This is a genomic window from Georgenia wutianyii (assembly GCF_006349365.1).
GTDB classification, from domain to species: Bacteria; Actinomycetota; Actinomycetes; order Actinomycetales; family Actinomycetaceae; genus Oceanitalea; species Oceanitalea wutianyii.
The window spans coordinates 687,121-916,389 of sequence record NZ_CP040899.1 but is presented as its reverse complement, the minus strand read 5'-3'; the positions used below and the strand labels follow the sequence as shown (position 1 = coordinate 916,389).

General features: G+C 74.0%; 203 protein-coding genes, 4 tRNA genes and 1 other RNA gene (2 of these 208 cut by a window edge). 89 read left to right on the top strand and 119 right to left on the bottom strand.

The window, feature by feature from the left end:
• Positions 1-408, bottom strand: partial view of a UPF0182 family membrane protein gene (locus FE251_RS04065; RefSeq protein WP_407925282.1) — the start only. Its footprint begins 2,637 nt before the window's first position; 408 of the gene's 3,045 nt are visible here — the first part of the coding sequence; the start codon lies at positions 406-408; its stop codon lies beyond the left edge, outside the window.
• 191 nt (positions 409-599) lie between these two features.
• Here FE251_RS04065 and FE251_RS04060 point away from each other — a divergent pair, with 191 nt between their 5' ends.
• Complete coding sequence (locus FE251_RS04060; protein ID WP_139948019.1) at positions 600-1,151, top strand: PPA1309 family protein; 552 nt, start codon at positions 600-602, stop codon at positions 1,149-1,151.
• A gap of 13 nt (positions 1,152-1,164) precedes the next feature.
• Here FE251_RS04060 and FE251_RS04055 read toward each other — a convergent pair whose 3' ends face one another.
• A complete protein-coding gene (locus FE251_RS04055; RefSeq protein WP_230976540.1) occupies positions 1,165-2,298 on the bottom strand; it encodes a YlbL family protein in 1,134 nt (377 codons plus the stop codon).
• A 131-nt stretch (positions 2,299-2,429) separates the two neighbouring features.
• Here FE251_RS04055 and FE251_RS04050 point away from each other — a divergent pair, with 131 nt between their 5' ends.
• The gene (locus tag FE251_RS04050) at positions 2,430-3,911 is read left to right on the top strand and encodes a zinc-dependent metalloprotease (RefSeq protein ID WP_139072850.1); all 1,482 of its coding nucleotides are present in this window, start codon (positions 2,430-2,432) and stop codon (positions 3,909-3,911) included.
• Here FE251_RS04050 and FE251_RS04045 read toward each other — a convergent pair.
• Complete coding sequence (locus FE251_RS04045) at positions 3,908-4,441, bottom strand: M48 metallopeptidase family protein (protein WP_139948017.1); 534 nt, start codon at positions 4,439-4,441, stop codon at positions 3,908-3,910. The genes FE251_RS04050 and FE251_RS04045 overlap by 4 nt on opposite strands.
• Before the next feature lie 121 nt (positions 4,442-4,562).
• Between FE251_RS04045 and FE251_RS04040 the strand changes: the two genes are divergently transcribed.
• Positions 4,563-5,594: a thiamine biosynthesis protein ThiF gene (locus tag FE251_RS04040; RefSeq protein WP_139948015.1), complete on the top strand. Its 1,032-nt coding sequence runs from the start codon at positions 4,563-4,565 to the stop codon at positions 5,592-5,594.
• A 2-nt stretch (positions 5,595-5,596) separates the two neighbouring features.
• Here the strand turns inward: FE251_RS04040 and FE251_RS04035 are convergent, their stop codons facing one another.
• Together FE251_RS04035 and FE251_RS04030 are read right to left on the bottom strand one after the other, a co-directional pair.
• Complete coding sequence (locus tag FE251_RS04035) at positions 5,597-5,935, bottom strand: WhiB family transcriptional regulator (RefSeq protein WP_407925281.1); 339 nt, start codon at positions 5,933-5,935, stop codon at positions 5,597-5,599.
• Positions 5,936-6,372: 437 nt separating this feature from the next.
• Positions 6,373-8,421, bottom strand: a complete 2,049-nt coding sequence (locus FE251_RS04030; RefSeq protein ID WP_139072853.1) for an ATP-dependent helicase — start codon at positions 8,419-8,421, stop codon at positions 6,373-6,375.
• 161 nt (positions 8,422-8,582) lie between these two features.
• Here FE251_RS04030 and FE251_RS04025 point away from each other — a divergent pair, with 161 nt between their 5' ends.
• The gene (locus FE251_RS04025; RefSeq protein WP_139949246.1) at positions 8,583-8,804 is read left to right on the top strand and encodes a mycoredoxin; all 222 of its coding nucleotides are present in this window, start codon (positions 8,583-8,585) and stop codon (positions 8,802-8,804) included.
• Positions 8,805-8,825: 21 nt separating this feature from the next.
• Here FE251_RS04025 and nudC read toward each other — a convergent pair whose 3' ends face one another.
• Positions 8,826-9,797, bottom strand: a complete 972-nt coding sequence (gene nudC, locus FE251_RS04020; RefSeq protein WP_139948013.1) for an NAD(+) diphosphatase — start codon at positions 9,795-9,797, stop codon at positions 8,826-8,828.
• Between the two features lie 80 nt (positions 9,798-9,877).
• Between nudC and FE251_RS04015 the strand changes: the two genes are divergently transcribed.
• The 6 genes from FE251_RS04015 to FE251_RS03990 all read left to right on the top strand — a co-directional run bounded on the left by FE251_RS04015 (position 9,878) and on the right by FE251_RS03990 (position 16,060).
• Complete coding sequence (locus FE251_RS04015) at positions 9,878-11,062, top strand: macrolide 2'-phosphotransferase (protein ID WP_139948011.1); 1,185 nt, start codon at positions 9,878-9,880, stop codon at positions 11,060-11,062.
• Positions 11,063-11,183: 121 nt separating this feature from the next.
• The gene (locus tag FE251_RS04010) at positions 11,184-12,449 is read left to right on the top strand and encodes an extracellular solute-binding protein (RefSeq protein WP_407925292.1); all 1,266 of its coding nucleotides are present in this window, start codon (positions 11,184-11,186) and stop codon (positions 12,447-12,449) included.
• Positions 12,446-13,438, top strand: a complete 993-nt coding sequence (locus tag FE251_RS04005; RefSeq protein ID WP_139948007.1) for a carbohydrate ABC transporter permease — start codon at positions 12,446-12,448, stop codon at positions 13,436-13,438. Before FE251_RS04010 ends, FE251_RS04005 begins: the two co-directional genes overlap by 4 nt.
• The gene (locus FE251_RS04000) at positions 13,438-14,286 is read left to right on the top strand and encodes a carbohydrate ABC transporter permease (protein ID WP_139072858.1); all 849 of its coding nucleotides are present in this window, start codon (positions 13,438-13,440) and stop codon (positions 14,284-14,286) included. The genes FE251_RS04005 and FE251_RS04000 overlap by 1 nt, the downstream gene beginning before the upstream one ends.
• A 20-nt stretch (positions 14,287-14,306) precedes the next feature.
• Positions 14,307-15,578: an ABC transporter ATP-binding protein gene (locus FE251_RS03995; protein ID WP_139948005.1), complete on the top strand. Its 1,272-nt coding sequence runs from the start codon at positions 14,307-14,309 to the stop codon at positions 15,576-15,578.
• An 89-nt stretch (positions 15,579-15,667) separates the two neighbouring features.
• Positions 15,668-16,060: an ectoine synthase gene (locus tag FE251_RS03990; RefSeq protein ID WP_139948003.1), complete on the top strand. Its 393-nt coding sequence runs from the start codon at positions 15,668-15,670 to the stop codon at positions 16,058-16,060.
• Between the two features lie 155 nt (positions 16,061-16,215).
• Here the strand turns inward: FE251_RS03990 and FE251_RS03985 are convergent, their stop codons facing one another.
• The 5 genes from FE251_RS03985 to FE251_RS03965 form a co-directional block, all read right to left on the bottom strand.
• Complete coding sequence (locus tag FE251_RS03985) at positions 16,216-17,778, bottom strand: leucyl aminopeptidase family protein (RefSeq protein WP_139948001.1); 1,563 nt, start codon at positions 17,776-17,778, stop codon at positions 16,216-16,218.
• Between the two features lie 7 nt (positions 17,779-17,785).
• Positions 17,786-17,953 (bottom strand): DUF3117 domain-containing protein, encoded by a 168-nt coding sequence (locus FE251_RS03980; RefSeq protein WP_139071077.1) that lies wholly within the window; start codon positions 17,951-17,953, stop codon positions 17,786-17,788.
• Between the two features lie 117 nt (positions 17,954-18,070).
• Positions 18,071-18,913: an LOG family protein gene (locus FE251_RS03975; RefSeq protein WP_139071078.1), complete on the bottom strand. Its 843-nt coding sequence runs from the start codon at positions 18,911-18,913 to the stop codon at positions 18,071-18,073.
• Positions 18,910-20,016 carry a succinyl-diaminopimelate desuccinylase gene (gene dapE / locus FE251_RS03970; protein ID WP_230976538.1) on the bottom strand — a complete coding sequence of 369 codons (1,107 nt, stop codon included), beginning with the start codon at positions 20,014-20,016 and terminating at the stop codon, positions 18,910-18,912. Before dapE ends, FE251_RS03975 begins: the two co-directional genes overlap by 4 nt.
• Positions 20,017-20,018: 2 nt before the next feature.
• Positions 20,019-21,521, bottom strand: a complete 1,503-nt coding sequence (locus FE251_RS03965) for an NAD(P)H-quinone dehydrogenase (RefSeq protein ID WP_139947999.1) — start codon at positions 21,519-21,521, stop codon at positions 20,019-20,021.
• Positions 21,522-21,590: 69 nt separating this feature from the next.
• On the opposite strand from FE251_RS03965, the gene FE251_RS03960 reads away from it, so the two are divergent.
• Complete coding sequence (locus tag FE251_RS03960) at positions 21,591-22,415, top strand: purine-nucleoside phosphorylase (RefSeq protein WP_139947997.1); 825 nt, start codon at positions 21,591-21,593, stop codon at positions 22,413-22,415.
• A 16-nt stretch (positions 22,416-22,431) separates the two neighbouring features.
• Complete coding sequence (locus tag FE251_RS03955; protein ID WP_139947995.1) at positions 22,432-24,129, top strand: phospho-sugar mutase; 1,698 nt, start codon at positions 22,432-22,434, stop codon at positions 24,127-24,129.
• Between the two features lie 276 nt (positions 24,130-24,405).
• On the opposite strand, the gene xylA is transcribed toward FE251_RS03955, so the two are convergent.
• A complete protein-coding gene (xylA, locus tag FE251_RS03950; protein WP_139071081.1) occupies positions 24,406-25,587 on the bottom strand; it encodes a xylose isomerase in 1,182 nt (393 codons plus the stop codon).
• A 59-nt stretch (positions 25,588-25,646) separates the two neighbouring features.
• Positions 25,647-26,891: an ROK family transcriptional regulator gene (locus FE251_RS03945; protein WP_139071082.1), complete on the bottom strand. Its 1,245-nt coding sequence runs from the start codon at positions 26,889-26,891 to the stop codon at positions 25,647-25,649.
• 74 nt (positions 26,892-26,965) lie between these two features.
• On the opposite strand from FE251_RS03945, the gene xylB reads away from it, so the two are divergent.
• On the top strand, positions 26,966-28,411 hold the full coding sequence (xylB, locus tag FE251_RS03940) for a xylulokinase (RefSeq protein WP_139947993.1): 1,446 nt from the start codon (positions 26,966-26,968) through the stop codon (positions 28,409-28,411).
• Positions 28,412-28,571: 160 nt separating this feature from the next.
• On the opposite strand, the gene FE251_RS03935 is transcribed toward xylB, so the two are convergent.
• The gene (locus FE251_RS03935) at positions 28,572-29,195 is read right to left on the bottom strand and encodes a DsbA family oxidoreductase (RefSeq protein WP_139071084.1); all 624 of its coding nucleotides are present in this window, start codon (positions 29,193-29,195) and stop codon (positions 28,572-28,574) included.
• 136 nt (positions 29,196-29,331) lie between these two features.
• On the opposite strand from FE251_RS03935, the gene pepN reads away from it, so the two are divergent.
• Positions 29,332-31,920 (top strand): aminopeptidase N, encoded by a 2,589-nt coding sequence (pepN, locus tag FE251_RS03930; protein ID WP_139947991.1) that lies wholly within the window; start codon positions 29,332-29,334, stop codon positions 31,918-31,920.
• Positions 31,921-32,435: 515 nt separating this feature from the next.
• On the opposite strand, the gene FE251_RS03925 is transcribed toward pepN, so the two are convergent.
• The 5 genes from FE251_RS03925 to FE251_RS03905 form a co-directional block, all read right to left on the bottom strand.
• Positions 32,436-33,122 carry an HAD family hydrolase gene (locus tag FE251_RS03925; protein ID WP_139947989.1) on the bottom strand — a complete coding sequence of 229 codons (687 nt, stop codon included), beginning with the start codon at positions 33,120-33,122 and terminating at the stop codon, positions 32,436-32,438.
• A complete protein-coding gene (locus FE251_RS03920; RefSeq protein WP_139072717.1) occupies positions 33,119-33,577 on the bottom strand; it encodes a PTS sugar transporter subunit IIA in 459 nt (152 codons plus the stop codon). The genes FE251_RS03925 and FE251_RS03920 overlap by 4 nt, the downstream gene beginning before the upstream one ends.
• Positions 33,574-33,804, bottom strand: coding sequence for a glucose PTS transporter subunit EIIB (locus FE251_RS03915; protein ID WP_139072716.1), 231 nt, complete (start codon positions 33,802-33,804; stop codon positions 33,574-33,576). The genes FE251_RS03920 and FE251_RS03915 overlap by 4 nt, the downstream gene beginning before the upstream one ends.
• 106 nt (positions 33,805-33,910) lie before the next feature.
• Positions 33,911-34,162: a PTS transporter subunit EIIB gene (locus tag FE251_RS03910; protein WP_230976537.1), complete on the bottom strand. Its 252-nt coding sequence runs from the start codon at positions 34,160-34,162 to the stop codon at positions 33,911-33,913.
• Positions 34,159-34,932, bottom strand: a complete 774-nt coding sequence (locus FE251_RS03905) for a GntR family transcriptional regulator (protein WP_139947987.1) — start codon at positions 34,930-34,932, stop codon at positions 34,159-34,161. The genes FE251_RS03910 and FE251_RS03905 overlap by 4 nt, the downstream gene beginning before the upstream one ends.
• Before the next feature lie 205 nt (positions 34,933-35,137).
• Between FE251_RS03905 and FE251_RS03900 the strand changes: the two genes are divergently transcribed.
• Positions 35,138-36,529 carry a PTS transporter subunit EIIC gene (locus tag FE251_RS03900; RefSeq protein ID WP_230976536.1) on the top strand — a complete coding sequence of 464 codons (1,392 nt, stop codon included), beginning with the start codon at positions 35,138-35,140 and terminating at the stop codon, positions 36,527-36,529.
• Positions 36,530-36,819: 290 nt separating this feature from the next.
• Here the strand turns inward: FE251_RS03900 and malQ are convergent, their stop codons facing one another.
• Positions 36,820-38,964: a 4-alpha-glucanotransferase gene (gene malQ / locus FE251_RS03895; protein ID WP_230976535.1), complete on the bottom strand. Its 2,145-nt coding sequence runs from the start codon at positions 38,962-38,964 to the stop codon at positions 36,820-36,822.
• Positions 38,965-39,218: 254 nt separating this feature from the next.
• Here malQ and ptsP point away from each other — a divergent pair, with 254 nt between their 5' ends.
• Genes ptsP through FE251_RS03870 form a run of 5 tightly spaced genes read left to right on the top strand, consistent with a single transcriptional unit; the run spans position 39,219 to position 45,340 of the window.
• Positions 39,219-40,916 carry a phosphoenolpyruvate--protein phosphotransferase gene (ptsP, locus tag FE251_RS03890; protein WP_139947984.1) on the top strand — a complete coding sequence of 566 codons (1,698 nt, stop codon included), beginning with the start codon at positions 39,219-39,221 and terminating at the stop codon, positions 40,914-40,916.
• Positions 40,917-40,948: 32 nt separating this feature from the next.
• Positions 40,949-41,308 carry a globin gene (locus FE251_RS03885; RefSeq protein ID WP_139072723.1) on the top strand — a complete coding sequence of 120 codons (360 nt, stop codon included), beginning with the start codon at positions 40,949-40,951 and terminating at the stop codon, positions 41,306-41,308.
• Positions 41,305-42,213 (top strand): acyl-CoA thioesterase, encoded by a 909-nt coding sequence (locus tag FE251_RS03880; protein ID WP_139072711.1) that lies wholly within the window; start codon positions 41,305-41,307, stop codon positions 42,211-42,213. The genes FE251_RS03885 and FE251_RS03880 overlap by 4 nt, the downstream gene beginning before the upstream one ends.
• Positions 42,214-42,270: 57 nt before the next feature.
• Positions 42,271-43,272, top strand: coding sequence for a DNA topoisomerase IB (locus tag FE251_RS03875; RefSeq protein WP_139072710.1), 1,002 nt, complete (start codon positions 42,271-42,273; stop codon positions 43,270-43,272).
• A 40-nt stretch (positions 43,273-43,312) separates the two neighbouring features.
• Positions 43,313-45,340 carry a glycoside hydrolase family 15 protein gene (locus tag FE251_RS03870; protein ID WP_139947983.1) on the top strand — a complete coding sequence of 676 codons (2,028 nt, stop codon included), beginning with the start codon at positions 43,313-43,315 and terminating at the stop codon, positions 45,338-45,340.
• A 237-nt stretch (positions 45,341-45,577) separates the two neighbouring features.
• Here the strand turns inward: FE251_RS03870 and FE251_RS03865 are convergent, their stop codons facing one another.
• From FE251_RS03865 to FE251_RS03845, 5 genes are all read right to left on the bottom strand, one after another.
• A complete protein-coding gene (locus tag FE251_RS03865; protein ID WP_139072708.1) occupies positions 45,578-46,042 on the bottom strand; it encodes an acyl-CoA thioesterase in 465 nt (154 codons plus the stop codon).
• Positions 46,042-47,724 carry an energy-dependent translational throttle protein EttA gene (gene ettA, locus FE251_RS03860; protein WP_139072707.1) on the bottom strand — a complete coding sequence of 561 codons (1,683 nt, stop codon included), beginning with the start codon at positions 47,722-47,724 and terminating at the stop codon, positions 46,042-46,044. The genes FE251_RS03865 and ettA overlap by 1 nt, the downstream gene beginning before the upstream one ends.
• 127 nt (positions 47,725-47,851) lie before the next feature.
• Positions 47,852-48,367, bottom strand: a complete 516-nt coding sequence (locus tag FE251_RS03855) for a single-stranded DNA-binding protein (protein WP_139947982.1) — start codon at positions 48,365-48,367, stop codon at positions 47,852-47,854.
• Between the two features lie 110 nt (positions 48,368-48,477).
• Positions 48,478-49,995 carry a GTPase gene (locus tag FE251_RS03850; RefSeq protein ID WP_139947980.1) on the bottom strand — a complete coding sequence of 506 codons (1,518 nt, stop codon included), beginning with the start codon at positions 49,993-49,995 and terminating at the stop codon, positions 48,478-48,480.
• The gene (locus FE251_RS03845) at positions 49,992-51,599 is read right to left on the bottom strand and encodes a GTPase family protein (RefSeq protein ID WP_139947978.1); all 1,608 of its coding nucleotides are present in this window, start codon (positions 51,597-51,599) and stop codon (positions 49,992-49,994) included. Before FE251_RS03845 ends, FE251_RS03850 begins: the two co-directional genes overlap by 4 nt.
• A 113-nt stretch (positions 51,600-51,712) precedes the next feature.
• Between FE251_RS03845 and FE251_RS03840 the strand changes: the two genes are divergently transcribed.
• A tRNA-Arg gene (locus FE251_RS03840) sits at positions 51,713-51,785 on the top strand.
• Between the two features lie 131 nt (positions 51,786-51,916).
• A complete protein-coding gene (locus FE251_RS03835) occupies positions 51,917-53,431 on the top strand; it encodes a SulP family inorganic anion transporter (protein ID WP_223147563.1) in 1,515 nt (504 codons plus the stop codon).
• Here FE251_RS03835 and FE251_RS03830 read toward each other — a convergent pair whose 3' ends face one another.
• Positions 53,432-54,958, bottom strand: coding sequence for an MFS transporter (locus FE251_RS03830; protein ID WP_139947976.1), 1,527 nt, complete (start codon positions 54,956-54,958; stop codon positions 53,432-53,434).
• Between the two features lies 1 nt (position 54,959).
• On the opposite strand from FE251_RS03830, the gene FE251_RS03825 reads away from it, so the two are divergent.
• Entirely contained in the window at positions 54,960-56,333 is a 1,374-nt protein-coding gene (locus tag FE251_RS03825; RefSeq protein ID WP_168202647.1) for an MFS transporter, read from the top strand.
• A gap of 28 nt (positions 56,334-56,361) precedes the next feature.
• On the opposite strand, the gene FE251_RS03820 is transcribed toward FE251_RS03825, so the two are convergent.
• The 3 genes from FE251_RS03820 to FE251_RS03810 are packed head-to-tail and all read right to left on the bottom strand — an operon-like array spanning position 56,362 to position 59,603.
• Entirely contained in the window at positions 56,362-57,999 is a 1,638-nt protein-coding gene (locus tag FE251_RS03820) for an ABC transporter permease (protein WP_230976532.1), read from the bottom strand.
• Between the two features lie 8 nt (positions 58,000-58,007).
• Entirely contained in the window at positions 58,008-58,931 is a 924-nt protein-coding gene (locus tag FE251_RS03815) for an ABC transporter ATP-binding protein (RefSeq protein ID WP_139947970.1), read from the bottom strand.
• A 15-nt stretch (positions 58,932-58,946) separates the two neighbouring features.
• Positions 58,947-59,603, bottom strand: coding sequence for a TetR/AcrR family transcriptional regulator (locus FE251_RS03810; protein ID WP_139947968.1), 657 nt, complete (start codon positions 59,601-59,603; stop codon positions 58,947-58,949).
• Positions 59,604-60,307: 704 nt separating this feature from the next.
• On the opposite strand from FE251_RS03810, the gene FE251_RS03805 reads away from it, so the two are divergent.
• Positions 60,308-62,059, top strand: coding sequence for a family 43 glycosylhydrolase (locus FE251_RS03805; RefSeq protein WP_168202646.1), 1,752 nt, complete (start codon positions 60,308-60,310; stop codon positions 62,057-62,059).
• Positions 62,060-62,291: 232 nt separating this feature from the next.
• On the opposite strand, the gene FE251_RS15460 is transcribed toward FE251_RS03805, so the two are convergent.
• Both FE251_RS15460 and FE251_RS03795 read right to left on the bottom strand, forming a co-directional pair.
• Positions 62,292-63,053: a hypothetical protein gene (locus tag FE251_RS15460; RefSeq protein ID WP_168202645.1), complete on the bottom strand. Its 762-nt coding sequence runs from the start codon at positions 63,051-63,053 to the stop codon at positions 62,292-62,294.
• The gene (locus tag FE251_RS03795) at positions 63,053-63,274 is read right to left on the bottom strand and encodes a hypothetical protein (protein ID WP_139947962.1); all 222 of its coding nucleotides are present in this window, start codon (positions 63,272-63,274) and stop codon (positions 63,053-63,055) included. Before FE251_RS03795 ends, FE251_RS15460 begins: the two co-directional genes overlap by 1 nt.
• 934 nt (positions 63,275-64,208) lie before the next feature.
• Here FE251_RS03795 and FE251_RS03790 point away from each other — a divergent pair.
• The 3 genes from FE251_RS03790 to FE251_RS03780 are packed head-to-tail and all read left to right on the top strand — an operon-like array spanning position 64,209 to position 68,177.
• The gene (locus tag FE251_RS03790; protein ID WP_139947960.1) at positions 64,209-65,483 is read left to right on the top strand and encodes an SIR2 family protein; all 1,275 of its coding nucleotides are present in this window, start codon (positions 64,209-64,211) and stop codon (positions 65,481-65,483) included.
• The gene (locus FE251_RS03785; protein WP_139947958.1) at positions 65,480-66,046 is read left to right on the top strand and encodes a hypothetical protein; all 567 of its coding nucleotides are present in this window, start codon (positions 65,480-65,482) and stop codon (positions 66,044-66,046) included. The genes FE251_RS03790 and FE251_RS03785 overlap by 4 nt, the downstream gene beginning before the upstream one ends.
• Complete coding sequence (locus FE251_RS03780; RefSeq protein WP_139947956.1) at positions 66,033-68,177, top strand: AAA family ATPase; 2,145 nt, start codon at positions 66,033-66,035, stop codon at positions 68,175-68,177. Before FE251_RS03785 ends, FE251_RS03780 begins: the two co-directional genes overlap by 14 nt.
• Positions 68,178-68,637: 460 nt before the next feature.
• On the opposite strand, the gene FE251_RS03775 is transcribed toward FE251_RS03780, so the two are convergent.
• Entirely contained in the window at positions 68,638-69,369 is a 732-nt protein-coding gene (locus FE251_RS03775) for a class I SAM-dependent methyltransferase (protein ID WP_139947954.1), read from the bottom strand.
• A gap of 72 nt (positions 69,370-69,441) precedes the next feature.
• Positions 69,442-69,741, bottom strand: a complete 300-nt coding sequence (locus FE251_RS03770) for a hypothetical protein (protein WP_139072693.1) — start codon at positions 69,739-69,741, stop codon at positions 69,442-69,444.
• 314 nt (positions 69,742-70,055) lie between these two features.
• Between FE251_RS03770 and FE251_RS03765 the strand changes: the two genes are divergently transcribed.
• Both FE251_RS03765 and FE251_RS03760 read left to right on the top strand, forming a co-directional pair.
• Positions 70,056-70,619, top strand: coding sequence for a DUF6817 domain-containing protein (locus FE251_RS03765; RefSeq protein ID WP_179954775.1), 564 nt, complete (start codon positions 70,056-70,058; stop codon positions 70,617-70,619).
• A gap of 270 nt (positions 70,620-70,889) precedes the next feature.
• Positions 70,890-71,114 (top strand): hypothetical protein, encoded by a 225-nt coding sequence (locus FE251_RS03760; RefSeq protein WP_139947940.1) that lies wholly within the window; start codon positions 70,890-70,892, stop codon positions 71,112-71,114.
• 64 nt (positions 71,115-71,178) lie between these two features.
• Here FE251_RS03760 and FE251_RS03755 read toward each other — a convergent pair whose 3' ends face one another.
• The 4 genes from FE251_RS03755 to FE251_RS03740 are packed head-to-tail and all read right to left on the bottom strand — an operon-like array spanning position 71,179 to position 75,735.
• Complete coding sequence (locus tag FE251_RS03755; protein ID WP_330998308.1) at positions 71,179-72,402, bottom strand: ABC transporter permease; 1,224 nt, start codon at positions 72,400-72,402, stop codon at positions 71,179-71,181.
• Positions 72,399-73,118, bottom strand: coding sequence for an ABC transporter ATP-binding protein (locus FE251_RS03750; protein ID WP_139947938.1), 720 nt, complete (start codon positions 73,116-73,118; stop codon positions 72,399-72,401). Before FE251_RS03750 ends, FE251_RS03755 begins: the two co-directional genes overlap by 4 nt.
• Positions 73,115-74,668 carry an efflux RND transporter periplasmic adaptor subunit gene (locus FE251_RS03745; RefSeq protein ID WP_139947936.1) on the bottom strand — a complete coding sequence of 518 codons (1,554 nt, stop codon included), beginning with the start codon at positions 74,666-74,668 and terminating at the stop codon, positions 73,115-73,117. The genes FE251_RS03750 and FE251_RS03745 overlap by 4 nt, the downstream gene beginning before the upstream one ends.
• A gap of 20 nt (positions 74,669-74,688) precedes the next feature.
• The gene (locus tag FE251_RS03740; RefSeq protein ID WP_139947934.1) at positions 74,689-75,735 is read right to left on the bottom strand and encodes a hypothetical protein; all 1,047 of its coding nucleotides are present in this window, start codon (positions 75,733-75,735) and stop codon (positions 74,689-74,691) included.
• Positions 75,736-75,897: 162 nt separating this feature from the next.
• On the opposite strand from FE251_RS03740, the gene orn reads away from it, so the two are divergent.
• The 4 genes from orn (at position 75,898) to ribA (ending at position 78,928) form a co-directional block, all read left to right on the top strand.
• A complete protein-coding gene (gene orn / locus FE251_RS03735; protein ID WP_139072690.1) occupies positions 75,898-76,575 on the top strand; it encodes an oligoribonuclease in 678 nt (225 codons plus the stop codon).
• Between the two features lie 74 nt (positions 76,576-76,649).
• Positions 76,650-76,725: transfer RNA gene (locus FE251_RS03730), tRNA-His, on the top strand.
• 78 nt (positions 76,726-76,803) lie between these two features.
• Positions 76,804-77,481: an HAD family hydrolase gene (locus tag FE251_RS03725; RefSeq protein ID WP_168202644.1), complete on the top strand. Its 678-nt coding sequence runs from the start codon at positions 76,804-76,806 to the stop codon at positions 77,479-77,481.
• Between the two features lie 46 nt (positions 77,482-77,527).
• On the top strand, positions 77,528-78,928 hold the full coding sequence (gene ribA / locus FE251_RS03720) for a GTP cyclohydrolase II (RefSeq protein ID WP_139072688.1): 1,401 nt from the start codon (positions 77,528-77,530) through the stop codon (positions 78,926-78,928).
• On the opposite strand, the gene FE251_RS03715 is transcribed toward ribA, so the two are convergent.
• Genes FE251_RS03715 through FE251_RS03705 form a run of 3 tightly spaced genes read right to left on the bottom strand, consistent with a single transcriptional unit; the run spans position 78,905 to position 81,325 of the window.
• Complete coding sequence (locus FE251_RS03715) at positions 78,905-79,960, bottom strand: glycosyltransferase family 4 protein (RefSeq protein ID WP_139947930.1); 1,056 nt, start codon at positions 79,958-79,960, stop codon at positions 78,905-78,907. The two genes, ribA and FE251_RS03715, sit on opposite strands and share 24 nt — an antisense overlap.
• Entirely contained in the window at positions 79,961-80,347 is a 387-nt protein-coding gene (locus tag FE251_RS03710) for a 6-pyruvoyl trahydropterin synthase family protein (RefSeq protein ID WP_139947928.1), read from the bottom strand.
• Positions 80,348-81,325, bottom strand: a complete 978-nt coding sequence (locus FE251_RS03705; RefSeq protein ID WP_139947926.1) for a zinc-dependent alcohol dehydrogenase — start codon at positions 81,323-81,325, stop codon at positions 80,348-80,350.
• A 451-nt stretch (positions 81,326-81,776) separates the two neighbouring features.
• Here FE251_RS03705 and FE251_RS03700 point away from each other — a divergent pair, with 451 nt between their 5' ends.
• Positions 81,777-82,727: a DUF808 domain-containing protein gene (locus tag FE251_RS03700; RefSeq protein WP_139947925.1), complete on the top strand. Its 951-nt coding sequence runs from the start codon at positions 81,777-81,779 to the stop codon at positions 82,725-82,727.
• 196 nt (positions 82,728-82,923) lie between these two features.
• Here the strand turns inward: FE251_RS03700 and nadE are convergent, their stop codons facing one another.
• Positions 82,924-83,766, bottom strand: coding sequence for an ammonia-dependent NAD(+) synthetase (gene nadE / locus FE251_RS03695; RefSeq protein WP_139072683.1), 843 nt, complete (start codon positions 83,764-83,766; stop codon positions 82,924-82,926).
• A 149-nt stretch (positions 83,767-83,915) separates the two neighbouring features.
• On the opposite strand from nadE, the gene FE251_RS03690 reads away from it, so the two are divergent.
• Positions 83,916-85,448 carry an SDR family oxidoreductase gene (locus tag FE251_RS03690; protein WP_139072682.1) on the top strand — a complete coding sequence of 511 codons (1,533 nt, stop codon included), beginning with the start codon at positions 83,916-83,918 and terminating at the stop codon, positions 85,446-85,448.
• Positions 85,449-85,464: 16 nt separating this feature from the next.
• Here the strand turns inward: FE251_RS03690 and FE251_RS03685 are convergent, their stop codons facing one another.
• Complete coding sequence (locus FE251_RS03685) at positions 85,465-85,935, bottom strand: SRPBCC domain-containing protein (protein ID WP_139072681.1); 471 nt, start codon at positions 85,933-85,935, stop codon at positions 85,465-85,467.
• A gap of 16 nt (positions 85,936-85,951) precedes the next feature.
• Between FE251_RS03685 and FE251_RS03680 the strand changes: the two genes are divergently transcribed.
• A complete protein-coding gene (locus tag FE251_RS03680) occupies positions 85,952-86,296 on the top strand; it encodes an ArsR/SmtB family transcription factor (protein WP_139072680.1) in 345 nt (114 codons plus the stop codon).
• A gap of 62 nt (positions 86,297-86,358) precedes the next feature.
• On the top strand, positions 86,359-86,892 hold the full coding sequence (locus tag FE251_RS03675; protein WP_139072679.1) for a DUF488 domain-containing protein: 534 nt from the start codon (positions 86,359-86,361) through the stop codon (positions 86,890-86,892).
• Between the two features lie 10 nt (positions 86,893-86,902).
• Here the strand turns inward: FE251_RS03675 and FE251_RS03670 are convergent, their stop codons facing one another.
• Positions 86,903-87,817 carry an ATP-grasp domain-containing protein gene (locus tag FE251_RS03670; protein ID WP_139072678.1) on the bottom strand — a complete coding sequence of 305 codons (915 nt, stop codon included), beginning with the start codon at positions 87,815-87,817 and terminating at the stop codon, positions 86,903-86,905.
• 138 nt (positions 87,818-87,955) lie between these two features.
• Here FE251_RS03670 and FE251_RS03665 point away from each other — a divergent pair.
• A tRNA-Lys gene (locus FE251_RS03665) sits at positions 87,956-88,028 on the top strand.
• 44 nt (positions 88,029-88,072) lie between these two features.
• Here the strand turns inward: FE251_RS03665 and FE251_RS03660 are convergent.
• The gene (locus tag FE251_RS03660; protein ID WP_139072720.1) at positions 88,073-88,903 is read right to left on the bottom strand and encodes a M23 family metallopeptidase; all 831 of its coding nucleotides are present in this window, start codon (positions 88,901-88,903) and stop codon (positions 88,073-88,075) included.
• Positions 88,900-89,403, bottom strand: coding sequence for a helix-turn-helix domain-containing protein (locus tag FE251_RS03655; protein ID WP_139072677.1), 504 nt, complete (start codon positions 89,401-89,403; stop codon positions 88,900-88,902). The genes FE251_RS03660 and FE251_RS03655 overlap by 4 nt, the downstream gene beginning before the upstream one ends.
• A 101-nt stretch (positions 89,404-89,504) precedes the next feature.
• On the opposite strand from FE251_RS03655, the gene bcp reads away from it, so the two are divergent.
• From bcp to FE251_RS03635, 4 genes are all read left to right on the top strand, one after another.
• Complete coding sequence (bcp, locus tag FE251_RS03650; protein ID WP_139072676.1) at positions 89,505-89,981, top strand: thioredoxin-dependent thiol peroxidase; 477 nt, start codon at positions 89,505-89,507, stop codon at positions 89,979-89,981.
• A gap of 26 nt (positions 89,982-90,007) precedes the next feature.
• Positions 90,008-90,089, top strand: a tRNA-Leu gene (locus tag FE251_RS03645).
• 50 nt (positions 90,090-90,139) lie between these two features.
• Positions 90,140-90,673: an NUDIX hydrolase family protein gene (locus FE251_RS03640; protein WP_139072675.1), complete on the top strand. Its 534-nt coding sequence runs from the start codon at positions 90,140-90,142 to the stop codon at positions 90,671-90,673.
• 2 nt (positions 90,674-90,675) lie between these two features.
• Positions 90,676-91,107, top strand: coding sequence for a DUF3054 domain-containing protein (locus FE251_RS03635; RefSeq protein WP_230976597.1), 432 nt, complete (start codon positions 90,676-90,678; stop codon positions 91,105-91,107).
• A gap of 6 nt (positions 91,108-91,113) precedes the next feature.
• On the opposite strand, the gene FE251_RS03630 is transcribed toward FE251_RS03635, so the two are convergent.
• The 3 genes from FE251_RS03630 to rph are packed head-to-tail and all read right to left on the bottom strand — an operon-like array spanning position 91,114 to position 92,984.
• A complete protein-coding gene (locus FE251_RS03630) occupies positions 91,114-91,542 on the bottom strand; it encodes a VOC family protein (protein WP_139947923.1) in 429 nt (142 codons plus the stop codon).
• A 54-nt stretch (positions 91,543-91,596) separates the two neighbouring features.
• Complete coding sequence (rdgB, locus tag FE251_RS03625) at positions 91,597-92,223, bottom strand: RdgB/HAM1 family non-canonical purine NTP pyrophosphatase (protein ID WP_139072672.1); 627 nt, start codon at positions 92,221-92,223, stop codon at positions 91,597-91,599.
• Complete coding sequence (gene rph / locus FE251_RS03620; RefSeq protein WP_139072671.1) at positions 92,220-92,984, bottom strand: ribonuclease PH; 765 nt, start codon at positions 92,982-92,984, stop codon at positions 92,220-92,222. The genes rdgB and rph overlap by 4 nt, the downstream gene beginning before the upstream one ends.
• Positions 92,985-93,131: 147 nt before the next feature.
• Here rph and FE251_RS03615 point away from each other — a divergent pair, with 147 nt between their 5' ends.
• On the top strand, positions 93,132-94,343 hold the full coding sequence (locus FE251_RS03615; protein ID WP_139947921.1) for an MFS transporter: 1,212 nt from the start codon (positions 93,132-93,134) through the stop codon (positions 94,341-94,343).
• Positions 94,344-94,349: 6 nt separating this feature from the next.
• Here FE251_RS03615 and FE251_RS03610 read toward each other — a convergent pair whose 3' ends face one another.
• Complete coding sequence (locus FE251_RS03610) at positions 94,350-95,072, bottom strand: GAP family protein (protein WP_139947919.1); 723 nt, start codon at positions 95,070-95,072, stop codon at positions 94,350-94,352.
• A 140-nt stretch (positions 95,073-95,212) separates the two neighbouring features.
• Between FE251_RS03610 and FE251_RS03605 the strand changes: the two genes are divergently transcribed.
• Positions 95,213-96,391, top strand: coding sequence for a sensor histidine kinase (locus tag FE251_RS03605; protein WP_230976596.1), 1,179 nt, complete (start codon positions 95,213-95,215; stop codon positions 96,389-96,391).
• Positions 96,388-97,035, top strand: a complete 648-nt coding sequence (locus tag FE251_RS03600) for a response regulator (RefSeq protein ID WP_139947915.1) — start codon at positions 96,388-96,390, stop codon at positions 97,033-97,035. The genes FE251_RS03605 and FE251_RS03600 overlap by 4 nt, the downstream gene beginning before the upstream one ends.
• A gap of 51 nt (positions 97,036-97,086) precedes the next feature.
• On the opposite strand, the gene FE251_RS03595 is transcribed toward FE251_RS03600, so the two are convergent.
• The 5 genes from FE251_RS03595 to FE251_RS03575 all read right to left on the bottom strand — a co-directional run bounded on the left by FE251_RS03595 (position 97,087) and on the right by FE251_RS03575 (position 103,344).
• Complete coding sequence (locus FE251_RS03595; protein WP_230976531.1) at positions 97,087-98,526, bottom strand: GH1 family beta-glucosidase; 1,440 nt, start codon at positions 98,524-98,526, stop codon at positions 97,087-97,089.
• A gap of 51 nt (positions 98,527-98,577) precedes the next feature.
• Positions 98,578-99,465, bottom strand: coding sequence for a carbohydrate ABC transporter permease (locus tag FE251_RS03590; RefSeq protein ID WP_139947913.1), 888 nt, complete (start codon positions 99,463-99,465; stop codon positions 98,578-98,580).
• The gene (locus tag FE251_RS03585) at positions 99,465-100,466 is read right to left on the bottom strand and encodes a carbohydrate ABC transporter permease (protein ID WP_139947911.1); all 1,002 of its coding nucleotides are present in this window, start codon (positions 100,464-100,466) and stop codon (positions 99,465-99,467) included. The genes FE251_RS03590 and FE251_RS03585 overlap by 1 nt, the downstream gene beginning before the upstream one ends.
• Before the next feature lie 77 nt (positions 100,467-100,543).
• A complete protein-coding gene (locus FE251_RS03580) occupies positions 100,544-101,857 on the bottom strand; it encodes an extracellular solute-binding protein (RefSeq protein ID WP_139947909.1) in 1,314 nt (437 codons plus the stop codon).
• 464 nt (positions 101,858-102,321) lie between these two features.
• Positions 102,322-103,344 (bottom strand): LacI family DNA-binding transcriptional regulator, encoded by a 1,023-nt coding sequence (locus FE251_RS03575; RefSeq protein ID WP_139073528.1) that lies wholly within the window; start codon positions 103,342-103,344, stop codon positions 102,322-102,324.
• 182 nt (positions 103,345-103,526) lie between these two features.
• Between FE251_RS03575 and FE251_RS03570 the strand changes: the two genes are divergently transcribed.
• Positions 103,527-104,981 (top strand): lipase maturation factor family protein, encoded by a 1,455-nt coding sequence (locus FE251_RS03570; RefSeq protein ID WP_139073527.1) that lies wholly within the window; start codon positions 103,527-103,529, stop codon positions 104,979-104,981.
• Between the two features lie 70 nt (positions 104,982-105,051).
• Here FE251_RS03570 and FE251_RS03565 read toward each other — a convergent pair whose 3' ends face one another.
• The gene (locus tag FE251_RS03565; protein ID WP_139947907.1) at positions 105,052-105,582 is read right to left on the bottom strand and encodes a TetR/AcrR family transcriptional regulator; all 531 of its coding nucleotides are present in this window, start codon (positions 105,580-105,582) and stop codon (positions 105,052-105,054) included.
• 128 nt (positions 105,583-105,710) lie between these two features.
• Between FE251_RS03565 and FE251_RS03560 the strand changes: the two genes are divergently transcribed.
• From FE251_RS03560 to FE251_RS03545, 4 genes are read left to right on the top strand one after another with little or no spacing between them, the layout of a single operon-like run.
• Positions 105,711-107,372, top strand: coding sequence for an ABC transporter substrate-binding protein (locus FE251_RS03560; protein WP_139073525.1), 1,662 nt, complete (start codon positions 105,711-105,713; stop codon positions 107,370-107,372).
• 10 nt (positions 107,373-107,382) lie between these two features.
• The gene (locus tag FE251_RS03555) at positions 107,383-108,372 is read left to right on the top strand and encodes an ABC transporter permease (protein ID WP_139947904.1); all 990 of its coding nucleotides are present in this window, start codon (positions 107,383-107,385) and stop codon (positions 108,370-108,372) included.
• Positions 108,369-109,232 carry an ABC transporter permease gene (locus tag FE251_RS03550; RefSeq protein ID WP_230976530.1) on the top strand — a complete coding sequence of 288 codons (864 nt, stop codon included), beginning with the start codon at positions 108,369-108,371 and terminating at the stop codon, positions 109,230-109,232. Before FE251_RS03555 ends, FE251_RS03550 begins: the two co-directional genes overlap by 4 nt.
• Positions 109,229-110,785: an ATP-binding cassette domain-containing protein gene (locus tag FE251_RS03545; protein ID WP_139947902.1), complete on the top strand. Its 1,557-nt coding sequence runs from the start codon at positions 109,229-109,231 to the stop codon at positions 110,783-110,785. The genes FE251_RS03550 and FE251_RS03545 overlap by 4 nt, the downstream gene beginning before the upstream one ends.
• Before the next feature lie 187 nt (positions 110,786-110,972).
• Here FE251_RS03545 and FE251_RS03540 read toward each other — a convergent pair whose 3' ends face one another.
• From FE251_RS03540 to FE251_RS03510, 8 genes are all read right to left on the bottom strand, one after another.
• Positions 110,973-113,642: a phosphoenolpyruvate carboxylase gene (locus FE251_RS03540; protein ID WP_230976529.1), complete on the bottom strand. Its 2,670-nt coding sequence runs from the start codon at positions 113,640-113,642 to the stop codon at positions 110,973-110,975.
• A 136-nt stretch (positions 113,643-113,778) separates the two neighbouring features.
• The gene (locus FE251_RS03535) at positions 113,779-114,747 is read right to left on the bottom strand and encodes a Rossmann-fold NAD(P)-binding domain-containing protein (RefSeq protein ID WP_139947900.1); all 969 of its coding nucleotides are present in this window, start codon (positions 114,745-114,747) and stop codon (positions 113,779-113,781) included.
• 154 nt (positions 114,748-114,901) lie between these two features.
• Positions 114,902-115,696, bottom strand: coding sequence for an MBL fold metallo-hydrolase (locus tag FE251_RS03530; RefSeq protein ID WP_139947898.1), 795 nt, complete (start codon positions 115,694-115,696; stop codon positions 114,902-114,904).
• On the bottom strand, positions 115,693-116,517 hold the full coding sequence (murI, locus tag FE251_RS03525) for a glutamate racemase (RefSeq protein WP_139947896.1): 825 nt from the start codon (positions 116,515-116,517) through the stop codon (positions 115,693-115,695). The genes FE251_RS03530 and murI overlap by 4 nt, the downstream gene beginning before the upstream one ends.
• A 16-nt stretch (positions 116,518-116,533) precedes the next feature.
• Positions 116,534-117,133: a DUF2017 domain-containing protein gene (locus FE251_RS03520; protein WP_139073519.1), complete on the bottom strand. Its 600-nt coding sequence runs from the start codon at positions 117,131-117,133 to the stop codon at positions 116,534-116,536.
• A 1-nt stretch (position 117,134) separates the two neighbouring features.
• Positions 117,135-117,449, bottom strand: coding sequence for an ATP-dependent Clp protease adapter ClpS (gene clpS / locus FE251_RS03515; RefSeq protein WP_139073518.1), 315 nt, complete (start codon positions 117,447-117,449; stop codon positions 117,135-117,137).
• A 119-nt stretch (positions 117,450-117,568) separates the two neighbouring features.
• Complete coding sequence (locus tag FE251_RS15455) at positions 117,569-117,727, bottom strand: hypothetical protein (RefSeq protein ID WP_168202643.1); 159 nt, start codon at positions 117,725-117,727, stop codon at positions 117,569-117,571.
• A gap of 123 nt (positions 117,728-117,850) precedes the next feature.
• On the bottom strand, positions 117,851-119,185 hold the full coding sequence (locus FE251_RS03510) for a nicotinate phosphoribosyltransferase (protein WP_139073517.1): 1,335 nt from the start codon (positions 119,183-119,185) through the stop codon (positions 117,851-117,853).
• Positions 119,186-119,256: 71 nt separating this feature from the next.
• Between FE251_RS03510 and FE251_RS03505 the strand changes: the two genes are divergently transcribed.
• Entirely contained in the window at positions 119,257-120,081 is an 825-nt protein-coding gene (locus tag FE251_RS03505; RefSeq protein WP_139073516.1) for an aminoglycoside 3'-phosphotransferase, read from the top strand.
• 27 nt (positions 120,082-120,108) lie between these two features.
• Here FE251_RS03505 and FE251_RS03500 read toward each other — a convergent pair whose 3' ends face one another.
• The 5 genes from FE251_RS03500 to FE251_RS03480 all read right to left on the bottom strand — a co-directional run bounded on the left by FE251_RS03500 (position 120,109) and on the right by FE251_RS03480 (position 124,456).
• Positions 120,109-121,887 (bottom strand): DEAD/DEAH box helicase, encoded by a 1,779-nt coding sequence (locus FE251_RS03500; RefSeq protein ID WP_139073515.1) that lies wholly within the window; start codon positions 121,885-121,887, stop codon positions 120,109-120,111.
• Between the two features lie 56 nt (positions 121,888-121,943).
• Entirely contained in the window at positions 121,944-122,288 is a 345-nt protein-coding gene (locus FE251_RS03495) for a DUF3039 domain-containing protein (protein WP_139073514.1), read from the bottom strand.
• 84 nt (positions 122,289-122,372) lie between these two features.
• Positions 122,373-123,158 carry a glucosamine-6-phosphate deaminase gene (gene nagB, locus FE251_RS03490; RefSeq protein WP_139073513.1) on the bottom strand — a complete coding sequence of 262 codons (786 nt, stop codon included), beginning with the start codon at positions 123,156-123,158 and terminating at the stop codon, positions 122,373-122,375.
• Between the two features lie 139 nt (positions 123,159-123,297).
• Positions 123,298-123,582, bottom strand: a complete 285-nt coding sequence (locus tag FE251_RS03485; RefSeq protein WP_139073512.1) for an HU family DNA-binding protein — start codon at positions 123,580-123,582, stop codon at positions 123,298-123,300.
• Between the two features lie 169 nt (positions 123,583-123,751).
• A complete protein-coding gene (locus FE251_RS03480; protein WP_139947894.1) occupies positions 123,752-124,456 on the bottom strand; it encodes an NADPH-dependent FMN reductase in 705 nt (234 codons plus the stop codon).
• A 110-nt stretch (positions 124,457-124,566) separates the two neighbouring features.
• On the opposite strand from FE251_RS03480, the gene FE251_RS03475 reads away from it, so the two are divergent.
• Entirely contained in the window at positions 124,567-125,364 is a 798-nt protein-coding gene (locus FE251_RS03475; RefSeq protein ID WP_139947892.1) for a DUF1206 domain-containing protein, read from the top strand.
• On the opposite strand, the gene FE251_RS03470 is transcribed toward FE251_RS03475, so the two are convergent.
• Entirely contained in the window at positions 125,361-126,038 is a 678-nt protein-coding gene (locus FE251_RS03470) for an N-acetylmannosamine-6-phosphate 2-epimerase (RefSeq protein ID WP_139947890.1), read from the bottom strand. The two genes, FE251_RS03475 and FE251_RS03470, sit on opposite strands and share 4 nt — an antisense overlap.
• 23 nt (positions 126,039-126,061) lie before the next feature.
• Positions 126,062-127,036, bottom strand: a complete 975-nt coding sequence (locus tag FE251_RS03465; RefSeq protein ID WP_230976528.1) for an ROK family protein — start codon at positions 127,034-127,036, stop codon at positions 126,062-126,064.
• Between the two features lie 447 nt (positions 127,037-127,483).
• Here FE251_RS03465 and FE251_RS03460 point away from each other — a divergent pair, with 447 nt between their 5' ends.
• Together FE251_RS03460 and FE251_RS03455 are read left to right on the top strand one after the other, a co-directional pair.
• Entirely contained in the window at positions 127,484-128,518 is a 1,035-nt protein-coding gene (locus tag FE251_RS03460; protein WP_139947886.1) for a Gfo/Idh/MocA family protein, read from the top strand.
• Positions 128,518-129,552 carry a Gfo/Idh/MocA family protein gene (locus FE251_RS03455; protein WP_139947884.1) on the top strand — a complete coding sequence of 345 codons (1,035 nt, stop codon included), beginning with the start codon at positions 128,518-128,520 and terminating at the stop codon, positions 129,550-129,552. The genes FE251_RS03460 and FE251_RS03455 overlap by 1 nt, the downstream gene beginning before the upstream one ends.
• 81 nt (positions 129,553-129,633) lie before the next feature.
• Here FE251_RS03455 and FE251_RS03450 read toward each other — a convergent pair whose 3' ends face one another.
• The 3 genes from FE251_RS03450 to FE251_RS03440 form a co-directional block, all read right to left on the bottom strand.
• Positions 129,634-130,518, bottom strand: a complete 885-nt coding sequence (locus tag FE251_RS03450; protein ID WP_139947883.1) for a CAP domain-containing protein — start codon at positions 130,516-130,518, stop codon at positions 129,634-129,636.
• 264 nt (positions 130,519-130,782) lie between these two features.
• Complete coding sequence (locus tag FE251_RS03445; protein WP_139947881.1) at positions 130,783-131,445, bottom strand: response regulator; 663 nt, start codon at positions 131,443-131,445, stop codon at positions 130,783-130,785.
• Positions 131,446-131,466: 21 nt separating this feature from the next.
• On the bottom strand, positions 131,467-132,705 hold the full coding sequence (locus tag FE251_RS03440; protein ID WP_139947879.1) for a sensor histidine kinase: 1,239 nt from the start codon (positions 132,703-132,705) through the stop codon (positions 131,467-131,469).
• Positions 132,706-132,875: 170 nt separating this feature from the next.
• Between FE251_RS03440 and FE251_RS03435 the strand changes: the two genes are divergently transcribed.
• Complete coding sequence (locus tag FE251_RS03435) at positions 132,876-133,577, top strand: DUF4352 domain-containing protein (protein WP_230976527.1); 702 nt, start codon at positions 132,876-132,878, stop codon at positions 133,575-133,577.
• A 35-nt stretch (positions 133,578-133,612) separates the two neighbouring features.
• On the opposite strand, the gene FE251_RS03430 is transcribed toward FE251_RS03435, so the two are convergent.
• Positions 133,613-134,026 (bottom strand): pilus assembly protein CpaE, encoded by a 414-nt coding sequence (locus FE251_RS03430; RefSeq protein ID WP_139947877.1) that lies wholly within the window; start codon positions 134,024-134,026, stop codon positions 133,613-133,615.
• Entirely contained in the window at positions 134,023-134,898 is an 876-nt protein-coding gene (locus tag FE251_RS03425; protein WP_139947875.1) for a DUF72 domain-containing protein, read from the bottom strand. Before FE251_RS03425 ends, FE251_RS03430 begins: the two co-directional genes overlap by 4 nt.
• A gap of 135 nt (positions 134,899-135,033) precedes the next feature.
• Between FE251_RS03425 and FE251_RS03420 the strand changes: the two genes are divergently transcribed.
• On the top strand, positions 135,034-135,894 hold the full coding sequence (locus FE251_RS03420; protein ID WP_139949238.1) for an alpha/beta fold hydrolase: 861 nt from the start codon (positions 135,034-135,036) through the stop codon (positions 135,892-135,894).
• A gap of 49 nt (positions 135,895-135,943) precedes the next feature.
• Positions 135,944-136,723, top strand: coding sequence for a putative protein N(5)-glutamine methyltransferase (locus tag FE251_RS03415; RefSeq protein ID WP_139947873.1), 780 nt, complete (start codon positions 135,944-135,946; stop codon positions 136,721-136,723).
• 53 nt (positions 136,724-136,776) lie between these two features.
• On the opposite strand, the gene ssrA is transcribed toward FE251_RS03415, so the two are convergent.
• The 3 genes from ssrA to smpB form a co-directional block, all read right to left on the bottom strand.
• Positions 136,777-137,143: a transfer-messenger RNA gene (ssrA, locus tag FE251_RS03410) on the bottom strand.
• 108 nt (positions 137,144-137,251) lie between these two features.
• Positions 137,252-137,677: a hypothetical protein gene (locus FE251_RS03405; protein ID WP_139947871.1), complete on the bottom strand. Its 426-nt coding sequence runs from the start codon at positions 137,675-137,677 to the stop codon at positions 137,252-137,254.
• Positions 137,678-137,749: 72 nt separating this feature from the next.
• The gene (gene smpB / locus FE251_RS15785) at positions 137,750-138,265 is read right to left on the bottom strand and encodes an SsrA-binding protein SmpB (protein WP_255303749.1); all 516 of its coding nucleotides are present in this window, start codon (positions 138,263-138,265) and stop codon (positions 137,750-137,752) included.
• Between the two features lie 189 nt (positions 138,266-138,454).
• Between smpB and FE251_RS03395 the strand changes: the two genes are divergently transcribed.
• On the top strand, positions 138,455-139,024 hold the full coding sequence (locus FE251_RS03395; RefSeq protein WP_139073497.1) for a hypothetical protein: 570 nt from the start codon (positions 138,455-138,457) through the stop codon (positions 139,022-139,024).
• Positions 139,025-139,038: 14 nt separating this feature from the next.
• Here FE251_RS03395 and FE251_RS03390 read toward each other — a convergent pair whose 3' ends face one another.
• Entirely contained in the window at positions 139,039-140,016 is a 978-nt protein-coding gene (locus FE251_RS03390; protein ID WP_139947869.1) for a zinc-binding dehydrogenase, read from the bottom strand.
• 117 nt (positions 140,017-140,133) lie between these two features.
• Between FE251_RS03390 and FE251_RS16065 the strand changes: the two genes are divergently transcribed.
• Positions 140,134-140,208, top strand: coding sequence for a 50S ribosomal protein bL37 (locus FE251_RS16065; RefSeq protein WP_371327667.1), 75 nt, complete (start codon positions 140,134-140,136; stop codon positions 140,206-140,208).
• Positions 140,209-140,390: 182 nt separating this feature from the next.
• Here FE251_RS16065 and rsrA read toward each other — a convergent pair whose 3' ends face one another.
• Positions 140,391-140,669: a mycothiol system anti-sigma-R factor gene (rsrA, locus tag FE251_RS03385; RefSeq protein ID WP_139073495.1), complete on the bottom strand. Its 279-nt coding sequence runs from the start codon at positions 140,667-140,669 to the stop codon at positions 140,391-140,393.
• On the bottom strand, positions 140,666-141,280 hold the full coding sequence (locus FE251_RS03380; protein ID WP_139073494.1) for a sigma-70 family RNA polymerase sigma factor: 615 nt from the start codon (positions 141,278-141,280) through the stop codon (positions 140,666-140,668). Before FE251_RS03380 ends, rsrA begins: the two co-directional genes overlap by 4 nt.
• A gap of 173 nt (positions 141,281-141,453) precedes the next feature.
• Here FE251_RS03380 and FE251_RS03375 point away from each other — a divergent pair, with 173 nt between their 5' ends.
• The 7 genes from FE251_RS03375 to FE251_RS03345 all read left to right on the top strand — a co-directional run bounded on the left by FE251_RS03375 (position 141,454) and on the right by FE251_RS03345 (position 150,394).
• A complete protein-coding gene (locus FE251_RS03375) occupies positions 141,454-141,969 on the top strand; it encodes a DoxX family protein (protein ID WP_139947868.1) in 516 nt (171 codons plus the stop codon).
• A gap of 35 nt (positions 141,970-142,004) precedes the next feature.
• Positions 142,005-143,342 carry a 3-phosphoshikimate 1-carboxyvinyltransferase gene (gene aroA, locus FE251_RS03370; protein ID WP_139073492.1) on the top strand — a complete coding sequence of 446 codons (1,338 nt, stop codon included), beginning with the start codon at positions 142,005-142,007 and terminating at the stop codon, positions 143,340-143,342.
• Between the two features lie 10 nt (positions 143,343-143,352).
• The gene (gene rsgA, locus FE251_RS03365) at positions 143,353-144,396 is read left to right on the top strand and encodes a ribosome small subunit-dependent GTPase A (protein ID WP_139073491.1); all 1,044 of its coding nucleotides are present in this window, start codon (positions 143,353-143,355) and stop codon (positions 144,394-144,396) included.
• Positions 144,397-144,455: 59 nt separating this feature from the next.
• Positions 144,456-145,259, top strand: coding sequence for a histidinol-phosphatase (hisN, locus tag FE251_RS03360; RefSeq protein WP_139947866.1), 804 nt, complete (start codon positions 144,456-144,458; stop codon positions 145,257-145,259).
• Between the two features lie 81 nt (positions 145,260-145,340).
• Positions 145,341-146,075, top strand: coding sequence for an alpha/beta fold hydrolase (locus tag FE251_RS03355; RefSeq protein WP_139947864.1), 735 nt, complete (start codon positions 145,341-145,343; stop codon positions 146,073-146,075).
• Positions 146,076-146,168: 93 nt separating this feature from the next.
• Positions 146,169-147,395 (top strand): exonuclease SbcCD subunit D, encoded by a 1,227-nt coding sequence (locus FE251_RS03350; protein WP_139947862.1) that lies wholly within the window; start codon positions 146,169-146,171, stop codon positions 147,393-147,395.
• Complete coding sequence (locus FE251_RS03345) at positions 147,395-150,394, top strand: AAA family ATPase (RefSeq protein ID WP_139947860.1); 3,000 nt, start codon at positions 147,395-147,397, stop codon at positions 150,392-150,394. Before FE251_RS03350 ends, FE251_RS03345 begins: the two co-directional genes overlap by 1 nt.
• A 7-nt stretch (positions 150,395-150,401) precedes the next feature.
• On the opposite strand, the gene FE251_RS03340 is transcribed toward FE251_RS03345, so the two are convergent.
• From FE251_RS03340 to FE251_RS03330, 3 genes are read right to left on the bottom strand one after another with little or no spacing between them, the layout of a single operon-like run.
• Complete coding sequence (locus FE251_RS03340) at positions 150,402-150,884, bottom strand: DUF6912 family protein (protein WP_139073486.1); 483 nt, start codon at positions 150,882-150,884, stop codon at positions 150,402-150,404.
• A 59-nt stretch (positions 150,885-150,943) separates the two neighbouring features.
• Positions 150,944-152,185, bottom strand: a complete 1,242-nt coding sequence (locus tag FE251_RS03335; RefSeq protein WP_139947858.1) for a nucleotide-binding protein — start codon at positions 152,183-152,185, stop codon at positions 150,944-150,946.
• Positions 152,182-152,823, bottom strand: coding sequence for an SAF domain-containing protein (locus FE251_RS03330; protein ID WP_139073484.1), 642 nt, complete (start codon positions 152,821-152,823; stop codon positions 152,182-152,184). Before FE251_RS03330 ends, FE251_RS03335 begins: the two co-directional genes overlap by 4 nt.
• 135 nt (positions 152,824-152,958) lie before the next feature.
• On the opposite strand from FE251_RS03330, the gene FE251_RS03325 reads away from it, so the two are divergent.
• Complete coding sequence (locus FE251_RS03325) at positions 152,959-153,174, top strand: helix-turn-helix domain-containing protein (RefSeq protein ID WP_176554785.1); 216 nt, start codon at positions 152,959-152,961, stop codon at positions 153,172-153,174.
• On the opposite strand, the gene FE251_RS03320 is transcribed toward FE251_RS03325, so the two are convergent.
• Entirely contained in the window at positions 153,164-153,673 is a 510-nt protein-coding gene (locus tag FE251_RS03320) for a hypothetical protein (RefSeq protein ID WP_139073482.1), read from the bottom strand. The two genes, FE251_RS03325 and FE251_RS03320, sit on opposite strands and share 11 nt — an antisense overlap.
• A gap of 142 nt (positions 153,674-153,815) precedes the next feature.
• Here FE251_RS03320 and FE251_RS03315 point away from each other — a divergent pair, with 142 nt between their 5' ends.
• Together FE251_RS03315 and FE251_RS03310 are read left to right on the top strand one after the other, a co-directional pair.
• Positions 153,816-154,643, top strand: coding sequence for a LysM peptidoglycan-binding domain-containing protein (locus FE251_RS03315; protein WP_139947856.1), 828 nt, complete (start codon positions 153,816-153,818; stop codon positions 154,641-154,643).
• Positions 154,640-155,113, top strand: a complete 474-nt coding sequence (locus FE251_RS03310; RefSeq protein WP_139947854.1) for an Rv3235 family protein — start codon at positions 154,640-154,642, stop codon at positions 155,111-155,113. The genes FE251_RS03315 and FE251_RS03310 overlap by 4 nt, the downstream gene beginning before the upstream one ends.
• Before the next feature lie 124 nt (positions 155,114-155,237).
• Here the strand turns inward: FE251_RS03310 and FE251_RS03305 are convergent, their stop codons facing one another.
• The 9 genes from FE251_RS03305 to mtrA form a co-directional block, all read right to left on the bottom strand.
• Positions 155,238-155,858 carry a CE1759 family FMN reductase gene (locus FE251_RS03305; RefSeq protein WP_139947852.1) on the bottom strand — a complete coding sequence of 207 codons (621 nt, stop codon included), beginning with the start codon at positions 155,856-155,858 and terminating at the stop codon, positions 155,238-155,240.
• A gap of 11 nt (positions 155,859-155,869) precedes the next feature.
• Complete coding sequence (locus FE251_RS03300) at positions 155,870-157,057, bottom strand: LLM class flavin-dependent oxidoreductase (RefSeq protein ID WP_139071037.1); 1,188 nt, start codon at positions 157,055-157,057, stop codon at positions 155,870-155,872.
• A gap of 172 nt (positions 157,058-157,229) precedes the next feature.
• Positions 157,230-160,214 (bottom strand): preprotein translocase subunit SecA, encoded by a 2,985-nt coding sequence (gene secA, locus FE251_RS03295; RefSeq protein ID WP_139947850.1) that lies wholly within the window; start codon positions 160,212-160,214, stop codon positions 157,230-157,232.
• Between the two features lie 105 nt (positions 160,215-160,319).
• Positions 160,320-161,561 (bottom strand): winged helix-turn-helix domain-containing protein, encoded by a 1,242-nt coding sequence (locus tag FE251_RS03290; RefSeq protein ID WP_230976525.1) that lies wholly within the window; start codon positions 161,559-161,561, stop codon positions 160,320-160,322.
• 53 nt (positions 161,562-161,614) lie between these two features.
• Positions 161,615-162,259: a ribosome hibernation-promoting factor, HPF/YfiA family gene (hpf, locus tag FE251_RS03285; RefSeq protein ID WP_139071170.1), complete on the bottom strand. Its 645-nt coding sequence runs from the start codon at positions 162,257-162,259 to the stop codon at positions 161,615-161,617.
• A gap of 249 nt (positions 162,260-162,508) precedes the next feature.
• Positions 162,509-163,270 carry a ComF family protein gene (locus FE251_RS03280; RefSeq protein ID WP_139071171.1) on the bottom strand — a complete coding sequence of 254 codons (762 nt, stop codon included), beginning with the start codon at positions 163,268-163,270 and terminating at the stop codon, positions 162,509-162,511.
• 321 nt (positions 163,271-163,591) lie between these two features.
• Positions 163,592-165,286: an LpqB family beta-propeller domain-containing protein gene (locus FE251_RS03275; RefSeq protein WP_139947848.1), complete on the bottom strand. Its 1,695-nt coding sequence runs from the start codon at positions 165,284-165,286 to the stop codon at positions 163,592-163,594.
• Entirely contained in the window at positions 165,286-166,938 is a 1,653-nt protein-coding gene (mtrB, locus tag FE251_RS03270; protein WP_139071173.1) for an MtrAB system histidine kinase MtrB, read from the bottom strand. Before mtrB ends, FE251_RS03275 begins: the two co-directional genes overlap by 1 nt.
• Positions 166,939-166,942: 4 nt before the next feature.
• Entirely contained in the window at positions 166,943-167,626 is a 684-nt protein-coding gene (gene mtrA, locus FE251_RS03265; RefSeq protein WP_139071174.1) for an MtrAB system response regulator MtrA, read from the bottom strand.
• A gap of 110 nt (positions 167,627-167,736) precedes the next feature.
• Between mtrA and FE251_RS03260 the strand changes: the two genes are divergently transcribed.
• The 5 genes from FE251_RS03260 to FE251_RS03240 are packed head-to-tail and all read left to right on the top strand — an operon-like array spanning position 167,737 to position 173,068.
• On the top strand, positions 167,737-168,897 hold the full coding sequence (locus FE251_RS03260) for a glycerophosphoryl diester phosphodiesterase membrane domain-containing protein (RefSeq protein ID WP_139947846.1): 1,161 nt from the start codon (positions 167,737-167,739) through the stop codon (positions 168,895-168,897).
• Positions 168,894-169,559 carry a DUF4129 domain-containing protein gene (locus tag FE251_RS03255; RefSeq protein ID WP_139947844.1) on the top strand — a complete coding sequence of 222 codons (666 nt, stop codon included), beginning with the start codon at positions 168,894-168,896 and terminating at the stop codon, positions 169,557-169,559. Before FE251_RS03260 ends, FE251_RS03255 begins: the two co-directional genes overlap by 4 nt.
• Positions 169,556-170,713, top strand: coding sequence for a DUF4350 domain-containing protein (locus FE251_RS03250; RefSeq protein ID WP_139947842.1), 1,158 nt, complete (start codon positions 169,556-169,558; stop codon positions 170,711-170,713). The genes FE251_RS03255 and FE251_RS03250 overlap by 4 nt, the downstream gene beginning before the upstream one ends.
• Positions 170,710-171,738 carry an AAA family ATPase gene (locus FE251_RS03245; protein WP_139947840.1) on the top strand — a complete coding sequence of 343 codons (1,029 nt, stop codon included), beginning with the start codon at positions 170,710-170,712 and terminating at the stop codon, positions 171,736-171,738. Before FE251_RS03250 ends, FE251_RS03245 begins: the two co-directional genes overlap by 4 nt.
• Positions 171,739-171,775: 37 nt before the next feature.
• The gene (locus FE251_RS03240) at positions 171,776-173,068 is read left to right on the top strand and encodes a DUF58 domain-containing protein (RefSeq protein WP_139947839.1); all 1,293 of its coding nucleotides are present in this window, start codon (positions 171,776-171,778) and stop codon (positions 173,066-173,068) included.
• A gap of 15 nt (positions 173,069-173,083) precedes the next feature.
• Here FE251_RS03240 and FE251_RS03235 read toward each other — a convergent pair whose 3' ends face one another.
• Positions 173,084-173,920, bottom strand: a complete 837-nt coding sequence (locus FE251_RS03235) for a ChbG/HpnK family deacetylase (protein ID WP_139947837.1) — start codon at positions 173,918-173,920, stop codon at positions 173,084-173,086.
• Between the two features lie 102 nt (positions 173,921-174,022).
• Entirely contained in the window at positions 174,023-175,018 is a 996-nt protein-coding gene (locus FE251_RS03230; RefSeq protein ID WP_139947835.1) for a stage II sporulation protein M, read from the bottom strand.
• Positions 175,019-175,036: 18 nt separating this feature from the next.
• On the opposite strand from FE251_RS03230, the gene FE251_RS03225 reads away from it, so the two are divergent.
• From FE251_RS03225 to FE251_RS03210, 4 genes are all read left to right on the top strand, one after another.
• Complete coding sequence (locus tag FE251_RS03225; protein WP_139947834.1) at positions 175,037-175,891, top strand: RDD family protein; 855 nt, start codon at positions 175,037-175,039, stop codon at positions 175,889-175,891.
• A gap of 169 nt (positions 175,892-176,060) precedes the next feature.
• Positions 176,061-178,574 (top strand): glycoside hydrolase family 3 protein, encoded by a 2,514-nt coding sequence (locus tag FE251_RS03220; protein WP_223147561.1) that lies wholly within the window; start codon positions 176,061-176,063, stop codon positions 178,572-178,574.
• Positions 178,575-178,803: 229 nt separating this feature from the next.
• Complete coding sequence (locus FE251_RS03215; protein WP_139947832.1) at positions 178,804-180,930, top strand: glycoside hydrolase family 3 protein; 2,127 nt, start codon at positions 178,804-178,806, stop codon at positions 180,928-180,930.
• A gap of 190 nt (positions 180,931-181,120) precedes the next feature.
• Positions 181,121-183,196, top strand: a complete 2,076-nt coding sequence (locus FE251_RS03210) for an acyltransferase family protein (RefSeq protein WP_139947830.1) — start codon at positions 181,121-181,123, stop codon at positions 183,194-183,196.
• On the opposite strand, the gene FE251_RS03205 is transcribed toward FE251_RS03210, so the two are convergent.
• On the bottom strand, positions 183,182-183,391 hold the full coding sequence (locus FE251_RS03205; RefSeq protein ID WP_139947828.1) for a Trm112 family protein: 210 nt from the start codon (positions 183,389-183,391) through the stop codon (positions 183,182-183,184). The genes FE251_RS03210 and FE251_RS03205 overlap by 15 nt on opposite strands.
• 12 nt (positions 183,392-183,403) lie before the next feature.
• The gene (locus tag FE251_RS03200) at positions 183,404-183,811 is read right to left on the bottom strand and encodes a DUF3499 domain-containing protein (RefSeq protein WP_139947826.1); all 408 of its coding nucleotides are present in this window, start codon (positions 183,809-183,811) and stop codon (positions 183,404-183,406) included.
• 110 nt (positions 183,812-183,921) lie between these two features.
• Between FE251_RS03200 and FE251_RS03195 the strand changes: the two genes are divergently transcribed.
• On the top strand, positions 183,922-184,356 hold the full coding sequence (locus FE251_RS03195; protein WP_230976524.1) for a metallopeptidase family protein: 435 nt from the start codon (positions 183,922-183,924) through the stop codon (positions 184,354-184,356).
• Positions 184,357-184,359: 3 nt separating this feature from the next.
• Here FE251_RS03195 and FE251_RS03190 read toward each other — a convergent pair whose 3' ends face one another.
• The 5 genes from FE251_RS03190 to FE251_RS03170 all read right to left on the bottom strand — a co-directional run bounded on the left by FE251_RS03190 (position 184,360) and on the right by FE251_RS03170 (position 192,547).
• On the bottom strand, positions 184,360-185,925 hold the full coding sequence (locus FE251_RS03190) for a DUF5719 family protein (RefSeq protein ID WP_139947824.1): 1,566 nt from the start codon (positions 185,923-185,925) through the stop codon (positions 184,360-184,362).
• A complete protein-coding gene (locus FE251_RS03185; RefSeq protein ID WP_168202642.1) occupies positions 185,922-189,239 on the bottom strand; it encodes a glycosyltransferase in 3,318 nt (1,105 codons plus the stop codon). Before FE251_RS03185 ends, FE251_RS03190 begins: the two co-directional genes overlap by 4 nt.
• A gap of 51 nt (positions 189,240-189,290) precedes the next feature.
• Positions 189,291-189,608 (bottom strand): WhiB family transcriptional regulator, encoded by a 318-nt coding sequence (locus tag FE251_RS03180; RefSeq protein WP_139071192.1) that lies wholly within the window; start codon positions 189,606-189,608, stop codon positions 189,291-189,293.
• 162 nt (positions 189,609-189,770) lie between these two features.
• Positions 189,771-190,877, bottom strand: a complete 1,107-nt coding sequence (locus FE251_RS03175) for a hypothetical protein (protein ID WP_139947820.1) — start codon at positions 190,875-190,877, stop codon at positions 189,771-189,773.
• 77 nt (positions 190,878-190,954) lie between these two features.
• Positions 190,955-192,547: a ThuA domain-containing protein gene (locus FE251_RS03170; RefSeq protein WP_168202641.1), complete on the bottom strand. Its 1,593-nt coding sequence runs from the start codon at positions 192,545-192,547 to the stop codon at positions 190,955-190,957.
• Between the two features lie 181 nt (positions 192,548-192,728).
• Here FE251_RS03170 and FE251_RS15970 point away from each other — a divergent pair, with 181 nt between their 5' ends.
• Positions 192,729-193,139, top strand: coding sequence for a TIGR03089 family protein (locus FE251_RS15970; protein WP_330998305.1), 411 nt, complete (start codon positions 192,729-192,731; stop codon positions 193,137-193,139).
• 493 nt (positions 193,140-193,632) lie between these two features.
• A complete protein-coding gene (rfbA, locus tag FE251_RS03160; protein WP_139073163.1) occupies positions 193,633-194,502 on the top strand; it encodes a glucose-1-phosphate thymidylyltransferase RfbA in 870 nt (289 codons plus the stop codon).
• Positions 194,503-194,532: 30 nt separating this feature from the next.
• Here rfbA and FE251_RS15695 read toward each other — a convergent pair whose 3' ends face one another.
• Positions 194,533-197,214: a BNR-4 repeat-containing protein gene (locus tag FE251_RS15695; protein WP_223147560.1), complete on the bottom strand. Its 2,682-nt coding sequence runs from the start codon at positions 197,212-197,214 to the stop codon at positions 194,533-194,535.
• A 120-nt stretch (positions 197,215-197,334) separates the two neighbouring features.
• Here FE251_RS15695 and FE251_RS03150 point away from each other — a divergent pair, with 120 nt between their 5' ends.
• The 3 genes from FE251_RS03150 (at position 197,335) to FE251_RS03140 (ending at position 200,853) form a co-directional block, all read left to right on the top strand.
• The gene (locus FE251_RS03150) at positions 197,335-199,272 is read left to right on the top strand and encodes a SpoIID/LytB domain-containing protein (RefSeq protein WP_168202640.1); all 1,938 of its coding nucleotides are present in this window, start codon (positions 197,335-197,337) and stop codon (positions 199,270-199,272) included.
• A gap of 61 nt (positions 199,273-199,333) precedes the next feature.
• Positions 199,334-199,945 (top strand): dTDP-4-dehydrorhamnose 3,5-epimerase family protein, encoded by a 612-nt coding sequence (locus FE251_RS03145; RefSeq protein ID WP_139073165.1) that lies wholly within the window; start codon positions 199,334-199,336, stop codon positions 199,943-199,945.
• Positions 199,942-200,853 carry a glycosyltransferase family 2 protein gene (locus FE251_RS03140; RefSeq protein ID WP_139947812.1) on the top strand — a complete coding sequence of 304 codons (912 nt, stop codon included), beginning with the start codon at positions 199,942-199,944 and terminating at the stop codon, positions 200,851-200,853. Before FE251_RS03145 ends, FE251_RS03140 begins: the two co-directional genes overlap by 4 nt.
• A gap of 3 nt (positions 200,854-200,856) precedes the next feature.
• Here FE251_RS03140 and FE251_RS03135 read toward each other — a convergent pair whose 3' ends face one another.
• Both FE251_RS03135 and FE251_RS03130 read right to left on the bottom strand, forming a co-directional pair.
• Entirely contained in the window at positions 200,857-202,128 is a 1,272-nt protein-coding gene (locus FE251_RS03135; RefSeq protein WP_168202639.1) for a M15 family metallopeptidase, read from the bottom strand.
• Between the two features lie 101 nt (positions 202,129-202,229).
• Positions 202,230-203,390 (bottom strand): glycosyltransferase family 4 protein, encoded by a 1,161-nt coding sequence (locus FE251_RS03130; protein WP_139947809.1) that lies wholly within the window; start codon positions 203,388-203,390, stop codon positions 202,230-202,232.
• Between the two features lie 27 nt (positions 203,391-203,417).
• Here FE251_RS03130 and FE251_RS03125 point away from each other — a divergent pair, with 27 nt between their 5' ends.
• Positions 203,418-204,296, top strand: coding sequence for an NAD-dependent epimerase/dehydratase family protein (locus FE251_RS03125; protein ID WP_139073760.1), 879 nt, complete (start codon positions 203,418-203,420; stop codon positions 204,294-204,296).
• On the opposite strand, the gene FE251_RS03120 is transcribed toward FE251_RS03125, so the two are convergent.
• Genes FE251_RS03120 through FE251_RS03110 form a run of 3 tightly spaced genes read right to left on the bottom strand, consistent with a single transcriptional unit; the run spans position 204,293 to position 207,392 of the window.
• Positions 204,293-205,231, bottom strand: coding sequence for a lysylphosphatidylglycerol synthase domain-containing protein (locus tag FE251_RS03120; protein ID WP_139073761.1), 939 nt, complete (start codon positions 205,229-205,231; stop codon positions 204,293-204,295). The two genes, FE251_RS03125 and FE251_RS03120, sit on opposite strands and share 4 nt — an antisense overlap.
• Positions 205,228-206,322, bottom strand: a complete 1,095-nt coding sequence (locus tag FE251_RS03115) for a glycosyltransferase (protein WP_230976523.1) — start codon at positions 206,320-206,322, stop codon at positions 205,228-205,230. The genes FE251_RS03120 and FE251_RS03115 overlap by 4 nt, the downstream gene beginning before the upstream one ends.
• Positions 206,319-207,392, bottom strand: coding sequence for a glycosyltransferase family 2 protein (locus FE251_RS03110; RefSeq protein ID WP_139073806.1), 1,074 nt, complete (start codon positions 207,390-207,392; stop codon positions 206,319-206,321). Before FE251_RS03110 ends, FE251_RS03115 begins: the two co-directional genes overlap by 4 nt.
• Positions 207,393-207,622: 230 nt before the next feature.
• Here FE251_RS03110 and FE251_RS03105 point away from each other — a divergent pair, with 230 nt between their 5' ends.
• Positions 207,623-209,029, top strand: a complete 1,407-nt coding sequence (locus FE251_RS03105) for a phospholipid carrier-dependent glycosyltransferase (RefSeq protein WP_139073807.1) — start codon at positions 207,623-207,625, stop codon at positions 209,027-209,029.
• 67 nt (positions 209,030-209,096) lie between these two features.
• On the opposite strand, the gene FE251_RS03100 is transcribed toward FE251_RS03105, so the two are convergent.
• Both FE251_RS03100 and FE251_RS03095 read right to left on the bottom strand, forming a co-directional pair.
• On the bottom strand, positions 209,097-211,898 hold the full coding sequence (locus FE251_RS03100) for a YfhO family protein (protein WP_139073808.1): 2,802 nt from the start codon (positions 211,896-211,898) through the stop codon (positions 209,097-209,099).
• On the bottom strand, positions 211,895-214,447 hold the full coding sequence (locus FE251_RS03095; protein ID WP_139073809.1) for a glycosyltransferase: 2,553 nt from the start codon (positions 214,445-214,447) through the stop codon (positions 211,895-211,897). Before FE251_RS03095 ends, FE251_RS03100 begins: the two co-directional genes overlap by 4 nt.
• A 94-nt stretch (positions 214,448-214,541) precedes the next feature.
• On the opposite strand from FE251_RS03095, the gene FE251_RS03090 reads away from it, so the two are divergent.
• Entirely contained in the window at positions 214,542-214,907 is a 366-nt protein-coding gene (locus tag FE251_RS03090) for a hypothetical protein (RefSeq protein ID WP_139073810.1), read from the top strand.
• A complete protein-coding gene (locus tag FE251_RS03085; RefSeq protein ID WP_139073811.1) occupies positions 214,904-216,355 on the top strand; it encodes a glycosyltransferase in 1,452 nt (483 codons plus the stop codon). Before FE251_RS03090 ends, FE251_RS03085 begins: the two co-directional genes overlap by 4 nt.
• A 38-nt stretch (positions 216,356-216,393) precedes the next feature.
• On the opposite strand, the gene FE251_RS03080 is transcribed toward FE251_RS03085, so the two are convergent.
• The 8 genes from FE251_RS03080 to FE251_RS03045 all read right to left on the bottom strand — a co-directional run bounded on the left by FE251_RS03080 (position 216,394) and on the right by FE251_RS03045 (position 226,558).
• Positions 216,394-217,752: a glycosyltransferase family 4 protein gene (locus FE251_RS03080; protein ID WP_139073812.1), complete on the bottom strand. Its 1,359-nt coding sequence runs from the start codon at positions 217,750-217,752 to the stop codon at positions 216,394-216,396.
• A complete protein-coding gene (locus FE251_RS03075; RefSeq protein WP_139073813.1) occupies positions 217,752-218,942 on the bottom strand; it encodes an ABC transporter ATP-binding protein in 1,191 nt (396 codons plus the stop codon). The genes FE251_RS03080 and FE251_RS03075 overlap by 1 nt, the downstream gene beginning before the upstream one ends.
• Positions 218,939-219,733, bottom strand: a complete 795-nt coding sequence (locus FE251_RS03070) for an ABC transporter permease (RefSeq protein WP_230976522.1) — start codon at positions 219,731-219,733, stop codon at positions 218,939-218,941. The genes FE251_RS03075 and FE251_RS03070 overlap by 4 nt, the downstream gene beginning before the upstream one ends.
• A 149-nt stretch (positions 219,734-219,882) precedes the next feature.
• Positions 219,883-221,817, bottom strand: a complete 1,935-nt coding sequence (locus tag FE251_RS03065; protein ID WP_139073815.1) for a DUF6541 family protein — start codon at positions 221,815-221,817, stop codon at positions 219,883-219,885.
• 42 nt (positions 221,818-221,859) lie between these two features.
• On the bottom strand, positions 221,860-222,708 hold the full coding sequence (locus FE251_RS03060) for a glycosyltransferase family 2 protein (RefSeq protein WP_139073816.1): 849 nt from the start codon (positions 222,706-222,708) through the stop codon (positions 221,860-221,862).
• 47 nt (positions 222,709-222,755) lie between these two features.
• Positions 222,756-224,774 (bottom strand): DUF6541 family protein, encoded by a 2,019-nt coding sequence (locus FE251_RS03055; RefSeq protein WP_139073817.1) that lies wholly within the window; start codon positions 224,772-224,774, stop codon positions 222,756-222,758.
• A 10-nt stretch (positions 224,775-224,784) separates the two neighbouring features.
• On the bottom strand, positions 224,785-226,080 hold the full coding sequence (locus FE251_RS03050; RefSeq protein WP_139073818.1) for a nucleotide sugar dehydrogenase: 1,296 nt from the start codon (positions 226,078-226,080) through the stop codon (positions 224,785-224,787).
• 64 nt (positions 226,081-226,144) lie between these two features.
• Positions 226,145-226,558: a VOC family protein gene (locus tag FE251_RS03045; RefSeq protein WP_139073819.1), complete on the bottom strand. Its 414-nt coding sequence runs from the start codon at positions 226,556-226,558 to the stop codon at positions 226,145-226,147.
• 76 nt (positions 226,559-226,634) lie between these two features.
• Between FE251_RS03045 and FE251_RS15775 the strand changes: the two genes are divergently transcribed.
• Positions 226,635-229,269: the 5' portion of a DUF2804 family protein gene (locus FE251_RS15775; RefSeq protein ID WP_139947807.1), read on the top strand. It continues 188 nt past the right edge of the window; the window shows 2,635 of its 2,823 coding nt (coding positions 1-2,635); it begins with the start codon at positions 226,635-226,637; its stop codon lies beyond the right edge, outside the window.

Sequence of the window (229,269 nt, the reverse complement as noted above, 5' to 3'; positions counted from 1 at the left end):
GTTGGCGGTCGCCGAGATGCCGGCGAACAGGCCGAGGACGAGCGGGGCGCCGATCATGACGAGGCGGCGCAGCGGCTCCACGCTCTCGCGGTAGCGGTCGAGGTTCTGCTGCTCGGGGGTGACCGGGGCGTAGATCGGCCGCGACCGGTAGGCGAGGCGCAGCCCGAGCCACACGGGCACGGCCATGAGGACGAACCCGAGGACGAAGAGCACCGCACGGGTGCCCCACTCACGCCACAGGACGTCCTCGAAGGACAGGTGGGAGAACCACAGCACCTCGGTCCACAGCTGGGCGGTGATCATGAGGAGCACCGCGAGCGCCGCGAGGACGATGAGCGTGGGCACGAGGGCACCGCGTCGTCGGCCTCCGGCCGGTCGCGGTGGACGTGGGGCGGGGGCAGCTGTCACGAGGTGGCACCTTCGGTCGTCGTACTGGCGGTGGGCGGCAAAGACCCGCCCTCATGGGGCGAACGCGCGGCCCTGCACCTAGGTTCCCACACCCGCCGTTCCGCCGTCCGGCAGGCGACGCTGCGCCTCCGGCGCCGCGCCCCGTCGGGGGCGAGTGGTTCGGGTGGGGAGCGGTGGGGGATCATGGCCGCATGACGGCTCCCGACCTCAGCCCCCGCCAGCGCGCCCTCCAGGGGGCGGTCCTCGACATCGAACGGCACGTGAGCTCGCTGGGGTGGGACTCCCCGGTGCTCGTCTTCTCCCTCGTCCGCACGGCGGACGCCCTGGCCGTCAACCCCGCCATCGCGAGCGAGCTGCCCGAGGGCGCCGTGGACTCGGCCACCGCCGACCCCGAGCACCTCCTGTCGATCGAGCAGGACGGCCTGCCGCAGGCGGCGACGCTCGAGGAGCTGCTCGCCCAGCTCGCGTGGCCGGCGGAGGTCGACGGCGCCGCGATCGTCGTCGAGCGCATCGTCGTGCCGCCGGAGGCCGAGACCGACATGCCCCGCGACCCCGACGCCGCCGTCGCCTACCTCGAGGCCCACCCCGACCGGCAGGATGTGCGGATCGCCGTCGGCGTGCTGCGCACCGGCGAGTCCTGGTGCGCGCTGCGCTCCCGGCTCCACGACTCCGACGACGCCGTCGGCGGCTCGCCCGACGCGGTGCCCGGCCTCGTCGAGGCGCTGCGCGCGACCTTCGACTAGAAGGCCGGCCCGCCTAGGAGGCGGGGCAGCGCGGCAGGTCCCCGGTGTCCCCCGCGCCGACCGCCTCGAGGGCCGTGACGGCGTCCGAGACCGTGTCGACGGCGATGACCTCGAGCCCGTCGGGGACGTGGCCGGTCACCTCGTCGCAGTTCTCGACCGGGGCGAGGAACAGCGTGGCGCCGTCGCGGACCGCACCCGCCATCTTCTGCCGGATGCCGCCGATCGGGCCGACGTCGCCGGCGAGGTCGACGGTGCCGGTCCCGGCGACCACCTCGCCGTTCGTCAGCTGCTCGGGCGTGAGCTTGTCGATGATCGCGAGGGTGAGCATGAGGCCGGCGCTCGGGCCGCCGATGTTCTCGATGGCGAAGTCGACCTCGAACGGGAGCTCGACGTCCGGGGAGATCATGACGCCGAGCAGGCTGCCGCCCTTGCCGTCGTCGCCCGTGACGACGTCGACCGTCGTCTCCTCCCCACCGCGCTCCACCCCGAGGGTGACCGTGGACCCGGGCGGGGTCCGGCCCAGGACGTCGTCGAGCACGGCGAAGGAGGTGAGCTCGGTCTGCCCGCCGTCTGGCGTGGAGATCGACAGGAGACGGTCCCCGGACTCCAGCAGCCCGGCCGACGCGCCGTGCGGGGAGGTCCCGGCGACCGTCAGCTGGGTGGGCACGTCGGTGCCGAGCTCGGTGAGCGCGGCGACGGTCGCGTTGGTCTGCGAGGAGCTCATCTGGAGGCTGGACTCCTCCTGGACCTCCTCCCGGGTCTGGTCCGGGTCGAAGGCCGACTCCCGCGGGACGACGGTCGTGCTGCCCGACAGCCACCCGGCGACGACCTGCGCCGCGGTCGCCGGGTACCCCGGCCCGCCGCGCGTGGAGACGGTGGTGAGCAGCAGCTCCCCGTCCGTCGGGTAGGTCTCGGCGCCCTCGACGGTGATGAGCGGGACGTCCTCGTCCACGTCACCGAGCGTGTCGACGGTGGGGCCGGGGCTCTGGATCGCGTACGGAGGGGTGACGAAGAGCATCGTGAGCGCGAGGACGAACGTCACCGCGCCCGCGACCGCCGCCGTCACCGTGCGGGGGCTGAGCAGCGGCCGGTCGTCGTCGGGCCACTGCGGCTGGGTCGCGGGCGGCTGGTCGGGTCGAAGGCGCACCGCCTCATCATCACCCGGCGGCGACCACGCCGCCGACCGTGTCTCGCCCTGGGCGAAACGGCCCGGCGGGGAGCCTGACCGCGACGGTGGCGGGGTTACCGTGGAACTCCCCGAGGACTGGAGCAGCGGAGATGAGCGAGGACCCGAGTCGCCCCGGTGAGGACAGCTGGGAGGAGCTCCTGCGGTCCATGCTCGGACCGCAGGCAGCCGAGGAGGCGATGAGCGCCATGCGCGCCGCCGGCCTCGACCCCGAGACGATGGCCACCGCGGCCGGCCTGCCGCAGGACCGCAACCAGCTCGCCATGATGCTCCAGCAGATGCAGCAGGTGCTCGCTGCCGGCGGGAACGACCCGGTGAACTGGGCGCTGGCCGGGGACCTCGCGGGCCAGGCCGTGCGCCAGGCCGGGGACCCGACCCTCACCGCCGCCCAGGCCGCGCAGGTGACCCAGGCGCTGCAGGTCGCCGACCTCTGGCTCGACGCCGCCACCGAGCTCGGACCGACGACGGGCACCAAGCAGGCGTGGTCCCGCAGCGACTGGGCGCAGCGGACCATGCCGACGTGGAAGCGTCTCGCCGAGCCGATCGCCACCTCGGTGGCGCGGGCGATGGAGAGCGTGCTCGACGAGCAGGCCGGCGAGCTCGGGGAGCACCCGCTCGCCGCGGGGCTCGCCGGCGGTGCGGGCGGGATGATCCGCCGGCTCGGTGGCGCCGTGTTCGGCATGCAGGTGGGCCAGGCCGTCGGCACGCTCGCCGGCGAGGCCTTCGGCACGTCCGACACCGGCCTGCCGCTCGTCGAGGCCCCGGACACCGCGCTCGTCCCCGCCAACGTCGCCGCCTTCGCCGAGGGGCTCGACGCCCCGGAGGAGGAGGTGCGCCTGTTCCTCGCCGTGCGCGAGGTCGCGCACGCCCGCCTCTTCGCCCACGTGCCGTGGCTGCGCGCCCACCTCCTGGGCGCCGTCGAGGCCTACGCGCGGGAGATCTCCATCGACACCGGGGCCATCGAGGAGGCCATGCGCTCCCTCGACCCGAACGACCCCGAGGCGCTGCGTGAGGCGTTCTCCGGCGGCGTGTTCGTCCTCGAGCGCAGCGAGGCCCAGGAGGCTGCGCTGCTGCGGCTGGAGACGGCGCTGGCCCTCGTCGAGGGGTGGGTCGAGGTCGTCGCGGGCCAGGCGGTGGCCCCGCACCTCCCCCACGCGGTCCCGCTGCGCGAGATGATCCGCCGCCGCCGGGCGGCCGGCGGGCCGGCCGAGCAGACCTTCGCCTCGCTCGTCGGGCTCGAGCTGCGGCCCCGGCGGGTGCGTGAGGCCGCCGAGCTGTGGAGCAACCTCGGCCGCGAGCGCGGCCAGGAGGCCCGTGACTCCCTGTGGGAGCACTTCGACCTCATGCCGACCGCGGAGGAGCTCGACGACCCCGCCGGCTTCGTCGCCGCCCGGGACGCCGCCGCGGCCGGCCAGGACGACGTCGATGCCGCTCTCGCGAGCATCTTCGCCGGCACCGAGCAGCCGGGAGTCGAGGCACCGACGGCGGACGAGGGCACCGACGAGGCCGCTGGCCCCGGCGAGGGAGAGCCCGGCGAGGGCGAGCCCGACGATGGCGGGCGGCCCGCCGGCTAGGCCGGCTCCTCGTCCGGTCCGGGCGCCGCGTGCCCGGCCTCGCGCCGGGCGAAGGACACGCCCTCGAGGAACCCGCGCGCCCGGGTGGTGTGCGGGTAGCGCTCGACCCACGCCCAGAAGTCCGGGCCGTGCCCGGCTGCGAGCAGGTGGGCGAGCTCGTGGACGAGGACGTAGTCCAGCACCCACGAGGGCATGCCCTTGAGCTGGTCGGAGATGCGGATGGTGCCGGTGGACGGGGTGCACGAGCCCCACCGGGTGGCCTGGTTGCTCACCCAGGCCACGGTCTGCGGACGGGCGCGGCCCTCGAGGTAGCGCTCGGAGAGCCGCCCGGCGCGCTCGGCGAGCTCGGCGTCCGACGGGCGACGGCGCTGCCCGCTGCGCTCGAGACGCGCGACCATCCGCGCCACCCACTCCTCCTCCTCCGCGCGGGTGAAGCGGTCGGGGATCGCCACGACCGTGCGGCCGTTCTCGCGGAACGCCTGCACGGTCTTGGTCCGGCGACGGCTCCGCCTCACCTCGATCTGCGTCATGTCTCCAGGCTACGGCGACCCACCGACGCGCCGGGGCGCTCCCCCGGCGTTGTCCACAGGAGGCGGGCCGGGACCCTCGACGTACCGCTCGCGGTGCCATCCTGGGCGCGGGAGGGCGAGGATGCGACTACGACCAGGCAGCCACGTGCTGTGGCGCCGCGAGGGCACGAGCCAGGTCCACGCGGACCCGGAGCTCGCCGTCGTCCTCGACGGGCTGAGCGTCGAGGAGCAGCGGCTCCTCGAGGGCCTGGGCCGGGAGACGAGCGAGAGCGCCGTCCTCGCCCGGGGCCGGGAGCTCGGGATCCGGGCGCCGCGGGTGCGCGAGCTGCTCACGCGGCTCGAGGCGTGCGGCGCCCTCGAGCGCGACCGAGACCCCGCCGTCGGCCACCACGGCCTGGGCGCCGAGCTCGACCACTGGTCGCGCGTCGCCCAGCGCGACGCGCGCGACGTCCTCACGCGCCGCCAGGAGGCGGTGGTCGCGGTGCTCGGGCTCGACCGCCTCGGGCTGCTCCTGGCGAGCGGGCTCGCGGCGGCGGGCGTCGGCACCCTGCTCACCGAGGACCGCGCCCGGGTGCGGCGCGAGGACGTCGGCCTCGGGGGCTACACCCTGCGCGACGTCGGGGAGCAGCGCGGCGACCGGGCACGGGGGATCCTGCGGCTCACCTACCCGCACGTGCGCACCTCCGCGCCGCCGCGCACCCGGCCCGACCTCGTCGTGCTCGTCGACCACGGCGTCAGCGACCCGGTCCGGCTGCGGCCGCTCGTGCGCGAGGACGTCACCCACCTGCTCGTCGTCGTCCGCGAGGTCGACGTCCTCGTCGGGCCGCTCGTCACGCCCGGGGGCGGACCGTGCGGGCGGTGCGTCGAGCTGCACCGCACCGACGCCGACGACCGCTGGCCGGCGCTGGCGACCCAGCTCCTCGGTGCCCCGGACCGCGGGGTCGAGGCGACGTCGGCGCTGCTCGCCGCCGGGACCGCGGTGGGCGAGGTCCTCGCCCACCTCGACGGGCGTCCCGTCGCGACGTCGGGCACGAGCCTGGCCGTCGACGCGCGCCGGCCGGTGCCCCGGACACGGCAGTGGCCGGTGCACCCGGAGTGCGGGTGCACCGGCCTCGCGGTGGTGCCGGGCGGTGCCCAGCCGGCCCCCGCGTGACGTCAGGCCGCCGGCTGGTGCTTGCGGGGACGACCGCGACCACGCTTCGTGGCCACGACCTCACCGCCGATGAACACCTCGCCGCCCCACACGCCCCACGGCTCCGCGCGCTCGAGGGCACCGGCGAGGCAGGCCTCGCGCACGGGGCAGGTGCGGCACAGCGTCTTGGCGAACTCGACATCCGCCTGACGCTCGGCGAACCACAGGTCCGGGTCGTGTGCCTCCTGGCACGGGGCGAGCGCGGTGGACTCCTCCAGGACGAGGGCCATCGCCTCCTCGGGGAGCGGCCACGACTGTGACGACCCCTGGCTGAGGCGGTCGAGAAGGGTGGTGAGTTGCACGAGTGTCTCCGTGGGTGCGAAGCCGGGTCTGGGATCGACTGCGGCATTCCCCGGGAGGGGTGGACCGCAGTGAGGAGCGGCGCGGTCCGGCGGAGAACGGGTGCTGTTCTACGACGTCCGGAACGTGCCGCCCCCGATGGGGGCGAGGTACGGGCGAGGGCGGGCCGGCATACCGGCGACGCCGGCAGCGGGACTGGTGAACCGGAGCATCCCGGCCCACTCGGCTCGTGCTCGGCCGGCGGCTACGTTCTTGGTCACTGCGGTTCACCTCCCTCTCGCACATGGGGCCCCCGTGTGCTGGCTAGGCACGGGCCCTGTTCGGTCACGGACGTGGAGGACATTACGCCCGCCTCCGGACGGGGGGCAAGGTATTTACGGCGACTGTTCTGCGCACTTCGCCCGGGGGCCCGGAGCCGGCTGTGCTGCGGGCGAGAGCGTCAGGCTCCGGGTGGGTCGACGAGGACTTCCTCGCCGCGCACGATCGCGAGCACGGCCGGGCCGTACGCCTCGAGCTTCGCCGCCCCGACGCCGCGAAGGAAGCCGAGCTGGCGCAGGTCCTTGGGGCGGGCCTCGGCGATCGCCGCGAGCGTGGTGTCGTGCAGGACGCTGTGGCGCGGCTTGCCGGTGGCCGTGGCGACCTGGTCGCGCCAGGCACGCAGCCGCCCGACGAGCTCGGCGCCCTCGGGGTCGCTCGCGGCGACCTCGGCGAGCCGGTCCCGTCCCGAGGTCCGGGCCGCGGGACGGCGCCGGCCCCGCTCGCCGTCGGGCCACAGCCCGTCGAGGAAGCGGGACGGCTTGCGCGAGGCGCGCCCGCCGACCGTGCGCGCCCGGGCGTAGGAGAGCATGAGGTGCTCGCGCGCCCGGGTGATCCCGACGTACAGCAGCCGGCGCTCCTCGGCGACGGCGTCCTCCGTCTCGGCGAGGGAGATGGGCAGCAGCCCCTCGCTCACGCCGATGAGGAACACCGCGTCCCACTCCAGCCCCTTGGCCGCGTGGAGGGAGGCGAGGGTGACGCCCGAGACGGTCGGGGCGTGCTGGACGGCGGCCCGCTCCTCGAGCTCGGCGACGAGCCCGGGAAGGTCCGCGTCCCGGGTCGCGGCGAGGTCGTCGGCGAGCGCGACGAGCGCCTGCAGCGACTCCCACCGCTCCCGGACGGCGCCGCGGGCCGACGGCGGGTCGGCGGACCAGCCGACGGTGCCGAGGACGTCCCGCACGGCCTCGGGCATCGGCTGGCCCGCCGCCGAGCGGGCCGCCCCACGCAGCAGCACGACGGCCTCGCGCACCTCCCGCCGGGAGAAGAAGCGCTCGCCACCGCGCACGAGGTAGGAGATGCCGGCCTGCGCGAGCGCCTGCTCCACCGCCTCGGCCTGCCCGTTGGTCCGGTAGAGGACGGCGATCTCGTGGCGCGGCACCCCGCCCTTCTCCAGCCGGGCGATCTGCGCGGCGACCCCGGCCGCCTCGGCGACGTCGTCGTCGAAGGCCTCGAACCGGACGGCGGGGCCGGAGGGGCGCTGCGCCTGAAGGTGGACCGCCGCGCTCGAGCGGTGGCGCCCGGCCCGTTCGAGCACCTGGTTGGCGAGCGAGACGACCTGCGGGGTGGAGCGGTAGTCGCGCACGAGCCGCACGACGGCGGCGCCGGGGAAGCGGCGGGAGAAGTCGGTGAGGAAGCGCGGGCTCGCCCCGGTGAAGGAGTAGATCGTCTGGGACACGTCCCCGACGACGCACAGCTCGCTGCGCTCCCCCAGCCACAGGTCCAGCAGGCGCTGCTGGAGCGGGGAGACGTCCTGGTACTCGTCGACGACGAAGTGTCGGTACTGCCGGCGCACCTCGGCCGCGACGTCGGCGCGCTCCTCGAGGATCCCGACGGTGAGGAGGAGGACGTCCTCGAAGTCGATGACGCCGCGCTCGGTCTTGACGTCCTCGTAGAGCTCGAGCAGCCGCGCGACGGTGGCGCGGTCCTGCCCGGCCGGGGCACCCTCGCGTCCGGCGGCCGCGGCGCGCGCGACGTAGTCCTCGGCGGTGACGAGACTGACCTTGGCCCACTCGATCTCGGCGGCGAGGTCGCGGATGCTCACGCGGTCGACCGCCAGCCCGAGCCGGGAGGACGCCTCGGCGACGAGCGGCGCCTTGTGCTCCTGCACCTTGGGCACCCCGCCGCCGATGGCCGCGGGCCAGAAGTAGGACAGCTGGCGCAGGGCGGCGGCGTGGAAGGTCCGGGCCTGCACCCCGCCGACGCCGAGGTCGCGCAGCCGCGAGCGCATCTCCCCCGCCGCCCGGGCGGTGAACGTCACGGCGAGCACCGCGGTGGGGTTGTAGGCCCCGGAGCGCACGCCGTGGGCGATGCGGTAGGTGATCGCGCGGGTCTTGCCCGTGCCGGCGCCCGCCAGGACGCACAGCGGCCCGGTGAGGTGCTGGGCGACGGCGCGCTGGTCGTCGTCCAGGGCGGCGAGGAGCTCCTCGCTGCTGGGGATGGTCGTGCTCGTCATCCCCGCCAGTGTCTCAGCCTGCGCCGACACGCGGGTGCGCCGTCCCCAGCCGCGACGCGGGAGGAAATGCGCGGGGGCGCGGGCGCGTTACGGTCTGCAGAGCATTCCGACCACGAGGAGCCACGTTGACCACGACCGCGCCCGAGCCCGGCACCATCACGATGTACACGACCAGCTGGTGCGGCTACTGCCGCCGGCTGAAGAAGCAGCTCGAGGGCGAGGGCATCGGCTACCGCGAGGTGAACATCGAGGAGCACCCGGAGGCGGCGGGCTTCGTCGAGGAGGTCAACGGCGGCAACCAGACGGTGCCGACCGTGCTCTTCCCGGACGGCTCCGCGGCGACCAACCCCTCCCTCGCCGAGGTCCGCACCCGGCTGGGCTGAGCCCCGTCAGGCGGGGCCCCGTCAGGCGGGCGGCTGCGGGAGCGGGCCCCCGAACCAGTCCTCGATGAGGGCGCGGGCGATGGACGTGCGCGTCGGCAGGTGCACCTCGCCGGCGGCCACGGCCGCCCCGAGCTCCTCCCGACTGAAGAAGCGGGCGGCGGTGAGCTCGACGCCGTCCACGACGACGTCGGTGCCTGCGCCCTCGGCGACCTGCGCCCGGAACGCCGTCATGAGCGAGCACGGGAAGGGCCAGGGCTGGCTGCCGACGTACCGCACGTCGCCCACGACGACGCCGGTCTCCTCCGCGACCTCCCGGCGCACGGCGGCCTCGAGCGACTCCCCGGGCTCGACGTAGCCGGCGAGCGTGGAGTACCGCCGCTGCGGCCAGTGCGCCGCGTGCCCGAGGAGGAGCCGGTCCGCGGCGTCGACCACGGCCATGATCACCGCGGCGTCGGTGCGCGGGTAGTGCAGCGAGTGGTCGACGAGGCACCGGCGGACCCAGCCGGCCTCGACGACCTCCGTCGCCTCCCCGCACCGTGGGCAGCGCGGGTTGCGCTCGTGCCAGGCCGCGAGCGCCACCGCCGTCGTCGCCAGCCCGGTGTCCCGGTCGCAGAGCCGGTCCCCGACGTCACGCAGGTGGGCGAAGCGGGCGCCGGCGGCGAGGCTCACGAGCGGCGCGTCGGTGTCGACGGGTGCGCCGTCGAGGTCCCGCTCCTGGCCGAGGTGCTCGGGCAGGACGAGCGCGACGTACCGCGCGGTTCCCTGCCGGCCGAGGTAGAGGACGTGCTCGGCGGTCCACGCCGCGTCCGGCACGTCCGCGACCGGGAGCAGCGAGAGCCCGTCGTCCTCCGCCACGCCGAGGAGCCCTCGGTGGACGAGGACGACACGGGTGGCGTCGTCCCGACGCAGCTCGGTGAGCAGGTCGGGACGGGCGCGGGCCGCGCCGTCGGCGTCGACGGTCGTGCGGGCGAGGGGCAGCTGGGCGAGGACCACGTCGGCACCGTACCGGCCGAAGTTGAGGCGCGCCGTGCCGCGTCGGGCGCTGAGGGGCCTGGTCGGCCTAGGGTTGGCCCGTGGCACGCAGATCCCCCCTCGCTCTGGCGGCGCTCGCCACGGCGGCGGTGCCCGGGCTCGACGTCGTGGCGACCCGGTCGCCCCAGAGCACCACGGCCGACTTCCAGGTCACCGGGGTGCTCGACTCGGGCGGCCGGCAGTGGGTCGTGCGCTGCCCCCTGCACCCCTCCGCGGGTGCCGCCCTGGAGGCGGAGGTCGTGCTGCTCGCCGCCCTCGCCCCGTACGTGACCAGTGGCGCGCTGCCCTTCGCCGTGCCGGAGCCCGCGGGCTTCGCGGCCCTGCCCGAGGGCGGCCGAGCGATGGTCTACCGCCAGCTGCGCGGCCGGCCGCTCGACCTCGAGCGGCTCGGGCCGGGCCCCGGCCTCGCCGCGGACCTCGGCCGCTGCCTCGCCGCTCTCCACGAGCTGCCGGCGAGCGTCGTCGAGGACGCCGGCCTGCCGAGCTACACCGCCGAGGAGTACCGCAAGCGCTGCCTCGCCGAGGTCGACATCGCCGCCCGCACCGGGCACGTGCCCACCCTCGTGCTCGAGCGGTGGGAGCGGGCACTGGAGGACGTCGCGCTGTGGCGTTTCCGCACCACCCCCGTCCACGGTGACCTCGCCGAGGAGCACGTCCTCGTCCTGGACGGCGAGGTGAGCGCGGTCATCAGCTTCTCCGAGGCGCACGTCGGCGACCCGGCGGTCGACCTCGCGTGGCTGCTCGCCAGCGCCCCGGAGGACTGCCTCGACGCGATCGAGGAGGCCTACGCCCTCGCCCGGCCCGAGAACGCCGACACCTACCTGCTCGACCGTGCCCAGCTCGTCGGCGAGCTGGCCCTGGCCCGCTGGCTCGTGCACGGCGTCAACACCGGGAACGACGCCGTCGTCGCCGACGCCACCGCGATGCTCGCCGACCTCGCCGAGCAGGTGCGCGACGCCGAGCCGATCGGCCACCGCGAGCCCGTCGTCGTGCCCGGGCGGCCCGAGGACTGGGCCGAGGCCACCGAGGACGCCGAGGAGACGGACGCCGACGAGGCGGGCTTCGACCCGAACGCGACCGCCGAGCTCCCCTCGCTCCGGGCGGACGTCGCGGCCCCGGCCGACGCCCCCGCCGGCGACACGCAGACCGCCGCGGAGCCGGAGGAGGACGAGGAGCCGGAGGCGGCCCGCGAGCCGGCCGACGAGGAGCCCCGCGCCCGCGACTGAACGGGCCCCGCCGACGTCGTCCTCCACCCCGACGCGCCTCCGGATGCGCACTTCGCCCACCACGTGTTTCCTGTGTGACGAAGCCGGTCGCGGCAGACCGGTCTCGACGCCGAGGAGGGGCATCGTGCGACGACCGCGGACGACAGCCACGGCCCTGGCGCTCGCCCTGGCCCTGGGCCTCGGTGCCTGCGCCGGTGAGTCCGGGCCACCCGTGCTGACCTGGTACATCAACCCGGACGACGGTGGTCAGGAGGAGCTCGCGCAGATCTGCAGCGAGGAGGCGGACGGCAAGTACGTCATCGAGACCTCGCTGCTCCCCCGCGACGCCGCCTCCCAGCGCGAGCAGCTCGCCCGGCGCCTCGCGGCGTCGGACTCCTCGATCGACATCATGAGCCTCGACCCGCCGTTCATCCCCGAGCTCGCCGAGGCCGGGTTCCTCGCGCCGGTGCCGGAGGAGCTGCAGGAGACCGAGGACGTCGTCCAGGGCGCCGTCGACTCCGCCACCTGGGCCGACGAGCTCGTCACCGTGCCCTTCTGGGCCAACACCCAGCTGCTCTGGTACCGCAAGTCGGTGGCGGAGGAGGCCGGGCTCGACCTCGAGCAGCCGGTCACCTGGGAGCAGCTCATCGACACCGCGAGCGACCTCGACGTCCGCCTGGGGGTGCAGGGCGCCAAGGCCGAGTCGCTCACCGTCTGGATCAACGCCCTCATCGCCTCGGCCGGCGGTGAGGTCATCACCAACCCCGAGGCCACGGCCGAGGAGGTGGAGTTCGCGCTCGACTCCGACGCCGGGCGCGCCGCGGCCGACGTGCTCCGCAGGATCGGCCAGGAGGGCCTGGCGGGCTCCGGCTTCCCGACCGCCGACGAGAACGCCTCGATGAACGTCTTCCGGGGGGACCAGGGCTCCTTCATGGTCAACTGGCCCTTCATCTGGCCGGCCCTCAACGCCTCGAACCCGGAGATCGTCGAGGACATCGGGTGGGCGCTGTACCCGCGGGTGGACGAGGACACCGACACCGCTCCCCCCGTGGGCGGGATCAACCTCGGTGTCAGCGCGTTCAGCGAGCACATCGACGACGCCTACGAGGCCGTCGGGTGCATCGTCCGGCCAGAGCACCAGGCCACGTACTTCGTGACGAACGGCAACCCGCCCTCATCCGTCTCGGCGTACGAGGACGAGCGGGTGACCGAGGAGTTCCCGATGGCGGAGACCATCCGGGAGTCCCTCGAGCTGGCCGTCCCCCGTCCGCAGACGCCGTACTACAACGAGGTCTCCATCGGCCTGCAGGAGACGTGGTACCCGCCGGCCTCGGTCGACCCCGAGACCACACCGGGCGAGTCGGCCGACTTCATCAGCGCGGTCCTGCGAGACGAGAGGCTGCTATGAGCTCCAACATCCCCGCTGCCGGTCCGGCAGCCGGGCAGCGTCCCGACGGAACGACGCCGCGCGCGAACGGCCGTCGCCGCTCCCGGCGGACCTCGGACCGCTCGCGGTCGGAGGCCCGGCTCGGCTGGTACCTCGCCGGCCCGGCGTTCGTCATCATGCTGCTCGTCACGCTCTACCCGATCCTCCAGGCGCTGTACGACTCGCTGTTCAGCCTGCGGCTCACCGCCCCCGACGAGACCGAGCTCATCTGGTTCCGCAACTACCAGGTGGTGCTCGGCGAGCCGGTGTTCTGGCGCTCGCTCGGGGTCACCGCGCTCATCACCGTCATCACGGTGCTCATCGAGCTCATCCTCGGGTTCCTGCTCGCCCTCGTCATGCACCGCGCGATCCAGCGCCTGCGCGGGCTCATCCGCACGGCGATCCTCGTGCCGTACGGCATCATCACCGTCGTCTCCGCCTTCGCCTGGCTGTACGCCTTCGACATCGACACCGGTTACGTCAACCACTGGTTCAGCTGGGTCCCGGGAATCACCGAGAACCTCAACTGGTTCGCCCAGGCGGGCACCTCGCTGTTCGTCATCATCGCCTCGGAGGTCTGGAAGACCACCCCGTTCATCTCGCTGCTCCTCCTCTCCGGCCTGGCACAGGTGCCGGGAGAGCTCGAGGAGGCGGCCAAGGTCGACGGCGCGACCGGCTGGCAGGTGCTGCGCCGGGTGATCCTGCCGAACATGAAGGCGGCGATCATGGTCGCCGTGCTCTTCCGGGCGCTGGAGGCCTTCCGGATCTTCGACAACGTCTACATCATGACGCGCGGCGCGAACGACACCGAGGTGCTGTCCCTGCTCGCCTACAACACCTCGATCGGTCGCCTGGAGATCGGGCTCGGCTCGGCGATCTCCGTCCTGCTGTTCCTCTGCGTGCTCATCATCGCGGGGGTGGCCGTCAAGGGCTTCAAGGTGGATCTCGCCGGCACGACGGGAGGCAAGTGATGAGAGGGCTGTCCGCGAAGCAGAAGGTCGGGTGGATCGCCATCACGCTCGTCGTGCTCGTGTGGTCGCTCTTCCCGGTCGCCTCGATCCTCATGACGTCCTTCAAGACGCAGGCGGGGCTCTTCTCCGGCACGTTCCTCCCCGAGGAGTGGACCTGGGAGAACTACGAGACGATCCTCGCGCCGGGCGGCAGCGCCCAGGACCTGTTCCTCCCGTCGCTGCGCAACTCCATCGGCATCTCGCTCATCGCGACGTTCATCGCCGTCGTCCTCGCGACGTTCTGCGCCTACGCCATCGCCCGGCTCGACTTCCCCGGCAAGCGGGTCATCCTCACGACGGCACTGGCGGTCTCGGTCTTCCCGGTCGTCTCGATCGTCACGCCGCTGTTCAACCTCTGGCGCTCCATCGGCCTGTACGACACGTGGCCCGGCCTCATCATCCCCTACCTGTCCCTCACCCTGCCGATCTCGATCTGGACCCTCGCCGCGTTCTTCCGGCAGATCCCGTGGGAGCTCGAGCAGGCGGCGCAGGTGGACGGCGCCACCGCGTTCCAGGCCTTCCGCAAGGCGGTCGTCCCGCTCGCGGCGCCCGGCGTGTTCACCACGGCGATCATCGCGTTCTTCATCGCGTGGAACGACTTCGTCTACGGCATCTCGCTCACCTCGACCAGCGCCGCCCGTCCGGTCCCGGCGGCGCTGTCCTTCTTCACCGGCGCCTCGCAGTTCGAGGAGCCCACCGGCGCGATCTCGGCGGCGGCCATCGTCGTCACCGTGCCCGTCGTCATCGTCGTGCTGCTCTTCCAGCGGCGCATCGTGTCCGGCCTCACCCAAGGCGCAGTCAAGGGCTGAGCCCGCAAAGGAGTCCTCCCATGGCATCGATCACCCTCGACAACGTCGTCAAGACCTACCCGGACGGTTTCACCGCCGTCAAGGGGGTGGACCTCGACATCGCCGACGGCGAGTTCGTCATCCTCGTCGGGCCCTCCGGCTGCGGGAAGTCCACCCTGCTGCGGATGATCGTCGGGCTGGAGGACATCACCGACGGCGAGCTGCGCATCGGGGACGAGGTCGTCAACGACAAGGCGCCCCGCGACCGGGACCTCGCGATGGTCTTCCAGAACTACGCCCTGTACCCCCACCTCACGGTCTACGAGAACATCGCCTTCCCGCTGCGGCTGGCCAAGGGCCAGTACACCGAGGAGCAGATCGACGAGCGCGTGCGGAACGCCTCCAAGCTCCTCGAGCTGGACGAGCACCTGCAGCGCAAGCCCGCCAACCTCTCCGGCGGGCAGCGCCAGCGCGTGGCGATGGGCCGTGCGATCGTGCGGCGTGCCAAGGCGTTCCTCTTCGACGAGCCGCTGTCCAACCTCGACGCCAAGCTCCGCGGGCAGATGCGCACGGAGATCGCCCGGCTGCAGCGCAACCTCGCCACGACGACCGTGTACGTCACCCACGACCAGACCGAGGCGATGACCCTCGGGGACCGGGTGGCCGTGCTGCGCCGCGGCGAGCTGCAGCAGGTGGCCAGTCCTCGCGGGCTGTACGACCAGCCGGTCAACCTCTTCGTCGCCGGGTTCATCGGCTCCCCGCCGATGAACTTCCTGCCGGGCATCGTCGAGGGCGACGTCCTGCGCCTGCCCATCGCGGAGGTGCCCCTCGACGACCGGCTCCGCGCCGCCGTCGGGGACCGCGACATCGTCATCGTCGGCATCCGCCCCGACTCCTTCGAGGACGCCGACACCCTGGAGCCGGACCGCGCGGGCGCCGGTGTGCACTTCGAGGCGGACGTCGACGTCACCGAGTGGCTCGGGGAGGTCCTCTACGCCTACATCCCGTTCGAGACGCACGACGCCGTCCGCCAGCAGCTCGAGGACCTCGACCGGGACCTCGACGGCGAGGGGATGCGCTCCCAGCTCATCATCTCCCTGGACTCGGTGAGCACCGTGCGCGCGGGCGACACCGCCGAGCTGTGGTTCGACCCCACCGAGATGCACGTCTTCGACGCCCAGTCCGGGGACAACCTCACCCGCGACGAGGAGCGGGCCGCCACGCTCGAGAAGGACGCGCGCGAGCAGCGCACCCGGGCCCTCGAGCGGGCGCGCAAGCGCGCCGAGCGGGAGTCCGCCGCGGCCGCGTCCTGACGCCGGGCCCCCTCGACCGTCGAGAGCTCGAGGGCGGGATGCGCACTCCAGCAGGCCGTCGTCACCGTCCTCGAGAAGGAGACCCCCTCATGATCGTCCGCAGCTTCCACGACCTCGACGACACCGAGTTCGACGTCCGGACGCCGAGCTGGCGCTCCAAGCGCATCATCCTCGCGCGGGACAAGGCCGGGTTCTCGGTCCACGAGACCACCTTGTACGCCGGCACCGAGAACGAGTTCTGGTACGCCAACCACATCGAGGCCGTGATGGTCATCGAGGGCGAGGGGACGATCACCGACCTCGGCACGAGTGAGACGCACGAGCTGCGCCCGGGCACGACGTACCTGCTCGATGAGCACGACAAGCACGTCGTGCGCCCGCGGACCGAGATCCGCACGATCTGCGTCTTCAACCCCCCGGTCACCGGCCGCGAGGTCCACGACGAGAACGGCGTCTACCCCCTCCTCACCGAGGACGACTGACGCAGCCCCGGCGCCGGACAACCTCGCACAGGTGTCCCCGGGGCACGCCCCTCAACCGCCGAGAGCTGGATCATGCACTGTGCATGATCCAGCTCTCGGCGCGTGTGGTGTGAGGCGCGTGTGGCGCGGCGCGGTGGCCGCGTCGGGCGTGCTCGTCAGGCCAGGTCGGTGAGCCAGCGCAGGAGGAGGCGGGCTCCGTAGCCTGTGGGGCCCTCCGGGATCTCGTGGCGAGCCTTGGTCGCGCGGCCGGCGCCGGCGATGTCGAGGTGCGCCCACGGGGTGTCCCCGGCGAACCGCTGGAGGAACAGCGCCGCGGTGATCGACCCGCCCATGATGTGCGGGTCACGCGACTGGTGGGAGATGTCGGCGACGGAGGAGTCCAGGCTCGCGCGGTAGGACTCGACGAGCGGCAGGCGCCACACGCGCTCCCCGCTCACCTCACCGGCGCTCGTCAGCGCGGCCGCCAGCGTGTCGTCGGTCGCGTACAGGCCGGCGTGGGTGCGGCCCAGGCCGAGGGTGACGGCGCCGGTGAGCGTCGCGACGTCGACGAGGACGTCGGGACGGGCGGTCTGCCGCACCCAGGCCATCGCGTCGGCGAGGACCATGCGGCCCTCGGCGTCGGTGTTCGAGACCTCGATGCTCGTGCCGTCGTAGGCGCGCACGACGTCGCCGGGCCGGTAGGAGCCCGCGCCGACGGCGTTCTCGGCGAGCGCGAGCACGCCGACCACCCGGTGGGGCAGGCCGAGCTCGGCTGCCGCGAGGACGGCGGCGAGCACTGCGGCGGCGCCGGCCATGTCGGTCTTCATCCCGACCATCGACTCGCGCGGCTTGATCGAGATGCCGCCGGTGTCGAACGTGATGCCCTTGCCGACGAGCGCGACGGTGCGCGCACCGCGGGTGCCGGGGTCGTAGGTGACGGTGACGAGCCGCGGCGGGGTCGCCGACCCGGAGCCGACGGCGAGCAGGGCACCCATCCCCTGGGCGCGGATCCACGCCTCGTCGTGCACCACGGCGGTGACGCGGGGCGTGGTGGAGGCGAGCTCCACCGCGCGCTCGGCGAGCCACTGCGGGTTCTTGACGTTCGACGGCGTCGCGGCCAGGAAGCGGGCGCGGACCGTCGCGGTGGCGGCCACGCGTGCGGCCGCCACGACCCCGGCGTCCTCGGTGTTGCCGAGGAGGACGAGGCGTTCCGCGGCCGGCTTGCCGGGCCGCGGGGACGCCGCGCGGCGCGGGCCGCGGTAGGCGGTCAGCCAGAAGCCCTCGAGCAGCGCCGCGAGCGCGGCGGAGCCGGCCAGCGCGCCGACGGCCGTGACGACGGTGCCGAGGCCCGCCGTCGTGCGGCACAGGACCGAGCCGACCGTGCGCATCGCGTCGGGGCCGGCGTCACCGACGCCGACGACGACGAGCCGGGAGGGCAGGCCCTCCCACCCGAAGCTGCGACCGGGCAGTGGCCTGGGCAGGTCGAGCACGGCCGACTCACCGGCCGCGCCGGTGAGGTCGTGCCGGGCGACGAGGTCGGCGAGGTCGATGCCGTACCGGGCCGCGGCGTCCGCGGTGCCGGGACGGGGGTCGACGCCCTCCTCCCCGGACACCGGCGGGGCGACCGCGACGACGAGGGCGTCAGCGGTCGTGAGCCACCGGTCGGCGGCCTCCGGCGAGTCGTCGGCGGCCAGGACCTCGGGCAGCTCGGTGAGGCCGAGCTCGCTCAGAGCGGTCATCTGATGGTCAGGAGGCGACGGCGCTGAGGGCCTCGCTGAGCTCGCCGGCCTCGGCGGGCGTCAGCTCGACGACGAGACGGCCGCCACCCTCGAGGGGAACGCGCATGACGATGCCGCGTCCCTCCTTCGTGACCTCCATCGGCCCGTCCCCGGTCCTCGGCTTCATCGCGGCCATCTGGCTCCCCATTCTGTCTCGTGTCGTGCCGCAGGTTGTACAGCACACCAGGATCCAGTCTAGTCCACCCCTCCCCCGCGCGGGGTGAGAGAGGTGGCTGCGGAAGAATGCCCGCGCTCAGCCGCGCCGCGTCTCCTCCGCCGCCCGGGCGACCGCCTGCGCCTCGTCGTCGAGCAGCTCGAGGCGGTGCTGGATGCGGTCGACCGCCTCCTCCGCGGTGTCGACGAGCTGGATGAGCTCGACGTCCTCGGCGGAGATCGTGCCGGCCTCGACCATCGTCGTGCGGGTCCACTCGAGCAGCCCGCCCCAGTAGTCGGACCCGACGAGGACGATGGGGAAGGAGCGCACCTTGCCGGTCTGGACGAGGGTGAGGGCCTCCCACAGCTCGTCCATCGTCCCGAAGCCGCCGGGCAGCGCGATGAACCCGAGGGAGTACTTGACGAACATCGTCTTGCGGGCGAAGAAGTAGCGGAAGTTGACGCCGAGGTCGACCCACTCGTTCATGCCCTGCTCGAAGGGCAGCTCGATGCCCAGCCCCACGGACACCCCGCCGGCCTCGCACGCACCCTTGTTCGCCGCCTCCATGACGCCGGGCCCGCCGCCGGTGATGACGGCGTAGCCCGACTCGACGAGCCGGCGGCCGATCTCCTCGGCGAGCACGTACTGCGGGGCACCGTCCGGGATGCGCGCCGAGCCGAACACGCTGATCGCCGGGCCGAGCTCGGCGAGCGCGCCGAAGCCCTCGACGAACTCGCTCTGGATCCGCATCACCCGCCACGGGTCGGAGTGCACCCAGTCCGAGTCACCGTCCGCGGCGAGCAGGCGCTCGTCGGAGGTCTCCTCGGGGATCTGCTGGCCGCGCAGGGTGACCGGGCCCTTGCGGTAGACCTCGGAGTCGCGGCCGTCGGCCGGCCGGGTCCGCAGCGAGGCGGGACGGTCGTTCTTGCTGTAGGACCTCATGACGCTCCTTCGGTCAGCCACGCCTCCAGCGCGGTGGCGCAGTCGCGGATCTGGACGGTCGGGCAGTGCTCGTCGTCGGCGTGGGCGAGGGAGGGGTCGCCCGGGCCGAAGTTCACGGCGGGCACCCCGAGGGCGGCGAAACGGGCGACGTCGGTCCACCCGTACTTCGGCGCGGGGCCACCCCCGGTGACCCGGGCGACGGCGTCGACGAACTCCGCCACTCCCGGGGCGTCGAGCCCGGGACGCGCGCCCGCCGCCGCGTCGACGACGGTGACGTCGTAACCCGCGAACACCTCCCGGACGTGCGCCTCGGCCTCCGCGAGGGACCGGGAGGGGGCGAAGCGGTAGTTGACGAGGAGCTCGCAGGCGTCGGGCACGACGTTGCCCGCGATGCCCCCGGAGATCCCCACGGCCGACAGGCCCTCGCGGTAGACGAGGCCGTCGACCTCGACCGAGCGCGGCTCGTAGGCGGACAGCCGGGTGAGGGCCGGGGCCATGAGGTGGATGGCGTTGACCCCGCGCCAGGCCCGGGCCGAGTGGGCGGCCCGCCCGGTGGTGCGCACCGCGACGCGCAGCGTCCCGTTGCACCCGCCCTCGATGCCGCCGTTGCTCGGCTCACCGAGGACGGCGAAGTCGGCGGCGAGCCAGTCGGGGTGGTTGCGGGCGAGGCGACCCAGCCCGTTGCGCTCCGCCTCGACCTCCTCGTTGTCGTAGAACACCCACGTGACGTCCCACGCCGGGGCGGTGAGCCGGGCGGCGAGGTGGAGGGCGACGGCGACCCCGCCGAGCATGTCGACGCTGCCCCGGCCCCACAGCACCTCCTGGCCCTCGACCTCGCGCAGCTCGCTCGGCAGGTTCCCGGCGACGGGCACCGTGTCGATGTGGCCGGCGACGACCGCCCGCCGCGGCCGCCCGAGAACCGTCCGGGCGAGGACGGCGTCCCCGTCGCGGAGCACCTCGAGGTGCGGCAGTGGCGCGAGCGCCGCCTCGATCGCGTCGGCGAGCGGCCCCTCCTCCCCGGAGACGGAGGGGATGTCGCACAGCGCGCGGGTGAGCTCGACGACGTCGGCGGTGCGCAGGTCGGGCAGCAAGGGGTGGGGCACGGTCAGTTCCCGGTCTGGTGGAGGGTGCGGGCGGCCTCGGCGATCGAGCCGGTGAGCGAGGGGTAGATCGTGAAGACGTTGGCGAGCTGGTCGACGGTGATCCGCTGGGTCACCGCGATCGCGAGCGGGAAGATGAGCTCGCTCGCCCGCGGGGCGACGACCACCCCGCCGATGACGGCGCCGGAGTGCCGGTCGGCCATGACCTTGACGAAGCCCTCCCGGATGCCGAGCATCTTCGCGCGCGGGTTGCGCGCGAGCGGCAGCTGGGTGACGACGGCGTCGACCTTCCCCTCCTGCACGTCCTTCTCGGTGACGCCGATGGTGGCGATCTCCGGGGCGGTGAAGATGTTGGCGGTGACGGCGTCGAGGTCGAGCGGGGCGACCGCGTCACCCAGGGCGTGCCACATGGCGATGCGGCCCTGCATGGCGGCGACGGACGCGAGCGGCAGGACGCCGGTGCAGTCCCCGGCGGCGTAGACGCGCACCGCCGTCGTGCGCGAGACACGGTCCACGCGCACGTGGCCCTGCTCGGTGAGCGCGACGCCGACGTCCTCCAGGCCCAGCCCCTCGGTGTTCGGGACGCCGCCGACGGCGAGCAGGCAGTGCGAGGCGGCGATGACGCGGCCGTCGGTGAGCTCGACCTCGACGCCGCCACCCACCCGGCGCACGGCCGCGGCCCGCGAGCGGGACAGGACGTTCATGCCGCGACGGCGGAACACCGTCTCGATGAGCTCGGCGGCGTCCTCGTCCTCCCCCGGCAGCACGCGGTCACGGCTGGAGACGAGGGTGACCGGCACACCCAGCCCGTTGTAGGCGCCGGCGAACTCGGCACCGGTGACGCCCGAGCCGACGACGACGAGGTGCTCGGGCAGCTCGGTGAGGTTGTACATCTGTGCCCAGGTGAGGATCCGCTCGCCGTCGGGCAGGGCGTCGGGCAGCACCCGCGGGTGGGCGCCGGTGGCGACGAGGACGATCTCGGCGACGAGGTCCTCCTCGCCGTCCTCGGTCCTCGCGCGGACGATGCGGGTGCCGTCGGCGCGCAGGTCCCCGACGAGACGGCCGACGCCGTCGACGACGCGGACGCCCTCCCGCTCGAGCCGCGCGCGGATGTCCTGGGACTGGCGGGCGGCGAGCGTGAGGACGCGACGGTTGACCGCCGCCATGTCCACCGAGGCGCCCTCGGCGCCGCCGCGGATGCCGAGCTCGGCGGACTGGTCGGTCGCCGTCATCCACTCCGCGGTGGCGATGAGGGTCTTGGAAGGGACGACGTCGGTGAGGACCGCGGCCCCGCCCATCCCCTGCCGCTCGACGACGCTGACCCGGGCGCCGAGCTGCGCCGCGACGAGGGCGGCCTCGTAGCCGCCCGGCCCGCCGCCGATGATCACCACCCGACTGCCGGCACGCACCGGCGAGCTGCCGGCGGTCTCCTGGGTGCGCCTCCCCTCGGCGGGTGCGGGGGGCTCCGGGCGGTCCCCGGCGGGCTGGTGCTCGTCGGCTGAGGTCATCACCCTGGCATTGTGCCGCCTTTGTCCCCCGCGATGCCCCTCCACCCGGGCGGGCGGTACCGTCGGGGCATGGACACCCCTGTTGACTCCTCGGATCCGCGCGCTCCGTTCGAGCTCGCCCACAAGGCGGCCGAACGGCTCGCGGAGCTCACCGGCATCGCACAGCACGACGTCGCGCTCGTCCTCGGCTCGGGATGGGGAGGCGCCGCCGACCTCCTCGGTGAGACCGTCGCCGACATCCCCGCCGAGCAGGTCCCCGGCTTCCGGGCACCGGCCGTCGCCGGGCACGGCGGCTCCATCCGCTCGATCCGCATCGAGGACGGCCGGCACGCGCTGGTCCTCGGCTCCCGCACCCACTACTACGAGTCGCGCGACGTGCGCGCCGTCGCCCACGGTGTGCGCACCGCGGCGGCCGCGGGCGTGCGCCAGCTCGTCCTGACGAACGGCTGCGGCGGGCTCGACCCGGCCCTGCTGCCCGGCACCCCGGTCCTCATCGCCGACCACCTCAACCTCACGGCGGCCTCGCCGATCGAGGGCGCGACGTTCGTCGACCTCACCGACCTGTACTCCTCCCGGCTGCGCGACATCGCCCGCGAGGTCGACCCGACGCTGACCGAGGGCGTGTACGTCCAGTTCCCCGGCCCGCACTACGAGACCCCCGCCGAGGTGCGCATGGCCGCCATGCTCGGCGGCACGCTCGTCGGCATGTCGACCGCGCTCGAGGCGATCGCCGCCCGCCACGTCGGCCTGGAGATCCTCGGTCTGTCGCTCGTGACGAACCTGGCGGCCGGCATCAGCGCCGACCCGCTGTCGCACGAGGAGGTCCTCGAGGCCGGCCGCGCGGCCGGGCCACGGATCTCCCGGCTGCTGGCGCAGATCGTCCGTCGTATCTGAGAAAGGGAGCACACACATGGATGTCGAGGTCATCCGGCGTTGGATCGCCGAGGACCCGGACCCGTTCACCGCGAACGAGGTCGGCACGCTGCTCGAGGAGGCCACCGGTGACGGGCCCGAGGCGCAGGAGGCCCGGGCCGAGCTCGAGGACCGCTTCTCCGGGCCGCTCGTCTTCGGCACGGCAGGACTGCGCGGCGCGGTCGCCGGCGGCCCGAACCGGATGAACCGGGCCGTCATCATCCGCACCACCGCCGGGCTCACCGCCTGGCTCACCGAGCAGCTCGACGGCGCGGCCCCGCGCGTCGTCATCGGCTACGACGCCCGGCACGGCTCCGAGCGCTTCGCGCAGGACGCCGCCGCCGTCGTCACCGGCGCGGGCGGCGAGGCGATGCTCATGCCCGGTCCCGGCCCCACCCCGGTGCTCGCCTACGCCGTGCGCGCGCTCGGTGCCGACGCCGGAGTCATGGTCACCGCCTCCCACAACCCGAAGGAGGACAACGGCTACAAGGTCTACCTCGGTGGGCGGGTCGTCACCGACTCCGGGCAGGGCGCCCAGCTCGTCACCCCCGCGGACGCGCAGATCGCCGCCCGCATCGACGCCGTCGGCGCGGTGCCGGACGTGCCGCTGCCGCCCGACGGGTGGCAGGTGCTCGACCCCTCGATCGTCGAGGACTACATCGCCCGCGCCTCCTCGCTCGTGCCCACCGGGTACGCGCGCAGCCTGCGCATCGTCTACACCCCGATGCACGGGGTGGGGGCGGCGGTGGCGTCCGAGACGCTCCGGCGGGCCGGGTTCACCGACCTCCACGTCGTCGCCGAGCAGGCCGAGCCCGACCCGGACTTCCCGACGGTCGCGTTCCCCAACCCCGAGGAGCCCGGCGCGCTCGACCTCGCCTTCCGCCTCGCGCAGAAGGTCGACGCCGACCTCATCATCGCCAACGACCCCGACGCCGACCGCTGCTCGGTCGCGGTGCCGGACCAGTCCGCGCTCGGCGGCTGGCGCCAGCTCACCGGCGACGAGGTCGGGGCGCTGCTCGGCAAGCAGTCCGCGATCAGCGCGGCGGTCGAGGGGCGCGGCGTGCTCGCCAGCTCCCTGGTCTCCTCGCGGCTGCTCGCGCGGATCGCCGAGTCCCACGGGCTGGAGCACCGCACGACCCTCACCGGGTTCAAGTGGATCAGCCGGGTGCCGGGCCTCGTGTTCGGCTACGAGGAGGCGCTGGGCTACTGCGTGGACCCCGAGGCCGTGCGCGACAAGGACGGCATCAGCGCCGCCGTGCGGGTGGCGTTCCTCGCCAGCCAGCTCGTCGACAAGGGCCGGACCCTCACCGACGCGCTGGACGACCTCGCCCTGCAGTACGGGCTGCACGCCACCGCCCCGCTCACGCTGCGGGTGGCCGACCTCAGCCTCATCCCGCAGGCCATGGAGCGGCTGCGGAGCCAGGGCCCGGCGACGCTCGCGGGCTCGCCCGTCGTGCGCACCACCGACCTCAGCGCCGGCGCGGACGGCCTGCCCCCGACCGAGGGCCTGGTCTACCTCACCGAGCGCGGGGACCGGGCGATCGTCCGGCCGAGCGGCACCGAGCCCAAGCTCAAGTGCTACCTCGAGGTCATCGTGCCGGTGCACGAGCGCGACGAGCTGCCCGACACCCGTCGGGCCGCCGCGGAACGCCTGGAGACGATGAAGGCCGAGCTCGGCACCCTCATCGGCCTCTGACACCCAGCCCCTCCCACCGAGAGCTGGATCGTGCACCGCGCACGATCCAGCTCTCGGCGCATGTGGTGGTGCATGTGGGGCGCATGTGGTGGTGCATGGGGGGTAGGCAGCACGGGCGGGACCGCACGCTCAGCCGCGCACACGCCGGCCCACGCATCCCGCCGAGAGCTGGATCGTGCACGCCGCGCGGTCCTTCCCCCGAGACGCACGCACCCAGACGCACGAGAGCCGGATCATGCATGGTGCATGATCCGGCTCTCGGCGTCTGGCGGCCGGTCAGCCGATGAGGTGCTCCATCGCGAGCTGGTTGAGGCGCACGAAGCGGTACTCGCGACGCGCGGCGGCCTCGACGTCGAAGTCCTCGAAGGTGCTGCGGTCGGCGAGCAGGTCGGTGAGGGTCTCGCCCTCACCGAGGGTGGGCTGGGACAGCTCGAGCACGCCGGACTCGGCGAACGCCTCCTGCACGCGCGGGTCGGCGCGGTAGGCCGCGGCCTTCTCGGCGAGCATGAGGTACATCGCCATGTTCGCCTCGGCGGAGTCCCACACGCCCTGCATGTACTCGGTGCGCGAGGGCTTGTAGTCGAAGTGGCGCGGGCCCTCGTAGCGGGGGCCGCCGCCCGGGAAGCCGTTCTCGATCAGGTCGACGGTGAAGAACGCCGACAGCAGGTCGCCGTGACCGAAGACGAGGTCCTGGTCGTACTTGATGGACCGCTGGCCGTTGAGGTCGATGTGGAAGAGCTTGCCGGACCACAGCGCCTGCGCGAGGGCGTGGGTGTAGTTCAGGCCCGCCATCTGCTCGTGGCCGGTCTCCGGGTTGAGGCCGACGATGTCGCCGTTCTCGAGCTCGGCGATGAAGCCGAGCGCGTGGCCGACGGTCGGCAGGAGGATGTCGCCGCGGGGCTCGTTCGGCTTGGGCTCGAGCGCGATGCGCAGGTCGTAGCCCTTCTCCTTGATGTAGCCGGCGACGGTGTCGATGCCCTCGCGGTAGCGGTCGAGCGCGGCCTTGACGTCCTTGACGCCGTCGTACTCGCTGCCCTCACGCCCGCCCCACATGACGAAGGTCGAGGCGCCCAGCTCGGCGGCGAGGTCGACGTTGCGCAGCACCTTGCGCAGGCCGTAACGACGCACGGAGCGGTCGTTGGCGGTGAACGCGCCGTCCTTGAAGACGGGGTGGCTGAAGGTGTTGGTCGTCACCATCTCGATGACGAGGCCGGCGTCGTCGGTGGCCTGCTTGAAGCGGGTGAGGATCCGCTCGCGCTCGGCGTCGTCGGAGCCGAAGGGCACGACGTCGTCGTCGTGGAAGGTCACGCCCCACGCGCCGAGCTCGGCGAGCTTCGTCGCGTACTCCCACGGGTCGAGCGCCGGCCGGCTCGCCGATCCGAACGCGTCGTGGGCAGTCCAGCCGACGGTCCAGATACCGAAGGAGAAGCGGTCGTCAGGGGTGGGCTTTCGCACCATGGTTGACTCCTCGTCGAGATTTGTTGTGTAGTGAAATTAACTAGGTTCGGAGGGCCGTGTCAAGCCACCTGCAGCCAGGCGCTCGGACCGGCGACGACGTCCCCGAGCACCGCGTAGGCGGCCCCGGTCAGTGACGGCATCCCGCCCTCGCCCGCTCGCAGCGTCACGTCCAGCCACGGCGCGGCGAGCACCCGGCTGCGCAGCTCCTCCTCCATGGCCGGCCGCAGGGCCGGCAGGAGCGGGACGAACTGGCCCCCGAGGACGACGTCGGCGACGTCGAGCAAGTTGACGACGTTGGAGATCGCCACTCCGAGCGCACGGCCCGCCTGCGCGACGGCCTCCCGCGCACGTCCCGGCTCGGAAGCCGCGGCCGCGAGCGCCTCGACCTCCACGTCCGGGGCCAGTCCCGCCGCGGCGAGCAGCGCGTCACGCCCGGCGTACTGCTCGAGGCAGCCACGCGCACCGCACGTGCACACGGGCCCGGCGGGGTCGATGAGCGTGTGCCCGATCTCCCCCGCCCACCCGTGCCGCCCACGCGCGGGCGCGCCGTCGACCACGCACGCGCCACCGATGCCGATGTCGGCGGAGACGTAGAAGAAGCTCGCGCTGCCCGCCGGGCGGCCCGGGACCTCCAGGGCGTGGGCGAGCGCGGCGAAGTCGGCCTCGTTGCCCACCCCCACCGCCGGCGGCGGCCCAGGACGCCCGCCGGCCGCGGCGAGGACGGCGGCGTCGAGGTGGTCGCCTGGCGAGACCTCGCGCCAGCCGAGGTTCGGTGCCCGCAGGACGAGGCCCGCGGAATCGACCAGGCCCGGCACGGCGAGGCGCACCCCAGCAAGGGTGGACCAGCCCTCCGAGCTGTCGGCGAGCACCTGCGAGGCGAGCCGGGAGAGGCGGGCGAGGACCTCATGCGCGTCGCTCCGCTCCAGGTGGGCGGGGAGGACCTGCTCGGCGAGGACGTCTCCGTTGAGGTCGACGAGCCGGGCGCCGAGGTAGCTGGGCGAGACCTCCAGGCCCAGCCCGACGAGAGTGCCGCGCGCCGGGGCGAGAGGCGTGGCCGGCCGGCCCCGACCGGCCACCTGCCGCGGGAGCTCACGCAGCACCCCGCCGGCGAGGAGCTCGTCGACGAGCCGCGAGACGGTGGACCGGGTGAGACCGCTCGCCGCGGCGATCGCCGCCCGGGAGACCGGCTCCGGTGCGGCGAAGGCCAGGGTGGCGACGACGGCGAGGTTCTGGTCGCGCAGCGCGGCCTGCCCCACGCCCACCGTCGTCGGCGGGTCGCTGCGCAGGTCGTCGAGTGCCGTCATGCCTTGACCTTACCGGCGCCGACTGCTTTAGTTCTATGCTCTAACAAACCCTTCGCTCCCAAAGAGGTGGCGCCATGTCCCCGCTCACCGGTCGGCTCGTCGCCGGGATCGACAGCTCGACCCAGTCCTGCAAGGTCGTCGTCCGCGACGCGCGGACAGGTCGGCTCGTCCGCAGCGGGCAGGCCCGCCACCCCGACGGCACCGAGGTCGACCCCGAGGCGTGGTGGGTCGCCCTGCAGGAGGCGCTGGCCCAGGCGGGCGGCCTGGACGACGTCGCCGCCGTCGCCGTCGGCGGTCAGCAGCACGGGCTCGTCGCCCTCGACGCCGAGGGCCGCGTGGTGCGGCCAGCGCTCCTGTGGAACGACACCCGCTCGGCCCAGGCCGCCGCGGACCTCGTCGCCGAGCTCGGCGACGGCGACGTCGCGGCCGGGCGCCGCGCATGGGTCGAGGCCATCGGCTCGGTCCCCGTCGCCTCGCTCACCGTGACGAAGCTGCGCTGGCTCGCCGAGCACGAGCCGGACAACGCCGCGCGGGTGGCGGCCGTCGCCCTCCCCCACGACTGGCTCACCTGGCGCCTGGCCGGCACCGGCGTCCTGACGGACCTCGTGACCGACCGCTCGGACGCCTCCGGCACGGGCTACTTCGACCCCGCGACCGGCACCTACCGGCGTGACCTGCTCGCCCTGGCCCTCGGGCGCGAGGACGTCGTCCTCCCCCGCGTGCTCGGCCCCTCCGACGTCGCCGGACGGGTCGGCGGGACCGGCGCGCTGCTCGGCCCCGGCGCCGGGGACAACGCGGCCGCCGCTCTCGGCGTCGGCATGGGAACCGGGCACGTGACGATCTCCCTCGGCACCTCCGGGGTGGTCTCCGCCGTCGCCGCCGACCCGGTGCGCGACCCCAGCGGGCTGGTCACCGGCTTCGCCGACGCGACGGGCAACTTCCTGCCCATGGCGACGACGCTCAACGCCTCACGGGTGCTCGACGCGACCGCCCGGCTGCTCGGCGTGGACCACGCCGGGCTCAGCGAGCTCGCCCTCGCCGCCGAGCCCGGGGCCGGCGGGCTCGTCCACGTGCCCTACCTCGACGGCGAGCGCACCCCCAACCTGCCGCAGGCGACGGGCTCGCTGCGCGGCATGACCCGCGAGTCGATGACGCGGGAGAACCTCGCGCGCGCCGCCGTCGAGGGCATGCTGTGCCACCTCGCCGAGGGGATGGCCGCGGTGCAGGCGCAGGGTGTGGACGTCCGGCGGATCAGCCTCATCGGCGGGGCCGCCCGCTCGGCCGCGGTGCAGGCCGTCGCCCCGGCGGTGCTGGGACAGGACGTCGAGCTGCCCGAGCCGGGCGAGTACGTCGCCGACGGCGCCGCACGCCAGGCGGCGTGGGTGCTCTCCGGCGCCGAGGAGCCCCCGACGTGGGAGCGGGAGGGCACGCGCGTGCTCAGCGCCCAGCCCACCCCCGAGGTCCGCGAGCGCTACCGCGCCGAGGCCGCCCTCGTCCTGGAGCAGTACACCGCCGGCTGACGACCCGCGGTCCCCCGCCCCCGCCGAGCGCTGGATCTGCACGCGTCAGGCCGGCGCGAGAACACCCCTCCCCGCGAGAGCTGGGTCCTGCACGCCTCAGCGTGTGCAGGACCCGGCTCTCGGCGTCGGGGACGGAGGGAGGGAGAGCCGGGCCTTCGGGTCAGTCGAACCGGGGGCCCTGGGTGCGGGTGCGCTTGAGCTCGAAGAACCCGGGCGTGCCGGCGACGAGGACGCAGCCGTCCCACAGCCGTCCGGCGTCCTCCCCCTTCGGCGCGGGCGTGACGACCGGCCCGAAGAACGCGACGCCGTCGAAGGCGACGACCGGCGTGCCGACGTCCTCGCCCACCCGGGTGATGCCCTCGCGGTGGGACGCGCGCAGCGACTCGTCGAGCTCGTCGGAGGTCGCGTAGCGGGCCAGCTCGGCCGGCAGGCCGGCCTCCTCGAGCGCCTCGACGAGCACCTCCGGGTCACCGGTGTCCCGGCCGCCTGGGTGGAAGCGGGTGCCGAGCGCGTCGTAGAGCGGCTTGACGACGTCCTCGCCGTGCAGCTCGCGCGCGGCGTTGACCACGCGCGCCGGGCCCCACGCCTTGGCCATGACCTCGCGGTACTCCTCGGGCAGCTCGCGCCCCTCGTTGAGCACGGCGAGGGACATGATGTGCCAGCGGACCCCCACCGGTCGCACCTTCTCGACCTCTCCGATCCAGCGCGACGTCATCCAGGCCCAGGGACAGACCGGGTCGAACCAGAAGTCTGCGACCTCCCGGGTGGTCACGGCCTCGCTCATGTGCGTCCTCCTTGAGGGGCGGATAGGGGCGGCGCACCGCCGCGCCCACCATATGCGGATGTGTCCCGGTCGCCCGCCGTGGCAGGATCGAGGGGGCCGCGACAAGCGCGCACACACCGCAGAAGGAGCAGGGACCGTGCCCGGAGAGAACCTCACCCGTCAGGAGGCCGCGGACCGCGCCGCGACCGTCGCCGTCGAGAGCTACGACGTCGACCTCGACCTCACCCGGGGGGACCGGATCTTCGCCTCGCGCACGCGGATCACCTTCACCGCGACGCCGGGGGCGAGCACCTTCGTCGACCTCATCGCCGACGCCGTCCACGAGATCGAGCTCAACGGCCGCCAGGTCGACCCCCGCGCCTGGGACGGCGCGCGCGTCGCTGTCGAGGGCCTTGCCGAGCGCAACGAGCTCGTCGTCGTCGCCGACTGCCGCTACATGCACACCGGCGAGGGCCTGCACCGCTTCGTCGACCCGGTCGACGACGAGGTCTACCTCTACAGCCAGTTCGAGGTCGCCGACTCCCGGCGCGTGTTCGCCGTCTTCGAGCAGCCCGACCTCAAGGCCGAGTTCCGCTTCAGCGTGCGCGCCCCCAAGCACTGGACCGTCGTGTCCAACTCCCCGACCCCCGAGCCGCAGGCCGCGGACGGCGACGAGAGCGCCGCCGTCTGGCACTTCGCCCCGACGCCGCGGATCTCCAGCTACATCACGGCGATCGTCGCCGGCCCCTACCACCGGGTCACCGGCGAGCTCACGAGCTCCGACGGCCGGACCATCCCCCTCGGCGTGTTCTGCCGCGCGTCGCTCGCCGAGCACCTCGACGCCGAGAACGTCATGGACATCACCCGGGCCGGCTTCGCGTTCTTCGAGAAGACGTTCGACCGCCCCTACCCGTTCGAGAAGTACGACCAGCTCTTCGTCCCCGAGTTCAACGCCGGCGCGATGGAGAACGCGGGCGCCGTCACCTTCCTGGAGAACTACGTCTTCCGCTCCAAGGTCCCCGAGGCCACCGTCGAGCGGCGCGTCGTCACCATCCTCCACGAGCTCGCCCACATGTGGTTCGGCGACCTCGTGACCATGCGGTGGTGGAACGACCTGTGGCTCAACGAGTCCTTCGCCGAGTACATGTCCACCCTCGCCACCGCCGAGGCCACCGAGTGGACCGAGGCGTGGACCACCTTCTCCTCCCTGGAGAAGGGCTGGGCCTACCGGCAGGACCAGCTCCCCTCCACGCACCCGATCGTCGCGGAGATCAACGACCTCGAGGACGTCGAGGTGAACTTCGACGGCATCACCTACGCCAAGGGCGCCTCGGTGCTCAAGCAGCTCGTCGCCTGGGTGGGACGCGAGGAGTTCCTCGCCGGCGTGCGCCGGTACTTCGCCAAGCACGAGTGGGGCAACACCGAGCTGCGCGACCTGCTCACCGAGCTCGAGGCGACCAGCGGCCGCGACCTCACCGCCTGGTCCCAGGTGTGGCTCGAGCGCGCGGGCGTCACCCTGCTGCGGCCCGAGCTGACGACCGACGACGACGGCGTCATCACCTCCTTCGTCGTCACCCAGGAGGTGCCCGAGGAGTACCCCGTCCAGCGCCCGCACCGCCTCGTCATCGGCGGGTACGACGTCGTCGAGCGCGACGGCGCCACCCGCCTGGAGCGCGTGCTGCGCGTCGAGACCGACGTCGACGGCGCGCGGACCGAGATCCCCGAGCTCGTCGGGCGTCCGCGCCCGGCGCTCATCCTCCTCAACGACGAGGACCTCGCCTACGCGAAGGTCCGCCTGGACGAGGACTCGCTGCGCACCGCCGTCGAGCACCTCGCCCACTTCGAGGACTCCCTCGCCCGCTCCCTCATCTGGGCGGCGGCCTGGGACATGACCCGTGACGGCGAGCTGCCGGCCCGCGAGTACATCGAGCTCGTGCTGCGCAACGTCGGAGCCCAGACCGACTCCACCGTCCTGCTCGTCCTGCTGCGCCAGCTCGGTCTCGCGCTGCGCGGCTACAGCGCGCCGGAGAGTCGCGCCGAGCTCACCCCGCGGGTCGCCGACCGGCTGTGGGAGATCGCGCAGGCCGCCGAGGCTGGATCGGACAGCCAGCTCCAGCTCGTCCGGGCGTTCGCCCACGAGGCGGTGACCGAGTCCCAGCTCGACACCGTCGCCGGCCTGCTCGACGGCACGACGACGCTGCCCGGCCTGGCCGTGGACACCGACCTGCGCTGGGCGCTGCTCACCTCCCTCGCGGCCGGCGGGCGCGCGGGTGAGGAGGAGATCGCCGCGGAGTCCCGTCGCGACAACACCGCCGCCGGGCGTCAGGCCGCCGCGCGGGCCGGGGCCATCATCCCGACGCGCGAGGCCAAGGAGCAGGTGTGGGAGTCGGTCGTCGACTCCGAGCGACTGCCGAACGCCCTCCAGAACGCCGTCGTCGACGGGTTCACCGACGTCCACGACCCGGCGCTGCTCGTGCCGTTCGTCGACCGCTACTTCGACTCCCTCGAGCGGGTGTGGGCCGAGCGGACCAACGAGATGGCCCAGACCGTCGTCACGGGCATGTACCCGTTCCCGCTCGCGGGGCTGGCCGACGTCCACGGCGTCGACCTCCTCGCCCGGACCGACGAGTGGCTCGCCGCCCACCCCGACGCCGCGCCCGCGCTGCGCCGGCTGGTGAGCGAGGACCGCGACGCCGTCCGCCGTGCCCTCGCCGCCCAGGCCGCCGACCGCACCACCCAGCCCTGACCCTCCCCCAATCCCACCCCTCTCTCCGCGACAGCCGACTTCCGCACGAGAGCGGGATTCTGCGCGAGAGCGGAGTTGTGTGTGACAGCCGCCAGGGGATGACGGACTACGGCCGACCGCCCCGTGCCTGACCAGGCATGGGGCGGTCGGCCGTTCGGGTCACGGCGCGCACGCGGCGCGTCCCCTGTGACGGATCGGCGCCGGGAGTGTGGGCGGCAGTGATCTTCGGGCTCCGCCGGCGGGCAGCGTCGCCGGCGCGACAAGACCCTGGTCATGCGGACGTCGAGCAGCCGCTCCCACGCGAGGCTCCGCCGTCGTGCACAACTCCGCTGCCGCGCGGAAGTCGGCTCTCGCGTGCAACTCCGCTGTCGCGCGGAAGTCGGCTCTCGCGTGCAACTCCGCTGTCGCACACAACTCCGCTGTCGTGCGGAAGTCGGCTCTCGCACACAACTCCGCTGTCGCGCGCTAATCCGCTGTCGTGCGGAAGTCGGCTCTCGCGGGAGGGGTGGGGTGGGTCAGGGGGTGGGTGCGAGGAGGGTGAGGTCGGGGACGACGGCGTCGGCTCCGGCCTGGGCGAGGACGTCGTGGCCCAGGCTCGTCGTCACGCCGACGACGAACCCGACGCCGGCGCCACGGGCGGAGGCGATCCCGGCGACCGAGTCCTCGGCGGCCAGGCAGTCGGCCGGGTCGACCCCGAGCCGTTCGGCGCCCAGGAGGAACGGCGCGGGCTGCGGCTTGCCGACGGGCGTGTCCTCCGCCGTGACGAGCCGGACCCCGAGGTCGGCGACGCCGAGCAGCTCGAGCGCCTCCTCGGCCCACGAGCGGAACGCCGAGGTCACGAGCGAGACCGGGAGGCCGGCTGCCCGCCACCCGCGAATGGCCTCCGCGGCGCCCGGGACGGCGACCGGCGGGTTGGCCTCGTGGTCGAGGTGGGAGAGCACGGCAGCGGTGAGCTCCCGCGGGTCCTCCCCGCGCCACGGCCCGTCGATGGCGGCGAAGGACTCGTGCCCGCGCCGCCCCATGAACTGGCCCACGACCTCATGGCCGACGTCCCAGCCCCGGGAGGCGAAGTAGGCGTGGAAGGCAGCGCGCTGCATCGGCTCGGAGTCGACGAGCGTGCCGTCGAGGTCGAGCAGCACGGCGGCACCGGGCCGGCGCAGGAAGGTGCCGACCCGGAGCCGCAGGTCCTCGACGGTCCTCACTCCCAGGTGAACAGGTCGTCTCCGGCCGCGACGTGCGCGCCGGGCTCGACCGCGAGCGTGAGGGAGTCCGCCGCGCCCTCGAGCGCGACGACGGGGCTCACCGGGGACCGACCGCCGGCCTTGACCTCCGCGGGGCTCCAGCTGACGAGCAGCTGTCCCTCGCTGACGGTGTCCTTCTCCTGGGCGTGCAGGATGAACCCTTCGCCCTCGAGCTGGACGGTGTCCAGGCCGAGGTGGACCAGGACGCCCTTGCCCTCCGCGGTGAGGATGACGAAGGCGTGCGGGTGAAGCTTGACGATGGTGCCGGCGACGGGGGCCAGGACGTCGACCTGACCGTCCCCCTCGGGCTCGACCGCGATGCCGGGGCCGACGATCGAGCCCGCGAAGACGGGGTCGGGCACGTCGGACATGGCGACGACGGTGCCCGCGACCGGCGCGAGGACGCGCACCGTCACCGAAGGTCCTCGATGTCCTCGACGATGTTGTCGGCCTCGGGGCCCACGACGACCTGGATGGCGTTGCCCTGCTGGACGACGCCGAAGGCCCCGGCGGCGCGCAGCGCGGCCTCGTCGACCTTGCTCGAGTCCTCGACCTCGACACGGATCCGGGTGATGCACGCCTCGAGGTCGACGATGTTCTCGTCGCCACCGAGGGCCGCGAGGATGGACTCTGCCTTGCTCATTGTGTGCTCCTCATCCACGGCCGCGGCCGTGTGTCGATGACTGACGCGCCATGCGTCGTCGCGTAGGGAAACCTTAACTGGTCCAGACGTGTGCGGCGTCGTGACCTCAGGCGTCGTCGGAGCGGCGCCACGCCTCCTCGCTCAGGTCCCCGAGGAGGGCGTCGAGCTCGGGGCCGACGACGACCTGGACGATGCGCCCCCGCTGGAGCGAGCCGTGCGCCCCGGCCGCACGCAGCGCGTCGGGGTCGACCTGCTGGGGGTCCTCGACCTCGACGCGAAGGCGGGTGATGCAGGACTCGAGCTCGCGAATGTTGTCGATGCCGCCCAGGCCGGCGAGGATCGCGTGGATGTCCTTCACGCCAGTCCCTCCTTCGGGTTCGGTTCGTTCCGGGTACCGACCACCGCGGCGAGACGACGCCGGGAGGGCACCAGGGTGGGACCGGGCGCGCTGACCGGGACCCACAGCGAGTATCGGTCACCGCGGTACACCGACACGCCGTAGTCCACGGCCAGATCCCCAGAGAAGGTGCGGCGGCGGATCTGCAGCCCGGCGGCGCCGGGGCTGATCCCGAGGTGCCCGGCAACCTCCTCGTCCAGCTGGACCGCCTCGATGACGTCCTCTCCCCACGTCGGGGCGAGCTCGCGCTCGGCGAGCGCGTCGTAGACGCTCGACGCGGGCTCCGGCTCGAGGAGGTCGGGCACGAGCGCGGCGGGCACCCAGTTCTGCTCCACCGCCATCGGCAGCCCGTCGGCCAGCCGCAGGCGGCGCAGGTAGTAGACGTCGGCCCCGACGGGCAGCTCGAGCGCCGCGGCCAGCTGGGGGGTAGCGGCGGTGAGCTCGGCGGCGAGCACGCGCAGGTCCGGCTCCATGCCCCGGCGCCGCATCTCCTCGGGGAAGGAGGCGAGCCGGAGCTGGAGGTCGACCTTGGGCTGGGCGACGAAGGTCCCACGCCCCTGGACGCGTTCGAGGAGACCCTCGACGACGAGGGCGTCCACAGCCTGGCGGACGGTCATTCGGGAGACCCCGAACTGCCCGCACAGCTCACGCTCGGAGGGGATGGCGTCACCGACGCCGAGCTCCTCGGCGATGAGCGAGCGCAGGTGTTCCCGCACCGTCAGGTACTTCATGGCCGTCCTTCCGACAGCGGATCGGACGTGCCTTCTGCGGCGCGCCCTACCGACGCTTGACACGCACGATCTTAGGGCGCTCTAGTATGCACAACTGGTCCAGACATCCTTCACGAGATGTCTACGACCCCGCCCGGGTAACCCTCCCGGAACGTAAGAAATCCCGACGGTTCCCCCACCGTCGCCCCTCGATGAGGAGCCTGACGTGACAGCAGCAACCGCCGGCGCCGCCGCGGCCCCGGCCAAGAAGGTAAAGAAGCCGATCCCCGGCTTCGCCCAGCTCCAGCGTGTGGGTCGCTCCCTCATGCTGCCCATCGCTGCCCTCCCGGCAGCCGGCCTCCTGCTCCGGCTTGGCCAGCCGGACCTGCTCGGTGTCGACGGCGTCGCCGGCTGGGCAGGCATGGGCTGGATGGAGCCGGTCGCAGCCGTCTTCGCCGCGGCCGGTAACGCCCTCTTCTCCAACCTCCCCCTCCTCTTCGCCGTCGGTGTCGCCGTCGGCTTCGCCCGCAAGTCCGACGGCTCGACGGCGCTGGCCGCCGTCGTCGGCTACCTCGTCCTCACCAACGTGCTCGGCGCGCTCGCGCCGATGGAGGCCCCGTGGGGCGGCACGTTCGGCGGTGGCGAGGCCGGCGCCGAGACCATCAACTACGGCGTCCTCGGCGGCATCATCATCGGCATCATCGCCGCGGTGCTCTACCAGAAGTACTACCGGATCAAGCTGCCGACCTACCTCGCGTTCTTCGGTGGGCGTCGCTTCGTCCCGATCGTCACGGCCGTCGCGGCGATCGTCGCGGCCGTCGTCCTGGCCTTCATCTACCCGGTGTTCGACACCGTCATCACGGGCTTCGGCGACTGGGTCACCGACCCGGGCAACTCGGTTCTCGGCGGCTTCGTCTTCGGTACCGTCAACCGTCTGCTCATCCCGTTCGGCCTGCACCACCTGCTGAACAACCTGCCGTGGTTCCAGTTCGGCTCCTTCGAGAACGCGGCCGGCGAGGTCGTCCACGGCGACATCGCCCGCTTCTTCGCGGGCGACCCGACCGCTGGTGTCTTCATGACCGGCTTCTTCCCGATCATGATGTTCGCCCTGCCGGCCGCCGCCCTGGCGATCTGGCACACCGCCAAGCCGTCGCGCCGCAAGATCACCGGCGGCATCATGCTCTCGGTTGCTCTCACCGCCTTCCTCACCGGTATCACCGAGCCCCTCGAGTTCGCGTTCGCCTACGTCGCCTTCCCGCTGTACGTCGTGCACGCGCTGCTCACCGGTAGCTCGCTGGCGCTGATGAACGCGCTGGAGTACCGCAGCGGGTTCTCCTTCTCGGCCGGCTTCTTCGACTACGCGCTCAACTTCAACATCGCGACCGGGCCGCTGATGATCCTCGTCTTCGGCCTCATCTACGGCGCGATCTACTACGTCCTGTTCCGCTTCGCCATCACCAAGTTCAACCTCCGCACCCCGGGGCGTGAGGACGACGGCGAGGACGGCGCCGCGACGCCGTCGGTCTTCGACGAGGCCCAGGAGGCCGCCGCCGTCTCGACCGGCAAGCGCGACGCCGAGCCTGGGGCCGCCGGCGCCGAGCCGAGCAGCAACAGCTAGCCACGCGCACCACGAAGGGCCCGGCACCGCGAGGTGCCGGGCCCTTTCGCGTGCCCGGGACAACGCCGACGCCGCCGGACCGGGTCAGGCACCCACGAGAAGCCCCGGCACCTGCACGGGCGGCGCCCACGACGGCGCCGGAACTCGCGCCGGGCACGACGGCACCACCCACGCCGACGACGCCCGCACGCACCCCAGGCCACGGCGGCACCCACGCCCGCTCCGGCACCGGCGGCCACGCACGCGAAGGGCCCGGCACCGAGTGGTGCCGGGCCCTTAGAGCGCGAGCGTCAGTCGCGCGCGATCTCCTCGCGGACGACGTCGAGCAGGGAGCGCAGACGGGCGTTCTCGGCGAGGTCCTCGACGAGGACGACGTGCTCCGATCCGTCGGCCAGCGGCAGCTTCCAGTTCGGGTACTCCTCGTCGGTCCCGGGCTGGTTCTGGGCGCGCCGCTCCCCCACCGCGTCGACGAGCGCGACGCCGACCATGCGCGAGGGGGTACGGGTGACGTAGGCGTGCAGCGCCTCGACGAGCTGGCGCTCGGTCGGCTTCTCGGGCAGCAGCCCGTACTCACGCAGCCGGGCGACCATCCGGTCGCGCTCACGCCGCGCCTCGGCGCGGACGACCGGCACCGGCTCGGTGAGCAGACCCAGGCGCTCGCGCAGGTCGACGTGCTCCTCGGCGAGGTAGCCCGCCGTCGGCGGCAGGTCGTGGGTGTTGACGGTGGCGAGCACGAGCTCGCGGTAGTGCTCGGGCCGCAGCGGCCCGCCGTCGTCGGTCTTCTCGAACCACAGGACCGAGGTGCCGAGCACGCCGCGCTCGGCGAGGTAGTCGCGCACCCACGGCTCGACGGTGCCGAGGTCCTCACCGATGACGACGGCGCCGACGCGCTGCGCCTCCAGGAGCAGGACGCCGACCATCGCCTCGTGGTCGTAGCGGACGTAGGTGCCCTCGGCGGCGCCGTGGCCGTCCGGGATCCACCACAGCCGGAACAGGCCGAGGATGTGGTCGACGCGGATCGCCCCGGCGTGCCGCAGGACCGTGCGCAGCATGTCGCGGAACGCGGCGTAGCCCGTGCGGGCGAGCGCGTCGGGACGCATCGGCGGCTGGGACCAGTTCTGCCCCTGCTGGTTGTACATGTCCGGCGGCGCACCGACGCCGATGCCGCGCGCGAGGACGTCCTTCATCGTCCACGCGTCGGCCCCGCCCGGGTGCACGCCGACGGCGAGGTCGTGCATGACGCCGAACGCCATCCCCGCCTCGGTGGCCGTGCGCTGGGCGTCGGCGAGCTGGGTGTCGGCCACCCACTGGAGCCACACGTAGTAGTCGATCCGGTCGGCGAGCTCGACGCGTGCCTTGTAGAGGGCGGGCGAGGAGAGGTCGTCCAGGCCCTCGGGCCACTCCTTGCCCTCGTAGCGCTCGGTGAGGGCGCACCAGAGGGCGAAGTCCTCCAGACCCTGCCCCTGCGCGGCGCGGAAGGCGTCCAGACGGCGCTGGCGGGCCGGTGAGCGGCCGGCGGCGTAGATGACCTCCAGCGCCTGGCGCTTGGCGGCCCACGCGGCGTCGCGGTCGATGGGGCTGGGGTCGCTGACGGAGCCGCGGACCTCCTCGGCCGCCCACTCGACGAGCGCGCGCTGCGGGCCCGGCAGGTAGGCGCACTCGCGGATGTCCTCGGGGCGGATGTACAGCGGGTTGACGAACCGCCGGGTCACCGGGAGGTAGGGCGAGGGGGTCATCGGGCCGACCGGCTCGGCGGCGTGGAGGGGGTTGATGAGCAGGAAGTCTGCGCCCTGGTCCCCGAAGAAGCTGCCGAGCTCGGCGAGGTCGGCGAGGTCGCCGACGCCCCACGACGCGCGCGAGCGCACCGAGTACAGCTGGGCCATGACGCCCCACGTGCGCTCGGGCAGCCCGGCCGGCGGGGTGAGCGCGTCCGGGGACACGGCGAGCGTGCAGCGGGCCAGCTCCTCCTCGCCGACGACGGCGACGACCTCGTGCCAGCCGAGCGGCAGCCCGGCGGGGATGCGGAAGGTGGCACGCCCGGTGCGCACGCCGTCGACGTCGCGCGGCTCGACCCACACCGGGAGCTGCTCGAGGTCCCGGCGCTGCCCGTCCTCGAGCGCCACGTGCACGGTCACGGGGGTCCCGTCCGGGACGTGGACGGCCAGCTCGTGGTCCCGGCTCTGCCGCAGCACGAGGCTGGGGGGCAGGACGGAGCGCCACGGCGCGAGCTCGACGTCGGACAGCGCGGTGGCGACGTCGTCCTCGCTGTCGACGACGACGCCGAGCGCCGCCAGCACTGCGCGGATGGTCGTCGCGGAGACGGTGCGGTGGTGACCGGTGAAGTCCCAGAAGTCGGTCGCGACGCCGTAGGCGGCCGCCAGCCGCTGGAGGTCGCCGCTCGGCAGGTCAGGTGCCGTCGGGGTTGCGGTGTTCACGTGCTCAGCTGCTCCTTGCCATGGTCCTCGGCACGCTGTCGATCTTGCCAGACTGGCACCCCGGTAGTCCCCCGGGACGGCACGCATCACACTTTCGGGCGATAAGGTCGACCGTACGGCGGGCCGGGCGGCGAGCCCGTCGAGACGCTCCGTCAGGGAGAATGTGACCCGGCACCGGCCCGTACCGGCACCTGCGACCACACCCCGCCAGGGGCGCACAATAAGCACAGCATGCACCACGCGACGGGAGCACGATCTTGAGCACTGAGCACGCCCGCACACAGGTCCGGGGTATCGGCGTGAGCCCGGGGCGTGCCGCCGGCCCGGTGGCTCAGCTCGCCGGGGCGATCCCCGCCCCGGACGCGGCGGACCGGCTGCCCGCGGAGGCGGACGTCGAGGCCGCGGCGGCGCAGGTCGCCGAGCACGCCACGAAGGTCGCCGACACCCTCAACGCCTCGGCCGCCGCCGCCCACGGCGAGGCCGCCGAGATCCTCGCGACGACGGCGCAGATGGCCGCCGACCCGACCCTCGTCACCGCCGCGCAGGCCAAGGTGCGCGACGAGCGCAAGACCCCGGCCCTGGCGGTGTGGGAGGCGGCCAACGGCGTCGCCGACCAGCTCAGCGCCCTCGGCGGGTACATGGCCGAGCGCGCGCGGGACGTCCGCGACGTCCGCGACCGCATCGTCGCCGGGCTCCAGGGCCTGCCGATGCCGGGCATCCCTCAGCTCGAGGAGCCGTTCGTGCTCGTGGCGCTCGACCTCGCACCGGCCGACACCGCGCTGCTCGACCCGGCCAGGGTCCGCGCGATCGTCACCGCCGAGGGCGGCCCGACGTCCCACACGGCGATCCTCGCCCGCTCGCTCGGCATCCCCGCCGTCGTCGGCGCGGCCGGCGCGGTCGAGACGCTCGAGGACGGCCGCCTCGTTCTCGTCGACGGCGCCGCCGGCACCGCCGTCCTCGACCCGAGCCCCGAGGAGGTCGCTGCCGCCGAGGCACTCGCCGCGCAGGTGCGGACCTTCGACGGCCACGGGCGCACGAGCGACGGCCACCACGTCCAGCTGCTCGCGAACGTCGGCGAGCCTGCCGGCGCCGCCAAGGCCGCCGAGGCCGGGGCGGAGGGCGTGGGCCTGTTCCGCACCGAGTTCTGCTTCCTCGACCGCGCCGAGGAGCCGAGCATCGCCGAGCAGGTCAAGGAGTACCGCAAGGTGCTCTCGGCGTTCCCCGGCAAGAAGGTCGTCGTGCGCACCCTCGACGCCGGTGCCGACAAGCCGATGCCGTTCCTCACCGACACCGCCGAGCCCAACCCGGCGCTCGGCGTACGCGGCCTGCGCACCTCGTGGCGCAACCCGCGCATCCTGGACCACCAGCTCATCGCGATCGCCGAGGCCGCGTCCGCGGAGAGCGCCGAGGTCTGGGTCATGGCCCCGATGGTCGCCACCGTCGAGGACGCGGAGGACTTCGTCGCCGCCTGCGCCAAGCACGGCCTGGAGACCGCCGGCGTCATGGTCGAGGTGCCGAGCGCCGCGCTCATGTCCGGGCCGATCCTCGCCCGCGCCGCCTTCGCCTCCATCGGCACCAACGACCTCACCCAGTACACGATGGCCGCCGACCGGCTGCTCGGCTCCCTCGCCTCGCTGTCGGACTCCTTCCAGCCCGCCGTCCTGCGGATGATCGACGCCACCTGCCGCGGCGGCGACCAGCAGGGCCGGCCGGTCGGGGTGTGCGGCGAGGCCGCGGCGGACCCCGCGATGGCGGTCGTCCTCGTCGGCCTCGGTGTCTCCTCGCTGTCGATGTCGCCGCGCTCGCTGCCCGACGTCGCCGCCGTCCTCGCCGCGACGAGCCTGGAGCGCTGCCGTGAGCTCGCCCAGCTCGCCCTCGGCGCGGACTCCGCCGAGCACGCGCGGGCCCTGGTCCGCGGCCAGCTGCCGGTGCTCGACGAGCTGGGGCTGTGAGCGCCGCCGACCAGGTGACGGTCTACCAGGCCATGGGCGGGCGCCCGACCTTCGAGCGCCTCGTCCGCCGCTTCTACGAGGGCGTGCGCACCGACGACGTCCTGGCCCCGATGTACCCCGAGGACGACCTCGAGGGCGCCGTCGAGCGTCTGACGATGTTCCTCGAGCAGTACTGGGGCGGGCCGAGCACCTACTCCGACACCCGTGGCCACCCGCGGCTGCGGATGCGGCACGCGCCCTACGCCGTCACGCCGCTGGCGCGGGACCGCTGGCTGCAGCACATGCGCGACGGGGTCGACGAGCTCGGTCTGCCGGCCGACCTCGAGGCGCTCCTGTGGGACTACCTCCAGCGCGCCGCCTTCTCCCTCGTCAACACCATGGAGGCACCGTGAGCCCCGCCGAGGCCGACGTCCCGGACGCCGGTGAGCCCACCGAGGCGCTGGAGGCCGTCCTCGGTCTCCTGCGCCTGGAGCGCACCGGCCACGACCAGTGCACGGGCGGGTCGCTGGACCACCTGAGCGGCCGGGTCTACGGCGGTCAGGTGCTCGCCCAGGCAATCGTCGCCGCCGGCCAGACGGTCGCCGACGCCGGGCTGCCGGCCGAGCGGCTGCCGCACTCGGTGCACGGCTACTTCCTGCGCCCCGGCAAGCTCGACCGGCCGATCACCTTCGAGGTCGAGCGGCTGCGCGACGGCGGGTCGTTCAGCGCGCGGCGCACCCACGCGATCCAGGACGGCCTGCCGATCCTCTCCATGATCACCTCCTTCCAGGAGCGCCAGCCCGGCCTGGAGCACGCCGAGGAGCCGCCCGAGGTCCCCGGCCCGGAGGGGCTGGAGAGCTCGGCGGACCTGTTCGCGCGCTACGACCACCCGGCGGCGCGCTTCTTCGCCCGGCACGGCGCCTTCGACATCCGCCACGTCGAGGGCTCGATCTACGTGCCGCGGGGACGCTCGCCGCTCAGCCGCCAGGCGCTGTGGATGCGCTCGCGCGGCCGCGTCGACGGTGACCAGCTCCTCCACCGGGCGCTGCTCGCCTACGCGTGCGACCAGGTGATGCTCGAGCCGGTGCTGCGCCGCCACGAGCTCGTGTGGACCTCCCCCGGGCTGTCCGTCGCGAGCCTCGACCACGCGATGTGGTGGCACCGCGACGTGCGGGCCGACGAGTGGCTGCTCTACGTCCAGGACGCCCCGAGCGCCCAGGGCGGGCGGGGCCTGGGGCTGGCCAAGGTCTACAACCGGTCCGGCGCGCTCGTCGCCTCCCTCGCCCAGGAGGGCATGGTCCGCGTCCACGCGGCGTGAGTCGGCCCGGCGAGCGCGTCCTCGCCGGGACTCGCACAATGGCGCCGTGATGAACGCATGAGACTGCGTAAGGTCAGCGTCGACTCCCCCGGCCTCGGCCGCCGTCGGGCGGGCCGGGGCTTCGTCTACCTCGACCACGAGGGCCGCCGCGTCGAGGACCCCGAGATCCTCGACCGCTGCAAGAGGCTCGTCATCCCGCCGGCCTGGCGGGAGGTGTGGATCTGCCCCGACCCCGCCGGTCACATCCAGGCGGTGGGCCTCGACGACGCCGGGCGCCGCCAGTACCTCTACCACGAGGTGTGGCGGGCGCGGCGGGAGCGGGCCAAGCACCGGCACGTGCTCGAGGTCGCGGGGCGGCTGGCCGACGCGCGGGCGCAGGTCGCCGAGCACCTCGCCCTGCCCCGGCTCTCCCGGGACCAGGCGCTGGCCATCGCCTTCCGGCTGCTGGACCGCGGCGCCTTCCGCATCGGCGGGGAGACCTACGCCGCCCGGCACGAGACCTACGGGCTGGCGACGCTGCGCAAGGACCACCTGCGGATCCGCTCCGACGGCACGCTGACCTTCGAGTACACCGCCAAGTCCGGGATGCCCCGCTCCCTGTCGCTGCAGGACGAGGACCTCACCGCCCCGCTCACCACCCTGCGCCGGCGCCGCGGCGGTGGGGAGGAGCTGCTCGCCTACCGCAACGGGCGCGGCTGGGCCGATCTCACCTCCTCCGACGTCAACGCCTACATCAAGGACCTCCTCGGCCCGGACGCGAGCGCCAAGGACTTCCGCACGTGGCGCGGGACGGTCCTCGCCGCCGTCACCCTCGCGCGGGCCCAGGACGTCGCCACCGCGCGCAAGCGGCAGGCAGCCGTCACCACGGCGGTCAAACGGGTGGCCGAGGACCTCGGCAACACCCCGGCAGTGAGCCGGGCGTCCTACATCGACCCGCAGGTCATCGACGCCTTCGAGCGCGGCCACACGATCCCGCCGGACGCCCTGACCCCGGGTGAGGCCGCGGTGCGGACAGGACTCGCCCCGGCGGAGCAGGCGGTCCTCGAGCTGCTGTCCTGAGGCGCTTGGACGGCGTCGGCGCCACCCGTAGGGTTGGCCGGTGACGACGCGTCGACGACTGCTCCTCGCCGCACTCGCCGGCGCCGTCGCCGTCGTGTCGTGGGGCGTGCCGGCGGCTGCCGTCCCGGCCCACGAGTCCCAGCCGGAGCACACCGACGCGCTCTTCTCCCTGCGCGGTGAGGACCACGCCGCCGCGCAGACGTTCATCCCCTCCGGCGCCTCGCTGGGGGCGGTGGGCGCGTGGGTGGTCAGCCGCTCGAGCGGCGGGCAGCTCACCGCGTCGGTCCGCACCGACGTCGCCGACCAGACGACGGAGGTGGCCGCCGCGTCGGTGGACCTCGGGCCGGGCGAGGGCTGGCTCGAGCTCGACCTCGGCGGAGCGCCCGTCGTCCCCGGCGAGGAGTACGCCGTTGTCCTCCAGGCGCACGGGACCGACGACGCCGTCGAGTGGTGGGGCACCCGCACCGGCGACCCGGGCGAGCCGGCGAGCTGGAACTACGACCGTGCGCACTGGGGCGGCTGGGCGCGGTACGGCGCCGGGGCCGCGGCGGACTTCGGCGGCTGGCGCCTGGCGTTCTACGTCGGGGAGCCCGGGCGCTGCGCGGCGGACAACTCGTGCTGGCGCCACCTGCCCGCGCAGACGCTCGGTGTCCAGCCCGCCGGACTCGTCGGCACCGAGGGCCGACCGTACGCCCTCACCGCCTTCGAGGTCGCCGGGGCCCGGTACCTGCCCGGCTCGAGCGTCCTGGAGCTCGCCGACGGGAGCTGGCTCCACCTGCCCGGTGCGGCCGCAGACCCGGCCGTCGTGCCCGCCGGGAGCCCGGAGGCGCTGGCGCAGGTCGAGGAGAGCCGGGCGTGGCTGGCTGCCGGGACGGTCCCGGGACGGACCTCGGCGGAACGGGAGATGGCCGAGCGGGCGCTGCTCGACATGCGCCTGCTGCTCCAGGACAACGGCGCGGTCGCCGCCGCCTGGCACACGATCTGGAAGTACTCGTGGCCGCGCGACTCGGCCTTCACCGCCGTCGCCTTCGCCCGCGCGGGCTTCACCGAGGAGGCCTACCGGATCCTGCGGTACAACGCCGAGACCCAGCGGGCCGACGGCACGTGGGAGGCACGCACGCTGCTCGACGGGTCCGGCCCGCCCGACGCCCGCCCGTGGCAGCTGGACGCCAACGGCTGGCTGCCGTGGGCGACCTGGCAGTACCTCCAGGTGGCCTCGCCGGCCGAGCGCGAGGAGGCGCTGGCCGAGCTCTACCCGATGGTCCGGGCCGCCGCGGACCACGCCGCCGCGAGCCTCGACGAGAACGGCATCCCACCCGCCCGGCCCGACTACTGGGAGAGTGCCTACCCGGCGCCCAACCTCGGCACCGCGGCGCCGCTGCTCGCCGGCCTGCGCGCCGCGGGGGCGATCGCCGAGCAGGCCGGGCAGGGCCTCGACGCGGCCCGCTGGTTCCGGGCGGCGGACCGCCTCGCGATCGGCATCGAGCTGTCCTTCGGATCCATCGGCTACCAGCGCACGATCCTCGACGGCAGCGGCAAGGACTCCGCGGTCGCCTGGCTCGCACCGCCGTTCAACGCGATGACTGAGGAGGTGCGCGCCGAGCTCGACACGACGTGGGACGTCATCGTCCAGGACACCGGCGGGGTGCAACCCGGGGAGCGGTGGGGCGACGACATGACGTGGACCCCGGAGACGATGTTCTTCGCCCTCGCCTGGGCCACCGACGGGCAGCGGGCCAAGGCCGACGCGCTCGTCGAGTGGATGGACGACCACCGCACCGCCGTCGGCGCATTCCCGGAGAAGGTCGACCCGCAGGGCCGGCCCGCGGCCGTGTCGACGCTGGGGTGGACGGCCTCGCTCACCGTGCTCACCCTCGCCGCGCTCGACGAACCGCTGCCGGTCCCGCCGACCGCGCCGTCGACCGACACCCTGGGTGCCGCGACCGAGGGCGCCGCACCGCCCCTCACCGTCGAGGCGCCCGGCTCGGCGATGGCGTGGCTGGCTCTCGCCGCCTTCCTCGCCCTCGCCGCCCTCACCCTGCGCCACCACAAGACCCGCCGCCGGTAACCCGCGACAGCCGAGTTCCGCACGCAACGACGCCGCCGCCGCTCGCGCAACTCCGCTCTCGCGCAAAAGTCCGCTCTCACGCAAAAGTCGACTCTCGCCCAAAAGTCGGCTGTCACGCAAAACTCCGCTCTCGCGGGAAGGTAGTACCCCCTCCCGCGAGAGCGGAGTTGTGCGCGAGAGCGGAGTTCGTCGCGAGAGCGGAGTTGGTCGCGAGAGCGGAGTTCTGGTCGCCGCCGGTCAGCGGGAGAGGGAGCGGCGGAAGCGGACGGGCTCCTCGACGAGGTGGGCCCAGGCGGCCCGCTCCTCCGCGGTGATGCGGCGCGGGCGGCCGGTGGCCGGGTCGACGAGGACGAGCGTCGTCATCGCGCGCACGGCGACGCCCTGCGCGCCCGGCACCTCGTAGCAGACGTCGAGGCTCGCCCCGCCCATGCGGGCGAGCCAGAGCTCCACCTGGAGCGGCGTGGTCGAGTACTCCAGCGGCGCGGCGTACTCGATCTCCTGGTGGGCGATGAACGTCGCGGTGTCCGCGCCGGGGCCGGAGGCGAGGATCCTGCCTCCGGCACCGGCGTCGTCGTCCGCGCCCGCCCAGAACACCGCGATGCGCGCCTCCTCGAGGAGGGTGAGCACCGCGGCGTTGTTGACGTGCCCGTACCCGTCGATGTCCGACCAGCGGAGCCTGACGGGGACGGTCAGCCGCGTCATCAGCCGCGGGTGAGCTTGCGGTAGGTCATCCGGTGCGGGCGCGCCGCGTCGGGACCGAGCCGCTCGACCTTGTTCTCCTCGTAGGAGGCGAAGTTGCCCTCGAACCAGTACCAGCTCGCCGGGTTCTCGTCGGTGCCCTCCCACGCGAGGATGTGGGTGGCCACGCGGTCGAGGAACCAGCGGTCGTGCGAGACGACGACGGCGCAGCCCGGGAAGTCGAGCAGCGCGTTCTCCAGCGAGCCGAGGGTCTCGACGTCGAGGTCGTTGGTCGGCTCGTCGAGCAGGAGCAGGTTGCCGCCCTGCTTGAGGGTGAGCGCGAGGTTGAGGCGGTTGCGCTCACCGCCGGAGAGCACCCCGGCCGGCTTCTGCTGGTCGGCGCCCTTGAAGCCGAACTGGGAGACGTAGGCGCGCGAGGGGATCTCGACGTTGCCGACCTGGATGAAGTCCAGGCCGTCGGAGACGACCTCCCACAGCGTCTTCTTGGGGTCCAGGCCGCCGCGGCTCTGGTCGACGTAGGAGATCTTGACCGTCTCGCCGATCTTGAGGTCACCGGCGTCGAGCGGCTCGAGGCCGACGATCGTCTTGAACAGCGTCGTCTTGCCGACGCCGTTGGGGCCGATGACGCCGACGATGCCGTTGGGCGGCAGGGAGAAGGACAGGCCGTCGATGAGCTTGCGGTCCCCGAAGCCCTTCTCCAGGTCCTTCGCCTCGATGACGACCGACCCCAGGCGCGGGCCCGGCGGGATCTGGATCTCCTCGAAGTCGAGCTTGCGGGTGCGCTCTGCCTCGGCGGCCATCTCCTCGTAGCGGGCGAGGCGGGCCTTGGACTTGGCCTGGCGGCCCTTGGCCGAGGACCGCACCCACTCCAGCTCCTCCTTGAGGCGCTTCTGGAGCTTGGCGTCCTTCTTGCCCTGGACCTGCAGACGGGCGGCCTTCTTCTCCAGGTAGGTGGAGTAGTTGCCCTCGTAGGGGTAGAGGCGGCCGCGGTCGACCTCGGCGATCCACTCGGCGACGTGGTCGAGGAAGTACCGGTCGTGGGTGATGGCGATGACGGCGCCGGGGTACTTGGACAGGTGCTGCTCGAGCCACTGGACGGACTCGGCGTCGAGGTGGTTGGTGGGCTCGTCGAGGAGCAGGAGGTCCGGCGCCTCGAGGAGGAGCTTGCACAGCGCGACGCGGCGGCGCTCACCACCGGAGAGGACCGAGACGTCGGCGTCGCCCGGGGGCAGGCGCAGGGCGTCCATCGCCTGCTCGAGCTGGGAGTCGAGGTCCCACGCGTTCGCGGCGTCGATCTCCGTCTGGAGCTTGCCCATCTCCTCCATGAGTGCGTCGAAGTCGGCGTCGGGGCTCGCCATCTCCTCGCCGATCTGGTTGAACCGGTCGAGCTTGCCCTTGATCTCCGCGACGCCGTCCTGGACGTTCTCCAGGACCGTCTTGGACTCGTCGAGCGGGGGCTCCTGGAGGAGGATGCCGACGGTGTAGCCGGGGCTCAGCCGCGCCTCACCGTTGGAGGGCTGCTCGAGCCCGGCCATGATCTTGAGGATGGTCGACTTACCGGCACCGTTGGGACCGACCATGCCGATCTTCGCGCCGGGAAGGAAGGACATGGAGACGTCGTCGAGGATGACCTTGTCGCCGTGTGCCTTGCGCGCCCTGACCATCGAGTAGATGTACTCGGCCACTTCACTCCCAGTGCTTCGAGGATTGCCGGCCGGGAGAGCCCCGGCCGCCTGCAATCCTCCAGGGTAGGCCACGGCGGGCGCGCGGGCGCACGACGACGACGCACGCTTCGCTCCCGGCGATCGGCCGCTACACCTCGGCCCTGGCCCACTCGTCCCGCTCGACGGCGAGCTCCGCGGCCTCCTCCGGCGACGCCCCCTCCTCCTCGGGGTCCGCGAGCCCGGGCGGCTCCTCGGCCGGCGGGCCGTCGACGACGGCGGGGACGGCCTCCGGGGGCCCGATGCGGGTGACCTTGTTGAAGGTGACGAGCCCGTACCTCACCTCGACGGCGACGGTGGTGGCCGTGATGACGTTGGTGTGCTGGTTGCGGTCGTCCCCGGAGATCCACTCCTCCGTGCTGAGCACGCCCTGGACGACGACCGGCATGCCGCGGTGGAGGGACTGGCTCACCGCGTCGCTCGCTCCGCCCCACACCTTGACGGTGAACCACTCCGTGGGGTGGTCGCGCCACTCCCCCGCGGTGTCGCGGTAGCCGCGGGTGGAACCGAGCCGGAACTTGGTCACCTGCCTGCCGCTGGGGGTGATGGTGATGTCGGGCTCGGTGCCGACCCTGCCGCGCACGGTGATCTGGTTGGTGTCGCTCATCGGGTGCTCCCCTGCTCGGGGCCGGCCCGGTGGCCGGCGCTGGCACGACGATGCCCTCGCGCCCGCACCGCCCGTCACCAGCAGGGTCCGGGTTGGGAGGGCGTGGTCGCTCAGCCGCGCTGTGGGGCAGTCCCCGCGACGGCCTCGCGCAACGTGCGGTGCCGCGCGAGCACGGAGCTCGTCGGCTTGGCGAGCGCGGTGCGCACGACGTCCCGCACCCGCGCGGTCACGTCCTCGCGGTACCCGGCCGCCACCCGCTCACCGTGGGAGCCACGCCAGAGCCGGGAGCCGACGACGGCGCCCACGCCGAGCGCGACCAGCCCACCGCCCACGCCGAGCAGCAGCCCGCCGGGCAGGTCCGTGCCGAGCACCCCCGTGAGGCCGAGCACGAGCCCGACGACGCCGAGGACGGCGAGCACCAGGCCGGCGAGGTGCAGCGCGATCGCCCCGGGCTGCCGCGCCTCGGGCAGCGGCACGCTCTCGACCGCCTTCCCCACCGCCGCGCGCAGGTCCTTGCTCGGGGAGACATCGCTCTCCACCGCCTGACGCCAGCGGGCCGGCAGTCCGTCGGTCACGGACGCGAGCCAGCGGCCGCGCACGGCCTCGACCGTGCCCGCAGCGGGCAGCTCGGGCCGGGCCGGGGCGCTGGGCCGTACCCGGGTGGCGGCCGAGCGCAGCGACTCGGCGACGGCGTCGGTCCCGGCGGCCCGGGTGAGCTCGTCGGTCACGGCCGCCACCTGCGCCTCACCGGCCGGCGGCTCACCCGGGCCGACGGCGACGGCGAGGCGGCGCGCGACCGCCTCGACCTCCGCCTCGGCCGTGCGCGCGGCGGCGGAGTGGCCAGCCACGGTCCGGGCCAGCACCTCGCGGACGTCGTCGACGCCCTCCCCGGTGCTCGCCGAGGTGGTGAGGACCTCGACGTCGTCCAGGCCGTCGGCGCGCAGGAGGCTGCGCACGGAGTCGACGACGCGTGGCACGGCCGCCCGCGGGATCGTGTCGACCTGGTTGACGAGGACGAGCATCGCGGCCTGCCGGTCGGCGAGCCCGCGCAGGTAGCGGGCGTGCAGCGCGTTGTCGGCGTACTTCTGCGGGTCGACGACCCAGACGAGGAGGTCGACGAGCGGGAGCAGCCGGTCGACCTGGCCGGCGTGCGCCTCGGCGACGGAGTCGTGGTCGGGCATGTCGAGGAGGACGAGCCCGTGCAGCGCGCGCTCGTGGTCGGCGTCGAGCATGCTCTCGCGCTCGATGCGCCGGTGGGGCCCGACGGAGAGGAAGTCGAGGAGCTCGGTGGCCTGCCCGCCCCACACGCACGCGGCGGCGCGGTCGGTGGTCGGGCGGATGGCCCCGACGTCGGCGAAGCTCAGCCCGGAGATCGCGTTGAACAGGGAGGACTTGCCCGAGCCGGTGCCCCCGACGAGCGCCGCGACGGTCCAGCCCACCCCGAGCCGCAGCCGCTCCTCCACCCGGGCGATGTCCGCGAGGGACGCCTCGACGAGAGCAGGGTCGACCTGGTCCCCGGCGATCTCCAGCGCCTCGGCGATCACCTGGACGCGCGCGGTGAGGCGGGCGTCGTCGTCGGTGACGGGCGCGACGTGCGCGCCGTGCCGGCGGGTGGCGGTCTGGCTCATCGGTGCCCCTTCAGCTCACTGGCCCGCAGGCGCAGGCCGGCCCCGGCGTCGCTGCGCAGCCCGAGCGCGGCGAGCCGGTCGAGCGCGGGGCCCGCCTCCTCGCCGACGACGGCGCGCGCGGTCTCGTGCAGGTCGGCGGTCACGCGCGCGACGGCGTCCTGCCCAGGCGCGACGGCGCGCGTGGCTCGGGCGGCACCGTCCAGGCCCGCGGCGGCGGCCTGGAGCAGCCCGCTGAGGCCGGCGGCGGTGAGGACACGGGGGTCGGCGCCGATGAGCTCGGCGGCGAGCGCGTCGCTGCGCGCGGCCCACGCGGCCACGGCCTCCTCGGCGCGCGTGTCGCGGCCGGCGGCCCACGCGGGGTCGTGCTCGAGGAGCGCGGCGCCACCACGCTCGGACCAGGCGCGGTCCAGCTCGGCCGCGGCGCTCGTGGCGGCGGCGGCGGTGAGCGTGACGAGCGAGCGGCGCACCTCGGCGCCGAGGGCCTCGGCGGCCTCGGTGCGGGCCCGCAGCCCGCCCCCGCGCCAGCCGCGGCGCACGCGGGAGACGTCCCCGGTGAGCGGGGCGAGGACCCCGCCGGTGCTCGCCGCCGCGAGCCAGCGGGTGGTCGGGGCGCCCTGGGCGGCCGCGCCGGCGCGCAGCCGGGCGACGAGCGCGTCACCCGCGCCGGCCACCGCCTGCTCGGCGCACGAGCGCAGCGCGCCGGCGGCCATCGCCTGGGCGGTGATGCCGTCGGCGAGGCGCAGCAGCTCCTCGCGCAGCGTCCCCCACACGCCCTGGGTGGTGCGACGGACGACGCCGCGCGCGGTGTTTCGCCCGCCGAGGAGGGTGAGCCACGTGCGCACGGGCTCGACGACCTCCTCGGGCAGCAGGCCCTCGTGGGGGCCGACGTCGGGGACGACGAACAGCGGCGCCTCCCCCATCCCGAGGTCGGTCATCCGGCGCATGAGGTCGCCGCGCACCTCGGCGAGCACGCGGCGCGGGACCCGGTTGAGGACGACGGCGACGGTGATCCCCCGCTCCTGCGCCTGGCGCAGCACCCGCCACGGCACGGCGTCGCCGTAGCGCGCGGCGGTGGTGACGAAGAGCCAGAGGTCGGCGGTCTCGAGCAGGAGGTTGGCCAGCGCGCGGTTGCCCTCGAGGACGGAGTCGAGGTCGGGGGCGTCGAGCAGCGCGAGGCCGGCGGGCACGCGGTCGTCGGCGACGACGTCGGCGAGGCGGGCGATCGGGTGCTCGGCGACGAGCCAGGTGTCCTCCTCGCTCACGACGAGGAGGGGCTCGGTGGTCGTCGGGCGGATGACGCCGGCCTGGGTGACCTCCCGGCCGACGACGGAGTTGACGAGCGTCGACTTGCCCGCGCCGGTCGAGCCGCCGAGGACGACGACGGCGGGCCCGGCCTCGCGCTTGAGGCGCGGCAGCAGGTGGGCACCGATCTGCGTCTCGATCCGGTCCCGCAGCTCGGTGAGCTCCGGGGCGCCGGGCAGGTCGAGGGGGAAGCGGGCGGCGGCGACGTCCTCGTGCAGGTCGACGACGACGTCGAGGATCGGCGACCTGCCCCGGACGTGACGGCTCGGCCCGCCGTCGCGTCGTCGGAGGTCGGTGGTCACGGGCCCATCCTCCCTGGTCAGAGGGGACCCTCCAAGCATGTCGGCCCCGTGTCGGCATCTGGTTCTCCGGGGAGGCACTACCGTTGTTCCCAGGGCCTCCGTCCGGTGGCGCTGCCCCCGTAGCTCAATGGATAGAGCAACGGCCTTCTAATCCGTAGGTTGCAGGTTCGAGTCCTGCCGGGGGCGCTCCGGAAGGCGGCGCCCGGCGGACTAAGGTGTGGGGTGGAGCGCCCGGGTGCCACCCGGCTCTCCCCGGCTCGACGACGCGCCCCTCCGGACCTCTCGGCGCGTGCCGCCGTCGACCCACGGGAGACCTCGTGCCCTCACCTCTCGCCGACCGCCGGCGCCGCGCCGAGCGCGCCCACGACGTCACCTCGGTGCGGGCGGCGCTGCGCGACCCGCGCCGGCTGCGCACCGAGGTGCTCGCCGGGCTCGTCGTCGCGCTCGCGCTCATCCCCGAGGCGATCTCGTTCTCGATCATCGCCGGCGTGGACCCGCGGGTGGGCCTGTTTGCCTCCTTCACGATGGCCGTGTCCATCGCCTTCCTCGGCGGCCGCCCGGCGATGATCTCCGCGGCGACGGGCGCGGTCGCGCTCGTCATCGCCCCGGTGATGCGCGAGCACGGCATGGACTACCTCATCGCCACCGTCATCCTCGCCGGGCTCGTCCAGGTGCTGATGGCGGTGCTCGGCGTGGCCCGGCTCGTGCGGTTCGTCCCGCGCAGCGTCATGGTCGGCTTCGTCAACGCGCTGGCGATCCTCGTGCTGCTCGCCCAGCTGCCCTACCTCACCGACGTCACGTGGCACGTGTACGCCATGGTCGCGGTCGGCGTCGCGCTCATCGCGCTGCTCCCCCGGCTCACCACGGCCGTGCCGGCCCCGCTCGTCGCGATCGTCGTCCTCACGACGGCGAGCGTCGTCCTCGGGCTCGACGTGCCCGATGTCGCCGACCAGGGCGAGCTCCCCGACTCGCTGCCCTCGCTGTTCCTGCCCGACGTCCCGCTCACGCTCGAGACGCTGCGGATCATCGGCCCGTTCGCCGTCGGGATGGCGCTCGTGGGGCTCATGGAGTCCCTCATGACGGCCAAGCTCGTCGACGACGTCACCGACACCCACTCCGACAAGACCCGTGAGGCGTGGGGCCAGGGCGCCGCCAACGTCGTCACCGGGTTCCTCGGCGGGATGGGCGGCTGCGCGATGATCGGCCAGACGATGATCAACACGAAGGTCTCCGGCGCACGCACCCGGATCTCCACCTTCCTCGCCGGGGTCTTCCTCCTCGTCCTCGTCGTCGGCTTCGGGGAGCCGATCGGCCGCATCCCGATGGCCGCGCTCGTCGCCGTCATGGTCATGGTCTGCGTCGCGACCTTCGACTGGCACTCGGTACGGCCCGCGACGCTGCGCCGCATGCCGCTCAGCGAGACGGCGGTCATGCTCGCGACCGTCGTCGTCACCGTCGCCACGGAGAACCTCGCCTACGGCGTCGTCACCGGCGTGCTCGTCGCGGCCCTCATGTTCGTGCGCCGCGTCGCGCACGTCACCGAGGTCGTCGAGGTCGCCCACCCCGACGAGGACACCCGGGTCTACGCCGTCGTCGGGGAGCTGCTGTGGGCCTCGTCCAACGACCTCGTGTACCAGTTCGACTACAGCGGGGACCCGCAGAACGTCGTCATCGACCTGTCCCGCTCGCACATCTGGGACGCCTCGACGGTCGCGGCGCTCGACGCGATCACGACGAAGTACGCCGCCCGCGGCAAGAACGTGACGATCATCGGTCTCGACGAGGCGAGCGCCGCGCGTCACGCCCGCCTCGCGGGGCACCTCGGCGGGTAGTCAGCGCCCGCGGCGCGCGCCGCGCAGGTCGAGGACGGCGACGGCGAGGGTGACCGCCAGCGCCCCGGTGACCGCGAGGAACCCGGCGGTCACCGCCACCGCCCAGGTCGACTCCTCGAGCACGGCGAAGGCCACGGCGGTGATGACCGCCAGCCCCATCGCCGTGCCGATGCGCTGGGCGGTCTGCAGGACGCCGCCCGCCGCACCGGAGTACTCCAGCGGCACCTGCCCGAGCGTGATCGTCTGGTTCGGGGTGATGACCATGCCCTGCGCGGCCCCGACGAAGGCGAGGGTGAGGAGCATCCACCACACGCTCGCGCGGTCCGCGGCGACGAGCTGGACGACGAGCACGCTGAGCAGCAGCCCGACCATCGCGCTCACCAGCCCGGCGACGACGATGCGCCGCCCGCGAGCGCCGACGTGCCGGCCCGCCCAGTTCGAGGTGACGGCCGAGACGAGCGCGGCGGGCAGCCCGACGAGCCCGGCCTCCAGCGCGCTGCGGCCCAGGCCGTTCTGCACGTAGAGCGCGACGATCACCCACACGCTCGTGACGCCGAGGAAGTAGAGCCCGGCGATGACGGTGCCGACGGAGAAGCTGCGCAGCCGGAAGAGCGAGAGGTCCACCATGGGGGCGCGCCCGCGCCGCCGGTAGTGCAGCTCCCAGGCCACCCACAGCGCGAGGAGGGCGGCCCCGCCGGGCAGCAGCAGCCACCCCCACGGGCCGAGGCCACGCTCGACGAACGGCAGGAGCAGGGCGAGGACCGCGAGGGCGAGGAGCACCGTGCCGACGGGGTCGAGGTCGTGGGAGCCGGTCCGCGCGGCACGCGGCACACGCATCGGACGCGGGAACCAGCGCAGCGCGAGGACGACGGCGAGGACGCCCACGGGCACGTTGACGAGGAACGTCCAGCGCCACCCGTCCGCCTCGCCGGCGAGCTGGATGATGAGCCCGCCGAGCACCGGCCCGACGGCCACCGAGACGCCGATGACGCTGCCCAGCGCACCGTAGGCGCGGCCGCGCTCGGGGCCCCGGAAGTACTGCTGGATCATCCCCACGGCCTGCGGGTTGAGCAGGCCCGAGCCCAGCCCCTGGACCACCCGGGAGAGGTTGAGGCTCAGCGGGTCGGGTGCGAGGCCGCCCCACACCGAGGAGAGGGTGAACAGGACGACGCCGGCGATGAACAGCGGCCCGCGCCCGAGGAGGTCACCAGCCCGGCCCGCCCCGACGAGGACGACGCCGAAGGTGAGGGCGTAGCCGGTGAGGACCCACTGGAGGTCGGAGTCCGAGGCGCCCAGGCCGCGCTGCACCGAGGGGAGGACGACGTTGATGATGCTCACGCTGACGAGCGACATGAAGATGGCGACGAGCAGGACCGCGAGGATGCGCCAGCGGCGCGGGTCCGGGACGTCGTCCACGTCGGGGGAGCTCAGGGTGACCGCCTCTCGTCGATGCTGCCCGATGCTAACGACACCCGGCGCGCGGCGCCCCGCACCGTCCGCCGCGGTGGTGGTGGGAGCATGGGCCATCGTGACCTTCTCTTCGCGCCGCATCGGCCACCGGGCGGCCCGCTCGGCGTGGCTCGTGTGGCTGGTCGGGGCCGGCGCCTACTTCCTCGCCTACCTGCACCGCGCCTCGCTCGGCGTCGCCGGGCCCACCGCCGTCGAGCGGCTCGACATCTCGGCGACCGAGCTCGGCTCCTTCGTCATGGTCCAGCTCGGGCTGTACGCGCTCATGCAGGTGCCGGCGGGGGTGGCGATCGACCGGTGGGGCGCGCGCAAGGTGCTCCTCGCCTCGACGCTCGTCATGGGCACCGCCCAGCTCCTCTTCGCCTTCGCGACGAGCTTCCCGGTGGCGCTCGCCGCTCGCGCGCTGCTCGGGGTGGGCGACGCGGCGGTGTTCATCGCCGTCCTGCGGCTCGCGGCGATGTGGTTCCCCCACCGCCGTTACGCCGTGCTCACCTCGCTCACCGGGCTCGTCGGCATGCTCGGCAACCTCGTCGCGACCGTCCCGCTCGTCCTCGCCCTCGACGCGCTCGGCTGGACGCGGACCTTCGCCCTCACCGCCGTCGCCTCCCTCGGCTACGCCCTCCTGCTGCTGCGTCCGACCGTCGCCGCCCCCTTCCGTCAGCTCGCCCCGGTGGAGCCGGACGGCTCCCCCGCCCGCCGGCCCGCCCTGCGCGGCATCGGGGCGACGTGGGGACGCCGGGAGACGCGGCTGGGGTTCTGGACCCACCAGGCGACGATGGCGCCGGGCGTCGTCGTCGCGCTCGTGTGGGGCTACCCCTACCTCACCGAGGCGCTCGGCTACCCGGACGCGCGCGCCGCCTCCCTGCTGTCCCTCTACGTGCTCGCGACGGTCGCGTTCAGCTTCCTCGTCGGCCCGCTCGCGGGGCGTCGTCCGACGTGGCGGGCGCCGATGGCGGTGGGCATCTCGCTCGCCGGGGTGCTCGCCGTCGCCCTGCTCGTCCTGTGGCCGGGCGGTCGTCCGCCGTCGGCGGTGGTGACGGCCGTGTTCGTCGTCTTCGCCATCGGCGGGCCGGGCTCGCAGATCGGCTTCCACATCGCCCGCGACTACAACCCGGCCGCCCGGATCTCGACGGCGACCGGCCTGGTCAACGCGGGCGGGTTCGCCGGGGCGATGGTCGCCGCCGTCGCCGTCGGCATGGTGCTCGACGCGCGCTCCGGCTCGGCCGCGCCGAGCCTGCTCGACTACCGCTGGGCGGTCTCCGTCATCGGCGTCATCGCCGTCGTCTCGACGCTCGCGATGGTCCTCACCCTCCTCGGGGTGCGCGCCGACGTCCGCGACCGGATGGACCGGGAGGAGCCGGTCGTCGTCCCGGTGACCGAACGCTGGTGGGACCGGGCCTACCGGCGCCTGGCCAGGCGGCCGCGGCTCGCCTGACCCCCGCGCACCGGTGCCGCCGGCCCGGTCAGGCGGTGCCGACGTCGCGGCGGTGCAGGCCCAGGAGGCCGGCCGCCGCGAGCCCCAGGGCGAGGACCGTCATGACGGCGAGCGGGCCCGCCGTGAGCGCGGCTCCCGGGACCAGCGGGGTGTGGGTGAGCGGGGAGAGGTCCCGCGCCCAGGACGGCAGGCCGAGCAGCTCCCCGAGGAAGACGACGAGCGCTGCCCACACGACGGGCACCCACGCGAGGGAGGCGAGCCGGGGCGCCAGCCCGACCAGCGCGACCGCCACGCCGCCGAGGAGCAGGACGGCCGGCAGGTAGGCGAGCGACGCCGCCGTGAGCTCCCCGACCCACGCGACCTCCCCCGTCCCGGCGCTCACCCCCAGGCCCGCGCCGATGCCGAGCAGCACCTGGACGAGCGCGGACTCGACGGCGACGACGAGCGCCCACCGCCCGAGCACCCCGGTCCGCGAGCTGCCGGACGCGAGCACCCCCTCCAGTCGGCCCTCGCGCTCCTCGGCCCGCAGCCGCAGGACGCCGGACACGGCGAGCGCGGCCGGGCAGAGGGCGAGGAAGGAGAGGATGACGGCCGCGAAGGACCGGGTGAGGTCGTCGAGGTCGAGCTCGATCCACTCCCCCATCGCGGGGATGTCGGCGATGACGTCGTCCAGGGAGCTGGCCAGGGCACCGAAGGCGAGGGCGAAGAGGAACATCGCGACCGCCCAGGCGACGAACGTGCCCGAGACGAGCCGGCGGGCGAGTCCGGCCGGGGCCAGCAGCGCGCGTGAGGCCTGCGCCGGGCCGGGGCGTGCCGCGCGCAGCCCCGCGCCGAGGTCCCGGCGGCGGGCGAGCGAGGCGGCGAGGAGGAGGAGCACGAGCGTCGTGCCGGCGGACAGGGCGAGCGGCCACCACCGCAGGTCGACGAACACGCGCGTCTGCTGCGCCCAGGCGAGCGGGGACAACCAGGAGAGCCACGAGCCCGTCCGCTCGATGACGTCCCCGACCCCGCGGACGAGGAACGCCGCCGCGAGCGCCCCGAGCGCCAGGCCCGAGGCGGTGCGGGCGTGCTCGGTGACCTGGGCGGTGACGGCGGCGACCGCGCCGAACACGAGTCCGGTGAGCGCCGTCGCGAGCCCCAGGGCCAGGGAGTCCGCCGCGGGCATGCCGGTGATGACGAGCCCGGCGGTGGTCGCGGCCCCGACGGCGACGTCGGCCAGTGCCACGGTGAGCATCGCCGCGACGGCGGGCGCGTACCGCCCGACCGGCAGGGACCGCAGCAGCTCCAGGCGCCCGGACTCCTCCTCGGCACGGGTGTGGCGCACGGCGAGCAGGACGCTCATGATCGCGGCCGGCAGCAGCAGCCACAGGGAGAGCTCGTTGGCGATCATCGCCCCGAACGTGTAGTCCTCCAGTGCGAACGCCGGGCCGGTCATCATCACGGCCGCGGGGCTCTCGAGGAGCACCGCCCGGGCCTGCAGCGCCGCGGCGTCGGGGTAGGTCTCCTCGAGCGCGACGACCGAGAGGGCGACGAGGGCGAGGAAGGCGAGCGCCCAGATGGCGATCTGCCGGCGGGACAGCCGGAGGAACAGTCGCAGGAGGTTCCCGGTGCCGGTGAGCTCACCGCCGGTGGCGGCGGGGGCCGGGGCCGTGGTCGGGGGGCGCACCGTCGCGGTCATCGCGGGCCCCCGGCGTTCTCGGGCACGAGGTCCTCGCCGTAGTGGCGCAGGAACAGCTCCTCGAGCGAGGGCGGGGTGACGGTGAGGTGGCGCGCCCCGAGGTCGGCGAGCACGGGCAGGACGCGTGGGAGCGCGGCGTCGTCAACGCCGAAGGTGAGCCGCCCGTCGCCGGTGACGGCGAGGTCGTGGACGCCGGGGACGCGCGCGAGCGGCGCCGGGTCCGCCGTCGTCGTCGCGGAGACCGTCGAGCGGGTGAGGTGGCGCAGGTCGGCGAGGGTCCCGCTCTCGACATCGCGGCCGGCGCGGATGATCGTCACGACGTCGCAGAGCTTCTCGACCTCGGCGAGGATGTGGCTGGACAGCAGCACGGTGCGCCCGGCCTCGCGCAGGCGCCGCACCTCCTCGGTGAAGACGAGCTCCATGAGCGGGTCCAGGCCCGAGGTCGGCTCGTCGAGCAGGTAGAGGTCGACGTCGCGGGACAGCGCCGCGACGAGGGCGACCTTCTGCCGGTTGCCCTTGGAGTAGGTGCGGGTCCTGCGCGTGGGGTCGAGCTCGAAGCGCTCGAGGAGCTCGGCCCGGCGACGGCGGTGCGCGGCGCCGGTCTCGTGCCGGGTGAGGACGTCGATCGCCTCCCCGCCGGTGAGGCCGGGCCACAGGCTCGTGTCACCGGGCACGTAGGCGAGACGGCGGTGGACGGCGACGGCGTCGTGCCACGGGTCGCGGCCGAGGACCTCGACGGTGCCGGAGTCGGCGCGCAGCATGCCGAGCAGGACGCGGATCGTCGTCGACTTGCCCGAGCCGTTGGGCCCGAGGAAGCCGGTGACCTGGCCCGCGGGGACGGTGAGGGAGAAGCCGTCGAGCGCGCGGGTGGGTCCGAAGGTCTTGGTGAGGTCGCGGGCGGCGACGGCAGGCTGCGACATCAGGACTCCCTGGTTTCAGGACTGGGACGGTGGGGACTCGCGGGCGGCGAGGTAGGCGTCGAGCAGCGTGCGGTCGGCGAGCACGCCCTCGGTGTAGACCTCGAGCAGCGGCCCGACGATGCGCTCGGGGTAGGACCGGAGCCAGCCGGGCAGCTCGTCGAGGTCGAGGTGGTCCTGCTGGGCGGGCAGCTGGAGCAGGAGCGCGCCGAGCGCCTGCTCGGTGAGGACGCGCGCGCGGGCCGCGGGGTCCCGGCTCGGGCGCACGACGCCGGCCGCCTCCCCCTGCGCGAGGTACTCGACGGCGTCGGTGACGAACCCGTCGACGAGGGTGGCGGCGAGCTCGCCGCCGGCCTGGAGCCGGCGCAGGACGTACCCGACGACCGGGGCGTAGCCCTCGATCTCGGCGAGCTGGGCGAGCATGGCCCCGGCGCCGACCGAGCGGGTGAACACGCGCTGCTTGTTGGTCCGGACGACGTCGAGGACGTGCTCGTCGCACGCGGCGCGCAGCCCGTCGGCGGAGCCGAAGTGATGGATGATCAGGCCGGCGCTGACGCCCGCGTCGGCCGCGATCGTCCGCAGCGGGGCGGACATGCCGTCGGCCGCGAACCGCCGCACCGCGGCGCGGACGATCCGCGCCCGGGCGGTGAGCTCCTCAGCCATGGCTGAACTCATGTTCAGAAGCCTAAACCCGCGTTCAGCCTGTGTCGAGACCCTCCCCCTCGCGAGCGATGACCTACGCCCCGAGAGGTCACACCAAGACCTTCGCAGGACACGCGCTCGCGATCGCTCAAGGGAATTCCTACTAAAGAACCACCCGCACGAGTGGCGGTTTCGGATTGAAAGCAGAAATACCCGGCGAGCACACTTCCGCAATTCGGACCGATGGGTTGACAGGTGTTATGACCTGACTCAGACTCGACATCGGGCCCAATGATGTGAGCGTTAACGCTGTCCAACTCGCCGGTTCAGAGATCCAGGAGATCGGGACCGTGCGGGATTCTGCAAAGTCGCAGGACGGAGATCCAGTGATGACCGAAGAGACAGCCCGAAAAGACCGACGCAGCCGGCGAGGCATGGCGCAAACCTCAGCAGCCCTCGCTGCCGCAGGGGCTTTGATCGCCGCGAGCCTCGTCGCGGCCGGGGGTGCAGCCGGGGCGCCGGCTCGAGCTCCCATGGCGGTCGGTACCGCCGTAGGGGCCGAGGAGCCGACGCCGTGGGGAAGCCCTGCCGCCAGGGTGCCCCTGCCCGGCGTCGACATGGACCTGACCTACACGAACCCGATCGACCTGCCTGACATGGAAGTCGACAGTAATCCGATTGCGATGGCGCCGACGGATGAGGGCATCGCGAATGTGTCTCCCAGGATGTTGGAGATCTTGGCGAAGCCGGAGTGGACATCGGCGGACGGGCGGAACCTCTCAGGCCTGTCGAAGGCGGGCTTCACCGCCCCGGGCGAGAACTTCTCGACCGTGGGCGAGAACGCCTTCCGCACGGCCGCGGACTTCAGCGCCCTGAACGTCGACGGAACCATGTACCTGTACGCGTCCGGTGGCCTGGGGAACGACGTCAACAGCCGCGTCGCCTGGTCCACGACCGACTACCTCACCTGGACCCCCCACGAGATGAACCTGGGTCTCACGGCGCCGTCCGTCGTCCAGGTCGGCGACAAGTTCTACATGGGGGGCAACTGGACGCCGTTCTACGTCGCGGACTCCCCCACCGGTCCGTGGACCGAGCTCGGGTGGCCCAGGCACCTGAACGGCCGGACCCTCTCGGCCGGTGACGTCCAGTTCTTCCTCGACACGGACGGCCGTCTCTACCTGGTCTACAACCTCGGCGCGCCGATCATGGGCGTCGAGCTCGATCCGACGGATCCGACCAAGGTGCTGACCGAGCCCGTCGTGCTCTTCGACTACGACCCGGCCCAGGAGTGGCAGCACATCGGTGAGAACAAGCAGGGCTTCACCCACGGGTACATGGAGGGAGGGCAGATGTTCAAGGTGGGCGACACGTACTACGTGCAGGTCGTCTCCGGCGGGTCGGAGCACACGGGCTACAACGCCGGAGTCATGTCGTCCCAGACCCCGCTCGGGGAGTACACCCTGCCGGAGGGGCAGGTGAACCCGATCGGCTACGGCCCGCAGAGCAACTACCCGAGCGCGCTGTACCCGAACGCGGGGCACGGTTCCTTCGTGGTCGACGACGCGGGCAACATCATCTTCTTCTACACCTACGTCATCGCCTACGAGACGGGCTTCGAGCGGCGGCTGGGGATGGACACGTGCGAGGTCGGGCCCACGGGTGCGCTGAGCTGCGACCTGTCCAACACGCCCCAGCTGGCCCCGGGACACGAGATCGACGGCCAGCGGGACGTCGGGCTGTACAACGTCAGCACGCTCACATCGGCGTACTGGACGAGCAGCTACGCCCCCGGACGCACGCCGTACTACGCGGCGGACCGGTCGCTCGGGACCTGGTGGCAGCCGGCCGAGGACGACGAGGACCCGACGTACATCAGCGGCTTCGGAAACCCGTTCTACATCTCCGCGGCGCAGATCAACTGGAAGGAGATCGGGCACGGGCACACGAAGGACAACGCGGTGCAGTACACCCTGGAGTACCGCGACATCGAGTCGAACTCGTGGCAGCCGCTGGTCGACAGGAGCGAGAACACCACTCCGCACACCGCTGAGTACGTCACGTTCGACCGGGTGCTCACCCACGCCGTGCGCCTGAAGATCACCGGCACGACGGAGGACGTCACGGTGGGGATCGCCGAGCTCAACGTCTTCGGGGAGAACCACACCCTCGTCGTCGAGAAGGGCATGCTCCCGTCGGACGACGTGGACGAGGTCTCGGTGGACGTGCAGGCCCAGGCGCGCTGCCTCGCGGGGCGTGCCTATGTCGCGGTGCGCGCGCTCAACACCGACGAGGCGCCGGCAACCATCGAACTCACGACGGCATACGGCGCCCGCCAGTTCGAGGAGGTCGCCGCCGGGAACAACGCCTTCCACACCTTCAGCACGCGGCAGGACGCGCTGGAGGCCGGCACGGTCAGCGTCAGCGCGCGGATCGGTGAACGCTCCTCGACCACCGAGGCGACGTTCGAGGCACTGAGCTGCGGCTAGGCGGACGCTCCACTGCTGGTCGATAGTGCCGGGTCGGGGCCGTCACCACACGGCGCCGACCCGGCACTGCAGGGACTTCAGCACTCCCGGCACGGTCGTCTTCATCGGCGTACCGCGCGCCCGGCGCGTAGTCGGGCGCCGAAACGTGCGCCGCCCCCGGCACGCGGCTCGGAAGCGCCTCGCGAGGCGAGCCGCTCGGTTCGCCACGGACACCCAACCGAGTGTGGCCTCCTTACAGCTCGTGGAGGCGAGTTGAATGCCCAACCGGCTCGTCACCGGGTCCCCGCCACGTGACGTCGTATCCAATCTCGCGCAACGTCTTTGCTGCCTCAGCCGGCGCGTCGCGGACGACGGCCCTGGACTGGATCGTGCGCCACCGCGCCCGCGCCTCGCGTAAGTGGTCGCGCGCGCCGGGAGGGCAGCGCACGCCGAACTCGTCCATGAGCACCTCGAGTAAGTCTTCGAGGCATGGCCGAAAACGCCTACCGCCAATGGGAAAATGAATATCAGACGCCTGCGGGGCTCGCCCCTTTTGGAGGTCCGCCCGACGCTGCTTGCCCCTGCGTGTTGCGAGTCCCGTGTGCTGCAGTGCTTCGGCTAGGGCCGGATGGTCCGCATGAAACTGGACGTGAGCGGCCGGCACGGAGCCGAGAGGATCTTCAACGAAGTCGTATCGGACAATCGGGAGCGCCCTTGCTGGAGGAGCCGGGAATACCTTGAAAAACGACTCCCAGACCTTGAAGTAACCGTCCTTGCGGCCGATGCGGCATTTGAAGGCAGCTCGGAGGATCAGGAGATCTTGGCCTGCCTCAGTCTTGAGCGGGATGCCATCGACCGGCTGCTGGCGAACGTAGGCCGCACGATCCTCAGGGAGGGCTGTCACGGCGAACGGTGCACAACCAACACCGACCGCAGCGCGGATCGTTTGATTGAGCGTGTCGGCGAACTCGCTCGCCTTGAGAGCGAGCAACTCTTCGTCCGAGGAAAGCGGCATCAACGGGAGGCGGCCGCGAGCAGGTAGTTCAGCCCATCGATCTCGTCCACGAGCGCTGACTGGTGAAGGGTCAGCTCATAGTTGGCCGCACGATCGCGCATGTCCGCCTCGCTCAGCCCGAGCTGCTCACGCAGCTGATCACGCCGCTCGAGCGCTTGCTCTCGCGTGAGCATCTCCACGCCGTGCACCACCATGACGCCTCCCTTCTTACTGGACGACATCATGCCTCCTTGCTCTGACATCCGCTATCACCACGGCCACGCGCGCCCCCGACACGCACTACCCGTTGGCTCTACTCATAGGTGTGCTCGCGCCCGATGAGCGTGCTCACGTCATGCCGCCGTTCGACACCCCCGGGCGGCCGAAGTGGTGACTGAAGCAGCGCGATCAGCTCTGCGCCTGTCGCCAGGCGAGGATCGTCAACGGTACCCACTCCTGCCGGTGGTCCATCAATAGGGTCTTGTGAGCATGGAGCTATCCGCGAGCGAGGAGGCAACCTCTCGCCAGCAACGAGCCTCTCAGCGGCGGATCGGCGAGGTGAGGCGACGGCTCAACGCCTGGGCCTCGGCTGGGAGCAATGCCCAAGCCGAGCAGCCGGACGACGAGTGGGACTGCCTACTCGGGCCCGTCGTCACCCTCCTCGCACACCACAGGCCGGCGGACGAGATCGCGGCGCGCATCAGCGCCGACTTGCGTGATCACTATGGGCTGGAGCGTGGCGGCGACGACGTCGGATACGCGTCCGAGCTTCGCGTTTGGTGGGACGCGGGTGGCCTGCCTCGGCGCTGACAGTACGCATATACCCGCCAGCGACGTAGTGCGCGTCCGTGCCGACTGCCGAACCAGGTGCGCGACTCGCACGCGCCATTGAAGGGTCGGCAGACGATACCGCCTGCCAGCACAGCGTGGGAGCCAGTCCGCGGCTGTGTATTCCCGCGGCGGGGGCTGTCACCGACATCGGCAGGAGACCAGTCGAGCGGCGAGAACCACAGAAAGTACCCCACGTAACGGTGTCGCAAAGGAAGGACGTGAAACCCAGCCTCGGGCACGAGCCGACGTCAGCATTTCCCCACGGGAGGCACTCGGTGCCCGTAGCATCGGAGAGTGCATCAACCGTCGCCGATCCCGACTAGCGTCCCGCCGTACGCCGTCGCCTTGGCCGCACGAGCTGTTATCGGCAAGCTCGTCATCTATGCGGGCGCCGGCATCAGCGTCTCTCCTCCCACGGCGCTCCCGAGCGGCGCTGGCCTGGCGCAGGCACTCCATAGTCAGCTCAAGGGCAGCTTCTCAGTTCTCGCTTCTGTGGATGAGTGGGATCTTCTTGGCGTAGCAGACGCTGTCGCACAGTTGTCCGGCGGAGAAGATGCCCTCCGTCAGACGGCCGCGAAGTCGGCGAACTTCAAGTCTGCTACACCCGGATATGCGCACCGGGTGCTGGCGTATCTGATGCTCGAACGTGCCGTCGATGTCTTGACGACGAACTGGGACAACTGTATAGAGCGAGGCTCCGGCGAGGAACACCTCCCCACCGTCACGAACGAGCACGATCTTGCAGATGTCACGCCGCCCTGGGTGTTGAAAGTCCACGGCTGCGCGTCTAGACCAGGATCGCTTCTCGTCACGACCGCTCACCTCGCCAACCCGCCGAAGTGGGTGCAGGAACAAACACATGCTCGACTTGGCAGTTCGGTGGTCGTCTTCATCGGTATCGGCGATGTCGCTACATACGTGAAGCAGCGCATCGCCGAGGCGATTACCGAGGTCGGGTCCGTCGATAAAGTTCGCGTTGTCTCTCCGGACATCATAACGAATTGGGACACTTCGCAGTGGAAAGCCCTTGCTCCTGCACTCCCGGACGAGCACAAGGTTCCGGTCACGGCTGACGCGTTCATGGAGGAGCTCGCTGCGGCATACATCATCGCCCGGCTCAACGAGCACGGCCTGTCCGCAGGTGCTGAATTGGCCCAGAAGCTCGATCATGCCAAGACCGGACTGTTCAAGTCTGACTCGCTCACAGTACTTCAGTGGTCTCGCAAGGTCGACATCAACCCCCGGGCGGGCGAGTCTGTCCTAAAGAGTCCGGAGTTCGGAAAAGCGTTGATCGCGTTGGGGCACCTGGTCGGCGACTCAGTCGATCTCAAGCACAACCAAATTCTCGAAACCAACCTTGGACCGATCGAGATTCTCATCGCAACGCAGACGGTTCCAGCGCGGCAACTTGTCGAAGCGGCCGAAAGTCGACTTCAGGCCCACGACTATCGCGGCGAACCGCACCCAGTATTCCTTGTCGCTGGCGGAGTCGGGCCGATCGCTAAGCCAGACGCCCTACCTCATCGAATCATCGGCGATGTGGACGAGTTCGACATTGTCGACGGCCCCCTCGCTTTAGTGCCCAAGGTCCGGCACGCCGACGAGGTGATTGCGTCGTGAGCATTATGTCGCCAGATGCTCGCTCCGACGAGGAACTCCTCCATCTCACGAAATCGGTTCTTTTAGATCAAGACTTTCACGTCGAGACAGTGAGAGGGCGTGTCGATCTGATCTTGGCCGAGAACAGGTATTTTGTTGTGGCCGTAGCGGCCGTTAGTACCATTCAGGACCTGGTCCTTGCTGAGCCCGTTGCGTTCGAAACCCTCGCGCAGCGCATCGAGTCCGCTATCCTTGGCCCGAAAAAGTGGGATACGTACCTGGTGCTGCTCACTCAGGAAAAATCTGCCGAGGATGACGACGTAACGCGGGCTCTGTACGCCATCAACTATGACACGACGCGACTGCGACGCATCGCGCACACAGGCGTAGACCCGACCCGGGAAGCGATCAGTCACGCACTTGCCCCTTTCGTCGAGCCAGCGACATCCACAACATCGGACACGCAGACCAACGCTCTCTCCTCGCTAATGCGATCTCTCGCTCTTCACGGAGCAAACGAAGAACTTGCTCAACGCGCGATTGCCGCTTTCGAACAGGGGGCTACGCTTGATGACGTACTCTGAGCCTGTCATCAACCGACTTCGAGTCGAGGCGTTTCGCGGATTTCGCGATGCCCGCGAGTTCGACTTGTCAGCTGCGGCAGTAGTTATTACAGGACCGAACGGCACGGGTAAGACTAGCTTCTTCGATGCGCTGCAGTGGGGACTCCTCGGCAGAATCGAACGTCTTGAGAGTCTTCGTTCGCGCCGGAATGTCGAGCATGTCGTCAACCAGTACCGGCTCGGACGCAAGGCTACCGTCGAGATCGACCTCGGTCTGCCATCGGGATCTGTGACCGTCAGACGCACCGGCGATCAGGGAGGCAGCACTCTCGAACTTCGCCGAACGTCGGAGCCCCCACTGTTTGGGGATGAAGCCGAAGCCAGACTGCGCAGCATCCTACTTCCTCATACCGAGCTGGCCCTTGAGGCGGCATTGACCACATCGGGTCTCATGCAGCAGGACGTCATGCGACGTGTTCTTGAAGCCAGGCCCGCGGACCGGTATCAGCAGTTGAGCACCGTGCTTGGACTTGGAGTGCTGGAAGACTTCGAGGACGCCGTGAAGTCTGTAGCGAAACATGCATCCGAGCGTGAAAAGATCGCTCGAGCTGAGTACGCCAGGCTCGTCGACGCTCTCAGGCAGGCTCGGGACCACTACGACAGCGCGCGCGCACGGTTGGCTGCTCGCCCCCAAGTGGCGGCAGTACGCGAAGAAGCTCTAGCCGCCTTGATGGCCACTCCCCCAGGCATTTTCTTCAGCGAGAGCGATCTGACGCTTGAAACGACCGACGATGTTCGCGACGCGGCGACAGCCTTCGGCGAGGCAATTGACTACGTCGAGTCCGCGCGAACCCTGGTCCGTCATGCTTCACAGATGCGAGAGGACTTGGGCGAGGTCCCTTCCGAGGAGCAGGTAGCGTTCCTCCGAGAAGAATTCGCGCGAGCCGAGGCCGCGAAGACTGCAGCAGAAACTTCGCGCGGGATCGCGCAAGGGAGATTGCATGCGGCGCGCATGGCGGCGGCCGACGTTGCACAGCTTGCCGCCTTGGCTGTGCCGATGCTGTCAGACGCGTGCCCGGTTTGCGGCCAAAGTATCGAGCCCGCTCGCGTGGAACGTGAGTTGCGCGAGCGAGCGGAAGCAACTGACACGATTCTTGAATTGCAGCAGACTTTTGTCGAGTTGGCAGACGCGTTCAGTCGGGCCGCATCCGCCGAAACCGCGGCTCGGGAACTGATGAACTCGGCAGAGGAGCAGGTCGAGCGCTGGCAGCAGGCTCGGAGCGCTGAGGTCGCGGCCAGTTCAGCCGTTGAAGCTCTTAGACAGCGTATCGGCGTTGTGCAGTTCGATCGGGACTACGTGGAGTCGTTCGGCGCCACCGCAGGTCCTACGGTAGATTACTTCCGTAGAGCCCGAAGGGCGCTACATAATCTTCTGGAAACGTTCGACCGCCAGTCGGATCAAGGCGCTGTAGAGCGCGCAGCGGCGGAGATCCATAGCCTGCAAGCCATGCTCTCTCCGGCTGAGAAACATATGACCGCGGAGTCGACGAGGGCCCGCAGTCTCCAGACCCTATCCGAGCAGACCCTCCAGGCTCGAGTCGAGGTCACGGAGGCGAGGTTGCGTTCGCTGCAGCCGCTGGTGGCGAACATTTTCCAGCGTCTCGACCCGCATCCCGCTTTCAAGACCGTCGAGTTCGAGTTGGACACCTACTACCGGAAGGGGACAACGAGCCCTTTGGTTATCGACGAGGTCGAGAATATTTCGGCTGATCCACTCCTGGTCTTCTCCACGTCGCAGGCCAACATCGTCGCACTGTCCTACTTCATTGCCATGAGTCTGTCGTCAGGCGAGCGAGGAGGTCTGCCGTTTCTGCTCCTCGACGACCCCGTTCAATCCATGGACGATGTGAATGTCCTCGGATTTGCTGACTTGTGCCGACACCTGCGGACTCAGCGGCAACTCATTGTGTCGACACACGAACGTCGATTTGCTGGTTTGCTCGAACGTAAGCTTGCGCCGCGAGCAGCAGGCACCCGTACCAAGATTATTACATTTACTGGATGGGACCGCAGTGGCCCTACCGTTCAAGAGCGCTTCGTGGATCCACAACTCCTTGAAGACCCGATTCGATTGGTTGGCCTGGCGGGCTGATCCGCGGTAGACTGCCCGAAAAGTGGGCCCTTCTGCTATCGCAGCATTCCGTCGTAGGACGTGCTCGGACCCGCGGCGAACACACGACCGCGGTCCTAGTATAGGAAAGGGAACCAGATCCGTGCCCGCGTGGAACGATTCGCAATCTCCGCCCAGATAGCCGACAATCCGAAGGCAACTCTGGTCCCGTCGTACTGGCGGAACGCGAAGGGAGCGATATTTGTTCGCTCTTACCGTCCCGTAAGCCGAACCGCGACTGGTACGGAGTCCCCGCACCGCCATGCCTCAAGATCACGGTCGCGGGCCCCGTCACCGTATTGCCCGTCCGGTGGCGTTCCCGGTGAGGGCACCCTTTCCACAAACCCGAGCCAGCAGGACTTGGTGCGCCCGCGGCTGCCCGGTGCGCGCCGGGCACGCGGTAGCGCGTTGCCCGGGTGACGTTCACAGAAGGACCCGCTCCCTATGCGGCGGGGAGCGGTTCACGTGCCTCGGGCTTCTCTGCCACGAGAAAGAGAAAGCACAGGAAGGCGCTGCGCTCGCCGCTGGCGATCCGCGGCGGCATCAGCTCGGGCGGGGTCTCGGCGGAGGGCGGGGGTTCGTCGAGCACGCGCAGGCGAAGGTCGGCGTCGAGGACGGCGCGGACCACCTCGCACAGAGGGCGGTGCCAGAAGGTCAGGGTGGTGGTGCGGCCGTTGAGGTCGACCTCCTCCCCGTACTCGCGGGTGGCGAAGTAGTCCTCGTGCATGGCGTTGATCTGCCGGGCGAACGGGTGGTTGACGCTCGCCACCAGTCGTCCGCCCGGCTTGAGGACGCGCCTGATCTCGGCGAGGGGTGGGTCCCAGTCCTGGAGGTAGTGCAGAACGAGGGACGCGACGACGTCGTCGAAGGTCTCGTCCTCGTACGGCAGGGGTTGGCTGAGGTCGTGGATCGTCAGTGGCACCGTCTGGCCGAGGCGGCGGCGCGCGAGCTCGATCATGGCGGGGCTGCCGTCGAAGCCCGTGACGTCCGCGCCCCGGCCGACGAGCTCGGCTGCCAGCGGCCCGGAGCCACAGCCCGCGTCGAGGATCCGCCGACCATCCACGTCTCCGAGCAGGCGTAGCACCGCCGGCCGCTCGTAGTGCGCGTTCAGCAGGCTGTTGGCGTTCTCCGCGTCGTACTCGACCGCGAAGTCGTCGTAGTCGTCGGCGCTCATCCCATCTCCTTCGGCTGGTGAGGTCCGCCGGGACGACGACGGCTCCTGGCGCGTGTGCCCCGGTGTGCCGGGCTACGGGGCCGGCTGTCTGGCCGTCAGGAGCGTGGAGACCGACTGGATGACGACGGCAGCGCCGACGAACGCCGCACCCAGGGGCATCAGGGCGAGCCGGAGGATGTTGAGCACGAGCGAGACGGCGTGCAGGCCGGGTTCAGCACTCGCGCCTGCCAGGTTGGTCAGCCACAGGTAGGCATCCGTTCCGTAGGCCACGACGATCGCTCCTGCGAGCAGGATGACGATGCCGGCTGTCAGCGACCTCTTCGCCGGGGGAATCAACTGGGTGCACCTCTCCAGGTCCGTCTCGATGCCCATGACGCCCCCGAAACCCGGTGGTACGCCGCAGCGACGTCGTTGCGTCGTCCACGACGCTATCGAACCTCGCCCTCAGACATCGACGATTCCTCGGTGAGGATCGCGGCGCGGAAGGCGGCTTGCTGGGTTCTACTCCGAGGACGCACCGTCGCAACCCTGCTATCGGGGAATGGAGGAGGCTGGAGATTCCTCGAACAGACTCCGACGCCATCTGGGACGATGGCGCTCTCTAGCTCGATCTGCATTCTTCGAAGCCAGGAACCTGGAAGCATCGTTCAGCGTCGAGCGTCGCCGCGCCCGAAGGAGGGGTACTCATGACTTTCCACTCGAGGGTCGCAGCCGCTGAGGATCTGCTGCGCGCACGCGGAGCCGCTGAGGTCCCCCATCCCGGTGGCACGCTGCTGGACCATCTTCGGCGCGTCCGGGTCGAGCTCGCGGCATGGGACGCACCACCGGAGGTCCAGCTCGCCGGCCTGTGCCATGCCAGCTACGGAACTGACGGTTTCGACACGGCACTGCTCGACCTGGCCGAGCGGCCGGTGCTCACCGAAGCCATCGGCGCCGAGGCCGAGAGCCTCGTGTACCTGTACGGCAGCTGCGTCCGCGCGCACGTCTATCCGCAGCTCGGTCAGGAGGAGGTCGAGTTCGTCGACCGATTCACTGACGTGCTCCGCACTCCTGACCGCGCGTCGCTGTCGGCGTTCATGGAGATCACCGCGGCGAATGAGCTCGACGTCGTCCGACACAACCCGGCGATAGCCGCCGAGCACGGACCTGCCCTGCATGAGCTGGTTATCCGGGCCTCTCGCCACCTGAGCGACAAGGCGCGACGGGCATGGACCGACCAGGCAGCACGGACCGGCGTGGCAGCGGAATAGCACCACGAGGGATCGGGACGCCGGGCATAGAGAACCCCCGCCGTCTAGGAGTGCGGGCCAACGAGGGAGTCGGGGATGCGAGGTCGGCTGAGAAGGATCGGTGCCCGCCGGACGTCAGCGCTGGTGCTTTCAGTGGCGTGCGTGGCGGCCTGCGGTGGCCCCACCGTCGGCGCCGTGGACGGGCCGGTTCTGACCTCCCCTCCTGCGTCCGGTGACAGCGGCTTTGACGCCGTCGTGGGCGGGACCGTGGAGATGCGGGGGGACTGCCTGGTGCTCGCGAACACCGTCGACTACCCGGGCGCGCCTGCCCACCCGGTCATCTGGCCGGCGGGGACGAGCTGGCAGGCGGACCCGGCCGCCGTCGTGCTCGCGGACGGGCAGGTCGTGGAGCTCGGCACGGAGGTCCGCGGCGGTGGCGGTTACCTCCCGTATGACGGCGTCAAGGACGAGTGTGGCACCCGCAGTGGCCGACGCGTTGGACAGCTGCCGGGGTGAGAGCAGCGAGATCGCCGTCTTCAACGCGGGCAGCGACGTCGAGGTCCCCTGATCGGCGGGCTCGTCACAGTCCGCCGCGCAGGGCCGTGACGGGCTCGAGCGAGGCGGCCTTGAGGGCCGGGTAGGCGCCGGCGACGAGACCGATGACCCCGCCGAGCAGCGCCGAGCCGCCGACGAGCCGCAGGTCGAGGATCGGGGTCCACTCCTGGACGACGCTGATGGCGACGACGGCGAACGAGCCGACCGCGGCCCCGAGCAGGCCGCCGAGCAGCCCGATCGTCACCGACTCGACGACGAACTGGGCCGCGATCTGCCGCCGGGTCGCGCCGAGCGCGCGCCGCAGCCCGATCTCGCCCACCCGCTCGATGACCCCGAGCAGGGTGACGTTGGCGATGCCCAGCCCACCGACGAGCAGCGCCACCGCGCCCAGCGCGAGGAACACGGCGTTGATGTCGCCCTGGACGCTCTCGCGCAGCCGGTTCCCGAGCGCGGGCGCCTGGACGGTGATGTTCTCCGGGGTGTTCGGGGACAGCGCGAGCGGCGCCTGCTCGACGAGCAGCGGCCCCGCCCCGACGGCGATCTTCACCTGCGCCTCGGTGGCAGACGTGAGGCCGAGGTCCGCACGGGCGGTGCCGAGCGGGAGGACGACGGCGTCGAGCACGTCGCGCCGGCGGGCGACGTCCCCGACGATCCCGATGACCGTGTAGGCCTCCTCGCCGATGAAGATCGAGGGCTGGGAGTCCACCCGGTTGACCCCGAGCCGCTGGGCCGCGCCGGCGCCCAGCACCACCACCCGGTCGGCGCGGGCGTCGTGGCCCGAGTCGAACATCCGCCCGGTGGTGAGCGTGCCGCGCAGCGCCTCGAGCAGCTCCGGGGAGCTCGCGACGAGGGCCGGCTGCACCTGCGCGGCGGCGGCCGGGTCGATGAGTGGGACGGAGGTGATGCGCCGGTCGCCGGGGTCGAGGTCGGCGAGCAGGGCGGCGGCCTCCACCCCGTTGAGACGTCCGAGGCGTTCGGGGGTGTCCCACGGCAGGGCCGCGCGCGAGCGGCTGGAGCCGTCGGCCCCCTCGGTGGTCCCGGGCTGGATGACGGCCTGGGTGGCGGCGACGGCGTCGAACTGGCGGGCGATCTGCCCTCCGCCGGTCTGCGCCATGCCGATGGTGACGACGAGCGCCGCGATCCCGAGGACGGTGCCGAGGATGGTGAGGGCGAGCTTGCCGGGCCGGGCGCCGATGCCGTGCCCGGCCTCGCGCACGAGGTCGCGCATCCCGAACTGGTTGCGGCTCACGCGATCTCCCGCAGCACGCCGTCGGTGATCCGCACCCGGCGCCCGGCGCGAGCGGCGACGGCGTCGTCGTGGGTGATGACGAGCAGGGTGAGGCCGTCGGCGTGGAGCTCGTCGAACAGGTCGAGCACCTCACCGGACGTCGTCGTGTCGAGGTTGCCGGTCGGCTCGTCCGCGAGGAGCAGCCGCGGGCCGGTGACGACGGCGCGGGCCACCGCCACCCGCTGACGCTCCCCGCCGGACAGGGTGGTGGGCCGGAACCCGATGCGGTGCTCGAGCCCGACGCGGCGCAGCGCCTCGTAGGACCGCCGCAGCCGCTCCTCACGGGGCAGCCCGGAGTACATCGTCGCGAGGAGCACGTTGTCCAGGACGGTGCGGTGGGGCAGCAGGTGGAAGGCCTGGAAGACGAACCCGATGAGCCCGCCGCGCAGGGCCGTGCGCTGCCGCTCCCCCACCGCGTGGGTGGCGGTGCCGTCGAGCCAGTACTCCCCCGTGGTCGGCCGGTCGAGCAGGCCGAGCACGTTGAGCAGCGTCGACTTGCCCGAGCCGGACGGCCCGACGATCGACAGGTACTCCCCGCGCGCCACCCGCAGCGTCACCGGGTGCAGGGCGGTCACCGGCGGCGGACCGGGGAAGGAGCGCGTGACGCCCCGGAGGTCGACGACGGCCGGCTGGTCCCCGGCGCCCACGCCGCGCGCGGCCACGACGGGCGAGCTCATCGGCCCACGACGACGAGGTCCCCGGCGGCCAGACCCTCGGCGCTCACCTCGACGTAGCCGCCGGCGGTGAGGCCGGTCTCGACGACGACCACCTCGGTCGTGCCGCCGCGGTCGATCTCGACCCGGCTCTCCCCGCCGGGGCCGGCGGTGAGCGCGGCGACGGGCACGGCGAGCACCTCCTCGCCGGTCGACTCGAGCGGGATGCTCACCCGCACGTTGGTCCCGACGACGGCGGCGCGCTGCTCCTCGGTGATCTCCAGCGGCACGAGGACGACCTCGCGGCGGTCACCGCCGCTGCCGGAGTCCCCACCGTCCTCGCCGTCACCCGACCGGCGGGCGGGTGCGCGGACCTCCTCGACCCGCGCCTCGACCTCCTCCTCCCCGACCATGAGGTAGGCGGTGGCGCCCTCGCTCACGAGGGCAGCGTCGGCGGCCGAGACGCTCGCGAGGACCTCGAGGGTGGCACCGGAGATCGTCAGGGCCACACCCCCTACGGTCGCGCCCCGGGTCACCATCACCGAGTCGATCCGGCGGGGCAGGGTGTCGACGTAGACGACCTCGGCGGCGGGCAGCGGGGTGCGCGCGGCGCGCCACGCCTCGTCCAGCGCCCTGCGCGCGTCGGCGACACCACGGTCGGCGGCGTCGCGCAGGGAGCGCTCGGGGGTGAGGTCCCGCGGGGCGAGCGCCTCCTCCCGCTCGGCGCGGACGACGGCGACCTCCTCGCGGGCCTGGGTGACGACCTCGGCCGGCTCACCGGCGTCGATCGCCGCCTGCACCGCCCGCTCCGCGCGGGCCACGGCGGTGTCCAGGCGCAGCCGCTCGGAGCGCGGCGGCCCCTCGGCGGCGCGGGCGAGCTCGCCCTGGGCCTGTGCGAGCGCCTCCTCGGCCGCGCGCAGCGCCTCCTGCGCGGCGGCGACCGACTCCTCGGCGCCCTCCTCGGCGACCGGGGAGGGGTAGCCGACCCGCGCGTAGAGCGCGTCGACGCCGGCGGAGGTCGCGGCGTCGTACACGTCCGACCCGGCGTCGCCGGCCTCGATGCCGAGTGACTCCAGCGACTCCTTGAGCTGGAGGACGTCGGGGCCGGTAGAGCCCATCCGCAGCGTGCGGTAGACGGGCAGCTCACCGGGCAGCACGATGACCGGCCGGCCGGCGACCTCGAGGACCACCTGCCCGGCCTCGACCAGCCCGCCGACCTCGGGCACGCGCCCGGTGACGACGGCACCCCCGCCGCCCTCGGGCGCCTCGAGGCTCACCGGCACGGGGTCGTCGTAGAGCGCGTCGCCGCGCAGGGTGAGGTCGGTGGACAGCTCGCGCCGCTCGACGGGCACGGTGATGAGCCCGGGCTCGGGCGGCGCGGCCTCCGCCGCGCGCTGGGCGGGTGAGACGACGAGCTGGCTCAGCGCCACGCCGGCGGCGAGGCTCGCGACCGCGGTGACCGCGACGACGACGATGGTGCGGTTGGCACGGGGCGGACGGACGCCGTCGGGCAGGGTGTCCTCGGCAGGCACGGCGAGCGCCTCGACGCCGGCCTCCGGCTCCACTGCACTCACGCGGCGGCGCGAGGGGAGCCTCACGACTCCTGCCCGTAGGTGGCGATGATCGCGTCGATGTCGGACTGGTAGGTCTCGACGACCTCCTCCTCCAGCTCGAACTGGATCTCCATGAGGCGGGCCTCGACGTCGGCCTCCTCCCGGCACGCGAGGTCGGCGACCGCCTGGGCGATCTCCCGCTCGCGCAGCTCGGCCAGGCCCTGCTCCTCCATGAGGTCGCGCATCGGGTCGGCACCCTCCGGCAGCGACTCCCAGTCGATGCTCTCCCAGTCGATCTCGGCGTCGGCCTTCTCCATGAGCCGGTCGTACTCCGTGTAGATCGCCTCCTGGGCGAGGTCCGGTGAGGTCATGCCGGTGATGCCGGCCGCCTCCATGCACTCGGCCCACTCGAGGTTGACCGCGATGGTGCGCGGGTCGCGCGCGGCGTCCTCCCACACCTTCTCGGTCGCGGCGAAGAACTCGGTGAACGCGGGGTCCTCCCACATCTGCATCGTGGGGTCGGACTCCTCGTAGACCTGGTGCTGGGCGCTGCCGTAGCACCCGGCGTCCTCCCAGTCGTACTCGGGCTCAGGGTCACCCTCGACCCAGTCCTCCTCGAGCATCGGAGCGCCGTGGAGCGCCTCGTAGTAGGCGTCCTGCTCCGACGGCGACATCGCCTCGACGTACTCCTGGTTGGGGTCGACCCACTCCTCCTCCGGCTCCACGGGCTGCTCGTCGAGCCAGGGGTCGGTGGTGATGCCGTAGCCGTACTGCGCCGTCCACTCCTCACTGCCCCAGTCGTCGTCCTCGTCGATGACGACGCTGGACCCGCCGTCGTAGACCGCCGGGGTGTACTCGAAGCCCTCCTCGGCCATGCACGCGGCGACGGCCTCCTCGACCTGCCGCTGCCGCTCGGCCTCCTCGCGCTCCCACTCCTCGGGGTCCTGGTCGAGCCCCCAGACGTCGCCGAGGGCCACGGCGAGCGGACTGTCCTCCCAGGTGAGCTCCTGGGCGGACTCACCTCCCTGGCCGCAGGCGGCGAGCAGGGCGATGGTGCACGTGACGGCGAGGACGTGACGGGCGCGCATGGCGACCCCTTCCGGCAGGGCTCGCCACCCCGTCGGCGAGCGTTTGGCGCTCACGGTAGTGACGGACGAGCGGCGCGGGCCTATAACAGAGGACGAACATTGCGCAACACGAGTCACTGTTGGGTAACGGCGCGAGCGCCCGCGACCACATACAGTGGAACGATGCCTGCTCAACTGAAGGACCCGATCGTCTGGATCGACTGCGAGATGACCGGCCTGGACCTCGGCACGGACGCGCTCATCGAGGTGGCCGTCGTCGTCACCGACTCCGAGCTCCGGCCGGTCGACGCCGGGATCGACCTCGTCATCGCCCCGCCCCCGGGTGCGCTGGAGCAGATGGGGGACGTCGTGCGCGAGATGCACACGACCTCCGGCCTGCTCGACGTGCTCGACGAGGGCCTGACGATGGAGGAGGCGCAGGAGCGGGTGCTGCAGTACGTGCGCCGCTGGGTGCCCGAGGCCCGCAAGGCGCCCCTCGCCGGCAACTCGGTGGGCACCGACCGCGCGTTCCTCGAGCGGGACATGCCCGAGCTCGTCGAGCACCTGCACTACCGGATCATCGACGTCTCCTCGGTCAAGGAGCTCGCCCGCCGCTGGTACCCGAGGGCCTACTTCCACTCTCCCAGCAAGAACGGCGGGCACCGCGCGCTGGCCGACATCCTGGAGAGCATCGACGAGCTGCGTTACTACCGCGCCGCCCTGTGGCCGGCGGGCGAGGGCCCCGACACCCCGACGGTCAAGGCCGCCGCGCAGGCCGTCAAGGCGGACTCGACGGCGTCCCAGGTCGCCGCGCTCGCGGCCCGCGCGTCGGCGAGTGAGACAGGAGTCACCGCCTCCTGAGGCGCGCGGATTCCACACCGGGGCGGGCGAGCGGCTAGAGTGTGACACTGCCGCGCCCCACAAGGGCGCGCATGGTGGGTGTAGCTCAGCTGGTAGAGCGCCGCGTTGTGGTCGCGGATGTCGCGGGTTCAAGTCCCGTCACTCACCCCAGTAGTGGAACGGCCCCGGCTCCTGCCGGGGCCGTTTCTCGTCCCCCGCGCTCGCGGTGCCGCCCGTAGCATCGGGCGGATGACCGAGGACCCCGGCGCCGCGCGGGCGCTGCTGCACACCCGCCGGCTCGTCGTGCTCGACTTCGACGGCCCGGTCACCCGCCTCCTGCCCGGCGAGGAGTTCCTCCGGGTGTCGGCCGGGGCGCTCGACCTCGCCGTCGCCCTCGGCCTCGCGCCCGACGACGAGCTCACCGGGCAGACCGACCACGTCCAGCTCCTGCGCCTCCTCTCCCGACGCGACCCGGCGGTCGCCCGCGAGGTCGAGCGGTGGTGCACCGCCCAGGAGGTCGCGGCCGCCCGCTCGGCCCGGCCGGTCGAGGCGGCGGCGTCCTTCGTCGCGCGGTGCCGGGAGCGGGGCACGGCCGTCGCCGTCGTGACGAACAACGCCCCCGAGGCGGTGCGCGCCGTCCTCGCCCACGGTGGTCCGCTGCTCGCCGCCCTCGCCGTCCACGGGCGCGACCCTGCGGCCCCGGAACGGCTCAAGCCGGCGCCGGACATGCTGCTCGCGGCGGCCCGTGACGCCGGGGTCCACCCCGACGAGACCGTCATGGTCGGTGACAGCACCTCCGACGTCGAGGCGGCGACGGCGGCCGGCATGCCGTGCATCGGACTCTCGGACAGCACCGAGCGGCGCGCCGAGCTGATCGCCGCCGGAGCCGTCGCCGTCGTGGCCGACCTCACAGGAGTGGCCGTCTGACGATTTCCGAGTGGCCGAACGCCGCGTCACGGGAAGAATCTCCCCTATGTCTCAGCTCGAGGAACGCGCCCCCAACGACATCGCCCTGCCCGTCGTCGAGCGGGAGGTGGAGACGGTCCTGCCCACCCGGCACGGCCCTTTCCGGATGATCGGCTACCGCGAGGGCAACGGCACGACACACGTCGCGCTCGTCCGCGGTCTCACCGGGCCGCCGGCCACTGCCCCGCTCGTGCGGGTCCACTCCGAGTGCCTCACCGGCGACGCGTTCGGGTCGTGGCGGTGCGACTGCGGTGAACAGCTCGACGCCGCCCTCGCGGCGGTCGCTGCCGAGGGCGAGGGCGCGGTCATCTACGTCCGCGGCCACGAGGGACGCGGCATCGGCCTGCTGGAGAAGCTGCGCGCCTACGCGTTGCAGGACGCCGGGGCGGACACCGTCGACGCCAACCTCGCCCTCGGGCACAGCGCCGACGCCCGGAGCTACGACCAGTCCGCGGACATCCTGCGCGACCTCGGCGTGCAGCAGGTGCGCCTGCTGTCCTCCAACCCCGCGAAGGCGGAGGCGCTCACCGACCTCGGCATCGAGGTCACCCAGCGGGTGAGCCTCATCATCCCCCCGCACCCGCAGAACGAGTTCTACCTCACCACCAAGCGCGAGCGGATGCGGCACGACCGGCCCGCCGCCGACGACTCGTGGCAGTCGCTGCTCGGAGGGACGGTGCCGGCGAGCGGCCCGCACGACGCCGACCAGGAGCTCGTCGACCGGTACGGCCCGCTCGTCGCGCTCGGTACGGACTACGTCATCGGCCAGCTCGGACAGAGCCTGGACGGCTTCATCGCCTCGCGCACCGGTGACGCGGAGTTCGTCACCGGCGACGCCGACCGTGAGCACCTGCACCGGCTGCGGGCGCTGGTCGACGCCGTCGTCGTCGGGGTGGGGACGGTGACGGCTGACGATCCGCGCCTCACGGTGCGCGCGGTACCCGGGCACAACCCGGTGCGCGTCGTCCTCGACCCCTCCGCCCGCACGCCGCTCACCTCCCACGTGCTCACCGACGGCGCCGCGCCCACGCTCTGGCTCGTCGGCCCCTCGGCGACGGTGCCGCGCGACCTCGCGGCGCACGTCGACGTCGTCCGGCTCGACGACGACGGCCCGGCCGTTCCGGACCGCGTGCTCACGCTCCTGCGCGAGCGAGGGCTGGGCCGGGTGCTCGTCGAGGGCGGGGGCCGGGTGGTCTCGGCGTTCCTCGCCGCCGGCGTGCTCGACCGCCTCTACCTCACCGTCGCGCCGGTGCTCATCGGCGACGGCGTCCCCGGCCTGCGGTTCGTCGGCTCGGACCTGCTGGCCGACGCGATCCGCACCCGCTCGCGCCGCTTCCTCCTCGGGGAGGACGTGTGCACCGAGCTGGACCTGCGGGCGCTGCGGTCAGCCGAACAGCCCGCGTCGTAGGTCCGCGGCGGTGTCCGCCCACGTCCGCAGCCGCGCGCGGCGGGCGTGGGCGGCGGCCCGCCAGCCCTCCCGCAGCGGCGCGGAGGTGAGCCAGCGGCGCAGCACCCGCTCCCACGCCGCCGGGTCGGTCGGGTCGACGGCCGTTCCCGGGGCGTCCGGCCCGCACGTCTCCCCGGCGGCGCCGGTGAGCGCCTCGACGGCCCCGGTCCCGGCGGGGATGAGTGCCGGCAGGCCGTGGGCGAGCGCCTCGGTGACCACCAGCCCGTAGGTCTCCACGAGCGAGGGCAGGAGCAGGAGGTCGGTCCGCCGCCACAGGTCCGCCAGCCCGTCCCCGACGACGGCGCCGGGCAGCGCCACCCGGTCGGACAGGCCCGCGTCCGCGAGCGCGCGCACCAGGTCCCGGGCCACGTCCGGCTGGGCACCGGCAGGGCCGGCGAACGTCGCCTCCCAGGGCAGGTCCCGCAACGCCGCGAGCGCCGGGACGAGGACGGTCTGGTTCTTAACCGCCGTGAGCGCCCCGAGCGCGAGCAGGTGGGGCGGGCGGCTGCCCTCGGCGAGGGGCGCCTGCTCGGCCCCGGGGACGGCTACGAGAACGTCACGGCGCCCGTAGCGGCGCTCGAGGTCGCGCGCCGCCCACGTGCTCGTCGCGACGACGTCGGAGGCCGCGCGCACGGCGGCCGCCTCGAGCTCGGCAAGCCGCGCGGCCTCCTCGGCCGGCAGCCCGGCCTCGGCGGGCAGCGGGAGGTGGACGAGCAGCACCACCCGGGTGCCGCCGTCGACGGCGCGCTCGACCTCGCGCGGGCAGGCACTGCCGACGAGCCCGTCGAGGACGACGGTGTCGGGGGTCCGCAGGGCCAGGCCCAGGGCGCGGCGCTCCGCGGGTCCGGGACGTGGCCAGCCGCCGGGCAGCGCGAGGACGTGGGAGTGGCCGTGCACGCCGTCCCAGGCGCGGGCGAGCCGGGCGTCGTAGACGTCACCGCCGCTCGGCCCGGCGGCGCCACGGGCCGGGACGACGAAGCGCAGCCCGGGCACCTACCGGCCGGGGAGCTCGAGACGGTAGGTGGCCCACGCGTCGGGGTGCTCGTGGAGCCTGACCTCGACGGCCGTGAACGGGGTGGTGTCCAGGCCCTCGACCACCCGGTGCGCCACGTGCCGGGCGACGACCTCGGTGGTCGTGACGACCCCGGCGAACTCCTCGAGGTCGTCGAGGTTGCGGTAGCGCAGCGCGCCGGTGACCTCACCGAGCCGCTGGGTGGCGGCGCCGATGTCGATGACCACGCCGTGCTCGTCGAGCTCGGGCCGGAAGAAGGTGAGCTCGACGACGTAGGTGACGCCGTGCAGACCCTGGGCAGGCCCGAAGAACGGGTCGGGCAGGGAGTGGGCGACCATCATGTGGTCCCGGACGGTCACGCTGAACACTTAGCTCTCCTCGGGGTAGCGGATGACGTGGCACAGGGCGGGACGGCGGCCGGAGGCGATCGCGTCCATGGTCTCGGGCAGGTCGGCGAAGTCGCTGGTCCCGCTGAGCAGGGCGTCGAAGCGCGGGTCGCGCAGCGCGTCGAGGGCGGTGCGCAGCCGGTCGGTGGTGGTGCGGCGGGCGCGGCGGGCGGCGCTCACCGCCCCGACCTGGCTGCCCCGCAGGGTGAGACGGCGGGCGTGGAACGCCTCCCCGAGCGGGGCGCGCGGGGCGTCGGTGCCGTACCAGGACAGCTCGACCACCTCCGCCTCCTCCCCCGCCAGGCGCAGTGCGGTGGCGAGCCCGGCCTCGCTCGCCGAGCAGTGGACGACGACGTCGCAGTCCCCGGCGGCGGTCTCGGGCGTGACGAGCTCGAGCCCGAGCCGGTCGGCCAGCTCCTGGCGGCTCGGGTCGGTGTCGACGACCTGGAGCCGGGCGAGCGGGAAGCCGGTGAGGAGCGTGGCGACGGACGCCCCGATCATCCCCAGGCCGACGACGGCGATCCGGTCCCCGAGCCGCGGCCCGGCGTCCCACAGTGCGTTGACGGCGGTCTCCACGGCCCCGGCGAGCAGGGCGCGCTCGCTCGGGACGTCGTCGGGCACGGGCACGACGGCGGTGGCGGGCACGACGTAACGGGTCTGGTGGGGGTGGAGGGAGAACACGCGGCGCCCGCGCAGCTCGTCCGGCCCCTCCTCGACGACACCGACGGACAGGTAGCCGTACTTCACCGGCCCGGGCAGGTCGCCCTCCTGGAAGGGCGCGCGCATGAGCGGGCGGACCGACTCGGGCACCGCGTGGCGGTGGACGAGGGTCTCGGTGCCGCGGCTGATCCCCGAGCACAGGGTGCGCACGAGCACCTCGTCGGGACCCGGTGGGTCGAGGGGCGTCTGCCTGATCTGTCCTTGTCCCGGACCGACCGTCCAGTACGCCTCTGCTGTCACGGCCCCATCCTGCCCCGGCCCCCCGCGCCCCCGCACCCGGAGACAGGGCGAATGTCATCACCTGCCGCGAACCCCCTCCCCACCGACAGCCGACTTGGTGCCGACAGCCGACTTCCGCCCGACAGCCGACTTCCGCCCGACAGCCGACTTGGTGCCCACAGCCGACTTCCGCACGAGAGCCGACTTCCACCCGACAGCCGACTTCCGCCCGACAGCCGACTTCCGCCCGACAGCGGAGTTCTGCCTGACGGGGTCGGTCCGCGACGCATAGAGCCACGACCACACGGGGCGGAGTGCGAGATCCAGCGCTCGACGGGGATGCGCGCAGGCGCAGGGCGACAGCCCGCTGGTGCGACTCGGGGTGGACGTCGCGCCCGGGTGGGGTGGCACGCTCTATGCTCTGCGCCTACCCGGCAGCACGGGCCGCCGGGACGGACGAGAGTGAGATCCCATGGCCGGTGGCCTAGCCGCCCTGCTCGACGACATCGCGGCGCTGGCGAAGCTCGCCGCGGCCTCGGTCGACGACATCAGCGCCGCCGCGGGGCGAGCGAGCGCCAAGGCTGTCGGCGTCGTCATCGACGACACGGCGGTCACGCCCCGCTACGTCCACGGCTTCACGGCGGACCGCGAGCTGCCGATCATCCGGAAGATCGCCACCGGGTCGCTGCGCAACAAGCTCCTGTTCATCCTCCCGGCCATCCTCCTGCTCAGCCAGTTCCTCCCGTGGCTCCTCACCCCGATCCTCATGGTCGGCGGGCTCTACCTCAGCTACGAGGGCGCCGAGAAGCTCTACGAGTACGTCACCGGGCACCATGCCGAAGCCACCGCCCGGCCGGCGGCCACGCAGGGGGTGGACCACGAGAAGACGATGGTGAGCGGCGCGGTCCGCACCGACTTCATCCTCTCCGCGGAGATCATGGTCATCGCGCTCAACGAGGTCGCCCAGGAGCCGCTGCTCAACCGGGCGCTCATCCTCGTCGTCGTCGCCCTCGGGATCACCGCGCTCGTCTACGGCGTCGTCGCCCTCATCGTCAAGATGGACGACATCGGCCTGCGCCTGGCCGAGCGCCAGGCGGCGTTCTCCCAGCGCGTCGGACGTCTCCTCGTCCGCGGGATGCCGAAGGTGCTCGCGGTGCTCTCCGTCGTCGGCGTCGTCGCGATGCTCTGGGTCGGCGGGCACATCCTGCTCGTCGGGGTGGACGACCTCGGCTGGCACGCTCCCTACGAGCTCGTGCACCACCTCGAGGAGGCGGTCGCCGGCGGGCTCGGGGCGCTGAGCGGTTTCGTCACGTGGCTGGTGAACACGCTCGCCTCTGCCGTCGTCGGCCTGGTGGTCGGCGGTCTGGTCGTCGCCGTGCTCCACCTCGTACCGCGCCGCGGGAACAAGGCCAAGGCGCACTGACGAACTCCGCTCTCGAGCGGAAGTCGGCTGTCGGCACGAACTCCGCTCTCGCGCGGAAGTCGGCTGTCGAGCGGAAGTCGGCTGTCGAGCGGAACTCCGCTGTCGCCACGAACTCCGCTCTCGCGCGGAACTCCGCTGTCGCGCGGAAGTCGGCTGTCGCGCGGGAGACCGCTCTCGCGCGGGAGTGGGGGTGGGGTCAGGGGCGACCGAGGTAGCCGTCGGGGGTCACGGGCAGGGCGCGCTTGTGCGCGGTGCGCCGGTACCAGCCGACGATCGTCGCCTCGTCCTGCTCGGCGACCTCCTTGCCCTCGAGGTAGTCGTCGACGACGTCGTAGCGCACGCCGAGCGCCTCCTCGTCGGGCAGCAGCGGCTTGTCGGACTCCAGGTCGGCCGTGGGCACCTTGTTCACCAGCGACTCGGGGGTGCCCAGGTGCACGCCGATCTCGCGCACCCGGCGCTTGGGGAGGCCGAACATCGGGGTGACGTCGGCCGCGCCGTCGCCGAACTTCGTGTAGAAGCCGACGACCGCCTCTGCCGCCTGGTCCGTGCCGACGACGAGCATGCCGCGAGCGCCGGCGATCGCGTACTGCGCGGTCATCCGCATCCGGGCCTTGACGTTGCCCTTGTGGTAGTCGTCCTTGGCGTCGGTGACCGGGGTGCGTGAGGCGAGCACCTGGTCCCACATGCCGTCGGTGGCCGGGCCGATGTCGATGGTCTCCAGGACGTCCGGAGCGATGAACTCGACGGCCGCGGCGGCGTCCTCCTCGTCCTTCTGGACCCGGTAGGGCAGGCGCACCGCGACGAACTGGGCGTCGCCGCCGGCCTCGCGCACGCGCTCGCAGGCGAGCTGGCACAGCCGCCCGGCCACGGTGGAGTCCACCCCGCCGCTGATCCCGAGGACCAGCCCGCGGGCGCCGGTCTCCTGGAGGTAGCGGGTGAGGAACTCGATGCGGCGCTCGGCCTGCGCGGCGGCGTCGAACGTCTCCGGGTCGATGACCTCGAGAGCAGCGATGATCTCCGACTGCAGCTGGGTGTCCATTCCGCAGAATCTACTGCTGTCGTGTGACGCCGTCATTACGTGGCAGACCGCGGCGGCGGCCGCTGCACGGGGTGGGTGCGCGCACGTCGGGGCCGGGGCGCGACCCCGCTCGCCGGGTGCCCTTGGCCGCGCGGCTCTAGCGTGGCCGGATGAGTGACCGGCCGGCCTCCCCGCTCCAGATCTCCCTGCCCGAGGGGCGCGGACGCCGCGTGCTCGTCACCGGGGCGAGCGGCTACGTCGGCGGGCGGCTCGTCCCCGAGCTCGTCGCCGCCGGCTTCACGGTGCGGGCGGGCGCGCGGGACCCCTCCCGGCTGGAGACGCGCTCGTGGGCGCGCGACGTCGAGCTCGTCGAGGCGGACCTCGAGTCACCGGAGCAGGTGCGCGAGGCGATGCGCGACGTCCACACGGTGCTCTACCTCGTCCACTCGATGGGCACCGGGCGCGGCTTCCGGGACCGCGAGGCGCAGATCGCCCGGAACGTGGCCGACGCCGCCGCCGCGACGGGCGTGCAGCAGATCGTCTACCTGGGCGGGCTGCACCCCGACAAGGAGCTCGAGGAGCTCTCGGACCACATGCGCTCGCGCGAGCAGGTGGCCCGGATCCTCCTCGAGTCCCCGGTCCCGACGCTCGTCCTGCGCGCCGGGGTGGTCATCGGCTCGGGGTCGGCGTCCTTCGAGATGATCCGCCACCTCACCGAGCGGCTGCCGGTCATGCCCGGGCCGCGCTGGCTGGACAACCTCGTCGAGCCGATCGCGATCCGCGACGTCCTGTACTACCTCGCCCAGGCGTGCGCGCTGCCCGAGCCGGTGCAGGCGTCCTTCGACATCGGCAGCGGCCGCCCGCAGCGGTTCAAGGAGCTGCTCTCGGACTACGCGCTCGTCGCCGGGCTGCGGCCACGGCGGATCTGGGCGCTGCCCGTGCCCGCCCCGCGCCTGTCCGGCTTCTGGATCGGGTTCACCACCCCGATCCCGCGCGGGTTGGCGATGCCGCTCGCCGCCTCGATGGCCGAGGACGCCGTCGCCCGCGACCACGACGTCGCGGCGCTCGTCCCCGACCCGCCCGGCGGCCTCACCTCCTACCGCGACGCGTGCCGCCTGGCGCTGGGCCGCCAGCTGTCCGGGCAGGTGACGGCCACCTGGGACGACGACGTCACCGCGGGCGCCGACCCCGCCGACCCGCTGCCCTCGGACCCGGAGTGGGCCGGCCACACGGTCTACACCGACGTGCGCGAGCGCGACGGCGCCGCCCCGCCCGAGGCGGTGTGGCGGGTGATCGAGGGGATCGGCGGGGAGAACGGCTGGTACTCCGCGCCGCTGCTGTGGCGCATCCGGGGCAAGCTGGACCAGGCCGCCGGCGGGTACGGGCTGGCGCGCGGACGCAGCCGCCCGGACACCGTCCAGGTCGGTGACCACGTCGACTTCTGGCGGGTGGAGTCGGTCGAGCCAGGTCGGCGGCTCACCCTGCGGGCGGAGATGCGGGCGGGCGGGCGGGCCTGGCTCGAGCTCTCGGTGGACCCTCGCCCCGACGGCGGGTCGCGCTACCGGCAGCGGGCCATCTTCTTCCCGCGCGGGATCGTCGGGCGGCTGTACTGGCTGGCGGTCCTGCCCTTCCACGTGCTCATCTTCCCGACGATGGCGCGCAACATCCTCGCCGCCGCCGAGGCCGGTCCCCCGCGCCGCTGAGCTGCCGCGGCGAGTCCTACCGGTAGAAGCCCTCGCGCAGGTTGATGCCGTGCTCGAGCCAGGCGCGCAGCGCGGCGAGCATGCTCGTCCAGCCCTCACAGTTGCCGAATGCGCTGCGCGCGCCGTCCGGGGTGGCCTGCCACGAGGACTCGGTGATGGTGACGAGGGTGCGGGCGCCGTCGTCGATCGGCTCTAGCTCGAAGGTCGTGCGCGTCGTCTCGCGGGTGCCGTGGTCGGCGGCCCACTCGATGACGATGCGGCTGGGCTCGTGCGCCTCGAGGACCCGGACCGGGAAGGCACCGGGGTGGTCGGCGAACTCCCAGGTCACCTCGGCGCCGGTGGTGAGCCGGCCGCGGGCGCCGCCGGTGGTGAAGTAGCGCGAGAGCTGGGCGGGGTCGGCGATGGCCTCGTAGACCTCCGCGACGGGGCGCGCGACGCGCCCGGAGATGGTGAATCCGAGGTCGGTCAGCTGCTCGGGTGCGTTCATGTGATATTTTTACAACATGTCAGCCGGTGAGGTCAATGGGTCCGACGACGACCTCGTCTTCAAGGCCCTCGCCTCCCCCACCCGCCGCCGGCTCCTCGACCTGCTGCGGGCGGCGCCGCGCACGACCGGCGAGCTGTGCGACGCGGTGCCCGACCTCGACCGCACCACCGTGCTCCAGCACCTTCGCGTCCTCGAGCGCGCAGGCCTCGTCACCGGGCGCAAGGTCGGCCGCGAGCGCCACCTGTCCCTCGCGCCCCTGCCCATCAAGCGCATCCACGACCGCTGGATCAGCGGCTACATGGCCGCCGCCGTCGACCTCCTCGAGCGGCTCGACGACGGCCCAGAGCACACCCCTCGCTGACAGCCCCGGCCCGCAGCCCGGCGACGGGTGCGCGCCCGTCGGCGGCGGCACAGAATGACCCGATGCCCCTGCTCACCGTCGGTCACGGCGCACTCGACCGCACCGGGCTCACCGCCCTGCTCGGCGGTCGGCGGGTCGCGGCGGTCGTCGACGTCCGCAGGTTCCCCGGCAGCCGGCACAACCCCGACGTCACCCGCGACGCGCTGGAGGAGTGGCTGCCCGAGGCGGGCGTGCCCTACCGGTGGGAGCAGCGCCTGGGTGGGCGGCGCCACCTGCGCAAGGGGACGCCGTCGCCGGACACCTGGTGGCAGGTCGACTCCTTCCGCGCGTATGCCGGCTGGACGCGCACCGAGGAGTTCGCCGCCGCCCTCGCCGAGGTCGCCGACGAGGCACGCGGGGAGGAGCGCGTCGCGGTCATGTGCTCCGAGGCGGTGTGGTGGCGCTGCCACCGGCGGCTGATCGCAGACGTCGCCACCCTCGCGCTCGACCTCCCGGTCCACCACCTCATGCCGGGCGGCGAGGTGCGGCTGCACGAGCCCTCCGCCGGCGCGCGGCTGAGCGACGGCGTCGTCGTCTGGGACGGGCCGCCGGGCTGAGCGGCCGGGTCTACCAGAAGACGCGCGAGGCGATGGCGTCGGCGAAATCGTCCAGGGCGCCGTCGACGGCGCCGAGGTAGAGCGAGGCGTCGGTGAGCGAGACCTCGAGGACGTGGTGGATGCCGTCGTCGCCCTCGACCATGTCGATCCGGCAGAAGAGCAGCTGGGCGTCACGGCCCAGCCGCGACTTCATGTAGCCGTGGATGGCCGCGCGCGCCTGCTCGCCGGTGCGCAGCTCGGCCTCGCTCGCGAGGCGGGGGACGGCGACCTCCTCGGGGACGGCGTCCGGGCCGGAGAGCGGGCCGAGGAGCATCGCCTGCTTCTCCACGACGTGGGAGAGCACGCCGTTGAGGTAGATGAGGGCGGTCTCACCGCGCTCGTCCACGGACTTGACGTAGCGCTGGACCATGACGGCGCGGCCGTCCTGGAGCAGCCGGTAGGCGTGCTGGATCGCATCCATCCGCGAGCGTGCGTCGCGCGCGGTGTAGCGGCCGGTGTCCCGCGCGCCGGAGGAGACCGCCGGCTTGACGACGAAGTCACCCTGGGACGGGAAGCGGGTGTGCACCTGGTGCTTGGTGAGGCCGTCCTCGGGCTCGAGCCACACGGTGTCGATCGTCGGCATCCCGCGGGCGCCGAGCTCCTGGAGGTAGTGCTTGTCAGTGTTCCACTCGACGACGTCGGCGGGGTTGAGCAGCTTGCGGATGCTGCGCGTCCACCCGAGGAAGTCCTCGCGCCGGGGGGCGTAGTTGTGGACCGCCCGCAGCACGACGACCCCGGCCTGCGACCAGTCGACCGACTCGTCGTCCCAGGCGGCGACCTGCGGATCGATCCCACGCGCGGCGAGCGCGTCGAGCAGGCCCTCCTCACCGGGGTCCAGCTCCGGGTGGTCCAGGCAGGTCGCAAGGGTGACGCGTGGCTTCGACACGCCCCCAAATCTATCCGAAACCCCGATGCGCGGTGTTCCCCTCGCGGGCGCCCGGCGGTGCGGTGATACTCGTCACGAGAAGCCCTTCCAGGGTGCTCACGCCCCGCAGGCGGTGGTAATGTTCAGGACTGCTGGCCCGCGCCATTAGCTCAATTGGCAGAGCAACTGACTCTTAATCAGTGGGTTCTAGGTTCGAGTCCTAGATGGCGCACAGACCGAAGGCCGCCTCCCCCGGGAGGCGGCCTTTCGCGTTCCTCAGCCCAGCTCGAGAACCTCTCCGTTCTCCGGGAACCACGGCAGCGCGGTCGGGCGGCGCGGGCCGGTGGACCAGCGCTCGTCCCTCTCCCCGACGACGGCGGCCACGCGCCACCGCATCGGCACGCCCGCCCCGGCGGTCAGCGGCGCCCGGTCGGTCACCTGGACGTGCAGGTGCGGCTCGGAGGTGTTCCCCGTGTTGCCGACCTCGCCGAGCACCTGCCCGGTCCGCACCGTCTCCCCCTCGCGGACGGCGAGGGAACCCCGGCGCAGGTGGGCGTAGGTACCGACGGTGCCGTCCTCGTGCCGGACGAGGACGTGGTTGCCGAGGATCCGGCCCGGTCCGGCGAGCTCGCGGAGGAAGCCCTCGACGGTCATCATCCACACGACGAGGGGCCAGGTGTCGCGGGCGCCGTGGTCGCGCTGCCCGTCGCGGGCGCGCACGACCGTGCCACCGGCCATCGCGTGCACGGGCTGCCCGAAGGACGGGTAGGTCTGGGGACGGCGGGCCCGCAGGCCCCAGCCGAGGGTGGCGGGGGCGTCCGGCGCGGGCTGGAGGAGGTCGACGGCGTAGGCCTGCCCGTAGGCCTTGACCCCGTGGCTCGGCACGGCGGTGCCCGGACCGTTGATGACGACCCAGCGGCCCCGTAGCGGCGCCCCGAGGTCGACCGGCCCGCGCGTCGTCGCGGGCGGACGGACGAGCGACAGGCCGAAGGCGAGGACGGCGACGACGAGCCCCCAGGGCGCCACCGGCAGCAGGACGCCGGCGAGCACCGCGGCGACGAACAGCCGGGTCCACCAGGTCTGCCACCGGGCGACTGCGCGCCTCATCGCCGCCCCCCGAGGACGACGGCGAGCAGCGGCACGACGCGTGCCACCGGCACCTCGTACCTGCCCCCGCCGACGGCGCGCAGCCAGCCGGCCGCGGTGAGCTGGCGCAGGTGGTGGTAGACCTGCCCGCTCGTGCCGACCCCCTCGGTGTCGAGCAGCTCGGCGACGGTCGCCGCGCCGGTGAGGACCCGCCGGAGAAGCCGCAGGCGCACGGGGTGGCCGAGCGCGACGAGGACGTCTGCCTCCTCCGTCCAGTCGGTGCCGAGGAGGTCCTCGGTGGGAGCGCCGAGCTGCCACTGCGCGCGTCGCCCGTCGGGCAGCTCGACGTGTCCGACGAGCATGACGGCGCCCGGATCCTCCACCCGCGCCTGCAACCCCTCCAGCGCCCACAGCGGGCTGCCGGCCGGAGGGGCGGGCGGGACTGCGGGGGCGGGGGCGTGGAGCCGGGCCTCGAGGGCGGCGACCCGCGCCTCGAGCGCGGCAAGGCGGTCTGCTGACATCCCGCCACCCTAGTACGTGATTACGTATCTTCGTACCCGCATGGCCACCGCCCGTGCGATCCTGGGGTTCCCCGACCCGACGACGACACGACGGAGGACCCGTGCCCCAGCTCTCCCCCGGTGACACCGCCCCGGACTTCACCCTCACCACCGCCGACGGCGCCCCGGTGAGCCTCGCGGACCTGCGCGCCTCCGCCGACAACGGCGTCGTCGTCTACTTCTACCCGGCCGCCTCCACGCCGGGCTGCACCACCGAGGCGTGCGACTTCCGCGACAGCCTCGCGGCCCTCCAGGCCCGCGGGTACGCCGTCGTCGGCATCTCGCCCGACGAGCCGGCCAAGCTCGCGCGCTTCGCCGAGGCCGAGTCCCTCACCTTCCCCCTCGCCTCCGACCCCGACCACGCGGTGAGCGAGGCGTGGGGCGCCTGGGGGGAGAAGAAGAACTACGGCAAGACCTACACCGGGCTCATCCGCTCGACCGTCGTCGTCGACCGCGAGGGCACCGTCACCCTGGCGAGGTACAACATCAAGGCGACCGGACACGTCGCGCGGCTGCGCAAGGACCTGGGCGTCGACTGAGGGGCCAGCCCGTAGGCTGGGCCCACGCGCGAGTGGCGTAACTGGCAGCCGCGCCAGGTTTAGGTCCTGGTGTCCTCGGACGTGCGGGTTCGAGTCCCGCCTCGCGCACGACCTTCCCTCGCCCTGGCGGGCGTGCACGCAACACGAAAGAGAACGCGATGAGCGGACTGGCCTCCGACGACATCACCCCCTGGCTGCCCCCCGAGGACCTCGAGCGGGTCCGCCGCCAGGTCCCGATGCTCTACGTCGACATCGTGCCGGTGCGGGTGGACGCCTCCGGGATCGTCCAGCAGGTCGGCCTGCTGCTCCGCGTGACCGACGGGTCGCTGACCCGGGCACTGGTCTCGGGCCGCGTGCTCTACCACGAGACCCTGCGCCAGGCGCTCACGCGCCACCTGGAGAAGGACCTCGGCTCGCTGTGCCTGCCGCGCATCCCGCTCTCCCCCCAGCCGTTCACCGTCGGGGAGTACTTCCCCACCCCCGGCCCGGGCTTCCACGACCCGCGCCAGCACGCCGTCTCCCTCGCCTACGTCGTCCCCGTCGACGGCGACTGCCACCCCCAGCAGGACACCCTCGAGGTCGGCTGGTTCACCCCGACCGAGGCGCTCCTGCCCGAGGTCCAGGCCGAGCTCGTCGACGGGCACGGCACCGTGCTGCGCCAGGCGCTGTCCCACGTGGGCCGGCTGCCGTGAGCATGCAGCCCGGTACCGGCCCGCAGGGGCTGGAGGTCGGGCGTGCCACGCGGGCGCTGGGCCCGGGCCGCTGGACCGAGCGGGTGGCCGCGCTCCTGCTCGACAGCGCCGCCGTCGTCCTCTTCGCCTGGCTCGGCCGCGGCGCGCACGAGGGCGGGCGCTCGGTCGCCGAGGTGCTCGACGTCGCGCTGCCCTTCCTCCTCGCCCGGCTCGTCGTGGCCCTGCTGGTGCGCGACGGCTCGCTGCGGCTGTGGCCGGGCGGGGTCGTGGCGTGGCTGGTCACCTGGGGCGGCGGCATGGCACTGCGGGCCTGGGGCGGTGACGGCACCGCGCCGGCGTTCGTGCTCGTCGCCCTCGGGGTGCTCGGTGCCCTGCTCCTCGGGTGGCGGCTCGTCCGGCTGCTCGTGTCGAGAGCATCCCGCACCGCGCGCTGAGGCTGCTCAGTCGAGGCAGAACTCGTTGCCCTCGACGTCCTGCATGACGATGAACGACTCGTCGACGCCGTCGGCCTGGAACACCCGGACCTCCCGCGCACCGAGGGGCACGAGCCGGTCGGACTCCGCCTGCAGCGTCGCGAGGCGCTCCGCACCGACGAGCCCGGTGCCCACCCGCACGTCGAGGTGGACCCGGTTCTTCACGGTCTTGCCCTCCGGGACCCGCTGGAAGAAGAGCCGCGGCCCGGCGCCGTCGGGGTCGACGCACGCGAAGGCCGATCCCTGGTGCTCCGGGGGCAGGGAGGCGTCGAAGATCTCCCACGAGTCGAACCCGGGCGGCGGTGGGGGCACGACGTACCCGAGGACCTCGCACCAGAAGCGCGCCACCCGCTCGGGGTCGGCGCAGTCGAACGTCACCTGGAACTCCCTGGCCATCGGCCCACGCTAGCGAGGTCGGGCCCCGGTCGACCAGGGTTTTCGCGGGGCTCGTCAGCCGGCGAGCACCCGGGCGACGTGGGGGGCCAGAGCGCGGAAGGCCTCGCCGCGGTGGGAGATCGCGTTCTTCTCCTCCGCGCTGAGCTCGGCGGCGGACCGCTCCTCACCGTCGGGCTGGAGGATCGGGTCGTAGCCGAAGCCGCCGCTGCCGCGGGGTGCGGTGAGCAGCCGGCCCGGCATCGTCCCGGTCTCGACGTGCTCGTGGCCCTGCGGCGTGACGAGCGCGGCGGCGCACACGAAGCGCGCCGCGCGGTGCTCGGCGGGGACGTCGGCGAGCTGGGCGAGGAGCAGCTCGAGGTTGGCCCGGTCGTCGCCGTGGCGTCCGGCCCAGCGGGCGGAGAAGACGCCGGGGGCCCCGCCGAGGACGTCGACGGCCAGCCCGGAGTCGTCCGCCACGGCCGGCAGGCCGGTGGCGGCGGCGAGCGCCCGCGCCTTGATGAGGGCGTTCTCGGCGAACGTCACGCCGTCCTCGACCGGCTGCGGCGCCCCGACGTCGGCCGCGCCGACGACGGACGCGGGGTCCAGGTCCGGCAGCAGGGGCGCGAGGATGGCGCGCAGCTCCCCGATCTTGTGGGCGTTGTGGGTGGCGAGGACCAGCCGCGGCGCGGCGGCCGCGCTCACCGGCCGGGCAGCGGCGCGGCGAGCGCCGCCCGCTGGAGCTCGGTGAGCTTGGCGGTGCCGGCGACGGCGAGGTCGAGCAGCTCGTCCAGCTCGTGACGCTCGAAGGGCTTGCGCTCGGCGGTGCCCTGGACCTCGACGAAGCCACCGGAGCCGGTGACGACGACGTTCATGTCGGTCTCGGCCGTGACGTCCTCGACGTAGGGCAGGTCGAGGACGGGCTGGCCGCCGACGATCCCGACGCTCACGGCCGCGACGGAGTCGGTGAGCACCGTGCCCGGCGCGATCGCGCCCTGCGCCTGGCCCCAGGCGACGGCGTCGGCGAGTGCGACGTAGGCGCCGGTGATGGCGGCGGTGCGGGTGCCGCCGTCGGCCTGGAGGACGTCGCAGTCCAGGACGATGGTGTTCTCCCCGAGCGCGCCGACGTCGATGACGGCCCGCAGCGAGCGCCCGATGAGCCGGGAGATCTCGTGGGTGCGGCCGCCGACCCGGCCCTTGATCGACTCGCGGTCACTGCGGGTGTTGGTCGAGCGGGGCAGCATCGCGTACTCGGCGGTCACCCAGCCCGCGCCCGAGCCCTTGCGCCAGCGCGGCACGCCCTGGGTGAAGGAGGCGGCGCACAGCACCCGGGTGGCACCGAACTCGACGAGCACGCTGCCCTCGGCGTGGTCGAGCCAGCCTCGGGTGAACCGGACCTCACGGAGCTCGTCGGGGGCGCGGCCGTCGCCGCGCGGAACGATGGTGCTCGAGGAGGTGGAGGTCATCCGGCCAGGCTAGCGACTCCCCCGCCCGTGGGGCGAGGCACGGGCGCCGGAGGTGACGTTCCTCGCCTCCTCGGGGCCGGTGGCGCTGTCCCGAGGAGGGCGGCGGTAGCGTCGGCCCCAGTCGTCGCCCACCACCCCTGGACTCCCGTGTACTCGCTCCTCCTCGCGATCATCTACGTCGCCTTCGTCAGCCTGGGTCTGCCGGACTCCCTCGTCGGGGCCGGGTGGCCGGTCATGCACGAGGACCTCGGCGTCCCGGTCGCCTTCGCCGGGTTCATCACGATGATCATCGCCGTCGGCACGATCGTCTCCAGCCTCGGCTCCGAGCGGCTCACCCGCCGGTTCGGGGCCGGACTCGTCACGGCGGTGAGCGTGGGACTGACGGCGGCCGCGCTCGTCGGCTTCTCCTTCTCCGGCTCGTTCGTCGCGCTGTGCCTGTGGGCCGTGCCCTACGGCCTGGGCGCGGGAGCGGTCGACGCCGCTCTCAACAACTACGTCGCCCTGCACTACGCCGCGCGGCACATGAACTGGCTGCACAGCTTCTGGGGCCTCGGCGCCTCCATCAGCCCGTTCATCATGAGCTACGCGCTGACCTCGGGCCTGGACTGGACGGGCGGCTACCTCGTCGTCGGGGCGACCCAGGCCGTCCTCACCGTCGCGCTCATCGCCGCGCTGCCGCTGTGGGGCAAGGTCAACCAGACCCACCCCCACCACGACGACGACGGCGAGCCCGGCACCGGCCACCGCGCCCACGTCCCGCTCCGGCAGGCGCTGCGCATCCCGGGCGTCACGCTCGTCATCAGCGCGTTCTTCGCCTACTGCGCGCTGGAGAGCACCGCGATCCTGTGGGCGTCCACCTATCTCGTCACCGGGCGCGGGGTCGACGTCGCCACCGCGGCGGCGTTCGCCTCCCTCTTCCTCCTCGGCATCACGACCGGGCGGTTCCTCGCCGGGTTCCTCGCCGACCGGGTCGGGGACCGCCTGCTCATCCGCGGCGGGTTCCTCGTCGTGGCCCTCGGGGCGCTGATGATCGCGCTGCCGCTGCCCACCGACGTCCTGGCCCTGGCCGGGCTCGTCGTCGCGGGGCTGGGCTGCGCGCCGGTCTACCCGGCGATCATCCACTCGACGCCGGCGAACTTCGGCCGGCGCAGCTCGCAGGCCGTCATCGGCATCCAGATGGCCGCCGCCTACACCGGCTCGACGCTCGCGCCGCCACTCTTCGGCGTGCTCTCGACGTGGATCGGTCCGTGGGTGTTCCCGTTCTTCCTCGCCGTCCTCGCCGCGCTCGGCCTCGTCATGTCCGAGCGCCTCAACCGGCTCGTCGCGCGCCGCGACCGCGCCGCGCTCAGCGCCGTCTGACCTGCCTCACCCGAGGAAGGACAGCAGCTCGGGCATCCGGGTGGCGGCGTCGCGGGCGACGAGGAAGCCGACGATCCCGACGATCCACGCGGTCGTCTCCCCGCCGGTGCGCTCCATCCACCGGGCCACCCGCTCGAGCAGCGGCTGGACGAGGCGGCCCGCGGTGAGGCGGGCGGCGAGCAGGACGAGGGCCGGGAGCACCATGACGAGGCAGTAGGCGGCGAGCACGCCGAGCCGGGCCGGTGCCCCGAGGTCGGAGGAGCCGATGATCCCGGTCGCCGCGAGGTAGGGCAGCATCGTCGCGACCTCCAGGACGGCGGCGGCGAGCGCGAGGCTGAGCAGCCCGCCCAGCCCCGAGCCGGTCTCGGTGCCCATCGCGCGCTCGCGCCAGCGCAGCAGCCGGCCCGGCCGCCCCGCCTGCCCCTCCTTCTTGCGGCCGATGAAGAAGCTGCCGACGAGCATCCCGACGCCGAGGATGAGCTGGAGCCGCCCGACGACGGGGTTGTCGAGGAGGGCGCCGGCGTCGCCGAGGACCGCCCCGAGCCCGGCGACGAGCGCGACGCCGAGCAGGAGGTAGAAGCTCGCGACGGTCGCGAGGAAGAGGAGCACGCGCCCGGCCCGCACCCGCCCCGGGGTGAGGAGGAACCAGATGGGGATGAGGAGCGTGCCGAAGCTCGTCGAGTCGACGAGCGCGAGGACGGCGAGGGTGCCGGCGGTGATCGTGGTCATGGCACGAGCCTCGCGCCGCTTACCCCGCGCCGTCGTCGGCCGTCGGGCGCAGGACCACCGGCGCCCGCATACATCCTTCGACTGACCCGCGGCTCGCGCGCGTGTGCTGGGATGGGGGCGTGCCAGGAGCGGTGAGGAGCATGTGGGAACGGGCGCGGGCGACGGAGCACGCCCGGGTCCGCAGCGATGCCGCCGGCACGTTCCTCGTCGGCCTCGCGCTGCTCGCGGTCGGCCTGGTCGGCGTGTGGCGGGGGCCCGAGGTCCCCACCGACCTGTGGTGGTTCGTCCTCACCCTGGCCGCGATGTGCGCCGTCATGCTCGGCAAGGCCCGCCGCCCGCTGCTCTCGCTCGCGGCCGGGACCGTCGTCGCCGCTCTCGACGCCGTCCTCGGCGGGAGCATGGGCGTCATGGTCGGGCTGCTCGACCTCCTCTACTCCGCGGCGCTGCGGGTGAGCGCGCCGGCGCTGCGCCGGCTGCGGGTGGGGGCGGCCGTGATCGTCGCCGGCAGCGGGGCCGCGGCGTTCGCCGCGACCGGCGAGCTGCGCGACAGCGCGAACGTCGCCCTCCTCGCCTTCGCCGTGCTCGGCACTCCCCTGTGGTGGGGCACCTCGGTGCGCCAGCAGACCGAGATCGCCGCGCTCGCCTCCGCCCGGGCGCGCGACCTCGCCCGCATCGGGCAGCTGCGCGAGCAGGAGGCCGTCCTCGCCGAGCGCGCCCGGATGGCCGGGGACCTGCACGACGCGCTCGCCAGCCACCTGTCCGCCGTCGCCATCCACTCCGAGGCGGCGCTCGCCGCTCCCCGGCCAGCCGACGCCGAGCAGGCGGCCCGCCGCGACCGTGAGGCGCTCACCGCGATCCGCTCGGCGAGCGTCGCGGCGCTGCGCGAGATGCGCTCGATGATCGACCTCCTGCGCACCGGTGACGAGGCGCGCACCAGCCCGGCGCGGCTGGGCGAGCTCGCCGGGCTGGCCGCAGGGTTCCGCGGGCAGGGCATGGAGCTCACCGTCGACGTGCCCTCCGACCTGCCCGAGCTGCCCGCGGCGGTGGACCAGGCGGCGTTCCGGATCGTCCAGGAGGCGCTCGCCAACGCGCTCAAGCACGGGCGGCCCGGCCCTGTCGACGTCCTCGTCGCGCTCGGCGAGGAGATGCGCATCGAGGTCGCCAACCCTGCCGGTGAGACCGCTCCCGCGGCCGGCGGCGGCGTCGGCCTGCTGACGATGCGCGAGCGGGCCGAGGCCCTGGGCGGCTCGTTCCGCGCGGGCCGGGAGGACGGCCGCTGGCTGGTGTGCGCCCGGATCCCGCTCGGGGCGGGCACGTGAGCGTCCGGGTGGTCGTCGCCGACGACCACGCCGCCATCCGCTCGGGCCTGCGGCTCATCCTCGAGCAGAGCGGGGAGGTCGTCGTCGTCGCCGAGGCCGCCGACGGCGCGAGCGCGGTGACCAACGCGCGGGCACTGCGCCCCGACGTCGTCCTCATGGACATCCGCATGCCCGGGACCGACGGCATCGCCGCCACCCGCGAGATCGTCTCCGCGGGGCTCGCCGACGTCCTCGTGCTCACGACGTTCGACCTCGACGAGTACGTCTTCGGGGCGCTGCGCGCCGGTGCCGCCGGCTTCCTCCTCAAGACCGCAGACGCCGCGACGCTCGTCGACGCCGTCCGGCGGGTCGCCGCCGGGGAGGGGGTCGTGGCGCCCGAGGTGACGCGCCGCCTGCTCAGCGCCCTCGTCCGGGCGCCCGAGCCGCACGAGGCGCAGGTGCCCGCCGACGTCGCCACGCTCACCGACCGCGAGCGCGAGGTGCTCGCCGGGCTCGGCCAGGGCCTGTCCAACGCCGGCCTGGCCGAGGCGCTGGGGATCAGCGAGGCGACCGCCAAGACCCACGTGTCGCGCGTGCTCGCCAAGCTCGGGTGCGCCTCGCGCGTCCAGGCCGCGATCCGCGCCCGGGAGGCGGGACTCGTCTGACCGTCGCGTGCCCCGCAGGTCAGGCGTCGCCTGCGGGGCACGCGGCGGGGCTCAGGGGGTGTGGGCCGCGATGAGGTCCGCGTACCAGCGGGCGCTGGCCTTGGGGGTGCGGACCTGGGTGTCGTAGTCCACGTGGACGATGCCGAAGCGCTTGGCGTACCCGTAGGCCCACTCGAAGTTGTCGAGCAGGGACCACAGGAAGTAGCCACGCACCGGCGCCCCGGCGGCCACGGCGTCGGCCACCGCCTGGATGTGGTCGCGCAGGTAGGCGGTCCGGTCGGGGTCCTCGACGCTGCCGTCCGCGCCGACGACGTCGGGGAAGGCCGCGCCGTTCTCCGTGACGAGCAGCTCCAGGCCCGGGTGCTCGCGGTGCATCCGCACGAGCAGCTCGGTGAGGCCACGCGCGTCGATGGACCAGCCCATGTCCGTGTACGGGCCCGCCTGCTGCGGGAACTCGATGTCCTCGCACCCGGGCCACGGGCTCACCGCGCCGTTCCCGTGGCCGTCGGCCTCCTCCCGCTCCCCCTCGCCCGTGTAGGCGCGCACGAGGGTGGGGCTGTAGTAGTTGACGCCGAGGACGTCGAGCGGCTGGTGGATGAGCTCGAGGTCGCCGTCGTGGACGAAGGACCAGTCGCTGACCGCGGACGTCGCGGCGAGGACGTCCTGCGGGTAGGAGCCGCGCAGCACGGGGTCGAGGAAGACCCGGTTCTGCAGCCCGTCGATCCGCTCCGCGGCGGCGAGGTCGGCGGCGTCGCCGGAGGCCGGGCGCACCCAGGCGAGGTTGAGCGTGAGGCCGACGACGGCGTCGGGACGCTCGGCCCGGATCGCCGCCGCCGCCAGGCCGTGACCGAGGTTGAGGTGGTGGACCGCGGCGAGCACGTCGGCGTGGTCGGTGCGGCCCGGGGCGTGCACGCCGCTGCCGTAGCCGAGGTAGGCCGAGCACCACGGCTCGTTGAGCGTGATGAACGTGCCGAGCCGGTCACCGAGCCGCGCGGCGACGACGCCCGCGTACTCCGCGAAGCGCTCCGCCGTGGCGCGCGCCGGCCAGCCGCCGGCGTCCTCCAGCGCCTGGGGCAGGTCCCAGTGGTAGAGCGTCGCGGCGGGGGTGATGCCCGCGGCGAGGAGCTCGTCGACCAGCCGCGAGTAGAAGTCGATGCCGGCCTCGTTGACCGGGCCCAGGCTCTCGGCGGTGACGTGCGGGGTGATCCGCGGCCAGGAGATGGAGAAGCGGTAGGTCTGCAGGCCCAGCTCCTTCATGAGGGCGACGTCCTCACGGAAGCGGTTGTAGTGGTCGACGGCGACGTCACCGGTGTCGCCGCCCGCCACCCGGCCGGGGGTGTGGCTGTAGGTGTCCCAGATCGACGGGGTCCGGCCGTCGGCGGTGGCCGCGCCCTCGATCTGGTAGGCCGCGGTGGCCGCGCCCCAGACGAAGCCGTCGGGGAGCCGGGGCATCGTGCGGGTGAGGTCCTGGGGTCGGGTCTGGATGCTCATGGGTGTGGTCAGGGCGTCGGGCGGCCCTGCTCCTTTCTGTGGTGGTGGGGCTCAGCCCTTGACGGCGCCGGCCATGATGCCGCTGACGATCTGCCGTCCGAGCAGCAGGAAGACGACGACGACGGGCAGGGTGCCGACGAGCGTGCCGGCCATGATGATCGCGGTGTCCGGCACGTAGCCGCTGCCGAGGTTGTTGAGCGCGACCTGGACGGTGGGGTTGGAGGAGTTCAGCGTGATGACCGGCCAGAAGAAGTCGTTCCAGGCCGTCATGAAGGTGAGCATGCCGAGCACGGCCATGCCGGGCCGGGCGATCGGCAGGACGATGCTCCAGAACGTCCGCAGCGACGTCGCGCCGTCCACGCGCGCCGCCTCGATGAGCTCGTCGGGCAGCGACTGCAGCAGGTACTGGCGCATGAAGAAGACGCCGAACGCGGAGACGAGGGTCGGCAGGATCACCGAGGAGAGCCGCCCGGCGAGGTCGAGCTCGGCCATGACCATGTAGAGGGGCACGACGCCGAGGGTCGGCGGGATCATCATCGTCCCGATGGTCACGCCGAACAGCGCCTTCTTCCCGCGGAACCGCAGCTTGGCGAACGCGAAGCCGGCGAGCGTGCAGAACAGCAGGGTGGCCACGGTGACGGTGCCGGAGACGATGACCGAGTTGACGATCGCCCGACCGATGTCCTGCTGGTTGAGCGCGGTCTGGATGTTGGCCCACAGGTTGGGGCCGGGCGTGAGCGGCGGCGGGGACTGGACCATCTCCGACATCGGCCGGCTCGCGGCGACGAGCATGTAGTAGAAGGGGCCGATGAACAGCACGGCCGTCACGATGAGCACGGCGTAGGTGAGCCAGCCGGCGCCGTGGTTGCTGCGGCGTCGACGCCGGGGTGCTGCGAGCCGCGTCCCGGGAATAGCCGGTGGGCGGGTGATCGTCGTCATCAGTCGTCTCCTCCGGTGAGGCGCTGCGCGGTGCGCAGCCGCACGAAGGCCGTGTTGAGCAGGACGAGGACGACGATGAGCACGAACGTCACCCAGGCCACTGCCGCGGCCCGGCCGAGGCTGCCGTACTGCCAGCCCTGCTGGTACATGAACAGGCCCACCGTCTGGTACTGGTTGACGGCCCCGCCGTTGGGTGTGCCGCCGCCGAAGAGGAGTGGTTCACCGAAGAGCTGGGTGGCGCCGATCGTCGACACGACGACCGTGAAGAGGATCGTCGGGCGCAGGCCGGGCAGAGTGATGTGGCGGAACTGCTGCCACCGGCTGGCGCCGTCGAGGGACGCGGCCTCGTACAGGTCGTAGGAGATCGACTGCATGCCCGCGAGGTAGATGAGCGCGTTGTACCCCGTCCACCGCCACGTGACGATGACGGCGATGGCGATCTGCGCGGTGAGGTCGCCGTTGCGCCAGTCGATCGCGTCGAGGCCGACGAGGGAGAGCATCCAGTTCGCGAACCCGCCGTCGCGCCCGAAGATCTGGGCGAAGACGAGGGTGGAGGCGGCCACCGACGTCGCGTACGGCATGATCATCGAGATCCGGAAGAAGTTGCGCGCCTTCATCCGGTAGTTGAGCAGGTGGGCCAGCCCGAGGGCGAGCATGAGCTGGGGCACCGTCGAGAGCACCCCGATGGTGAACGTCTTGAGCAGCGCGTTGTAGAACTTCTCGTTCGTGAAGAGCCAGACGAAGTTGTCCAGCCCCACCCACGTCATGCCCGCGTTGAGCCGGAAGTCGTGGAGGCTCACCCACACGGTGTAGACGAGCGGGAAGAGCCCGAACGCCGCGAAGAGCAGGAAGAACGGGGCGATGTAGAGGTAGGGCGCCGCGCCGGCCTCCCAGCGGAAGAGCCGGGAGCGCAGGGTCGGCCGGGCGGGCTCGACGACCCGCTGCGGGGTGGGGGGCGGGACGGCGTCGGGTGCCGACCGCACGGGGACGGTGGAAGTCATCACTGCCTCTCGAGGGTCCTGGTCGGGGGCGGGTCCCGGTGGGGCGGGGGCACGCGGCCCCCGCCCCACCGGCCGGCTCAGCGGACCTGGTTGAGCACCTGGGAGACGCCGGTCTCCCACGCGTCGGCCGGGTCGACGCCGTTGACCTCCACGGACAGCAGCGCCTGGACCATGGCGTTCTTCGCCACGCCGTCGTACGGGCCGAGGATCTGCGTCGGCGCGTTCTGCGCCGACGTCGTGAACACCTGGCCGATCGGGGCGCCGTTGAAGTACTCGTCGGTCGTGTCCCCGACGAGCTCGATCGCGCCCGTGTTGGACGGGAAGTTGCCGACGTTGCTGAAGACGGCCGCCTGCTGCTCGGCGTCGGTGAGCCAGGCGATGAGCTCGGCGGCCTCCTCCTTGTTCTCGCTCGCCTCGGGGATGGCGAGGTAGGCACCGCCCCAGTTGCCGCCCTGGCCACCGGGGAGCGTGGTGATGTTCCACTGGCCGCTGCCCGCGTCGCCGGCCTTGCCCTTGATGTAGCCGATCATCCAGGAGGGGCAGGCGATCGAGGCGAAGGTGCCGCTGCCGAACCCGCCGTCCCAGCTCGGGTCCACGAACTGCTCGAGCTTGGCGGTGAGCCCGCTCTGCCCGGCCCGGGCGGCGAGGTCGAACGCGTCGCGCAACGCCTGGTTGCTCTCCAGGACGAGCTCGCCGCTCTCGTCGTGGTAGATCTGCTCCTCGGTGGAGACGATGGCGTTGTACAGGCCACCGGCGGAGTCGTGGAACGCGGTGCCCTCGGGGGCGCCGGCCTGGAACTCCTCGCCGAGGGTGATGAAGTCCTCCCACGAGCCGAGGCGGGCGGCGAGCTCGTCGGGCTCGGAGGGCAGGCCGGCCTCCTCGAACAGGTCGCTGCGGTAGCACAGGGCCATCGGGCCGATGTCGGTGCCCAGCCCGAGGACCTTGCCGTCGGCGGTCGTGGCCGCGTTGGCCTTCCAGTCGACGTAGTCCTCGACGCGCTCCCCGGCGGGGGTGTCGCGCAGGTCGGTCCACAGGTCGGCCTGGTTGGCGGTGACCTCGGAGATGCGGGCGACCTCGATCCCCTGGATGTCGGCGGTGCCGCTCCCGGAGTTCAGCTTGGTCTGCAGGGCGGGCCAGTACTTGTCCTCGCCCTGGGTGGACTCGTACTGGATGAGGATGTCGGGGTTCTCCTCCATGTACTGCTCGAAGAGGCCGGACTCCTCGTAGCCGAAGGTGCCGAAGAGCGCGACGGTGATCGTCGTCTTGCCGTCGGTGCTCCCCCCGGCCGCGTCCGGCTCGTCGCTCGCGCTGTCACCGCACGCCGAGAGCGCGAGCGCCCCCGCGGTCAGCGCGGCGACGACGGATGCGGTCCTGGTCCGTCTGGTGTCCATGGTTCCTCCTACCCGGCGTCGTAGCCGGTTGGTTCGCGGGTCAGTTCGTCCTGAGCGCCCGGCCTCGTCCCCCCAGTTCCTCCTGGGCCCGACGAGATCGGCATGGTCGTTATGGAAGCGCTCCCATAGCGTCCACAGAAGGATGGGGCCGACGTCCGCCCCTGTCAACCCGGGTCCGCCCAGGAGCCCACAGCCGCCCCCACCCCTCCCCCGCGACAGCCGACTTCCGCGCGACAGCCGACTTCCGCGCGACAGCCGCCTTCCGCGCGACAGCGGACTTCCGCGCGACAGCGGACTTCCGCACGACAGCCGACTTCCGCGCGAGAGCGGACTTCCGCGCGAGAGCGGACTTCCGCGCGAGAGCCGAGTTCCGCGCGACAGCGGAGTTCCGCACGACAGCGGACTTCCGCACGACAGCCGACTTCCGCGCGAGGGCGGAGCTCCGCCGGGCGACGGGTGTGGGGTCAGGCGGAGGTGCGCGTGACGAGCTCGACGGCGAGGGTCGCCGATGTCGTCTGCCCGCCGTCGGCGAGGTCCATGAGCATGCGCGCCATGTGGCGGCCCATGACCTCCAGCGGCTGGCGCACGGTGGTGAGGGGCGGATCGGCGTCGGCGGCGAGCGGGACGTCGTCGAAGCCGACGACGGCGACGTCGTCGGGCACCCGGATCCGCCGGGCGCGCAGCGCACGGAGCGCGCCCACCGCCATGAGGTCGTTGGCGGCGAAGACGGCGTCGGGGCGCTCGCCGGACTCCAGCAGGCGCTCCATGGCGCGGTGCCCGCCGCTGATGGTGAAGTCGCCCTCGGTGACCGCGGTGGACGGCAGGTCGATCCCGTTCTCGGCGAGCTCGGCGCGGAAGCCGGCGAGGCGGTCGAGCGACGCCGTCATGTCGCACGGCCCGCAGACGGTGGCCGGGCGCAGGCTGCCCCGGGCGAGCAGCGCCTGCGCGGCGAGCCGCCCGCCGGTGACGTTGTCCGCGGTGACGTACGGGATGCCGACGCGCGGGTTCGCGGGGCGCCCGGCGAGCACGACGGGGACGCCGAGCCGGTGGACGCGCCCGGGGAGCGGGTCGTTGCCGTGGACGGAGAGGAACATCGCGCCGTCGACGTGCCCGCCCGCGGCGTACTCCTCGAGGCGGGTGCGGTCGTCGTCGTTGGCGACGACGACGAAGAGGAGCTGGCGGCGGCGCTCCGCCGCGGCCACCTGCGCGCCGCGCAGGACGCCGGCGAAGAACGGGTCGGCGAAGAACTTGTCGCCGCTCTCGGCGACGACGAACGCGAGGGCGTCGCTGCGGCGCGTGGCCAGCGACCGGGCCGCCTGGCGCGGGACGTAGGACAGGGCGGAGGCGGCCGTCCGCACGGCCTCGCGTGCGCGGTCACTTACCCGCGGGTCGCCGCTGAGCACCCGGCTGGCGGTGGCGCGCGAGACGCCTGCCCGCTCGGCGACCTCGTCGAGGGTCGCGCCGGCAGTGCGCTGCGGTGGCGTCACGGTGGCCCCCCTCTCCTGTTCCGGGTCACAGTATGCCCGCCCGCAACCTCATTTCTTCCATGGACGTTTCCACCCGGCAGTGGACGGCCCGTCCGTCACCTCGGCCTGCACCGGAGGGATGCGGGGTGTTCCATGGGCGCCGGGTGCTCCGTGCGCACGGTGTCGCTGGGGAGGTAGGGGACGTGGACTGGTTCGTCGCCGAGGGCTCGCAGGTCGCGCGGTTCGTCCTGCAGCGCGGTGTCGCGCTCGTGTACGCCGTCGCGTTCGTCGCCGTGCTGCGCCAGTTCCCGGCCCTGCTCGGTGAGCGCGGACTCCTGCCGGTCCCCCGGTTCACCGCCCGGGTCCCGCTGCGCGCCGCCCCCAGCCTGTTCCACCTGCGCTACTCCGACCGTCTGCTCCGCGCCGTCGCCCGGGTCGGCCTGGTGCTCGCGCTCGCCGTCGTCGTCGGGCTGCCGCAGCAGGGACCGCCGTGGCTGCCGATGCTCGTGTTCCTCGCCCTGTACGCGCTCTACCTGTCGGTGGTCAACGTCGGGCAGGTCTTCTACGGCTTCGGCTGGGAGTCGCTGCTGCTCGAGGCCGGTTTCCTGGCTGCCTTCCTCGGCTCGGACCGGACCGGAACGCCGCTGCTCACCCTTCTTGCCTTCCGCTGGCTGGTCTTCCGGCTGGAGCTCGGTGCCGGTCTCATCAAGCTGCGCGGCGACCCGGCCTGGCGGAACCTCACGGCCCTGGACCACCACCACGAGACCCAGCCGATGCCCGGCCCGCTGAGCTGGTTCTTCCACCGCCTGCCGTGGCCGCTGCACCGCGTCGAGGTGGTGGCCAACCACGTGACCCAGCTGATCGTGCCGTTCCTCCTCCTGGCCCCGCAGCCGGTCGCGACGTGGGCGGCGGGCGCCGTCGTCGTCACCCAGCTCTGGCTCGTCCTCTCGGGGAACTTCGCCTGGCTCAACTGGCTCACCATCGTCCTCGCGTTCTCGGCCGTGGACGACGACGTCCTCGCCGGGCTGGTCCCCTCGCTCACCCCGGAGCGGGCGACCGGTCCGACGCCGCTGTGGTTCACCGGGGCCGTCCTGGTGATGGCGGGGCTCGTCCTCGTCCTCAGCCGGCGGCCGGCCCGCAACCTCCTGTCGCGGCGACAGCGGATGAACGTCTCCTACAACCCCTTCCACCTCGTGGGGGCCTACGGCGCGTTCGGGTCGGTCACCCGCCGACGCGAGGAGATCGTCGTCGAGGCCACCCGTGAGGAGGACCCGGGCGAGGAGGACTGGGAGGAGTACGTCTTCCGCGGCAAGCCCGGCCCGCCGGGGCGCCGGCCGCGGCAGTACGCGCCCTACCACCTGCGGCTGGACTGGGGCATGTGGTTCCTCGGGCTGGGGTCCTCGGCGCAGCTCGCGTGGTTCCTCCCGTTCCTCGACCGTCTGCTCGAGGCCGACGCCGCCACCCTGCGGCTGCTGCGCCACGACCCGCTGGCCGGCGAGCGGCCGGTGTGGGTACGGGCGCGGGTGTTCCGCTACCGGTTCTCGACGTGGGAGGAGCTGCGGCGCGAGCGGGTGTGGTGGGTGCGCAGGGAGGTCGGCGAGATCATCGCGCCGCGGCGTCTGGGGCGAGCGCCCGGCGATGTCGGAGGGCGAGCCTAGAGTCGCGGCCACGCACCGAGGGAGGTGGTGGACGCCATGGGGACCGAGCAGCTGGACGGCGCGCCGCGGGTCAGCCGGGCCGGACGACGTCGAGGGCCCGGGCCAGCACGTCGGGCAGCGGCGGGCGCGGCACCGGGGTGCGCGCCCAGGCGCGCAGCGCGGCGAGGAACGCGCCGGCCAGGGCCGTCCCGAGGACCTCCGCGGTGAGGTCCTCCGTCCGCGAGCGCCGCAGGTACCCGGCGACCACCCGCCCCACGGCGGCCTGGCGGCGGGCGGCGGACTCCTCGAGCTCCTCGCCCACCCCCATCGGCTCGGCGTTCGCGAACGCGAGCGCGACCGGTCCGGGCTCGACGTCCGCGGCCACCCGGAGCAGGGCCGCCCGGACCTGGGCGACCGCGTCCCCGTCGGTCCCCGAGCCCGCGAGCGCCTCGGTGAGGTCCGCGACGGCGTCGTCCACGGACGTCCAGAGCAGGTCGCTCTTCGTCGGGATGTAGTTGAAGAAGGTGTTGCGGCTGACGCCCGCGCGCTCGGTGATGTCGGCCACGGAGGTGGCGGCGTAGCCCTTCTCGAGGAACAGCTCACAGGCCGCTTCGGCGAGCATCTCGCGGGAAGCGGAACGTGGCCGGCCGACGCGGCGCCCTTCTCGCACCCGACGATCCTACGGTCCGGGCATACCCGGCGCCGAGTTATTGTTGGACGCAGCCCAAGAACTCGACCGAACGGGACGTCATGGCTCAGCTCGGACCGCACACCCGCATCGCCGCCGCAGCTGCCCTCGCGGCGCTCGCGCTCGCCGCCTGCAGCGACGGGGGCACCGGCGCCGGGGAGGCCACCGGCGAGCCCGTCGAGGGCGGCACGCTCGTCTACGCCACCGGCGACGCCGAGCCCACCTGTCTCGACCCGCACGTCGGCGGCAACTACCCCCAGGCGCTCATCTCCACCCAGTACCTCGAGCCGCTCGTCGGCCGCGACGCCTCCGGGGAGATCCAGCCCTGGCTCGCCACCGACTGGGAGGTCAGCGAGGACGGCCTCACCTGGGACCTCACGCTCGCCGAGGGCATCACCTTCACCGACGGCACCCCGCTGGACGCCGAGGCGGTCAAGGTCAACATCGAGCACCTCCAGGACCCGGACACCGCCTCCTCGACCGGCTACCTCGCGGTCGAGAAGATCGCCGAGGTCGAGCCGGTGGACGCCGGCCACGTGCGCTTCCACCTGTCCGAGCCGGACTCCGCGCTCCTGGAGTCGCTGAGCACCCAGTGGACCGCGATCCAGTCGCCCGCGGGCATCGCCCGCGGCACCGACGAGAACTGCGCCGCCCCGATCGGGACCGGCCCGTTCGTCGTCACCGAGTGGGTGCCCCAGCAGCACGTCCTGCTCGAGCGCAACGAGGACTACGCCTCCCACGGTCCTGAGGCCGACCACGACGGTCCCGCCCACCTCGAGCGCATCGAGTGGCGCTTCCTGCCCGACCCCGCCACCCGCTGGGCGGCGTTGCAGTCCGGCGAGGTGCACGTCATCGACAACCCCGAGCCCGAGGCGGTCGTCACCGCGGAGGCCGCCGGCATCACCCACATCGACGCCCCGCGTCCCGGGTCGGTCAACCGGATCGAGCTCAACTCCTCCCAGGCGCCGTTCGACGACGTCCGCGTCCGGCAGGCGTTCGTCCTCTCCGCCGACGTCGACCCGGGCATCGAGGCGCTCTACCAGGGCGTCGCGACCCGCTCCCACTCCCCGCTGTCGAGCGTGGAGCCGATGGCCTACTCCGACCCCTCGCTGTTCGTCACCGACGTCGCGCAGGCCGAGCGGCTGCTCGACGAGGCCGGCTGGGACGAGGTCGACGACGAGGGCTACCGGGTCCGCGACGGCGAGCGCCTCACCGTCCGCCTCCCGGTGAGCACCAACCAGTCCGTGGCCGCCGAGCAGGCCCTCTTCGAGCAGATCCAGGCCAACACCCGCGCCGTCGGTTTCGACGTCGTCATCACCCCGCTCGACCTGTCGGCCTGGTACGGCGCCCTCGCCGCGCCCGAGGGCGGCGGGGAGAACGACTACGACGCCGTGAGCGCGCCGTACACGAAGGTCGGCCCCGACGTGCTGCGGATCCTCTACCACTCCGACGGCACCGTCCCCGCCCCGAGCGGCTACTTCGCCAACCTCTCCCAGGTCACCGACCCCGAGCTCGACGCCCTGCTCGACGAGGCGGCGCGGATCACCGACCCGGACGAGCGCGCCGAGCTCTACACCGAGGTCCAGCGCCGCGTCCTCGAGGGCTACTACATCCTGCCGCTGTACGACCAGCAGAACCACTTCCTCACCCGCGGCGTCGAGGGCGTCACGACCCTCGGCACGGTCTCCACGCCCACCTTCGTGGGCGCACGGCTCACCTCCTGAGGACCGGCCGATGAGCGTGCTGCGCTGGCTGCTGGGCCGGCTCGCGGCGGCCGCGCTGGTCGCCTGGGTGGTCGCCACCGTCGTGTTCTTCGCGCTGCGCGCGGCGGGCGGCGACCCCTCCGAGGCGATCCTCGGCGGGCCGGGCTCGCAGGCGAGCGAGGAGGCGGTGGCGCAGGTGCGCGCGGAGTACGCGCTCGACCAGCCGCTCCTCGTCCAGTACCTGCTCCAGCTCGCCCGGACGGTGACGTTCCGGCTCGGTGACTCCTACGCCCGGCGCCGGCCCGTCTCCGAGCTCATCGGGGACCAGATCGGCGGCACGCTCGCCCTCGCCGCCCTCGGCCTGCTCCTCGCCTGGGTCATCGCCCTCGTCGTAGCGACCGCCGCCGTGCGGGCCCGCGGCCCGGTGGCCCGGCGGGCGGTCGGCCTGCTGCGCGGCGCGGAGGTCGTCGCGTCGGTGACCCCGCACTTCTGGCTCGGCGCGGTGCTCATCGCCGTCGTCGCCGGCGGGCTGGGCTGGCTGCCCGCGACGAGCAGCGACAGCTCCCTGCGCTCCCTCCTGCTGCCCGCGCTCACCCTCGCCGTCCCCGTCGCCGGGTTCCTCGGCCAGGTCATGCGCGACGGGCTGGAGGAGGCGCACACCGCGCCCTTCGCGACGACGGCGCGCACCCGCGGCGCCGGGGAGGGCTCGGTGCTGTGGCGCCACTCGCTGCGCCACGCCGCCCTCCCGGCGATCGCGCTGTCCGGCTGGGCCTTCGGCTCGCTGCTCTCCGGCGCCGTCGTCGTCGAGACGCTGTTCGGGCGCCCGGGCCTCGGGCGCCTGCTCATCGACGCCACCCACTCCCGCGACGTCCCGCTCGTCATCGGCGTCGTCCTCGTCATCGCGCTGGGCTACGTCGTCGTCATGTCGGTCGCCGACGTGCTCGAGCGGCTCGTCGACCCGCGGCTGCGCGGCCGGCTCGAGGCCGTCCGGACGGCGCCGCACGGCGAGGTGGTCTCGTGAGCACCCGCGCCGTCACGCCGCTGCGCGAGGCCGCCGAACGGCTCGGCGCCACCCGCCTCGTGCGCTCGCTCGGGCCCAGCGGGCTGGTGAGCGGCGCCGTCGTCCTCCTCGTCCTCCTCGCGGCGGTGTGGCCCGATCTCCTCGCCCCCGGCGACCCCACCGCCGTCGCGCCCGCGCGGGCCTACCTGCCGCCCGGCGAGGGCGGGCTGCTCGGCACCGACGCCTCGGGTCGGGACGTGTGGACGCGCGTGGTCCACGGCGCGGGTCAGTCGCTCGGCGTGGGAGCCGCGGCGACGGCGATCGGCCTCGCCCTCGGCGTCGTCCTCGGGTTCGGTGCCGCGCTCGGCCCGCGCTGGCTCGACGGGCTGCTCAGCCGGATCATCGAGGTGCTCTTCGCGCTGCCCAGCCTCGTCCTCGCGCTCCTGCTCGTCGCCGTGCTGGGCGCGGGCGTGGGACCCTCCGTGCTCGCCGTCGGCGCCGCGACCGCCCCGGGGTACGCCCGGATCCTGCGCGCCCGGGCGCAGTCCGTCGCGCGCAGCCCGTACGTGGGGGCGGCGCGGCTCGAGGGCGTCGGGGCGCCGCGCGCGTTCGTCCGCCATGTCCTGCCGAACACCGTGTGGCCGCTCGTCGCGCTCGCCACGCTCGGCGTCGGGCAGGCGATCGTGTGGGTGTCGGCGCTCAGCTACCTCGGTCTCGGGGCGCTGCCGCCCTCGCCGGAGTGGGGGGCGATGCTCAACGCCAGCCGCCTGCACATCACGACCTCCTGGTGGCTCACCGTGGCCCCGGGTCTCGCGATCACCGTGACCGCCGCGGCCCTCACCCTCCTCGGTCGGCGCCTGAGCGCGGTGGCGCCGGCATGAGCCCCGTCCTCGACGTCGCCGGGCTCACCGTCGCCTTCCCCGGCGTGGGCCAGGTGCTGCGCGGGGTGGACCTGCGCCTGGAGGCGGGGCGCTGTCTCGCCGTCGTCGGCGAGTCCGGCGCCGGCAAGTCGGTGCTCGCGCGCAGCCTCGTCGGCCTCGCCGGGGAGGGCGGGGCGCCCGCACGGGTGTCGGCGACGCGGCTGCACGTCGCCGGGCAGGACCTCACCGCGGCCGGGGAGCGACAGTGGCGGCGCCTGCGCGGGCAGGACGTCGGCTTCGTCCTCCAGGACGCGCTCCAGTCCCTCGACCCGCTGCGCACCGTCGGCGCCGAGGTCGGGGAGTCGCTGCGCCTGCAGGGGGTGTCCGCCCCGGAGCGACGCCGCCGGGTGCTCGAGGCCCTCGTCCGCGCCGGCCTCGACGAGCCCGCCACCCGCGCCGCCCAGCGCTCCGGGGAGATGTCCGGCGGGATGCGCCAGCGCGCCCTCATCGCCTCCGCGATCGTCTCCGACCCGGCCCTGCTCGTCGCCGACGAGCCGACGACGGCGCTGGACGCCACCGTCGCGAGCGGCGTCCTCGACCTCCTCGCCGAGCTCCGCGACGCCGGGACCGCCGTCCTCCTCGTCACCCACGACCTCGGCGCGGTGGCGCGGCTGGCCGACGACGTCGTCGTGCTCGACGCGGGCCGGGTGGTGGAGTTCGGACCGGTCGACGAGGTCCTGCGCCGCCCGTCCCACGACGTCACCCGCGCCCTGCTGGCCGCGGTGCCGCGCGGGTCGCGGCCGGGGACGACTCCCCCCGGCGGGCAGGAGGTGCTGCGCGCCGGCGGGCTGACCCGGCGCTACCGGCTGCCCGGCGGTGGCGCCGTGGACGCCCTGGACGACGTCGACCTCCTCGTGCGGCGCGGCGAGGCGCTCGGGGTCGTCGGGGAGTCGGGCAGCGGGAAGTCGACGCTCGCGCGCATGCTCGTCGCTGCCGAGGAACCGGACGCGGGGCAGGTGGAGCTGCTCGGCGAGCCGTGGAGCGGTCTCCCCGAGCGCCGCCGACGGCCGCGGCGACACCTCGTGCGGCTCGTCCCGCAGGACCCGCTCGCCTCCTTCGACCCGCGCTGGACGGCGGGCAAGGTGCTCACCGCGGCCGTGCGCGCCGCAGGGAGCGACCGCTCCCCCGCCGAGCTCCTCGAGCTCGTCCGGCTGCCGCAGGCGGTGCTCCACCGCCGGCCGCGCGCGATGTCCGGCGGGCAGCGGCAGCGGCTGGCGATCGCGCGTGCCCTGGCCGCCGACCCCGCCGTCCTCGTGCTCGACGAGCCGGTCTCCGCCCTCGACGTCACCGTCCAGGCCGCGATCCTCGACCTGCTCGTCGACCTCCAGGAGCGCACCGGCACCGCGCTCGTCCTCATCTCCCACGACCTCGCCGTCGTGCGGAGGGTGTGCCGGAGCGTCGCCGTCATGCAGGGCGGGCGGATCGTCGAGCAGGGTCCGGTCGAGGACGTGTGGGCCACGCCGCAGGCACCGGTCACCCGGGCGCTGCTGGAGGCCGTGCACCCGCTCCCGTGACGCGCGGCCGGCCCGGTGCCGCTCGGAACCTGCCACGAAGTGCCGTGGCAAGCCCTTCCCGGGGCGCCCGGCACAGCGTGTCGCCCGCGTGTCGCCGACTTGGTGGCAGGTTCGACGCGCGCCCGGAACGCCGAGAGCGGGGCCGCCCCCGGAGGGAGGACCCCGCCCATGCGCGGACCGTGAGGCGTCAGCCGGTGTTCTGCAGGCCCGCGGCGATGCCGTTGACGGTGAGGAGGAGCAGGCGCCGGATCTCGGCGAGCTCCGCGTCGGGCCGCACGTCGGCGTCGGTACGCAGCGCACGCAGCGCCCGCAGCTGCAGCAGCGACAGCGCGTCGACGTAGGGGTTGCGCAGCTGGACCGCCCGGCCGAGCACCCGGCGCCCCTCGAGGGGGTAGGAGTGGCCGGTGATGCGCAGCACCCAGTCGGTGGTGAGGTCGAGCTCGTCCAGGACGAGCTGGGAGAGGTCCTCCCGGTCCGACAGCGCGAGGTACTGGCGCGCGATCCGTCGGTCGGTCTTCGCCAGCGACATCTCGACGTTGTCGATGAGCGTGTTGAACAGCGGCCACTCGCGGTAGGCGGTCTGCAGCGCCTCGAGGTCCCCGACCGCCTCGAGGGCGGAGCCGAGGCCGAACCAGCCGGTGAGGTTGATCCGCGCCTGGGTCCACGCGAACACCCACGGGATGGCGCGCAGGTCCTCGAGGGACTCCACCGACAGGCCGCGACGCGCGGGACGCGAGCCCAGCGGCAGCATGCCGACCTCCTCCTGCGGGGTCACCTGGGCGAACCAGGGGGCGAAGCCCTCGGCGTGGATGAGCTCGTAGAAGCGGGCGCGGGAGACCTCGTCCATCGTCGCGGCGAGGCCGGCGAAACGCTCGGCGGCCGCGGCGTTGCGCTTCTCCGTCGACGGGGCGCCGGCGAGCAAGGTGGCCGCGGCGACCTGGTCGATGTGCCGGGCCGCGATCGCGCGGTCGCCGTAGCGGGCGGTGATGACCTCGCCCTGCTCGGTGAGCTTGAACCGGCCGTCCACCGAGTGCGGCGGCTGCGCGAGGATCGCCCGGTTCGCGGGGCCACCGCCGCGGCCGAGGGCGCCGCCCTTGCCGTGGAAGAGCGTGAGGTGGATGTCGTTGCGCTGCGCCCAGGCCGCGATCTCCTCCTGCGCGACGTACAGCGCGAGGTTCGCCGACACGGGCCCGACGTCCTTGGCGGAGTCGGAGTAGCCGAGCATGACCTCGATGCGGCGTCCGGTCTGCGCGAGGCGCGCCTGCACCTGCGGCAGCTCGAGCATCTCCTCCAGGATCCGCGGCGCGGCCTGGAGGTCGTCGAAGGTCTCGAACAGGGGCACGACGTCGAGCACCGGCGCGGCCTCCGGCGAGCCGAGCGCGTGCTCGGCGAGGCGGTACACGGCGGCGAGGTCCTCGCTGCTGCGGGTGAAGGAGACCGTGTACCGGCGGCAGGCGTCGATCCCGTGCCGGCGCTGGATCGCGGCGATCGACCGGAAGGTCTCGAGGACCTCCTCGGGGTCGACGGCCGGCTCGGGCACCGACGTCGGGTCCTCGAGCCACGCGAGCGTCTGCGCGTGCACCTTGGAGTGCTGGCGGACCTCGAGCTCGGTGAGGTGGAACCCGAAGGACTCCGCCTGCCAGATGAGGTTCTGCAGGTCCCCGTGGGCCTTGCGGAAGGCACCGGCCCGGCGCAGGGAGTCCTGGACGACGCGCAGGTCCGAGAGGTACTCCTCCGGGCCGGTGTAGGCGAGGTCGGCGTCCCGCTCGCGGGTGGCGGCGAGGCGCGCGGCCGCGACGAGCATGACCCGGCGGTGCGGCTCACGCGGGGAGCGGGCCGCCACCTGGGCGGTGACCTCCTCGGAGAGCTGGCGCTGGGAGTTCCACAGCGCGCGGAGCTCCTCGGACGGCGGGGTGCCGGCCTCGTCGAGCGTCATCGCCAGCCCGATCCGGGCGGTCTCCCGCTCGAGGGCGGTGAGGACGTGCTCGGCCGCGATGGCCGCCGCCTGCCGGGTGACCTTGGCGGTGACGTTCGGGTTGCCGTCGCGGTCGGCACCGATCCAGCTGCCGAGCCGGACGAAGGGCGTGGCGCGCGGGGCTGCGTAGCCGCGCTCGTCGCCGAGGAGCCAGTCGTCGGTCTGGCGGTAGACCTGAGGGAGCACCTCGAAGAGGGTCTGCTCGAAGACCGACATCGCGGTGAAGACCTCGTCGACCGGCGAGGGCTTGGACTCGCGCAGGTGGGCCGTGCGCCACATCGTGTCGATCTCCGCGAGCAGCCGGCGCTCGATGCGCTGGCGGGCGTTGGCGCCCAGGCGCGGGTCGTCCGCCTCGGCGACGAGGTCGGAGATCCGGCGGATTGAGCCGGAGACGGCGCGGCGGCGGGCCTCGGTGGGGTGCGCGGTGAGGACGGGGTGGAACTCCAGCTCGCGCAGCCGGCGGGCGGCCTCCTCCTCGGAGGTCTCGGCGGCGAGCTGGGCGTAGGCGCCGGCGAGCGCGTCAGACCGCGGCTGAGCCTCCTCGCGGCCGCGCAGCGCGCGCACCCGGTGGTACTCCTCGGCGAGGTTGACGAGGTGGAAGTAGCAGGTGAACGCGCGGGCCACCTGCTCGGCGCGCTCCACGGTGAAGGAGTCGATGAGGGCCTGCGCCTCGGCCAGCAGGCCGTCGCCGTCGGTGTCGACGACGGCGCCGATCGCCAGCTCGCGCAACCGCTCGACGTCGGAGAGGAGATCCTCCCCGCCGTCCTCGCGCAGCACGCGACCGAGGAGGGCGCCGAGCAGGCGCACGTCCGCGCGCAGCGCCTCGGGCATGTCGAGTCGGGCGCTGCTGCGTGCTTCGTCCGGGGAAGAGCTTTGAATCATGGGGTCAGGTTAACGACCCGCCACCCCCGGCCGCCGTCACGTCCATCCCCTGTCCACGGCGCGTCGCGCCCCACCCCCGCGACAGCCGACTTCCGAACGACAGCCGACTTCCGCGCGACAGTCGACTTCCGCACGGTCAGGGCGTGGCGAGATCCGCCAGCAGGCTGTGTTCCTCCTCCGCCGTCAGCCCGGAGCGGCGCGGGCGGTCGAGGCCCCGCTCGCGTTCGTCGTCGAGCACGCGCGCGATGGTGTCCGCGAGCGGACGGACGCTGCCGCCGGCGGCGAGGTAGGCGGCGTTGCTGCGCTGCATCATCCCGCCCATGTCCGGCGGCAGCCACAGCGGCAGTGACCGTGGGCCGGCCCAGTGGCGGACGCCGCGGGCGAGGAGCCACTCGTCCTCGGCAGGGACACGGACGCCGTCGACGCCGGCGGCCGCGGCGATCTCGGCGAGTACGTCGGTGAGCGGGTGGCTGTGGCCGACGGCGTCGACGACGCCGCCCGCGCCGCGCAGCCCGGCCGTGACGATCCACGCCGCGAGGTCGGCGACGTCGATGACCTGGACGTGCCGTCCCGCGAGGGTCGGGGTGAGCACCTGGCCACCGCGCAGCAGGCGCGCGGGCCAGTAGCCGAAGCGGTCGCTGGGGTCGCCCGGGCCGACGATGAGGCCGGGGCGCACGACGTGGAGCCGCTCCCCGAGAGCAGCGGCGGTGGCGCGCTCGGCGGCCACCTTGGCCTGGGCGTAGTCCGTGAGGTCGACCGGGTCGACGACGGCGGCGCCCTCGTCCGCGCCCGGCGCGTCGTTGTCGCGGTAGACGGAGACGCTCGAGACGAGCGTCCAGTGGCGCGCCCGGCCGGCGAGGGCGGCGAGCGCCGACTCGACCGGCTCCGGCTCGTAGGCGAGCTCGACGACGTCGTCCCACTCGCCGTCGAGGTCCGCGTACGCGCCCGGTCGGGTGCGGTCCGCGACGACGAGTCGCGCGCCGTCGGGGACGGTGCCCGACACGCCGCGTGCCAGACAGACGACCTCGGCTCCCGCGGCGAGGGCGACGCGAGCGACCTCCCGGCCGAGCCAGGCGGTGCCACCGAGGACCAGGACGCGTCTCACGCGCCCATCGAACACCGTCGACCGGCTACTGACGCCCGGACCAGCAGCGGAAGTCGGCTCTCGCGCGGAACTCCGCTCTCGCGCGGAAGTCGGCTCTCGCGCGGAACTCCGCTCTCGCGCGGAAGTCGGCTCTCGCGGGGGGAGAGAGAGGGGGTCAGAGGGACCAGGTGGCGTTCGGGGTGGCGAGCTCGAGGGGGCCGGCGTAGGTGGCGGTGGCCTCGGCGTGCACGACCGCGGGGTCGTTCCACGGCGGCAGGTGGGTGAGCACGACACATCGGGCACCGGCGGCGGTGGCGATCGTGCCCGCCCGCAGGCCGGTGAGGTGGATGCCTCGCACGGTGTCCCGGTCCTCCTGGAAGGCGGACTCGCAGAGGAACAGGTCCGCGTCGCGCGCAGCCTCCACGAGCGCGTCGCAGGCGTCCGTGTCGCCGGAGTAGGTGAGCACGACGTCGCGGGTGCCGTCCTGCGACGGCCCGGTGACCCGCAGCGCGAACGCGGGCACCGGGTGCTCGACCGGGAAGGCCTCGACCCGCAGCGGCCCGACCTCCACGACCTGGCCGGGCACGTGCTCGGCGAAGGTGAAGGCGGAGTCGAGGGCGGAGAGGTCCTCCTCCATCGTCAGGCCGGCGACGCGGGCGTCGGTGCCGGGCGGGCCGAGCACCAGCACCGGGCCGAGGGCCCCGGCCGGGTTGTAGCGCCGGTAGACGTCCAGGCCGGTGATGTCCACGACGTGGTCGGCGTGCAGGTGGCTGAGCACGACGGCATCGAGCTCGGCGGGGTCGAGGTGGCGCAGGAGCGAGCCGAAGGCGCCGGACCCGAGGTCGAGGAGGATGCTCCACGTGCGGGTGCCACCGGCGCCGTCGGGGCCGTCGGCCTGCACCAGGTAGCACGAGGAGGCGGAGTCCGGGCTGGACATCGAGCCGGCGCAGCCCACGATCGTCAGCCTCACGCGGTGACCTCCAGCTCGGTGTCGCGGTCAACCCGGCCGACCTCCGGGCCGAGGAAGCGGTGGGCGAGCCGGGTGAAGCTCTCGCCGTCGCCGGTGGCGAGGAAGCGGTGCTGCGGCGGCGGGGCCGCGATGTCACGCTCGAGGTCGTGCGCGACCAGCATCCGGTAGGTGTCCTTGGCCGTCTCCTCCGCGCTCGACACGAGAGTGACCTCCTCGCCCATGACGTAGGAGATGACGCCGGTGAGCAGCGGGTAGTGGGTGCAGCCGAGAACCAGGGTGTCCACGCCTGCGGCGCGGACGGGCTCGAGGTACTCCCGGGCGGCGGCGAGCACCTCGGGGCCGGAGGTGACGCCCCGCTCGACGAACTCGACGAAGCGGGGGGCTGCGGACATGGTGAGCTCGAGGTGGGGCGCGGCGGCGAAGGCGTCGCGGTAGGCGCCGGAGCTGATCGTCGCCCGGGTGCCGATGACGCCGACCTTCCCGGAGCGGGTGGCAGCCACCGCGCGGCGCACGGCCGGCTGGATCACCTCGACGACCGGCACCCCGGCCCCGACGGTGTAGCGCTCACGGGCGTCGCGCAGGACGGCGGCGGAGGCGGAGTTGCAGGCGATGACCAGGGCCTTGACCCCGGAGTGGACGAGCCGGTCCATGACGTCGATGGCCAGCGCGCGGACCTCGGCGATGGGCTTGGGCCCGTAGGGCGTGTGTGCGGTGTCCCCGATGTAGAGGATCGACTCGTGGGGCAGCTGGTCCAGGATGGCGCGCGCAACGGTCAGGCCCCCCACCCCTGAGTCGAAGACACCGATCGGCGCGTCGTTCACGCTTCTGACGTTAACCTCATCGGGGCCCGCCCGACATGGCCTCGAGCAGTGACTCCTGCCACCAGGTGAGGGCGGCGTACAGGCTCGTGAGGGCGGCGTCGAGCTCGTCACGCGGCGTGGTGGGCGCCTCGGTGCCTGCACGGTCGTAGACGCGCTCGGCGTCCTCGTCGGTCTCGATGCCCAGGCGTGCGGCGAGGACGAGGCGCAGGTCGGTGAGGGCGGAGAGCCAGGCCCGCTCCTGCCCGGCGCGCACGACGACGACGCCGGAGCTCGTCCGCAGGCCGGCGTGGACCACCCGCAGGTGGTCCACCTTCGTCGCCCGCAGCGAGCTCTCGGTGAGCCTGCGCAGCTCCGCGGCGAGCTGCTCGTCCTCCCGGCTCGCCGGGGGCAGCAGCCGCGCGAGCGCGGGGTCGCGGGGCGGCTGTCCGGCGGCAGGGTCCCAGTCGAGGGCGGCGAGGACGGCGTCCTCCTCGGAGGCGTGCTCGGCGTCGTCCTCCTCCTCGATGTGCGAGCCGAGGAGCTCGGCGGTGTCGGCGACGATGCGGCTGATGATCCGCAGCTCGGCGGGCTCGAGCTCGCAGGCCCACCCGCCGGGGACGGCGAGGAACGCGCGCATCTCAGGCGCCCCCCTCGGGCTCGAGGGTGGCCCACAGCCCGTAGGAGTGCATCGCCTGCACGTGGACCTCCATCTTCTCCCGGGCGCCCTCGGCGACGACGGCGCGCCCGTCGTGGTGGACCTGGAGCATGAGCTCGCGGGCGCGGGGCTCGGGGTAGCCGAAGTACGTGCGGAACACGTAGGTCACGTAGCTCATGAGGTTGACCGGGTCGTTCCAGACCACGGTGCGCCAGGGTCGTGCGGGGTCGAGCGCCTGCTCGTGCTCCTCGGTCTGCCCGGGCACCGTGACGGGTCCGGGCGTCGTCGCTGCCACCATGCGCCCCACCCTATGCACTCCGCCCGACGCCCCGCCCGCGCCCGGCAGGACGACGGGGCCCGGCAGGAACGTTCCTGCCGGGCCCCGTCGAGGTCCTCACGCGTGTGGTGTGGCGCGGGTCAAACCCTGGTCTTCTTGCCTCGTCCCACGAGGGACATGATCACGGAGATCACGAGAATCGCCACACCGATCCAGATGAGGATCTGGGCCGCCTCGACCGCGACACCGATGATGAGCATGACGACACCGAGGATGATCAGAATCAGCCACAAAGACATACGAGGACTCCCTTCGTTCCCGGCGCCACTCGGCGCCGGCCTGTTGGCGTCAAGCGTTGCAGAACTTGTTCACCAGGGCACGCTGAACCGCAAACTCGCGCCTGACCTGGAACTTTCGGGGCCTCAGGCGATGACGTGGCGGGTCGGGATCGCCGGTTCACCCTCGCTCAGCCGCCAGCCCTCGTAGGGCAGCGCGGCCCGCGAGGCGACGTGCCGCTCGGCGGCGGCCGCGACGGCACCCGGTCCACGGTGCTCGTCGGCGATGACGCCCTGTCGCACGAGCGGGAGCTGCAGCCCGCGCGCCCCGTGCTCCTCCAGCACCCGCACCCCGGTGGCCTCGTCCTCGCACCCGACGACGAGCTCCTCCTGGGCCACGCCGTTGGAGAAGACGCGCCCGGCGACCTTGAAGCCGCCGACGGTCGCCTTGGAGGCCGAGGCCTTGGCGACGTCGACCATCCGTCCGTCGGCGCCCTCGCGCTCGACGAGCTTGTAGACGAGCTCGGCGGTCGGCAGCCCGGAGCCGGTGACGAGCTTGGTGCCCACCCCGTAGGCGTCCACCGGCGCGGCGCCGAGGGCGGCGATGGCGTACTCGTCGAGGTCGGAGGTCACGGTGATGCGCGTCGTCGTCGCGCCGAGCTCGTCGAGCTGGCGGCGCACGGTGAACGCCTGGGCGACGAGGTCACCGGAGTCGAGGCGCACCGCGCCGAGCTCCCCGCCGTGGCGACGGGCGGCGGCCACCGCGCGCTCGACACCGCGCTCGACGTCGTAGGTGTCGACGAGCAGCGTCGTGCCCGGCCCCATCGCCCGCACCTGGGCGTCGAAGGCGGCCTCCTCGTCGTCGTGGACGAGGGTGAAGGAGTGTGCGGCGGTCCCGATCGTCGGGATGCCGTAGGTGCGGCCCGCCTCGAGGACGCTCGTGCCGGCGAACCCCCCGACGACGGCGGCGCGCGCAGCCGCGACGGCGGCCTCCTCGTGGGTGCGGCGAGCCCCCATCTCCAGGCAGGGCCGGCCGTGGGCGGCGGTGGTCATCCGCGAGGCCGCAGCCGCGACGGCGGAGTCGTGGTTGAGCACCGAGAGCACGACCGTCTCGAGCAGGACTGCCTCGGCGAAGGTGCCGCGCACGGTGAGGATCGGGGACCCGGGGAAGAAGCACTCCCCCTCGCCGTAGCCGAGGACGTCCCCGGAGAAGCGGTAGCCGGCGAGGTAGTCGAGGGTCTCGCCGCTGACGACGCCCATCTCGCGCAGCCAGTCGATCTCCGCGCCGGAGAAGGTGAAGGAGGCGATGGCGTCGAGGACCCGGCCGGTGCCCGCGACGACGCCGTACCTGCGCCCGCCGGAGAGCCGGCGGGCGAAGACCTCGAAGACGCTACGCCGGTGCGCGGCACCGGACTGGAGGGAGGCCTCGAGCATCGTCAGCTCGTAGCGGTCGGTGAGCAGTGCGGTGGTCGCGCGTGACATGGCGACCAACCTAGCGGCCCCGTGCCCGCGGTACCTCGCCCGCCCGAGGTCGGACCCGCCAGAATGCGGTCATGTCGAACCGTGCGGCGGACGTCTCCCCCGGCGGGCCCCCTGGGCTGGCCGGGCCGCCGGGTGGGGACGTGCGCGTCCCGCGCGCCGTCGTCGACCTCGCGGGGGGCGAGCAGGTGGTCCCGGTGTGGCGCAACGAGCTCGGCGGCCTGACGTTCCGGCTCGGCGCCGGGCGGTTCGTCAAGTGGGTCGCCCGCGGCACGCAGGGCCTGGACCTCGCCGCCGAGGCCGAGCGCCTGCGGTGGGCCGCACCGTTCGCGGCCGTGCCGCGCGTGCTGGAGAGCGGGAGGGACGACGACGGCACCTGGCTCGTCACCGCGGCCCTCCCCGGTGAGTCCGCCGTCCGCTGGACGCACGACCCGCGCACCGCGGCCCGCGCCCTCGGTGAGGGGCTGGCACGGCTCCACGCCGCACTGCCGGTGGCCCACTGCCCGTTCAGGTGGGCGGTGGAGGACCGGGTCTCCAGGGCGGGGCAGCGGCTCGCCGCGGGCCACGGCCCGGAGGCGTGGTTCCCCGAGCACCGCCACCTGTCCCCGGAGGACGCGCTCGCGCTGCTCGCGCAGCCGCCCGCCCCGGTCCGCACGGTCGTGTGCCACGGCGACCCGTGCGTCCCGAACACGCTGCTCGCCGCGGACGGCTCCGTCGTGGGCGTGGTCGACCTCGGCTCGCTCGGGGTCGCCGACCCGTGGGCCGACCTCGCGGTGGCCGCGTGGAGCACGGAGTGGAACTTCGGCCCGGGGTACGCCCGCGAGGTCTACGCCGCGTACGGCACGGCCCCCGACGAGGAGCGCATCGCCTACTACCGCCTGCTGTGGGACCTCACCTGACCGGTCGCCGGGACCGGGCCGGGAGGGCTACTTGCGGCCGACGAACCAGTTGCGCAGCTGGGCGATGCGGGCCTCGATCTCCTCGATGCTCGCGAGGGGCACCTCCGGGCCTCCGCAGCGTTCGCGCAGCTCGGTGTGGATGACGGCGTGCGGCTTGTTGCTGCGCCGCGACCACGCCGACACCAGGCCCGACAGCTCCTTGCGCAGCGCCGCACGACGCTTGTGGTCGGAGATTCCGGCGTTGTCCTCACGCTGCACCCGGGCGGCCGCCTGGCGCTTCTGCTGCTTGACCTGCTCGGCCTGACGCTGACGCAGGAGGGTGTGGACCTGCTCGGGCTCGAGCAGGCCCGGCAGACCGAGGTACTCCTCCTCCTCGATCGAGCCGACCTCCGCACCGGTGCCGAACTCGCCGCCGTCGAACAGGACGCGGTCGAAGGACGCCTGGGCGTCCAGGGCCTCGAACCCCGGGAGCATGAGGTCGTCGCTCGCCTTCTCCTCCCGGTTGGCGGCCGCGACGAGCGCGTCCTCCGGGGTGAAGTAGTCCCCCTTCTCCTCCGAGGTGAGCACGCGGTCCAGCGCGTGGTCGCGCTCCACCTCCAGCTGCGCGGCGAGCTCGAGCAGGACCGGCACGCTCGGCAGGAACACCGAGGCCGTCTCCCCGCGGCGCCGGGCGCGCACGAAGCGGCCGATCGCCTGCGCGAAGAACAGCGGCGTGGCGCTGGAGGTGGCGTAGACACCGACGGCGAGACGGGGCACGTCCACGCCCTCGGACACCATGCGCACGGCGATCATCCAGCGCTGGTCGCCGGCCGAGAACTCGTCGATGCGGGCGGAGGCGCCGTCGTCGTCGGACAGGACGACGACGGGCATCTCGCCGGTGACCTCGTGGAGCACCTTGGCGTAGGCGCGGGCCTTGGTCTGGTCGGTGGCGATGACGAGGCCGCCGGCGTCGGGCACGCCGCGGCGCACCTCGGTGAGGCGGCGGTCGGCGGCGGCGAGGACCGCGGGGATCCAGTCGCCGGACGGGTCCAGGGCCGTGCGCCAGGCCTGGCCGATGAGGTCCTTGGTGAGCGGCTCGCCCAGGCTCGCGCTCACCTCGTCCCCCGCCCGGGTACGCCAGCGCATCTGGCCGGAGTAGGACAGGAAGATCACCGGGCGCACGACGCCGTCGCGCAGGGCGTCGGCGTAGCCGTAGGAGTAGTCCGCCCGCGAGCGGCGCACGCCGTCGGCGTCGCGCTCGTAGGTGACGAACGGGATGGCCGCGGTGTCCGAGCGGAACGGGGTGCCGGTGAGCGCCAGACGCCGGCGGGCCGGCTCGAAGGCGAGGCGGATGCCGTCGCCCCAGCTCAGCGCGTCCCCGCCGTGGTGCACCTCGTCGAGGATGACGAGCGTCTGCTCGGCGGTCGTGCGGCGGCGGTGCAGGTCGGGGTTGGCGGCGACTTGCGCGTAGGTGAGCGCAACGCCGTCGAAGGACGCGCCGTGACGCTCCTGGGCGTTGCGGAAGGCCGGGTCGAGCTGGATGCCGACGCGGGCCGCCGCCTCCGCCCACTGGCCCTTGAGGTGCTCGGTGGGCGCGACGACGGTGACCGCGGTGACCTCGCGCCGGGAGAGCAGCTCGGTGGCCACCCGCAGGGCGAAGGTCGTCTTTCCGGCCCCGGGGGTCGCGACGGCGAGGAAGTCGCGGGGGTCCTCGTCGAGGTAGGTCTGCAGTGCCTCGGCCTGCCAGGCACGCAGCCGCGAGGCGGTCCCCCACGCAGCCCGCGCGGGGTAGGCGGGCGAGAGGTGCTCCGCGGCAGCGGTCGACACACCTGCAGGAACTGCCTGCGAGGTGGTCGGGGCCGGCCGGCGCTGGTGGCCGGCGCTCACTCTCCGCTTCCGCCGGAGCCGCGGCCGCCGCGTCCGAAGCCGCCGAAGCGGCCGCGTCCCGAGGAGCCGGCGTCGCCCTGGAGGCTCTCGTAGATCTCCTTGCACGTGGGGCACACGGGGTACTTCTTGGGGTCCCGGCCGGGGGTCCACACCTTGCCGCACAGCGCCACGACCGGCTGCCCGGACAGCGCGGAGGACATGATCTTGTCCTTCTTCACGTAGTGGGCGTAGCGGTCGTTGTCACCGGGCTCCTGCTCGCGGACCTCCTCGCGCTCGAGGACGCTCGTTCCCGACGACGTCGACGGCTCGCTCGGCTGGCTCGGGGGCTCGGTGGAACTCATGGGGACCAGTCTAGGACGAGCCACAGACGAGGTCCCCGTGAGGCACGCGACGTTCGGCGAGGCCTACGGCACAGCCGCCGGTGGCTACAGGCCCTGCCACGCAGGCTTCGCCGCGTAGGTCTCCCGGTAGTAGTCCACGTGCTCGAGCTGGGAGGCCGCGGCCTCGTCGAGCAGCACGGTGGCGTGCGGGTGGTGCTGCATGATCGTCGCCGGCCACATGGCGCTCACCGGGCCCTCGACGAGCTGGCGCACCGCGGCGGCCTTGCCCTCACCGGTCGCGATGAGGACGAGGTGGCGGGCCTCCATGATCGTGCCCAGCCCCTGGGTGAAGCACAGCCGCGGGACGGCCTCGACGTCGCCGTCGAAGAAGCGGGCGTTGTCGCTGCGGGTCTGCGGCGCGAGCGGCTGCACCCGGGTGCGGGAGGCGAGGGAGGAGGCGGGCTCGTTGAAGGCGATGTGGCCGTTGGTACCGATCCCGAGGATCTGCAGGTCCACCCCGCCGGCCTCGGCGATCGCGCGCTCGTAGGCCGCGGCGGCCGCGGGCAGGTCCTCGGCGAGACCGTCCGGACCGGTGACCGCGCCGGGGGCGAAGTCGACCCGGCCGACGAGCTCCTGCTCGATGACGTTGCGGTAGCGCTGCGGGTGGTCGGCGGGCAGCCCGATGTACTCGTCCAGGGTGAACCCGCGCGCGCGGGCGAAGCTGATCCGGCCCGCCTGCTGCCGGCGGACGAGCTCGTCGTAGGTGGGCAGCGGGGTCGAGCCGGTGGCCAGGCCGAGGACGGCGTCCGGCTTGCGGCTGAGCAGCTGCTCGATTGCGTCCGCGGCGAACTGTGCGCTCTCCTGCGCACCGGACGTGATGACGACCTCCACCGGGTACCTCTCCTTCGCACGGTTCGGGTGCGCCTCGCACCCGCGACCAGCCTACTGACCCTGCGGGCCGTGGGACGTGCGGACATGGCAAGGCGGGCAGGACGTGAACGTCCTGCCCGCCTGTGCGTCTGTCAGGACGTCACTTGTTGGAGACGGCCTTCTTCAGGGCGCTGCCCGCGGAGATCTTGACGCCGTAGCCGGCCGGGATCTGGATCTCGGCGCCGGTCTGCGGGTTGCGGCCGGTGCGCGCGGCGCGCTCGACACGCTCGACGGACAGCAGGCCCGTGATCTTGACGGCCTCGCCCTTGCTGACGGACTCGACAAGCACGTCCTGCAGGGCCGACAGAGCAGCGTCGGCCTGGGACTTGGTGAGCGAGGAGCGCTCGGCCACAGCGGCGACGAGCTCGGTGCGGTTGACGGACATGGAATCCCTCTCTCAGTCGGCGTACACACCCTGTTGGGTGCGACTGGGCCGACATTACGGCGTAACCCCGCAGGTTGTCGCCTCCACGCGCCGGGTTCTCGCCTTGCCTTTCCGCGGGTCACGGGCGCCGCCGAGGCGTCCGGGACGAGCGCGAGGGGCCGCGCGGACCTCAGACGAAGCCCGGAGGCCGCTCCAGGGCGCTCGTCGTCGTCCAGCTGTCCGGCGCCTCCGGGCGCCCCTGCCGCAACCGCGTGTCCGCGCCCTCGTGACCGCTCTGGGAGCCCTGCTGGCCCCCGAGCTCCTCGTTCGGGGCGCGCAGCAGGTGCATCGCGGCGTCCATCCGCACGAGGGCGTCCATCATGAGCTCGATGCCCTCGACCATCCCCTCGCTCGCGCTCAGGGTGCCTTCCCGCACGCTCTGCTCGGTCACGAACGGGACGACGACCATCTCGCGCACCGGGTACATCTGCAGCGACCCGAGGACGCCCCGCAGCGCCTCGGCACCCACCAGGCCGCCGGACATCCCCGAGCCGTAGCTGACGATGCCCACCGGCTTGAACGCCCACTCGTGGACGAGGTAGTCCAGCGCGTTCTTCAGCAGCGCGGAGTAGCCACGGTTGTACTCCGGGCTCACCATGACGAACGCGTCGGCGGCCCCGATCCGCGCGGCCCACCTGCGGGTGTGCTCGTGGCGGTGGTGCCCGTACCGCGGGAGGTCCGGCTCGTCGAAGAGCGGCAGGCCGACGTCGCGCAGGTCGATGCGGTCGATGGCGAAGGCCTTGTTCGACCCGAAGCGGGTGACCACCCAGTCGGTGACGACGTTGCCGAGCCGGTGAGGGCTCGTCGCAGCGTTGAGGACAGCGAGTCGGATCATCAGTGCTCCTAGACCGGGGGACGAGGGACACGGTAGTCCCGGCGCGCGCCGGGGGGCGACCTCCGGCAGTCGCCGGGCGGACGGGCCGCGCCGCTGCCACCCTGTGCACCATGAACGTCGACACCGGAAGTCATGCGCGCCGGGCCGCTGCCGGCCTGGAGGACCACCCCGTGCTCACCGTGGGGGCTCGGCTGGGCTACGCGGCAAGTGGCCTCCTCCACCTCGTGCTCGGCTGGATCGCGGTGACCCTCGCCTGGGGCACCGGCGGGCAGGAGTCGGCCGACCAGTCCGGCGCGCTGGAGCAGCTCGCCTCGACCTCGGTCGGCGCCGTCCTCCTGTGGGTGATCGTCGTCGGCTTCGGGCTCCTCACGCTGTGGCAGGTGGCCACCGCGGTGACGACCGGCGGGACGAAGGACCGCGTGAAGGCGGCCGGCAAGGCGGCGACGTACCTCGTCCTCACCGGCCTGGCGGCCAAGGTGGCCACCGGGGGCTCGGGCGGGGGCGGGTCGGAGCAGACGACCAGCCTCACCGCCCGCGTCATGGAGAACCCGCTGGGGCAGGTGGCGGTGGGGCTCGTCGGCGTCGGCATCCTCGTCGTCGGTGGCTACCACGTGGTCAAGGGGTGGAAGGAGAAGTTCCGCGAGGACCTCCAGGGGAGCCCCGGCCGGGCGGTCGTCGTGGCCGGCCGGGTCGGATACGTCGCCAAGGGGGTGGCCCTCGGCATCGTCGGGGCGCTCTTCGTCCTCGCCGCGGTCACGAACGACCCCGACGAGGCGCAGGGCATGGACGGCGCCCTGCGCACCCTCCTCGAGCTGCCGCTGGGCACGGCGCTGCTCACGGCGGTCGGCCTGGGGATCGCCGCCTACGGCGTCTACTCCTTCGGCCGCGCGCGGTACGCGAGGGTCTAGCGCTCGGTCACGGCCTGGTGGAACCACCCGGTGATCGTCGTCGGGTGGGTGATCGCGGTGCCGACGACGACGGCGAAGGCCCCGCGCCCCATGGCGTCGGCCGCCTGGGCCGGGGTGTGCACGCGCCCCTCGACGACGACCGGGCGCGAGCACCGGGCCACCATCTGGTCGATGAGCTCGACGTCGGGCCCCTGGGTCCTGGCCCGCTCCCCCGTGTACCCGGCGAGCGTCGTGCCGAGGACGTCGGCCCCGGCGTCCTCCGCGGCGAGCGCGTCCTCGAGGCTGCCGCAGTCGGCCATGACGAGGACGTCGGCGTGCTCGCGAAGACCGGCGATCGTCTGGGCGAGGGTCCGTCCGTCGGGCCGGGGGCGGCGGGTGCCGTCGAGCGCGACGATGTGCGCGCCCGCGTCCGCGACGGCGATCGCGTGCTCGAGGGTCGGGGTGATGAAGACCGGGTCCTCCCCGTCCTTCCACAGGCCGGTGACGGGCACGTCGGTGGCGGCGACGATCCGCGCGATGTCCTCCAGCCCCTGGGCGCGGATGCCCGCGGCCCCGCCCTCGACGGCGGCGAGCGCCATACGCTCCATGATCTCCGGGACGCGCAGCGGCTCTCCGGGGTAGGCCTGGCAGGACACGATGAGGCGCCCGCGGAGGCGCTCGAGGACCGGTGACACGGGGGTTTCCTTCCGGAGGGTGGTCACGCGCGCAGCGCGGTGCGGGCCGCGCCGAGCACGGCGGCGACCGGCCCGAGCGCGGAGGGCAGGACGGGGACGTCGGCGAGCGGCTCGATGAGCTCGGCACGCACGGTGGCGACCATCGGCTCCCACCACAGCGGGCCCGCCTGGGACATGCCACCGCCGACGACGACGGCGGCCGGGTCGAGCACCGTGACGACGCCGGCCACGGCCCGGCCCACGGCCCGGGCGGAGTCGGTCACGGCGCGCAGGGCGAGCTCCTCACCGGCGACGGCGCGGGCGTAGACGGCGCGGGTGTCGGGCACGTCGGGCGATCCGCCGAGGCGCAGGTAGTGGCGGTGGAGGGCGTGACCCGAGCCGAGCGCCTCGAGGTGGCCGTCGCGTCCGCAGCCGCAGCGCATCCCCACGGCGTCGGGGCTGGGCAGGTGGCCCATCTCCCCCGCGACGTGCCGGGCCCCGCGCAGCGGACGCCCGTCCAGGACGAGGCCGGCGCCCACGCCCGTGCCGACGGCGACCATGAGGACGCTGTCGAGCCCGGCAGCCGCCCCGAGCCACACCTCGCCGCCGGCGTGCGCGTCGACGTCGTTCTCCACCGTGACCGGCGCGTCGGCGAGGAGGTCGGCCAGCCGCTCCTGCAGACCGGCGCGCACGGCGGTGCCGGTCCACCCGAGGATGGCGTCGGTCGCGGACAGGATCGTGCCGCTCGTCGTGTCGACGACGCCGGCGGTGCCCACACCCACCCCGCCGATGCGGGCCCCGGCGGGCACCTGCCTGCTCGTGCCGTCCGGCGCGGTCAGCGTGCCACCTGCGGCGACGACCTCCCGGACGAGGGCGGCGACGGTGTCGAGCACGGCCTGCGGGCCCGCCTGGGCGGGGGTCGGGGCGGAGCGGACGGGCCCGACGGCCCCGTCCGCGCTCACGAGGGCGGCGGCGGTCTTCGTGCCTCCGAGGTCGACCCCGACGACGACGTCACTCACGTGCGGTCCTCTCTGCTGCGCATGGCTGCCGGCGCTCGGCGCACGGGGGCAGGAGGCCGCCCGTGCGGGTACCGCGGCCGGCCCGGCCGCGGTACCCCGCGCCGAGCGTACAGAGGCCTGTCGGCCGTGGGCCGGCACGCCTGCGTCACGGATCGCGGCGGCCACACCAGCGGTGCGGCACGACCTGCGGAAGGATGTTCTCAGCATGAGCTCCTCTGTGAGACAGCCATGTCCGATGTCAGAGGTGCCGTCGACCCGACCCTCACAGCCCGCGAAAGGTCACACCACGGTGATCACTGCACTGCTCCTCGGCCGGCCCGGTCGTGAACCCCTCCGGCCGACGACGGCCGAGACCCGGAACCATGCCCTCCCCGACGCACCGCCGGTCCTGCACGCCCTCCGGGCCGCCCGGCGGAGCGTCGGGTGGACCGCCGAAGGCGACGCGCCGTGACGCCCGCTGCCGTCGCCGTCGTCGGCACGGGCACCTCCGCCGTCGAGCACCTCCGGGCGCTGCAGCAGATCCCGCGCCTGCGGGTCCGCTGGGTCGCCGACAGCGACCTCGCGCGCGCCGAGGAGCTCGCGCGGCTCGTCGGCGCCCGCGCGACGACCGACATCCACGGCGCGGTCACCGACCCTGCCGTCCAGGCGGTCGACATCGTCAACGCCACGCCCGGCCACGCCCCGTGGACGATCGTCGCGGGTCACGCCGGCAAGCACGTCCACGTCGACCAGCCGGCCGCCCTGTCCCTCGCCCAGCTCGACGCGATGACCGCGGCCACCCGCCACACGAGTCTCCTCGTCGGTCAGACCGTGCGATTCCAGCCGGCCGTCGCCCGCCTGGCCCGCGCCGCCCAGAGCGGGGAGGTAGGCACCCCTCGCCTGCTGCACATCAGCTGGTACACCGGTCACGCATGGCCCGGCGGGTGGCGCAGCTGGCAGCTCGACCCCGCGCTGTCCGGTGGCCACCCGGTGCACAACGGCACCCACATCCTCGACGCCGCGACCTGGCTGCTCGGCTCGGCGCCGGCGGAGGTGTTCGCACGGGGCGTGCGCACCTTCTCCCCCGACATGGAGTCCCCCGACTCCTTCCAGGTGCAGCTGCGCACCGCGGACGGCGGGCTCGCGACGCTCGAGCTGTACTACGCCCTGCGCCGGCGCGGGGACGTGCTCCGCCGGGTCGTCCTCGTCGGCACGGGCGGGACGCTGCGCCACTCCACCGAGGACGAGCCGGGGCTGACCTCCGACGCCGCCCGGCCCGCCCCGCTGTCACTCGAGGGGGCGCTGCGCGACCAGCTCGAGCACTGGGCCGACGTCGTCACGGGCACAGCCCGCCCGCTCGTACGCCCCGACCAGGTGCGCGGGGCCCTCGCCGGCGCGCTCGCCGCCCAGCGCTCGCTCGTCACCGGACGGCGCGTCCACGTCACCGAGATCGAGGCCGACCCCGTCGTCGGCGCGAACGCCCCCGTCGAGGAGGTCCTCTGATGGCCCTGCGAGTCGCCGTCCTGTCGGCAGTCCGCCACGCCACCGACTACCTGCGCCTGCTCGGGCAGGACGATCGGGTCGAGCTCGTCGCCGTCGCGGAGGAGCCCAACGCGCCGGAGTGGATGCGAGCGGACTCGCGAGCCGCCGCCGAGCGCGCCGGGGTGCGCTACACCGAGACCGTCGCCGAGGTCCTCGACCCCGCCGAGGTCGACCTCGTCGTCGTGTGCAGCAGCCCGGCCCGCCACGCCCGACTCGCCCTCGCTGCGCTGTTCGCCGGCATCGACGTGCTCATCGACGAGCCGGGCGCAACGACGCTCGCGGACGCGGACGCGCTCGTCGAGGCCGCCGAGCGCACAGGCAGGGTCTGCGCCGTCGTCAACCGGACGCACGCCCCGTCCCTGCGCCGCGCCCGCGCCTGGGTGGACGCGGGCCACGTCGGTCTGCCCCGCCACCTCGACGTGGAGCTCCTCGCCTCGGGGGCCCACTTCGCCACGTCGGTCGAGCGCCCCGAGCTCGTCGTCGACCCTGCGCTCTCCGGGGGCGGGGAGATGCTCAACTTCCTCTGCTACTGCGCCGACGCCGTCACCTACCTCACGGGGCTGCGGACGGTGGAGGTGCACGCCTTCACGGGCGCGCTGTTCTCCGAGCTGCACGCCGAGCACGGGGTGGAGGACAGCGCCGTGGTGAGCCTCCTCCTCGAGCGCGGCGTCACCGCGACGGTGACGCTCGGCCGGGTGCCCTACGCCCCGGGCACGACGCCGACGACGAGCTCGCTGCGCCTGCTCGGGTCCCACGGTCACGCCGTCGTCGACGACGACCGCCCGGCCGTCGCGAAGTTCGGCCCCGACGGCGCGACGTCCCTCACCGCCGACGCCGGCCAGGTCGCCGCCGAGCGCTACCTGCGCCACGTCGTCGACTGCCTCGTCGCGGGCGCGGTGCCCGACTACACGGTGCGTGAGGCGCGGGCCTCCCTCGCCGTCGTCGACGCCGCCTACCGCTCCGCCGAGCGGGGGGACGTCGTCCCCGTCGGCTGAGACCGCACACGCCCACCACAAACGCGCACGGGGCCCTGCACCACCACGGTGCAGGGCCCGTCGCGCGGAACGTGGGTGGCGTCAGCCGCCGAAGACCAGGACGGCGTACGGTCCGCCCGCGCCCATCGCGTAGCCGACACCGACGTGGGTGTACTCGGCGCCGAGCATGTTCGCGCGGTGCGGCGCGGAACTGGCCCACCAGTTGAACATCCACGAGGTGATCTCCCCGGGCGCCCAGCCGGCAGCGCCGGTGTTGCGGACGATGTTCTCCCCCGACCGCGCCCAGCCGGCGCCGATCTGGCTCTTGTAGTTCGGGTTGTGCTGGAGCACCTGGTTGGCGGCCATCCACTCGGCCCACCCCTGGGCGACGGAGTCGAGGCCGGCGTCGCGGGCGAGAGCACCGAGACCGTTCTGCGCGCGCAGGTCGTTGACCATGGCGGCGAGCGCGCCCTGCTCACCTGCTTCGGCCGCCGCGACCGGTGCCGGGGCCTCCCGAGCAGCCGGAGCCTCCTCGGCGACCGGTGCCTCCTCGGCAGCGGCCTGCTGCTCGGCCTGGGTCTCGGCGGCGGCCACCTCCTCCAGCGCCTGTCGCTCGGCGGCGCGGCTGGCGGCCTGGGCCTCGCGCAGGTCCTCGACCTCGCTCTTGCCGAGCTCGACGTCGACGTCGAGCTCGCTGAGCACGAGGTCGGTCTCCTCGGGCACGGTGATGCCGGGGGCGGTCGCGTCGGCGGAGGCCTCGAGCGAGATCGGGGCGAGCGCGGTGCGGGCGGAGGCGGTGTCGTCCTCGACGACCGCGGCGGCACTGACTGCGGCGGTGAGCGTGAGGGCCAGCCCGCCGGCGAGCGCGGCGCGGTAGCGCCGCTGCAGGGCCGGGCAGACGCGGGCCCGGGAGCGGAGGAGGAGCTGGAAGGGGCGGGCGAGGGCGTGGACGGAGGTACTGGCTCGATGGGACCTGGGTGAGGTCACGGCGGGCTCGTCTCTGTCCCCTGGGGCCGCGAGCACGGTCCCGCCCGCCACGGCATTCGTCGTCCTCAGGGCGGCGGCGGGACGGGGAACCACCCGGAGGGCCCGGCCTGGAGGGGCGCCGGACACGCCCGACAGTAGCCACCGCGGCGCCCGCATGTCACGTTTTGGTCACGGCGGCGTGGCGAACGCCTCATGTGAGCGTCCGGTCCCGTAACAGGCGGGAGCGGACACGGCCTGGGCCGGAAGTCCGCCATGCGGCACTGGTCAGCGCAGCAGGCCGGCGCGCTCGGCGCGAACGGCGACCTGCACGCGGTTGCGCACCCCGAGCTTGGTCTGGATCGTCGCGAGGTGGGCCTTGACGGTCGCCACAGACACGTAGAGCCGGGAGGCGACCTCGGCGTTGCTCAGCCCTTGCCCCACGGCGACGACGACGTCGCGCTCCCGGTCGGTCAGCCCGGCGAGCGCAGCCTGCGCCGCCTCGACGGCACGGCGGTCGCCGTCGTCGCGGTAGTGGTCGAGCACCTGACGGGTGCTGCGCGGGGACAGGACGGCGTCACCCGCCATCACTGCGCGCACGGCCGCGATGATCTCCGTCGGTGAGGACGACTTGAGCAGGAAGCCCTCGGCCCCGGCGTCGAGGCTGCGCAGCACCGCGTCGTCGACGTCCCACACGGTGAGGACGACGACGTGCGGTGCGCGCGGCAGCCGGCGCACGGCCCGGGTGGCCTCGACGCCGTCGGTGCGCGCCATGCGCAGGTCCATCAGGACGACGTCGGGGGCGTGGCGCTGCACCGCCTCGACGACCTCGTCACCGTCGGCGACCTCCCCGACGACCTCGACGTGCGGGTCGCTCGTGAGGAGCAGCCGCAGGCCCGACCGGACGAGCGGGTCGTCGTCGACCAGGAGGACGCGGCAGGTGTCGAGCACGCCGCCATCGTAGGTGGGGGGTCAGACACCGGAGTCGCGCCACGGCAGGTCGACGGTGACACGGAAGGTTCGCCCGCGGTCGTCCAGGCCGTAGGCGAGCTGCCCACCGAGCAGCTCGACCCGTTCCGCCATGCCGCGCAGGCCCTGGCCCGCCCCCTGCTCCCCGGCGCCGGGCACGTAGGGGTTGCGCGCGTCGATGCGCATCCCCGCGGCGGGCCCGCCGCTGACCTCGAGCCGGATCGGCTGCGCGGGGGCGTGCCTCCGGGCGTTGGTGAGGACCTCCTGGACGATCCGGTAGACCGCGCGGGCCAGCGCGGGGTCGGCCCGCTCGGCGCTGTCGACGTAGACGGATGAGCTCACCGGCACACCGGTCTCGACGGTCTCGGCGATCATCTGCGGGAGGTCGACGAGCGAGAGGTCCGGCTCGGTCGGCCCGGCGTCGAGCGGCTCGTCGAGGACGGCGAGCAGCGAGCGCAGGTCGGCCATCGAGCGCGCCGCGCTCTCCCGCACCAGGCGGGCGCTGTCACCGAGCGGCCCGTCGGGTGCGTGCGCCTCCAGCGCGCCGGCGTGGAGGTTGAGCAGTGACAGCCGGTGCCCGAGGACGTCGTGCACCTCCCGGCCGATCCGTTCCCGCTCCCGCTGACGAGCGAGCCGGTCCCCGAGCTCGGCGCTCGCGTGGCGCGCGGCCGTGACCTGGCCGGCCGAGACGGCGGCGAGGCGCTGCGCGCGCACAGCGAGGCCGGCGCCGACAGCGATCGCCACCCCGAGCAGGACGAGGAGCGGCGCGACCCACCACCCGAGCACGACCTTGACGCCGGGGGCGGCGTCGGCGGGCGCGAAGACCGTCTTGACCAGGGACGTGGCCGACGTCGCGCCGCGGGTGTCCCGCACGATGCTGACGACGGTGGCCGCCACGGCGGCCGCGGCCGCCCACCGCACCTGCCGGCCGCGGCGCCGCCCGATGAGCGAGCCGAGGCCCACGAGCGCCGTCCACGACCCGATCGGCACGACGACGGCCGCCGCAGACGCGACGAGGGTGACCGCGAACGGCGCGCGGTGGCGCCGCACGAGGAGCACCGGCAGGCCCAGCGCGAGCAGCAGGCCGAGCAGGGCGAGCAGCACCTGCCAGCCGTACTCGTCACGACGCAGGAGCTCGGAGAAGCCGACCGAGGTGAGTGAGGCGCCGGCGCACAGCGTGCCCCACAGCACCGTGCGCCACCACGGCGCCCGCTGCTCGGTGACGACGGCATCGCGCTCCATGTGCTCACCGTAGGCAACCCCACCGACACGGCGGCACCCGCCGTCCGGCCAGCGCGGGGCGCCGGCACCTGGCCGATCGGCTACCGCGTTCTGGGCGACCGGCCGATGCCGGGGTGGGGGCGCGGCGCGTTGGCTGGGGCCATCAGCTCAGACGACCCCAGGAGGACACCGTGAACCACTCCGACGACCGGCACCAGCCCATCCCGCCCTTCGCCCCGCAAGGCCCCGGCGCCTACACCTCCGGCGGCGCCCCGGCGCCCCTGCCGCCTCCGGCTCCGGCACGCAGGAGCTGGTTCGCTCGGCACAAGATTCTCACCGGCATGCTCGCCGTCGTCGTCCTCGGCGTCGGCGCGGCGGCCGTCGGGGGAGGTGGGGACGAGCCGACGCCCGCCGCCACCCCCGCCGCGGACGCGCCCGCTGCCGCTCCCGAGGAGACCGCCGAGGACGAGGCGCCCGAGGCGGCTCCCGTTGACCTGCCCAAGATCGGCGACGCCGTCCGCGACGGGAAGTTCGAGTTCACCGTCACCGCCGTGGAGACCGGCGTCGCCGCGGTGGGCAACGACCTCTTCGGTGAGGAGGCCCAGGGCCAGTTCGTCCTCGTCCACATGACGGTGGCCAACATCGGCGACGAGGCGCAGATGCTCAGCGGCAGCAACCAGACCCTCGTCGACGACCAGGGCCGTCAGCACTCGGCGAACTCGTCGGCGGCGATCTACCTCGACGACGCCGACACCTTCCTCAACGACATCAACCCGGGGAACTCCGTCGAGGGCGTCGTCGTCTTCGACGTCCCGGCCGACGCCGTCCCGGCGGCGATCGAGCTCCACGACTCGGTGTTCTCCGGCGGGGTCACGGTCTCTCTGGAGCAGTGAGGTGGAGGTCCGGCGCGGGCGGCGCCGAACCTCACCTACCCCGCCACGGCCCTGCCGACGAGGTCGAGCAGGGCCGTGGCGTAGGCGTCCTCGACGTCCGGCGCCCGGTACTCCTCCACCTGTCCGCCCGGGCCGGTCGTCGTCACGACCCACTCGCCGTCGTCTCTCGTCAGACCTCGGAACGTGCCGCCGAGGAACTCGCGCAGCTGGTCCTCGCGCGGGAGCCACAGGGCGTCGTCCTTGGAGACGTTGTCCAGCGCCCACTCGGTGGTCCCGTTGAAGTTGAGCACCGTGCCGCCCTGGTAGGTGCGGGCCTCGATGACCATGTGGGACAGGATGAAGACGTCCTCGGACAGTGCCTCGGCCTTGATCCGGAAGCGGTCGCCGGGCGCCGGGTCCCAGCGCAGGCCGGCGCCCTCGAGGTCGCGGGCGAGCTGGTCGCTGATCATCGGTCCAGTGTGCCCACGTCGGGAGCGTCCCGCAGGCCCTCCGGCGCCGGCACGGCGACGTCGGCGAGGAGCTCGGTGAGCGCGAGGGCGTCGAACGGCGCCCGCACCTTGGCGTCGTTGTCGAAGTAGACGACGACGTCGTGGCCGGCCGCGTGCCACCGCCTCACCTTCGCCGCCCACGAGCGCAGCGCGGCGTCGTCGTAGCCGCTGACGTAGAGCTCGGCGGCGCCGTGGAGGCGGACGTAGACGAGCGCGGCGGTCGGCGTCTCGAACACCGGCCAGCTCTCCCCGCCGTCGGACACGACGAGCGCGACGTCGTGGTGGCGCAGGAGCTGGACGAACTCCTCGTCGGCGAAGCTCTCGTGCCGCACCTCGAGGGCGTGGCGCAGCGGGCGGTCGGCGTCGGTGGTGGTCAGTGCCCGGCCGTCGAGCCGCTCGTCGTGCCCGGCGGCGAGCTCGGCGGCGCGGGCCGTCGTCCTCGGCAGCAGCTCGAGGAACCGCGCCACCCGGTCGAGGTCGAGCCGGCGGCGCGCCGGCAGCTGCCACAGCACCGGGCGCAGGCGGTCCCCGAGCGCGAGGACGCCGGAGGCGAAGAAGTTCGCCAGCGGCACGTCGACGTCGCTCAACGCCTTGAGATGCGTGATGAACCGTCCGCCCTTGACCGCGAAGGTGAACCCGGGAGGCGTCGCGTCGCGCCACCGTTCGTAGGAGGTCGGCCGCTGCAACGAGTAGAAGGACCCGTTGAGCTCGACGGTCGGGAACGTCTGCCCGATGAACTCCAGCTCGCGCCGCTGGGGCAGGCCGCGCGGGTAGAACGACCCGCGCCACGGGGCGTACCGCCACCCGGACACACCGATCCGCACCTCGGCCATGCCGGTGAGTGTAGGAAGCGGGCGGGCCGGGCGCCCGCCGGGCGATGAGTTCCGTGGGTCCCGCGGGTCGGTAGGCACAGGACGACAGGGGCACCTGCCCCGCCAACCGAAGGGGACACCATGAGCTCCACCGCCATCGAGACCCTCACGCTCGACGTCCCGGGGGCCACCCTCACCTACGACGTCCGCGGGACGCTGCCGACGGTGGACGGCGCCCCGCCGCTCCTCCTCATCGGCCAGCCGATGGACGCGGTCGGGTTCACCACGCTCGCCTCCCACTTCCGCGACCGCACCGTCGTCACCTACGACCCGCGCGGACTGGGGCGCAGCGTCCGCCACGACGGCACCGACGTCCAGACGCCCGAGCAGCAGGCCGACGACGTCCACCGGCTCGTCGCCGCGCTCGGCGGTGGGCCGGTCGACCTCTTCGGCACCAGCGGCGGCGCTGTCACGGCCTTGTGCCTCTCGACCCTGTTCCCCGACGAGGTGCGCACCGTCGTCGCGCACGAGCCGCCGATGCTGGGAGTCCTGCCGGACGCGGACCGCGCCCTCGCGGCGTGGGAGCGGGTGCGGGCCGTCTACGACGAGCGCGGCTGGGGCTGGGGCATGGCCGCGTTCATCGCCATGACGTCGTGGCGGGGCGAGTTCCCGGAGGACTTCGGCGCCCAGTCCCCCGACCCCGCGGCCTTCGGCATGCCCACCCAGGACGACGGCTCGCGCGACGACCCGCTCCTGTCCGATGCCGCGGCGGCCGTCGTCCGCTACCGACCGGACGTCGCAGCCCTCTCCGCGTCCACGGTCCGGGTGGTCCCGGCCGCCGGGATCGAGAGCTCGGGGACGTTGACGTGGCGCACCACCGAGGCGCTGGCCGAGCGGCTCGGCGTCGAGCTCGCGGTCTTCCCGAGCAACCACGGCGGCTTCATGGGCGGGGAGTACGGCCAGACCGGGGAGCCGGAGGCCTTCGCCGCCCGTCTGCGGGAGGTGCTCGCCGGCTGACCAGGCGGCTCAGCGCGACACCGGGCCACGGCGGGAGCACGCTTCAGGCATGCTCGAGCCGCTCGTGCAGCGCCTGGCCGCGGCGGGATGCGTGTACCCCGAGGCGGAGGCCGCGGTGCTCGTCGAGAGCGCCACCGGGACGCACGAGCTCGAGGACATGGTGCGCCGCCGGGAGGCGGGCGCGCCGCTCGAGCACGTCGTCGGGTGGGTGCTGTTCCGTGGGCAGCGTCTCGACGTCGACCCGGGCGTCTTCGTCCCGCGCGCCCGCAGCGAGCTCCTGGTCGAGGAGGCCGCCTCGCTCGTGCGCTGCACGGCCGGCGCGGGTGGCGGCGTCGTCGTCCTCGACCTGTGCTGCGGCACCGGCGCGATCGGCGTCGCGCTCGCCGCCGAGGTCCCGGCCGTCAGGCTGCACGCGGCCGACGTCGACCCCGCCGCCGTCGCCTGCGCGCGGCGCAACGTCTCCCGCTGGGGCGGTGTCGTCCACGAGGGCGACCTGTTCGCCGCCCTCCCCCGCCGGCTGCGGCGCCGGGTGGACGTCCTCGTCGCCAGCCCGCCGTACGTGCCCGCCGCGGACATACGGCTGCTGCCGGGGCAGGCGCGGGACTTCGAGCCGCCCGGCGCGCTCGTCGGAGGAGTCGACGGGCTCGCGCTCGTCAGCCGCATCGTCCGCCGGGCCGGTCCGTGGCTCGCGCCGGGGGGCGCCCTCGCGATCGAGGTCGCCGAGCACCAGCTCGGGCCCACCGCCGACCTGCTCGAGGCCCGCGGCTACGCGGCACGCACGGTGACCGCCGACGGCGCCGCGGTGGCCGTGGGACGCCCGCGTCACTGACCCCGGGCACACCGAAGGCCGCCTCCTGGATCAGGAGGCGGCCTTCGGGCTGATGGTGGAGATGGCGGGAATCGAACCCGCGTCCGATGGCGTGGAACCAGAGCTTCTCCGGGTGCAGTCTGCTGCGATTTTCTCGGCCCCAGCGATCACGCAGACATGTCGCTGACGGGCCCAGTCATCTGGAAGTCCCCGTAGCCCCGATGACGAGGGCTACGAGCAGTGGCTCTCTAGCTGACGCCAGGAACCGGGCCGAGAGCTAGCCCGGGCTGACGGACTTCGAGACTCGCTCAGGCGGCGAGGGCGAAGTCGGTGCGCTTGGAATCGGCACCTATTGGTTTGCAGAGGGCGTTAACGAGATAACTCTGCATCCTCGACCCGCTTCCTCTGGCACGACGTCCATCGTCGAAACCGATCATCCCCATGTTCAGTTGACAAGCACCGGCGAGCCGGCGCGTCCCATCATACGCGTCCAACCGGGTGAGGGTCCCCTCTATTCCCGGCGCCGCCGTGCGACGTGCGCCGCGAAGGTCAGCGCTTGCGGCTGCCGAGGCTGTCGAGGACGAGCCCCAGGCCGATCCCGACGAGCCAGATGTCCTTCGACATGGCGATGCCGTCAGGGGTCGGGCGGATGCCGTCCTCCCGGGTCGCGCCTGGCGTCCTGAGGTACATCCGGACCAGCCCGGAGGAGAACGCGGTCAGCCCCAGCCCGGCGGCCAGTGACGGCACGAACGGGCTGAGCAGCGCGACCCCGAGGGAGATCTCGGCGGTGGACAGCAGCTTGCCGAAGTCCTTGGCCGACATGTCCTTGAGCATGGGGAAGGCTCGGGCGCCCATCTCCTGCAGGCCCGCGGCCTGCTCCTCGTCCAGGCCGCGCTTGTCCAGGCCGGAGCTGAGGATGAACGCGCCGGCGGCGAGCCTGGGCGGCATGTGCCGCAGCTTCATCGGAAGACCCATGGTCCCCTCCCGGAGTCGGAGAGGACCTCAACGTAGCCCGCCGTGCGGGCGCTGTCCTCGCGAACGCCGTCGTCAGCGGTTGACGCGCAGGCTCATCGCGCGCTGCGCCTCGCGGACGTCCTGCTTCTCGCGCAGCGCGTGGCGCTTGTCGTACTCCTTCTTGCCGCGGGCGAGGGCGATGAGGACCTTGGCCCGGCCGCGGATGAAGTAGAGCTCGAGCGGGACGACCGTGTGCCCCTTCTCCCGGCTCTTGCTGGCGAGCTTGTCGATCTCGTCCCGGTGGAGCAGGAGCTTGCGCTTGCGGCGCACGGCGTGGTTCGTCCACGTCCCCTGGCTGTACTCGGGGATGTGCACACCCTGCAGCCACGCCTCGCCGCGGTCGATCTCCACCCAGCCGTCGACGAGCGAGGCGCGTCCCATGCGCAGGGACTTCACCTCGGTCCCCGTGAGGGCCAGGCCCGCCTCGATCGTCTCGTCGATGTGGTAGTCGTGGCTGGCCTTCTTGTTCCGGGCGACCACGCTGCGCTTGTCGGCCTCCGCCTTCGCCTTCTCGGCAGCGGTGGGCTTGCGTTGCTTGGTCGGTGACACCGGGACTCCTTGGTCGTGCACGCGGACGGACGGGGCAGCGTTCCAGCCTAGACCAGCGCACCCCGGCAAGCGTTGCCCATTTCCGGCTCGGACGGCGTCGGGGTCCACCGAAATGTCGGGCCGTTCGACCCATGCGACGCCCGACGCGTCGCGTGAGGATGGCACCTGGGGGAATGACGAGGAGGGGTCATGAGTCATCAGGTGCTCTGCGGTCCTACCTCGCACGCCGTCGCCGAGGCGGCCGGGGCGATCGCGTGCGTCGTGGCCACGCCACCGACGGTCGTCGCCGTCGAGCGGCTGCACGACACGGCGTGGCCGATGGCCGACGCCGAGTCCCTGCGCGGCGTCGCGCTGCTCGAGGAGTCCCGGCTGTCGGCCGAGTGCGTCGACCGGATCGGCCGCGACCACACGCGCCTGTTCGTCGGCGTGCCGCAGCGGTGCGCGGTCGCGCCCACCCACGCGCCCGACGCCGCCGCCCCGGCCCTCGCCCGGCTGCGCTTCGAGATCGTGCGGGCCGAGGTGCTGCTGCCCGCCGCCACGGGCGTCGACCTGTCCGACGCCCTGCACGCCCTCGCGGCACTCCTCACCGGACCGGTGAGCCACGTGACCCTGCGGTGGCGCCACGAGCTGCTCGACGAGCACCTGCTCACCTGGGGCACCCGCTGCCTCACCCGGACGCAGCTCGGCGCGCAGACGTTCTTCTTCCAGGGCGTGGCGACGCTCGGCCTGGGCCTGCTGCGCCGCGCGTCGGAGCACTGACCGACGCGGGCGCCTCAGGCCTCGGGCAGCTCGAGGACCAGCTTGCCGAAGACGTCGCCGTCGAGGAGGCGCCGGAAGGCGCGCGCGGCGTCGGCGAACGGGAGGACCTCGTCGACGAGCGGCCGGGCGCCGCTCGCGACGAGGAAGGCGACCAGCCGGCTCAGCTCCTCAACCGTGCCCATCGTCGAGCCGGCGACCTGGACGCTGCGGAAGAACACCCGCCCCAGGTCGGCGGGCGGCATCGCCCCGCTCGTGGCACCGGCGACGGCGATCGTCCCTCCGGGGCGCACGGCGCGCAGGGAGTGGGCCCACGTCGCCTCCCCCACCGTCTCCAGGACGGCGTCGACCTGGGCGGGCAGTCGCGCCCCGCTGGGGAAGACGGCGTGCGCACCGAGCTCGAGGGCACGCTGGTTGCGCGCCTCGTCGCGTCCGCACACCCACACCTCGAGGCCGGCGGCCCGGCCGAGCACGACGGCCGCCGTCGAGACGCCCCCGCCCGCGCCCTGGACCAGCACCCGCCGGCCGGGCCGCAGGTCCGCGGCATGGAACAGCAGCCGGTAGGCCGTGAGGTAGGCGGTGGGCAGGCACGCGGCCTCGGCCCAGGTGAGCTCGGGCGGCTTGGGCACGACGTTGCCCGGCGGCACCCAGACCGTCTCCGCGAGCGTCCCGGGGTACTTCTCCGACAGGAGCGTGCGCGCTGGGTCCAGCGTCTCGTCGCCGCGCCAGCCCGGGCTCGCGACGACGGCGTGGACGACGACGTCGCGGCCCTGGTCGTCGACCCCGGCGGCGTCGCAGCCGAGCACCATGGGCAGCCGGTCGGCCGGCAGGCCCACCCCGCGCAGGGACCACAGGTCGTGGTGGTTGAGCGCGGCGGCCCTCACGCGGACCGGCACCCACCCGGGCTCGGGCGGACCGGGGTCCGTGATCTCCCCGACGACGAGCCCCTCGAGCGGGTGGTCGGCGTCCTGACCGGCGGCGTAGGCGGCGAGCATGGCCCTACCCTGCCACGTGGGCCGCGGGGGCACTTGGCGGCTGCCTCGGCGGATGTGCGACGATAGGACACTGTTATCCCACCCGAACGGGGTGGACCGACGCACCCGGGAGTAACCATGAGCAAGCGCGGACGCAAGCGCAAGGCACGCGCCAAGGGCGGGGCCAACCACGGCAAGCGCCCCAACGCCTGAGCACGAGGGTCGGCCAGCTGGCCGGCCCTTTCGCTTGTCCTCAGCCCGGCGGCGCCGGCACCGGCGCCCGCCCGTCGGGCACGAGGTGCCCTTCGCGCCCCGGCCCGAGGGCACCCGTCGACCGATCGGCCTGGGCGCCGCGGAGGACCCGCCGGCCGCAGCGGCCCGGCCGGTCCCGGACGTCAGCGGATGGTGCCGCCGCCGCGCAGGACGCCGATCTGGGTGATGACCCGCAGGCGCAGCGTCGAGGGCGCGACCTCCTGGCACGAGCGGCGCAGCAGCAGCCGGACCCTCGTCTCGGCGTCGGTCGCCTCCTGGCAGGTGGCGCACTCCTCGACGTGGCGGTGCAGGCGCGCGCTGTCCTCCACGGTCATCTCGGAGTCGACGTACTCGAAGAGGTGCTCGAGCATCTCCTCGCAGCGGCAGCCCTCGATGGGGTCTGGATGCGTCGTGTCGGTCACGGTGTCGCCTCGATCTTCATTCCCAGGTCCCGGGCGTGGTCGGCGAGCCGCTCACGAAGCTGACGCCGTCCGCGGTGCAGGCGTGACATCACCGTGCCGATCGGGGTCGACATGATCTCGGCGATCTCCTTGTAGGCGAAGCCTTCGACGTCGGCGAGGTAGACCGCGATCCGGAAGTCCTCGGGCAGCTCCATGAGCGCGTCGCGGATCTCGGAGTCGGGGAGCCGGTCCATCGCCTCCATCTCTGCGGAGCGCAGGCCCGTGGAGGTGTGGGAAGCGGCGCGGTGGATCTGCCAGTCCTCGACGCTCTCCGCGTCGGACTTCTTCGGCTCGCGCTGCTTCTTGCGGTAGGAGTTGATGAAGGTGTTGGTGAGGATCCGGTACAGCCAGGCCTTGAGGTTCGTGCCCGGCTTGTACTGGTGGAAGGAGGCGAACGCCTTCGTGAACGCCTCCTGCACGAGATCCTCGGCGTCCGCGGGGTTGCGGGTCATCCGCATCGCGGCCGCGTAGAGCTGGTCGAGGTAGGGCAGCGCCTCGACCTCGAAACGCGCGGCACGCTCGGCGTCGCTCTCGCTCGCGGGTGCGCGGTCCAGCTCACGGTCCTCGGTCATCACCCTCGAGCCTAGTCCGCCCTCACGCGGGCGCGCGCCGAAGGTCGGGCGGAGGTCGGTCTCGTGGCCGAGCGTCGAACAGGTCACGGAAGGTGTAACCCGCGAACCCCTCCCGCCATTCCGGACGTGGCGCACCACTCGCCCGGAGCACCGGTTTGCGGTAGCAATGGTCCATGAGCATCTCCCGCCGCCTTGCCCGCCCGCTGCTCGCATCCTCGTTCGTCGCCACCGGTGTCGACGCCCTGCTCCACCCGGACTCCCACGTGGAGAAGTTCCGGAAGGTCGAGCCCGCCCTGGAGAAGGTGGGCGTGCCGCCCGCCATCGCCTCCGACACCCGCATGCTCGTGCGCGCGAGCGGCGCCGTCACGGCGGTCGCGGGGCTCATGCTCGCGACCAACCGCAAGCCGCGCACGGCCGCGCTCACCCTCGCCGCGATGACCGTCCCGGTGACGCTCGTCAACAACCCGGTGTGGACCGGCGGCGGCCGCGACCGCAAGAAGGAGATGCGCCGAGGGCTGCTCACCGGCGCGAGCCTCGTCGGCGGCCTGCTCATCGCCGGGCTCGACCGCGACGGCCGTCCCTCCCTCGCCTGGCGGGCGACGAACAGCCGCGAGCACAAGGCAGCCCTGCGCGAGGTCAAGGCCGCGGCCAAGGAGAGCAAGGCGGACCTCAAGGCGAAGCTGAGCTGACCGGCGTCCCAGGGCGGCCCGCTACCCTCGGGAGCATGCCCACCCAGACCACGCCCGACCTCGCCTGGCCGGCGCCCGTCGCCGCCGGGCCGCTCGACGCCGTCGTGCCGGTCCCCGGATCGAAGTCGCTCACCAACCGGTACCTGCCGCTCGCCGCGCTCGCCGCCGAGCCCACGCAGCTGCGCCGCCCCCTCCACTCGCGCGACTCCGCGCTCATGGTCGAGGCGCTGCGCGCCCTCGGCGTCCGTATCGAGAACGTGGACTCCGACGGCCGTCCCGCCGTCGACGGGCCCGACCTCCTCATCGACCCCGCGCCCCTGCGCGGCCCCGCCGAGGTCCACTGCGGCCTCGCCGGCACCGTCATGCGCTTCGTGCCGCCGCTGGCGGCGCTGGCCGACGGCACGGTGACCTTCGACGGCGACCCGCAGGCCCGCGTGCGCCCGATGGGCGCGCTCATCGAGGCACTGCGCGACCTCGGCGCCCAGGTGGACGATGACGGTCGCGCCGCGCTGCCCTTCACCGTCCACGGCACCGGCGGCCTGCCCGGTGGCGTCGTCGAGGTGGACGCGAGCGCCTCGAGCCAGTTCGTCTCCGGCCTGCTGCTCGTCGCCCCCGCCCTCGAGCAGGGCCTGGACCTGCGCCGCACCGGCCCGATGCCGAGCCAGCCCCACGCCGCGATGACCGTCGAGGTGCTGCGCGAGCGCGGCGTCGTCGTCGACGTCACCGTCGGCGAGGACGGCGAGCCGGCCCGCTGGGTGGTCCACCCCGGCCCGGTGGCCGGCGGGATCGTCCCCGTCGAGCCCGACCTGTCCAACGCCGGACCGTTCCTCGCCGCCGCGCTCGTCGCGGGTGGCCGCGTGCGCGTGCCGAGCTGGCCGACGCACACCTCCCAGGCCGGCGACCGGCTGCGCGACCTCCTCGTGCGCATGGGCGCCTCCGTCGAGCTCGGCCCGGCCGGGCTCACCGTCGCCGGCACCGGCGCCATCGACCCGATCGACGTCGACCTCCACGACGCCGGTGAGCTCACCCCCACCATCGCGGCGCTGTGCACGCTCGCCGACGGGCCGAGCCGCCTGCGCGGCATCGCTCACCTGCGCGGCCACGAGACCGACCGGCTCGCCGCCCTCACGACCGAGATCAACCGGCTCGGCGCGCACGCCCGCGAGACCGAGGACGGTCTGGAGATCGAGCCCGGGCCGCTGCGCCCGGCGCGCCTGGAGACCTACCACGACCACCGGATGGCGACCTTCGCCGCCGTCGTCGGCCTGCGCGTGCCCGGCGTCGAGGTCGTCGACGTCGCGACGACCGCCAAGACACTGCCCGACTTCACCCGCATGTGGACCGACATGGTCGCGACGGGCGGACGGGGCTGAGGCGGGGACGATGAGCCGGTCGCGGGACATCGGCACGGACGACGAGCGCGTCCGCGTCCGCCCGTCCAAGCGGGGCTCGCGCCCGCGCACCAAGGTACGTCCCCAGCACGACGACGCGACGACCGCGCGCGTCCTCGGGGTGGACCGCGGCCGCTACACCCTCCTCGCCGACGACGGCACCCGCCTCGTGGCGATGAAGGCCCGCGAGCTCGGGCGCGGCGCCCGCAACGCCGTCGTCGTCGGTGACCGGGTGGGCATCGTCGGTGACACGAGCGGGCGGCCGGGCAGCCTCGCCCGCATCGTGCGCGTCGAGGAGCGGAGCACCGCCCTGCGCCGGTCCGCCGAGGACAGCGAGGCCGCCGGGGTCGAGCGCGTCATCGTCGCCAACGCCGACCGGCTGCTCATCGTCACCGCGCTCGCCGACCCGCCGCCGCGTCCGCGGATGGTCGACCGCTGCCTCGTCGCGGCCTACGACGCCGGGATGGAGCCGGTCCTCGTCCTCACCAAGGCCGACCTCGCCGACCCGGCGCCCTTCCTCGCGCAGTACGCCGCCCTCGAGGTCACCGCGGTCATCACCTCCGTCGTCGACGGCGAGGTCCGCGGCCTGGAGGAGGTGCGCGACGTCGTCACCGGCCACGAGTCTGTGCTCGTCGGACACTCCGGGGTCGGCAAGTCCACCCTCATCAACGCGCTCGTGCCCGGCGCGGGCCGCGCCACCGGCGAGGTCAACCTCGTGACGGGACGGGGGCGGCACACGTCGAGCAACGCGGTGGCCCTCGAGCTGCCCGGCGGCGGGTGGGTCATCGACACCCCCGGCGTGCGCTCCTTCGGACTGTCGCACGTCGGTCCGGACGACCTCCTGCAGGCCTTCCCCGACCTCGCGGCCGTGTCCGCCGAGTGCCCGCGCGGCTGCCCCCACGAGGCCGGCGCGCTGGACTGCGAGCTCGACGCGTGGGTGGAGCGCGGGGACGCCGGGCCTGCGGGCGCCGCCCGCCTGGAGTCCTTCCGGCGGCTGCTCACCGCCCGCACCAGCCCGGACGCGCCCGAGTCCTGACCGCCCGCCTCCCGGCGCGCTTCACTTCCCGGCCGCCGCCGCACGGCTAGCGTGGACACATGCCGACGTCCCGCCTCCGATACGACGACGACCTGCGCCTGGCCCACGTCATCGCCGACCAGGTCGACGCCCAGACGATGAGCCGGTTCCAGGCCCTCGACCTCGTCGTCGAGACCAAGCCGGACCTCACGCCGGTCTCCGACGCCGACCGCAGTGCCGAGGCGCTCGTCCGCTCCCAGCTCGGGCGCACCCGGCCGCGCGACTCCGTGCTCGGGGAGGAGTTCGGCAGCACGGGGCACTCGCCCCGACAGTGGATCATCGACCCGATCGACGGGACGAAGAACTTCGTCCGCGGGGTGCCGGTGTGGGCCACGCTCATCGGCCTGGTCGAGGACGACGAGGTCGTCCTCGGTCTCGTGTCGGCCCCGGCGCTCGGCCGCCGCTGGTGGGCCACCCTCGGCTCCGGGGCTTGGACCGGACGGTCGCTGTCCTCCGCGCGCCGCCTCCACGTCTCGAGCGTCTCACGGGTCGAGGACGCCTCGCTCAGCTACTCCTCCCTCGACGGCTGGGCGGAGGAAGGTCGGCTGCGCGCCTTCCTGGGCCTGGCCCAGCGGTGCTGGCGCACCCGGGCCTACGGCGACTTCTGGTCCTACATGCTCGTGGCCGAGGGTGCGGTCGACCTCGCCGCCGAGCCCGAGCTCGAGACCTACGACATGGCCGCGCTCGTCCCGATCGTCACCGAGGCCGGGGGCCGCTTCACCAGCCTGTTCGGCGCACCGGGGCCGTTCGGTGGCAACGCCGTGGCCACCAACGGGCTGCTCCACGACGAGGTGCTGGAGATGCTCACCGCGCAGCAGGACTGAGCGCGGAGGGCACCCGCCCGCCCTGGCCGGGCCGGACCGGGCGCACTAGGCTCCGGAGCACGACGACGAGCGGAGACCGCCATGTCCCAGAGCACGTCAACGGCCCCGGCGCCGGTCATCCTCGTCCCCGGGTTCTGGCTCGGGGCGTGGGCGTGGGACGAGGTCGCCGCCGAGCTGCGCGCCGCGGGCTGCGACGTCCGGGCGCTCACCCTGCCGGGCCTGTCCCCCGACGCGCAGGACCGGGCGGACGTGACCGCCGAGGACCACGTCGCCGCGATCTGCGCCGCGGTCGAGGCCTCCGACAGCCCGCCGGTGCTCGCCGTCCACAGCGGCACCGGGTTCTCCGGTTACGCCGCCAGCGACCGCCTCGCCGGCCGGGTCGCCGCCATGGTCTACGTCGACACCGCGCCCGGGATCGGTGCCATGGACCCGGGCTTCACCGGGGGCGAGCTGCCGATGGACTGGGCCTCGCTGTCCGCCGAGGAGAACCTCGACGGCCTGAGCCCCGAACAGCTCGCGACGTTCCAGGAGCGGGCCGTGCCCCAGCCCGGCGGCGTCGTCCGCGAGGCCGTCGAGCTGCGCGACGACTCCCGCCGGGACGTGCCGACGACGATCATCTGCACGAGCTTCCCCGCCGAGCAGTACCGCGCCTACGCCGAGCAGGAGGAGGCTGGCTGGCTCGCCGGGATCCGCGAGCTGCGCAACGTCGAGTGGGTCGACCTGCCGACGAGCCACTGGCCGATGTGGTCGCGCCCGCGCGAGCTCGCCGTCGTCCTCGGGGACGTCGCCCGCCGCCACGGGGCGAGCCCGGCCTGACCGCCTCGGCGGAGCGCGGCCCGCGCCGCTGACCCCGGCCCGTCCCCGCCCGGCCTCCACGGCGATGTCGGAGGCGGCGGTTACCGTCGGGACATGCGCATCCTGCACACGTCCGACTGGCACCTCGGGCGCACGCTCCACGGGGTCGACCTCGTGGCGCACCAGGCTGCGTTCCTCGACCACCTCGTCGAGGTCGTGCGCCGGGAGAGGGTCGACGCCGTGCTCGTCGCCGGCGACGTCTACGACCGTGCCATCCCGCCCGTCGGCGTCGTCGACCTCCTCGACGACGCGCTGCTGCGCCTCACCGGGCTGGCCCGCGTCGTCCTCACCCCCGGCAACCACGACTCCGCCACCCGCCTGGGGTTCGGCGCCGCGATGTTCCGCGACCGGCTCGCCGTGCGCTCCCGGGTGGAGGACCTCGCCGTCCCCCTCGCGCTGCCCGCCGCCGACGGTGAGAGCGGCGCGCTGGTCTACGCCCTGCCCTACCTCGACCCCGACACCACCCGCCACCGCCTCGCGGGCCCGGAGACCGACGACGCCGGCGTGCCGCTCGTGCCCGCCCGGTCGCACGAGGCGGTCGCCGCCGCCGCGATGCGGCGGGTGCGGGCCGACCTCACCGCCCGCCGGGCCGGCGGCGAGCGCACGCCCGCCGTCCTCATGGCGCACGCGTTCGTCGTCGGCGGGCAGCCCTCGGAGTCCGAGCGCGACATCCGCGTCGGCGGCGTCGACAGCGTCCCGCTCGGTGTCCTCACCCGCAGCGGTGAGGAGAACCCGGACTACCTCGCCCTCGGTCACCTCCACGGGCCGCAGCGTGTCGGGCCGGGGCTCGCCCCCCAGCGGCCCGGTCCGCTCGCCCGCTACTCCGGGTCCCCCCTCGCCTACTCCTTCTCCGAGATGAACCACGCGAAGTCCAGCGTGCTCCTGGACCTCGGGCCCACCGGCGTCGAGCACGTCGAGCTCGTGCCCACTCCCTGCCCGCGCCGGCTCTCGGAGGCCACCGGCACCCTGGACCAGCTCCTCTCCCCCGCCTTCGACGGTCAGGCGGAGGACTGGGTGCGGGTCGCGGTCACCGACACCGTGCGCCCGCGGGACCTCTACGCCCGGGTCAAGGCGCGCTTCCCGCACGCGCTCGTCGTCCAGCACCGGCCGACCACCCCGTTGACCGGTGGCCCGGCGCGGGCGGTGACCGCCGCGCGCGACCCCCTCGAGGTCGCCGCCGAGTTCGTCCAGGACGTCACCGGCGCCGCGCCGACGGGGGCCGAGAGCGCGGTGCTGCGGCAGGCCTACGAGGCCGCGCTCGCCGCGGAGAGGAGCGCCTGATGCGCATCCACCACCTCACCGTGGAGGCAGTCGGCCCGTTCCCCGGGCGCCACGAGGTCGACTTCGACGAGCTCTCCGCCGGCGGGCTGTTCCTTCTCGAGGGACCCACCGGGGCGGGCAAGTCCACCCTCATCGACGCGATCACCTTCGGCCTGTACGGCACCCTCGGCTCCCCCGCCCGCGACGACCGCCTGCCCTCGGCCCACGCCCCGGGCGCCGAGCCGGTCGTCGAGGTCGTCTTCTCCACCGGCGAGGGCATCTTCCGGGTCCGCCGCACCCCGGCCTACGCCCGCCCGAAGCGTCGCGGGGAGGGCACCACCCGGCAGAACGCGACCGCCCGGCTGTGGCGCCTGGAGTCCGTGACCGACGACGCCGGTGAGCCGGTGGCCACGACCACGCAGGAGGTCGGCACCGAGGTCCGCCGCATCGTGCGCCTCGACCGGGTCCAGTTCAGCCAGACCGTCGTCCTGCCCCAGGGCCGGTTCTCCACGTTCCTGCGGGCCAAGCCGGACGAGCGCGCCGCCGTCCTCCAGGACGTCTTCGGCACCGAGGTCTACCAGCGGGTCCAGGAGCAGCTGGTCGACATGGCGCGCGAGGCGAGACGCGAGGTCGCGGCCGCCAAGCAGGACGTCACCACGGCCACCGCGAGCCTCGTCCACCTGCTCCCCGACGGCGACCCCGCCGGCGAGCAGCTCACCCGGGCTGCCGAGGAGCTCGACGCCACCGCCCTGGAGTCGGCCGCGGCGCAGGTCGTCGCCCACGCCGAGGAGGAGCTCGCCCGCGCCGCCGCCCGTCAGGAGGCCGAGCGGGTCGCCGAGGAGGAGGCCCGACGTGCCGTGGACGCCCAGCGCGAGCTCGAGCGGCTCGTCGAGCGGCGGGCCCGGCTGCTGACCGAGCAGGCCGCCCTCGCCGAGCGGGAGCCCGCGGTCGCGGCGCAGCGTGAGGAGCTCGCGGCCGCCCGCCGGGCCGCCGTGGCCGCAGGCGCGCTCAGGGCCCAGGCCGAGGCGCAGGAGGCGGTGGAGCGCGCCCGGGCAACCGTGGAGGACGTGTGCGGCGCAGTCAGCGCCGGGCCGGACTCCGACCTCGGAGAGCTCGAGCTCACCGGGCTGCGTGCCCTGCTCGACCAGCTCACCGGGGAGCGCGGCGGCCTCGTCGACCTCGTCGACCTCGAGGCGGGCCTTCCTGCCCGGGAGGCCGCGCTGACCCGCGAGGAGACCGACCTCGACCGTCGGCGGACCGCGCTCACCGAGCGGTGTACCGCCCTCACCGCCCGGCCCGAGGAGCGCCGGCGCCTGGAGATCGCCCTCGACCACATCCAGCGCACCGCCCTGAGCGTGCCCGCGGCCGAGGCTGCCGTCACCACCCGGCGCGCGGTCCGGGACGCCGCCCGCGACGCCGAGGCACGGCGCGGTGAGCTCGCCTCGGCGCAGGCGGCGGTCACCGTCGCCGCCAAGGCGGCCGGCGAGGCACTCGACGCGGAGCACGCCGCGCGCCGTCGCTGGATCGCCGGCATGGCGGGCAGCCTGGCGGCCGAGCTCGTCCCCGGCACTCCCTGCGCCGTGTGCGGCGGGACCGAGCACCCCGCCCCCGCGCCCCGCTCCCCCGAGCACGCCACCGAGGAGGACGTCGAGGCCGCCGCCACCGGGCGGCAGCGGGCAGAGGCCGCGCTCGCCGCGGCGCGGGAGGAGGTCGCCCGCGCACAGGCACGGCTGCGCGCCGCCGAGGACGCCTCCGGTGGGCAGCCGCTCCCCGCCGCGGAGGAGGCGCTGACCATCGCCCAGGCCGACCTCGCCGACGCCCGTGAGGCCGTCCGGCTCGCCGAGCTCCGCCGGGCCGAGCTCGCCGCCTTCGACGAGGAGACCGAGCGCCTGCGCGAGCAGGCCGCCCGGGAGGAGACCGCCGTCGCGGCGGCCACGGAGCACCTGCGCGGTCTCCGCACGTCGCTCGAGGCCGACCACGCCCGCTGCCGCCGCGCCGCCGCGGACGCCCCGACCGTCACGGCCCGGGCCCACCGGCTCGACGAGCGTCTCTCCGCCGCCCGCCGGATCGTCACTGCCCGTCAGGCCCAGCACGAGGCCCGCCGGCGCCGCGAGGACGCCGTCGCAGCGCTCGAGCGGGCGCTGGAGGAGACCGGCTTCCCCGACGCCGCCGCGGCGACCCTCGCCCACCGCAGCACCACCCGGACCGCCGAGCTGGAGCGTGCGGTCACCGAGCACGACTCCGCCGCCGCCCGCGTCCGGGACGGCCTCACCGAGCCGCAGGTCGCCGCGCTCACCGGCGCGGAGGTGCCCGCCCTCGAGGCGGCCACCGCCGCCCACGCCGAGCGCCACACGGCGCTCATCGCCGCCACAGAGGAGGCAGGGCGGGCGAGGGACGCCGTGGCCCGGCTGAGCCGCTGCCGGGTCTCGCTCACCGGCGTCCTCGACGCGCACCGGACGCTCACCGAGCGCACCGCCCCCGTGCTGCGCATGGGCGAGCTCGCCGCCGCCGGGGAGGGCAACGCGCGCGCCACGACGCTCTCGACCTACGTCCTGCTCCGCCGCTTCGAGGACGTCGTCGCCGCCGCCAACGACCGCCTCACCGTCATGTCCGACGGCCGCTACGAGCTGCGCCGCATCGACGAGCGCGAGGGCCGCTCACGCAAGGCCGGTCTCGGCCTGGCCGTCCACGATCACGTCACCGAGGCCTCCCGCGACCCGCACACCCTGTCCGGCGGGGAGACGTTCTACGTCTCGCTGTGCCTGGCGCTCGGGCTGGCGGACGTCGTCACCAGCGAGGCCGGCGGAATCTCGCTGGACACGCTGTTCGTCGACGAGGGCTTCGGCTCGCTCGACCCGCACACCCTGGACGGGGTGCTCGGTGAGCTCAGCAGGCTGCAGGCCGGGGGCCGCGCCGTGGGGATCGTCAGCCACGTGAGCGAGCTCAAGGACCGGATCGCCGAGCGCATCGAGGTGCGGCGCCTGCCCTCGGGCGCCTCGACCCTCACCGTGCGGGCCTGAGCCGCGCTCAGCCCTTGAGCTCGCGCGCGAGCGCCTCGCGCTCGACGATGTCGTGCCACAGGAGGTCGTGCTCGGCGGCCTTGTCGATCGCCTCGTCGTCGGTGAGCGCAGCGGCGACGTCGGGCTCGGCGTCGGCGTCGTCGACGTGGATGCTCACGACGGCGTCCCACGGGACCGTGGCCCGGACCTCGACGGCACTGGGCAGCTGGTCGTCCCCCTCGCTCCACGGGCGCGCACGCTCGGGCACGACGACGGTGGCGTCCGGGACGTCGGCCGCGAGGACCACCCGGCGCGGGAGCGCGGAGGACGCGGCACGCAGGTGGGCGATGCTCTCGTCGGCCGCGGCGAGCAGGGCTCCGGCCTCCAGGCCCTCGTCGTCCTCCTCGGGCAGCGCGCGGCGCAGCTCGGTGGTGACGGCGTGCCCCCAGCGCGGCGGGACCCCGGCCGGGCGGCTGAGGTCGGCACTCGTGGCCGGCAGGTAGATCCGCATGGCGACATTGTTGCCCACGACGCCGGGAGATCCGGGCATCCCGCGCCGGGGGACGCCGCTCAGCGGACCGCGCGCCGCAGCACCCGTCGCCCGCGGCGGGCGCGTTCCGGGGCCCCGGTGAGGCGCCCGGCGAGCTCCTGGACCGCCGACCGCGCCCGGCTGCCGTGGGCGACCTCGGCGAGCGTGGCTCCCTGGAGGACCGCCCGGTCCAGGGCCGCCCGGTCGTCCGGCACGAGCAGCGGGTCCATCACCCCGGCGAAGCGGGCGAGGGCCTCCACGACGGCCTGCTCCGGGTTGGCGCCGGCGGCCGAGCCGCGCACCCGGTTGACGACGACCACCCGGCTCGCGTGGGGCGCGCAGACCTGGGCGTCGGAGAGCTCCTGCAGCGCCGTGACGAGCCGGTGCATCCCCACCGGCTCGGCCGCACCGACCACGACGACGACGTCCGCGGCCGCGAGCGCCGACAGCGCCGCCTGGTGCCGCCGCGGTGCACCGAGCCCGCCCACCGGTTCGTCGATGCCGGCGCCGACGTCGACGACGACCCACGCCGCCGTCTCCCGCGCCTGCTCCCACACGACGTCGAGGGAGGCCGCGGGCAGCTCGCGCCAGCGGTCGGCCCGGGTGAGGCCGGTGAGGAGCCTCAACCGCTCCCCCAGCCGGCGGGTCACGCCCCGCATCGTCCCGGCGTCGAGCCGACCGTCGCCGGCCAGCCGAGCCGCCGCGGCGATGCCCGCCGTCTCGTCGAGCACCCCGAGGACCTGCGTGACGCTCGGGGCCTCGGTGTCCGCGTCCACGAGGAGCGTGGGCTCGTGGGCGGCGAGCTCGGCGGCGAGGTTGACGGCGATGCTCGTGCGTCCCGGGGAGCCGCGCGGCCCCCAGACGACGACGAGCCGGCCCGTCGTCGCCGGAGCGGGCGGTGGTGGCTCCTCCTCGACCGGGTCGGCCGCCGGCTCGCTGTGGACGAGGTCGCCGACGACGCGCGCCCACTCCTGCGCGCCGTCCTCCGCCGCGACCACCGCCGTCGCCCCGAGCGCGCGGCACCGGGCCGTGTCCACCGGCGCGGCGACGAGGACGGTGCGCACGCCTGCCGCGGCGAGCTGACGGAGGACCGGGCGGTCGAGGTCGGGGAGGTCGGCGGACAGGACGGCGAGGGAGCCGAGGCCCGCGAGTCCGGCGGCGAGCACCTCCGGCACGTCGGCGCACCGCCGCACCACCCGCAGCCCGGTGTCCGGGGCGTCGAGGAGGGAGACCAGCTCGGCCTCCTCCGGTCCGGTGAGCGCGAGCAGGACCCCCGCGGTCACGGGCCCGCGCCCGGGACCGGCACGACGACGATCTCCCCGTCCCCGGCGACGGCCGCGAGCACGTCGGGCAGGTCGTCCTGCGTGACGAGGACCTGCACGGCCGATCCGCCCGCGGCGGCGAACAGCGAGTCGGCCTCGAGGAGGTCGGAGACGACGAGCCGCTCGGCGAGCAGCCGGGGCTCCTCGGGCTGCGCCTCGAGCCCGGTCGCGGCCACGGCGGTGTGCCACAGGTCGACGACGGCGCCCTTGGCGACGCCGCTCGGGGGCGGGCCTGGCATCGACACGACGACGGGGCGCAGCGCGACGTCGGCGGCGCTGCCCACCGCCGAGGCCGGGACGAGCTCCCCGGCCCCGACGACGCGGGTGACGACGGCGTCGGCGGGCAGGTCGGCGCCGGCGGCGAGGTAGGTGTCGCCCAGGCCGTCGGGCCGCACGGCGTGGGGGCGCAGGTCGGCGGCGGACAGGAGGTCCCCCGGGGCCAGGGTCTCGACGGCGACGAGGACCTCCGTCGTCCGGTCCGCCCGGGCCACCGCCCAGCTGCCGAGCGTCACCGACGCGGCGACGAGGAGGACCCCCACCCCGAGCCGCGGGTCACGCCAGGTGGGCCTCCGCAGCCGCTGCACGCCGTCGTCGCTCATCGCACTCCCTCCCGTGCTTGGGCCCATGGTGCCCGCTCGGCTCGGCCCGCGTGCGCGTTCTCCACAGGAATTCCGGCCCGGGACACCGTCCACAGGCTGCGGCCGTGCCGACGGGCACGGTGAGACACTGTGCCCATGGCTCGCTTCCTCACCCTCGCCGACGTCGCGGAGGAGCTGTCCATCTCGGTCGCGCAGGCGCGCACGCTCGTGCGCACTGGCGAGCTGCCGGCCATCCAGGTGGGTGGCCGCGGCATGTGGCGCGTGGAGGCCGTCGTCCTCGAGGACTACATCCAGCGCCAGTACGCCAAGACCCGCTCCGCCGTGGCGGGCGGGCAGGAGCTCAGCGACTGACCGGTGCCGTGCGCACCGTGAGGACGTGGGCGAGCGCGAGGGCGACGCCGTCGTCGAGCTCGACGTGGTCCGCCGCCACCCGGACGAGCCGCCCCGCGTAGTCCCCCGCCGTCGTGCGGACGACGACGGGCACCTCCTCCCGCGCCAGTGCGCGCAGCACATGGGTGAGGCGCAGCCGCCGCTCGACGACGGGCGCCTCCGGAGCCGCGTGACCCAGTGAGCGCACCGCCGCCACGGCCGAGGCAGGGACGAGCACGCGCCGTCCGCCGTCGGCCAGGAGCAGCCACTGGACGGCGGCGTCCACGACCGTGCCGGCGACGTCGCTGCCGTCGCGCAGGCGGACGGTGAGCTGCCCGCCCAGGCACGCACGCAAACGGTCCGCGAGGGAGACCTGCGCGAGCTCGGCCTCGGCGAGGTCGAGCACCTCGTCGTCCTGGAGCCTGCGCTCCGCGTGGGCGAACTGGCTCTCGAGGTCGTCGAAGAGGGACTCCCAGCGCATCGCCCCACGGTAGTGCCGCCGCCCGTCGCGTCCACAGGTTCCGGCCCCGCCCTGGACAACCTCTCCCGCTGGGCGTACACATGTGAGCCACAGCACATCAAACGCTGTCAAACGACATCAACCGCACTCATCAGGGGCCAACATGGGACTGCTCCGCCTCGTGCTCGTCGCGGCACTCGGCGCCGTCGGCGCGGCGCTGCTGGCCCAGCACACGGCCGCTCTGCTCGCCGGCGGCGTCGGCGGGGTGGACGAGGCGGTCGCGCTCGGGGCGGCGGCCACCGGCACGCTCGTCGCGGCGTGGTACGCCCTCTCCGCGAGCGCGGCGGCGCTGGCCGACGCGGCGCGACTCTCGCGGAGGGCGCCTCGGCTCGCCGCGGTTCTCGCCGCCGCCGTCCGGCGTTACGGGGCACCCGCGGTGCGGTGCGCGGTGGTCGCCGGAGCCGGGATCAGCCTCGGCGCGCTGCCCGCGACGGCCGCGCCCGAGGACGTCGTGCCCCAGGACCTGCGCCCGGGCACCGTCGTCACCCAGACCCTCCCCGGCGGCTCGGAGGCGCCGTCGTCCGCACCCCCCACGGACGACGGCGCCTCCGAGCCGGACGGTGAACCGGTCCCGCAGGACGAAGGCCCAACGCACCCCGCCACACCTGCGCCGAGCGAGCCCGCAGCAGCCTGGCCACCAGCGGCGCAGGCCACCTCGGCGCCAGGGGCCACGGCCCCTCCTGGCGTCGCCGCCCCCGTCAGCGCGCCGGCCGCGCACACCGACCTCGCGGACGAGTCCTACGTCGTCCGGCCGGGCGACTCGCTGTGGGCGGTGGCCGCCCGCCACCTGGGCCCCGGCGCCACGGTGGCGGACGTCGCCGCGGAGTGGCCTCGCTGGTACGAGGCCAACCGCGACGTCGTCGGCGCCGACCCCGGACTCATCCACCCGGGCCAGCTGCTCCAGGCCCCCGAACCGAAGGACGTGCCATGACCGCTCCCACCACCCTCGCCCCCCGCCACGCCCCGACCAGCCGACCACCGGACGGCGCCCGCCCCTGGGACAGGGTGCGCTTCAGCGCCGAGACGGAGCCCGGGGCCGTCGAGCCGGAGACCGAGCCGGACCTCGACCAGCTCCCCCCGGTCGCCCCGTGGGCGGCGACCCTCGTGCGGGCAGCTGTCGAGGTGCTCACCGGCAGCCGGCCCACCGCCCAGCTCACCCGGTGGCTGTCCGCCGAGCTGTACGACCAGCTCGCCCGGCGCGCCGGCCTGGCCGTGCGGGTCCTCGGGCGGCCGGACCCCGCGCTGTGCGCCCGGGTGCGGCGGGTGCGCTGCACGCAGGTGCGGCCCGGGGTCCACGAGGCCGCCGTCGTCGTCCACGACGGCGTGCGGATCCGGGCGGCCGCAGTCCGGGTGGAGTGCCACCGCGGCCGCTGGCGCGCCACCGCCCTCGAGATCGGCTGACCACCCCCGCCCCGACAGCCGACTTCCGCCCGACAGCCGACTTCCTCCCGACAGCCGACTTCCGCACAGCCGACGTCCGCCGCGTGGCCCGGGCCACAGGACCCCGGGGCACGCGGCGCGACCGTCAGAGGCGGTCGAGGAGCGAGGCGAAGTCGGGGGTCGCGTCGAAGCCGTCGGCCGCCCCCGACCGCTCAGGGCGCGCGACCACCTTCTCGGCCAGCTCGACGCCGGCCCGGCGGATGCGCTCGGGCAGCGGGTTGACGTCGTCCGCCTCCCCCGCCCAGTCGTCGGTGGCGGCGAAGACCGCCGTGGTGACGGTGTCGGCGTGCAGGTAGGTGAACAGCGGCCGGATCGCGTACTCGGTGGCGAGGGAGTGGCGGGGCGTGCCGCCCGTGGCGCCGATGAGCACGGGCGTCCCCCGCAGCGCGTCCTTGTCCACGACGTCGACGAAGGACTTGAACAGCCCGGACGCGCTCGTCGTGAAGATCGGGGTGACGGCGATGACGCCGGCGGCCCGGGCGACCGTCTCCAGCGCCGTCCGCAGCTCCCCGGAGGGGAAGCCGGCGAGCATGGCGTCGGTGATCTCGTGCGCGAGGCTCCGCAGCTCGTAGGTGACGACCTCGGCGGTGACGCCTCGCTCCGCGAGCGCGTCGGTCGTCGCCTGCGCCAGCCGGTCGGCGAGCAGCCGGGTGGCGGACGGGCGGCCGAGACCGGCCGAGACGACGGCGATGGTGCGCGTGCTCATGTCTGCTCCTCTCACAGCCCGAAGGCTGCGCCGCGGCCCGCGGGCTGCGCGACGTCGTCCTCGGCGGTGCGACCGGTCCAGCGGTCCTCCCCGGCCACGTGCTGGTCCTGGGCCGTGCCGGCGGCCCGCGCCTTGGCGACGCGCTCGGCGTGGCTCGGCGGGTCGGAGGGCACGTGCGCGGGCCGCTTGGACTCGAGCTCGGCGCGCAGCGCCGGGACGATCTCCTCGGCGAGGATGTCGATCTGCTCGAGGACCGTCTTGAGCGGCAGACCGGCGTGGTCGATGAGGAAGAGCTGACGCTGGTAGTCCCCCACGACGTCGCGCATCGCGGCGTACCGGTCGATGACCTGCTGCGGGGAGCCCACGGTCAGCGGCGTCTCGCGGGTGAAGTCCTCCATCGTGGGCCCGTGGCCGTAGACCGGGGCCTTGTCGAAGTACGGGCGGAACTCGTTCCACGCGTCCTGGGAGTTCCTCCGTGCGAAGAACTGTCCGCCGAGGCCGACGATCGCCTGGTCGGCGCGGCCGTGGCCGTAGTGCTCGTAGCGCCGGCGGTAGTACTCGACCATCCGGGCCGTGTGCTCCATGGGCCAGAAGATGTTGTTGTGGAGGAAGCCGTCGCCGTAGTACGCGGCCTGCTCGGCGATCTCGGGGGTGCGGATGGACCCGTGCCACACGAAGGGCGCGACGCCGTCGAGCGGGCGGGGCGTGGCGGTGAAGCCCTGGAGCGGGGTACGGAACTTGCCCTGCCAGTCCACGACCTCCTCGTCCCACAGCCGGCGCAGCAGCGCGTAGTTCTCGATGGCGAGGTTGACGCCCTGGCGGATGTCCTTGCCGAACCACGGGTAGACGGGGCCGGTGTTGCCGCGCCCCATCATGAGGTCCATCCGGCCGTTGCTGATGACCTGGAGCATCGCGTAGTCCTCCGCGATCTTCACCGGGTCGTTCGTCGTGATGAGCGTCGTCGCCGTGGACAGGACGATGTTCTTCGTCGTGCCCGCGAGGTAGCCGAGCAGCGTCGTCGGCGAGGAGGCGACGAAGGGCGGGTTGTGGTGCTCGCCGGTGGCGAAGACGTCGAGGCCGGCCTCGTCGGCGTGCTGCGCGATCGTGAGGATCGACCGCACGCGCTCGGTGTCGTCGGGCGTGCGCCCGGTCGTCGGGTCGGTCGTGACGTCACTGACCGTGAAGATTCCGAACTGCATGGTGGCGTCAGCTCCTCAGTCGATGCGTTTGCATGTACAGCCGTCCCAACCCGGTCACCCCTGGGTCTATTCCGTCGGCCCTGTGCGGTGGGCCACCGGGGGCAGAGACGAGGGCGCCGGGCGCGCATGGTCTCCCATGCTCGCCCGGCGCCCCGTGCATCTGCCCGTCCCGTCAGCGCCGCTTCTTGGTCACCTTCGCGGCCTTGCGGCGGGCCTCACGGTTGCTGCCACCCGCGGCCGCGGCCTGCGCGGCCGTCTCGCCGCTGCCCGCGGCGCGACCCTTGCCGCCCTCGGTGCGCACCGAGGGGCGGGCGTCGCCGTCGGCCGACGGCGCGGAGTAGGTGAGGGCCGTGGGACGCTGCGGCTCCTCGAGCCCGACGATCTGCGGGCCGCCGCCGAACGCCGTCGCGGGCGCGCTCTGCGCGTCACCCTGCCGGGCCGCCGCCTCGCGGGCGGCGGTGGCGAGCGTGGCGCCCGACCGGTTCGCCGTCACCGACTTGGCGCCCACCCGTCGCCCGCCGGACTGGGCTGCGGCCGCCGCGGGGGTCGCCTCGCCGTCCCCGGCGGCGGTGGCGGTGGCACCGAGGCGAGCACCGGCCGCGGCCTGCGCGGCGGCGTCGGCCGTCACCGCACCCTGGCCGTCGCTGCCGTCGGGCTGCTGGACCTTGACCTCGAGGTTGAACAGGTAGCTGACCGACTCCTCCTTGATGGCCTCGTTCATGGCCTGGAAGAGCTGGTAGCCCTCGCGCTGGTACTCCACGAGCGGGTCACGCTGCCCCATGGCGCGCAGCCCGATGCCCTCCTTGAGGTAGTCCATCTCGTAGAGGTGCTCGCGCCACTTGCGGTCGAGCACGGAGAGCACGACGCGGCGCTCGAGCTGCCGCATGATGTCCGGCGTCAGCTCCTCCTCCCGGCGCTCGTAGGCGAGGTGGATGTCGGAGCGGACCTCCTCCAGGAGCATGTCGGTGGTGAGGCGGTTCTGGCCGCCGGCCTCCTCCACGACGTCCTCGACGGTGATGGACACCGGGTAGATCCGCTTGAGCTCGGTCCACAGGGCGTCCAGGTCCCACGTCGTGGCGTCCGGCGCCTGGGTGAACTCGGTGACGAGCGAGCCGACGGCGTCGTCGATGAAGCCCTGGACCTGCTCCTGCAGGTCCTCACCGTCGAGCACCCGGCGGCGCTCCTCGTAGACGACGGTGCGCTGGCGGTTGAGGACGTCGTCGTACTTGAGGACGTTCTTGCGGATCTCGAAGTTGCGGCCCTCGACCTGCGCCTGCGCCGAGGCGATGCCACGGGAGACCATCTTCGCCTCGAGCGGCATGTCGTCGGGGTAGGAGGCGCTGTCCATGACGCGCAGCGCGAGCCCGGAGTTGAACAGCCGCATGAGGTCGTCCTCCATCGACAGGTAGAACCGGGACTCACCCGGGTCACCCTGACGGCCGGAGCGGCCACGCAGCTGGTTGTCGATGCGGCGGGACTCGTGGCGCTCGGTGCCCAGGACGTACAGGCCGCCGAGCTCGACGACCTCCTCGTGCTCCGCCGCGACCGAGCGCTTGGCCTCCTCGAGGACCTCGGGCCACGCGGCCTCGTACTCCTCGGGGGCCTCGACCGGGTCCAGCCCGCGCTGACGCATCGCCTCGACGGCGATGTGCTCGGCGTTGCCACCGAGCATGATGTCGGTACCGCGACCGGCCATGTTCGTCGCGACGGTGACGGCGCCCTTGCGGCCGGCCATCGCCACGACGGTCGCCTCACGCGCGTGGTTCTTGGCGTTGAGGACCTCGTGCGGGATGCCCTTGCGCTTGAGCAGCGCGGACAGCACCTCGGACTTCTCCACGCTCGTCGTGCCGACGAGCACCGGCTGGCCGGCGGCGTGCCGCTCGGCGATGTCCTCGATGATCGCCTTGTACTTCGCCTGGACGTTCTTGTAGATGAGGTCCGGCTGGTCGATGCGCTGCATCGGGCGGTTCGTCGGGATCGGGACGACGCCGATCTGGTACGTGCTGGAGAACTCGGCGGCCTCGGTCTCGGCCGTACCGGTCATGCCGGAGAGCTTGTCGTACAGGCGGAAGTAGTTCTGCAGCGTGATCGTGGCGAGCGTCTGGTTCTCCGCCTTGATCGTCACGCCCTCCTTGGCCTCGATGGCCTGGTGCATGCCCTCGGAGTAGCGCCGCCCGGCGAGCACACGCCCGGTGTGCTCGTCGACGATGAGGACCTCGCCGTTGGTGACGATGTAGTCCTTGTCGCGCTTGAAGAGCTCCTTCGCCTTGAGCGCGTTGTTGAGGAACCCGATGAGGGAGGTGTTGAGCGACTCGTAGAGGTTGTCGATGCCGAGGTAGTCCTCGACCTTCTCGATGCCCGGCTCGAGCACACCGACGGTGCGCTTCTTCTCGTCGACCTCGTAGTCCTCGTCGCGCTTGAGGCGCGTGGCGAGGCGGGCGAACTCGGCGTACCACTTGTTCGCGTCACCGGAGGCGGGGCCGGAGATGATGAGCGGGGTGCGAGCCTCGTCGATGAGGATCGAGTCGACCTCGTCGACGATGGCGAAGTTGTGGCCGCGCTGGACGAGCTCGTTGGTCGACCACGCCATGTTGTCGCGCAGGTAGTCGAAGCCGAACTCGTTGTTCGTGCCGTAGGTGATGTCGGCGGCGTACTGCGCGCGCCGCTCGTCGGGCTTCTGGCCGGCGAGGACAACGCCGGTGGTGAGCCCGAGGAAGCGGTACACGCGTCCCATGAGCTCGGCCTGGTAGCCGGCGAGGTAGTCGTTGACGGTGACGACGTGGACGCCCTTGCCGGTGAGCGCGTTGAGGTAGGCCGGGAGGGTCGCGACGAGCGTCTTGCCCTCACCGGTCTTCATCTCGGCGATGTTGCCCAGGTGGAGGGCCGCGCCGCCCATGATCTGGACGTCGAAGTGCCGCTGACCCAGGGTGCGGCGGGCGGCCTCGCGCACGACGGCGAACGCCTCGGGGAGGATGTCGTCGAGCGTCTCCCCGGCGGCGAGACGCTCCTTGAAGGCGTCGGTCTCGGCGCGCAGCTCTGCGTCGCTGAGGGCGGTGACGCTCTCCTCCAGGGCGTTGACCTGGTCGGCGATCGCGCTGAGCTGCTTGAGGATCCTGCCCTCGCCCATGCGCAAGATCTTGCTGAGGATCGAAGCCACGCGGTTCTACTCCCGTTCGACGGTCGGCGCCGGTGCACGGCGTCGGGCGCACAGGCTGCGCGCACACCTCGCATCATGGTAAGCGCCACACAGCCCCGGTCGAAGTCAGTCCAGTTCCGCCCGCAGCGGACGCGCCAGGTCTCCCTCGGCGTCGTCGTCGACGGCGACCCCGCCCGCCCCGAGCCACTGCGCCGTCGTCGCGAGCTCGGCCGCGAGCCCGGCAACGACGTCCGGCGGCGTCGGCCACGTCGCCCGCGCGGCGGCGTCGGGGCCGGGCTCCTCGGCGTAGGCACCGCGGACGCGCACGAGTCCGGCGTCGCGGTCGTGCTTGAGGTCCACCCGGGCGACGAGGTGCTCCCCGAGGAGGAACGGCAGCGGGTAGTACCCGTGCGTGCGGCGGTGGGCGGGGGTGTAGATGCCGATGCGGTAGTGCATCCCGAACAGGTCCAGCACGCGGCGCCGCTCCCACACGAGCGGGTCGAACGGCGCGAGCAGGGCCCGGGCTGCCGTGCGCCGGGGCACACGGGCGGCGACGTGCAGCCAGGCGGGCCGCCCCCACCCGGGGACGGTGACCGGCACGAGCTCACCCTCCTCGACGAGCTCGTCGATCGCGAGGCGGGTAGCGCGCTGACCGATCCGGAAGTAGTCCGCGAGGCAGCGGACGGTACCGACGCCGTGGGCGCGTGCCGCGATCCGGGTGAGTTCGCGGACGGCGTCCTGCGGGTCCGGCGCCGGCTGGTCGCGCACGTGCCCGGGCAGGACGCGGGAGGTGAGGTCGTAGACCCGCTCGAACTGCGCGTTGCGCGACGACGCGGTGAGCTCACCGGCGTCGAACAGGGTCTCCAGGGCGACCTTGGCGGCGCTCCACCGCCACCCCCAGCCGTCGGAGCGTTCCGCGTGCAGCGGGTCCACGAGCGCCTCGACGTCGCGACCGGTGAGCGGCCCGCGGGCGGCGACGATGTCGCGGACGCGGCGCTGCAGGCCGGGGTTGCGCTCCTCGAGGGCGAGCGGGTCCATGCCCGCCCACCGCCGCCGGGTGCCGGCCACGAGCGGGTAGGTCGTCACCGGGACGAAGGAGGCCTCGTGCGCCCACGCCTCGACGACGCGCCGCGGGTGACGCCCGGCGGCCCGGTCGAGCAGGGTCGTGTCGTAGGGGCCGAGGCGGGCGAAGAGCGGCAGGAGGTGCGCCCTGGCCAGGACGTTGACGGAGTCGATCTGGAGCAGCCCGAGCCGCTCGATCGTGCCGGTGACGTGCCGCATCGTCACCTGGACCGGGCGCGGACGGTCCAGCCCCTGCGCGGCGATCGCGGTGCGCCGTGCCTGGGCGAGGGTCAGCGTGCGCGTCACGCTGGGAGCGTACGCGGCGGGCCGCGGCGTGGTGCCGCGGCCCGCCGTCGGACTCAGAGTGCGGCGTCCTTGGCCGCGACCTCGTAGTTCAGTCGGATGATGCCGTAGGTCCAGCCGTGCCGGTGGTAGACGGCGCAGGGCTGCATGGTCTCCTCGTCGATGAAGAGGTAGAACGGGTGACCGACGAGCTCCATCTCGTAGAGCGCCTGGTCGATGCTCATCGGCTGCGTGTCGTGCAGCTTCTGGCGCACGATGACGGGCGAGTCGCCCAGCTGTGCCTCGACGACCTCCCCGGGCTCGGTCGGCGGGGTCGGGGTGGTGGGCAGCTCCTCCACCACCGGCTCCGGTGCGAGCTCCTCGAAGTCCGCGATCGGCTTGGCGCCACCGCGGCGGTGGTGGTTCTTGCGCCGGTCGCGTGCGCGACGCAGTCGCTCCATGAGCTTGGTCGTTGCCAGGTCGAGGGCCGCGTACCTGTCGTCGGCCGCAGCCTCAGCACGGATGGTCGGTCCCCGGTCGACCACCGTGAGCTCGACGCGCTCTGCCCTGTCGGCGAGCCGCGGGTTCTGCTCCTTGGTGATCTCCACCTCGATGCGACGCGCGCGGGGCGCGAGCTGCTCGACCTTGGAGAGCTTGTCCTCCAGGTGGGCGCGGAAGCGGTCCGCCACCTCGGTGTTACGGGCAACAACGGCAATATCCATGGTGACCTCCGTAGAGAAGTGAAACCGAATCGGTCTCTGCAGCGACCCGCTCTCAGCGGGTGAGGAAGATGTCTGCCACCTCCTCTCCTCGGAGCTCGCCACCACCCGGAGCCGGGCCGGTGGGCGAGAGTGCGTCCATACAGGAACGTTAGTCGAGGTCGCGGCCTGACACCCGCGATGTTGGTCCCGAGTGGCGCAATGTCCGCCTACTGGACACCGGCTGTGCCCGGCATCCCGGGTCTGCACGGGTCACGGCACCCGGGCGCCGACGGTCCGGCCCGGCGGTGGCGTCGCGGCGAGGACGAGGGCCCCGGCCACCCTGGCTCCCGCGCCGTCGAGGACCCTGCTGCAGGCGGCGAGGGTGGCGCCGGTGGTGAGGACGTCGTCGACGAGGACGACGACGGCGCCCGCGGGTGGCGCCGCGAGCACCCGGACGCCCGTGCTCCGGTTGCGGACCCGCCCGCGCACGCCCAGCCCGGACTGGTGGGCCCGGCCACCGGAGCGCCGCAGCACGTCGAGCGAGCGGACGGTGCGCCCCGCGGTCAGGGTCCCCGAAGCGGCGATCCCCGCGGCGACGGCGTCGGCGAGGTCGGCGACGACGAGCATCCCGCGCAGGCGGCGCCGCGTCCCCGACGGCGCGGGGACGACGAGGACGTCCCCGCTGCCGTCGCCGAGGGCGAGGTCGGGGTCGTGGGCCCACACCTGGGCCCCCTCCCGGGCGCGCGCGAGGAGGACGCGGGCGACGTCGCCGCGGCCCGCCCGCTTCCACGCGAGCACGAGCCGGCGGACCGGTCCTGCGTAGTCGGCGAGCGACCAGACGGGAAGGAGCCCGTCCGCGTCGCCAGGGAGGCTGAGCATCGGCGCCTGCCCGTCGCAGCGGACCGGGGTGCGGGAGACGAGGCCGCGGCACTGCGGGCAGACCGCCTGGTCCCACGCTCCGCAGCCCGCGCAGTCGGCCGGCAGGACGAGCGCGAGCGCCTCGGTGAGGGCACGGGCGGTGCCGGGCGTCATGCCGTCCAGCGTGGGGCAGTCCCCCTCACCGCGTCGTCCCGGGCCCGCTGGCTGTGGTGGCCGGGGCCGCGGAGGGGGTCCGGGGAGCGGCGTCGGTGTCTGTCGCTCGCGGACGACGCGCCGCCTCCGTCCCGCGAGAGCCGGATCGTGCACGCCCGGCGTGTGGCGGAAGTCGGCTGTCGCGCGGAAGTCCGCTGTCGTGCGGAAGTCGGCTCTCGCGCGGAAGTCGGCTCTCGCGCGGAAGTCCGCTGTCGCGCGGAAGTCGGCTGTCGCGCGGAAGTCGGCTCTCGCGCGGAAGTCGGCTCTCGCGGGTGGGTGGGGTCAGCCGGGGTAGGCGGGGTCGAAGACGTCGGTGGTGGCGAGGGTCCAGCCCAGGCCGTTGCGCTCGTAGAGCTGCCCGTCCTCCGTGCCGACGACGAGCGTGCGGTCACCGGTCGCGGCCGCCACCCGGGTCGCTCCGCTCACCGACGGAAGCTTGACGGTCGGTCCGCCGATCGTCACGAGGTGGACGGCGATGGCCGTGTCGGTGCCGCTCGAGCCGAGCACCGCGACCGTCTGCTCGTCGACCCAGGCCGCGGCGAGCGCGCTCGTCACGCTCTCCCCCACGCGGACCGGCTCGCCGACCGCGAGCGGGCGCCCGTCGCTGTCGCGCAGCACCGTGGCGAGCTCGATCCGGGAGACCCCGTCGGCCTGCCAGATGACGACGATCCGGGTCCCGTCGCGCGAGACCCGCAGGGAGAGCACGTCCGCGTCGTCCAGCCAGCTCGCCGACACCGAGGTGACGGTGCCGTTGGGGAGCACCGCCCGCAGCGTCCCGTCACTCGCCCGCGGCGTCGTCCAGATCCACCCGTGCCGGTCGATCGACGGCGCGACGAGGTTCGTCCCGGTCGTGAGCACGGCGCCGCCGTCCTGCTCGTTGGGCAGGCTGACGAGGCGGTCGGTGCCGTCGAGGACGACCGCCCGGCCCGAGGCGTCGTCGTACGGGAGCGCGGGCATGCGCGGGTCGGTGGCCAGGCTCTCCCCGACGAGCGGCACGAGCTCGGAGCCGGTGAACCGCTGGGCCCGGCCCTCGGCGACCACCACGGGGTTGCCCGTGATGTAGGGGTTGCGCAGGAGGTCGGGCGTGTCCCCCTCGAGCGGCAGCGGGTTCCCGCCGACGCTGAGGGTCACCGACTGGATGCCGGGCACCGTGCGCAGCGACTCCTCGAGCTGGGCGGCCATGAGGGCGCGCTGGGCGGGCTCCGCCGCGAGCGCCTCGGAGGACAGGTCCACCTGCGCCACGGAGTCGACGACGCTCACCGAGCCCTCGGCGAGCCGGGTACCGGTCGGCACGGCCGTGGTCACCCCGCCCGCGAGCCACGAGGAGGGCCCCTCGAGCAGGTGACGCGCGATGAGGGAGGCGGCGCTGCGCTGGGGGTACCAGCGCGTCTCGGGGACGAGCGCCTCGTTGTCCGGGCTGAGGAAGTACAGCTGGTAGGGGTCGTACTGGTTCTCGAAGACCGCGGGCGAGACGAGGATGCCGTCCTCGAGGTCGACGATGCGCCACTGGCCCTCGTCGGTGCGCGCGAGGGTGAAGTCGAGCTGGAGCGGCGTGTCGGGTGCGGCCTCGGTGTACCGGCCCTGCGCGTCGACGGTCGCGGCCGCCGTCGCCGTGGCGCTCACCGACCCGTCCTCGCTCTGGGAGTAGGTGACGTCGCGCGCGGTGAAGACACGCACCTGGGCCCGCGGGTTCCACGTCTCGGCGGCCGGGCCGGCGAGGTACTCGCGGGCCACGGCGAACTCGTCGTTGCCGCCCGCGGCCACGGCGCGCAGGAAGCCCTGGACGATCTGGTTGGCGGTCGCGTCCGGGGTGGGGCCGTAGGCGATGAGCGCGACCGAGCTGCGCTCGGGGGGCGCGGCGTCGGCGGCGTTGACCGGGCCGGAGTCCGGGATGCTCACGCAGCCGGTGAGCACGAGGGCGACGGCCGCGAGGGCGGCCCCGAGGCGCGCGGCGGCGCGCCGGCGAAGAGGACCCATCAGCGGCCTCCCAGGCTCTCGAGGTCGGGCACGGCCGCCGGTCCGCCGCGCACCTCGGCGGGCTCGTCCGGGACGCGCTCGGGGCGCAGCGGCAGCGGCGGCTCGGAGACGAGGAGCCCCGCGCGGCGGGGCAGCACCAGGCGGAAGGCGGCGCCCTCGCCCGGCTCGCCCCACGCCTCGAGGGTGCCCCCGTGGAGCCGGGCGTCCTCCAGGGAGATGGACAGGCCCAGCCCGGTGCCGCCCGTGGTGCGTGCGCGGGCGGGGTCGGCGCGCCAGAACCGGTCGAAGACGTGCTGCGCGGCCTCGGGGGTCATCCCCGTGCCGTGGTCGCGGACGACGACGGCGACCGCGGTGTCGTTGACGCCCACGGTGATGTCGATCGGGCGGCTCTCGCCGTGCTCGATCGCGTTGACGAGGAGGTTGCGGATGATGCGGTCGACCCGGCGCGGGTCGATGTCGGCGGTGCAGGGCCGACCCGGTCCGTGGACGGTGATCGTCGAGCCGCTGCGCTCGGCGAGCGGCGCCGCGAGCTCGACGGCGTGGGCGACGACGTCCTGCAGGTCGCGCTCCTCGACGTCGAGCACGGCGGCCCCGGCGTCGAAGCGGCTGATCTCCAGGAGGTCGGCGAGCATCTGCTCGAAGCGGTCGAGCTGGGTCTGGAGGAGCTCGGCGGAGCGTCGGGCGGCGGGGTCGAGGGCGTCCCGGCTCGCGTGGAGGACCTCGCTGGCCATCCGGATGGTGGTGAGCGGGGTCCGCAGCTCGTGGGAGACGTCGGAGACGAAGCGCTGCTGGAGGCGGGAGAGCTCGGCCATGCGCTCGATCTGGTCCTGGAGGCTCTCGGCCATCTCGTTGAAGCTGCGGCCGAGGGTGGCCATCTCGTCGTTGCCGAGCACCTCGAGGCGCTCGTCGAGCAGGCCGTCGGCGAGCCGTTCGGCGCTGCGGGCGGCCTGGCGCACCGGCGCGAGGACGCGCTGGGCGAACAGCCACGTCATCGCGCCGAGGAAGACGAGCAGGACGCCGGCGCCGGCGCTGAGCACCTGCATGACGAGGCGGAGCGTGTCCTCCTCGGCCCGCAGGGAGTAGACGATGTACAGCTCCTGGGTGCCGACGACCGGAAGGATGACCTCCGAGCCGACGATGATGCCGGGCCCGCCACCCATCGCCAGGGGCAGCGAGATCGACTGCCAGTGCTGGCCGCCGTCGGCGACCGCCTTGCGCAGCTCGCTGGTGAGGACGGTCTTGTCGAGCAGACGCTCGTCCATCACCAGCTCGTTGATGAGCACCTGGGAGGTCTCCCCCGGGCTGCGCAGGAGCATCGCACCGACGACGCCGCCGCCGGTGCCCTGGCTGCCGGCGATGAGGTCGGAGGCGAGCAGCTCGACCTGCGGGCCGGTGTTGGCGATGGCGGCGTCGAAGCGCTCCTGGGCGGAGCGGGTGCGCGAGGCGGCGTCGGCGATGATCTCGTCACGGCGCGCCTCGAAGAGGCCGTCGCGGATCGTCACGCTCACCACCGCGCCGAGCAGGACGAGGGCGGCGACGCCGACGAGGACGGTCGTGATCGACACGCGCAGGCGCAGCGAGGTGCGCCAGCGGTCGACGACACGGCCCAGCCACCCACCGGGCCAGGCCGTCCTCCCCTCGGTCGTGCTCACGCCGTCACCGCTGGGTGGCGCCCGCTCGGTAACCGACGCCGCGCACGGTCACGACGACCTGGGGGTTCTCGGGGTCCTGCTCGACCTTCGCGCGCAGGCGCTGGACGTGGACGTTGACGAGCCTGGTGTCCGCGGCGTGGCGGTAGCCCCAGACCTGCTCGAGGAGCACCTCGCGGCTGAAGACCTGCCAGGGCTTGCGGGCCAGGGCGAGGAGCAGGTCGAACTCCAGCGGGGTGAGGGGGATGCTCTGGTCCCCGCGCGTCACCTGGTGGCCGGCGACGTCGATGACGAGGTCGCCGATGGTCAGCCGCTCGGTCTGCGGCGCCGTCGTGCGCCGCAGGCGGGTCTTCACGCGCGCGACGAGCTCCTTGGGCTTGAACGGCTTGGGGATGTAGTCGTCGGCGCCCGCCTCGAGCCCGGCGACGACGTCGATGGTGTCGGACTTCGCGGTGAGCATGACGATGGGGACGCCCGACTCTGCGCGGATGAGGCGGCAGACCTCGATGCCGTCGATGCCCGGGAGCATGAGGTCCAGGAGCACGAGGTCCGGCTCGTGGGTCCGGAAGACCTCCAGCGCCTGGGCGCCGTCAGGGCACATGACGGTCTCGTACCCCTCGGCCTGGAGCACGATCCCGATCATCTCGGCGAGCGCGGTGTCGTCGTCGACCACGAGAATTCGAGCGTTCATGCCGACTATGGTCGCATCCGCAGCAAGGGACTCCATTGTGCCGATGATCATGTTGCGCTCGGCCTCGTAGCCGCGTGGGACGATGGCCGCCCGAGACCAGGAGGGGACCGATGAGCCAGGAGCCGGGTTCGACCGCGGGTGGCGCCGGGCCGACCGGCCCGTCGACCCCCGACCAGTACGGGCAGTACGGCCAGTACGGGCAGCAGCCCGACCAGTACGGGCAGTACGGCCAGCAGCCCGACCAGTACGGGCAGTACGGCCAGCAGCCGCCGCCCGCTCCCGGCGCCTACGGGCAGTACGGCCAGGCGCCCGGCGGCGGTTACTACGGGCCCGGCTTCGCTCCCGTGCCCTCCGCCGTGCAGCCGGGCATCGTCCCGCTCAGGCCGCTGACCCTCGGGGAGATCTACGACGGCGCCTTCCGTGCCATCCGCAGCAACCCGCTCGTCATGTTCGGGCTGGCCATCATCGTCGTCGGCGTCGGCGCCCTCCTCCAGGCCGGCGTCACCGTCGCGCTGCTCGAGAACATCGAGCGTGCGCTGCAGGCCGGCGCCTCGGATCTCGACGCGTTCCTCGGGGTCGGCACGCTCGCCGGCCTCGTCATCAGCTGGGTGCCGCTGAGCCTGGCGACGCTCGTCCTCGAGGGCCTGGCCATCATCTCGGTGAGCGAGTCCGTCCTCGGGCGCACGATCGGTCTCGCCGAGGTCTGGCAGCGCGCCCGCGGCCGGCTGCTGCGCCTCGTCGGCCTCTCCCTGCTCCTCGGGCTGGCCGGCATCGTCGCCGTCACCGGCGGGGCCGTGCTCGTCGCCCTCCTCTTCGTCGGCGTGGCGCAGACGGGCGACCGGGCGCTCACCGCGGGGCTCCTCGCCCTCCTCCTCGTCGTCCTCATGGGTGTGCTCGTCGCGTTCCTCACCGTGCGGCTCATGTTCGCGCCGTGCGTGATCATGCTCGAGGGGACGGGCGTCATCGCCTCGATCGGGCGCTCGTGGCGACTGTCGAAGGGCACCTTCTGGCGGCTGTTCGGGATCATGCTGCTCACCGTCGTCCTCGTCGGCGCCCTCGTCGGCATCCTCTCGGTGCCCTTCTCGATGGTCGGCGGCCTGTTCGCCTTCCAGGACGACATCCTCATCCCGTTCATCGTCTCCTCGATCGGCCAGCTCGTCGGCTCGGCGATCTCCATCCCCGTCATGGCCGCGGTGCTCGCGCTCCTGTACATCGACGTCCGGATGCGCAAGGAGGGGCTGGACGTCGAGCTCGCGCGCGCCGCGGGATGAGCCGCGCGCGGCTGCTCGGCGTGCCGGTCGAGCCGGACGCCGAGGAGGCCAGGCGCTGGGCGCAGGAGGAGCTCTCCCGCAGCGTCTACCGGGACGAGCCCGGCGTGCTGGACCGGCTGTGGCGCTGGCTCGGCGAGCAGCTCCAGCGGCTGCTCGAGATCGACGCCTCGGCGCCGGAGAGCCTCGTGCCCGTCATCGTCGTCGTCGGGGCCGTCGTCCTGCTCGTCCTCGCGCTCTACCTCGCCGGACCGGTGCGCCGCCGCCGGCGGACCGCCGGGGCACGCTCCCACACGCTCTTCGACGACGAGGGCGACGCGACGAGCGCGTCGCTCACGGCCGCCGCGGACGACGCCGCTGATCGGGGCGACTGGGCACTGGCCGTCCTCATGCGCTTCCGCGCGATCATCCGCTCTCTCGACGAGCGCACGGTGCTCGACGACCGCCCCGGCCTCACCGCCCACGAGGCGGGCGCCGCGGCGGCGTCCCTCCTGCCCGGCTGCGCCGCCGGCCTCACCTGGGCCGCCCGCCTGTTCGACGACGTCTGCTACGGCTCGGCGCGTCCCGGCCCGGACCAGGACGCGCGGATGCGTGAGCTCGCCCGTGAGGTGGCCGCCGCCCGTCCGGTCGCGACCGGACGTCCCGTGGGACTGGTCGCCCCGTGACCGCGGTAGCAGAGGCACAGACCCAGGTCCCGGCGCGCCGCAACCGCCGCCAGACGCTGTTCCTCGTCGCCGTGGCCCTCGTCGCCGTGACGGCGTTCGTCGTCCTCCTCGCCGCCCGGCAGACGACGTCCGCGCTCCCGCTCGCCCCGGACAACCCCGCGCCCGCCGGCGCGCAGGCGGCCGCGACGATCCTGCGTGAGCAGGGGGTGCGCGTGCGCACCGTGCGGACGACGGACGAGGTGACGCAGGTGGCCGGGCCCGGCACGACGCTGTTCGTCGCCGGCGGCGGTCTCCTGGACGACGCCCAGCTCGCCGCGGTGCGTGGCACGGGGGCCGACGTCGTCCTCACCCAGGCGACCTTCCTGCCCGACCTCGAGCCGCTCACCGACAAGGTCACCCCCTCCCCGGTCGGCAGCCCCGACCCGCTGCGGGCCGACTGCGCCGACCCGGACGCCCTCGCCGCGGGCACCGTCTCCGGCAGCACCGGAGGCGTCGAGCCGCTCGCCGCGGACGTCGAGCTGTGCTTCCCGACGGCGGACGGGGCCGGGGCCCTGGCCACGTGGGAGGAGGACGGGCGCCGCTTCGCGTTCCTCGCCGACGGCACCCTGCTGAGCAACGAGCGCCTCGCCGACGCCGGCAACGCCGCCCTCGTCCTGCGTCTCCTGGGCGCGAGCAGCGAGCTCGTCTGGTACCTGCCGACGGCGGGTGACACCGTGACGCCGCAGACCGAGGAGCCGGCGGGCGTCCTGCCGCCCGCCGCCACCGTCGTCGGTGCCCAGCTCCTCGTCCTCGCCGTCGTCGTCGTGCTGTGGCGCGGCCGGCGGCTCGGGCGCGTGGTCACCGAGCCGATGCCCGTCGTCGTGCGCTCCGCGGAGACGACGCTGGGCCGCGGCCGGCTCTACCGCCGCGCCCGCGACCACGCGCACGCGGCCGCCGGGCTGCGCGCGGGGTGCGCGACGCGCTGCGCCGCCCGCCTCGGGGTGCCCCGCTCCGCGCGTCCCGAGGACCTCGTCGCCGCCGTCGCCCGCTCCACCGGCCGCGACGAGCAGTCCGTCGCGGCCCTGCTCCACGGCCCGTCCCCGACGTCGGACGCCGCCCTCGTCCACCTCACCCGCGAGCTCGACACCCTGGAAAGCGAGGTCCACCCGTCGTGACCACCTACACCCCCGGCGAGCAGCCGCCGCCCCCGCCGCCGCCGGCCTTCGTCGCGCAGGCCCCCGCCCCGCCCGAGGACTCCCCCCGTGCCCGCCTCGCCGCGTTGCGCGAGGAGGTCGGCAAGGCCGTCGTCGGCCAGGAGGCCGCCGTCACCGGCCTCGTCATCGGGTTGCTGTGCCGCGGGCACGTGCTCCTCGAGGGCGTTCCCGGGGTGGCCAAGACGCTGCTCGTCCGGTCGCTGGCCGCCAGCCTCGACATGGACACCAAGCGGGTGCAGTTCACCCCTGACCTCATGCCCGGTGACGTCACCGGCTCGCTCGTCTACGACGCGCGCACCGCCGAGTTCTCCTTCCGGGAGGGGCCGGTGTTCACCAACCTCCTCCTCGCCGACGAGATCAACCGCACCCCGCCCAAGACCCAGGCCTCGCTGCTCGAGGCGATGGAGGAGCGGCAGGTGTCGGTGGACGGCGAGGCGCGCCCGCTGCCCGACCCGTTCATGGTCGTCGCGACCCAGAACCCCGTGGAGTACGAGGGCACCTACCCGCTGCCCGAGGCCCAGCTCGACCGCTTCCTCCTCAAGCTCCTCGTGCCGCTGCCCGAGCGCGCGGAGGAGATCGAGGTCCTCCAGCGGCACGCCCGCGCCTTCGACCCGCGTGACCTCGCCGGGGCCGGGCTGCGCGCCGTCGCCGGAACGGGCGACCTCGCCGCGGCCCGCGCCGAGGTCGGCCGGGTCCAGGTCGCACCGGAGGTGCTCGGCTACGTCGTCGACGTGTGCCGCGCGACCCGCACCTCGCCCTCGCTCTCGCTCGGCGTCTCCCCTCGCGGGGCGACGGCCCTGCTCGCGACGTCGCGGGCATGGGCCTGGCTCACCGGCCGGGACTACGTGACGCCCGACGACGTCAAGGCCCTCGCCCACGCGACGCTGCGCCACCGCGTCCAGCTGCGCGCCGAGGCCGAGCTCGAGGGCGTGACCGCCGAGACCGTCCTCGACGGCGTCCTGCGCGCCGTCCCGGTCCCCCGCTGACCGTGTCCCGACCCGCGCTGCCCACGAGGAGACCACGATGGCGCTGACCCGCCGCGCCGCGCTCGTCGCGGCCGTGGGCCTCGTGCCGGTGCTGCTCGTGCCCCGCGGGGCGACGGTCGCGGCGTGGGCGGCGGTGCTCGTGCTCGGCGTCCTGCTCGACGTCCTCCTCGCCGCCTCGCCGCGCGCGCTGGAGCCCCACCGGGAGGTGCCCCACTCGGTGCGCCTGGGCGAGCCGGCCACCTCGACCCTCACGGTGACGAACACCGGCCGGCGCACGGCGCGCCTGCTCGTGCGCGACGCGTGGGTGCCCTCGGCGGGCGCCGAGCACAACCGGCACCGGCTCACCGTCCCGGCGGGCGAGGCGCGCCGGGTGCGCACCGGCCTGCGCCCGACACGGCGCGGTGACCGGGTGGCCGACCTCGTGACGCTGCGCTGCCACGGCCCGCTGGGCCTGGCGGGCCGGCAGCGCTCACTGCCCGCGCCGGCACGGCTGCGGGTGCTGCCCGCCTTCACCTCCCGGCGCCACCTGCCCTCGCGGCTCGCCCGCCTGCGTGAGCTCGACGGGCGCGCCGCGGTCAACGTGCGCGGGCAGGGCACCGAGTTCGACTCGCTGCGCGAGTACGTCATCGGCGACGACGTGCGCGCCATCGACTGGCGGGCGACGGCACGCGGCGGCGACGTCGTCGTGCGCACGTGGCGCCCCGAGCGGGACCGGCGGGTGCTCGTCGTCGTCGACTCCTCGCGGCTGTCGGCCGCGCGCCTGGGCGAGGCACCCCGGCTCGAGGCACAGATCGAGGCGGCGCTGCTCCTCGCGGCGCTCGCCTCACGCGCCGGTGACCGGGTGGACGTCGTCGCGGTCGACTCGGCGGTGCGGGCCCGCGTCTCCGGGGTGCAGGGCGCGCGGCTCATGTCCTCCCTCGCCGACGGGCTGGCGCAGGTCGAGGCGTCGCTCGTCCAGGTGAGCTGGCCGACGGTGACGCAGGTCGTGCGCGACACGCTGTCCCAGCGCTCGCTCGTCGTGCTCCTCACCGCGCTGGACACGGCGGCGGTGACGTCGGACCTGCTCCCCGTCGTCGGGGCGATGACGCGCGACCACCAGGTCGTGCTCGCGTCGGCGGCCGACCCCGAGGCGGAGGAGATCCGCCGGCGGCGCGTGACGAGCGAGGAGGTCTTCGACGCCGCGGCGGCCGAGCGCGCGGCACTCGAGCGCGGGGCCGCGGCGATGCGGCTGCGCCGTCAGGGGGTCGAGGTCGTCGAGGCGCTGCCGGAGGACCTGCCGCCCGCGCTGGCCGACACCTACCTCGCGCTCAAGGCCGCCGGGCGGCTGTAGGAGCGACAGGGCGGGCTACCAGGCGGGGACGACCTCGATGTGCTCGCGCCGCAGTGCCCGGTGGAAGGCCGGGTCGCGCAGCAGGCGCAGCTCCCACAGCCGCTTGCGACCCTCCCCGGCCGGGAACCGCTGGGCCGAGGCGAGGGGCGAGGGGTGGACGATGAGCTCTGAGGTCCCCCTCGGCAGGCTGCGCAGCTGGGCGAGCACGTCGGCGCGCAGGTGGCCGTACCCGAGGATCGCCGAGCCGGGCAGCCAGGAGCCGACGAGCGTCTGGGGCAGGCGCACACCCAGCGCGTCGGCCCGGCGCACGGCCCGGCGGTGGGCGGTGCCCAGCCCACGCACGGCCAGCCCGAGCACGGACGCGAGGCGGCGGGGCAGGCGGAAGGCGAGGCCGTGCTCGGCGCAGAACTCCACCGCCGTGAGCGCGAGCGAGCGCCCGCGCAGGCCGTAGAGCGTGCCGGAGTGGGAGTCGAGCGCGGGGGGACGCAGTCCCAGGCGACGCATCCAGCCGAGCTGGGCGAACATCTCGCGCGCGACGTCCGCGGTCGAGGCGCTGCGCTCGGCCTGCGCGGCGTCCAGGGGCAGCGTGCCGTCCGGGCCGATGAGCGTGCGCGCGTCGGCCGACAGCGGTGACCATCCGGCCCACTCACGCGCGCTGTTGAGGGTGAGGTGCAGGCGCGGGGCGTGCAGGCCGGCGGCCTTGAGACGCTCGACCGCGTCGGTCGCCGCCGTCGCCACCGGGATGAGCGTCGTCGCCGAGACGAGCCCGTCCCGCATGAGCTCGACGATCGTCGCGTTCGTCTCGGCGTCGACCCCGAGGTCGTCGGCCGTGATGACGAGCCTGCGGTTCATGGCACCTCACACGCAACGCGCGGAGACCACCCCCGCGCGGCACCTCCAGCGTACGTCCGGCCCGCCCGGCTGCCACAGGGAGGGCGGGAGGAGGAGCTCGTCTCAGCCGGCCTGCGCCAGGGTGTGCCCGGCGAGGTCCTCCTCCAGGTCCCCGGTCTCCCCCGCCCGGACGGCGCGCCGCCCCAGGACGAGGGTGTACGTCCAGTAGGCGGCGAGCACGAGGGCACCGATGGTGACCTTCAGCCAGGTGGGCAGCGGTGACGGCGTGACGAAGCCCTCGACGAGCCCGGAGACGGCGAGCACGAGCACGAGCCCGAGCGCGACGGCGAACAGCGAGCGGCCCTCCTCGGCGAGTGCCCGGGAGCGGGTGCGCGGGCCCGGCGCGACCCACGCCCAGAAGAGCTTGAGCCCGGCGCCGGCCGCGACGAAGATCGCGGTGAGCTCCATGAGGCCGTGGGGCGCGATGAGCCCGAAGAACACGTCGAGGTACCCCTCGGAGGCCATGACGCCGCCCGAGGAGCCCACACCGACGGCGTTGGCGAGCAGGACGTAGGCGGGGAAGACGCCGGTGATCCCCAGGCCGATGCACTGCGCGGCGATCCACGCGTTGTTCGTCCACACGAGACCGGCGAAGTCGGCGGCCGGGTAGTTGGAGTAGTAGGCGGCGAACGCCTCCTCGGCGTACTGGCGGCGCTCGGCCGGACTGCCGACGGCGGCGAGGGCCGCCTCGTTCGTCGCCACCCACCAGCCGCTGAGGGTCGCGACCGCGAGGAACGCGACACCGGCCCACACCGTCCACCAGCGCACGCGGTAGAAGGCCGCCGGCAGCTGGAGGAGGAGGAAGCGTGTGACGTCGGAGAGCCGGGCCTCGTGGGCACCGGCGATCCGGCCGCGCGCGGTGGCGAGCAGGCCGGACAGCTCGGAGACGACGACGGGGTCCGGGGCGCTCGTGCGGACGGCGGACAGGTGCCCGGCGGTCGCCTGGTAGAGGGCGACGAGCTCGTCGGCCTCCGCGCCCGTGAGCCGGCGCCGGGCGGACAGCGTCGCCAGGCGCTGCCACTGCGGCCGGTGCACGGCGGCGAAGGCGTCGATGTCCACGCGGGTACCCTGCCACACATGACCTCGCACGCCGCCCACAGCAGCGGCAGGGCGCTGCAGGCGGCGCGCCTCAACGACGACCTCATCGTCACCGGCGAGGCCGTCGCGCTCGAGGTGCGGCCGGCCGCCTTCATGCTCCGCGTCGCGGGCGGCCTCATCGACGCCACGTGCTACGTCATCGTCCTCGGCGCGATCTCCGTGGGGATCCTCGGGCGCCTCGACAACCAGGCGCAGACGGACACGCTCACGATCGTGACGTTCGCGTGCGTCGCCGTCGTCGCCCCCACCCTCGTCGAGACGCTCACCCGGGGCCGCTCGCTCGGCAAGCTCGCCACCGGCATCCGGATCGTGCGCGACGACGGCGGGCCGATCCGCTTCCGGCACGCCTTCGTCCGCGCACTGGCCGGGCTCGGTGAGCTGTGGCTGACCGCCGGGTCCGTCGCCGTCGTCGCGGCGCTGCTCAACGGCCGCGGCAAGCGGCTGGGCGACCTCCTCGCCGGCACGTACGCGGTGCGCACCCGAGGCGCGGACCGCACGCCCCCACCCCTCCTCATGCCCCCCGAGCTCGCCGACTGGGCGCGCGACGCCGACATCCGCGCGCTGCCGGACGGTCTCGCCCTCGCCGCCCGCCGCTTCCTCGACCGCACCGGCACCCTCGACCCCGCCTCCCGTGCGGAGCTCGGGCGCCGGCTCGCCGCCCGCGTGGAGCCGCTCGTCGCCCCGCCACCGCCGTGGGGGACCAACCCCGAGCGGTTCCTCGCCGCGGTGCTCGTCGCCCGCCGGGACCGGGAGTACGCCGTCGGCCTGCGGGCCCGCGACGCGCTGGCCGAGACGACCGCCGAGCTGCGCCGGCTGCCCTTCGGGGTGCGCTGACGGCGACGTCCACCCCACGCGCGCCACTTGGTCTAGACCAGGGCGTGACGTGGGACACCCTGTGGTCTACGCTGACCTGACAGCAGTTTCCTTCACCACTGTCGGCGAGAAAACTGTTGTCGCGCGGGAAGGCCCCCGCGGTGTTCGAGGTCGACCACCAGGAGGAACGTTGTCCACAAAGCACGTCGGTGCCAAGGCAGGCGCCGCCACCACTCTCGCGGCAGGGCTGCTCCTCGCAGCCACCGTGCCCGCCGCCGGCACGTCGGCACCCGACTCCACCGGCCCGATCGACCAGATCGTCTCGAACATGACGATCGACGAGCTCATCGGCCAGATGACGTGGACCTTCGTCTACGGCAACTCCGCCACCGACGACTCCATGGCCACGGAGAACCAGGCCCGCTACGGCGTGGACACCCCGGCCGAGGTCGTGGAGAAGTTCGACCTCGGCGGGGTCCTGTACTTCGCGTGGTCCAACCCGGGGATCGTCGACGACCCCGTGCTCACCGCAGAGCTGTCCAACGGGCTGCAGCGAGTGTCCGAGGATGACGGCTCGGGCATCCCGCTCGCCGTGACGATCGACCAGGAGGGCGGCATCGTCGCCCGCATGGGCGCGCCGGTCACCGTCCTGCCGGGCAACATGGCGCTCGGCGCCACGTGGGACGCCGACCTCGCCTACGCGCAGGGCGCCGTGCTCGGCGCGGAGATGGCCGCGGTCGGCGTCAACGTCGACTTCGCGCCCGTCGTCGACGTCAACACCAACCCGGCCAACCCCGTCATCGGCGTGCGCTCGATGGGCGAGGACCCGGAGAACGTCGCGGCCCTCGGCGTCGCACAGGTCATGGGGATGCAGGACCAGGGCGTCGCCGCGGCGGCCAAGCACTTCCCCGGCCACGGCGACACCGCCACCGACTCCCACACCGGGCTGCCGATCATCAGCTACGACCGCGACACCCTCGAGCAGCACCTCCTGCCCTTCCGCGAGTCGATCGACGCCGGTGTCGACATGATCATGACGGCCCACGTCATCGTCGAGGCCATCGACCCCGACATGCCCGGCACCCTCTCCCCCGCGGTCCTCACCGACCTCCTGCGTGACGACCTCGGCTTCGAGGGCCTCGTGACCACCGACGCCCTCGACATGGCCGCGCTCAAGCAGCTCCCGGACAACCCGCTCGACGACGGCGACATCGCCGTCCTCGCCATCCAGGCCGGCTCCGACATCCTCCTCATGTCGCCCGACGTCCCCGCCACCTTCGAGGCCGTCAACGCCGCCGTCGAGTCCGGCGAGATCACCCGCGAGCGCCTCGAGGAGTCCGTCACCCGCATCCTGGAGTGGAAGGAGGAGAGCGGCGTCTGGGCCGACCCGTACGTCGACGTCGAGGCCGTCGAGTCGATCGTCGGCAACGCCGAGCACGCCGCCACCGCCCAGGAGATCGCCGAGCGGTCCGTCACCCTGCTCCGCAACGAGGACGACACCCTCCCGCTGGACGCCGGCTCCAAGGTCTTCGTCACCGGCTGGGGCGCCACCGGCGTGCCCAACCTCGCCGCCGCCCTCACCGCGCACGGCGCGCAGACCACCGCGCACCTGGCCGCCTTCCCGAACCAGGAGCAGATCGACGCCGCGGTCGCGGCCGCCGAGGGCCACGACGCCGTCGTCGTCATGACGATGACGCCGACCGGCGCCGCCAACGTCACGAGCCAGCAGAACTACCTCGACGCGCTCATCGAGACCGGCATCCCGGTCGTCCAGGTCCCCGTGCGCAACCCGTACGACGTCGCCTGGGCCGAGCCCGCCGCGCAGATCGCCACCTACGGCTACCAGCTGCCCTCGCTCCAGGCGCTCGCCGCCGTCGTCATGGGGGACGTCGCCCCCACCGGCGCGCTGCCCGTCAACGTGCCCACCGCCGACGGCGAGGGCACGCTCTTCGAGATGGGCTTCGGCATGACCTACGAGGACGACGGCGAGCAGCCCGGCCCCCAGCCGCCGACGCAGCAGCAGTACGGGTTCTTCCTCACCAACGGCTGGACCGGCGGCGCCGCCGACCACGCCTTCCCCTACGGCCGCTTCACCGACGAGGTCCTCATCGGCGACTGGGACGGTGACGGCCGCGACTCCATCACCGTGCGCCGCGGCGCGGAGTTCCACGTGAACAACCGCACCACCGGCGGGCCCGCGGAGTCGACCTTCGTCTACGGGCGCCCGGGCGACGTCGTCCTCGTCGGCGACTGGGACGGCGACGGCACCGACACGCTGGCCGTGCGCCGCGGTGCGGAGTACCACGTGAAGAACTCCCTCGTGGGCGGCCCGGCCGACCAGGTCGTGGTCTACGGGCGCGCCGGTGACGAGGTGCTCGTCGGTGACTGGGACGGCAACGGCAAGGACACCTTCGCGGTGCGCCGCGGCGCCGAGATCCACGTGACCAACACGCTGCGCGCCGGTGCCGCGGACGAGGGCTTCGTCTACGGGCGGGCCGGTGACCAGATGCTCGCCGGTGACTGGAACGGCGACGGCGAGGACACCTTCGCCGTGCGCCGTGGGCACGTCTACCACGTGAGCAACTGGCTGCGTGGCGGCCCGGCCGAGAAGGTCGTCGCCTACGGCCGCCCCGGCGACGAGGTCTTCGTGGGCGACTGGGACGGGGACGGCACCGACAGCCTCGGCGTCCGCCGCACCCCCTGACCCGCACCACCACCTGACGCGCCCTCAGCCGCGGGCGCGCACCACCTGAAGCGCACCACCTGAAGCGCCGAGAGCTGGATCGTGCACCGCGCACGATCCGGCTCTCGGCGCTCGTGCGTGTGCCGGCGCGTGCTGATGCGGGGCGCGGGCGGTGCAGGCGCGGGTGCGGACCAGGGCGCCGGGGCGCGTACGGTGGCGGGGTCCGTGCCCGCCGTCCCGACGAAGGCCCATGACCTCCTCCCGCCGCACCGCCGCCGCGCTCGCCGCCGCCACCGCCCTGCTCCTCGCCCTGGGCGCCGCCGGCCCCTCGGCGACGGCGACGACCGACGTCGAGGACGTCGTCGCCGCGATGAGCGAGGACGAGCTCGTCGGCCAGATGACATGGGTCCACGTCTACGGTTCCGGAGCCGAGGACAGGTCCCGGGCCGCCGAGAACCGGGCCCGCTACGGCGTGGACACCCCGGCCGACGTCGTGCGGAAGTACGCGCTCGGCGGCGTCCTGTACTTCGCGTGGGCCGGCAACACCGACTCCCCCGAGCAGGTCGCCGACCTGTCCGCCGGGCTCCAGGACGCTGCGGCGGCGGGGCCCGGGGTGCCGCTCGCCATCACCGTCGACCAGGAGGGCGGTGAGGTCTCCCGCCTCGGGCACCCGGTCACGGACCTCCCGGGCGGCATGGCGCTCGGCGCCACCTTCGACCCACAGCTCGCGCGGGGGCAGGGCGAGGTGCTCGGCGCCGAGCTCGCCGCCATGGGCGTCAACGTCGACTGGGCGCCCGTCGCGGACCTCAACACCAACCCGGACAACCCGGTCATCGGGCTGCGGTCCCTCGGCGCGGACCCCGCCACCGTCTCCGAGCTCACCGCCGCCCAGATCCAGGGCCTGCAGTCGCAGCACGTCGCCGCGGCGGCCAAGCACTTCCCCGGCCACGGGGACACCGACGTCGACTCCCACACCGGCCTGCCGGTCGTCGCGGGCGACCCGGCGGAGCTCGCCGCCCACCTCGAACCGTTCCGCGCCGCCGTCGCCGCCGGGGTCGACATCGTCATGTCGGCCCACATCGTCGTCGAGTCCATCGACCCGGACATGCCCGGCACCCTCTCCCCCGCGGTCCTCACCGACCTCCTGCGCGGCGACCTCGGCTTCGAGGGCCTCGTGACCACCGACGCCCTCGACATGGCCGCGCTCAAGCAGCTGCCGGGCAACCCGCTCGACGACGGCGACATCGCCGTCCTCGCCATCCAGGCCGGCTCCGACATCCTCCTCGCGCCGCCGGACGTCGACGCCGCACTCGCCGGCGTCCGCGAGGCCCTCGCCACCGGGGAGCTCACCCGCGAGCGTCTCGAGGAGTCGGTGACCCGGATCCTGGAGTGGAAGGTGGAGCGCGGGATCTGGGACGGCGCCGAGCGACCCGGGCTCGACGTCGTCGGCAGCCCCGACCACCGCGCCGTCGCCGCCGCGATCGCCGAGCGGGCGGTCACCCTCGTGCGCGACGAGGGCGCCGTCCTGCCGCTCGACCCGGCTGCCGGGCCGGTCCTCCTCGCGGGCGCCGGGTCCGCGTGGCCCGAGCGCCTCACCCCGCTGCTCGCCGCGGAGGGCCTGACCGTCACCGAGCGGCTGGAGAGCGGGACGAGCCCGAGCCGGGGCTACCGCGCCGCGGTGCGCTCGGCCGCCGAGGGCGCGGCCGCCGTCGTCCTCGCCGTCGACGACCTGCGCGCCGACGCCGCCCAGCAGGCACTCGTCACCGAGCTGGCGGCGAGCGGCACGCCCGTCGTCGTCGTGCTCGCCGGGACCCCGTACGACTACGCCGCGGTGCCCGGCGAGGTCGCCGCCGTCCTGGCCTCCTACGGGACGTCGACCGTGAGCCACGCGGGCGTCGCGGGGGTCCTGTCGGGCCGCGTGCTGCCCACCGGCCGCCTCCCGGTCGAGGTCACCGCTCCGGACGGGACGGTGCTCGCCGCGCTCGGCTCCGGGGTCCGGCGGACCGAGGAGGTGACCCCGGCGGCCGTGACGTTCACCGACCTGCCCGGCACGCAGGACGACGCCGTCGAGGTCCCCGACGTCCCGGGCGTCGCCTACCTCCTCGACGGGCAGACCCTCACGCCCGGCACCCACCCGGCCGAGGGCACCGTCGTCGTCACCGCGCAGGCCGACCCGCCCTCCGCCTACCACCTGGCCGACGGCGCGGACGCCCGGTGGGAGCACACCTTCGACGCCGCCGAGGCCACCCCGGACGCGGCCGAGCCGGCGCCGGCGGAGGACGGCGGCCCCGCCGGCTGGCTCCTGCCCGCCATCGTCGCCACCCTCCTCGCCGCCGCCCTCGTCCTCGCCGCCCGAACCCTCCACCGCCGCCGCTGACACCGACCCGGCCCTCCCAGGGACTGGCGTGCACGATCCAGCTCTGGCGGAGGAGAGGCGTGCACGATCCAGCGCTCGGCGGGGAGGGAGAGGGGGCGTGGCGGTGCCGGGGACGGGGGCGTGGCCGGGAGTACCGTGGTTCGGCGTGGCGGACGGTCGTCCGCGTCGCACCCGTCCGTGAGAGGCCAGCATGACCGCTGCCACGACATCCGTCGCGGCTCCGTCCCGCAGCGCCCGTCCGCGCTTCCGGGCCGACATCCAGGGGCTGCGCGCGGTCGCGGTCCTGCTCGTCCTCGCCTACCACGCCGGGGTTCCGCTCGTGCCCGGCGGGTACGTCGGCGTCGACGTCTTCTTCGTCATCTCCGGCTTCCTCATCACCGGTCTGGTCCTGCGCGAGGTCGAGGAGACCGGCCGGCTGAGCCTGCGCCGGTTCTACGCCCGACGCGCGAAGCGGCTGCTGCCCGCGACGGCGGTGGTGTTCCTCGCCGTCACCGCGCTCACGATCCTCGCGCTGCCGGTCACCCGCTGGCGCGAGATCGCCGGGGACCTCGTCGCGAGCGCCACCTACCTCGTCAACTGGCGGCTCGCGGACCGCTCGGTCGACTACCTCGCGGAGGGCGCGGCGGCCGGCCCGCTCCAGCACCTCTGGTCCCTCGCCGTCGAGGAGCAGTTCTACCTCCTGTGGCCGCTGCTCGTCGTCGCCCTCGTGCGCCCGCGTGCCGGGAGCCCGGCCCGCCGCCTCGGGTGGGGCCTGCTCCTCGTCGCGGCGGCGTCCCTCGCGTGGTCGGTCCACCTCACGGCGCGGGACCCCGGCGCCGCCTACTTCGTCACGACGACGCGGCTGTGGGAGCTGGCGCTCGGTGCCCTCCTCGCCGTCGTCGTGGCCCGGGGCGTCATCGGGCGCTCCCCCCGGGCCCGTCAGGCGCTCGGCTGGACCGGGCTGGCGGCCATCGGGTACGCGGCCGTGACCTTCGACGCGACCACCGCCTTCCCGGGCACCGCGGCGCTCGTGCCGACGCTCGGGGCCGCCGCCGTGCTCGTGGCCGGCAGCGGTGACCCGCGCGGGGAGCTCGCGCCGCTCACCGGGCCCTTCGTGCAGCGCGTCGGCGCGCTGTCCTACTCGCTCTACCTGTGGCACTGGCCGCTCGTCGTCGTCGCGACGTCATTGTGGGCCGGGCCCGACGGCGTGCTCCCGCTCGCGACGGCGCTGGCCGTCGTCGCCGGGTCGGCGCTCCCCGCGTGGCTCACCTACCGGTTCGTCGAGGAGCCCTTCCACCGCTCGCGCCGTCTCGCGGCGCCCTGGCGCGCCGCCGTCATCGGCGCGGCGTGCGTGGCCGTGGGGCTCGCGGGCGCCGCGGCGCTCACCCTCGCCGCCGACCGGGCCGACGGGCCGGCGGAGGGCGGCGCGACGGGCGCCGCGGCGCTCGGCGACGAGCCGGCGGCCGTGGAGCCGACCTACGAGGTCACCTCGCTCACCCCCTCCCTGCTCGACGCCGCCGACGACGTCGCGGCCGTCTACGCCGACGGCTGCCACCAGGACGCGCTCAGCCCCGGGGTGCTCACCTGCGTGTACGGCGACGCCGACTCCGACGTCGTCGTCGCGCTCGTCGGGGACTCCCACGCCGCCCAGTGGCAGCCCGCGCTCGCGGTGCTCGCCGAGGAGCACGGCTTCCGGCTGGAGACCTCGACGAAGTCCTCGTGCCTGCTCGCGCCGGCCCTCGTGTGGGAGGACAGCACCTCCCGCCCCTACACGAGCTGCCTGGAGTGGCAGGCGACGCTCACCGAGCGGCTCACGGCCGAGCCGCCCGACGTCGTCGTCGTCAGCGCCGGGGGGCACTACCAGCTCGTCGAGGACGGCGCGGCGCTGAGCCGGGAGGAGTCGCGCGAGCCGGTCGCGCAGGCGATGGCCGCCACCTGGCAGGCGCTGGAGGAGGAGGGGACCGAGGTCCTCGCCCTCCTCGACACCCCGTGGCCCGGGATCGACGCCCCGGAGTGCGTGAGCGAGCACCTCACGGACCTCAGCGGCTGCGCGGTGCCGCGGGCCGAGGCGATGGAGCGGTCGGGCGCGGCGATCCTGCGGGCCGCCGCGGAGCGCGTGCCGGCGGCGGACCTGCTCGACCTCACCGAGTTCGTCTGCCCCCGGGAGGAGTGCCTGCCGGTGGTCGGCGGGGTGCTCACCCACAGCGACACCCACCACCTCACGGCGACCTACGCCCGGACGCTCGCCCCGCGGATCGCCGGGCCGCTCACCTCACTGCTGGGCTGAGCCGTCCACCGGCCGGGCCTCCTCGGCGAGCAGGACGGGAACGCCGTCCCGCACGGGGTAGGCCAGCGGGCGGGCGGGGTCGGAGGAGACGAGGACCGGGCTGCCGTCGGCGGCCGTCCCTGGGACCAGCGGCGCCCCGGTGACGGGGCAGCGCAGGACCTCACGCACCCACGGCTCGAGCGGCTCGTCGGTCACGGCGTTGCGGCGTCAGTCGCTCTCGCCGCGCAGCACGCGCAGGTGCCCGCGGCGGCCCAGCTCGGCCTCCGGCTCGGGGAGCCGGTGGGTCACGGGCGCCGGGGCGGTGTGGCCGGGGCGGGCAGCCGGGGAGGCCTGCGCGGCGGGCGTGCGCGAGGCCTCGCGCACGGCGTCGGCGAGCGCCTCGATGTCGTCCGCGCTCGGCGGAGCGGGGACGAACTCGGTCGCCAGCCGGACGACCTCCCACCCACGCGGCGCGGTGAGCCGGTGCGCGTGCTCCTGGCACAGGTCGTAGGAGTGCGGCTCCGGGTTCGTCGCCAGCGGCCCGAGGACCGCCGTCGAGTCGGCGTAGACGTAGGTGAGGGTGGCCACGGCCGGTCGGGCGCAGGCGGCACGCGTGCAGTGGCGGGTGGCTCTCACTCCCCGACCGTACAACGCCCCGGGGACACGACCCGCCCGGCCACGCCGTGACCTGCGCCGCGGTCGCCGCCCGGACCGCGCGAACCGGGCACGGGGCCTAGCATCGGGGGGTGCGCGACGACCTCACGCCGGCGCTCCCCGCCCGGCACCCCGCCCGCCGGCGTGACCGGCGCGGCCGAGGCCTGCGCGGACCGCTCCTGCCGCCGACCCTGCCCGGGTGGCGTACCCGCAGCGAGGCCTTCGACGACGCCGTCCTCGCCGCCGTCGAGCAGCTCGAGAAGCGCTGGGGGCGGCGCCTGGCGACGGTCGAGTTCGGCGTCGAGGAGGTCCCGCCCTCCGACCCGAGCCCGTGGGAGCACGACGCGATCGCCCTGGGCCGCTACTTCCCGGCAGACGGGCCGGCGGGCCTGCCCGACCGCGTCGTCCTGTACCGCCGGCCCATCCAGTCCCGCTGCGAGGACCCCACCGAGCTGGCGATGCTCGTCGAGGAGGTCGTGCGCGAGCAGGTCGCCCACCTCCTCGGCCGCGACCCCGAGGACCTGTGACGGTCAGCCGAGGGAGGCAGGGGCCGGCGCGAGGGTGACGGCGCGCGCGGTGGCGGGGTCCTCGGTGAGCGGGACGGCCGACATGAGAGCGCCGTCCGGGCCGCGGGCGGTGAGCATGACCGACGCGTGGACCGGCTCCTGCGCGGCGTGCAGCTCCACCGCGGCGACGTCCTCACCGAGGGCGGTGACGTCCTCGCGCAGGCTGGAGCGAGGCTCCACCGTGCGGGTGACCGGGGTGCCGCGGGTGCCGTCGCGCAGCACCGGCACGAGCTCGACGTCCACGGCGGTGGTCGCCGGGTTGGCGACGACGAGCGTCGCGGCGGTGACGAGCTCCCCGGGGAGCGCGACCAGTCCGGTCGACAGTGCCGCGGTGGCCGGCACCCACGCCCGGTCGACGGGCGCGGTCCCGGGGTCGTCCTCACCGGCACGGCCGACGGTGGTGACGACGGCGGAGGCGGTGAGCGGGCGGTCGGCGGTGACGACCGCGGACCACGCGCCCTCGGGCAGCCCGGCGAGCGAGACGTCGACGACGGCGCCCGGGTCGAGGACGAGCTCGTCGGCGCCGGGCACCGCGAGCTCGCCCTCGGCCCCGAGCAGGACGAGGGCGGCGGTGGCCGTCTCCTCGCCCGGGTTGACGATCCGGACGGCGGGCGCGTCGAGGTCCTGCCCGGAGGTCGCGCCGAGGTGGATGCCCGGGACGACGACGGCCTCCTCGGGGGCCACGGACGGCGCGACGACGTCGGTGCCGCCCGGGACGAGGCCGCGCAGGCGGCTGTCCTGGAGGACCGCGGTGACCGACCCGCCGGAGGACTCGACGTGGAGGGCGGGGCGCGGGTCGGCGACGAGCGCCTCGAGAAGGACGACCCGCTGCCCGCCCGGGGGCACGAGGACCGTCCCGGCGGTCGACAGGTCGAGGGCCCCGGTGGAGCCCCAGCCGGACAACGTGACGCTCGCCGGGGTGTCCCCGGCGTTGGACAGCACGAGCTGGGTGCTGTCACCCGGCTCGGTCGACCCGCCGACGAGCCAGGCCGACGTGGCCGGGCTCTGGCAGGCGGTGGCGACGAGCCCGCGCAGGTCCCCGGCCTCGGTGAGGGCCACGCTCGTGCCCGCGGCGAGGGCGACGACGCCGTCGACGGGCTCGGCCTCCAGGACGGTCGCCTCCCTGGTGTCGGCAGCCTGCTCGACCCGCGCCTGCCCGCCGCTGGGGACGTCGTCCCCGGCGTCGGCGTCGAGCCCGGGCCACAGCCGCAGCGGGGCGGGCGCCAGGCCGTCGCGGGCGACGCTCACGACCTCGACGAGCGTGGTCGTGCCCGAGCCCTCGGGGTCGAACTCGTCGTAGCCCAGGTCCTGCCCGGCGACCTCGGTGGCGAGGCGCGGAGGGCCGGGGCACACCTGGAGGAGGGTGGTGGCGGCGACGGGGACGACGGTCTCCGCGACGGGCTGCGCCTCCACCGGCCACAGGTCACCGCCGACCGCCACGCCGGCGGAGGCCGCGAGGAGGGCGCCGCCGGTGAGGACGGTGGCGACGCGGCGCAGCACCCGCCGCCCACCCGTGGTCTCGGTGCTCATGCGTGCTCCTCCCGGCGGCGGCGGACCGGCACGGCGAGCAGGACGGCCAGGCCCAGGCCCACCGCCTGCGCGACGCGCCACGGCAGCTGCCACGGCGGCTCGTAGCCGATCTCGAGCACGCCGGTGTGTGCGGGGATCTCGAAGGCCTGACGCCACCCGTCGGTGGTCGCGCGGACCGGGCGGCCGTTGTAGGTCGCGCGCCACGCCGTGTCGGCACGCTCGGCGAGGACGACGGTGCGCCCCTCGGGCCCGGCGGGCACGCGGGTGGAGACGGTGACCTCGCCGGCCGGCAGCGGCGCGAGGACGGTGCCGTCGGCGTCGAGGACCCGCGCCCGGGACACCGCCTGCGCCGCGGCGGGCTGCGTCGAGGACCGGGAGGTGCGCCAGATGACGCCGCTGGCGTTCTCGGTCACCCGCTCGAGGCCGGCGGTGGCGTCGAGGCGCGCGATGAGCTCCTGACGGGTGGCGGCGGCCTCCGGGTCGGTGAGCGGCGGGACGAGCACGACGCCGACGGCGAGCCGGCCGAGCTGCTCGCCGGCGGCGGGCGCGGTGCCGGTGGCGAGCTCGGCGGTGAGCGCGGCGAGCTCGGCGGACGCGGCGTCCGGCTCGGCGGGCTGCCCGCCGGGAGTGAGACCGCGGACGTCGACGACGGCGGCCTCCCCGGTGAGCTGGGGCCCGGCGTGGCGCCACACCTCGGCGCGCACGGCGCCGCCCTCGGCGTGGAGCGCGAGGACGCGCGAGCGCTCCGGGCCGTTCTGCAGCTCGCGGGCGAGCGCGGGGACGGCCGGGGCGTCGCGTCCCGCGAGGGCGAGGAGCGCCGGCTCCTCGCCGCGCAGGACGGTGGCGAGCCAGGAGCCGGTGGTGGCCAGCGGCCCGAGGACCATGACGGCGACGACGGCGCCGACGAGGAGGTGGCGCCAGCCGAAGCTGTGGGCGGTGAGCGACCCGCGCATGCCGTCGGCGGCGGCCGTCGCCGCGACGAGGAGCCCGAGGAGGGCGAGGGAGGTGCCCGGCCCACCCCAGCCGGTGACGACGCTCGCCTCGCCGGCGAGGTCGGCGCCGACGCCCACGGGCGTGCGGGAGGACACGAGGGCGGTGGCCAGGCCGGCGAGGACGGCGAGCCACCCGGCGCGCACGGCGCGGGCCCGGCCCGTGCCGCGCAGGAGCGCGAGCACCGCGGCGGCCGCCACGGCGGCCCCGCCGGCGAGGGCGAGGACCCAGGGCCCGACGAGCGCGGGCAGCGCCGTCGGCCAGCCGAGCGCGGCGAGCCAGGAGGCGCCCGGGTCGGCGGCGAGCGGGAGGCCCGGGTCGGCGACGAGCGCGCGCCAGCCGCCCGTCGAGGTGCTGCTCAGCGCGGCGGTGAGGAGCGGGCCGAGCAGGAGCACGGGCGGCACGGCGACGAGCACGAGCAGCCGGCGGCGGCGCGGGACGGCCAGGGCAAGGCCGAGGAGGACGAGGAGGGCGGCCGGGAGCAGGACCGGCGCACCGGCGGTGACGACGGCCAGGGCGAGGCCAGCGCCGGCGGCCGCGGCGATCGAGCCGCCGGAGGGGCGCACCGAGGTGAGCGCGGGCGCGCCGACGGTGGGCCGGTCGGCGGCGTCGGGCTCGTCGTCGTCCCGTCGCGCGTCGGCGATGCCGGGGAGGATGACGTCGCGACGCTGGACGCCCACGGCCCGGGCCACCCCGAGCGCGGCCCACGGCAGGAGCAGGTGGGCCAGGACGGCCCCGAGCCGGCCCTGCCCGACGCCGACGAGGAGGGCGGGGGCCAGCGCCCACACGGCCGCGGCCCAGGCGCGCAGGAGGACCGAGCGGGTGGCGGCACCGGCGGCGAACCACGCGCCGGTGCCGGCGAGCGGGACGGCCAGGACGAGCACCGCCGCCGTGAGGGCGTTGCCGCCGGCGCCGAAGGGGGCGAGCGGCGTCATCGCGAGGGCGAGGACCGCGAGCAGCGGGTCGGGCGGACCTGCGTGCCCGAGCCCGGCGGCCACCCAGGCGGACGTGGCGGCGCTCCACACGCCGCCGGCGGTGGCGTCGAGGGTGGCGAGGGCCCCGCCGCGCAGGGCCCCCTCGGTGAGGAGCGGACCGAAGGCGACGAGCGCGACGGCGGTGAGGCCGAGGAGGAGCAGGCCGAGGGCGCCGCGACGGCGGCGGGCGAGGGCGGCCCGCTCGCGCAGCTCCAGCTCGCTCGGGGCGACCCGGTGGGCCCGGGCGGCTGCCTGCGAGCGTCGTTCCTCGTGCCTGGCCCGCGCGACGTCGCGCCAGGTGGACCGCAGCGGGCGCAGGTAGCGCAGCGGCACCGTGCGGGTGAGGCGGTGGCGGCGGCGGGCCCGCCAGATCGCGGCCGGTCCGGCGAGCACCTCGGCCGCGGACCGCATCTCGGCGCCGACGAGGCCGATCTCCTTGGTCGTGAGGCGCCACAGCGCCCGCGCCGGGGCGAGCGCGAGGACGGCGAGCACGACGAGCGGCAGCAGGTACCACGGGGTCGTGGTGAGCCAGAGGAAGAGCTGGGAGCGGCGCCGGGCGGCGAACGAGCGGCGCGGGTCGGGCGCCGTCTGCGGGTCCGGTCGGGGGCTGGAGAGGTCGCGCAGCCCCTGGTAGGAGGCGCGGGCGTGGTGGACGACGGCACCGGGGACGAGGACGACGCGGTGGCCGGCCAGCCACGCGCGCTGGGACAGGTCCAGGCCGTCGCCGTACGGGCCGAGCGAGGGGTCGGGGCCGCCGAGCTGGTCCCAGACCTCGCGGCGGACGAGGGCGCCGGCGGTGCCGACGCCGAGCACGTCCTCGCGGGAGTCGTGCTGGCCCTGGTCGATCTCGCCGTCCTCGACGTCGGGCACCCGGCGACCGGTGGCGGTGGCCCGGATGCCGACCTCGAGGAGCAGGTCGGGGCGGGCCCAGTCACGCTGCTTGGGACCGGCGACGGCGACGGAAGGCCCGGACTCCCCCGCGCGCAGGAGCGCGGCGTGGGCGCGCGGCTCGGGGGCGGAGTCGTCGTGGAGGAGCCACAGCCAGCGGGCCGGCGGCGGCGCGGGGCGCTCCTGGCGGCGGGCCTGCTCGGCGAGGTGCTGCTCGTGGTCGGCGAGCGCGGCGCGCACGGCTGCGCCGAAGGTGCGGGGGGCCGGGATGCGCAGGACGCGCACGGTGGAGACGGCGCGCAGGCCGGCGGCGTCGATCGCGTCGTGCACGGGCACGCCGGTGCCCATCTCGCGGCCGGGTGCGCTGGTGTCGACGACGAGGACCGTCCCGACGGGACGGGTCTGCTCGGCCAGGCCGCGCAGCGTGCGCGGGAGGTACACCGAGACGCCGGGGCTGACCACGACGGCCAGCGTCGCGACGCTCCCGGCGTCAGAGTCGTCCGTGACCAACGATCAGACGGCCCGGCGCTTGAGCTTGCGGCGCTCCCGCTCGGACAGCCCGCCCCAGATCCCGAACCGCTCGTCGTTGGCGAGCGCGTACTCCAGGCACTCCACGCGCACCTCGCACGAGGTGCACACGCGCTTCGCCTCCCGGGTGGACCCGCCCTTCTCCGGGAAGAAGGCCTCGGGGTCGGTCTGGGCGCACAGCGCCCGGTCCTGCCACCCGAGGACGCCCTCGTCGCCGAGGTCGTCGAGAAGGTACACACCGTCCTGCACGGTGCCCGCTGGGACTCCTGTGGTCAGCGGACCATCACCAAGAATGTTCCACACTGCTCTTCCCATCGTCGCCCCGGTTCGTACCCTCCGAATTACACGCGTGTCATCCCGCCCAGTCAAGCCGGGCGGTGATATGAGGGGATGTTCTCCGCAGGTGTCGACGCACCGGCCCCACCGGCCCCACGCGGGTGGGCCCGCGGCCGGCGGGTGCCGAGGTCAGCGGACGTCGGCGCTTTCCGCCGCGACCGGGCCGGCGCCCGCGGCGGCCTCGGCCGTGGCGGCGGCGACCGCGGCGTCGATGCGGGCCTGGACGCGCGCCGCGGAGCGGCGACGCAGCCGCACGACGAGCAGCGGCGCGGCGGCGAGGAGCGCGAGCACGAGCAGCTGGGACCACGGGACCGCCCACACGCGGAAGTCCACGGTGGCGGGCAGCAGCTGCGCCGGCAGCTCGTCCTCCCCCACCCCCAGCGGGGTCGCCACGAGCTGCCCGCTCCCCACGACGAGGGGCCAGGCCTCGAGCCGGACGGTGCCGGTGAGCTCCTGCCCGGGCAGCACCTCGCGGTGCTCGGCGGACGCCGCGCCCCCGCCCACCCCGAACGGGCCGGCGAGCGAGACGTCGACGTCCGCGCCGACGCGGACGTTGCCGGTGTTCTCCAGGGTGTAGTCGACGGTGACGGTGCCGGGGGCGAACGGGTTCCACGACGGCGAGTACGTCGCGACGACGTCGGGGCCGAGCTCGCCGCGGACCTCCCCGGCCACGCGCAGGTGGAGGCGCACCCCGACGCGCGAGCTCATCCGGAGGGTGGCGTCCCCGCCCTGGACGAGCTCGGCGACGACGCCGGCCGGGTGGTCGCCGGGGGTGGCGCCGGCCGGCACGGTGACCTCGAGGGGGACGACGGTGCTCGACCCGGCGGGCGTCGTGAGGAGGATGCCGCCCCCGGGACGCGGCTCGGCGCCGGTTACCGTCCCGACCTCCACCCAGCTCCCGCCGCCGGTCGGCTCGGTGTCGGGCGGCAGGAGGTCGAAGCTCCCGGCCTCGTCGACGATGCCGTCGCTGGCGTAGACGGCGAAGGTCGCCTCGTGGTCGCTGAAGTTCGTGAGGACGACGTGGTCGGCGACCGAGGCGCCGTCCTCGAGGACGTGGCGCAGGGAGACGCGGCCGTCGGCCTCGGAGCCGTCCGCGGGCTCCAGGGCCCAGGTGGTGCCGGGCGGCGCGGGGGTGGAGGGCAGGCCGGCCGTGGCGGGCACGGCGCCCGCCGCGACGGCGAGCGCGGCGACGGCGAGCGCGCGGAGGACGGCGACGGGACGGGGAAGGCGGTGCACGGCAGGTCCTCGTGGTCGTGGAGGTGGTGGGGCGGGCGGGTGGGGTCTCGAGGACCCCACCCGCCCGCCGGGGTGGGTCAGTCCACCGGGAACAGCGAGACGGTCACCCGCGCGCTGTAGTCACCCTCGGCCGTCCCGACGGGGACGTCGAGGATGAGCCGGGCGTCGAGCTCGGCGGTACCCCGCCGGCCCTCCGCCGTGGCGGCGGCGAGGCGCGAGGGCGTGGCCAGGCCCGTGCCGCCGTCGAGCGCGGTCACCGAGGCCGGTCCGGCCACGAGCCCGTCGCGCGGGGTGAGGACGCGCGGCACCCAGCCGAGGTGCTCGGCGGGCAGGTCGCCGGCCGCGGACGTGAAGTCCGAGGACTGGCCGGTGGCCGCCCAGCCGCCACCGGCGGCCTGGGTGGAGTTGCGCGAGTCGCTCACCGTGAGGGTGGGCAGGTCGCCGGTGTAGCGCCAGCGGTCCGGGCGCTCGCCGGCGGCGGTGAGCTCGACGCCGTCGCCGTAGTCACCGACGGTGAGGGTGAGGGCGCCGGGCTTGTCGACGATCGACACGTCGACGGGGATGCCGTCGGCGTCGCTCGGGCCGCCGTCCTCGGACAGCGCGCGCTGCCAGACGATGAGGTCGCCCACCTTGCCCTCGAGGCCGTCGACGCCGAGACCGGCGGCGCGGGTACGGGCCTGGAGGAGGGAGGCGAGCGCGGCGTCGTGGTCACCGGCGCTCGCGGCGGACTTCGCCGAGGCGAGCAGCGCGGCGAAGGCCGCCTTGGCCGCCGCGTCACCGCCGGTGGAGTCGGTGAGGATCTTCTCGACCTCGGGGAAGGTCACGCAGTCCCCGCCGCCGGAGACGAGCCCGGCGGTCCACTCGATGCCGGACAGGACGTGACCGAGCCACAGCGGGTCGGCCCACGACTCGTTGGTGTGGCCGGCGCCGGTGTACCAGGAGCGGCCACCCTCGAAGTTCTGGCACCACGCGATCGGGTGGTCCTCACCCATCCGCCCGCCACCGGGGTTGTAGGTGGACTCGTCCAGCGTCATGAGGACGTGGACGTCCGGACGGGGGTTGACGGTGTAGTTGTACCACTCGTCGAAGCGCGACCACTCGGCGGGCAGGCCGGCGGTCGAGGGGTGCGCCGGGTTCTCCACGCGCATGGTCGCCTGCTGGTTCTGCGGGTGGTTGCGGAAGCGCGCTCCGCCACCGGTCAGCTGGCTGTACCAGGGCACGGTGTGCATCGTGTCGGTGGCGGCGTGGATGCCGACGTAGCCGCCGCCCCCGCGGATGTAGCCCTGGAACGCGGCGAGCTCGCTGTCGTCGAGCAGCCGCGGACGGGCCGGGTCCATGTTGTTCGTGCCGTCGACGGGCGAGACGAACAGGATCGTCGCGTACTTCTCGAGGTCGGCGGTGGAGGTGAAGGGCGTGGTGCCCATGGACAGGTCGGGCTGGGCCGGGTCCCAGACGTCGACGTCGAAGCCGTGCTCCTCACCCAGGCCGATGACCGCGTTGGTCGTGGCCGGGATGTGGGAGTGACGGAAGCCGAGCGTCCGGGACACGATGAGGACGCTGTAGTCCTCCTCGGCCTCGTCGGCGACGGCAGTGGGGGCGATCATGCCCGCCCCCAGGGCGACGGCGGCTGTGAGGACCGCCGCCCGTACTCGTGACACGTGCTGCTTCATTGCAGGCCTTCCTTCGGAGGAGTCGTCACGCGGACACGTCATTATGTTGCGCGCAACGACTTAATGGCGGGATCAGGCTACCAACCGGGCAAATCTGGGTCAATGGTCGTTAATCACCCGGTAGCGGACACCGGCGCGTCGGGATCTCCCCCGCTCCCGCGGTGCGGACTAGGCTCGGGACATGAGCATCGCGACCAAGGTGCTCGACCTCCTGACCGGGGACGAGCCCAACCAGCCCCGACTCACCTGGTACGGCCCGGACGACGAGCGCGTCGAGCTCTCGGGCCGGGTCCTGGCCAACTGGGTCACCAAGGCCACCAACCTCCTCGTCGAGGAGGGCGAGGTCGGCCCCGGTACCCGGGTCCTGCTCGACGTCCCGGTGCACTGGCGCGCGCTCGTGTGGGCGATGGCGACGTGGTGCGCGGGCGGGGAGCTCGTGCTGCCCCCGAGGAGGAGTTCGAGGGGGACCGCGACGACGACGACGACCCCTACGAGCCGGAACCCCTGGACGACGAGGAGCCCGTCGACGAGGACGAGGAGAGCTCGGTCTTCCTCCCGGACGCCGACCCCGAGGAGCCCGACATCGCGGTGACCTCCCGGGCGGGCGACGCGCCGAGCGCCGGGATGCTGCTCGTCGTCGCGCTGCCCGCGCTGGCGATGCAGGTCGACGAGCCGATCCCCGCCGGGGCGGTCGACGCGGCGGCCGCGCTCATGGGCTACGGCGACGTCCTCGACCCCGTCGAGGAGCCCGCGCCGTCAGACCCGGCGCTCTCCGGCCCCGAGGTCACCGGCTCCCAGGGCGGACCGGTCACCTACGGCGAGCTCGCCGACTGGTGCCGTGACCAGACCCCGGCCTCCCACCGCGACGAGGAGCGCCCGCGCGTCCTGTGCAGCCCCGGTAGCCGCCTCGAGATGCTCGCCCACGCCGTGGCGGCGTGGCGGGCGGGCGGGTCGCTCGTCCTGCTCGGCGAGGACGTCGACTCCCGCCGTTTCGCCCCCATCGGGGAGGCGGAGCGGGTGACCGTGCGCTGCTGACCGGGAGCCCACGAGTTCCGTCACCATCGCCTGTGGGCCAGACTGTCCCCATGCGAGGAATCATTCTGGCCGGGGGATCCGGCACGCGGCTGCACCCGATCACCCAGGGAGTGAGCAAGCAGCTCGTCCCGGTGTACGACAAGCCGATGATCTACTACCCGCTGACCACCCTCATGCTCGCGGGGATCCGCGACGTCCTGGTCATCACGACGCCGCACGACGCCGAGTCCTTCCAGCGCCTGCTCGGGGACGGCTCCCAGTTCGGCATCTCCATCAGCTACACCGTGCAGGCGGAGCCCAACGGCCTGGCGCAGGCCTTCGTCCTCGGCGCGGACTTCGTCGGCGGGGAGGACGCCGCCCTCGTCCTCGGTGACAACATCTTCTACGGCCCCGGCATGGGCCAGCGGCTGTCCCGCTTCGGCACCATCGACGGCGCCGCGGTCTTCGCCTACCACGTCTCGGACCCGACGGCGTACGGCGTCGTCGAGTTCGACGAGGAGTTCCGCGCGCTCTCCCTGGAGGAGAAGCCCGCCGAGCCGAAGAGCTCCTACGCGGTGCCCGGCCTGTACTTCTACGACAACGACGTCGTCGAGATCGCCAAGGCGCTCAAGCCCTCGGCGCGCGGGGAGTACGAGATCACCGACGTCAACCGCACCTACCTCGAGCAGGGGCGGCTGCGCGTCGAGGTGCTCCCCCGGGGCACCGCCTGGCTCGACACCGGCACCTTCGACTCCCTCGCCGACGCCACGTCCTTCGTCCGCACCGTCGAGGCCCGGCAGGGGCTGAAGATCGGGTGCCCGGAGGAGGTCGCCTGGCGCCAGGGCTTCCTCTCCGACGAGGAGCTGCGCGAGCGCGCCGAGCCGCTGCGCAAGTCCGGGTACGGCGAGTACCTCGTCGGGCTCCTCTCTCACAAGCACTGACCCGTCCTGCCGGCCCCCGGGCCGCCCCCGTCAGCCGGACGGCGTGGGGGCCGGCCCGGGGGTCTGCTCGTCGTCGGGCTCGGCCGTGGGCTCGGCGCCAGGCTGGGCCGTCGGCTCCGGCGTCGCCTCCGGGGTGGCGTCGGGCACCGGCTGCGCGGGTCGCAGGGCGAGGATCCCGGGCGGCACCTCGAGCACGTGGACGTACTGCGCCGGGTAGTCGGCCAGGCCCTCGCCGTCGATCTGCCGGACGCGCTGGACGAAGACGTCGAGCACGCCCCGCGAGCGCCACAGGTCGAGGTCGTAGCTCGGCTCCCACTCCCCCAGCGGGGTGTCGGTGAGGTCGCGCACCTCCCACGTGTTCGCGACGAAGTCGGTGAGGGTGGCGAGGCTCGCCACCGCGCCGCGGTCGGCATCCCGGATGATCAGGTGCGCCTCGGCGGACTCCCCCGCTCCGGAGACGAGGATCTGCGGGCGCGCGATCGGCACGGCCTTGGTGCCGCCGCCGCTGAGGGAGAAGTCCCCGGTGCGGAACTCCGACTCGCGCCGCTCCCACTCCCCCGTCCCGAGCGAGCGCAGGACCTGGTACTGCACGCCCTGCCCGGAGTCCCAGTAGGAGGCGATGTAGGGGTTGTCCTCGGCGTCCACGGTCATCGACGTCTGGTTCATGAGGTCGCTGCCCTGCGGCACGAGGGCGGCGTACTCGGCGTCGGCGCGGGTGATCGGCAGCGTGTCGTAGGGCCGGCCGTCGCTGCGCACCCACGCCCGGCCGGACGCGTCCGTCGAGCGGGCGTAGGCGACGTGGTGGTTCGTCGCGACGTCGGGGGTCTCGCGCCACGTCCACGACAGGTGCAGGCGCCCGAGGGAGTCGACGGCCGCCTGCCAGTACGCCGAGCGCTGCCCCTCGCCGTCGATGAGGTTGTCGTGGACCCGCTCCCAGCGCTGGCGCGCGGTGACGTAGCGGTTGAGGACGACGTTGCCGTCGCCCGAGCTGCCCTCGCGGTAGAGGAAGAAGAGGTTGCCGTCGGGCAGCCGGAAGAACTCCGGGTAGGTGACCGTCCGCTCGTGGGTGCCGACCATCGACCGGGTCGGGCCGAGGTCCAGGGAGTGGGGCGCCAGCGAGCGCGCGTAGGTGAGCGGGGAGTTGTGCTGCCCCCACGACAGGTGGAGGTAGCCCGCGCCGTCGACGGTGAGGCTGATGGAGTTGTGCGCGTCGCTGACGTTCGCGGTGTGCCGCGTCCAGCTGTACTCCCACGCCCCGCCGTCGCGGTCGCGGCGGGCCAGGACGAGGGTGCCGACCGCGTCGAAGTAGGCGGTGTACTGCCACCACGTGCCGTCCGGCGCCTGCGCGGTGGCGAGGGAGCTCTTGCGGAACGCCGTCGTGTTCACCGAGTTGTTCGCCCAGGCCACCGAGAGCGGCGACAGCTGCCCGGCACCTGCGCTCACCTCGACCGGGGTGGGGCGCCCGGGGCGGTGGGCCAGGGTGCGGGAACGCCCGTCCCAGTCACCGACGAGCACCTCGTCGGTCGCGCGGCCGTAGGGCGTGACGATGTCCGCCGGGCCCCCGGTGAGGGAGTTCTTCACGTGGTACTCGCTGCCGCGGCGCACGGCGACGGTGTCCACCCCGTCCCCGTCCCAGTCACCGACGAGCACGACGTCCCCGGCGCGGCCGTAGGGCGTGACGACGTCGGCGGGTCCGCCTGCCATCGTCCGGCGGAAGTGGAACTCCGCCCCACGACGCACGGCGAGGGTGTCGGTGCCGGTGCCGAACCAGTCCCCGGGATAGGCCTCGTCGTCCGCGCGGCCGTAGACGACGACCTGGTCGGCCGGGCCGGGCGTCATCGAGTTCTTCACGTGGTACTCGTTGCCGCGGCGCACCGCGAAGGTGTCGACCCCGTCCCCGTCCCAGTCACCGACGAGCACGGTGTCCTCCGGCCGGCCGTAGACGACGACCTCGTCCGCCGGGCCGGGCCGCAGGGAGTTGCGCACGTGGTAGACGTTCCCGCGGCGCACGGCGAGGGTGTCGACCCCGTCCCCGTCCCAGTCACCGACGAGGACGGTGTCCGCCTCGCGCCCGTAGACGACGACCGTGTGCGCCTCGCCCGGGGAGATCTCGTTCTTGAGGTAGTACGTGCTCCCGCGGCGCACGCCGAGGGAGTCCTGGCCGGGGCCGACCGGCACCGAGAGCGTCTCGCGGGCGAAGCGCTGGGTGCGGCGGGCGCCGTCGATGACCTCCGGCCCGACCGGCAGGCCGAGCCCGTCGACACCGCCGCGCGCCGCGAACGGCCCGTAGAGCGGGCCCTTGACGGAGAAGCCACCCGCCGCGGAGACGTAGACGGCACCGAACTGGAAGGTCTGGTGGCCCGCGCCGTCGACGGTCTCGACGCCGGAGGTCGGGTAGCCGAGCTCCCCGTGGCCACCGTCCCGGGCGAACACCTGGAAGACCTGGCCGGTGACGGCGTGCACGCCGGCCGGGGTGGCGTACAGGCGGCCGTTGGCGTGGTCGCGGGCGACGGCGTTGAAGCCCACCTGGTACTGCGCCGACGTCGCCGGGCCGAGATCCGCGGCGCCGTTGTTGAAGACCCAGGACTCGATCGGTCCTACGGGCTCGGGCTCCTCGGCTGCCACCGCCCCGGTCGTCGCGGTGAGCGCGAGCGCCACCGCGGCCACGAGGCCGCGGCCCACGACGCTCCGGTCTCCGCGAGCCAGTCCCACGATCGATCCTCTCGTTGCACGATGTTTCCGCTCACCACATCGGCCTCTGCGACAATGGTGTGACGGTCCGGGGCCGGTGACCTTCGCCCCATGCCGACCGGTCACGCCTTGGAGGGAAGTATGCGCAGACGACGCATCGCTGCGTCCGTCACCTCGGTGCTCGCGCTGCTGCTGGGGACGCTCGTCGTCGCCGCGCCGGCGAGCGCCGCCGAGGAGCGGTACAACGTGCCCGCCGGCCGGGCCTGGGAGGTCGAGGGCCGCGGCTGGGGCCACGGCATCGGCATGTCCCAGTGGGGCGCGCAGGGCGCGGCCACCAAGGCGGGCAAGCGCTACACCGAGATCCTCGACTTCTACTACCCCGGCACGACGATGAGCACCGTGCCCGACCGGCTGCTGCGGATCGCGCTGTCGGCCTACGCGCCGGCGAGCACCGTCACGCTGCAGAGCCCGCCCGGCACGACCTTCCTCGTCGCCGGGCAGGCGCTGCCCGGGGGCCGGCTGACGATCACCCGCACGGCCGGCGGCTACCAGGTCGAGCACCGCACGAGGCTCAACGGCTCCCTGACGCGGCCCGCCTGGACCGTGTCCGGCACCTCCCTCGCGGTCTCCGCCGGCACGAGCACGCCCGGCGACGGAGGCCTCGTCGTCCTCCCCCGCCAGAACGCCACCGACGGCACCTGGTACCGCGGCACGGTCAACCTCGTCGCGGGCGCCGCGGCCGGCACCTTCGACGTCGTCAACCACGTCACCCTCGAGGAGTACCTGCGCGGTGTGGTGCCCCGCGAGTCGCCCGCCTACTGGCACGCCGAGGCGCTCAAGGCGCAGGCCGTCGCCGCCCGCAGCTACGGGCTGTCGGTCATGCGGCCGACCGCGACCTCCGACCTGTGCGACACCGACCGCTGCCAGGTCTACGGCGGGCGCGCCGCCGTCGTCACCGACGGTGTCGACTTCCGCGTCTCCACCAAGGAGGCGACGAGCACCGACCAGGCCATCGCCGCGACGAAGGGCCAGGTGCGCTGGTACGACGGCGCCGTCGCCTTCACCCAGTTCAGCTCGACCAACGGCGGCCACACGGCCGCGGGCAGCCGGCCCTACCTCGTCGCCCGGCCCGACCCGTGGACCGGTCTGGCCGACGGCGACACCCGCACCAGGTGGACCGACACCCTGCAGGTCTCCACGCTCGAGCAGTACTGCCCGGCGGGCGGCTCGCTGCGCACCCTCGTCGTCACCCGCCGCGACGGCGCGGGCGAGTGGGGCGGGCGGATCACCGGCGTGCGCCTGGAGTGCACGACCGGGAACGCGACGCTCACCACCCCGGGCAACACGCTGCGCTTCGGGATGCTCTCCAACTACTGGAAGCCCACCGCCGGGGTCGAGCCGCCGAGCGGCTTCTACCTCAACGACTCCTGGGGCCCGGTGGCCCACCACGAGTTCGCCTTCGGCCGGCCCGGGGACGTCGCCCTCGCCGGGGACTGGGACGGGGACGGTACCGACACGGTGGCGGTCCGCCGCGGCCGGGAGTACCACCTCACCGCCGCCCACGACGGGCGCACCGCCCGCTCGGTCGCCTACGGCCAGCCCGGCGACGAGGTGCTCGTCGGGGACTGGGACGGCAACGGCACCGACACCCTCGCCGTGCGCCGCGGCAACGTCTTCTACATCAACAACTCCATCGCCCCCGGCCCGGCGACCACCGTCATCGCCTACGGCCGGCCGGGTGACGAGGTGCTCGTCGGGGACTGGGACGGCAACGGCACCGACACCCTCGCCGTGCGCCGCGGCAGCGTCTACCACATCCGCAACACGATGACCTCGGGCCCCGCGCACACGCTCGTGCCCTACGGCCGGGCGACCGACGCCGTCCTCGCCGGGGACTGGGACGGCAACGGCACCGACACCCTCGCCGTACGCCGCGGCAGCGAGTACCACATCAAGAACTCGATGACCGCGGGCGTCGCGGACCGCGTGGTCGTCTACGGGCGGGCGGGTGACTCCGTCATCGTCGGCGACTGGGACGGCAACGGCACCGACACCCTCGGGGTGCACCGCACGCACTGACCGCCCGCCCGGCCACGCCGGTAGGCTGGGCGGGCACGTCGGCCACGAGAGAGGAAGAGCTGTGGAGTTCCGCGAGCTGAACGTCCCGGGAGCCTGGGAGATCACCACCAAGCAGCACGGCGACCCCCGGGGCGTCTTCCTCGAGGTCTTCAAGGAGCAGGCGTTCGTCGACGCCGTGGGCCACCCCTTCACCCTCAAGCAGGTGAACTCCTCGGTGTCCGCCGCCGGCGTCCTGCGCGGCGTGCACTTCGCCCAGGTGCCGCCCTCGCAGGCCAAGTACGTCAGCTGCCCGCGCGGCGCCGTGCTCGACGTCGTCGTCGACATCCGGGTCGGCTCCCCGACGTTCGGCCAGTGGGACGCCGTCCTGCTCGACGACGTCGACCGCCGCTCCATCTACATCTCCGAGGGACTGGGCCACGCCTTCTGCTCCCTCGAGGACGACTCCACCGTCGTCTACCTGTGCTCCGAGCCCTACGCCCCGGGCCGCGAGCACGGCATCAACCCGCTGTCGCTGGGCATCGACTGGCCCACCACGGCGCGTGACGGCAGCCCGCTGGAGCTGCGCCTGTCGGAGAAGGACGAGGCAGCCCCCACGCTCCAGGAGGCGCAGGACGCCGGGCTGCTGCCGCACATCGACGAGGTCCGCGACTTCCTCGCCTCGCTGCGCGCGTGAGCCACGCGGGCGTCACCGCCGTCGTCGTCACCTACGAGCCGCAGGTCGAGGTCACCGGCCCGCTGCTCACCGCGCTCGCCGAGCAGTGCGGCGCGGTCGTCGTCGTCGACAACGGCTCGGCGCCGCAGCGCCTCGACGCGCTGCGCGCCGAGTGCGACCGGGTGGGTGCCGAGCTCCTCGCGCTGCCGGTCAACCAGGGCATCGCCGCGGCGCAGAACCTCGGCATCGCCCGCGCCGCCGGTGCCGAGCACGTCCTGCTCATGGACCAGGACTCCCTGCCCGCACCGGACATGGTCGACCGGCTCGTCGCCGCGGTCCACGCGGCCGTGGCCGAGGGCCACGCGGTCGGGGCGGTGGGCCCGGTGTCGGCCGACACCCGGTCGACCACCGAGCAGATGGTCTACGTCTCGCGCCGCTGGGGCCCGCGCCGCGCCACCGCGCAGGAGCTGGCGGCCGAGCGGGTCGAGACGGCCTTCCTCCTCGCCTCGGGCTGCCTCGTCCCGGCGCCCGTGCTCGAGCACGTCGGCCTCATGAACGAGGCGTGGTTCATCGACCACGTCGACCTCGAGTGGGGCCTGCGCGCCCGACGTGCGGGGTACACGCTCTACGCGGTGCCCGGCGCCCACCTCGACCACTCGCTCGGTGACCGGCTCACCAAGCTGCCCGGGCGGGCGCAGGAGGTCCACGTCCACTCCCCCGTGCGCACCTACTACCTCGCGCGCAACACCGTGCTCCTCATCCGCTCGGGCCTGCTCGGCGGGCGCTGGTCGGTGGGGTACGTCGTGTGGCTGGCCAAGTACGTCGCGTTCAACGCGCTGCTCGCCGCGCCCCGCCGCGAGCGCGTGCGGCGCATGGCCCAGGGGCTGCGCGACGGTCTCCTCGGCCGCACCGGCCCCGCGCCGCGCTGAGGCTCAGCCCCGGTAGTCGAAGTGCCACGGCTCGGGGTTCGAGCCGTTCTCCCGGTTCCACGGCATGTTGTGCCAGCCGAAGCGCGGGCCGTTGTCCCGCAGCCAGAGGTAGGGCTGGCGCCCGAACTCGATGTCGGTGCGGCCCCCGAAGTCCACGGCCAGGCCGTAGCCGTGCGGCGAGGCGCCCGGGCGGGCGGCCGTCGGCGGACCGGTCTCGGCCCAGAGGTACTGCTGGTCCTCGTAGCTGCGGTAGGTGGTGAGCGGGGCGGGGTTGATCGGCAGCGGCGCACCGAACCGGGCCCGGTAGGCGCGGTCGAAGGCGACGAGGTCGGCCACCGCCCGGCACTGGACGGCGTGGGTGGGCAGGAAGGGGATCGGGCACAGGGCGGAGTGGCTCAGCCGCCCGTTGCGCGGGTCGACCTTCCCGGAGGTCGCGTCGACACCGGCCAGGGCGCCCGCCGTCACCGAGCCGTCGGGGACGCGCTGGAGCGCGGGGCGCAGGCGGTGGACCCCGAGGGAGTCCACGCCGTCCCCGTCCCAGTCCCCGACGAGGACGCCGTCGTTCTCCCGGCCGTAGACGACGACGCGGTCCGCCTGGCCCGGGCGGATCGAGTCGGCGATGTGGTAGACCCGCCCGCGGCGCACGGCGAAGGTGTCTCTGCCGTCACCGTCCCAGTCCCCGACGAGCACCTCGTCGGCGGGCCGGCCGTAGACGACCACCTGGTCGGCGGGACCGCCGGACAGGGAGTTCTTGACGAAGTACTGAGCGCCGCGGCGCACGGCGAAGGTGTCCCTGCCGTCACCGTCCCAGTCGCCGACGAGCACCTCGTCCGTGGCCTTGCCGTAGGGGAGGACGACGTCCGCCGCTCCCCCGCTCAGCGAGTTCTTGACGTGGTAGACCATGCCGCGGCGCACGGTCATCGTGTCGGTGCCGTCCCCGTTCCAGTCGCCCACGAGGACGGTGTCCCACGCACGCCCGTAGCCGAACTGCCGGTCGGGGCCGCCGGTGGTGTTGGAGTTGCGCACCGAGAACACGTTGGTGAGGTTGCGCGAGCCGATCGTGTCGACGCCGTCGCCGTCCCAGTCACCCACCCAGTAGCGGTCGGTCTGCACCCCGAAGGTGAAGACCGCGTTCGCCTCGGCGGCGAAGCTGTCGGAGAGGTAGAAGTCCTGGCCCCAGCCGTCGCTCTGCCCGCCCTTGGCGGCCGCCACCGTGCCCGACGTCGCCAGCAGTCCCGCCAGCACGCCGGCGACGGCCCATCGGCCTCCCCGCATCCACGCTCCCCCTCGCATTCCGGACAGGCTAACCACCGGCCGGGTGGGATCCGGTCGCCGCCGCGGGCGTGTCCCGGGATCGGGGCGGCGGCGGCGCGAGGTCAGGAGGTGAGGCTGCGCAGGAGGTCGACGTACCGGCGGCCGACGGCGTCGGCGGAGAACTCGGTGGCCCGCTCCCGGGCCGAGCGGCCGAGCTCGGCCCGGCGCCCGGGATCGGCTGCGAGGTCGTCGAGCGCGCGGGCGAGGGCGGCCGGGTCGCCGGGCGCGGTGAGCACGCCGTCGACGTCGTCGCGCACGGCCTCGTCGATCCCGGCGAGCGCGGAGGCGACGACGGCGCAGCCGGTGCCCATCGCCTCGAGGAGGACGACCGGGAGGCCGTCCTGGTCCCCGGAAGCGGCGGGCACCGAGGGGACGACGACGATGTCCGCCTCAGCGTAGGCCTGACGCAGCGCGGTCCGCCCGAGCTGGCCAGCGAACGTCACCGGCAGCCCCTCGGCGGCGCGCTCGCTCTGCGCCCGCAGCGGCCCGTCGCCCACGACGGTGAGCCGGACGTCGGCCCGGACCAGCCGCAGCGCCTCGAGCAGGACGTGCAGGCCCTTCTTCTCCACGAGTCGGCCGACGAACAGCAGTCGCACCGGCCCGTCGGGCCGTTCCACGCGCGGCACGACGCCGCTGAGGTCGGCGCCCATCGGCATGACCGAGACCTTCTCCGGCGCGGCGCCCAGGTCGATGACCAGCCGGCGCATCTCCTCGTTCATCACGGTGACGTGGCCGGCGCGCCGCACCACCCATCCCTTGAGCCGTCGCAGCAGCGGGCTGTCGAGCGCGTAGAGGTCACCGCCGAGCGTCGTGACGAGCCGCGGGGTGCGGGGCGCGCAGACGGTGGCGACCAGGCCCTGGGGCACGATCCAGTGCGCGTGGACGACGTCGGGACGGTGGCGGCGCACGGTCCGCAGCGTCGCCAGCGCCTCGGCGAGGACGAGGCACGGGACCTGCACCCACATGGCCCGGTCCTGGCGGAGGTTCTCGATGATCGCCCCGTGCGCCAGCCGCTCCCAGCGGGCCGGGAAGTACCGGAAGCGGCGGACCTGCAGCCGTCCCTCGCTCTCGTGTGTGGCGCCGCCGGGCACGGCGGGGACGAGGGCTATCGTGTCGAAGTGCTCGGCCTCACGCCGGGCCAGGTCGGAGACGAACTCCGGTGTCCCGTCCCCTGGACGGCCCGGGTAGGTCGACGCCAGCACGATGAGGCGAGGGCGGCTCACGCGGCTCCGTCCGAGAGGGGGAGGTTCATGCGCACAGGATCGCACGGCGGGGTCGCGGTCGTCGGCGGAGCGGGGTTCCTCGGGTCGGCGCTCGCCCGGTCCCTCGAGGGCCCGGACGTCCACCTCTACACGCGCTCGCGTCCCGTCCTGGCGTCCGGGAGCCTGCCCGCGGAGCTGGACACCGTCTCCACGGTCGTGTGGGCCGTCTCCCAGGTCAACCCACAGGTCGCCGAGGAGCGTCCGGACCTCGTCGCCGAGGACGAGCACCACCTCCTCTCCTTCCTCCGCGCGCTCGACGACCACGGGCTGTCCCCCCGGACCGTGCTGCTCAGCTCGGGGGGCACGGTCTACGGGAACCACGGGGCACCCTTCGCCGAGACGACGCCCACCCGGCCCGCGAGCGCGTACGGGCGGGCGAAGGTGCGCCTGGAGCAGGTCCTGGCCGACCACGCCGCCTGCCCGACGGTCGTGCGGGTCGCCAACGCCTACGGCCCCGGCCAGCCGGCCGGGCCGGGACAGGGCGTCCTCGCCCACTGGCTGCGCGCGGTCGCGGCCGGGCGGCCGGTCACCGTGTTCGGCGACCTCGGCACGGCCCGTGACTACGTCGCCGTCCAGGACGTCGTCGCCGCCCTCCTCCGGCTGCACCAGCACACCGGCGCGCTGCCGGTGGTCAACGTCGGGTCGGGCCGGGCGACGACGCTCGGTGAGCTCCTCGACGTCGTCCGCGACGTCACCGGCACCCCGGACCTCGCCGTGCGCCACGAGCCCGCGCGCGGGTTCGACGTGCCGGCGACGTGGCTCGACGTCGGCCTCGCCCGCGAGGTGCTCGGCTGGGAGCCGCGGACGTCCCTGCGGTCGGGGGTCGCGGCCACGTGGGAGTGGCTCGCGGCGAGCGTCGCCCGCTAGCCGGGCAGGACCTCGCGCCGGCTGCGCCTGCGCAGCAGCGACATGGCGCCCAGGCCGAGCAGGAGGTCGGCGACGGTGAGGACGACGCGGGCCAGGAGCACCGTGACGACCACGGCGCCGGCGTCGAGCTGCCCGGCGAGCAGGGCGCCGAGGACGGCCTCGCGCACCCCCACTCCCGCGGGCACGACGATGGCGAGGAAGCCGACGATCCACGCGAGGGCGTAGCCGCCGACGGCGAGGGCCAGGGTGGCGAGGTCGGCGTCCATGCCGAGCTGCGAGGCGATGAGCCAGACCTGGACGCCCGCGAGCACCCAGCCGGCCAGCGCCCACGCCGCCGAGCGCGCCACGCCCCCGCCGGTGAGCGGCTGCTCCAGGGCGGGCCGCCGCGCGAGGGACAGCGCGAGACCGAGCACCCGGTTGAGGACGGGCGGCAGGAGCAGGACGAGGAAGACCGGCAGCGTCCAGGCCACCCACCCGAACTGCTCGCGCAGCTCGGGCGGACCGAGGAGGACCGCGACGACGGCGAGGAGCAGGCCGGTGACGATGGAGACGAGGATCGACACGGCCATGACCGAGACCGACCGGCGGCGCGGGATCTCGTGGTCGGCACCCATCTCGGCCGCGGCGACGATGTTCCACACCCCGCCGGGCAGGTACTTGCCGACCTGGGACACGAAGAACACCCGGCTCGCGTCCCGCACGGACAGCCGGGAGCCGAGGTCGGTCATCACCGCCCGCCACGAGAGCATGGTGAGGAAGACGTAGGCCAGGCTCACCGCGAGGACGGCGAGCAGCTGGAGCGGGGAGATCGCGGCGAGCGCGGCGGTGACGCCGTCCCACTGGCTGGCGACCGCCCAGATCCCGAAGGCGAGTGCGGCGAGGAGGAAGACCACGCGGGCCCAGCGGGAGCGCAGCGCGGACAGGACGCGGCTCATCGGGCCAGCACCTCCTCCAGGGGCGCGGTGACCGCGCCGGCGGTGAACCGCTCGCCGCTCCACGCCCGCGCCCGGTCGCGCAGCCGCGCGAGCTGCTCGCGGTCGGCGGCGAGGCCGGCGAGCGCGTCGGCCAGCGCCTCGGCGTCCCCCGGCGGCACGAACAGGGCGGAGTCACCGAGCACGCGGCGCTGCGGCGGGGTGTCGCTCGTGACGACCGCGCAGCCGGCGGCGGCGCCCTGGTAGACCTTGTTGGGCACGACGCGCCTGGCCTTGTCGGTCGTGCCGAAGACGCCGAGGCACACGTCGTGCGCGGCGACGAGACCGGGCAGGTCGCCCGGGGCGACCCAGTCGTGCCAGGTCACCCACGGCAGCCCGGCGACGGACTCGCGCACGGCGGGGGCGTCCTGCCCGTCGCCGACGAGCGTGACCCGGACCTCGACGCCGCGCTCGTGGAGCAGGCGCAGCGCACGGCCGAGGGTCTCGGTGCCCTGGAGCGGGGTGAACAGGCCGAAGAAGACGACGCTCAGCGGCTCGTCGGCGGGCGGCTGCGGCGCCGCAGCGGCGAACCACGCGTCGGTCGCGCCGACGTCGACGACGACCGTGTCGCTCCCGGCGGGCGCGAGCGCCCGGTGCTCCTCGGTGTCCACGACGACGACGTCCGCAGCGCCCAGCGCCAGGCGGTCGAGCAGGGCGAGCAGCCGGGTGCGCAGCCCCTCGGGGGTGCCCCGGTCACGAGCGGTGTCCGCCGCGAAGATCAGGTGGTCCAGGACGATCGTCGTCCGCGGGAAGAGGAGCCGGGCGAGCAGGACGTCGAAGTGCCCGAGGTACCCGACGAGGACGGCGTCGGGCCGGCCGGGTCCGCGGAAGCGACGGCTGCCCCAGGCGAGGGAGGCCCAGCGCCGTGCCATCCGCAGCGCGAAGCCGGGCAGCGCGAGCGGGCTGCGCAGGGCGCGGACCTTGTCCGCCGTCGACAGCCCGAGCGGGCGGTTGAGCTCGAGGACCTCGTCGCCGTGCGCGCGCAGGCCGTCGACGAGCACCTGGACGCGCGGGTGGCGCCCCACGTCGTAGGTGCCGAAGGCCAGGATCCTCACTGCTCGACGGTCTCGCCCGTGGCCAGGGTCGTCGGGTGCTGCGCGTTCTGGGGCGGCACGGCCAGTCCCAGGTGGTGGCCGAGGCCGTTGCCGTTGTGCGCGAACCGGTCGTCGCCCGCGACGTCGGCGGGCGGGCGGTACTGGAGCACCTTGATCCGCTCGAGGCTCTCCTCGAGCAGCACCCGGTTGGTGCGCTGGAGGTCGGCGATGACGAGCAGGGCGTAGCTCAGCAGTGCTCCGACGAGCATCGCACTGCCGAAGATGAGCGACTGGACGTGGCCGCTGCCCTCGCCCTGGAGCCAGAAGACGAAGAACCGGACGAAGGGCACGAGCGCCGCGATGAGCATGAGCGTGCCGAGCGTGCCGAGCACGAGGTGCGGCTTGAACATGAGGTAGGACCGCGAGATGGCGCCCGCGGACTTGAACATGTGCTGCCAGATGTTCTTGAACAGCCGCGACTCGCGCGTCTTGGGGTTCGTCTCGATCGGCAGCGAGGCGATGCGCAGGCGCTTGTTGCCGGCCTGGATGATCGTCTCCATGCAGTAGGAGAACTGCGTGATGACGTTGAGGCGCAGCAGCGCGTTCTTGGAGTAGGCGCGGAAGCCGGAGGCGGCGTCGGGCAGGGCCGTCCCGGCCGCCTTGTTCACGACGCTCGAGCCGACCTGCTGCATCGCCTTCTTGAAGGGCGAGAAGTGCGCGATCGTGCTCGTCTGCCGGTCGGCGATGACGATGTCGGCGGTGCCGTGGACGATCGGCTGGACGAGGTCGGTGATCCGCTCCTGCGGGTACTGGTTGTCGCCGTCGGTGTTGACGACGATGTCCGCCCCGTGCGCGAGCGCGTAGTCGACGCCGTCGCGGAAGGAGCGGGCCAGGCCCATGTTGCGGGCGTGGCGCACGATGTGGCGCACCCCGTGCGCCTGCGCGACCTCGATCGTGCGGTCGGTGGATCCGTCGTCGATGATGAGGATCTCGATCTCGTCGATCCCGGGGATCTCCCGCGGGATCGACTCGAGGACCATCGGCAGGGTCTCTTCCTCGTTGAGGCACGGGACCTGGACAAACAGCTTCACTGGATCAACCCATCGTCATCAGCGTGGCTGCCGACGCCTGACGAGCAGCCTGTCATTCGCGGCGCCGGGCACGACCGGGCACGACGCCGAACCTCCCGCCCACAATACGGTAGAGCGCCCGGGGGCCGGGCCGGGTGTGCCGAGCCTTACACCCGCACAGCCCGGCAACGGCGCGACGGTAGCCTGTCCGCGGCGCGTCTGCACCGCGCCACCGAGCCTGAGGAGGACGTGTGGAGGGCCAGACCCCCGAGGTCGCGGCGGCGACGAACGAGCCGGCATCCGGACGCACCCGTCGCCGGACGCGCGAGGTGCCGCTGCGCACCGACGTCCTGTGGTCCCTCCTCCTCGCCGCTGCCGCTGTCCTGCTCAGCGTGCTCGGCGTGCTCGGCGGCACCCAGATCTCCGCTCTCGACGAGCACACCCACCTCGACTACGCGTACAAGGTGAGCCAGGGCGAGCTGCCCTACACCGGCGTGCCGCTGAGCGACTTCACGCTGGAGGAGTGGTCCTGCCGCGGCCAGCAGTCCATCGCCGAGGCGCTGCCGCCGTGCGAGGAGGCCACCGCGGACGAGGTCGCACCCTCGGACTACCCGGCCCGCGGGGAGAACTACAACGCCTGGCACCCGCCGCTGTACTACGCGGCGGCCGCGGCCGCCGGCACCGTCGCCGAGGCGCTGGGCCAGAGCTTCACCACCGGCGCCCGGCTCAGCGGCGGGCTGTGGCTCGCCGCCGCCGTCGTCGCGATGTACGGCGTGCTGCGCCACTGGCGGCTGCGCCCGGCGCTCGCCGCGTCCGGCGCCGCGGTGATCATGGCCGTGCCGAGCATCGTCCACGCCTCCTCCACGGTGACCAACGACGCCCCGGCCGCGCTCCTCGGCGTCGGTGCGCTGTGGGTGCTCACCCGGGTGTTCCGGGACGGGCGGACCGGCTGGTTCGCCTGGGTGCTGCCCACGGTCATCGCCGTCCTCGCGGCGAACGTCAAGCTCATGAGCACCGTCGCGATCCTCACCGCCGTGGGGGTCGTCGCGCTCAGCGCGCTGCCCCAGCTGCGCGACCGGAACTGGGGCGAGGCGGTGCGCCGGCTGCTCATCGCGGTCGTCCCGGTCCTCGCGGTCGGCGCCAGCGCCCTCGCCTGGTCGGCCTTCCAGTCCGGGCGGGCGGTGGAGAACTGGACGAACCCGATCGCCGGGGTCAACACCGCGCCCGTGGCCGGCGCACCGTTCGACGAGTGGGCGCCCACGCTCACCTCCGCCTTCGGCCTGGTCGACGACTTCTACGTCCAGCCCGAGCTCATGTCCTCCCTCATCTGGCTGAGCGTCGGCGCCCTCACCGTCCTCCTCACCGCGGCCCCGTTCATGGCGCTGGTGACGTTCCGGCCCGGCCAGGCGGAGCGGGTCGTGGGCTGGGCGGCGCTCGTCGGCGCCGTCGCCGTCCCGCTGCTCGTCCAGGGCCAGGAGTTCCTCCGCGGCGGCGGCTACTTCCGCGGGGTGAGCGCCCGCTACGCCGTCACCCTCGTGCCGATGACGATCGCCGCGCTCACGCTCGTCGCGCACGAGCGGCGCTACCAGGTCCTCGCCTACGTCGTCGCGGTCGGCGGCTACCTCAGCATGCTGCTGAGCTTCTCCGGCATCGCCTGACCCCCGGTCTCGCGCCTTCGGTGTGGAGTCCTGGACCTCCTGGGTCCAGGACTCCACACCGAAGCGGCTATCGGCCCGTCGCGTGCCGCGGGCGGTCCGCCGGGCGCCCCGCCCGGGCGAGCCACAGCCACAGCCCGAGGAGACCGACCGCCGTGGCGCCGGCCACCCACGGCAGCGCCCCCCACCCGGTGGGCTCGTAGGACAGCTCGACGACGTGCTCCCCCGCGGGCACCGCCACACCCCGCATCGCGTGGTCGGCGGTGAGGATCGGCACCTCCTGGCCGTCGAGGCGCGCGACCCAGCCGCTGTGCACGCCGTCGGCGACGACGAGCATCCCGGCCCCGTCGGCCTCGACCCGGACCTGCTGGAGGTCGTCGTCGTCGCGGAGCACCTCGATCTCGGCGCCGGCGCCGTCGAAGGCCGCGACGTCGGCGTCCTCGAGGAGGACGGTGCTCCCGGGCACCTGCGCCATGAGCGCGGCGCACTCGGGCGCGTCGGTGCACTCCGCGGCGTCGGACGCCCACCGGAAGCGCGGCAGGGCGTTCTCGCGCTCGAGGACGAGCGCGTCGGTCGTGTCGACGAGCGTGAGGTCGTCGTCCCCGGCGACGATGACGCCGAGCCAGGCCTCCCCGCGCTGGGCCTCGTTGTCGCCCGCGGCCCGCAGCTCGACGCCGGGGCCGCCCTCGACGCGGACCTGGAGGGTGACCGGCCCGTCGGTGGGCAGCTCCTCCCCCGCGAGCGCGACGCCGACGACGCCGGACTCCCCGTCGCGCAGGCGGCGGCTGCCCGTCGCGAGCACCTTCCCGTCCTCGTCGAGCGCCTCGACGACGAGGCGGCCCGGGTCGCCGCCCTCCGGGACGTCCCCGAGCGGCTCGGCGAGCTCGACGAGCGCGGCGCGCACGGGGGTGCCGGCCTCGACGGTCCGCGCGGCCACCGGCCCGTCCGCACCGGCGCCGGCGCGCACGACGCCGGTGCCCTGCTCGCCGTCGCCCCAGAAGCTTCCCGGCGGGATGACGTGGGTGTCCATGACCGCGTAGCGGGTGGCGAAGCGGTCCAGGACCGGTGAGGTGAGCGCCTGCGGGCTCGACAGCGAGTGGCTCGTCGCCGAGCGGAACATCCCCTTGTCGGCGGCGAGGAGCAGCGCGCGCCACTCCTCGGGGGTGAAGGTGTGCCCGGACAGGGACCGAAGGCCGGGCACCTGGGCGGCGGAGTACCAGTAGGCGCCGTACATCCCGACCATGCGGTCGTGCCCGAGGTTCTCGGAGAGGAACGCGTCGGTGCGGGTGTCGCGGTAGAGGGTGTCGGGGTCGGCGCGGGGCCACCAGGCCGCCGCGAAGGTGATGCCCTCGACGGCGAGGACGAGCGGGACGAGCACGGCCGCGACCACCTGCGCGGGCCGGGGGCGCACCAGCACCGCCGCCCACGCCGCGGCGACGAGCACGCCGGCGACGAGCCCGAGGACCACCGAGGGGCGGGCCTGGGCCCACTCGGCCGGTCCGGGAGCGACCTCCCGCACGAGCAGCGCGGCGACCCCGAGGGCCGCGACCACCGCGACGGCGGCAGCCAGCGCCCAGCGCCGGCGCCCCACCCCGGGCCGGGGGCCGCGTACGAGCGAGTCGAAGCCGACGGCGGCGAGCATGGCGAACATGAGCCCGCCGACCGCGCGGGTGCGCTGGAGACCGGAGCCGCCCATGCCGGGCAGGAGCTGGACGAGGTAGTTGAGCCCGCCGCCGACGAACGTCACGGCGAGCGTGAGGACGATGGCGAGGAGGAGGAAACCGCGCACCGCGCGCAGCCGGTCGGAGGCCGGCGGCATGACGAGGGCGGCCACGCACAGGACCAGCGCGCCGGCGCCGACGAAGCTCACGCCCTCGACGGGGATGAGGCTGCCCCAGCGCGCCGCGCCCGACGCGCAGGAGCCGAGCGCCTCCGGGTAGGCCATGGTGAGGATCTCGGGCCAGTCGAGGGTGAGCTGCCACGCGCTCGCCCGGCGCTCGAGGTCGACGCTCTCGCGCAGCTGCTGGGCCCAGGGCACGACCTGGAAGGCGACGAGCGCGAGCCCGGCGAGCCCGCCGGCCGCGGCGAGTGCCGGGGCACGGCCCCACCTGCGCCACGGTGAGCCGCCGGGAGCCGGCCGCTCGCGCCGGTTGAGCACGACGAGCCGGACGACCCCGTAGAGGGCCGCGAGGTAGACGGTGTGGACGACGATCGCGGGGAACCCGCCGAGGACGACGCCCGCGACGACGAACGGCAGCGGCAGCGCCGAGCGCAGCGTGCGGTCCTGGACGATCCGCTCGACCGCCCAGAAGACGAGCGGGAAGAAGGCGGCGGTGCGGGTCTGCGGCCAGCCGGTCCACATGACGAGGTACCCGCTCGTCGCGTAGAGGAACCCGCCGAGGGCTCCCGCCGCGACCGACAGCCCCAGGCGGCGCGCCCACAGCACGGTGCCGAGGAGGACGACGCCGATCTCCAGGAGCTTCATCCACGCGGGGAACAGGACGTCGGGGAGGGGCAGGGTGGCGAGGAAGATCGGGGACACGACACCCTGGAACGGGGCGGCCCCGAGGATCGTCCCGGCGCTCGCGCTCGACTCCCACAGCGGCGCGGCGTCACCCGCGGCGATCCGGTCGCGGAAGCTCAGCGCGTGCGGGAGTGCGGCGTCGACGGTGTCGGAGACGCACGCGTTCGTCACGGTCTCGACGGTCGAGGCCTCGGCCCACGGCGCCTGGCGCTCGATGAGGTCGCCGGCGGCGAACAGCTGCGCCCCGACGAGCGCGGGGCCGAGCAGGAGGACGACGAGGGCGACGAGGGGCGCCCACGCCGCGACCGTGCCGAGGCGGGCGCGCCGCCTCTCCTGCGCCGCGGTCACCGGCGGACGCGGGCGCGCAGCGTGCGCACGACCCGGCGGCCGACCTCACGGGCTCCCTCGGCGCGGTACACGCGCCGTGCCGCGGCGGCCTTGCGCGCGAGCGGGTGGCTCAGCAGCGCGGCGGGCACGCGGCCGGCGGGGGCCGGCAGGGCGTAGGGCTCGACGTAGGCGTCCGCGGCGGACAGCGGCTCGTCGTCGACGACCGGCTCCCAGTCCGTCGGCCGACGCGGGCCCTCGCGCCGGACGTGGTCCGCCGCGGCGAGCAGGTTCTCCAGGTAGACCCGGCCCTGGAGGTGGGGTGACCAGCGCAGCAGCGCGTCGCGGCGCGCCTGGCTGCCCACCCGGTGGCGCAGCGCGACGTCGTCGAGGAGGGACGTCAGCGCGGCGACCCACTCCTCGTGACCGGCGGCGAGGAAGCCGGTGCGGCCGTGGTCGATGGCCTCACGGAAGGGCTCGGTGGGCGAGGCGACGACGGGGGTCTCGACGAGCGCGGCCTCGAGCCACTTGATGGCCGACTTCGCCTCGTTGAAGCGGCTGCGCTCGGTGAGCGGGGCGAGGGCGATGTCGACGTCGCGCAGCAGCCCGGGCAGCTCGGTCCAGCCGACGAACGGCAGCCGGCGGACCCGGTGGGCCAGGCCGTCGAGCGCGGACGTCGGTTCGACGAGCCCGCCGAGCCACAGCTCGACGTCGGGGTGCGCCTCGAGCACCTCGCGGACGGCGGGCTCGACGGCGGCCCAGTCGGCGTCGTGGGTGTTCGTGCCGGAGAAGTAGCCCACCCGCAGCGGACCCTCGGCACGGGGGCGCTGGAGGGCGTCGTCGGAGGCCTGGGCGAGCAGGGTGCCGACGCCGTTGGCGAAGCGACGGGAGGGCAGCCCGGTGACGGCGGTGGTGTGGCGGCACAGCTCGGTGGTGGAGCCGATGAACATGTCGGCCGCCTCCATCGTCGTGCGGTAACGGGCCACGCCGCGCCACCACAGCTCGATCTCCTCGGGCGAGAGCCGGCTCAGGCCGTGGACCTCGTCCTTGAGCTCGGGGTCGAAGATGAGGTCGTCGACGTCGAAGAGGACCGGGACGGTCCGCTCGCGGCGGCGCACCTGGGCGACGAGGTCGAGCACCTGGGAGGTCGCCGGGACGCGGTAGAGGACGACGGCGTCGACCTGCTCGACGAGCTCGGGCAGCGCGGGGTCGCGGTAGTGGCGCACGTCGGCGTGCACCCCGTGCAGGCGCAGCGCCTCGGCCGGCAGGTGGGCCCGGTAGCGCAGCGGGGCGCCCTGGATGCCGACGACGAACAGCACGCGCCGCATGAGCTGCTCGGAGGCGCGGCGGGTGACGGTCAGGTCCTCCTCGGGGGGCACCGGCGCCGGCGGGGCGGCGAGCTCGGCGTAGAGCTCCAGGACGCCGGCGGTCTGGTCCTCCAGCGTGCGCACCGGGCTGGCCGAGCCCTTGCCCATGAGGGCGCGGGCGGCGACGGGGTCGGTGACGAGGCGGCGCAGCGCCCCGGCGAGCGCGTCGGCGTCGGCGGCCGGGACGACCATCCCGTTGTACCCGTCGAGGACGGCCTCCTCGGGCCCGAGGGTGTCGGTGCACACGACGGCGAGCCCGGCGAGCAGCGCCTCGCGGGTGAGGATGGAGTGGGACTCGCGGTTCACCGAGGGCAGGACGAGGACGTCGTGGGCGGCGAGGACCTCGCCGAGCTCCTCGCGGCCGTACCGTCCGCGCACCCGGACCTGCGGGGGCACTGAGGTGGGGAAGTCGCCTGCGCCGTAGAGGTCGAGGGTCCAGCCGTCGAGGTCGGCCACCTGCTCGGCGGCGCGCAGCAGCACCGGCAGGCCCTTCATCGGGTCGGGTCCGCCGGCGAACATGAACCGCAGCGGGCCGTCGGAGGGCTGGTGGGCGACCGGCGCCTCGGTCGCGGGCAGGCCGTTCTCGTCGACGCGCAGCCGGTCGGCGGGCACGCCGTTGGCCCGCAGCACCTTCGCGGTGATCTCCGACGGGGCGAGGACGACGTCGGCGAAGGCGAGCTCCTTCGCGAGCCGCGCGTCGCGCTCGAGGAGCGACTGGTGGCCGGCGGCGCAGGGGCACGTGCCGCACGAGACGACGACCGAGCACGGCGTGAGGTCGGCGGTGGCGAGGAACTGGCGGGCGCACACCCACCAGAAGTCGTGCATGGTGACGACGACGGCCGCGCCGGACTCCTTCGCGGCCCGCACGAGGGAGCCACCGAGGGTCTGCAGGGAGTGGAGGTGGACGACGTCGGGCCGGACCTCGGCGAGCCAGGCGCGGAAGTCGGCCTCGACGGCGGGATTGTACCAGTTCTTCTCGTCGTTCCAGGCGGTCCAGGGCGTCGTGACGATCCACCGCACGTTCACGTCACCCTCGTGGGTCTCGCTGAAGGTCGACAGCGGCGTGCGCGCGTCGTCGAGGTACCCGGCGTAGACGTGGCTCTCGTGGCCCGCGGCGGCGGCCGCCCGCGCGAACCGTTGCGGGACCAGGACCCCGCCGGAGACGAAGTTCGGTGGGAAGTGTGCGGACACCTGGACGACGCGCATCCCAGCATCGTACGTGGCCACCACTCCGGAGGGGCCCGTCCCCACCTCTCCCGGGCGGTACGGCGCGGGGCGTGAGGGGGACTACCGTATGGCCATGCCCTCCGATGACGCTGTCTACTGGCGCGACCTGCCGGCTCGCGACCGCCAGGCCCACGCGGACGAGGCGGGGCGTGCCCTCGCCCTGGAGAACGAACAGCTGCGCCTGCACAACGCCGAGCTGTCGGCCTCGCTCGTCGCGGCCCGCGACGCCCTGGAGATCGGTCACCGCCTCCTCGAGGACCAGTCCGTGGCCATCGCCGAGCGCGACGACGTCGTCGGCGCTGCCGAGCGACGCGCGGTCGAGGCCGAGCACCAGCTCGCGGTCGTCCTCTCCTCGCGGCGCTGGCGCGCGACCGAGCTCCTCAGCCGCCTCCTGCGCGCGCCCCGCGCGGTGCTCGCCCGGCTGAGGCGTCAGCCGTGAGCCAGGCCTCCGGCCCTCTGCTCTCCCTCCTCCTCCTGCCCGGCGACGACGCCGGCCGGGCGGCGGCGACCGACTCCTTCGCCGCGCAGGGCGAGGGGCCGTGGGAGCTCGTGCCGGTGCCCGCCGCGGGCGACCTCGCCGCGGCCCTCACCACGGCGGCCGGCCGGGCCGGCGGCCGTTACGTCGGTGTCCTCGGCTCCGGGGACCGGCTCGAGCCGGGCGCGCTCGCCGCCGTCGTCGCCTTCGTCGACCGGCTCGGGCGTGAGCCCGCGGCCCTCTACACCGACGAGTCCGGGCCCGCGGGGGTCTTCTCCAAGCCGCGCTGGGTGCCGGCCTACCTCGAGGCGACGAACTACCTCGGGCGCCTCCTCCTCGTCCGCCGCGACGTGCTCGCCGAGGTCGGCGGGTGGCGCAGCGGCGGGGCGATGGAGTGGGACCTCGCGCTGCGCCTCACCGAGCGCACCGAGGACGTCGCCCACGTCCCGGTCACCGGCCTCATCCGCGCCGCCGGGGACGACCTCGCCGTGCTCACGGCCGGCCGGGAGGCGGTTGCCGAGCGCTACGCCCGCCTCGGCGTCCCGGCGAGCGTCGAGCTCACCGGCACCGCAGAGGGCGACGCCCCGGGCTTCCTGCGCGTGTGGCGGGAGGTGCCCGAGCCGCCGCTCGTGAGCATCCTCGTCCCCACCGCCGGTGGCCGACGCGAGATCGAGGGGCACGAGCGCCTCCTCGTCACCCAGCTGCTGCGCTCGCTCGTCGAGCGCACGACGTACGAGCGCTGGGAGGTCGTCCTCGTCACCTCCGAGGGCACCTCCCCGAAGGTCCTCGCCGAGTGCGAGGAGATCCTCGGGGACCGGCTCACCCTCGCTCCTGTCGCGGGGCCGTTCAACTTCTCCCGCTCGGTCAACACCGGGGCGGCCGCCGCCCGCGGCGAGCTGCTCCTCCTGCTCAACGACGACATCGTCGTCCTCGAGCCGCGGTGGCTGGAGCGGATGGTCGCCGTCGCGCAGGACCCGCAGGTCGGGGCGGTGGGCGCCAAGCTGCTCTTCGGGGACGGCCGCATCCAGCACGTCGGGGTGAGCTTCGACCGCGACGGCGAGGCGACCCACCCGCACATCTTCGAGGCGGAGGACGCCGGCCACTTCGGCTCCAAGGTCGTGGACCGCGACTACGAGGCGGTCACCGGCGCGTGCCTGCTCACGCCCCGGGACCTGTTCGTCGAGGTCGGCGGCCTCACCGAGGCGCTGCCGCTCAACTACAACGACGTCGACTACTGCCTCAAGGTGCGTGGCGCGGGCCGCCGGGTCGTGTGCACGCCCTTCGCGCGGCTGCGGCACTACGAGTCCTCCTCGCGCACCGCGCGCATCGAGGACGAGGAGCGCGCCGCGCTCGCCTGGTGGCGTCCGCGGACGATGTCCGACCCGTACACGAACGTCCGCGGCCTGGCCTGAGCGGCCCGGCCGCGGGCCGGCTGTGGGCCGGCCGCGGTTCAGCCGCGGCGGCGGGCCAGGCGCCAGCGCACCTTGTCGATGACGGCGCGCGGGCCGCCGGAGCGCAGCTGGCGCCACGCGGCGGTGGCGTCCAGGCGCAGGCGGGTGAGCAGCGGGAGGCTCGCGAAGTCGACCTCGCTGCCCGCGGCGATCCGGGCGGCGTCCGCGGCCCGGCGGGGGGCGCGGGCGAAGTCGAGGAGCGGGGCGAGGGCGACCGGCCAGGTGTACCGCTCGGCGACGCGGGCGACGTTCGCACGCGCCTCGTCGCGAGCGGTGTCGTCGGTGAGCAGACGCTCGAGCGCGGCGGCCATGCCGTCGACGTCCTCGGGGGCCACGGCCACGCCCAGCCCCTCGGCGGCGACGAGGTCACCGAAGGTGTCACCCTCGGTGCACACGATGGGCAGGTCGGCCCACAGGTAGTCCAGGATCCGGGTGCGGAAGCTGAACGCGGTCTCGATGTGGTCGAAGTGGGCGCTGACGCCGACGTCGGCGTCCAGGAGGTAGTCCGCGCGCCGGGCGTACGGCACCCAGTCCTCGTTGAAGAACACGTGGGTGCCGGTGAGGCCCAGGGAGTCGGCGAGCTCGCGGGTGCGGGTCGCCATCGCCATCTCGGGCACGTCGGGGTTGGGGTGCTTCATCCCGAGGAAGTACAGCCGCACCTGCGGGACGCGCTCACGCACGGCGTCGATCGCCCGCACGACCGTCACCGGGTCGAACCAGTTGTAGACGCCGCCGCCCCACAGGACGACCTTGTCGTCCGGGCCGATGCCGGGCACGACGCCCTTGATCGCCGGCGCCGTCCGCTCGGGCGGGGTCGGGGAGGTGCCGAAGGGCACGACGGTGATGAGGCTGCGCAGCGACGGGTCGGCGTCGTAGGTGTCGGGGTTGACGCGGCCGGAGGCGGCGAGCTGCCCGAGCCACAGGTCGCGCTGCTTCTCCGAGGCGCAGAGGAACAGGTCGCCGCGGCGGGTCTGGGCGCCCAGCTCACGCAGCGCGGTGGCGAGCGCGGCGTGCCGCTCGGGGGCCGGCTTGTACCGCTCGACCTCGAGGGACTCGAGGTGGAAGGGGTCGTAGAGGTCGATGACGAGCACCTGCTCGGCGCTCTGCAGCCACGGGAAGGTCGCGACGACGAAGCCCTGGACGACGACGACGTCGCTGGCCTCGACCTGGGCGCGGAACTCCCCGACGGTCGTGTGCGCGGTGGTGAACCCCTCCCCCGGCCGGTCGCAGGACCCGAAGGTGAGGAGCTGGACGGAGTGCTCGGGCGCGAGGGCCGAGGCGATCTCCCAGGCGCGGATGGCGGGGCCCGCCATCCGCTCGGCGAGCGTGTCGAGCGTGACGACGAGGATCCGGGCCATCAGGGCACCTGCCAGCGCGAGGGGGTCTGGACGTAACCGCCCCAGAACTTCTCCGCCCCGGACTGGACGCCGAAGCGGGCCGAGTCGCGCACCTGGTCGTACAGGTGCTGGGTGGTGGAGTCGGTGAGGGAGGTGATGACCGTGTACATGCCCGGCGCCAGGGCCGTGGCCGGGGCACGGCACTCCAGGACGCCCGAGCCGGTGACCTGCCCGAGGCGCGGGCCGTGGTCGAAGGTGTTCGAGGCCCACAGGTAGGTGCCGTCGACCGACTCGATCGCGCAGCCGATGACGGGGTCGGTGACCGGCTCGTGCGCCGTGTAGGCGACCCGGACCGTGAGGTCCTCGCCGTTGCGGACGTCGGTGCCGGGGCCGCCGGGGCCGAAGACCTCGACGTGGTCCACGCTCATCTCGCCGCTGCCGTGGTGGACCCGGCCCTCGGCGTCGATGCGCACCTCCCCGGCGTGGGAGGCGTCCATGTACTCCTCGAGGACCTCCTTGGCGTCCCCGACCCGGTTGAGCTTGCCCTGGACGAGCCAGGCGGCGGTGTCGGCCATCTGGCGCAGCTGCGGGGCGGAGTGGGACACGACGACGACGGTGCGCCCGTCGCGGCGGAACTCGGCGAACTTCTCGGCGCACTTCTCCTGGAAGGCCGCGTCACCGACGGCGAGGACCTCGTCGACGAGGAGGATCTCCGGGTCGACGTGGATCGCCACGGAGAAGCCGAGGCGCACGTACATGCCCGAGGAGTAGTTCTTCACCGGCTGGTCGATGAACTGCTCGACGCCGGAGAACCCGACGATGTCGTCGAACTTCGAGTCGATCTCCGGCTTGGTCATGCCGAGGATGGAGCCGTTGAGGTAGACGTTGTCCCGCCCGGAGAGCTCGGGGTGGAAGCCGGAGCCGACCTCGAGCAGCGCCGCGACACGCCCGCGGGTGCGGATCGTCCCCGACGTCGGGTAGAGGATCTGCGCCATGCACTTGAGGAGCGTGGACTTGCCCGACCCGTTGTCCCCGACGAGCGCGAACGTGCGCCCCTCGGGGATGTCGAACGTGACGTCGTCCAGCGCCCAGAAGTCCTCGTGGAGCGACCGGCGGCGGCGCATGATCGCGCTCTTGAGGGTCTGGTTGCGCTCGTGGTAGATCCGGAAGCGCTTGGAGACGTTCTCGACTGCGACGGCGACCTGTGTCATAGCGCCTCGGCCAGCCCCTTCTCGTGCCGCTTGAAGACGAGGTACCCCACGAGGAACGTGCCCAGGCCCCAGGCGAGGACGGTGAGGGAGGTCCCGAGCTCGGGCAGCCGGTTGTCGTAGAGGAGGTTGCGGAAGACCTCGGCGAACTTCGCCATCGGGTTGAACATGTAGATGTCGAACATGCTCACCACGCCGAAGAGCGAGGGCAGCTTGTTCAGCTGCTCGGCGACGAACGCCACCGGGTAGAGGATCGGCGTCACGTAGAACCACACCTGGAAGACGATCCCGGTGAGGTACTGCACGTCGCGGAAGTACACGTTGGCGATCGACAGGATGAGCGAGACGCCCGTGGCGAACAGCGAGAGCACCGCCATGAAGACGATGACGAGCGGCGCGAACGGCAGCGCGTTGGCCCCGACGATGAGGAGCGCGACGAGCAGGACGGCCATCTCGATCGACCAGGTGAACATCCACGACAGCGAGTTCGCCGCGAGCAGCGCGACCCGCGGGAAGTGGACCTTCTTGATGAGGTTCTCGTTGCCGACGAGCGCACCCATGCCGCCGTTGACGGTGTTGGTGAAGAACGACCACGGCAGCAGCGCGCACAGCAGCCACAGGGCGAAGATGTTCAGCCCCGAGGGATCCCCGACGTCCGGTGGGACGCGGAGGATGAACGAGAAGACCAGCGTGAAGATGAGCATCTGGGCCAGCGGGTTGGCCAGCGACCACAGCTGGCCGAGGAACGTCCGCTTGTACTTGCCCTTGATCTCACGCCGGGTCAGGTTGAGCACGAGCTCTCGTGAGTCTCGTACGTCCTGCACCACGCCCAACGGCCGCTCTCCTCCTGCTCGGTGGCGGCCGCCTCCGGGCGCGCCGCTCGCCACAGGTTACGGCATGACTCCCGCCCGCGGCCTCCCGCCCGCCGAAGCTGCGACCAGGCTCACGGGGTACACGCGTCGATGCGGTAGAGCCGCGCGGTCCCGCCGCTGTCGAGGAGCGTGAAGCCGGTGGACGTGTCGACGCCGTAGAAGCCCGGCGCGCGGGTCTCCCACGTCGGGTCGGCGGGCTCGTCGGCGTAGAAGTAGTCGATCCCCTCGGCGCGCAGCACCTCGCAGACGGCGGGGTCGGTGTGGATGTCGGCGAAGTGCTCGAGGAGGAAGCGCTGCGTCGCGTCCCAGCTCGAGGGGTTGACGTGCGGGATGAAGGCGACGGCGTCGCCGACCGACTGGGTGAGCACCGCCCCGCTCACCGGGTCACCGACGACGACGGCGTCGTCCGGGACCGGCAGGTCGCGCAGCATCTCCAGCTCCTCGCGCGAGGCGTACGCCAGGCCGGTGAGGCGGTGGTCGGGGTTGAAGGCCCACCACGTCCAGCCGTGGAGCCGCTCGTCGGTGCGGAAGGCGCCGGAGGTGACGAAGGCGAGGGTGAGGACGGCCACGGCCACGAGCCCGCCGGCCACCTGCGCCGGGCGGGCGCCGCGGGCGGCCAGGGCCCGGGCGGCGAGGCTCGCGAGCGCGTGGACGCCGAGCGCACCGAGGAGCGCGCCGAACGTCGGGAGGAGGGCCTCGGCGCGGTCGGGGTTGTTGTACCAGAAGGCCCCGAGCCGGCGGAGAGGGCCACCGAGGGCGGTGGCGAGGAAGAGCACGAGGGTGGTGAGCCACCCGACGGCGAGCCAGCGCGTCACGGGCCGGCGCCAGGCGACGACGGCGCCGAGGAGCACGAGCGCGGCGACGACGGTGTTGGCCCACGGGCTGGTCCAGCCGACCGTCGTCGCGGAGAGGAACGCGGTGCGCAGCGTCGGGCCGAGCGGTCGGGTGGGGTGCACGAAGCCCGCCATCGCCTGCAGCTGGGGCACGGTGTAGACGGCGAGCACGAGGAGCGCGACGAAGCCGGGCACCGCGAGCCGGACCAGGGTGCCCAGGACGCGTCGCCCGCGCCCGGCGAGCTCACGGCCCCACCCGGCGAGGTGGTGCCCCAGGAGCGGCAGCACGCCGACGGCGAGGAGCATGACCCCGCTGGGGTGGGCGAGGACGAGCCCGGCGGCGCCCACCGCCCCGGCCACCACCCCGGCCGCGCTGCGTGAGCGCAGGGCCAGGACGAGCACGGCGAGCACGCCGGGCCACATCGCGATCGCGACCGAGTACCCGAAGATCCCCTGCAGGACGTGGATGTTCGCCGGGAAGGCGAGGAAGGAGGAGGCGACGACCGGTGCCGCGGCGGCGACGAGCGGCGCACCCGGCGCCACCACCCGCGCGAGCACGACGATCCCGCCCAGCCACACGACCACCCCGGTGAGGAGCATGAGCATGTTCGAGGCGACGACGACGTCGGAGACCGCCGCGCCGAGGGCGACCATCGAGGGCCACGCCGCCGGGTAGAAGACCCCGGTGCGCGAGCCGTACATCGGGTCCAGGCCGCCGAGGGAGGAGGCGTTGCCCGTGCGCAGGATCGTGTCTGCGGCGTTGAGGTGGAAGATCGGGTCGTAGATCTGGTGGACGGCGTCGGGCCTGCCCATGCCGAGGACGAACGCGTAGAGCAGGACGCCGGCGGCGAGCGCCGTCGCCCCGGTGACGACGACCGCCCACGTGCGGGAGACAGGCGGCAGCGCGATCGGCCGGGCGCGCAGCAGGCGGCCGAGCACGGCGCACAGGGCCACGGCGAGGGCGAGCAGCACCGTCACGGAGACCGGCCCCCACGCGACGTCGAGCACGTCGAGGGCGACCGCGCCGAGGGCGAGCACGGCGACCGTCGCTGCCGGTGCCCCCGCGAGCGCGAGGAGCCCGCGCAGGCCGAGCAGCCGGGTGCCGAGGTAGCCGGGCAGGTAGAGCAGGGCCGCGAGGGCGGCGGCGGTCGGCACCGCCTCGGTCCACTGCATGACGTCGATTGTCCCCGATCCCGTGCCTGCTCCGCCGCGGCGTCAGCGGGCGGGGCGCGTCTCCAGCCACGCGCGGGCGCGCAGGCCGAGGGAGATCGCCACGCGCAGGGGCAGCTGGTACCACGCCGCGTACCGGCGGTGGAGGTACAGCTCGGCACTGCGGTGGTGGGCCCGGATCATCGGGGCGGGCCGCTCGCGCCAGCTCGCGCCCTGGTCGTGGACCACGCGGGCCGCCGGGACGTAGACGTTCTCCCAGCCGGCCTGCCCGAGCCGGTCACCGAGGTCGGTGTCCTCGAAGAACATGAAGTAGCTCTCGTCGAAGCCGCCGAGCTCGCGCATCGCCTCGCGGCGCAGGAGCAGGCAGGCCCCGGACAGCCACCCGGCGGCGTGCTCGACCTCCTGCTGCTCCTGGCGCCGGTGGTAGCGCCGCGTCCACGGGTTGCCCGGCCACACCCGGACGAACAGCGCGTGGCCGATGCCCTCGGTGAGCGAGGGGATCGCGCGGGCGGAGGGGTAGACGGTGCCGTCGGTGTTGAGGACCTGCGGGCCGAGGGACCCGGCCCGCGGGTGGCGGGCCGCGGCGTCGAGGAGCGCGTCGAGGGAGCCCGGCTCCCACCGGATGTCGGGGTTGGCGACGACCACCCACGGCTCCTCGCCCTCGCGCGCGCCGAGGTTGGCGGCCGCGCCGTAGCCGAGGTTCGTCCCGGGGCGCAGCACCTGCGCGCCGTGGCGGCGGGCGACGTCGTCGACGACGTCGGTCCGCGTGCCGTTGTCGACGACGACGAGCGTGACCTCGCGGGACGTCGCCCCGGCCAGCGACGTCGCGAACGTCTCGAGCTCCTCGCCGGGGTTGAAGGCCACCGTCACGACGCGCACCGCAGGAATGTTCATCGCGGCCAAGGATAGGGGCGTGCCCGCCGGGCGCGGGTGCCGTGTGCTCAGCCGCACACCTCGATGCGGTGGACCGACGCCGTCCCGGCGCTGTCCACCTCGGTGAAGCCGCGGGTGACGTCGACGTCCTGCATGCCGTCGGTGCGGTCGCGCTGCTTGGCGCCGTCGCGCGCGGTGGCGGTGTCCTGGTAGAGGTGGGTCGCCCCGACCTCGCCCAGCGCGGCGCACACGGCCGGGTCGTCGTGGACGTCGGCCAGCCGCTCCTCGAGCACCTCCTGGGCCGGGGACCGGCCGCCGGCGCCGAGCTGGGGGAAGACGACGTCGACCCCGGCGACGGCGGGCAGGAGCGCCGAGCCGTTGAACGGGTCGCCGACGACGACCGCCCCGGGCGGCAGGGACTGACCGAGGCGGCGCATCATCGCCAGCTCGTCCTCGCTCGCCATCGTGCCCCAGGCGACCTGCCCCGGGACGTACGCGCTGGCCACGACCCGCTCCTGGAGCGGCAGCCGCAGCACCGCGGTGCCGAGCACGAGCACGAGCACCCCGACGAGCACGGCACCCCCCACCCCCACCTCCCCCGCGACAGCCGACTTCCGCGCGACAGCCGACTTCCGCGCGACAGCCGAGTTCTGCGGGACCGCGGCGGGGACGCCGCGTGCCCGCTCGACGAGCGCGGTGAGGGCGTAGGCGGCGAGCAGGACCGCCGGGACGACCGCGACCGGTGCGATGCGCCCCGCCTGGGTGTACCAGAAGCCCGACAGCCAGCGCAGCGGGTGGTCCTCCGGGCCGGCCGCGAGCACGGCCAGCCCGGCGGCCAGGGCGAGGGCGACGGTGAGCCAGCGGTGGCGGCGGCGCACGAGGGTGAGCACCGCCCCGGCGAGCGTCGCCACCGTCACCGCGACGTGCTGCCACCCGTCACCGGGGAACCAGTGGACGAGGGCGTTGTCGAGCAGCACCTCCTGGAGGGCGGCCCGGTGGCTGCGCCCGCTGGCGCGCTCGAACCCGGTGACCGAGGACAGCGCGTCGAGGTTGGCGAGGAGCAGCGGCGTCCCGACGACGACGGCGACGAGCGCGAGCAGCACTCCCCCGCCCAGCGCTCGACGGCCCTGCCGCACCTGCGCCAGCGCCCACCCGCCGAGGGCGCCGATGACGAGCGGGCCGGCGAGGACGGCGAGGGAGAACGCCCCGCTCGCGTGGGCGACGACGACGCCGGCCGCGGCGAGGACGGCGGCCAGCCCGGCCCCGACGACGCCCTGTCGCACCCGCGCGGCACGCACCGCGCGCACGACGAGCAGCAGCGCGCCCGGGAGCAGCGCGGTGGACAGGCCGTTGGGGAGCTGGGCGAGGACGGTGAGCTGCACCGCCGGGTAGGCGATGAAGCCGGCCGCCAGGAGCGGGGCGAGCACGGCCGGCAGGACGGCGCGGGTGAGGACCTCACGCGCCAGCCCGGTCAGGCCGAGCACCCACGTGCCCATGCCGAGGACGAGGACCGCCGTGTTCGTCGCCGCCAGGACCGAGTCCCCGGGCGCGAGCGCGACGAGCGAGTGCCAGCCGGTCGGGTAGTAGGGGCTGCCCGAGCCATCACCGTAGAGCGGGGCGAGCCCGCCGAGCGGGGTGATCACCCCGGTCTCACGGGCGCTGACGACGGCGTTGAGGTGGAAGACGGCGTCCCACTGCTGGAGCGGCGAGTCCGCTGCCGGCAGGACGGTGAGGAAGGGCAGGGCGAGCAGGGCGGCGCCCACCGCGAGGCCCGCCCCCACAGCGAGCCGCCCGCGCCGCCCGAGCGGGCCGGGGCCCGGCCCGGCCGGCAGCCGCAGGGCGCGCGCGAGCAGCGCGAGCACCCCGAGCAGGACGAGGAGCCCGGCGAGCACGGCGGGCAGCCGCCACGGCACCCCGAGGGGTGCGTAGGCGACCGCGAGCACGCCGAGCGCACCCAGGGTCACCGGCGGGGCGCCCGCGAGCGCCGACAGGCCGCGGACCCCGAGCAGGCGCAGGGCGAGCCCGCCGGGCAGCAGGACGAGCAGCGCGAGCGCGAACGCGTCCGGCGCCGCGGCCCACCAGCTCATGGCGAGGTGCTCAGTGGCCGGCCCCGATGGCGACGCGGGGGGTGCCCGCCCACGCGGCGGCGTCGGTGACCTGGCGACCGTCGACGAGCAGGCGCACGCCGGGCAGGTCGGCGGGGGTCAGCTCACGGTAGTCCGCGTGGTCGGCCTGGACGACGGCGAGGTCGACCGGCTCGCCGAGCCGGTAGGGCTCCCAGCCGAAGGCGGTGAGCTCCTCGTCGGTGTACATCGGGTCGTGGACGAGCACCTGCGCACCGCGCTCGCGCAGCGCGGCGACCGTGGCGAACACCCCGGAGAACGCCGTCTCCTTGACCCCGCCGCGGTAGGAGGCGCCGAGGACGACCGCCCGCAGCCCGGTGAGGTCGCCGAGCAGCTCGGCGGCGCGGGAGATCGCGTACTCGGGCATCCCGGCGTTGTGCTGGCGCGCCGTGCGCACGATCGAGGCGTCAGGGTCGGTGGACAGGTAGAGGCGCGGGTAGACCGGGATGCAGTGGCCGCCGACGGCGATGCCCGGGCGGTGGATGTGGGAGTAGGGCTGGGAGTTGCAGGCCTCGATGACCGCGTAGACGTCGATGCCGACCTTGTCGGCGAAGACGGCGAACTGGTTGGCCAGCCCGATGTTGACGTCGCGGTAGGTCGTCTCGGCGAGCTTGGCCATCTCGGCGGCCTCGGCGCTGCCCATGTCCCACACGCCGTTGGGGCGGGCGAGGTCGGGGCGCTCGTCGAAGCTGAGGACGGCCTCGTAGAACTCGCGGGCGAGGTCCGCGCCCGCCGTGCTCAGCCCGCCGACGAGCTTGGGGTAGCGCCGCAGGTCGGCGAAGACCCGCCCGGTGAGCACCCGCTCGGGGGAGAAGACGAGGTGGAAGTCCTCGCCCTCACGCAGCCCGGAGATCTCCTCGATCATCGGCTTCCAGCGGCCCCGGGTGGTGCCCACGGGCAGCGTCGTCTCGTAGGACACGAGGGTGCCCGGCGTGAGGTGCTCGGCCAGCGAGCGCGTCGCGGCGTCCATCCACGCGAAGTCCGGCTCCCACGTCTCGTCGTCGACGAAGAGCGGGACGACGACGACGACCGCGTCGGCGCCGGGGACGGCCTGGCCGTAGTCCGTCGTGGCCCGCAGCCGGCCCGCGGGGACGAGCTCGGAGAGCTTCTCCTGGAGGTGCGCCTCGCCGGGGAACGGCTCGCGTCCCTCGTTGACGAGGTCGACGACGGACTGCTGGACGTCCACGCCCACGACCTCGTGCCCCGCGTCGGCGAACTGCACCGCCAACGGCAGACCGATCTTGCCCAGGGCAACCACCGCGATACGCATGAAGCTCCTCATCTCGTGCCCGGCCGGTCCGGACCCGTGCCCACGATATCCGTGGGAGGGGACGTCAGGGCAGGAGCAACCGTCCCACCGGGCCGGGGTTGTGGGCCACCTCCCACCGGAAGCCGTCCGGGTCGGCGAAGTAGCCGCTGTAACCGCCCCACTCGCGCGTCCGGGCCGCGTCGACGCTCGCCCCGGCGGCGTGCGCCGTCGCCAGCACCTCGTCGACCTCGGCGGGTGTGACGACGTTGTGCGCGAGGGTGAGCGGCGGGACCCCGTCACCGCGGGCGAGGGGGCCGACCTCGGCCTCGAAGGCGGCCTCGTCCCACAGCGAGAGCACGACGTGCGCGCCCACCTGCACCATGACGACCTCACCGGGCACGTCGACGACGGCGCTCCAGCCCAGGCCGTCCAGGTAGAAGCGGCGACTCGCCGCGAGGTCGCGCACCGCGAGCGTGACGACGCTGATCCGTGGCTCCACTGCCCCTCCCCAGGTCTCCGGAGGGCACGACGATAGCCGCCCGGCGTCGCCCCGAGGGCGCCGCTAGGCTCACCGTATGTCTCCCAGCCGCACCGCCGCGGCGGCCCCGGCGCTCACCCCCTGGGGCGCGGCGCTCGACCCGGCGGCAGTCCTGCCCGAGCACCCCCGCCCGCAGCTCACCCGCCCGGGGCACCTCAGCCTCAACGGGCACTGGGACTACGCGATCCTCCCGGCGCCCGCAGGGCTGGGCCCGGGAGCGCGCGGGCTGGACCGTCTCTCCCCGCCGCGCTCGTGGGACGGGCAGATCCTCGTGCCCTTCTCCCCCGAGGCGCCGCTGTCCGGCGTCCGGCGCCAGGTGGGTCCCGGGGACCTGCTCTGGTACCGCCGCACGCTGCGGCTGCCTGCCGGGTTCGACCGCGGGCGCCTCCACCTCCATCTCGGCGCCGTCGACCAGCACTGCGCCGTCCTCCTCGACGGCCGCGTCGTCGGCACCCACGAGGGCGGCTACCTGCCCTTCACCCTCGACGTCACCGGCCGGCTCGCCGAGGGCGGGACGCACGAGCTCGCCGTCGTCGTGCGCGACCTGTCCGACACCTCCTACCACTCCCGCGGCAAGCAGACCCTCGAGCCGAGCGGCATCTGGTACACCGCGCAGTCGGGGATCTGGCAGACGGTGTGGCTGGAGTCGGTGCCCGAGCAGCACGTCACCGGGCTGCGGCTCCTCCCGCACCTGGCCGACGGCCGGCTCGAGGTCACCGTGCTCGGCCCGGCCGGGCTCCGGGCGAGCGTCGAGGTCCGCGACGGGGACGCCGTCGTCGGCGGGACGGACGACGCCGCGACGGGCGAGCCGGTGCGCCTGCACCTGCCCGACGCGCGGCCGTGGAGCCCGCAGGACCCGCACCTGTACGACCTCACCGTGACGCTGGGTGAGGACGTCGTCACCTCCTACGCGGGGATGCGCTCGGTGGGTGTGGCAGCGGACCGCTCCGGCGTGCCGCGCCTGCACCTCAACGGCCGGCCCTTCTTCCAGGCGGGCGCGCTCGACCAGGGCTACTGGCCCGACGGGCTCTACACCCCGCCGTCGGACGCGGCCCTCGTGCACGACATCGAGACGATGAGGGACCTCGGCTTCACGATGCTGCGCCAGCACATCAAGATCGCGCCGCTGCGCTGGTACCACCACTGCGACCGGCTCGGCATGCTCGTGTGGCAGGACCTCGTCAACGGCGGCGGGCGCTACCGGCCGGCGGTCGTCACGGCGCCGGTGCTCACCCCGCTGCGGCTGCGCGACGACCGCTACGCGGCGTTCGCCCGCGCCGACGCCGCCGGGCGTGCGGAGTTCCGCCGGGAGGCGCGCGCGACCGTCGAGCTGCTCCGCGACGTGCCGAGCGTCGTCGCCTGGGTGCCGTTCAACGAGGGCTGGGGCCAGTTCGACGCCGCCGACGTCGCCGCGGAGGTCCGCACGCTGGACCCCACCCGCGTCGTCGACCACGCGAGCGGCTGGCACGACCAGGGCGCCGGTGACGTCGACAGCCGGCACGTGTACTTCCGGCCCGTCCACCTGCGCCACCGCGGCGGGGACCGGGCGCTCGTCCTGTCCGAGTTCGGCGGTTACAGCCTGCGCAGCGAGGCCGACGCCCCGGACGTCCCCCGTGAGTTCGGCTACCGCCGCTACCGCGACCCGGAGGCCTTCGCGCTCGCCGTCGAGCGGCTCCACCTCGGCCAGGTGCTCCCCTCCGTCCGCCACGGCCTGGCGGCGTCGGTGTACACCCAGGTGTCGGACGTCGAGGGCGAGACGAACGGGCTGCTGTCCGCCGACCGGCGCACCGTGAAGATCGCGCCCGCGCGGATGCGTGCCCTCAACGACCAGCTCACCCGGGCGGGCACGGAGGGGCCCAGCGTGCCCGAGCGGGAGATCACCGAGCCGGTGGCGCTGTGCCGCCCCGACGGCCGCCTCGATCCTGCCGCCGTCGGCTGGACCCGGCGACAGCTGCACGACACCGACGGGATCGGCCGCGGTGCCTACGCCCGCGGACGCAGCAAGCGGTGGGAGTACTGGAACGTCGTCACCCCGACGCACGTCCTCGCGCTCACCGTCTCCGACATCGACTACGCCGGGGTCCACGAGGTGTGGCTGCTCGACCGCGCCACCGGCGAGGCCGTCGGCGCCAACGCGATCAGCCCGCTCGCGGCCGGGACCACGCTTCCCGGCACCCTCGGGCGCGGCCCGGTGCGGGCCCGGGCCGGGGACCTCGCCATCGCCGTCGACGAGGTCGACGGCGGCACCCGGCTGCGCGCCGTCACCTCGCGCGTCCGCCTCGACGTCCTCGCCGAGCGGCCCGCCGGCCACGAGGCGATGGGCGTCGTCGTGCCCTGGGACGAGCGGCTTTTCCAGTACACGGTCAAGGACGTCGCCCGGCCCGCGCGCGGCCGGCTGTGGGTCGACGGGCGGGTCCACGACGTGCCCGCCGGTGAGTCGTGGGCGGTGCTCGACCACGGGCGCGGGCGCTGGCCCTACGAGATGCGCTGGAACTGGGGCGCCGGCTCGGGCGTGAGCGCCGGGCGGGTCGTCGGGGTCCAGCTCGGCGCCCGGTGGACGCAGGGCACCGGCTCGACGGAGAACGCGCTCGTCGTCGACGGGGTCGTCCACAAGATCAGCGAGGAGCTCCGCTGGGAGTACTCGACCGAGGGCGGCCCGTGGCGGGTGCGCG

Bases quoted from the DNA above. Each gene is read 5' to 3' on its own strand.
- FE251_RS03915 (WP_139072716.1), bottom strand. From the start codon at position 33,804: ATGAGCAAGGCAGAGTCCATCCTCGCGGCCCTCGGTGGCGACGAGAAC.
- FE251_RS03580 (WP_139947909.1), bottom strand. From the start codon at position 101,857: ATGGACACCAGACGGACCAGGACCGCATCCGTCGTCGCCGCGCTGACC.
- FE251_RS03255 (WP_139947844.1), top strand. From the start codon at position 168,894: ATGAGCCGCGCGCGGCTGCTCGGCGTGCCGGTCGAGCCGGACGCCGAG.
- FE251_RS03875 (WP_139072710.1), top strand. From the start codon at position 42,271: ATGAGACTGCGTAAGGTCAGCGTCGACTCCCCCGGCCTCGGCCGCCGT.
- FE251_RS03050 (WP_139073818.1), bottom strand. From the start codon at position 226,080: ATGCGTATCGCGGTGGTTGCCCTGGGCAAGATCGGTCTGCCGTTGGCG.
- rsgA (WP_139073491.1), top strand. From the start codon at position 143,353: ATGAGCCGGTCGCGGGACATCGGCACGGACGACGAGCGCGTCCGCGTC.
- xylB (WP_139947993.1), top strand. From the start codon at position 26,966: ATGTCCCCGCTCACCGGTCGGCTCGTCGCCGGGATCGACAGCTCGACC.
- FE251_RS15970 (WP_330998305.1), top strand. From the start codon at position 192,729: ATGAGCATCGCGACCAAGGTGCTCGACCTCCTGACCGGGGACGAGCCC.
- FE251_RS03955 (WP_139947995.1), top strand. From the start codon at position 22,432: ATGGATGTCGAGGTCATCCGGCGTTGGATCGCCGAGGACCCGGACCCG.
- FE251_RS03055 (WP_139073817.1), bottom strand. From the start codon at position 224,774: ATGAGCTGGTGGGCCGCGGCGCCGGACGCGTTCGCGCTCGCGCTGCTC.
- FE251_RS03120 (WP_139073761.1), bottom strand. From the start codon at position 205,231: ATGAGCCGCGTCCTGTCCGCGCTGCGCTCCCGCTGGGCCCGCGTGGTC.
- FE251_RS03080 (WP_139073812.1), bottom strand. From the start codon at position 217,752: ATGGCCCGGATCCTCGTCGTCACGCTCGACACGCTCGCCGAGCGGATG.
- FE251_RS03415 (WP_139947873.1), top strand. From the start codon at position 135,944: ATGCTCGAGCCGCTCGTGCAGCGCCTGGCCGCGGCGGGATGCGTGTAC.
- FE251_RS03605 (WP_230976596.1), top strand. From the start codon at position 95,213: ATGTGGGAACGGGCGCGGGCGACGGAGCACGCCCGGGTCCGCAGCGAT.
- FE251_RS03340 (WP_139073486.1), bottom strand. From the start codon at position 150,884: ATGCGGATCTACCTGCCGGCCACGAGTGCCGACCTCAGCCGCCCGGCC.
- FE251_RS03590 (WP_139947913.1), bottom strand. From the start codon at position 99,465: ATGACGACGATCACCCGCCCACCGGCTATTCCCGGGACGCGGCTCGCA.
- FE251_RS03065 (WP_139073815.1), bottom strand. From the start codon at position 221,817: ATGCAGTGGACCGAGGCGGTGCCGACCGCCGCCGCCCTCGCGGCCCTG.
- FE251_RS03540 (WP_230976529.1), bottom strand. From the start codon at position 113,642: ATGATTCAAAGCTCTTCCCCGGACGAAGCACGCAGCAGCGCCCGACTC.
- FE251_RS03775 (WP_139947954.1), bottom strand. From the start codon at position 69,369: ATGAGCGCCGACGACTACGACGACTTCGCGGTCGAGTACGACGCGGAG.
- FE251_RS03275 (WP_139947848.1), bottom strand. From the start codon at position 165,286: ATGGGTCCTCTTCGCCGGCGCGCCGCCGCGCGCCTCGGGGCCGCCCTC.
- FE251_RS03440 (WP_139947879.1), bottom strand. From the start codon at position 132,705: ATGGAGCGCGATGCCGTCGTCACCGAGCAGCGGGCGCCGTGGTGGCGC.
- FE251_RS03545 (WP_139947902.1), top strand. From the start codon at position 109,229: ATGAGCCCCGTCCTCGACGTCGCCGGGCTCACCGTCGCCTTCCCCGGC.
- FE251_RS03315 (WP_139947856.1), top strand. From the start codon at position 153,816: ATGGGACTGCTCCGCCTCGTGCTCGTCGCGGCACTCGGCGCCGTCGGC.
- FE251_RS15455 (WP_168202643.1), bottom strand. From the start codon at position 117,727: ATGTCTTTGTGGCTGATTCTGATCATCCTCGGTGTCGTCATGCTCATC.
- FE251_RS03810 (WP_139947968.1), bottom strand. From the start codon at position 59,603: ATGAGTTCAGCCATGGCTGAGGAGCTCACCGCCCGGGCGCGGATCGTC.
- ribA (WP_139072688.1), top strand. From the start codon at position 77,528: ATGTCTCAGCTCGAGGAACGCGCCCCCAACGACATCGCCCTGCCCGTC.
- FE251_RS03280 (WP_139071171.1), bottom strand. From the start codon at position 163,270: ATGACGCCCGGCACCGCCCGTGCCCTCACCGAGGCGCTCGCGCTCGTC.
- FE251_RS03240 (WP_139947839.1), top strand. From the start codon at position 171,776: ATGGCGCTGACCCGCCGCGCCGCGCTCGTCGCGGCCGTGGGCCTCGTG.
- FE251_RS03320 (WP_139073482.1), bottom strand. From the start codon at position 153,673: ATGCGCTGGGAGTCCCTCTTCGACGACCTCGAGAGCCAGTTCGCCCAC.
- xylA (WP_139071081.1), bottom strand. From the start codon at position 25,587: ATGGTGCGAAAGCCCACCCCTGACGACCGCTTCTCCTTCGGTATCTGG.
- FE251_RS03830 (WP_139947976.1), bottom strand. From the start codon at position 54,958: ATGGCCCATGCTCCCACCACCACCGCGGCGGACGGTGCGGGGCGCCGC.
- FE251_RS03215 (WP_139947832.1), top strand. From the start codon at position 178,804: ATGACCTCCTCCCGCCGCACCGCCGCCGCGCTCGCCGCCGCCACCGCC.
- FE251_RS03700 (WP_139947925.1), top strand. From the start codon at position 81,777: ATGGCCGGTGGCCTAGCCGCCCTGCTCGACGACATCGCGGCGCTGGCG.
- FE251_RS03395 (WP_139073497.1), top strand. From the start codon at position 138,455: ATGAGTCATCAGGTGCTCTGCGGTCCTACCTCGCACGCCGTCGCCGAG.
- FE251_RS03425 (WP_139947875.1), bottom strand. From the start codon at position 134,898: ATGGCCGAGGTGCGGATCGGTGTGTCCGGGTGGCGGTACGCCCCGTGG.
- FE251_RS03865 (WP_139072708.1), bottom strand. From the start codon at position 46,042: ATGACGCGGCTGACCGTCCCCGTCAGGCTCCGCTGGTCGGACATCGAC.
- rfbA (WP_139073163.1), top strand. From the start codon at position 193,633: ATGCGAGGAATCATTCTGGCCGGGGGATCCGGCACGCGGCTGCACCCG.
- FE251_RS03430 (WP_139947877.1), bottom strand. From the start codon at position 134,026: ATGATCAGCGACCAGCTCGCCCGCGACCTCGAGGGCGCCGGCCTGCGC.
- rph (WP_139072671.1), bottom strand. From the start codon at position 92,984: ATGACCTCCACCTCCTCGAGCACCATCGTTCCGCGCGGCGACGGCCGC.
- FE251_RS03965 (WP_139947999.1), bottom strand. From the start codon at position 21,521: ATGACCTCAGCCGACGAGCACCAGCCCGCCGGGGACCGCCCGGAGCCC.
- FE251_RS03905 (WP_139947987.1), bottom strand. From the start codon at position 34,932: ATGAAGTACCTGACGGTGCGGGAACACCTGCGCTCGCTCATCGCCGAG.
- FE251_RS03170 (WP_168202641.1), bottom strand. From the start codon at position 192,547: ATGAAGCAGCACGTGTCACGAGTACGGGCGGCGGTCCTCACAGCCGCC.
- FE251_RS03655 (WP_139072677.1), bottom strand. From the start codon at position 89,403: ATGTCAGCAGACCGCCTTGCCGCGCTCGAGGCGCGGGTCGCCGCCCTC.
- FE251_RS03345 (WP_139947860.1), top strand. From the start codon at position 147,395: ATGCGCATCCACCACCTCACCGTGGAGGCAGTCGGCCCGTTCCCCGGG.
- FE251_RS03985 (WP_139948001.1), bottom strand. From the start codon at position 17,778: ATGACCGCTCTGAGCGAGCTCGGCCTCACCGAGCTGCCCGAGGTCCTG.
- FE251_RS03210 (WP_139947830.1), top strand. From the start codon at position 181,121: ATGACCGCTGCCACGACATCCGTCGCGGCTCCGTCCCGCAGCGCCCGT.
- FE251_RS03075 (WP_139073813.1), bottom strand. From the start codon at position 218,942: ATGACACAGGTCGCCGTCGCAGTCGAGAACGTCTCCAAGCGCTTCCGG.
- FE251_RS04005 (WP_139948007.1), top strand. From the start codon at position 12,446: ATGAGCTCCAACATCCCCGCTGCCGGTCCGGCAGCCGGGCAGCGTCCC.
- FE251_RS03975 (WP_139071078.1), bottom strand. From the start codon at position 18,913: ATGAGGTCCTACAGCAAGAACGACCGTCCCGCCTCGCTGCGGACCCGG.
- FE251_RS03305 (WP_139947852.1), bottom strand. From the start codon at position 155,858: ATGAGCACGCGCACCATCGCCGTCGTCTCGGCCGGTCTCGGCCGCCCG.
- FE251_RS03960 (WP_139947997.1), top strand. From the start codon at position 21,591: ATGGACACCCCTGTTGACTCCTCGGATCCGCGCGCTCCGTTCGAGCTC.
- FE251_RS03640 (WP_139072675.1), top strand. From the start codon at position 90,140: ATGAGCGGACTGGCCTCCGACGACATCACCCCCTGGCTGCCCCCCGAG.
- FE251_RS03935 (WP_139071084.1), bottom strand. From the start codon at position 29,195: ATGAGCGAGGCCGTGACCACCCGGGAGGTCGCAGACTTCTGGTTCGAC.
- FE251_RS03475 (WP_139947892.1), top strand. From the start codon at position 124,567: ATGAACGTCGACACCGGAAGTCATGCGCGCCGGGCCGCTGCCGGCCTG.
- FE251_RS15460 (WP_168202645.1), bottom strand. From the start codon at position 63,053: ATGCCGCTTTCCTCGGACGAAGAGTTGCTCGCTCTCAAGGCGAGCGAG.
- FE251_RS03750 (WP_139947938.1), bottom strand. From the start codon at position 73,118: ATGAGCTCGCCCGTCGTGGCCGCGCGCGGCGTGGGCGCCGGGGACCAG.
- FE251_RS03310 (WP_139947854.1), top strand. From the start codon at position 154,640: ATGACCGCTCCCACCACCCTCGCCCCCCGCCACGCCCCGACCAGCCGA.
- FE251_RS03455 (WP_139947884.1), top strand. From the start codon at position 128,518: ATGGCCCTGCGAGTCGCCGTCCTGTCGGCAGTCCGCCACGCCACCGAC.
- FE251_RS03885 (WP_139072723.1), top strand. From the start codon at position 40,949: ATGGGCGGGCGCCCGACCTTCGAGCGCCTCGTCCGCCGCTTCTACGAG.
- FE251_RS03060 (WP_139073816.1), bottom strand. From the start codon at position 222,708: ATGAACATTCCTGCGGTGCGCGTCGTGACGGTGGCCTTCAACCCCGGC.
- FE251_RS03390 (WP_139947869.1), bottom strand. From the start codon at position 140,016: ATGCTCGCCGCCTACGCCGCCGGTCAGGACGCCGACCACCCGCTCGAG.
- FE251_RS04030 (WP_139072853.1), bottom strand. From the start codon at position 8,421: ATGACGAGCACGACCATCCCCAGCAGCGAGGAGCTCCTCGCCGCCCTG.
- FE251_RS03770 (WP_139072693.1), bottom strand. From the start codon at position 69,741: ATGGGCATCGAGACGGACCTGGAGAGGTGCACCCAGTTGATTCCCCCG.
- FE251_RS03850 (WP_139947980.1), bottom strand. From the start codon at position 49,995: ATGAGCCAGACCGCCACCCGCCGGCACGGCGCGCACGTCGCGCCCGTC.
- FE251_RS03995 (WP_139948005.1), top strand. From the start codon at position 14,307: ATGGCATCGATCACCCTCGACAACGTCGTCAAGACCTACCCGGACGGT.
- FE251_RS03595 (WP_230976531.1), bottom strand. From the start codon at position 98,526: ATGAGCATCCAGACCCGACCCCAGGACCTCACCCGCACGATGCCCCGG.
- FE251_RS03815 (WP_139947970.1), bottom strand. From the start codon at position 58,931: ATGTCGCAGCCTGCCGTCGCCGCCCGCGACCTCACCAAGACCTTCGGA.
- FE251_RS03375 (WP_139947868.1), top strand. From the start codon at position 141,454: ATGAGCATCTCCCGCCGCCTTGCCCGCCCGCTGCTCGCATCCTCGTTC.
- FE251_RS03635 (WP_230976597.1), top strand. From the start codon at position 90,676: ATGCAGCCCGGTACCGGCCCGCAGGGGCTGGAGGTCGGGCGTGCCACG.
- FE251_RS03150 (WP_168202640.1), top strand. From the start codon at position 197,335: ATGCGCAGACGACGCATCGCTGCGTCCGTCACCTCGGTGCTCGCGCTG.
- FE251_RS03565 (WP_139947907.1), bottom strand. From the start codon at position 105,582: ATGCTCGCCGAAGCGGCCTGTGAGCTGTTCCTCGAGAAGGGCTACGCC.
- FE251_RS03675 (WP_139072679.1), top strand. From the start codon at position 86,359: ATGCCCCTGCTCACCGTCGGTCACGGCGCACTCGACCGCACCGGGCTC.
- FE251_RS04040 (WP_139948015.1), top strand. From the start codon at position 4,563: ATGCGACTACGACCAGGCAGCCACGTGCTGTGGCGCCGCGAGGGCACG.
- FE251_RS04000 (WP_139072858.1), top strand. From the start codon at position 13,438: ATGAGAGGGCTGTCCGCGAAGCAGAAGGTCGGGTGGATCGCCATCACG.
- FE251_RS03090 (WP_139073810.1), top strand. From the start codon at position 214,542: ATGCCCTCCGATGACGCTGTCTACTGGCGCGACCTGCCGGCTCGCGAC.
- FE251_RS03945 (WP_139071082.1), bottom strand. From the start codon at position 26,891: ATGACGGCACTCGACGACCTGCGCAGCGACCCGCCGACGACGGTGGGC.
- hisN (WP_139947866.1), top strand. From the start codon at position 144,456: ATGCCGACGTCCCGCCTCCGATACGACGACGACCTGCGCCTGGCCCAC.
- FE251_RS03855 (WP_139947982.1), bottom strand. From the start codon at position 48,367: ATGAGCGACACCAACCAGATCACCGTGCGCGGCAGGGTCGGCACCGAG.
- FE251_RS03780 (WP_139947956.1), top strand. From the start codon at position 66,033: ATGACGTACTCTGAGCCTGTCATCAACCGACTTCGAGTCGAGGCGTTT.
- FE251_RS03485 (WP_139073512.1), bottom strand. From the start codon at position 123,582: ATGTCCGTCAACCGCACCGAGCTCGTCGCCGCTGTGGCCGAGCGCTCC.
- FE251_RS03235 (WP_139947837.1), bottom strand. From the start codon at position 173,920: ATGAACCGCAGGCTCGTCATCACGGCCGACGACCTCGGGGTCGACGCC.
- FE251_RS03480 (WP_139947894.1), bottom strand. From the start codon at position 124,456: ATGATCCGACTCGCTGTCCTCAACGCTGCGACGAGCCCTCACCGGCTC.
- FE251_RS03095 (WP_139073809.1), bottom strand. From the start codon at position 214,447: ATGCGCGTCGTCCAGGTGTCCGCACACTTCCCACCGAACTTCGTCTCC.
- FE251_RS03330 (WP_139073484.1), bottom strand. From the start codon at position 152,823: ATGAGCGACGACGGCGTGCAGCGGCTGCGGAGGCCCACCTGGCGTGAC.
- FE251_RS03405 (WP_139947871.1), bottom strand. From the start codon at position 137,677: ATGGGTCTTCCGATGAAGCTGCGGCACATGCCGCCCAGGCTCGCCGCC.
- FE251_RS03725 (WP_168202644.1), top strand. From the start codon at position 76,804: ATGACCGAGGACCCCGGCGCCGCGCGGGCGCTGCTGCACACCCGCCGG.
- aroA (WP_139073492.1), top strand. From the start codon at position 142,005: ATGCCCACCCAGACCACGCCCGACCTCGCCTGGCCGGCGCCCGTCGCC.
- FE251_RS04060 (WP_139948019.1), top strand. From the start codon at position 600: ATGACGGCTCCCGACCTCAGCCCCCGCCAGCGCGCCCTCCAGGGGGCG.
- FE251_RS03740 (WP_139947934.1), bottom strand. From the start codon at position 75,735: ATGCGCGCCCGTCACGTCCTCGCCGTCACGTGCACCATCGCCCTGCTC.
- FE251_RS03520 (WP_139073519.1), bottom strand. From the start codon at position 117,133: ATGCGCGCGTTCCTCGCCGTCCCCGGCGGGTGGGCCTGCGAGCTCGAG.
- FE251_RS03585 (WP_139947911.1), bottom strand. From the start codon at position 100,466: ATGACTTCCACCGTCCCCGTGCGGTCGGCACCCGACGCCGTCCCGCCC.
- FE251_RS03260 (WP_139947846.1), top strand. From the start codon at position 167,737: ATGAGCCAGGAGCCGGGTTCGACCGCGGGTGGCGCCGGGCCGACCGGC.
- FE251_RS04045 (WP_139948017.1), bottom strand. From the start codon at position 4,441: ATGACGCAGATCGAGGTGAGGCGGAGCCGTCGCCGGACCAAGACCGTG.
- FE251_RS04050 (WP_139072850.1), top strand. From the start codon at position 2,430: ATGAGCGAGGACCCGAGTCGCCCCGGTGAGGACAGCTGGGAGGAGCTC.
- orn (WP_139072690.1), top strand. From the start codon at position 75,898: ATGCCTGCTCAACTGAAGGACCCGATCGTCTGGATCGACTGCGAGATG.
- FE251_RS03560 (WP_139073525.1), top strand. From the start codon at position 105,711: ATGGCTCAGCTCGGACCGCACACCCGCATCGCCGCCGCAGCTGCCCTC.
- FE251_RS03325 (WP_176554785.1), top strand. From the start codon at position 152,959: ATGGCTCGCTTCCTCACCCTCGCCGACGTCGCGGAGGAGCTGTCCATC.
- FE251_RS03630 (WP_139947923.1), bottom strand. From the start codon at position 91,542: ATGGCCAGGGAGTTCCAGGTGACGTTCGACTGCGCCGACCCCGAGCGG.
- FE251_RS03350 (WP_139947862.1), top strand. From the start codon at position 146,169: ATGCGCATCCTGCACACGTCCGACTGGCACCTCGGGCGCACGCTCCAC.
- FE251_RS03495 (WP_139073514.1), bottom strand. From the start codon at position 122,288: ATGAGTTCCACCGAGCCCCCGAGCCAGCCGAGCGAGCCGTCGACGTCG.
- clpS (WP_139073518.1), bottom strand. From the start codon at position 117,449: ATGGTGGCAGCGACGACGCCCGGACCCGTCACGGTGCCCGGGCAGACC.
- FE251_RS03380 (WP_139073494.1), bottom strand. From the start codon at position 141,280: ATGACCGAGGACCGTGAGCTGGACCGCGCACCCGCGAGCGAGAGCGAC.
- nadE (WP_139072683.1), bottom strand. From the start codon at position 83,766: ATGGACACCCAGCTGCAGTCGGAGATCATCGCTGCTCTCGAGGTCATC.
- FE251_RS03685 (WP_139072681.1), bottom strand. From the start codon at position 85,935: ATGAACGCACCCGAGCAGCTGACCGACCTCGGATTCACCATCTCCGGG.
- FE251_RS03505 (WP_139073516.1), top strand. From the start codon at position 119,257: ATGTCGAACCGTGCGGCGGACGTCTCCCCCGGCGGGCCCCCTGGGCTG.
- FE251_RS03765 (WP_179954775.1), top strand. From the start codon at position 70,056: ATGACTTTCCACTCGAGGGTCGCAGCCGCTGAGGATCTGCTGCGCGCA.
- FE251_RS03190 (WP_139947824.1), bottom strand. From the start codon at position 185,925: ATGAGCACCGAGACCACGGGTGGGCGGCGGGTGCTGCGCCGCGTCGCC.
- FE251_RS04025 (WP_139949246.1), top strand. From the start codon at position 8,583: ATGTACACGACCAGCTGGTGCGGCTACTGCCGCCGGCTGAAGAAGCAG.
- FE251_RS03680 (WP_139072680.1), top strand. From the start codon at position 85,952: ATGTCAGCCGGTGAGGTCAATGGGTCCGACGACGACCTCGTCTTCAAG.
- FE251_RS03610 (WP_139947919.1), bottom strand. From the start codon at position 95,072: ATGACCACGATCACCGCCGGCACCCTCGCCGTCCTCGCGCTCGTCGAC.
- FE251_RS03555 (WP_139947904.1), top strand. From the start codon at position 107,383: ATGAGCGTGCTGCGCTGGCTGCTGGGCCGGCTCGCGGCGGCCGCGCTG.
- hpf (WP_139071170.1), bottom strand. From the start codon at position 162,259: ATGGATATTGCCGTTGTTGCCCGTAACACCGAGGTGGCGGACCGCTTC.
- FE251_RS03125 (WP_139073760.1), top strand. From the start codon at position 203,418: ATGCGCACAGGATCGCACGGCGGGGTCGCGGTCGTCGGCGGAGCGGGG.
- FE251_RS03300 (WP_139071037.1), bottom strand. From the start codon at position 157,057: ATGCAGTTCGGAATCTTCACGGTCAGTGACGTCACGACCGACCCGACG.
- mtrA (WP_139071174.1), bottom strand. From the start codon at position 167,626: ATGAACGCTCGAATTCTCGTGGTCGACGACGACACCGCGCTCGCCGAG.
- FE251_RS03135 (WP_168202639.1), bottom strand. From the start codon at position 202,128: ATGCGGGGAGGCCGATGGGCCGTCGCCGGCGTGCTGGCGGGACTGCTG.
- FE251_RS03355 (WP_139947864.1), top strand. From the start codon at position 145,341: ATGTCCCAGAGCACGTCAACGGCCCCGGCGCCGGTCATCCTCGTCCCC.
- FE251_RS03510 (WP_139073517.1), bottom strand. From the start codon at position 119,185: ATGTCACGCGCGACCACCGCACTGCTCACCGACCGCTACGAGCTGACG.
- FE251_RS03660 (WP_139072720.1), bottom strand. From the start codon at position 88,903: ATGAGGCGCGCAGTCGCCCGGTGGCAGACCTGGTGGACCCGGCTGTTC.
- FE251_RS03990 (WP_139948003.1), top strand. From the start codon at position 15,668: ATGATCGTCCGCAGCTTCCACGACCTCGACGACACCGAGTTCGACGTC.
- FE251_RS03980 (WP_139071077.1), bottom strand. From the start codon at position 17,953: ATGGCCGCGATGAAGCCGAGGACCGGGGACGGGCCGATGGAGGTCACG.
- FE251_RS03225 (WP_139947834.1), top strand. From the start codon at position 175,037: ATGACCTCGCACGCCGCCCACAGCAGCGGCAGGGCGCTGCAGGCGGCG.
- FE251_RS03795 (WP_139947962.1), bottom strand. From the start codon at position 63,274: ATGTCGTCCAGTAAGAAGGGAGGCGTCATGGTGGTGCACGGCGTGGAG.
- FE251_RS03690 (WP_139072682.1), top strand. From the start codon at position 83,916: ATGAGTGACCGGCCGGCCTCCCCGCTCCAGATCTCCCTGCCCGAGGGG.